Origin of the sequence: Nonomuraea sp. NPDC026600 (assembly GCF_040638335.1) — a bacterium.
Lineage (GTDB): Bacteria > Actinomycetota > Actinomycetes > Streptosporangiales > Streptosporangiaceae > Nonomuraea.
The window spans coordinates 55,879-285,021 of the sequence record NZ_JBEZYD010000002.1; the positions used below are offsets into that span (position 1 = coordinate 55,879).

Annotated in this window: 197 protein-coding genes and 8 pseudogenes (1 of these 205 only partly in view); 106 read left to right on the forward strand and 99 right to left on the reverse strand. The window is 69.8% G+C overall.

The window, feature by feature from the left end; genetic code table 11:
• Positions 1-53: 53 nt before the first annotated feature.
• The 3 genes from AB0F17_RS03965 to AB0F17_RS03975 form a co-directional block, all read right to left on the reverse strand.
• Positions 54-224: a hypothetical protein gene (locus AB0F17_RS03965; protein ID WP_358017389.1), complete on the reverse strand. Its 171-nt coding sequence runs from the start codon at positions 222-224 to the stop codon at positions 54-56.
• Complete coding sequence (locus AB0F17_RS03970; RefSeq protein ID WP_358015821.1) at positions 152-445, reverse strand: LLM class flavin-dependent oxidoreductase; 294 nt, start codon at positions 443-445, stop codon at positions 152-154. Before AB0F17_RS03970 ends, AB0F17_RS03965 begins: the two co-directional genes overlap by 73 nt.
• A gap of 134 nt (positions 446-579) precedes the next feature.
• Positions 580-969, reverse strand: a complete 390-nt coding sequence (locus AB0F17_RS03975; RefSeq protein ID WP_358015824.1) for a PPOX class F420-dependent oxidoreductase — start codon at positions 967-969, stop codon at positions 580-582.
• Between the two features lie 380 nt (positions 970-1,349).
• Here AB0F17_RS03975 and AB0F17_RS03980 point away from each other — a divergent pair.
• Positions 1,350-1,502, forward strand: a pseudogene (locus AB0F17_RS03980) (helix-turn-helix domain-containing protein); the annotation flags it as partial.
• Between the two features lie 165 nt (positions 1,503-1,667).
• Here the strand turns inward: AB0F17_RS03980 and AB0F17_RS03985 are convergent.
• Positions 1,668-2,948, reverse strand: coding sequence for an MFS transporter (locus AB0F17_RS03985; protein WP_358015827.1), 1,281 nt, complete (start codon positions 2,946-2,948; stop codon positions 1,668-1,670).
• 82 nt (positions 2,949-3,030) lie between these two features.
• Here AB0F17_RS03985 and AB0F17_RS03990 point away from each other — a divergent pair, with 82 nt between their 5' ends.
• Positions 3,031-3,510 (forward strand): Rrf2 family transcriptional regulator, encoded by a 480-nt coding sequence (locus AB0F17_RS03990; RefSeq protein WP_358015829.1) that lies wholly within the window; start codon positions 3,031-3,033, stop codon positions 3,508-3,510.
• A gap of 60 nt (positions 3,511-3,570) precedes the next feature.
• Here AB0F17_RS03990 and AB0F17_RS03995 read toward each other — a convergent pair whose 3' ends face one another.
• Both AB0F17_RS03995 and AB0F17_RS04000 read right to left on the reverse strand, forming a co-directional pair.
• Complete coding sequence (locus AB0F17_RS03995; protein ID WP_358015832.1) at positions 3,571-4,599, reverse strand: ATP-binding protein; 1,029 nt, start codon at positions 4,597-4,599, stop codon at positions 3,571-3,573.
• Between the two features lie 35 nt (positions 4,600-4,634).
• Positions 4,635-4,751: pseudogene (locus AB0F17_RS04000) on the reverse strand (response regulator transcription factor); the annotation flags it as partial.
• 122 nt (positions 4,752-4,873) lie between these two features.
• On the opposite strand from AB0F17_RS04000, the gene AB0F17_RS04005 reads away from it, so the two are divergent.
• On the forward strand, positions 4,874-5,212 hold the full coding sequence (locus AB0F17_RS04005; protein ID WP_358015835.1) for a hypothetical protein: 339 nt from the start codon (positions 4,874-4,876) through the stop codon (positions 5,210-5,212).
• Between the two features lie 53 nt (positions 5,213-5,265).
• Here the strand turns inward: AB0F17_RS04005 and AB0F17_RS04010 are convergent, their stop codons facing one another.
• Entirely contained in the window at positions 5,266-5,709 is a 444-nt protein-coding gene (locus AB0F17_RS04010) for a hypothetical protein (protein WP_358015837.1), read from the reverse strand.
• A gap of 93 nt (positions 5,710-5,802) precedes the next feature.
• On the opposite strand from AB0F17_RS04010, the gene AB0F17_RS04015 reads away from it, so the two are divergent.
• From AB0F17_RS04015 to AB0F17_RS04055, 9 genes are all read left to right on the forward strand, one after another.
• Positions 5,803-6,852, forward strand: coding sequence for a LacI family DNA-binding transcriptional regulator (locus AB0F17_RS04015; RefSeq protein ID WP_358015839.1), 1,050 nt, complete (start codon positions 5,803-5,805; stop codon positions 6,850-6,852).
• A 260-nt stretch (positions 6,853-7,112) separates the two neighbouring features.
• Entirely contained in the window at positions 7,113-8,039 is a 927-nt protein-coding gene (locus AB0F17_RS04020; protein ID WP_358015842.1) for a sugar ABC transporter permease, read from the forward strand.
• A complete protein-coding gene (locus tag AB0F17_RS04025; protein WP_358015845.1) occupies positions 8,032-8,853 on the forward strand; it encodes a carbohydrate ABC transporter permease in 822 nt (273 codons plus the stop codon). The genes AB0F17_RS04020 and AB0F17_RS04025 overlap by 8 nt, the downstream gene beginning before the upstream one ends.
• A 21-nt stretch (positions 8,854-8,874) precedes the next feature.
• Positions 8,875-10,161, forward strand: a complete 1,287-nt coding sequence (locus AB0F17_RS04030) for an extracellular solute-binding protein (RefSeq protein WP_358015848.1) — start codon at positions 8,875-8,877, stop codon at positions 10,159-10,161.
• Between the two features lie 39 nt (positions 10,162-10,200).
• Positions 10,201-11,289, forward strand: coding sequence for a Gfo/Idh/MocA family oxidoreductase (locus AB0F17_RS04035; protein ID WP_358015851.1), 1,089 nt, complete (start codon positions 10,201-10,203; stop codon positions 11,287-11,289).
• The gene (locus AB0F17_RS04040) at positions 11,286-12,203 is read left to right on the forward strand and encodes a PmoA family protein (protein WP_358015854.1); all 918 of its coding nucleotides are present in this window, start codon (positions 11,286-11,288) and stop codon (positions 12,201-12,203) included. Before AB0F17_RS04035 ends, AB0F17_RS04040 begins: the two co-directional genes overlap by 4 nt.
• Complete coding sequence (locus AB0F17_RS04045; protein WP_358015858.1) at positions 12,200-12,982, forward strand: cupin domain-containing protein; 783 nt, start codon at positions 12,200-12,202, stop codon at positions 12,980-12,982. The genes AB0F17_RS04040 and AB0F17_RS04045 overlap by 4 nt, the downstream gene beginning before the upstream one ends.
• A gap of 45 nt (positions 12,983-13,027) precedes the next feature.
• The gene (locus AB0F17_RS04050; protein WP_358015861.1) at positions 13,028-16,393 is read left to right on the forward strand and encodes a carboxypeptidase regulatory-like domain-containing protein; all 3,366 of its coding nucleotides are present in this window, start codon (positions 13,028-13,030) and stop codon (positions 16,391-16,393) included.
• Between the two features lie 13 nt (positions 16,394-16,406).
• Positions 16,407-17,444, forward strand: coding sequence for a LacI family DNA-binding transcriptional regulator (locus AB0F17_RS04055; RefSeq protein WP_358015864.1), 1,038 nt, complete (start codon positions 16,407-16,409; stop codon positions 17,442-17,444).
• Positions 17,445-17,516: 72 nt separating this feature from the next.
• Here AB0F17_RS04055 and AB0F17_RS04060 read toward each other — a convergent pair whose 3' ends face one another.
• Positions 17,517-18,587: a LacI family DNA-binding transcriptional regulator gene (locus AB0F17_RS04060; RefSeq protein ID WP_358015867.1), complete on the reverse strand. Its 1,071-nt coding sequence runs from the start codon at positions 18,585-18,587 to the stop codon at positions 17,517-17,519.
• 84 nt (positions 18,588-18,671) lie between these two features.
• Between AB0F17_RS04060 and AB0F17_RS04065 the strand changes: the two genes are divergently transcribed.
• The 4 genes from AB0F17_RS04065 (at position 18,672) to AB0F17_RS04080 (ending at position 26,185) form a co-directional block, all read left to right on the forward strand.
• Positions 18,672-20,630 (forward strand): DUF2264 domain-containing protein, encoded by a 1,959-nt coding sequence (locus AB0F17_RS04065; RefSeq protein ID WP_358015870.1) that lies wholly within the window; start codon positions 18,672-18,674, stop codon positions 20,628-20,630.
• Positions 20,631-20,739: 109 nt separating this feature from the next.
• Positions 20,740-21,747, forward strand: coding sequence for a hydroxyacid dehydrogenase (locus AB0F17_RS04070; RefSeq protein WP_358015873.1), 1,008 nt, complete (start codon positions 20,740-20,742; stop codon positions 21,745-21,747).
• Positions 21,748-21,956: 209 nt separating this feature from the next.
• The gene (locus AB0F17_RS04075) at positions 21,957-25,196 is read left to right on the forward strand and encodes a discoidin domain-containing protein (protein WP_358015876.1); all 3,240 of its coding nucleotides are present in this window, start codon (positions 21,957-21,959) and stop codon (positions 25,194-25,196) included.
• Positions 25,197-25,297: 101 nt separating this feature from the next.
• On the forward strand, positions 25,298-26,185 hold the full coding sequence (locus AB0F17_RS04080; RefSeq protein ID WP_358015879.1) for a hypothetical protein: 888 nt from the start codon (positions 25,298-25,300) through the stop codon (positions 26,183-26,185).
• On the opposite strand, the gene AB0F17_RS04085 is transcribed toward AB0F17_RS04080, so the two are convergent.
• Both AB0F17_RS04085 and AB0F17_RS04090 read right to left on the reverse strand, forming a co-directional pair.
• Positions 26,105-26,563, reverse strand: a complete 459-nt coding sequence (locus AB0F17_RS04085; RefSeq protein WP_358015882.1) for a DUF5360 family protein — start codon at positions 26,561-26,563, stop codon at positions 26,105-26,107. The genes AB0F17_RS04080 and AB0F17_RS04085 overlap by 81 nt on opposite strands.
• The gene (locus AB0F17_RS04090; RefSeq protein WP_358015885.1) at positions 26,547-27,095 is read right to left on the reverse strand and encodes a TetR/AcrR family transcriptional regulator; all 549 of its coding nucleotides are present in this window, start codon (positions 27,093-27,095) and stop codon (positions 26,547-26,549) included. Before AB0F17_RS04090 ends, AB0F17_RS04085 begins: the two co-directional genes overlap by 17 nt.
• A gap of 351 nt (positions 27,096-27,446) precedes the next feature.
• Between AB0F17_RS04090 and AB0F17_RS04095 the strand changes: the two genes are divergently transcribed.
• The 9 genes from AB0F17_RS04095 to AB0F17_RS04135 all read left to right on the forward strand — a co-directional run bounded on the left by AB0F17_RS04095 (position 27,447) and on the right by AB0F17_RS04135 (position 37,314).
• Positions 27,447-28,208, forward strand: a complete 762-nt coding sequence (locus AB0F17_RS04095) for an endo alpha-1,4 polygalactosaminidase (protein WP_358015888.1) — start codon at positions 27,447-27,449, stop codon at positions 28,206-28,208.
• Positions 28,209-28,241: 33 nt separating this feature from the next.
• Positions 28,242-29,564 (forward strand): ABC transporter substrate-binding protein, encoded by a 1,323-nt coding sequence (locus AB0F17_RS04100; RefSeq protein ID WP_358015891.1) that lies wholly within the window; start codon positions 28,242-28,244, stop codon positions 29,562-29,564.
• Positions 29,565-29,574: 10 nt separating this feature from the next.
• Positions 29,575-30,525 carry a sugar ABC transporter permease gene (locus AB0F17_RS04105; protein ID WP_358015894.1) on the forward strand — a complete coding sequence of 317 codons (951 nt, stop codon included), beginning with the start codon at positions 29,575-29,577 and terminating at the stop codon, positions 30,523-30,525.
• Positions 30,522-31,400 carry a carbohydrate ABC transporter permease gene (locus AB0F17_RS04110; RefSeq protein ID WP_358015897.1) on the forward strand — a complete coding sequence of 293 codons (879 nt, stop codon included), beginning with the start codon at positions 30,522-30,524 and terminating at the stop codon, positions 31,398-31,400. The genes AB0F17_RS04105 and AB0F17_RS04110 overlap by 4 nt, the downstream gene beginning before the upstream one ends.
• 26 nt (positions 31,401-31,426) lie before the next feature.
• Complete coding sequence (locus tag AB0F17_RS04115) at positions 31,427-32,374, forward strand: carbohydrate kinase family protein (RefSeq protein WP_358015900.1); 948 nt, start codon at positions 31,427-31,429, stop codon at positions 32,372-32,374.
• Positions 32,371-33,678 (forward strand): alpha-glucosidase/alpha-galactosidase, encoded by a 1,308-nt coding sequence (locus AB0F17_RS04120; RefSeq protein WP_358015903.1) that lies wholly within the window; start codon positions 32,371-32,373, stop codon positions 33,676-33,678. Before AB0F17_RS04115 ends, AB0F17_RS04120 begins: the two co-directional genes overlap by 4 nt.
• A gap of 21 nt (positions 33,679-33,699) precedes the next feature.
• On the forward strand, positions 33,700-34,497 hold the full coding sequence (gene ppk2 / locus AB0F17_RS04125; RefSeq protein WP_358015906.1) for a polyphosphate kinase 2: 798 nt from the start codon (positions 33,700-33,702) through the stop codon (positions 34,495-34,497).
• 103 nt (positions 34,498-34,600) lie between these two features.
• Positions 34,601-35,584: a nitroreductase family protein gene (locus tag AB0F17_RS04130; protein WP_358015909.1), complete on the forward strand. Its 984-nt coding sequence runs from the start codon at positions 34,601-34,603 to the stop codon at positions 35,582-35,584.
• A 47-nt stretch (positions 35,585-35,631) separates the two neighbouring features.
• Entirely contained in the window at positions 35,632-37,314 is a 1,683-nt protein-coding gene (locus tag AB0F17_RS04135) for a GAF domain-containing protein (protein WP_358015911.1), read from the forward strand.
• Here AB0F17_RS04135 and AB0F17_RS04140 read toward each other — a convergent pair.
• The 5 genes from AB0F17_RS04140 to AB0F17_RS04160 all read right to left on the reverse strand — a co-directional run bounded on the left by AB0F17_RS04140 (position 37,262) and on the right by AB0F17_RS04160 (position 40,226).
• The gene (locus tag AB0F17_RS04140) at positions 37,262-37,711 is read right to left on the reverse strand and encodes a pyridoxamine 5'-phosphate oxidase family protein (RefSeq protein ID WP_358015914.1); all 450 of its coding nucleotides are present in this window, start codon (positions 37,709-37,711) and stop codon (positions 37,262-37,264) included. The two genes, AB0F17_RS04135 and AB0F17_RS04140, sit on opposite strands and share 53 nt — an antisense overlap.
• A gap of 97 nt (positions 37,712-37,808) precedes the next feature.
• Positions 37,809-38,345 (reverse strand): XdhC family protein, encoded by a 537-nt coding sequence (locus AB0F17_RS04145; protein WP_358015917.1) that lies wholly within the window; start codon positions 38,343-38,345, stop codon positions 37,809-37,811.
• A gap of 36 nt (positions 38,346-38,381) precedes the next feature.
• Entirely contained in the window at positions 38,382-38,855 is a 474-nt protein-coding gene (locus AB0F17_RS04150; protein WP_358015920.1) for a GNAT family N-acetyltransferase, read from the reverse strand.
• A 32-nt stretch (positions 38,856-38,887) separates the two neighbouring features.
• On the reverse strand, positions 38,888-39,781 hold the full coding sequence (locus tag AB0F17_RS04155) for a TIGR03620 family F420-dependent LLM class oxidoreductase (RefSeq protein ID WP_358015923.1): 894 nt from the start codon (positions 39,779-39,781) through the stop codon (positions 38,888-38,890).
• 97 nt (positions 39,782-39,878) lie between these two features.
• Positions 39,879-40,226 (reverse strand): metalloregulator ArsR/SmtB family transcription factor, encoded by a 348-nt coding sequence (locus AB0F17_RS04160; protein WP_358015926.1) that lies wholly within the window; start codon positions 40,224-40,226, stop codon positions 39,879-39,881.
• Positions 40,227-40,342: 116 nt separating this feature from the next.
• Between AB0F17_RS04160 and AB0F17_RS04165 the strand changes: the two genes are divergently transcribed.
• The 5 genes from AB0F17_RS04165 (at position 40,343) to AB0F17_RS04185 (ending at position 44,757) form a co-directional block, all read left to right on the forward strand.
• Positions 40,343-40,807 (forward strand): PPOX class F420-dependent oxidoreductase, encoded by a 465-nt coding sequence (locus AB0F17_RS04165; RefSeq protein ID WP_358015929.1) that lies wholly within the window; start codon positions 40,343-40,345, stop codon positions 40,805-40,807.
• A 130-nt stretch (positions 40,808-40,937) separates the two neighbouring features.
• On the forward strand, positions 40,938-42,236 hold the full coding sequence (locus tag AB0F17_RS04170) for a sugar ABC transporter substrate-binding protein (protein ID WP_358015932.1): 1,299 nt from the start codon (positions 40,938-40,940) through the stop codon (positions 42,234-42,236).
• On the forward strand, positions 42,233-43,078 hold the full coding sequence (locus tag AB0F17_RS04175; protein WP_358015935.1) for a sugar ABC transporter permease: 846 nt from the start codon (positions 42,233-42,235) through the stop codon (positions 43,076-43,078). Before AB0F17_RS04170 ends, AB0F17_RS04175 begins: the two co-directional genes overlap by 4 nt.
• A 2-nt stretch (positions 43,079-43,080) precedes the next feature.
• Entirely contained in the window at positions 43,081-43,866 is a 786-nt protein-coding gene (locus AB0F17_RS04180; RefSeq protein ID WP_358015938.1) for a carbohydrate ABC transporter permease, read from the forward strand.
• 21 nt (positions 43,867-43,887) lie between these two features.
• Positions 43,888-44,757 carry a nucleoside hydrolase gene (locus tag AB0F17_RS04185; RefSeq protein WP_358015941.1) on the forward strand — a complete coding sequence of 290 codons (870 nt, stop codon included), beginning with the start codon at positions 43,888-43,890 and terminating at the stop codon, positions 44,755-44,757.
• Here the strand turns inward: AB0F17_RS04185 and AB0F17_RS04190 are convergent.
• From AB0F17_RS04190 to AB0F17_RS04235, 10 genes are all read right to left on the reverse strand, one after another.
• Positions 44,754-45,761, reverse strand: a complete 1,008-nt coding sequence (locus tag AB0F17_RS04190; RefSeq protein ID WP_358015944.1) for a LacI family DNA-binding transcriptional regulator — start codon at positions 45,759-45,761, stop codon at positions 44,754-44,756. The two genes, AB0F17_RS04185 and AB0F17_RS04190, sit on opposite strands and share 4 nt — an antisense overlap.
• A 102-nt stretch (positions 45,762-45,863) precedes the next feature.
• On the reverse strand, positions 45,864-46,718 hold the full coding sequence (locus AB0F17_RS04195) for a geranyl diphosphate 2-C-methyltransferase (RefSeq protein ID WP_358015947.1): 855 nt from the start codon (positions 46,716-46,718) through the stop codon (positions 45,864-45,866).
• 40 nt (positions 46,719-46,758) lie between these two features.
• Positions 46,759-47,940 carry a family 2 encapsulin nanocompartment cargo protein terpene cyclase gene (locus AB0F17_RS04200; RefSeq protein ID WP_358015950.1) on the reverse strand — a complete coding sequence of 394 codons (1,182 nt, stop codon included), beginning with the start codon at positions 47,938-47,940 and terminating at the stop codon, positions 46,759-46,761.
• Between the two features lie 28 nt (positions 47,941-47,968).
• Positions 47,969-49,363 (reverse strand): family 2B encapsulin nanocompartment shell protein, encoded by a 1,395-nt coding sequence (locus AB0F17_RS04205; RefSeq protein ID WP_358015953.1) that lies wholly within the window; start codon positions 49,361-49,363, stop codon positions 47,969-47,971.
• A gap of 296 nt (positions 49,364-49,659) precedes the next feature.
• Entirely contained in the window at positions 49,660-50,706 is a 1,047-nt protein-coding gene (locus AB0F17_RS04210) for an aldose 1-epimerase family protein (RefSeq protein WP_358015957.1), read from the reverse strand.
• Complete coding sequence (locus tag AB0F17_RS04215) at positions 50,703-51,407, reverse strand: SDR family oxidoreductase (protein WP_358015960.1); 705 nt, start codon at positions 51,405-51,407, stop codon at positions 50,703-50,705. The genes AB0F17_RS04210 and AB0F17_RS04215 overlap by 4 nt, the downstream gene beginning before the upstream one ends.
• Entirely contained in the window at positions 51,404-52,441 is a 1,038-nt protein-coding gene (locus AB0F17_RS04220) for a hypothetical protein (protein ID WP_358015962.1), read from the reverse strand. Before AB0F17_RS04220 ends, AB0F17_RS04215 begins: the two co-directional genes overlap by 4 nt.
• Complete coding sequence (locus AB0F17_RS04225; RefSeq protein WP_358015965.1) at positions 52,429-53,607, reverse strand: CoA transferase; 1,179 nt, start codon at positions 53,605-53,607, stop codon at positions 52,429-52,431. Before AB0F17_RS04225 ends, AB0F17_RS04220 begins: the two co-directional genes overlap by 13 nt.
• Positions 53,607-54,371: an enoyl-CoA hydratase/isomerase family protein gene (locus AB0F17_RS04230; protein ID WP_358015968.1), complete on the reverse strand. Its 765-nt coding sequence runs from the start codon at positions 54,369-54,371 to the stop codon at positions 53,607-53,609. Before AB0F17_RS04230 ends, AB0F17_RS04225 begins: the two co-directional genes overlap by 1 nt.
• Positions 54,372-54,379: 8 nt before the next feature.
• Positions 54,380-55,081: an FCD domain-containing protein gene (locus AB0F17_RS04235; RefSeq protein ID WP_358015972.1), complete on the reverse strand. Its 702-nt coding sequence runs from the start codon at positions 55,079-55,081 to the stop codon at positions 54,380-54,382.
• 107 nt (positions 55,082-55,188) lie between these two features.
• Between AB0F17_RS04235 and AB0F17_RS04240 the strand changes: the two genes are divergently transcribed.
• From AB0F17_RS04240 to AB0F17_RS04255, 4 genes are all read left to right on the forward strand, one after another.
• Positions 55,189-56,055 (forward strand): fumarylacetoacetate hydrolase family protein, encoded by an 867-nt coding sequence (locus tag AB0F17_RS04240; RefSeq protein WP_358015975.1) that lies wholly within the window; start codon positions 55,189-55,191, stop codon positions 56,053-56,055.
• Between the two features lie 274 nt (positions 56,056-56,329).
• Positions 56,330-57,283 (forward strand): hypothetical protein, encoded by a 954-nt coding sequence (locus tag AB0F17_RS04245; RefSeq protein ID WP_358015978.1) that lies wholly within the window; start codon positions 56,330-56,332, stop codon positions 57,281-57,283.
• A gap of 229 nt (positions 57,284-57,512) precedes the next feature.
• On the forward strand, positions 57,513-58,475 hold the full coding sequence (locus tag AB0F17_RS04250; RefSeq protein WP_358015981.1) for a hypothetical protein: 963 nt from the start codon (positions 57,513-57,515) through the stop codon (positions 58,473-58,475).
• A gap of 122 nt (positions 58,476-58,597) precedes the next feature.
• Positions 58,598-63,853 (forward strand): DNRLRE domain-containing protein, encoded by a 5,256-nt coding sequence (locus AB0F17_RS04255; RefSeq protein ID WP_358015983.1) that lies wholly within the window; start codon positions 58,598-58,600, stop codon positions 63,851-63,853.
• Between the two features lie 95 nt (positions 63,854-63,948).
• Here AB0F17_RS04255 and AB0F17_RS04260 read toward each other — a convergent pair whose 3' ends face one another.
• The gene (locus AB0F17_RS04260; RefSeq protein WP_358015986.1) at positions 63,949-64,116 is read right to left on the reverse strand and encodes a hypothetical protein; all 168 of its coding nucleotides are present in this window, start codon (positions 64,114-64,116) and stop codon (positions 63,949-63,951) included.
• 69 nt (positions 64,117-64,185) lie between these two features.
• Between AB0F17_RS04260 and AB0F17_RS04265 the strand changes: the two are divergent.
• A pseudogene (locus tag AB0F17_RS04265) lies at positions 64,186-65,526 on the forward strand (PLP-dependent aminotransferase family protein); the annotation flags it as partial.
• Between the two features lie 159 nt (positions 65,527-65,685).
• On the opposite strand, the gene AB0F17_RS04270 reads toward AB0F17_RS04265, so the two are convergent.
• The gene (locus AB0F17_RS04270; protein WP_358015989.1) at positions 65,686-66,720 is read right to left on the reverse strand and encodes an alcohol dehydrogenase catalytic domain-containing protein; all 1,035 of its coding nucleotides are present in this window, start codon (positions 66,718-66,720) and stop codon (positions 65,686-65,688) included.
• A 23-nt stretch (positions 66,721-66,743) separates the two neighbouring features.
• Positions 66,744-67,721, reverse strand: coding sequence for an aldo/keto reductase (locus AB0F17_RS04275; RefSeq protein ID WP_358015992.1), 978 nt, complete (start codon positions 67,719-67,721; stop codon positions 66,744-66,746).
• A 168-nt stretch (positions 67,722-67,889) separates the two neighbouring features.
• On the opposite strand from AB0F17_RS04275, the gene AB0F17_RS04280 reads away from it, so the two are divergent.
• Positions 67,890-68,780, forward strand: coding sequence for a helix-turn-helix transcriptional regulator (locus AB0F17_RS04280; RefSeq protein ID WP_358015995.1), 891 nt, complete (start codon positions 67,890-67,892; stop codon positions 68,778-68,780).
• Between the two features lie 134 nt (positions 68,781-68,914).
• Here AB0F17_RS04280 and AB0F17_RS04285 read toward each other — a convergent pair whose 3' ends face one another.
• Positions 68,915-70,000 carry an epoxide hydrolase family protein gene (locus AB0F17_RS04285; protein WP_358015998.1) on the reverse strand — a complete coding sequence of 362 codons (1,086 nt, stop codon included), beginning with the start codon at positions 69,998-70,000 and terminating at the stop codon, positions 68,915-68,917.
• A 113-nt stretch (positions 70,001-70,113) separates the two neighbouring features.
• Here AB0F17_RS04285 and AB0F17_RS04290 point away from each other — a divergent pair, with 113 nt between their 5' ends.
• Positions 70,114-70,593, forward strand: coding sequence for a MarR family transcriptional regulator (locus AB0F17_RS04290; RefSeq protein ID WP_358016001.1), 480 nt, complete (start codon positions 70,114-70,116; stop codon positions 70,591-70,593).
• 144 nt (positions 70,594-70,737) lie between these two features.
• Positions 70,738-71,520 carry a DUF899 domain-containing protein gene (locus tag AB0F17_RS04295; protein WP_358016004.1) on the forward strand — a complete coding sequence of 261 codons (783 nt, stop codon included), beginning with the start codon at positions 70,738-70,740 and terminating at the stop codon, positions 71,518-71,520.
• Positions 71,521-71,619: 99 nt separating this feature from the next.
• On the opposite strand, the gene AB0F17_RS04300 is transcribed toward AB0F17_RS04295, so the two are convergent.
• Positions 71,620-73,188, reverse strand: coding sequence for an MDR family MFS transporter (locus AB0F17_RS04300; protein WP_358016007.1), 1,569 nt, complete (start codon positions 73,186-73,188; stop codon positions 71,620-71,622).
• Between the two features lie 120 nt (positions 73,189-73,308).
• Here AB0F17_RS04300 and AB0F17_RS04305 point away from each other — a divergent pair, with 120 nt between their 5' ends.
• Positions 73,309-73,926 (forward strand): helix-turn-helix domain-containing protein, encoded by a 618-nt coding sequence (locus AB0F17_RS04305; protein WP_358016009.1) that lies wholly within the window; start codon positions 73,309-73,311, stop codon positions 73,924-73,926.
• Between the two features lie 39 nt (positions 73,927-73,965).
• Here the strand turns inward: AB0F17_RS04305 and AB0F17_RS04310 are convergent, their stop codons facing one another.
• The 7 genes from AB0F17_RS04310 to AB0F17_RS04340 form a co-directional block, all read right to left on the reverse strand.
• Positions 73,966-77,268 carry a glucodextranase DOMON-like domain-containing protein gene (locus AB0F17_RS04310; protein WP_358016012.1) on the reverse strand — a complete coding sequence of 1,101 codons (3,303 nt, stop codon included), beginning with the start codon at positions 77,266-77,268 and terminating at the stop codon, positions 73,966-73,968.
• Between the two features lie 66 nt (positions 77,269-77,334).
• Positions 77,335-78,480 carry a DUF418 domain-containing protein gene (locus AB0F17_RS04315; RefSeq protein WP_358016015.1) on the reverse strand — a complete coding sequence of 382 codons (1,146 nt, stop codon included), beginning with the start codon at positions 78,478-78,480 and terminating at the stop codon, positions 77,335-77,337.
• A gap of 71 nt (positions 78,481-78,551) precedes the next feature.
• On the reverse strand, positions 78,552-79,919 hold the full coding sequence (locus AB0F17_RS04320; protein WP_358016018.1) for a DUF4832 domain-containing protein: 1,368 nt from the start codon (positions 79,917-79,919) through the stop codon (positions 78,552-78,554).
• A gap of 22 nt (positions 79,920-79,941) precedes the next feature.
• On the reverse strand, positions 79,942-80,772 hold the full coding sequence (locus AB0F17_RS04325) for a carbohydrate ABC transporter permease (RefSeq protein WP_358016021.1): 831 nt from the start codon (positions 80,770-80,772) through the stop codon (positions 79,942-79,944).
• Positions 80,765-81,721: a sugar ABC transporter permease gene (locus AB0F17_RS04330; RefSeq protein ID WP_358016024.1), complete on the reverse strand. Its 957-nt coding sequence runs from the start codon at positions 81,719-81,721 to the stop codon at positions 80,765-80,767. The genes AB0F17_RS04325 and AB0F17_RS04330 overlap by 8 nt, the downstream gene beginning before the upstream one ends.
• Position 81,722: 1 nt before the next feature.
• Positions 81,723-82,991, reverse strand: a complete 1,269-nt coding sequence (locus AB0F17_RS04335) for a sugar ABC transporter substrate-binding protein (RefSeq protein ID WP_358016027.1) — start codon at positions 82,989-82,991, stop codon at positions 81,723-81,725.
• A gap of 109 nt (positions 82,992-83,100) precedes the next feature.
• The gene (locus tag AB0F17_RS04340) at positions 83,101-84,273 is read right to left on the reverse strand and encodes an ROK family transcriptional regulator (RefSeq protein ID WP_358016030.1); all 1,173 of its coding nucleotides are present in this window, start codon (positions 84,271-84,273) and stop codon (positions 83,101-83,103) included.
• A gap of 72 nt (positions 84,274-84,345) precedes the next feature.
• Here AB0F17_RS04340 and AB0F17_RS04345 point away from each other — a divergent pair, with 72 nt between their 5' ends.
• The 3 genes from AB0F17_RS04345 to AB0F17_RS04355 all read left to right on the forward strand — a co-directional run bounded on the left by AB0F17_RS04345 (position 84,346) and on the right by AB0F17_RS04355 (position 89,194).
• On the forward strand, positions 84,346-85,596 hold the full coding sequence (locus AB0F17_RS04345) for a Gfo/Idh/MocA family oxidoreductase (RefSeq protein ID WP_358016032.1): 1,251 nt from the start codon (positions 84,346-84,348) through the stop codon (positions 85,594-85,596).
• Between the two features lie 87 nt (positions 85,597-85,683).
• The gene (locus AB0F17_RS04350; protein ID WP_358016035.1) at positions 85,684-87,123 is read left to right on the forward strand and encodes a protein kinase; all 1,440 of its coding nucleotides are present in this window, start codon (positions 85,684-85,686) and stop codon (positions 87,121-87,123) included.
• Positions 87,124-87,157: 34 nt separating this feature from the next.
• On the forward strand, positions 87,158-89,194 hold the full coding sequence (locus AB0F17_RS04355) for a hypothetical protein (protein ID WP_358016038.1): 2,037 nt from the start codon (positions 87,158-87,160) through the stop codon (positions 89,192-89,194).
• Between the two features lie 32 nt (positions 89,195-89,226).
• Here the strand turns inward: AB0F17_RS04355 and AB0F17_RS04360 are convergent, their stop codons facing one another.
• Positions 89,227-90,120 (reverse strand): ATP-grasp domain-containing protein, encoded by an 894-nt coding sequence (locus AB0F17_RS04360; protein ID WP_358016041.1) that lies wholly within the window; start codon positions 90,118-90,120, stop codon positions 89,227-89,229.
• A 205-nt stretch (positions 90,121-90,325) separates the two neighbouring features.
• Here AB0F17_RS04360 and AB0F17_RS04365 point away from each other — a divergent pair, with 205 nt between their 5' ends.
• From AB0F17_RS04365 to AB0F17_RS04400, 8 genes are all read left to right on the forward strand, one after another.
• Positions 90,326-91,972 carry an AMP-binding protein gene (locus AB0F17_RS04365; RefSeq protein WP_358016043.1) on the forward strand — a complete coding sequence of 549 codons (1,647 nt, stop codon included), beginning with the start codon at positions 90,326-90,328 and terminating at the stop codon, positions 91,970-91,972.
• Positions 91,969-93,402, forward strand: coding sequence for an MFS transporter (locus AB0F17_RS04370; protein ID WP_358016046.1), 1,434 nt, complete (start codon positions 91,969-91,971; stop codon positions 93,400-93,402). Before AB0F17_RS04365 ends, AB0F17_RS04370 begins: the two co-directional genes overlap by 4 nt.
• Positions 93,399-94,505 carry an FAD-binding oxidoreductase gene (locus tag AB0F17_RS04375; protein ID WP_358016050.1) on the forward strand — a complete coding sequence of 369 codons (1,107 nt, stop codon included), beginning with the start codon at positions 93,399-93,401 and terminating at the stop codon, positions 94,503-94,505. The genes AB0F17_RS04370 and AB0F17_RS04375 overlap by 4 nt, the downstream gene beginning before the upstream one ends.
• A gap of 71 nt (positions 94,506-94,576) precedes the next feature.
• Positions 94,577-97,498 (forward strand): amino acid adenylation domain-containing protein, encoded by a 2,922-nt coding sequence (locus AB0F17_RS04380; RefSeq protein ID WP_358016053.1) that lies wholly within the window; start codon positions 94,577-94,579, stop codon positions 97,496-97,498.
• Between the two features lies 1 nt (position 97,499).
• Entirely contained in the window at positions 97,500-98,483 is a 984-nt protein-coding gene (locus tag AB0F17_RS04385; protein WP_358016056.1) for an aldo/keto reductase, read from the forward strand.
• On the forward strand, positions 98,480-99,202 hold the full coding sequence (locus AB0F17_RS04390) for a hypothetical protein (protein ID WP_358016059.1): 723 nt from the start codon (positions 98,480-98,482) through the stop codon (positions 99,200-99,202). Before AB0F17_RS04385 ends, AB0F17_RS04390 begins: the two co-directional genes overlap by 4 nt.
• 10 nt (positions 99,203-99,212) lie before the next feature.
• Positions 99,213-100,061, forward strand: a complete 849-nt coding sequence (locus tag AB0F17_RS04395; protein WP_358016063.1) for a family 3 encapsulin nanocompartment shell protein — start codon at positions 99,213-99,215, stop codon at positions 100,059-100,061.
• Between the two features lie 285 nt (positions 100,062-100,346).
• Entirely contained in the window at positions 100,347-103,181 is a 2,835-nt protein-coding gene (locus AB0F17_RS04400) for a BTAD domain-containing putative transcriptional regulator (RefSeq protein ID WP_358016066.1), read from the forward strand.
• Between the two features lie 9 nt (positions 103,182-103,190).
• Here the strand turns inward: AB0F17_RS04400 and AB0F17_RS04405 are convergent, their stop codons facing one another.
• The 3 genes from AB0F17_RS04405 to AB0F17_RS04415 form a co-directional block, all read right to left on the reverse strand.
• Entirely contained in the window at positions 103,191-104,408 is a 1,218-nt protein-coding gene (locus AB0F17_RS04405) for a hypothetical protein (protein ID WP_358016069.1), read from the reverse strand.
• 375 nt (positions 104,409-104,783) lie between these two features.
• Positions 104,784-104,915: a hypothetical protein gene (locus AB0F17_RS04410; RefSeq protein WP_358016072.1), complete on the reverse strand. Its 132-nt coding sequence runs from the start codon at positions 104,913-104,915 to the stop codon at positions 104,784-104,786.
• A 78-nt stretch (positions 104,916-104,993) separates the two neighbouring features.
• Positions 104,994-105,341, reverse strand: coding sequence for a hypothetical protein (locus AB0F17_RS04415; protein ID WP_358016075.1), 348 nt, complete (start codon positions 105,339-105,341; stop codon positions 104,994-104,996).
• A gap of 197 nt (positions 105,342-105,538) precedes the next feature.
• Between AB0F17_RS04415 and AB0F17_RS04420 the strand changes: the two genes are divergently transcribed.
• On the forward strand, positions 105,539-106,393 hold the full coding sequence (locus AB0F17_RS04420) for a sigma factor (RefSeq protein ID WP_358016079.1): 855 nt from the start codon (positions 105,539-105,541) through the stop codon (positions 106,391-106,393).
• Between the two features lie 47 nt (positions 106,394-106,440).
• Here AB0F17_RS04420 and AB0F17_RS04425 read toward each other — a convergent pair whose 3' ends face one another.
• From AB0F17_RS04425 to AB0F17_RS04435, 3 genes are read right to left on the reverse strand one after another with little or no spacing between them, the layout of a single operon-like run.
• Positions 106,441-107,292 carry an ATP-binding protein gene (locus AB0F17_RS04425; protein ID WP_358016081.1) on the reverse strand — a complete coding sequence of 284 codons (852 nt, stop codon included), beginning with the start codon at positions 107,290-107,292 and terminating at the stop codon, positions 106,441-106,443.
• Positions 107,293-107,306: 14 nt separating this feature from the next.
• Positions 107,307-108,827, reverse strand: coding sequence for a Mu transposase C-terminal domain-containing protein (locus AB0F17_RS04430; RefSeq protein ID WP_358016084.1), 1,521 nt, complete (start codon positions 108,825-108,827; stop codon positions 107,307-107,309).
• Positions 108,815-109,450: a recombinase family protein gene (locus tag AB0F17_RS04435; protein WP_358016087.1), complete on the reverse strand. Its 636-nt coding sequence runs from the start codon at positions 109,448-109,450 to the stop codon at positions 108,815-108,817. The genes AB0F17_RS04430 and AB0F17_RS04435 overlap by 13 nt, the downstream gene beginning before the upstream one ends.
• A 696-nt stretch (positions 109,451-110,146) precedes the next feature.
• On the opposite strand from AB0F17_RS04435, the gene AB0F17_RS04440 reads away from it, so the two are divergent.
• The gene (locus tag AB0F17_RS04440) at positions 110,147-110,686 is read left to right on the forward strand and encodes a hypothetical protein (protein ID WP_358016090.1); all 540 of its coding nucleotides are present in this window, start codon (positions 110,147-110,149) and stop codon (positions 110,684-110,686) included.
• A gap of 632 nt (positions 110,687-111,318) precedes the next feature.
• Here AB0F17_RS04440 and AB0F17_RS04445 read toward each other — a convergent pair.
• A complete protein-coding gene (locus AB0F17_RS04445; RefSeq protein WP_358016093.1) occupies positions 111,319-111,687 on the reverse strand; it encodes an ASCH domain-containing protein in 369 nt (122 codons plus the stop codon).
• Positions 111,688-111,734: 47 nt separating this feature from the next.
• Between AB0F17_RS04445 and AB0F17_RS04450 the strand changes: the two genes are divergently transcribed.
• The 3 genes from AB0F17_RS04450 (at position 111,735) to AB0F17_RS04460 (ending at position 114,797) form a co-directional block, all read left to right on the forward strand.
• Positions 111,735-112,982, forward strand: coding sequence for a WD40 repeat domain-containing protein (locus tag AB0F17_RS04450; protein ID WP_358016096.1), 1,248 nt, complete (start codon positions 111,735-111,737; stop codon positions 112,980-112,982).
• A 138-nt stretch (positions 112,983-113,120) separates the two neighbouring features.
• Positions 113,121-114,305 (forward strand): tyrosine-type recombinase/integrase, encoded by a 1,185-nt coding sequence (locus AB0F17_RS04455; protein WP_358016099.1) that lies wholly within the window; start codon positions 113,121-113,123, stop codon positions 114,303-114,305.
• A gap of 147 nt (positions 114,306-114,452) precedes the next feature.
• Positions 114,453-114,797 (forward strand): hypothetical protein, encoded by a 345-nt coding sequence (locus AB0F17_RS04460; protein ID WP_358016102.1) that lies wholly within the window; start codon positions 114,453-114,455, stop codon positions 114,795-114,797.
• 220 nt (positions 114,798-115,017) lie between these two features.
• On the opposite strand, the gene kstD is transcribed toward AB0F17_RS04460, so the two are convergent.
• The 4 genes from kstD to AB0F17_RS04480 all read right to left on the reverse strand — a co-directional run bounded on the left by kstD (position 115,018) and on the right by AB0F17_RS04480 (position 120,345).
• The gene (kstD, locus tag AB0F17_RS04465) at positions 115,018-116,802 is read right to left on the reverse strand and encodes a 3-oxosteroid 1-dehydrogenase (RefSeq protein ID WP_358016105.1); all 1,785 of its coding nucleotides are present in this window, start codon (positions 116,800-116,802) and stop codon (positions 115,018-115,020) included.
• Positions 116,803-116,999: 197 nt separating this feature from the next.
• Positions 117,000-117,821 carry a class I SAM-dependent methyltransferase gene (locus AB0F17_RS04470; protein WP_358016108.1) on the reverse strand — a complete coding sequence of 274 codons (822 nt, stop codon included), beginning with the start codon at positions 117,819-117,821 and terminating at the stop codon, positions 117,000-117,002.
• A 5-nt stretch (positions 117,822-117,826) separates the two neighbouring features.
• Positions 117,827-119,437, reverse strand: a complete 1,611-nt coding sequence (locus tag AB0F17_RS04475) for an ABC transporter permease (protein WP_358016111.1) — start codon at positions 119,435-119,437, stop codon at positions 117,827-117,829.
• Complete coding sequence (locus AB0F17_RS04480; protein WP_358016114.1) at positions 119,434-120,345, reverse strand: ABC transporter ATP-binding protein; 912 nt, start codon at positions 120,343-120,345, stop codon at positions 119,434-119,436. The genes AB0F17_RS04475 and AB0F17_RS04480 overlap by 4 nt, the downstream gene beginning before the upstream one ends.
• A 178-nt stretch (positions 120,346-120,523) precedes the next feature.
• On the opposite strand from AB0F17_RS04480, the gene AB0F17_RS04485 reads away from it, so the two are divergent.
• Positions 120,524-121,708: an Ig-like domain-containing protein gene (locus AB0F17_RS04485; RefSeq protein WP_358016117.1), complete on the forward strand. Its 1,185-nt coding sequence runs from the start codon at positions 120,524-120,526 to the stop codon at positions 121,706-121,708.
• A 15-nt stretch (positions 121,709-121,723) separates the two neighbouring features.
• Here AB0F17_RS04485 and AB0F17_RS04490 read toward each other — a convergent pair whose 3' ends face one another.
• The 3 genes from AB0F17_RS04490 to AB0F17_RS04500 form a co-directional block, all read right to left on the reverse strand.
• A complete protein-coding gene (locus tag AB0F17_RS04490) occupies positions 121,724-122,575 on the reverse strand; it encodes an amidohydrolase family protein (RefSeq protein ID WP_358016120.1) in 852 nt (283 codons plus the stop codon).
• Entirely contained in the window at positions 122,572-123,855 is a 1,284-nt protein-coding gene (dctA, locus tag AB0F17_RS04495) for a C4-dicarboxylate transporter DctA (protein ID WP_358016123.1), read from the reverse strand. Before dctA ends, AB0F17_RS04490 begins: the two co-directional genes overlap by 4 nt.
• 94 nt (positions 123,856-123,949) lie before the next feature.
• A complete protein-coding gene (locus tag AB0F17_RS04500; protein WP_358016126.1) occupies positions 123,950-124,723 on the reverse strand; it encodes an IclR family transcriptional regulator C-terminal domain-containing protein in 774 nt (257 codons plus the stop codon).
• Positions 124,724-124,817: 94 nt separating this feature from the next.
• Here AB0F17_RS04500 and AB0F17_RS04505 point away from each other — a divergent pair, with 94 nt between their 5' ends.
• Both AB0F17_RS04505 and AB0F17_RS04510 read left to right on the forward strand, forming a co-directional pair.
• Entirely contained in the window at positions 124,818-125,483 is a 666-nt protein-coding gene (locus tag AB0F17_RS04505) for an EthD domain-containing protein (RefSeq protein ID WP_358016129.1), read from the forward strand.
• Positions 125,444-126,007, forward strand: a complete 564-nt coding sequence (locus AB0F17_RS04510; RefSeq protein WP_358016131.1) for a carboxymuconolactone decarboxylase family protein — start codon at positions 125,444-125,446, stop codon at positions 126,005-126,007. The genes AB0F17_RS04505 and AB0F17_RS04510 overlap by 40 nt, the downstream gene beginning before the upstream one ends.
• Positions 126,008-126,035: 28 nt before the next feature.
• On the opposite strand, the gene AB0F17_RS04515 is transcribed toward AB0F17_RS04510, so the two are convergent.
• Genes AB0F17_RS04515 through AB0F17_RS04525 form a run of 3 tightly spaced genes read right to left on the reverse strand, consistent with a single transcriptional unit; the run spans position 126,036 to position 128,577 of the window.
• On the reverse strand, positions 126,036-127,181 hold the full coding sequence (locus AB0F17_RS04515) for a thiolase family protein (protein ID WP_358016134.1): 1,146 nt from the start codon (positions 127,179-127,181) through the stop codon (positions 126,036-126,038).
• Positions 127,178-127,807: a CoA transferase subunit B gene (locus AB0F17_RS04520; protein ID WP_358016137.1), complete on the reverse strand. Its 630-nt coding sequence runs from the start codon at positions 127,805-127,807 to the stop codon at positions 127,178-127,180. The genes AB0F17_RS04515 and AB0F17_RS04520 overlap by 4 nt, the downstream gene beginning before the upstream one ends.
• Positions 127,804-128,577: a CoA transferase subunit A gene (locus tag AB0F17_RS04525; RefSeq protein ID WP_358016140.1), complete on the reverse strand. Its 774-nt coding sequence runs from the start codon at positions 128,575-128,577 to the stop codon at positions 127,804-127,806. The genes AB0F17_RS04520 and AB0F17_RS04525 overlap by 4 nt, the downstream gene beginning before the upstream one ends.
• Before the next feature lie 123 nt (positions 128,578-128,700).
• On the opposite strand from AB0F17_RS04525, the pseudogene AB0F17_RS04530 reads away from it, so the two are divergent.
• Positions 128,701-130,068: pseudogene (locus AB0F17_RS04530) on the forward strand (IclR family transcriptional regulator C-terminal domain-containing protein); the annotation flags it as partial.
• Between the two features lie 182 nt (positions 130,069-130,250).
• Here the strand turns inward: AB0F17_RS04530 and AB0F17_RS04535 are convergent.
• Positions 130,251-131,666: pseudogene (locus AB0F17_RS04535) on the reverse strand (glycoside hydrolase family 6 protein); the annotation flags it as partial.
• Positions 131,667-132,043: 377 nt separating this feature from the next.
• Between AB0F17_RS04535 and AB0F17_RS04540 the strand changes: the two are divergent.
• Complete coding sequence (locus AB0F17_RS04540) at positions 132,044-133,372, forward strand: GH1 family beta-glucosidase (protein ID WP_358016143.1); 1,329 nt, start codon at positions 132,044-132,046, stop codon at positions 133,370-133,372.
• Positions 133,373-133,407: 35 nt separating this feature from the next.
• On the opposite strand, the gene AB0F17_RS04545 is transcribed toward AB0F17_RS04540, so the two are convergent.
• Entirely contained in the window at positions 133,408-134,073 is a 666-nt protein-coding gene (locus AB0F17_RS04545) for an MOSC domain-containing protein (protein ID WP_358016146.1), read from the reverse strand.
• A 117-nt stretch (positions 134,074-134,190) separates the two neighbouring features.
• Here AB0F17_RS04545 and AB0F17_RS04550 point away from each other — a divergent pair, with 117 nt between their 5' ends.
• The 5 genes from AB0F17_RS04550 to AB0F17_RS04570 all read left to right on the forward strand — a co-directional run bounded on the left by AB0F17_RS04550 (position 134,191) and on the right by AB0F17_RS04570 (position 139,193).
• Positions 134,191-134,757, forward strand: coding sequence for a sigma-70 family RNA polymerase sigma factor (locus tag AB0F17_RS04550; protein ID WP_358016149.1), 567 nt, complete (start codon positions 134,191-134,193; stop codon positions 134,755-134,757).
• A gap of 2 nt (positions 134,758-134,759) precedes the next feature.
• Positions 134,760-135,752 carry a CU044_5270 family protein gene (locus AB0F17_RS04555; RefSeq protein ID WP_358016152.1) on the forward strand — a complete coding sequence of 331 codons (993 nt, stop codon included), beginning with the start codon at positions 134,760-134,762 and terminating at the stop codon, positions 135,750-135,752.
• Between the two features lie 47 nt (positions 135,753-135,799).
• Positions 135,800-136,135 (forward strand): hypothetical protein, encoded by a 336-nt coding sequence (locus AB0F17_RS04560; RefSeq protein ID WP_358016155.1) that lies wholly within the window; start codon positions 135,800-135,802, stop codon positions 136,133-136,135.
• A 169-nt stretch (positions 136,136-136,304) separates the two neighbouring features.
• Complete coding sequence (locus tag AB0F17_RS04565; RefSeq protein ID WP_358016158.1) at positions 136,305-137,279, forward strand: arabinan endo-1,5-alpha-L-arabinosidase; 975 nt, start codon at positions 136,305-136,307, stop codon at positions 137,277-137,279.
• Between the two features lie 138 nt (positions 137,280-137,417).
• Positions 137,418-139,193 carry a rhamnogalacturonan lyase gene (locus tag AB0F17_RS04570; RefSeq protein WP_358017351.1) on the forward strand — a complete coding sequence of 592 codons (1,776 nt, stop codon included), beginning with the start codon at positions 137,418-137,420 and terminating at the stop codon, positions 139,191-139,193.
• 23 nt (positions 139,194-139,216) lie between these two features.
• Here AB0F17_RS04570 and AB0F17_RS04575 read toward each other — a convergent pair whose 3' ends face one another.
• Positions 139,217-139,954 (reverse strand): hypothetical protein, encoded by a 738-nt coding sequence (locus AB0F17_RS04575; protein ID WP_358016161.1) that lies wholly within the window; start codon positions 139,952-139,954, stop codon positions 139,217-139,219.
• Positions 139,955-140,259: 305 nt separating this feature from the next.
• A complete protein-coding gene (locus tag AB0F17_RS04580; RefSeq protein ID WP_358016164.1) occupies positions 140,260-141,255 on the reverse strand; it encodes an MASE1 domain-containing protein in 996 nt (331 codons plus the stop codon).
• A gap of 343 nt (positions 141,256-141,598) precedes the next feature.
• Here AB0F17_RS04580 and AB0F17_RS04585 point away from each other — a divergent pair, with 343 nt between their 5' ends.
• From AB0F17_RS04585 to AB0F17_RS04600, 4 genes are all read left to right on the forward strand, one after another.
• On the forward strand, positions 141,599-142,825 hold the full coding sequence (locus AB0F17_RS04585) for a histidine kinase (protein ID WP_358016167.1): 1,227 nt from the start codon (positions 141,599-141,601) through the stop codon (positions 142,823-142,825).
• Positions 142,822-143,487: a response regulator transcription factor gene (locus tag AB0F17_RS04590; protein ID WP_358016170.1), complete on the forward strand. Its 666-nt coding sequence runs from the start codon at positions 142,822-142,824 to the stop codon at positions 143,485-143,487. The genes AB0F17_RS04585 and AB0F17_RS04590 overlap by 4 nt, the downstream gene beginning before the upstream one ends.
• A 22-nt stretch (positions 143,488-143,509) precedes the next feature.
• Complete coding sequence (locus AB0F17_RS04595; RefSeq protein WP_358016173.1) at positions 143,510-143,971, forward strand: GNAT family N-acetyltransferase; 462 nt, start codon at positions 143,510-143,512, stop codon at positions 143,969-143,971.
• Between the two features lie 112 nt (positions 143,972-144,083).
• Positions 144,084-145,307, forward strand: a complete 1,224-nt coding sequence (locus AB0F17_RS04600; RefSeq protein WP_358016177.1) for a cytochrome P450 — start codon at positions 144,084-144,086, stop codon at positions 145,305-145,307.
• A 28-nt stretch (positions 145,308-145,335) separates the two neighbouring features.
• Here the strand turns inward: AB0F17_RS04600 and AB0F17_RS04605 are convergent, their stop codons facing one another.
• The 7 genes from AB0F17_RS04605 to AB0F17_RS04635 form a co-directional block, all read right to left on the reverse strand.
• Positions 145,336-146,871: a S1 family peptidase gene (locus AB0F17_RS04605; protein ID WP_358016180.1), complete on the reverse strand. Its 1,536-nt coding sequence runs from the start codon at positions 146,869-146,871 to the stop codon at positions 145,336-145,338.
• A 118-nt stretch (positions 146,872-146,989) separates the two neighbouring features.
• Complete coding sequence (locus AB0F17_RS04610; RefSeq protein ID WP_358016183.1) at positions 146,990-148,804, reverse strand: right-handed parallel beta-helix repeat-containing protein; 1,815 nt, start codon at positions 148,802-148,804, stop codon at positions 146,990-146,992.
• On the reverse strand, positions 148,801-149,568 hold the full coding sequence (locus AB0F17_RS04615; RefSeq protein WP_358016186.1) for a hypothetical protein: 768 nt from the start codon (positions 149,566-149,568) through the stop codon (positions 148,801-148,803). Before AB0F17_RS04615 ends, AB0F17_RS04610 begins: the two co-directional genes overlap by 4 nt.
• Positions 149,569-149,653: 85 nt before the next feature.
• Complete coding sequence (locus AB0F17_RS04620) at positions 149,654-151,564, reverse strand: hypothetical protein (RefSeq protein ID WP_358016189.1); 1,911 nt, start codon at positions 151,562-151,564, stop codon at positions 149,654-149,656.
• Positions 151,561-152,367: a carbohydrate ABC transporter permease gene (locus AB0F17_RS04625; protein WP_358016191.1), complete on the reverse strand. Its 807-nt coding sequence runs from the start codon at positions 152,365-152,367 to the stop codon at positions 151,561-151,563. Before AB0F17_RS04625 ends, AB0F17_RS04620 begins: the two co-directional genes overlap by 4 nt.
• Positions 152,364-153,293, reverse strand: a complete 930-nt coding sequence (locus AB0F17_RS04630) for a sugar ABC transporter permease (protein ID WP_358016195.1) — start codon at positions 153,291-153,293, stop codon at positions 152,364-152,366. Before AB0F17_RS04630 ends, AB0F17_RS04625 begins: the two co-directional genes overlap by 4 nt.
• Positions 153,290-154,561 (reverse strand): extracellular solute-binding protein, encoded by a 1,272-nt coding sequence (locus tag AB0F17_RS04635; protein ID WP_358016199.1) that lies wholly within the window; start codon positions 154,559-154,561, stop codon positions 153,290-153,292. The genes AB0F17_RS04630 and AB0F17_RS04635 overlap by 4 nt, the downstream gene beginning before the upstream one ends.
• 142 nt (positions 154,562-154,703) lie before the next feature.
• Between AB0F17_RS04635 and AB0F17_RS04640 the strand changes: the two genes are divergently transcribed.
• Positions 154,704-155,801 (forward strand): FCD domain-containing protein, encoded by a 1,098-nt coding sequence (locus AB0F17_RS04640; protein ID WP_358016202.1) that lies wholly within the window; start codon positions 154,704-154,706, stop codon positions 155,799-155,801.
• A 32-nt stretch (positions 155,802-155,833) separates the two neighbouring features.
• Here AB0F17_RS04640 and AB0F17_RS04645 read toward each other — a convergent pair whose 3' ends face one another.
• Positions 155,834-158,251, reverse strand: a complete 2,418-nt coding sequence (locus AB0F17_RS04645) for a glycoside hydrolase family 95 protein (RefSeq protein ID WP_358016205.1) — start codon at positions 158,249-158,251, stop codon at positions 155,834-155,836.
• A 166-nt stretch (positions 158,252-158,417) separates the two neighbouring features.
• Between AB0F17_RS04645 and AB0F17_RS04650 the strand changes: the two genes are divergently transcribed.
• From AB0F17_RS04650 to pip, 4 genes are all read left to right on the forward strand, one after another.
• Entirely contained in the window at positions 158,418-159,107 is a 690-nt protein-coding gene (locus AB0F17_RS04650) for a FadR/GntR family transcriptional regulator (protein WP_358016208.1), read from the forward strand.
• Positions 159,104-159,940: an amidohydrolase family protein gene (locus tag AB0F17_RS04655; RefSeq protein ID WP_358016211.1), complete on the forward strand. Its 837-nt coding sequence runs from the start codon at positions 159,104-159,106 to the stop codon at positions 159,938-159,940. Before AB0F17_RS04650 ends, AB0F17_RS04655 begins: the two co-directional genes overlap by 4 nt.
• A gap of 136 nt (positions 159,941-160,076) precedes the next feature.
• Positions 160,077-162,974: a M36 family metallopeptidase gene (locus AB0F17_RS04660; RefSeq protein WP_358016214.1), complete on the forward strand. Its 2,898-nt coding sequence runs from the start codon at positions 160,077-160,079 to the stop codon at positions 162,972-162,974.
• A 56-nt stretch (positions 162,975-163,030) separates the two neighbouring features.
• Positions 163,031-163,978, forward strand: a complete 948-nt coding sequence (gene pip, locus AB0F17_RS04665; protein WP_358016217.1) for a prolyl aminopeptidase — start codon at positions 163,031-163,033, stop codon at positions 163,976-163,978.
• 11 nt (positions 163,979-163,989) lie between these two features.
• On the opposite strand, the gene AB0F17_RS04670 is transcribed toward pip, so the two are convergent.
• Positions 163,990-165,342, reverse strand: coding sequence for an aminotransferase class I/II-fold pyridoxal phosphate-dependent enzyme (locus AB0F17_RS04670; protein ID WP_358016220.1), 1,353 nt, complete (start codon positions 165,340-165,342; stop codon positions 163,990-163,992).
• Between the two features lie 160 nt (positions 165,343-165,502).
• Here AB0F17_RS04670 and AB0F17_RS04675 point away from each other — a divergent pair, with 160 nt between their 5' ends.
• From AB0F17_RS04675 to AB0F17_RS04695, 5 genes are read left to right on the forward strand one after another with little or no spacing between them, the layout of a single operon-like run.
• Positions 165,503-166,390 carry a hypothetical protein gene (locus AB0F17_RS04675; protein ID WP_358016223.1) on the forward strand — a complete coding sequence of 296 codons (888 nt, stop codon included), beginning with the start codon at positions 165,503-165,505 and terminating at the stop codon, positions 166,388-166,390.
• Positions 166,387-167,223 (forward strand): nitrilase-related carbon-nitrogen hydrolase, encoded by an 837-nt coding sequence (locus tag AB0F17_RS04680; RefSeq protein ID WP_358016226.1) that lies wholly within the window; start codon positions 166,387-166,389, stop codon positions 167,221-167,223. The genes AB0F17_RS04675 and AB0F17_RS04680 overlap by 4 nt, the downstream gene beginning before the upstream one ends.
• Before the next feature lie 15 nt (positions 167,224-167,238).
• Positions 167,239-168,168 carry an ABC transporter substrate-binding protein gene (locus AB0F17_RS04685; RefSeq protein WP_358016229.1) on the forward strand — a complete coding sequence of 310 codons (930 nt, stop codon included), beginning with the start codon at positions 167,239-167,241 and terminating at the stop codon, positions 168,166-168,168.
• Positions 168,165-169,112: an amino acid ABC transporter permease gene (locus tag AB0F17_RS04690; protein WP_358016232.1), complete on the forward strand. Its 948-nt coding sequence runs from the start codon at positions 168,165-168,167 to the stop codon at positions 169,110-169,112. Before AB0F17_RS04685 ends, AB0F17_RS04690 begins: the two co-directional genes overlap by 4 nt.
• Complete coding sequence (locus AB0F17_RS04695; RefSeq protein ID WP_358016235.1) at positions 169,109-169,873, forward strand: amino acid ABC transporter ATP-binding protein; 765 nt, start codon at positions 169,109-169,111, stop codon at positions 169,871-169,873. The genes AB0F17_RS04690 and AB0F17_RS04695 overlap by 4 nt, the downstream gene beginning before the upstream one ends.
• Positions 169,874-169,876: 3 nt before the next feature.
• Here the strand turns inward: AB0F17_RS04695 and AB0F17_RS04700 are convergent, their stop codons facing one another.
• The gene (locus tag AB0F17_RS04700; protein ID WP_358016238.1) at positions 169,877-170,911 is read right to left on the reverse strand and encodes a substrate-binding domain-containing protein; all 1,035 of its coding nucleotides are present in this window, start codon (positions 170,909-170,911) and stop codon (positions 169,877-169,879) included.
• 149 nt (positions 170,912-171,060) lie between these two features.
• On the opposite strand from AB0F17_RS04700, the gene AB0F17_RS04705 reads away from it, so the two are divergent.
• Both AB0F17_RS04705 and AB0F17_RS04710 read left to right on the forward strand, forming a co-directional pair.
• Positions 171,061-172,071, forward strand: a complete 1,011-nt coding sequence (locus tag AB0F17_RS04705; protein ID WP_358016241.1) for an asparaginase — start codon at positions 171,061-171,063, stop codon at positions 172,069-172,071.
• 2 nt (positions 172,072-172,073) lie between these two features.
• Positions 172,074-172,949: a polysaccharide deacetylase gene (locus AB0F17_RS04710; RefSeq protein WP_214638122.1), complete on the forward strand. Its 876-nt coding sequence runs from the start codon at positions 172,074-172,076 to the stop codon at positions 172,947-172,949.
• Between the two features lie 304 nt (positions 172,950-173,253).
• Here the strand turns inward: AB0F17_RS04710 and AB0F17_RS04715 are convergent, their stop codons facing one another.
• Positions 173,254-174,414: an ROK family transcriptional regulator gene (locus AB0F17_RS04715; RefSeq protein WP_358016244.1), complete on the reverse strand. Its 1,161-nt coding sequence runs from the start codon at positions 174,412-174,414 to the stop codon at positions 173,254-173,256.
• Positions 174,415-174,576: 162 nt separating this feature from the next.
• Here AB0F17_RS04715 and AB0F17_RS04720 point away from each other — a divergent pair, with 162 nt between their 5' ends.
• From AB0F17_RS04720 to AB0F17_RS04730, 3 genes are read left to right on the forward strand one after another with little or no spacing between them, the layout of a single operon-like run.
• Positions 174,577-175,947, forward strand: a complete 1,371-nt coding sequence (locus AB0F17_RS04720) for an extracellular solute-binding protein (protein WP_358016247.1) — start codon at positions 174,577-174,579, stop codon at positions 175,945-175,947.
• The gene (locus tag AB0F17_RS04725; RefSeq protein ID WP_214638115.1) at positions 175,944-176,873 is read left to right on the forward strand and encodes a sugar ABC transporter permease; all 930 of its coding nucleotides are present in this window, start codon (positions 175,944-175,946) and stop codon (positions 176,871-176,873) included. Before AB0F17_RS04720 ends, AB0F17_RS04725 begins: the two co-directional genes overlap by 4 nt.
• On the forward strand, positions 176,873-177,694 hold the full coding sequence (locus AB0F17_RS04730) for a carbohydrate ABC transporter permease (protein ID WP_358016250.1): 822 nt from the start codon (positions 176,873-176,875) through the stop codon (positions 177,692-177,694). The genes AB0F17_RS04725 and AB0F17_RS04730 overlap by 1 nt, the downstream gene beginning before the upstream one ends.
• Here AB0F17_RS04730 and AB0F17_RS04735 read toward each other — a convergent pair.
• Positions 177,680-178,180, reverse strand: a complete 501-nt coding sequence (locus AB0F17_RS04735; RefSeq protein ID WP_358016253.1) for an NUDIX domain-containing protein — start codon at positions 178,178-178,180, stop codon at positions 177,680-177,682. The genes AB0F17_RS04730 and AB0F17_RS04735 overlap by 15 nt on opposite strands.
• Before the next feature lie 9 nt (positions 178,181-178,189).
• Positions 178,190-179,686: a serine/threonine-protein kinase gene (locus AB0F17_RS04740; RefSeq protein ID WP_358016255.1), complete on the reverse strand. Its 1,497-nt coding sequence runs from the start codon at positions 179,684-179,686 to the stop codon at positions 178,190-178,192.
• 748 nt (positions 179,687-180,434) lie between these two features.
• Between AB0F17_RS04740 and AB0F17_RS04745 the strand changes: the two genes are divergently transcribed.
• From AB0F17_RS04745 to AB0F17_RS04770, 6 genes are all read left to right on the forward strand, one after another.
• Positions 180,435-180,641 (forward strand): hypothetical protein, encoded by a 207-nt coding sequence (locus tag AB0F17_RS04745; RefSeq protein WP_358016258.1) that lies wholly within the window; start codon positions 180,435-180,437, stop codon positions 180,639-180,641.
• Entirely contained in the window at positions 180,628-181,149 is a 522-nt protein-coding gene (locus tag AB0F17_RS04750) for a DUF6879 family protein (RefSeq protein WP_358016261.1), read from the forward strand. The genes AB0F17_RS04745 and AB0F17_RS04750 overlap by 14 nt, the downstream gene beginning before the upstream one ends.
• Positions 181,146-181,976, forward strand: a complete 831-nt coding sequence (locus AB0F17_RS04755; RefSeq protein WP_358017354.1) for a helix-turn-helix transcriptional regulator — start codon at positions 181,146-181,148, stop codon at positions 181,974-181,976. Before AB0F17_RS04750 ends, AB0F17_RS04755 begins: the two co-directional genes overlap by 4 nt.
• Before the next feature lie 32 nt (positions 181,977-182,008).
• Positions 182,009-182,413, forward strand: coding sequence for a hypothetical protein (locus AB0F17_RS04760; protein WP_358016264.1), 405 nt, complete (start codon positions 182,009-182,011; stop codon positions 182,411-182,413).
• Complete coding sequence (locus AB0F17_RS04765; RefSeq protein ID WP_358016267.1) at positions 182,410-183,039, forward strand: hypothetical protein; 630 nt, start codon at positions 182,410-182,412, stop codon at positions 183,037-183,039. Before AB0F17_RS04760 ends, AB0F17_RS04765 begins: the two co-directional genes overlap by 4 nt.
• Before the next feature lie 566 nt (positions 183,040-183,605).
• Entirely contained in the window at positions 183,606-184,358 is a 753-nt protein-coding gene (locus AB0F17_RS04770) for a GntR family transcriptional regulator (protein WP_358016270.1), read from the forward strand.
• Positions 184,359-184,401: 43 nt separating this feature from the next.
• On the opposite strand, the gene AB0F17_RS04775 is transcribed toward AB0F17_RS04770, so the two are convergent.
• Positions 184,402-184,662 carry a response regulator gene (locus tag AB0F17_RS04775; protein ID WP_358016273.1) on the reverse strand — a complete coding sequence of 87 codons (261 nt, stop codon included), beginning with the start codon at positions 184,660-184,662 and terminating at the stop codon, positions 184,402-184,404.
• A 324-nt stretch (positions 184,663-184,986) separates the two neighbouring features.
• On the reverse strand, positions 184,987-185,925 hold the full coding sequence (sigJ, locus tag AB0F17_RS04780; RefSeq protein ID WP_358016275.1) for an RNA polymerase sigma factor SigJ: 939 nt from the start codon (positions 185,923-185,925) through the stop codon (positions 184,987-184,989).
• A 251-nt stretch (positions 185,926-186,176) separates the two neighbouring features.
• On the opposite strand from sigJ, the gene AB0F17_RS04785 reads away from it, so the two are divergent.
• Both AB0F17_RS04785 and AB0F17_RS04790 read left to right on the forward strand, forming a co-directional pair.
• Positions 186,177-186,806: an LUD domain-containing protein gene (locus tag AB0F17_RS04785; RefSeq protein WP_358016277.1), complete on the forward strand. Its 630-nt coding sequence runs from the start codon at positions 186,177-186,179 to the stop codon at positions 186,804-186,806.
• A 247-nt stretch (positions 186,807-187,053) separates the two neighbouring features.
• Positions 187,054-187,224: pseudogene (locus AB0F17_RS04790) on the forward strand (IS5/IS1182 family transposase); the annotation flags it as partial.
• A gap of 96 nt (positions 187,225-187,320) precedes the next feature.
• Here AB0F17_RS04790 and AB0F17_RS04795 read toward each other — a convergent pair.
• On the reverse strand, positions 187,321-188,115 hold the full coding sequence (locus AB0F17_RS04795; protein WP_358016280.1) for a MerR family transcriptional regulator: 795 nt from the start codon (positions 188,113-188,115) through the stop codon (positions 187,321-187,323).
• Positions 188,112-188,921 carry an alpha/beta hydrolase gene (locus tag AB0F17_RS04800; RefSeq protein ID WP_358016283.1) on the reverse strand — a complete coding sequence of 270 codons (810 nt, stop codon included), beginning with the start codon at positions 188,919-188,921 and terminating at the stop codon, positions 188,112-188,114. Before AB0F17_RS04800 ends, AB0F17_RS04795 begins: the two co-directional genes overlap by 4 nt.
• 377 nt (positions 188,922-189,298) lie before the next feature.
• On the opposite strand from AB0F17_RS04800, the gene AB0F17_RS04805 reads away from it, so the two are divergent.
• Positions 189,299-189,481, forward strand: a complete 183-nt coding sequence (locus AB0F17_RS04805; RefSeq protein ID WP_358016286.1) for a hypothetical protein — start codon at positions 189,299-189,301, stop codon at positions 189,479-189,481.
• Positions 189,482-190,383: 902 nt separating this feature from the next.
• Here the strand turns inward: AB0F17_RS04805 and tgmC are convergent.
• The 6 genes from tgmC to AB0F17_RS04835 all read right to left on the reverse strand — a co-directional run bounded on the left by tgmC (position 190,384) and on the right by AB0F17_RS04835 (position 194,729).
• Positions 190,384-191,526, reverse strand: a complete 1,143-nt coding sequence (gene tgmC / locus AB0F17_RS04810) for an ATP-grasp peptide maturase system methyltransferase (RefSeq protein ID WP_358016289.1) — start codon at positions 191,524-191,526, stop codon at positions 190,384-190,386.
• Positions 191,523-192,467: an ATP-grasp ribosomal peptide maturase gene (tgmB, locus tag AB0F17_RS04815; RefSeq protein WP_358016292.1), complete on the reverse strand. Its 945-nt coding sequence runs from the start codon at positions 192,465-192,467 to the stop codon at positions 191,523-191,525. The genes tgmC and tgmB overlap by 4 nt, the downstream gene beginning before the upstream one ends.
• A gap of 1 nt (position 192,468) precedes the next feature.
• Complete coding sequence (gene tgmA, locus AB0F17_RS04820; RefSeq protein WP_358016294.1) at positions 192,469-192,732, reverse strand: putative ATP-grasp-modified RiPP; 264 nt, start codon at positions 192,730-192,732, stop codon at positions 192,469-192,471.
• A 470-nt stretch (positions 192,733-193,202) separates the two neighbouring features.
• The gene (locus AB0F17_RS04825; protein WP_358016297.1) at positions 193,203-193,511 is read right to left on the reverse strand and encodes a hypothetical protein; all 309 of its coding nucleotides are present in this window, start codon (positions 193,509-193,511) and stop codon (positions 193,203-193,205) included.
• Positions 193,508-193,981, reverse strand: coding sequence for an ATP-binding protein (locus AB0F17_RS04830; protein ID WP_358016300.1), 474 nt, complete (start codon positions 193,979-193,981; stop codon positions 193,508-193,510). Before AB0F17_RS04830 ends, AB0F17_RS04825 begins: the two co-directional genes overlap by 4 nt.
• A 103-nt stretch (positions 193,982-194,084) precedes the next feature.
• Positions 194,085-194,729 (reverse strand): hypothetical protein, encoded by a 645-nt coding sequence (locus AB0F17_RS04835; protein ID WP_358016303.1) that lies wholly within the window; start codon positions 194,727-194,729, stop codon positions 194,085-194,087.
• 170 nt (positions 194,730-194,899) lie between these two features.
• On the opposite strand from AB0F17_RS04835, the gene AB0F17_RS04840 reads away from it, so the two are divergent.
• The 3 genes and pseudogenes from AB0F17_RS04840 to AB0F17_RS04850 form a co-directional block, all read left to right on the forward strand.
• Entirely contained in the window at positions 194,900-196,189 is a 1,290-nt protein-coding gene (locus AB0F17_RS04840; RefSeq protein WP_358016306.1) for a helix-turn-helix transcriptional regulator, read from the forward strand.
• A 203-nt stretch (positions 196,190-196,392) separates the two neighbouring features.
• Positions 196,393-196,677, forward strand: a complete 285-nt coding sequence (locus AB0F17_RS04845; RefSeq protein WP_358016309.1) for an NUDIX domain-containing protein — start codon at positions 196,393-196,395, stop codon at positions 196,675-196,677.
• A 237-nt stretch (positions 196,678-196,914) separates the two neighbouring features.
• A pseudogene (locus AB0F17_RS04850) lies at positions 196,915-197,070 on the forward strand (IS5/IS1182 family transposase); the annotation flags it as partial.
• Positions 197,071-197,149: 79 nt separating this feature from the next.
• On the opposite strand, the gene AB0F17_RS04855 reads toward AB0F17_RS04850, so the two are convergent.
• From AB0F17_RS04855 to AB0F17_RS04875, 5 genes are all read right to left on the reverse strand, one after another.
• Positions 197,150-197,722, reverse strand: coding sequence for a hypothetical protein (locus AB0F17_RS04855; protein WP_358016312.1), 573 nt, complete (start codon positions 197,720-197,722; stop codon positions 197,150-197,152).
• A 183-nt stretch (positions 197,723-197,905) separates the two neighbouring features.
• Positions 197,906-199,456 carry an ABC transporter permease subunit gene (locus AB0F17_RS04860; protein ID WP_358016315.1) on the reverse strand — a complete coding sequence of 517 codons (1,551 nt, stop codon included), beginning with the start codon at positions 199,454-199,456 and terminating at the stop codon, positions 197,906-197,908.
• Positions 199,453-200,382, reverse strand: coding sequence for an ATP-binding cassette domain-containing protein (locus AB0F17_RS04865; RefSeq protein ID WP_358016318.1), 930 nt, complete (start codon positions 200,380-200,382; stop codon positions 199,453-199,455). The genes AB0F17_RS04860 and AB0F17_RS04865 overlap by 4 nt, the downstream gene beginning before the upstream one ends.
• 104 nt (positions 200,383-200,486) lie before the next feature.
• Positions 200,487-201,137 (reverse strand): response regulator transcription factor, encoded by a 651-nt coding sequence (locus AB0F17_RS04870; protein ID WP_358016322.1) that lies wholly within the window; start codon positions 201,135-201,137, stop codon positions 200,487-200,489.
• Positions 201,134-203,239 (reverse strand): sensor histidine kinase, encoded by a 2,106-nt coding sequence (locus AB0F17_RS04875; RefSeq protein WP_358016325.1) that lies wholly within the window; start codon positions 203,237-203,239, stop codon positions 201,134-201,136. Before AB0F17_RS04875 ends, AB0F17_RS04870 begins: the two co-directional genes overlap by 4 nt.
• Positions 203,240-203,420: 181 nt before the next feature.
• On the opposite strand from AB0F17_RS04875, the gene AB0F17_RS04880 reads away from it, so the two are divergent.
• The 3 genes from AB0F17_RS04880 to AB0F17_RS04890 all read left to right on the forward strand — a co-directional run bounded on the left by AB0F17_RS04880 (position 203,421) and on the right by AB0F17_RS04890 (position 207,753).
• Positions 203,421-204,041, forward strand: a complete 621-nt coding sequence (locus AB0F17_RS04880) for a hypothetical protein (protein WP_358016328.1) — start codon at positions 203,421-203,423, stop codon at positions 204,039-204,041.
• 117 nt (positions 204,042-204,158) lie between these two features.
• A complete protein-coding gene (locus AB0F17_RS04885; protein ID WP_358016331.1) occupies positions 204,159-206,474 on the forward strand; it encodes a M28 family peptidase in 2,316 nt (771 codons plus the stop codon).
• Between the two features lie 346 nt (positions 206,475-206,820).
• Positions 206,821-207,753, forward strand: coding sequence for a formylglycine-generating enzyme family protein (locus AB0F17_RS04890; RefSeq protein ID WP_358016334.1), 933 nt, complete (start codon positions 206,821-206,823; stop codon positions 207,751-207,753).
• Positions 207,754-207,770: 17 nt separating this feature from the next.
• On the opposite strand, the gene AB0F17_RS04895 is transcribed toward AB0F17_RS04890, so the two are convergent.
• Genes AB0F17_RS04895 through AB0F17_RS04915 form a run of 5 tightly spaced genes read right to left on the reverse strand, consistent with a single transcriptional unit; the run spans position 207,771 to position 213,124 of the window.
• Complete coding sequence (locus AB0F17_RS04895; protein ID WP_358016337.1) at positions 207,771-209,141, reverse strand: sulfatase-like hydrolase/transferase; 1,371 nt, start codon at positions 209,139-209,141, stop codon at positions 207,771-207,773.
• A 10-nt stretch (positions 209,142-209,151) separates the two neighbouring features.
• Positions 209,152-209,958 carry a carbohydrate ABC transporter permease gene (locus AB0F17_RS04900; RefSeq protein WP_358016340.1) on the reverse strand — a complete coding sequence of 269 codons (807 nt, stop codon included), beginning with the start codon at positions 209,956-209,958 and terminating at the stop codon, positions 209,152-209,154.
• Entirely contained in the window at positions 209,958-210,833 is an 876-nt protein-coding gene (locus AB0F17_RS04905) for a sugar ABC transporter permease (RefSeq protein WP_358016343.1), read from the reverse strand. The genes AB0F17_RS04900 and AB0F17_RS04905 overlap by 1 nt, the downstream gene beginning before the upstream one ends.
• Complete coding sequence (locus tag AB0F17_RS04910; protein ID WP_358016346.1) at positions 210,830-212,095, reverse strand: sugar ABC transporter substrate-binding protein; 1,266 nt, start codon at positions 212,093-212,095, stop codon at positions 210,830-210,832. Before AB0F17_RS04910 ends, AB0F17_RS04905 begins: the two co-directional genes overlap by 4 nt.
• Before the next feature lie 27 nt (positions 212,096-212,122).
• Positions 212,123-213,124: a LacI family DNA-binding transcriptional regulator gene (locus AB0F17_RS04915; RefSeq protein WP_358016349.1), complete on the reverse strand. Its 1,002-nt coding sequence runs from the start codon at positions 213,122-213,124 to the stop codon at positions 212,123-212,125.
• Positions 213,125-213,383: 259 nt separating this feature from the next.
• On the opposite strand from AB0F17_RS04915, the gene AB0F17_RS04920 reads away from it, so the two are divergent.
• Complete coding sequence (locus AB0F17_RS04920; protein ID WP_358016352.1) at positions 213,384-213,713, forward strand: hypothetical protein; 330 nt, start codon at positions 213,384-213,386, stop codon at positions 213,711-213,713.
• 63 nt (positions 213,714-213,776) lie between these two features.
• On the opposite strand, the gene AB0F17_RS04925 is transcribed toward AB0F17_RS04920, so the two are convergent.
• Positions 213,777-215,048, reverse strand: coding sequence for an alpha/beta hydrolase-fold protein (locus tag AB0F17_RS04925; RefSeq protein WP_358016355.1), 1,272 nt, complete (start codon positions 215,046-215,048; stop codon positions 213,777-213,779).
• A 231-nt stretch (positions 215,049-215,279) separates the two neighbouring features.
• Between AB0F17_RS04925 and AB0F17_RS04930 the strand changes: the two genes are divergently transcribed.
• Positions 215,280-217,319: a M14 family zinc carboxypeptidase gene (locus AB0F17_RS04930; RefSeq protein WP_358016358.1), complete on the forward strand. Its 2,040-nt coding sequence runs from the start codon at positions 215,280-215,282 to the stop codon at positions 217,317-217,319.
• A gap of 6 nt (positions 217,320-217,325) precedes the next feature.
• Here the strand turns inward: AB0F17_RS04930 and AB0F17_RS04935 are convergent, their stop codons facing one another.
• The 3 genes from AB0F17_RS04935 to AB0F17_RS04945 all read right to left on the reverse strand — a co-directional run bounded on the left by AB0F17_RS04935 (position 217,326) and on the right by AB0F17_RS04945 (position 220,402).
• The gene (locus AB0F17_RS04935) at positions 217,326-218,756 is read right to left on the reverse strand and encodes a PepSY domain-containing protein (protein ID WP_358016361.1); all 1,431 of its coding nucleotides are present in this window, start codon (positions 218,754-218,756) and stop codon (positions 217,326-217,328) included.
• 350 nt (positions 218,757-219,106) lie between these two features.
• Positions 219,107-219,655 (reverse strand): MFS transporter, encoded by a 549-nt coding sequence (locus AB0F17_RS04940; protein WP_358016364.1) that lies wholly within the window; start codon positions 219,653-219,655, stop codon positions 219,107-219,109.
• 99 nt (positions 219,656-219,754) lie between these two features.
• Positions 219,755-220,402 carry a pyridoxamine 5'-phosphate oxidase family protein gene (locus AB0F17_RS04945; protein ID WP_358016367.1) on the reverse strand — a complete coding sequence of 216 codons (648 nt, stop codon included), beginning with the start codon at positions 220,400-220,402 and terminating at the stop codon, positions 219,755-219,757.
• A 164-nt stretch (positions 220,403-220,566) separates the two neighbouring features.
• Here AB0F17_RS04945 and AB0F17_RS04950 point away from each other — a divergent pair, with 164 nt between their 5' ends.
• Positions 220,567-221,223, forward strand: coding sequence for a CBS domain-containing protein (locus AB0F17_RS04950; RefSeq protein ID WP_358016370.1), 657 nt, complete (start codon positions 220,567-220,569; stop codon positions 221,221-221,223).
• 662 nt (positions 221,224-221,885) lie between these two features.
• Positions 221,886-222,725 carry a universal stress protein gene (locus AB0F17_RS04955; RefSeq protein WP_358016373.1) on the forward strand — a complete coding sequence of 280 codons (840 nt, stop codon included), beginning with the start codon at positions 221,886-221,888 and terminating at the stop codon, positions 222,723-222,725.
• Positions 222,726-222,779: 54 nt separating this feature from the next.
• Here AB0F17_RS04955 and AB0F17_RS04960 read toward each other — a convergent pair whose 3' ends face one another.
• The gene (locus tag AB0F17_RS04960; RefSeq protein ID WP_358016376.1) at positions 222,780-223,649 is read right to left on the reverse strand and encodes a L,D-transpeptidase; all 870 of its coding nucleotides are present in this window, start codon (positions 223,647-223,649) and stop codon (positions 222,780-222,782) included.
• A 306-nt stretch (positions 223,650-223,955) separates the two neighbouring features.
• On the opposite strand from AB0F17_RS04960, the pseudogene AB0F17_RS04965 reads away from it, so the two are divergent.
• Both AB0F17_RS04965 and AB0F17_RS04970 read left to right on the forward strand, forming a co-directional pair.
• A pseudogene (locus AB0F17_RS04965) lies at positions 223,956-224,087 on the forward strand (SDR family NAD(P)-dependent oxidoreductase); the annotation flags it as partial.
• A 386-nt stretch (positions 224,088-224,473) separates the two neighbouring features.
• Positions 224,474-226,096 (forward strand): ice-binding family protein, encoded by a 1,623-nt coding sequence (locus AB0F17_RS04970; RefSeq protein ID WP_358016379.1) that lies wholly within the window; start codon positions 224,474-224,476, stop codon positions 226,094-226,096.
• A 367-nt stretch (positions 226,097-226,463) separates the two neighbouring features.
• On the opposite strand, the gene AB0F17_RS04975 is transcribed toward AB0F17_RS04970, so the two are convergent.
• Together AB0F17_RS04975 and AB0F17_RS04980 are read right to left on the reverse strand one after the other, a co-directional pair.
• Positions 226,464-227,417: a D-glycerate dehydrogenase gene (locus tag AB0F17_RS04975; protein ID WP_358016382.1), complete on the reverse strand. Its 954-nt coding sequence runs from the start codon at positions 227,415-227,417 to the stop codon at positions 226,464-226,466.
• A 141-nt stretch (positions 227,418-227,558) separates the two neighbouring features.
• A complete protein-coding gene (locus AB0F17_RS04980) occupies positions 227,559-228,335 on the reverse strand; it encodes a phytanoyl-CoA dioxygenase family protein (protein WP_358016386.1) in 777 nt (258 codons plus the stop codon).
• Positions 228,336-228,437: 102 nt separating this feature from the next.
• Here AB0F17_RS04980 and AB0F17_RS04985 point away from each other — a divergent pair, with 102 nt between their 5' ends.
• Positions 228,438-229,143 carry the 5' portion of an AraC family transcriptional regulator gene (locus AB0F17_RS04985; RefSeq protein ID WP_358016393.1) on the forward strand. 167 nt of this gene lie beyond the right edge of the window, so the window shows 706 of its 873 coding nt (coding positions 1-706); it begins with the start codon at positions 228,438-228,440; the stop codon falls past the right edge of the window.

The following is a 229,143-nucleotide window of genomic DNA, read 5'->3' on the forward strand; positions in this document are numbered from 1 at the left end:
CGACGCCCTCAGCGCCGCCGACGTGCCGACGTCCTGCAGGGGTCTTTGGCGGGTCAGCGGGTGCCGAGGAGGGAGAACCGCTGGGCGAAGGCGGACATCTCATCGCGCTGCTGTTCTGGTTCCGTCGTGGTGGGACTGACCACGATGCGGGTCACGCCTTGCGCGGCGAAGGCCTCGACCCGCTCGGCGGACATGTCGATCGACCCCCATCGCGTGTACTCCAAGGCGCCGGGGTCGCGGGTGACTCCGTGGGCTTCGGGTAGCTCGTCACCTTGTCGAAGCCGAAGAACTCGCCGTCGAAGCTGACGCCCTTGTCATCGCCTTCCCACAGCAGCCGCAACACCTCGATAGCCTCGTCGATACGGCGTCCGCGTGTGCTGAAGTCGACCCCCGTCGCCCTGGCTTCGCCGGGCAGGGTGCCCAATCCCACGGTGAGCGGCCGCATCCGTCCCTTGGACAGCACATCAATGGTCGCTCAAGGGCCGCTCAAGGGCACATCGACGTGCCGCGCCCAGATCGGTGGGTGATCGCCGAGGGCCTTGAGCAAGCCGCCAGCTTGTGCGGCCCTGTCGCGAGCTGTCACACCTTGCGGCTCGACCGAGCCCCGTCCACCCCCCACGAGATGATCATGCTGGGAGTGATCGTGATGATCTCCCGCGAGAAGTATGGTACCGGCGGCTCGTGGTCGGTCAGGGCCACCGCCGAGCCCCGGATCTCGATGCCGCGCACCACCCACGGATCCACCGAGGCCAGGTCGTCCACGACGAACGACACGGTGCTGCCCTGCTGGACGTTCCTGAACTTCTTGGACGCCCCCAGCGCGTGCCCGCCGATGGTGATCGTGCCCGAGGTGGCGTCCACGAAGAACCCCACCGGGTTGTTCTGGACGTGCCCGGCGGGAGAAACGGTGGCCAGGCGACCAAGGCGCTGTCCGGCCAGATAATCGAGTTCTGCCTGTGTGAAGGTCATGCGGCAAAGCATGCAACCTTGCCATTAACGTCAATCAAATCCGGCCCTCGGTCTCTCGGCTCTGGCCAAGCTGCGCCTGACCGGGCCGCTGTGACGACGAACGTGCGCAGATCCTCGATGTCTGCCTCCACACCACGAGCCGGCTCACTCCCAAGAGGAGCCGTCGCCGCCGAACACGACGGTGAGGAGTCCGGGACATCCCAGGTGATCAGGCCCTGCGCATCCGCCCGCGCCTGCAGCTCCCGCATGATCCGCGCTCAGGTCCCGTCTCGGAGTCCTGCCCGACTTCTTCTCCAAGGGCAACAGCGGCTCCAGCGCCGCCTACTGAGCGGTTGGCCGCCCGGATGTACCCGTGGACCACGGGCGACTTGTCCGAGGAGATGCTGGAAGTAGTGCAGATCTTCCAGCGGCCGCCCGGCGCGTACTGGCTGGCCGAACTGCTGCACGTACACCCGAACACGGTCGACTACCGCCTGCGCAGGGCCGTCAGCCTCACCGGCCTGGATCCCGTCGACCCCGCGCACCTCCAGCGCATCGGCGCGGCCACCACCGGCACTGACCCGGGCGGCCGGCCCGCTCGAGATCGGTTCGCCCGGACGGTGGTCGTTGGCCCTGGCGGACCGTGTGGTCAGACGCCGGAGAGGGCGCGTGACCACGGTGGCGAAGTTGCTGATGCCGAGGTGGGCATCTGTGACGCCTCACAAACCCGAGCTGGTCGCTCCTGGCCGCGCGGTCGTACTTTCGTCCCCGAGCCCCCCGCCCTTGTGCAGCCGGGCGATGGGCAGCAGCATCGCGGCGGTCAGGCCGCTCAGCAGGCCGAAGGCCAGGTGGAAGTCTCCCGTCGCGTCACGTAGCGCCCCCACCAGCAGGGGCGCCAGGGCGGCGCAGGCGTAGCCGACGAAGAACGCCATCGCGCTGATCCGCCCGGCCTCGGCGGCGTCGCGGCTGACCACCACGGGCAGCGTCAGGACGAGCGTGAACAGCCCGCCGTGGCCGACGCCCAAGGCGGCGATCCACAACCAGGTGACCGTCGCCGGCGCCGCCGCCAGCCCCGCGAACCCGATCGCCGTCAACACCGTCGTCAGGGCCAGCCCGGCGCGCCTGTCCCGCCCTTCACCCAGCAGCGCCGGTACGGCCAGCATGGCGACGACCTGGATGGAGATCATCACGGTCAGCAGCACGCCCGCGCCGGTGGCGCCACGCTGCCCGTCCTCGTGCAGCAGGGGGACGACCCAGGCCAGTTCGCAGTAGTACAGCGCGGAGTTGGCGGCGGACAGCACGGTGATGCGCCACGCCACACCGCTCCGCCACGGCAGCCCCTTGGTGACGGGGCCCGCTTGCCCGGCTCCGGCCGGACGTACCCCGGTCGCGGCTGCTCCGGTCCGGTCCGTACCCGCAAGGGCTGGGCCGCTGTCGAGGCCGAGGGAGGCGGCGGAGGCCGACCACATCGCCAGGCCCGCCACCGCGAGCACCGCCCAGGAGGCCAGCGCCCCCGGCCAGGAGCCGATGGCGTCGGCGAGTGGGGCGGTCACCCCGGCCGCGACCGCGCCGCCCAGGCCGAGGCCGGCCGTGTAGATGCCGGTCACCAGGCCGGCGCGGTCGGCGAAGCGGGTCTTGACCACGGCGGGCAGCAGCGTCTGCGCGATCGCGATCCCGGCCCCGACGGCCGCCGCGCAGGTCAGCTGTAACCAGGCGGAGCCGCCGAAGACGCGGGCCGCCGTCGCCAGGGCGATGACGGCGAGCCCGATCAGCACGCCGCGCCGCAGCCCGAACCTGCGGCCGACCACGGCCGCCAGAGGCGCACAGACCCCCATGGCCAGCGTCGGGATGGTCGTCAGCAGCGCCACTCCCGTGGCGGACAGGTCGAGGTCGGTTTGGATGCGGTCCACCAGAGGGGACACGGCGGCGATCGCCGGCCGCAGGTTCGCCGCGGCGACGAACAGCGCGACGGCGGCCGCGCCGAGGGCGGTACGCGTCATGAGAGCTCCCAGTTGATCTCGGATATTTTCCATCCGAGTTCTATCACGGACATTCCTTGTCCGGAATGGGTAGGGTGCTGACATGAAGATGTCCAACGGGGTGGAGTGGGCGCTGCACGGCTGCGTCACGCTCAGCCAGAGCGGGGACCCGGTGCCGGCGGCGCGGCTCGCGGAGCTGCACGGCACTCCTCCGGCGTACCTGGCCAAGCACCTCCAGGCGCTCTCCAGGGCGGGCATCGTACGCTCGACGGCCGGCCAGGTCGGCGGCTACCTCCTCACCAGGCCCGCCGCGGCGATCACCGTGCTGGAGGTGGTCCAGGCCGTCGACGGCACCTCACCCGCCTACCGGTGCACGGAGATCCGGCGACAGGGGCCGCTGGCCGTACCGGCCGAACGGTGTGACCGGCCGTGCGCGATCGCCCGCGCGATGGCCTCGGCGCAGGAGGCCTGGTACGGCGCGCTGGCGGGCATCACGATCGCGGACCTGGCGGCGGGCATCGACGCCGACAGCGAGGGTACGGCGATGGCCGACGTCCGCCGCTGGCTGACTTCTACGGCGTGACGTCCTTACTGGCGTCCTTAGGTGATCGAGCCCGCGAAGCTTGGTGACGTCCTTAGGGGATCAGCCCGCCAGAGCGACGGTCACCTCCAGCCCGCCTCCAGGCAGGGCGCGGGCCTCCAGCGTGCCGTGGTGGGCCTGGACGATGGCGGCGACGATCGACAGGCCCAGCCCCAGGCCGTCGCCGGTGGCTCTCCGGCCGGTCTCCAGACGCTGGAAGGGCTGCAGGAGCGTGGGGACCCGATCGGGCGGGATCACCGGGCCGCTGTTGGAGACCCTGAGGGTGGGCCGGCCGGACTCCACGGCGGTTGTCACCTTGATCCAGCCGTCGGGCACGTTGTGCCGCGCGGCGTTGTCCAGCAGGTTCGCGACCAGGCGTTCGAGCAGGGCGCGGTCGCCGGACGCGGGTGCCGGGCGCAGCGCGGGCTCGACGCGGACGCCCTGGTCGCCCCGCTGGCCGAGGGCCTGCCCGGCGAGCGCGGCCAGGTCGAGGGGTTGCCGGTGACGCAGGCCCTGCTGGCTGCGGGCCAGGGTGAGGAGGGCCTCGATGAGCCGTTCCTGGTGCTTTCCGTTGGCGAGCAGCCGTTCCAGAACGGCCCGCAACGCCCCGGCATCGGCCGCCGAGTCGGCGAGCGCGACCTCGACCATGGCCTGCTGCAGCGTGAGCGGAGTGCGCAGCTCGTGGGAGGCGTTGGCGACGAACCGCCGCTGCGCGGTGAACGCGGCCTCCAGCCGATCCAGGAGCTCGTCGAAAGTGTCGGCCAGTTCCTTGAGCTCATCGTCCGCCCCGGACGCGGCCAGCCGCCGGTCGAGCCGGTCGGCCGTGATGCGCCGGACGGTGGCCGTCATGTCGCCCAGCGGTCGTAGGACGCGCCCGGCCATGAGCCGCCCCAGCAGTACCGACGCGAACGCCATGACCGCCAGCGCGACCAGGGAGTTGACCAGCAGCCGGCGCAGGCTCTCGGCCTGCTGCCCCTTCACCTGCGGCTCAGGTACGGGCAGGCCGAGCCCCCCGGGCGCCGTGGGAGCGGTCGGCGGCCCCGGGAAGGGCGAGTACACGACCAGGAAGTAGATGAGGGTGACCAGCACCACCGCGGCCAGCAGGAACAGCCCGCTGTACAGGAGGTACGGTCGAGCGCGGCGTCGCCGTCCAGCACCACATCGACGGCCATGCCCTCGCGGCGCAGCCCCGCGGCCACTGTCTGGGCCAGTTCCTCGTGGTCTTCGACCATCAGCACCCTCATGATCCAGCCAGGATGCCCAGCCGCCGGTTACAGCGGGGTAACCGCCGCCGTTCCCGTCCCGTAACCGGTCCTCGGCTTTGCTGGGTTCACCGAACAGACGCGACAGGAACGGAGGAGCCATCATGCTCGGCTCAACGATCAGGAACGTGGTCCTCGCCGCCGCGGTCGTCACCGCGGGAGTGGTCGGGGGCGCGAGTGTGATGTCCGCCCCGGACGGCCCCAGTGGGGACGCCAAGGCGTTCACCGACTGCATGCGTTCGAAGGGACTGCCGGACTTTCCCGAGGTCGCGGTCTCGTCGGACGGGCTGATCAACCTCGAGATCAAGGGTGAACGCGTCGACGTCCTCTCCGCCAAGTACGGGGCGGCGGTGAAGGCGTGCGAGCCGCTGCTGCCCGCCGGCGCCCAACTGCCGGGCGCGCCCTCAGCACCCGCGGCCCCGGTGATCGCGCGGCACCCGTAGCGCCTGGGGTGCCGGTGATGCTCCTGTCCGGAGGGAGCCGGGCCGGTTCGAGGTCAGAAATGGCAGTCGATGGCCACGGCCAGCCGGTCCCCGTGCTCGTCGAGCAGGGAGACCAACTCGTCGCGCCAGGCCCGAATCGGCTTGCCCTCGGAGCTGAGCCATCGGCCGTCCGGGGTGACGACCGCGTGCGGAAGCGTGTACGGGTCGAGGACGACCTGTGAGGCGGGCCGCATATTGTTCTCGGGCCTGACCACGTCGAATCCATATCTCCGCTGGAATGCGTCCGGCGAGAGACTGTATTCCGGCTCCTGACCCCAGATGACGCCGTCATAGCGGCCGCCGACCGTGAAGCCGTCGCATTTCACATTCGGCGATTCCTGCCCCGTTTCCTCGTCGAAGGGATCACGGGCCCAGAACGGGGTCATCAATTGCTGGGCCCGGTCAATTGGGTTCGGGTCGGCCGGGTCGACGAGGACGAGAGCGAGAAAGTGGGACACGGCCAATAGCATGGCAGCGGGACCACTCGCGGGTGACCGTATCCAGTATTGTCGAGGCGATCGGTCGGTTGCCTGGTGGGAGAGGATCAGCGAATGCCCCATGCGGCCAGACCCACGGTCACCTTGCACGATGTGGCCGCGGCGGCCGGGGTCTCGGTGGCGACCGCGTCCCGGGTGCTGGGCGGCAGTTCCCGTACGGTCGCGCCCGAATACGAGCGGCGGGTGCTCGCCGCGGCGGCCGAGCTGCGTTACACCGCGGACCTGTCGGCCAGGGCGATGCGCAGGGCCAGCGACGCGATCACGCTGGTCGTGGACGACCTCACCACCCCGTCGATGGGGATCGTCGTGGCGGCGATGGAGCGGCGGGCCCGTGCGTCCGGGGCGTTCGTCACGGTCTCGTCCACGCGGGCGACGCCCGAACGGCAGCTCGAAACCGTCCGCCTGCTCCGTGCCCTGCGCCCGCGGGCGCTCGTGCTCACCTCCAACCGGCTGGAGACGAACGCGCTCGAAGGCCGTCTGTTCAAGGAACTGCAGGCGTACGAGCGGGAAGGCGGGCGGGTCGTGATCGTCGGCGTCACCGAGGAGTCCTTCGACTCGATCGGGTTCGACAATCGCGGTGCCGCTCGAACGCTCGGCGCGTTCGTCGCGGAGTCGGGGCATCGGCGGGTGGTGATATTCGCCGGGGCCGGTGGTTGGGTCAACCTGTCCGCGCGGGTTTCGGGATTCGTCGAGGGATTGACCGGCGGTGGGGTCGAGGACCGGCACATTCGGATCGTGGACTGCGCGGTCAGCCGCCAGGGCGGGTTCGACGCGGCGCGGCGGCTGGTCGCCGAGGGGCTGGGGGAGACGGACGCGGTTCTCGCCGTCAACGACGTGGTGGCGATCGGGGCGATGTCGGCTTTCCGGGCCGCCGGGGTAAGGGTGCCTGCTGACGTCTCGGTAACGGGGATCGACGATATTCAACTGGCCGTTGACGTGACGCCTCGATTGACGACCGTGGCGCTTCCGCTGGCGCATGTGGGTGCCGAGTCGATCCGCCTGGCACTGGCCGGACGTACGACGCCCGCGCATTTGACCGTGCAGGGGAAACTTGTCGTCCGGGAAAGCACGATGGAACGCGGTTCCGCGAATGGCGGGAAATAAGCCGGTCGAATTCCGATAAACCACTGAAGCGCGCGGGATCGGCATTGCGCGGGTGCGCCTCGGGGCCGCCTCGCGCTTGCGACTGAACGCCTCTGACGCCTCTCGGCGCTCGTGACCGAGCGACCCCCGAGCGCCCTCGCCTGCCACGAAACCCGCTCTTGACGCCCGCGTAACCGGCATGCAAACTGCGGAATACGTTTTCCCGGACCCCACGTGAAACCCGCCAGGAGGCCATCCATGACCGCGTCGAGGAGGGCCGCATGAGTGCGCTCGGCGAGCTCCAGCGGCTCCGCGGCGCCGCCCCCGCCACCCCGCGCAAACGGGACAACAAGGCCGCCTACCTGTTCCTGCTGCCCTGGTTCGCCGGCCTGCTGCTGTTCACCGCGGGGCCGATCGCGGCGTCCCTCGCGCTCGGCTTCACCGACTACAACCTGATCCAGGCGCCGACGTTCAACGGGCTGGACAACTTCATCCGCATGCTGGGCGACGAGCGGTTGCACCACGCGCTCGGCGTGACCTTCTTCTACGTGGTCGTCTCGGTCCCCCTGCAACTGGCCTGCGCGCTCGCGCTCGCCCTGCTGCTGGACAGGGGGCTGCGCGGGCTCGCGTTCTATCGCTCGGTGTTCTACCTGCCGTCGCTGCTCGGGTCGAGCGTCGCCATCGCGGTGCTGTGGCGGCAGATCTTCGGTGCCGAGGGCCTGGTCAACCAGCTTCTCGCGACCTTCGGCATCGCCGGTAAGGGCTGGATCTCCGATCCGAGCACCGCCCTGGGCACGCTGGTCGTCCTCAACGTGTGGACCTTCGGCGCACCCATGGTCATCTTCCTGGCCGGACTGCGCCAGATCCCGGCGATGTACTACGAGGCCGCCGCCACGGACGGGGCCGGCAAGGGGGTCCAGTTCTGGCGGATCACGCTGCCGCTGCTGTCACCGATCATCTTCTTCAACCTGGTGCTGCAGATCATCCACGCCTTCCAGTCGTTCACGCAGGCGTTCGTGGTGTCGGGCGGCAGCGGCGGGCCCTCGGACTCCACGCTCTTCTACACGCTGTACCTCTACCAGCGCGGATTCGGCAACTTCGACATGGGGTACGCCTCGGCGCTCGCCTGGCTGCTGCTGGTGATCATCGCCGGTTTCACCGCGATCAATTTCTGGGCCGCCAAGTTCTGGGTCACATACGATGACTAGACGCGTCCTGAAGCACCTCGGGCTCAGCCTGCTCGCGCTGATCATGCTCTATCCGGTGCTGTGGCTGGTCGTCAGCTCCCTGCGGCCCAACAACGAGATCTTCCGGAAGCCCGGCCTGATCCTCGGCAGCCTGCACACCCAGAACTACACCGAGGGCTGGACCGCGCTGGCCGACCCCTTCGGGCACTACCTGGCCAACTCGGCGATCCTCGTGCTCGGCTGCATCGTCGGGAACCTGGTCTCGTGCTCGATGGCGGCCTACGCCTTCGCCCGGCTGGAGTTCACCGGCAAACGGCTCTGGTTCGCGATCATGCTCGGCACCATCATGCTGCCGATCCACGTGATCATCGTGCCGCAGTACATCATGTTCTCCCAGCTCGGCTGGGTGAACACGTTCCTGCCGCTGATGGTGCCCAAGCTGCTGGCGACCGACGCGTTCTTCGTCTTCCTCATGGTGCAGTTCATCCGCGGCCTGCCCCGCGAGCTGGACGAGGCGGCCAGGATCGACGGCTGCGGGCACCCGAGGATCTTCCTGCGGATCATCCTGCCGCTGATGACACCGGCCCTCGCCACGACGGTGATCTTCACCTTCATCTGGACCTGGAACGACTTCTTCAGCCAGCTCATCTACCTGACGGACCCGGAGATGTACACGGTCCCGGTCGCCCTGCGCTCGTTCGTCGACTCCACGGTCTCCACCTCGTGGGGATCGATGTTCGCGATGAGCGTCGTGTCGCTGGCACCGGTCTTCCTGGCCTTCCTCATCGGCCAGCGCTACCTGATCAAGGGCATCGCCACCACAGGCGGCAAATAACCCCCCGAACAAGGAACCACCATGCCTAACCTCAAAAGCCTCACCCGGGCGGTCCTCCTGGCGTCACTCCTGCTCACCGGCTGCTCCCAGGGCGCCGGGGCGAACCAGGAACTGTCCGACAAACCCGTCACCATCCGCTTCACCTGGTGGGGGTCGGACGAACGGCACAAGCGCACCCAGCAGGTGATCGAGCTGTTCCACAAGAAGCATCCGAACATCACCGTCAAGGGTGAGTTCAAGGAGTGGAACGGCTACTGGGAGAGCCTGGCCACCACCGTGGCCGCCAACGACGCGCCGGACATCATCCAGATGGACGAGCTGTACCTCGCCTCGTACGCCGAACGCGGCGCCCTGCTCGACCTCGGCACCGCGAAGAAGTACCTCACCACCGGCGACTTCGACCAGAACGCCCTGGCGACCGGCGTGGTCGGCGGCAAGCAGTACGCCCTGCCCGTCGGTCTGGGGGCCTACTCGATGGTGCTCAACACCGACCTCCTGAAGCAGTACGGGATCCCGGAGCCCGACGACAAGACGTGGACCTGGGCGGACTTCCAGGAACTCGGCGCCAAGGTGTCGAAGGCGTCCGGCGGCAAGGTGTCGGGCGTCCAGTCCCTGGGCCTCGACGTCGGCGGGGTCAACGTCTGGGTCCGCCAGAACGGCGCCAAACTCTTCGACGACAAGGGCAAGGTCGTCGCCCCGCCCGCCGTGCTGGCGAGCTACTGGTCCTACATCCGCGACCTGTCGAAGGCGGGTGTCTCGCCCGCACCGTCAGTGATCATCGAGAAGGGGACCGGCGCGCTCGACCAGTCCGGTACGGCGACCAACACCGCCGCCCTCGCCACCTGGTGGAACACCCAGCTCACCGCGCTGACCGCGGCGAGCGGGGCGAACCTGAAGCTGCTCGATCTGCCGGGGGAGTCGAAGACCGCGGGCGCCTATTACAAGCCGTCGATGTTCTGGTCGGTCTCGTCCCGGTCCAAGCATCCGGCCGAGGCGGCGCTGTTCGTGGACTTCCTCGCCAACAGCCAGGAGGCCGGCGACGTGCTGCTCACCGACCGCGGCGTCCCGGCCAACAAGAAGATCCGCTCGGCGATCACCGCCAAGCTCACAGGCACCGACAAGGCGGCGATCGACTACCTCGACCAGCTCAAGGTCAGCGAGGCGCCGAGGGTGACGCCGAACGGTGCCAGCAACCTGGAGACGATCCTGCGCCGCCACACCGAGGACGTGCTGTTCGGCCGGGCCACACCGGACCAGGCGGCCACGGCGTTCATCCGCGAACTGCAGGCGGAGATCGACGCGGCCTGACAGCCGAGCAAGCGAGAAGAGTAAGCGAGAAAGGTACCCATGTCCCGACGTAGTTACCGGACCGCCATCGTCGGCACCGGAGGGATCGCCACCGCACACGCGGCGGCCGTGCGGGCGTCCGGCGGCCGGGCCGGCCTGGTCGCCACGGCCGACGTGGACCTCGACCGGGCCAAGGCGTTCGCCGAGACCTGGGACGTGCCCCGGGCGTACGCGAGCCTGGCAGAGCTGCTGGGCGAGGAGCAGGTGGACCTGGTCTGCCTGTGCACCCCGCCCGAGCAGCACGCGCCGCTGGCGGCGCGCTGCCTGGAGGCCGGTGTCACGGCGCTGGTGGAGAAGCCGCCCACGCTCTCGCTCGCGGAGTTCGCCCAGCTCCGCGAGGCGGAGAGCCGCTCGACGGCGCACGTCGCGACCGTCTTCCAGCACCGCTTCGGCCCGGCCGCCGTCCGGCTGCGCCGGCTCGTGGCGGCCGGCGAGCTCGGCCGGCCGCTGCTGGCGACCTGCGCCACCCAGTGGTACCGCGACGAGGCCTACTTCGCGGCGCCCTGGCGCGGCACCTGGGAGAACGAGGGCGGCGGGCCGACGATGGGCCACGGCATCCACCAGTTCGACCTGCTGCTGTCGGTGCTCGGACCCTGGCAGGAGGTCACCGCGCTGGCCGCCCGCCAGGCCCGTTCCACCGACACCGAGGACGTGTCGATGGCGCTGGTGAGGTTCGAGAGCGGCGCGCTGGCCTCGGTGGTGAACTCGGTGGTCTCGCCGAGGCAGACCTCCGAGCTCCGGTTCGACTTCGAGCGCGCCACGGTCGAGGTGGCGCACCTGTACGGCTACACCGACGACGACTGGACGCTGACCCCGGCCCCCGGCCACGAGGACATCGCCTGGGCACCTGGGCCCGTCAGCGCCCCGAGCGGTCACGGGGACCAGCTCACGGCGGTGCTCGACGCGCTCGACCAGGGCGAGCCACCACCGGTGACCCTTCAGGACGCCGGCCGGACGATGGAGTTCATCGCCGCGCTGTACGCCTCCGCCTTCACCGGCGAGCGCGTGCAAGCAGGCCAGATCGCCGCTGACAGCCCGTTCTGGCAGCGCATGGATGGAAGCGGTACCCCATGGGAGAAAGCGCGATGACGCTGCAGGTCTGCCACATGCTCGACCGGTCGATCGCCGTCTCGGCGGGGGATGTCGAGCTGTTCACCTACACCTACCGGCCCGACACTCCCACGCTGGAGTCGCCCAAGCCGTACCTGCACCCGATCAGAACCCTGGCCGGCGAGGTGGTGTCGCTGTTCAGGCCGCACGACCACGTCTGGCACAAGGGGATCGCCTGGTCGCTGCCGCACGTGGGCGAGCACAACTTCTGGGGCGGCCCCACGTACGTTCACGGCAGCTTCTACGTGCAGCTCGACAACAACGGCAGCGCCGTGCACCAGGAGCTGACCACGCTGTCGGCCGAGGGCGAGAGCGCCGAGATCGGGCACCGGCTCGCCTGGCGCTCCCAGGCCGGGCAGCCGGTCATCGACGAGCGGCGCAGGCTGACGGCCCGGGTGCTGGACGAGTCGACCTGGGTGCTGGTGTTCGAGACGGACATGACCAACGTGTCGGGGGCCGCGCTCGACATCGGCTCACCGACCACCAAGGGCCGCGAGAACGCCGGGTACGGCGGCCTGTTCTGGCGCGGCCCGCGATCGTTCACCCAGGGCATCGTCCAGTCCCCGACCGGCGCCGGTGCCGGAGGCGACCTGCGCGGGATGCGGGCGGAGTGGTTCGGCTTCCGCGGCCGGCACGATGAGAGCGGCGACTGGTCGACGATCGTCATGGTCGATGACGCCGCCAACCCCCAGCACCCGCCGCAGTGGTTCGCCCGCAGCGAGGAGTTCGCCTGCCTGTGCCCGGCGCCGTTCTTCAGCGAGGAGGTGCCGGTCGCGGACGGGGAGACGATCAGCTTCCGGTACGCGGTCGTGGTGGCCGCCGGAGACCATGGCGAGGAAGGCACCCGGCACCTGGCCGACCAGGGCCGTTCCGCGCTGGGGGTGCGGCCATGACGTTCCCCGGCGGGACCTCCGTCACCCGGCTGTCGGTCTACTCCGGTACGTGCCAGGACGGCCTCGAAGGCGGTACCCCGCACCTGCACACGGCCTCCACCGAGGCGTATGTGGTCATCGGTGGCAGCGGCGCGTTGCAGACGCTGGACGTGCACGGTTTCCGGGAGACGCCGTTGAGCGCCGGTTCGACGGTGTGGTTCACGCCCGGGACGATCCATCGGGCGATCAACCGGGGTGGCCTGGAGGTGGTGGTGGTCATGCAGAACGCCGGTCTGCCGGAGGCCGGTGATGCGGTCATGACGTTCCCGCCGGAGATCGTGGCCGACGCGGCCCGCTACCGGGAAGCGGCCACCCTACCGGCCGGCGAGGGAGCCGAGTTGCCCTGGGCCTCCAGCGACCAGGGCAACTCGGCCACCCCGCCGACCGGCGAAGGGGTGGAGGACGCTGTCCGGCGCCGTCGTGAGCTGGCCGTGGAGGGGTTCCTGCGGCTGGCCAAGAGCCTGTCCGACGGCGACCCGGGACCTCTGCGGGCGTTCTATGACAGCGCGGTCGCGCTGGTGCGCCCCGCCGTCGCGGGCTGGCGCCGTACCTGGGAGGACACCGTCGCCCGGGAGACCCGACACACCGCCGAGGTGCTCGACGCGCTGGAGCGCGGCGACGGGACGCACCTCCACAGCGCCACCCTCCTCGAAGCGCCACCCGAAGCCCGCTGGGGCATGTGCGGCCGACTCCGCACCCACGACGTCGCGCACCCGCAGGTGCGCTCACCCCGTCCCTAAGCTCCCGCTCCCCCCTAAGCTCCCCCTCCCCAAAGGAGCGCACTCATGTCGCGCCTGATAGCCGCCTTACTCCTGTCCTGCGGCGTGCTGGTGTGCCAGCCCGCCGCACCGGCCGCCGCCCAGGCCGGGACGACCTACTACGTCGACGCGTCCGGCGGTGACGACACGGCCTCCGGCCTGGACGAGGCACACGCGTGGCGGAGCCTCGGCAAGGTCAACGCGACGACGTTCGGCCCCGGGGACCGCGTCCTGCTGCGGGCCGGGCAGCGGTGGAGTGGCCAGCTCTGGCCCAAGGGGTCGGGGGAGAGCGGCGCCCCGATCACCATCGACAGGTACGGCGCGGGCGGCAAGCCGCGCGTGGACGGTGAGGGCCAGGTCGGCGACGCCGTCCGGCTCTTCAATCAGGAGTTCTGGACCATCAGGAACCTGGAGGTGACCAACCAGGTGCCGGCGACCGGCACGCCGGGGGAGAACCTGCGCGACCTGCGCGGCGTGCACGTCGGCGGCGACAACGGCCAGACCCTCGACGGCTTCGTGATCGACGCCGTGGCCGTGCACGACGTGACCGGCGAGGTCAACTGGATCAGCGGCAGCACCGACGGCAACGCCCCCGGCATCCACTTCAAGACCGGCTGGGACGGCTCGAAGAAGACCGGCGGCATCGTGTTCGACACGACCGTGCCCGACATCCAGCACCCGCCATCGGCGCCGACGCTGCTCAACGACGTGGTGATCGAGAACTCCACCGTCGCCAACACCTCGTTCGCCGGCATCGTCGTCAAGCAGTACACCGGGGACGGCAAGAACGCCGCGGGCGAGACGATCGCCACCCCCACCGGCTGGGGCACGCGGGAGGGGCCGGACGACCCCAAGTTCCGGCCGCACACGAACATCGTGATCCGTAACAACTACGTCACCCAGGCCGACACCGCGTACGGCTGCAACGGCATGTACATCACCAACGTCCGCGGCGCCGTCATCGAGCACAACGTCGTCCACAGAACCGGGACCTCCGGCATCGAGGCGTACTTCGCCGACGACATCACCTTCCAGTTCAACGAGGTGTACGGGACCGAGAAGAAGGCGGGCGGCGCCGACTCCAACGGCATCGACCCGGACAAGGGCACGACCCGGCAGGTCGTCCAGTACAACTACCTCCACGGCAACGGCGACGGCATCCTGCTGTGCCAGTTCGCCTTCGGCGATGTCATCGTGCGGAACAACGTGATCGCGAGCAACTCGCGCTACCAGATCTACCTGCACTCCGACCGCGCCGCCAACGCCAAGATCTACAACAACACGCTCTACAACGACGGCAGTGACTACCTCGTCTACGGCTACGGCAGCTCCCTGGCGGCGGGCTACGAGCTCACCAATAACGTGTTCTACTCCACCCGGGCGGGCGCGAGCCTGACGACCAGCCCCACCATCCACTACGACCACAACGTCTACGGCGGCGCCACGCTCCCGGTGCCAGAGGACGAAGCGCACGCGATCATCGCCGATCCGCTGTTCACGGACGCTCCGCTCGACGGCCCGTACGGCACGGCGGAGACGGGTCCCCAGTTGGAGACCGCGTACGGCCTGCGGGTCGGGTCCGGGTCGCCGGCGATCGACACGGGGATCGCCATCGACGGCAACGGCGGCCGCGACTACGCCGGGACGCCGCTCTACAACGGCAAGCCCGACGTGGGCGCCTTCGAGTACGTCACCCCGCAGGGCGCGACCACCGAGACGGTCGCGGGAACCGTACGGGACACGGGCGGGCACCCGCTGCCCGGCGTCGCCGTGACCGTGGACGCGGCATCGGTCACGACCGGGAGCGACGGCCGGTTCGTGGTCAAGGACGTGCCCTTCGCCGACGGCCGCACGCTGACCGCGTCGAAGGCCGGGTACACGACCGTGACGCGGAAGATCGACGTGCGGCACGGGAACCAGACCACGGTCGAGCTGGAGCTGGCCTCGGCCAGCGTCGTGGGCTCCATCTCCGGCCGGGTGCTCGACCAGACCGCCCGGCCCGTGGCCGGCGCGCGCGTCACGGTCAAGGGCGCCGGCAGCGCCACGAGCTCGGCGGACGGCGCCTTCACGGTCGCCGACGTGCCGGTGGGGAAGGGGTACGAGGTACGGGCCGAGGCGGACGGCTACCTGGCGGCGACCCGGACGGGGCTGACCGTGGTCGCCGCGACGGTGACGGACGCGGGCGCGTTCCTCCTGGCCAAGTCGGTGCCGGACTACGTCGCCACGCACGGCTTCGACGACCTGGCGACCGGGACCCTGCCCACCGGCACCGACGGCCTCACCGTGAGCGGCAGCGGCGGGCGGGTCGAGGTGAGCGAGACCCCGAGCGCGAGCGACAAGAGCGTGAAACTCACCCGGACCGCGAACAGCGGCAGCACGAGCGTCTCCCAGACGTTCAGCCCGGCGCTCAAGGGCCTGGTGACCGTCGAGGCGGACATCATGCGCGAGGAGGCGTACACCTCGGGCAACGACTGGTTCGGCGTCCCGTACATCCGCGGGTCGAACGGCCAGAACGCGATCAGCCTCGCCGTCACCAAGAACACCATCCTCGCCTACTCGGGCACGAGCACGGTGACGGTGGGCGCGTACGAGCCACGCCGCTGGTACCGGCTCTCGGCCGTGATCGACACCGTCAACCAGCGGTTCGACCTGCTCCTCGACGGCCGCAAGGTGCTCGACGACGCCGCCTTCAGGACCACCATGGACGGCGTCGCGCAGATCGACTACTACGCCAACAGCTCGAACTACGGCAGCGTGCACATCGACGACGTCCGGGTCTCACAGGGCCTCGGCCTCGGCACGGACGACGCGACCGAGCCACCCGGCAAGGGCGTGCTCTCCACGACGAGCGGCTGGGCGAACGGCCTGCACGACGGGGCGTACGACGTCGCCATGAACCTGTGGTGGGGCGTCAACGCGAGCGCCTACGTCCTCTACGAGAACGGCATCGAGATCGCCCGGCGCGACCTCAGCTCGGCGAGCCCGTCGGCCCAGCAGGCGACCGTCGCCGTCAGCGGCAGGAGCAACGGCACCTACACCTACACGGCCGAGCTGCTGAACCAGGCCGGCGTCACCGCCACCGCGCCGGTGACGGTCGTGGTCACCGACGCCAACCCCGCCAAGGCCGTACTCTCCTCCGACAACTGGGACGGCGACGGCGGCTACACGGTACGGGCGGACCTGTGGTGGGGCACCAACGCCACCGAATACCGGCTGTACGAGGACGGCGTGCTCATCGACACGCGGTCGCTGACCGCGGCGACGCCCGCCGCGCAGCGCGCCGCCACCGTGCTCGCCGCCCGGCCGCCCGGCAGCCACACCTACGTCGCCGAGCTGCGTAACGCCGCCGGGGCGACGAAGACCGATCCGTTGGTGGTCACCGTGACCCACTGAGACAATGTCCGGCATGGTCGAAGCCTCGCCTGAAGGGCGCCCGTCACCGGCGACCCTGCACGACGTCGCCCGGGAGGCGGGCGTCTCCGTCGCCACGGCGTCGCGCGCGCTCAACGGCAGCACGCGCAACGTCCGCACGGAAAACGTCTCCCGGGTGCTGGCGGCGGCGGCCAAGCTCGACTACGAGCCGCACCTGTCGGCCCAGGCGATCGCGAAAGGCTCGACCCGCACCGCCGCGCTGGTGGTGGGCGACGTGGCCGACCCCTACTTCTCCTCCATCGCCGCCGGGGTCACCCGGGCGGCGGAGGCGGCCGGGCTCATCGTCACGATGGCCGTCGCCGACCGGTCGCCCGAACGCGAACTCGAGATCGTCAGGACGCTACGCGGCCAGCGCCCGCGCGTCATCATCATCGCGGGCAGCCGCGTCGACGACGCGGGCACGCGTGACGCGCTGGTCGAGGAGCTGGCGCACTACCGTACGGCCGGCGGCCGGGTCGTGCTGATCAGCCAGCAGGACCTGCCGTTCGCCACCGTCACCATCGACAACCGCGGCGGGGCCGGGCAGCTCGCCCGCGCGCTGGCCGGGGCGGGTTACCGGCGGTTCGCGGTCATCCGCGCCCCCGAGCGGGTCCGCACGTCCCGCGAGCGGGTCGACGGCTTCACCGAGGGGCTGCGGGAGTCGGGCGTCAGCCTGGACGACCGGTTCGTGGTGGAGACCGAGTTCACCCGCGCGGGCGGCTACGCGGCGGCCCGCGAGCTGGCCGGGCGTGGGCTCGACGGGATCGAGGTCGTCTTCGCGGTCAACGACGTGATGGCGATCGGCGCGATGACGGCCTTCCGCGACGCCGGGCTCGTGCCGGGCGAGGACATCGCGGTCGCCGGGTTCGACGACATCGGCTCGGCGGTGGACGTCGTGCCCGCGCTCACCTCCGTGGCGGTGCCGCTGGAGGAGGCCGGGGCGAGCGCGATGCGGCTCGCGCTCGCCGAGGGCTCGGAGACCGTGCGGATCGAGACACGCGTGATCCTGCGCGAGAGCACTCCTCCCCGCTGAGCGGTCAGGCGGCGTCCGGGCGCGTCTCCGCTGAGCGGTCAGGCGACCTCCGGGCATGTCTCCGCTGAGCGGTCAGGGGATGTTCGGGCGGACCGAGTCGCGGACGACGATGTGCGTGCCCAGCAGGACGTGCTCGGCGGCGCCCGCCCTGCCGCGCTCGCGTTCGAGCGCCAGCCGTACGGCGGTGCGGCCGAGCTCCTCGTGCGGTACGTGCACGGTGGTCAGGTCGATGTCGGCGGCGGGCGGCAGGTCGTCGAAGCCGACCATGGACACGTCGTCGGGGATGCGCAGGCCCCGCTCCCGGAGCGCCTGGCGGGCGCCCGCGGCGATCAGGTCGTTGCCGGCGAAGATGGCGGTGAAGTCGCGCGGCCCCGCGTCGAGCCGTTCGCGCACCATGCGGTGGCCCTCATGGCGCTCCATCGTGCCGTCCACCTCCAGCGCCGGGTCGTGAGGCACGCGGTAGGCGGCCAGCGCCGCCCGGTAGCCGGCGATGCGGCTCTCCGGAGTGCTGTAGCCCTCCCGCCGCCCGAGGAACAGGATGCGCTGGTGGCCCGCCGAGAGCAGGTGGCTGGTGACGGCGTACGCGCCACCGGTGTTGTCGTATTCGACCACGATGGCCGGTACCTCGGGCCCCAGCGGGGGGCGCCCGCACAGCACGAGCTGTGAGCCCGCGAGGGCCAGCGCGCGGGCGTACTCGCCCATCCGCTCGCGGTAGGCGTCGTCGGCCACCACGTTGCCGACCAGGATCACCGCGTCGGCGTGCTCCTCGCGCATGAGCCGGATCGTCGCCAGTTCCCGCTCCGGATCGCCTCCGGTGGTGCCGACGATGCACAACCGGCCTTCCAGGGCGGCCTGGGTCTGCACACCCTGGGCGACGGCGGCGTAGTGGGGGGAGATGACCGAGTTGACGATGATGGCGACGCTGCTGCTGCTCGCCCCGGCCAGCCCCCGGGCGTGGGCGTTGGCCACGTAGTCGAGCTCGCGGACCGCCCGCATGACCTTGGCGCGCGTGGCGGGCGCGCTGGGATAGGTGCCGGACAGGATCCGGGACACCGTGGCGACGGATACGCCGGCGTGTTTCGCCACGTCACGGATGGTCGACGGTCGCGGCCCGCCGTCGTCGGACGCCGTCCGCCGGGCCATGCGACCTCCCAATGTTAAAACGGTTACTCTCGATACGTCATTTTAGCCGGAAAAGCCCAGTTAAAATGGCGTAGTATCCGCTTTATGCACCTCCCATCTGCTGATGCCGAGCTGTCCGCCTATACCGGCTGGACCCGGGCGCACTGGGAGGCCGTGGCGGATCACCTGCTGGCGTCCGTGGTGCCGTACGCCACCGGCGACTTCGCCCAGTACCGCCTGCCGGGCAGGCAGAGCCGCTCGGGGCTGGTGAGCGATGGGCTGGAGGGGTACGCCCGCACGTTCATGCTGGCCGCGTTCCGGATCGCCGGGGCGGGTGGCGCGGTGCCGCCCGCGCTCCTGGAGCGGTACGCCCAGGGGCTGGTCGCGGGGACCGACCCGGCGCACCCGTACGCCTGGCCGCCCCTGACCGACATGTCCCAGCCGCTGGTGGAGGCGGCCTCGATCGCGCTGGCCCTGCACGAGACCCGGCCCTGGCTGTACGACCGGCTGTCCCCGGCCCAGCAGGAGCGGGTGGTGGCGTGGCTGGCGGGCTTCGTCGGCAGGCGAACCCCGGACAACAACTGGGTGCTGTTCCGGGTGGTCGTCGAGCAGTTCCTGGCCGAGGTGGGCGGACCGTACGAGGCCGCCGAGATCACCGACGGGCTGGAGCGGATCGAGGAGTGGTACGTCGGGGACGGCTGGTACTCCGACGGCGCGGGCAAGAACTTCGACTACTACGCGGGCTGGGCCATGCACCTCTACCCGGTGCTGTGGGCCAGGATGGCCGGGGACACCGCCCGCCTGGAGCGTTACGGCGAGCGGTTGCGGCTCTTCCTCGGCCAGTACCAGCACCTGTTCGCCGCCGACGGCGGGCCCGTGCACCAGGGGCGCTCGCTGACCTACCGGTTCGCCACGGCCGCGCCGCTCTGGCTGGGCGCGCTGACCGGCTCCTCGCCGCTGCCGCCCGGCCGGACCCGGCGGATCGCCAGCGGCGTGCTGCGCCACTTCACCGAGCGCGGCGTGCCGGACGAGCGCGGCCTGCTGACACTCGGCTGGTACGACACGTTCCTGCCGGTCACGCAGAGCTACTCCGGGCCGGGCTCGCCCTACTGGGCCAGCAAGGCGTTCCTCGGGCTGCTGCTGCCGCCCGAGCATCCGGTCTGGACGGACGCCGAGGTCCCGGCGCCGATCGACCTCGCGGATCAGGCGGTGGCGCTGCGCGCGCCGGGCTGGCTGCTGCACGCCACCCGCGAGGACGGCGTGGTCCGGCTGGTCAACCACGGCAGCGACCGGGACCGGATCCAGGACCCGTCCGGGCCTCCGGATCCGCACTACCTCAAGCTCGCCTACACCAGCCACACCGGGCCGGACCTGGGCGCGGCGGCCGGTGTCGACGGGGAACTCGTCGTCGTCGCGCCGGATGGGGCCGTCTCCCGCCGGCGGCGGATCGAGCCCCTCACGACGCAGGACCGGTTCGCCGCCTCCGCCTACCGCGATGACCTGCCGGCCGGGCCGGTCCACGTGGTGACGGCCTCGGTGGTGGACGGGCCGGCCGAGGTGCGGATCCATCAGGTCACCGCGCCGGCCGGACACCAGGTCAGGGACGGCGGGTACGCCCTCGCGGGCGAGGCGCCGCTCACGTGGCAAAGCGGCGACGGGAGCGACGACGCGAGCGGCGATGTGAGCGGCGGGAGCGGCGGGAGCGGCGATGTGAGCGGTGTGGGCGGCGTCTGGGCGGCGGCGCGGCGCCCGGACGGGCTGGTCAGCGTGGTGCGCGGGCTACACGGGTACACGGGCGCGGGGGTGGCGACGGCGGAGGACGCCAACGCCTTCGGGCGGCACTCGGCCACCCCGTACGTGATCGCCGACGCGCACCCGGGCGGGACCGCCGTGTACGTCAGCCTCGTCCTGCTAACCGGCGCGGACGAGGCGCTCCGGCCCGCCGTGGTGCGGGTCGAGGGCGACCAGGTCACCCTGGAATTGCCGGGCGGCGACTCGGCGACGATCCGCCTCACCGGTTCCCCGACCTGCGCGCGGGTCGTCAACGGCGGCGACCTTCCCTGACGTGGGGGTCGTCGCGAGTGGCGGGCGACCTTTCCTGACGTGAGGGTCGGCGGCCTTCGCTGAGGTCCGGGTCCGCCGCGGAACCGTTCACCTACCCAAGGAGCTCTCTATGGCACGGCGACCCGTAGCGGTCTTCGCGATCGCGCCCTGGGCCTTCCACGACGTCTTCCCCGCCGACCTCGTCACCCGGTTGCGGCAGTCGGTGGACGTAGACACGACGGTGACCTTCACCTCCTTCGACGGCGAGCAGGCGGCCCGCGCGCTGGCCACGGCGGAGATCCTGCTGACCGGGTGGGACTGCCCGCGGATCGACGCCGGGGTGATGGAGGCGGCGCCGGGGCTGCGGGCCCTCGTCCACGCCGCCGGCACCGTCAAGGCCATCGTCGATCCCGTCGTGTTCGAGCGCGGCCTCGTCGTGTCGTCCGCGGCGGAGGCGAACGCCGTGCCCGTCGCCGAGTACACCATCGCCATGCTCGTCCTCGGCGCGAAACGGGTCTTCGGGCGGGCCAGCCACTACGCGGCCGGCGCCGACCGGTCGGCCTGGCAGCCGGGCGCGGGCACCGGGCTGCACCACTGCACCGTCGGCGTGATCGGGGCCTCCCGGGTCGGCCGTCACGTGCTGCGGCGGCTACGCGACTTCGACGTGGACATCCTGCTGGCCGACCCCTACGTCTCCGCGGAGGAGGCGTCCCGGCTGGAGGTCGAGCTGGTGGACGTGGACGAACTGTGCCGGCGCAGCGACCTGGTCACCGTGCACGCCCCGGCCCTCGCCGAGACCCGCCACCTGCTGGACGAGCGGCGCCTGGCCCTCCTGCCCGACCAGGCCGTCGTGATCAACACCGCCCGCGGCTCGCTGATCGACACCGAGGCGCTCACCCGGGTGTGCGCGACCGGTCGCGTCTCGGCCGTGCTCGACGTGACCGACCCCGAGCCGCTGCCGCTGGAGCATCCGCTGTTCCGGATGCCCAATGTGCTCGTCACCCCGCATCTGGCGGGCGCGCAGGGGCGTGAGTTGCGGCGGCTGGGTGAGTTCGCGGTCGGCGAGCTTGAACGTTTCCTGAGCGGGCGCCCGCTGCGCGGCCGGGTGGAGGCCGCGCAGCTCGGCCACCTCGCCTGACGGCTCCCCGAAAGCCTTTTCGCTCCACCGCGCGCGGAAGTGGCAGGGGATAGGCCGCCATCCTGATTGACAGGTCCGGAAGATCGGTCTACGTTTCCGAAAACCTTTCATTAAGGAGATTCGACAGAAGGGATTGTTAGCGCTACCACAACCAAGCGCTAGGTTCGATCATTCCCCCCACGCGCTCGATCGGATCGGATCAATCAGGCATGAGAAGAATCATCACGGCCCTGCTGCTCATCGCCGGGTCATTCGCCTTAGGCGTTCCCGCGCAGGCCGCCCAGACCATCGGATACCCCACCTTCGCCGGCCCGTCGATCCCGGCCGCGCCCGGTACGTACACGACCGGCAACATGATGCAGGCCATCTACGACGCGGAGAGCTCGGGCACGGACTTCTGGATGGACCGGCTGCTCGCCCGCCCCGGCAATGACCCGGCCGGAACCTGGCTCATGTCACGGGGACGCGCCCTGTTCATGAAGACCCACACCCCGGGCACGCTCGGTTTCGCCGGCCAGGTGGCGTACTGGGAGAGCATCAGCAACAACAACGCCTACACCGTGGCCATCACCCCGGGCACCTTCACCGAGCAGGTGAACTCCCGCTGGCAGGCGCCCAGCTACTGGAAGAGCGTGCACACCAGCGGCTCCGTCACGGTGAATCAGACGAAGTTCATCACGAACAACAACGTCGCGGTGACGAACCTGTCGATCACGAACGGCGGCTCCAGCTCGACCACGCTGCAACTGCGGGCGACCTCGCCGTACGCCACTTCCGGGTCCGGCAGCGAGCTGACCGGGCAGGCCAACGCCTACAACAACCTCACCACGCTCTATCCCCGGCTGACCGGTGACGGTTTCACCGTCTCCAGCGGCGGCCTGAACCGGTCCGTGACGATCGCGGCGGGCGCGACCGTGACCGCCAAGGTGGTCATGGGCTTCGTCACCAACGAGATCCCCGAGTCGCGGACCGAGTACGACGCGTACGCGGGCTACACCAACGCCACCGCCTTCGCCACCCACGTACGGGCCTACAACCTGTGGTGGGCGCAGAACGTGCCCTACATCGACGTGCCCGAGGCGGCCATCAAGAAGAACATCTACTACCGCTGGTGGCTGATGCGCTTCAACAACCTCGACGCCGACATCCCGGGGCAGACGTTCCAGTTCCCCACCTCGACCGAAGGCGTGCTGGGCTACAACAACGCCATCGCGCTGACCCAGCCCATGCACATCGACGACCTGAAATACCTGCGCAACCCGATCTACTCCTACGGCGACTGGCTGAGCGTCGGCCAGATCTCGAAGAACGGCCGCTTCCTCGACAATCCGGGCGATCCCGAGAACTGGTCCAACAGCTACACCCAGTACATCGGCGAGGCGGCGTGGAAGAGCTACCAGATCCACGGCGGCCAGCCGGCGATCGCCGCCAACCTGGCGCGCTACGCCGAGGGGGACGTCAAGGGTCAGCTCTCCTATTACGACCATGACAACAACAAGCTCATCGAGTACGACTGGGGCGCCCTGACCGGCAACGACGCCGACGCCGTCTCCTTCCACTGGAAGAGCGGCAACATGGACCGCGCCGAGTCGGCCTACCAGTACAGCGGCGCGCTGGCCGCGGCGCAGGCGTACGAGGCGGTCGGCAACACCGCCAAGGCCACCGAGATGCGCACGCTCGCGACGCAGATCCAGAACGCCATCGTCAACGTGCTGTGGAACCCCAGCCGGCAGTTGTTCGAGCACCGGCTGAAGTCCACCAACGAGTGGGTGCCGTGGAAGGAGATCAACAACTACTACCCGTTCGCCGTCGGCGCCATCCCCAACACCGCGACCTACAAGCAGGCCCTGCGCCTGTTCGACGATCCGGCGCAGTATCCGATCTTCCCCTTCTACACCGCCAACCAGGCCGACAAGGCGGCCTCGGGCACGGGCAGCAACAACTTCTCCACGATCAACTCCACCGTGCAGTTCCGCCTGCTCTCCTCGGTGCTGCGGAACTACTCCAACTCGTGGATCGACGCGACCTGGTATAAGAAGCTCCTGTACTGGAACGCCTGGGCCCAGTACGTCAACGGCAACACCCAGTGGCCCGACGCCAACGAGTTCTGGGCCGACTGGAACGGCTCCGCGATCACCTACCGCTCCTGGATCCACCACAACATCCTGGGCAGCAGCAACTGGACCGTGATCGAGGACGTGGCGGGGCTGCGCCCGCGCAACGACGCGAAGGTGGAGCTCTCGCCGATCAACATCGGCTGGACCCACTTCACCGTCAACAACCTGCGTTACCGCAACGCCGACCTGACCATCGTCTGGGACGACCCGTCGGATGGCGTGGTCCGCTACCCGGGCGTGCCCGAGGGCTACTCCATCTTCATCAACGGCAGCAGGGTCGCCACGGTCGGCTCGCTGGTGCCGTTCACCTGGGACCCGGCCACCGGTGACGTCACCACGAGCGGCACGGTCAGCTACCACGTGGCCTCGCCGGGGCTGCAGGCCCCCGCGCAGGTGACGCAGACCGGCGCGCGGATGGTGGACATGCTGGCCAAGGCCGGGGTCGACCTGACCGCCGACCTGACCAACCTCGCCTCGGGAGCCAGCGTCTCCGTCTCCTCCACCGCCTCGGGCAGCACCGCCGCGGGCGCGGTCGACGGCTTCCCGATCAACGAGCCGTTCTGGGGCGGCACGGGTGCCAGCCAGGACTGGTACGAGGTGAACTTCGGGGCCGCCCGCACGCTCAACGAGGTGCGGCTCTACTTCAAGGACAGCCGCCCGGCCAGCGCCACCTACCGGGCTCCCGCCTCGTACGACATCCAGTACTACAACGGCAGCGCCTGGGTCGGCGTGCCGAGCCAGGCCAAGAGCCCGTCGGCGCCGCGGGCCAACTACAACGTGGTGCAGTTCCCGGCGATCAGCGCCCAGCGGGTACGGGTGCTGGCCACCAACGCCTCGGGGGCCAAGACCGGGCTCACCGAGATCAAGATCTACAATCGCGGCGGCACCCAGCAGCCGCCGAGCGGCAACCTGGCCGCCTCGGCGACCCCGTCCGCGTCGAACACCTCCTCCTGGGAGAGCGTCGCCGCCGTCAACGACGGGATCGACCCGCCCTCCTCCAACGACACCGTGAACCCGCGCTGGGGCTGCTGGCCGGAGACCGGGCAGCAGTGGGTGGACCTGACCTGGTCGTCGGCCAAGACCCTGAACAGGGCCGAGGTGTACTTCTTCGACGACGACGAGGGCATCGACATGCCCGCCTCGTGGAAGCTCCAGTACTGGAACGGCACCGCCTACGTCGACATGCCCAACGCCGGCGCGTACGGGCTGGCGAAGAACCAGTACAACACCGTCAACTTCACCGCCACGAGCACCACCCGCCTGCGGGTGCTGCTGACCGGTAACGGCACCAGCTCCGTCGGCCTCCTGGAGGTCAAGGCCTACGGACCGTGACGGCCGGGGGCGTGCCTTCAGGGGCACGCCCCCTTCACCGACCCGGCCGCGCGGCCGTTTCTTGCAAGACCGGAGCCCGGCGACAGAGTCATCATGAACACATGAACGTTGATCTTTCCGCTGCCACCGCTTTCATGGCCACGCACGCACGGGTCCTGGACCGCCGCCGCTTCGAGGTCCTCATGGGAGAAGGCGATCCGGCCGGCGCGCTGGCCGCGCTGGACGGCTACCGCAACCCCGACGGCGGCTACGGCTGGGGCCTGGAGCCCGACCTGCGCTCGCCCGAGAGTCAGCCCGGCGCCGCGCTGCACGCCTTCGAGGTGTTCGAGGACACCGCCCCGGCCGCCACCACGCGGGGGGCCGAGTTGTGCGACTGGCTGGCGTCGGCCTCGCTGCCCGACGGCGGCCTGCCGTTCGCGCTGCCCCGCGCCTCCGACGCCGGCAACGCGCCCTGGTGGGCCGGCGCCGACACCACGGTGTCCTCGTTGCAGATCACCTCCGTCACCGCGGCCACCGCGCACCGCGTCGCCGCCCACCTGCCCGGCGTGGCCGCGCACCCCTGGCTGGAACGGGCCACCCGTTACTGCCTGGACACGATCGCCGCCCTCGACCGGCGGCCGCACGCGTACGTGCTGGCCTTCGCGCTGCGGTTCCTGGACGCCGTGTACGACACCCAGCCGGAGGCCGCCGGGCTCCTCGCCGGGTTGGGCACGTACCTCCCGGCCACCGGCCAGGTGCACGTCGAAGGCGGCACCGAGCACGAGATGCTCCGCCCGCTGGACTTCGCGCCGCTCCCGGACCGCCCGGTGCGGGCCCTGTTCGCCCCGGAGCTGATCGAAGCCGACCTCGACCGTCTGGCCGGGATGCAGCAGGACGACGGCGGATGGACCGTCGACTACGCCCAGATCTCACCCGTGGGCGTCCTGGACTGGCGCGGCCACACGACCGTGAACACTCTCGGCCTCCTGCGCCGCAACGCGCGGATCTGACGCCGTCAGGCGGATGATCCCCGGGACGGGGAAGAGCATGAGGTAGAGGTTCGGTATCCACCAGGCGAGTGAGAAGTCCCCGCGCAGGGTCCAGAACGCGATCGCCATCAGCCCGGACGCCATCGTCAGCACCAGCGAGACCAGCATCAGCGGCGAGCCGCTGGGCGAGCCCCGGCGCAGGAGGAACAGGCTGGTCAGGCCGGTGGCGCTGGCCAGGAGATCGATCCAGAGGAAAGACCAGTTCCAGTCGGCCATCAAGGGATCGGCGTAGTCGGCGAACGCCCACTCCGGCGGGATCAGGCCAAGGCCGGTCACGGTGAAGTAGACGACGAAGCCCACGTCCGTGACCAGCATCAACGCCTTAGTGGTGCGCGGCACGATCGATCGCCTCCATGAGATAGTCGCGGGTCCCCTCGTGCAGCCCCGGCCCTGGTTCACTCAGTCCGAGCAGCCTGACCGCCCACCATCCGTCGACCGCGAGCCGTACGGCCGTCGCCGCGGCCGGGTCGATGCCGTCATCGGTGAGTCGTGCCTGCCAGGCGGCGAATCGCTCACGCAGCGGCGCCAGTCCGGCCGGATCGACCAGGACCCCGGCCAGCAGCGCGGCAGTCACCCGGTCGGCCGGGGCGGTGGTGGTGTGCCGTTCGGGAATTGTCGCCCGCACGTAGGCGCGCACGAAGTCGCCCGGTCTGTCGCCCGCTTGGGCGAGCGCGTCGTCGAAGGCTTTCGTCAGGCGCTCGATCATGGCGGCGGCCAGCGCTTGCTTGGTGGGGAAGTGATAGAAGAGGCCGCCTTTGGAGACGCCTGCCCGCTTGGCGACGGCTTCCAGCGTGAGCGACTCCGCACCGTCGGACAGCAGCACATCGGCGGCGGCGTCCAGCAGCCGGTCTTTCGCGCTTGGTCTGGGCATATCCGTATGTATACCGGCCAGCCGGTACACTTTCAACGTTAGCCCGCTCGCTGTTCGTGATCGCCGATAGGCTGACCGCACCGATGGCGAGGCTTCTGCTGTGCAATCTTGCGCTTAAATCCCATCGTTCGAGCAGGTCCGAGCTCTTGACAGAAGCGTTCGTGCTCGATTTACTCCGATGAACGCCGGTATCGAGGATCCGGCGCCAGAGGTACGCCTAGCCGGTAGATGGCCACCACCATGAGCCCGGACTAAGTCGCCAGGATCGCTGTCAGCGTCCGAGGCGGGGACGTACCCCCGATCGTCTGGAGTGCGACGATGAGCCCCACCCCTAAATCTTTAGGCGCTGCGGTGGCCCTTGCGGCCGCGTTGGCCGCCACGCCGTCGACCGCCTCGGCGGCCGCGTTCACCCTGCCCCCGGCACATGCCGGGTTCGATTACCAGATCGGCGGCGCCTACACGCCGCCGGCAGGGGTCACCGTGGTCAGCAGGGACAGGTCCGCGGCCCCCGCAGCGGGGCTGTACAACATCTGCTACGTCAACGCCTTCCAGGTCCAGCCCGGCGAGGAGAAGGACTGGGACGCCGACCTGCTGCTGCGTGACGCCAACGGCAAGGTCGTCATCGACGAGGACTGGGGCGAGGCGCTGCTGGACCTGCGTACGAACGCCAAGCGCCAGCGGGTCGCCGCCAAGGTGAACTCCTGGATCACCGGCTGCAAGACCAAGGGCTACCAGGCCATCGAGCCCGACAACTACGACAGCTACACCCGTTCGAAGAACCTGCTGACGGCGTCGAACGCCGAGGCGTACATCCGGCTGCTCAGCAGCCACGCCCACAGCCAGGGCCTGGCCATCGCGCAGAAGAACACGGTGGAGCTGGCCGGCTCGCGCACGGCGAACGGGCTCGACTTCGCGGTCGCGGAGGAGTGCGGCCAGTACAAGGAGTGCGGCGACTACACCGCGGCGTTCGGCAACAACGTGATCGTCATCGAGTACACCGCCACCGGTCTGTCGAGGGCGTGCTCTGGCTGGGGTACCAAGCTGAGCATCGTCCGGCGCGACGTGGACGTCTCACCCAAGGGCAGCAGCGGATATGTCCGCAAGACCTGCTGACCGGTCTTCCGACCACGGTTTCTGGAGGTAAAGATGGAGCGCGTTGCCCCACTGCCCTCCCGCCGAGACGTCCTGCGCGGCGGGTACGCCCTGGCGCTCACGGCGGTGGCGGGAACGGCGCTGGCCGGGTGCGCGAAAGGCGCCGGCGACGGTGTCGGCGCCGACGGGCGGGTCACGATCGAGCTCTGGCACGGTCAGGTCGACACCGCCAAAGAGGCCATGGCGCGGCTGGTGGCCGACTTCGAGCGCGCGCATCCCGACATCCGGGTGGACATGGGCGGGGGAGTGCTGGCCGACGCGATGCTGCAGAAGATCACCGCGTCGCTCGCGTCGGGCTCCTACCCCGACATCGCCTATATCTTCGGATCGGACCTGGCGAACGTCGCGCTCAGCCCGCAGGTGGTGGATCTGACCAGCATGGTCGAGTCCGGTCCCACGCCGTGGAACGACTACTGGGCGCCGGCGCGGGCCGCCGTCACGATCAACGGCCAGGTCCGCGCGGCCCCCGCGCTGCTCGACTCGCTCGCCGTGGTCTGCAACAAGAAGGTGTTCCGCGACGCGGGGGTGCCCCTGCCCCAGGCGGGCTGGAAATGGCCGGAGTTCATCGAGACGGCCAAGCGGCTGACCGACGCGGGCAAGGGCCAGTTCGGCACGGGCTGGCCGGGCGCGGGGGACGAGGACACGGTCTGGCGGATGTGGCCGCTGATCTGGGACCTGGGCGGCGACGTGGTCGCCAAGGACGGGCGCGGCATCGGGTTCGCCGACACGGGCACACAGGCGTTGCAGGTGGTGGAGACGCTCGCGAAGGACGCGAGCGTCTACATCGACCCCAAGCCCGGCAGCGAGCAGATGTACCAGGTGTTCCTGGGCGGCCGGATGGGGATGGTCGTCACGGGCCCGTGGCAACTGCCCGACATCCTGGGCGCCAAGATCGACTATGAGGTCGTGCCCCTGCCCAGCTTCAGCGGGCGGCCGATGACGATCTCGGGTCCCGACACCTGGACCATGTTCGACAACGGCGAGGCCCGCGTACGGGCCAGCCGTACCTTCCTGACCTGGCTCATGCAGCCCGCCCAGGACGTGCGCTGGGACGTGGAGGCGGGCAGCATGCCGCTGAGCCGCTCCACCCAGCAGCTGCCCGCCTGGAAGAAGCAGGAAGCGGAGACGGAGGGCCTGCCGGTGTTCGTCAAGTCGCTGGAGACGGCCCGGGTCCGCCCCGCGCACCCCGCCTACCCGCAGATATCCCAGGCGCTCGGGCAGGCCGTCGTCGCCGTCCTGCTCGGCCAGAGCACCCCCGCCGAAGCGCTGCGCGACTGTGCCGACGCGGCCAACGCCGCCCTGCTCATTCCGCGTTGAGGAGCGTCGCATGTCGCCTCTGCCCACACCCATCACCATCTCCGGCCACGAGCTGCGGCAACGGGCCCGGCGCCAGGCCCGCCGCCGGGAGTCGGCGACCGCCTGGTCGTTCATCTCCCCGGCCGTCCTGATCATCCTCGGACTCAGCATCGTGCCCACGGTCTGGTCCTTCCTGCTGTCCTTCCGGGCCGACAACCTGGTCACGCCCAGCCGCTGGGTGGGACTGGACAACTACCACGCGCTGACCAAGGACCCGCACTTCGGTGAGGCCGTCCGCAACACGCTGGTCTACACGGCGTTGTACGTCCCGCTCAGCATCGTGCTGGGACTGGGGCTCGCGCTGGTGCTGAACCGGCGGATCAGGCTGGTCGGCCTGTATCGCACACTGTTCGTCGTGCCGTTCGTCATCTCGGCCACCGCCCAGGGGACGCTGTTCTCGTTCATCCTCGACCCGCAGTTCGGGGCGGCCAACGCGGTGCTGCACTGGTTCGGCGTCTCGCCCCAGAAGTTCTTCACCGACCCGGCCCAGGCCCTGCTCGTGCTGGTCGCCATCAGTCTGTGGAGCGGACTCGGGTTCTGCGTGGTGGTGTATCTCGCGGCCCTCCAGGACGTACCGCAGCACCTGATCGAGGCGGCGCGGCTGGACGGCGCCGGGCGATGGCACCTGCTGCGCCACGTCACCCTGCCCACGCTCACGCCGGTCAGCGTGTTCCTGGTGCTGTGGCAGACCATCAACGCCTTGCAGGTCTTCGACCTGGTGTACGTGACGACCAAGGGCGGCCCGCTCGGCGCCACCACGGTGATCGTCTACTTCATCTGGGAGCAGGCGTTCAAGAACTTCACGGCCGGTTACGGAGCCGCCGCCGCTTATGTCCTCGCCGTGGCCCTGTTCGTGATCGCCGCCGGGTTGCGCGTGGTCCGGGGCCGCGAGCGCAATCGCCTCGAAGGAGCCACCCGATGACGGCGACCGCCACCACCCAGCATCGGGCCGCGCACACGGGCGTGAGCCGGAAGAGCCGCGTGCGGCTGCCGTTCAGCGCCTGGCACCTGCTGCTGGCGCCGCTCGCGCTGATCTTCGCGATCCCGCTGGTCTGGCTGGTGCTCAGCTCCGTGATGAGCAACGCGGAGATCAACCGGTTCCCGCCCGCGCTGTGGCCCTCGGGGATCAACCTGGGCGGTTTCCGGTACGTGCTCAACAACGCCCTGTTCCCGCGCTGGTTCCTCAACTCGCTGATCGTCTCCGGTGTCGCGGTCGTGTCCAACCTGGTGTTCGGCTCGCTCGGCGGCTACGCGTTCGCCCGCATGCGCTTCTTCGGCTCCCGCACCCTGCTGGTGCTGATGCTGGCCACGATGGCGATCCCGTTCCAGCTGACGATGATCCCGACGTTCCTGGTCATGAAGAGCCTCGGGCTCATCGACTCGCTGGGCGCGTTGATCGTGCCGTCACTGGTCACGCCGTTCGCGGTGTTCCTGCTGCGGCAGTTCTTCCTCTCGCTGCCCAGAGAGCTGGAGGAGGCCGCCTGGATGGACGGGTGCACGAGGCTGCGGGTGCTGTTCCGCATCGTGCTGCCGCTGTCGCGGCCCGCGCTGAGCACCGTGGCGATCCTGACGTTCCTCGCCACCTGGAACGATCTGACCTGGCCGCTGATCGCCATCAACCACGACACCCAGTACACCCTGCAACTGGGACTGGCCAACTTCCAGGGCCGGCACCACACCCAGTGGGCGGCGGTCATGGCCGGGAACCTCATCACGGTCCTGCCGGTGCTGCTCGCCTTCATCGGCGCGCAGAAGTCGTTCATCCGGTCCATCACCTCCAGCGGCCTCAAGGGCTGAAACCCACCTCGATCTACAGGAAACCGATGTTCGACCTGCTCGTTGCCGGGGACGCCAACCCCGATGTCATCCTCGGCCCGCTGGACGCGCCGCTCGCCTTCGAGCAGCGCGAACAGCTCGTCGGCGGCGGTGCGCTCACCCTGGGCGGCTCCGCGGCGATCATGGCCTGCGGCGCCGCGCGGCTGGGCCTGCGCGTCGCGTTCGCCGGGCGCGTCGGCGACGACGACGCCGGCCGCTACGTCCGCGCCGCCCTGAACTCCCGCGGGGTCGACACCGAGGCGCTGCGGGTGGACCCGGAGCTGTCCACCCCGCTCACCGTCGTGCTGACCCGCGACGGCGACCGCGCGATCCTGACCGCTCCCGGCACCCTCGCCGCCACCGGTGGCGACGACGTCCCCGAGTCACTGCTCGCCGCCACCAGGCACGTGCACTTCGCCTCCTACTTCCTGATGCCGGGGCTCGCGAAGGCGCTGCCCGGCCTGCTGCGCACCGCCCGGGCCCACGGCGCCACGACCTCGCTCGACACCAACGACGACCCCGCCGGACTGTGGGATCCGGCCGGGCTGGCCGCCGTACTCGCGGAGATCGACATCCTGTTGCCCAACGCGCACGAGGCGCGCCACCTCGCGGGTCACGCCGCGGGCCCCCTGGAGGCGGTCGCCGCCGCGCTCGCCGCGCGCGGGCCGCTGGTGGCCGTCAAGAACGGCGCGGACGGCGCCCTCTGCCACGACGGGGACACGCTCGTCACCACCGGCGGCATCACCGTGACGCCCATGGACGCCGTGGGCGCGGGCGACAGCTTCGACGCCGGCTTCATCGCCGCGACCCTGAACGGCCTGCTCCCCGGCCGCGCCCTGGAGTTCGCCGCCGTCTGCGGCGCCCTGTCCACCCGCGCCCCCGGCGGCACCACGGCCCAGCCCACCTGGGATGAGGCCGTCGCCCACGTCACCAGCAAGGAAAACAAGCCGACATGAGCACTCCGAAGATCGCATTCATCGGCGCGGGAAGCGTCGTCTTCACCCAGGGCCTGCTCGCGGACCTCTTCGCGTTCCCCGAGCTGAAGGACGCCCACATCGCCCTGCACGACATCGACGCCGAGCGCCTGGGCACCGCGGAGGCCGCCGCCCGGCACATCGCCGCCGAACGCGGCGCCCGCCCGCGGATCACCGCGCACGCCGACCGGCGGGAAGCCCTCGCCGGCGCGGACTTCGTCATCAACATCGTCCAGGTCGGCATGGGCGAGGCGACCCGCACCGACTTCGAGATCCCCGCCCGGTACGGCCTGCGCCAGACCATCGGCGACACCCTCGGCGTCGGCGGCATCTTCCGTGCCCTGCGCACGTTCCCGCTGCTGAAGGCCCTGGGCGAGGACATCGCCGCCGTCTGTCCCGATGCGTGGCTGCTCAACTACACCAACCCGATGGCGATGAACGTCCAGTACCTCACCGAGGCCACCGGGCTGACCCGTGTGGTGGGGCTGTGCCATTCGGTCTACTGGACGATGCGCGACCTGTCCGACCTGCTGGGCGTGCCGTTCGAGGAGGTGACCTACCGGGCCGCGGGCGTCAACCACCAGGCGTGGGTGCTGCGGTTCGAGCGCGACGGCGAGGACCTGTACCCCCGCCTCGACGCGCTGATCGCCGGCGACGAGCAGTTGCGCCGCCGCGTCCGCGTCGACATGTACCGGCGGCTGGGCTACTACCCGACCGAGACCAGCGAGCACTCCTCCGAGTACGTGCCCTGGTACCTGGGCCACGACAGCGAGATCGAGCGGCTGCGCCTGCCCATCGGCGCCTACCTGGACATCGTCGACGAGAACGTGGCGACGTACGAGAAAACCCGTGACGCCCTGGCCGCCGGAGCCCCGCTACAGGTCGAGGGGACCATGGAGTACGCCCCGCAGATCATCCACAGCATCACCACGGGCACGCCTCGCACCATCTACGGGAACGTTCCCAACCACGGCCTGATCGAGAACCTCCCCGCCCGGGGCACGGTCGAGGTGCCCTGCCTGGTCGACGCGATGGGCGTGCAGCCCACCCGCGCCGGCGAACTGCCCCCGCAACTGGCCGCGCTCAACCGCGCCTACCTCAGCATGAACGACCTGGTCGTACGGGCCGCGCTGGAGGACGATCCCCGCCACATCCGGCACGCCGCCATGATGGACCCGGCGACCGCCGGGGCCCTGCCCGTCGAGCGGATCTGGCAGCTCTGCGATGACATGGTCGCGGCCCACGCCGACCGCCTGCAGCCCGGCCTCCGTGCGAACCTGGGGTAAACGCTGGGAAGGATGGGCCGCATGGGCGAGAAGCTGAGGCGCAAACCGTACGAGAAGGAGCTCTTCCGCCTGCAGGGAGAGCTGGTGAAGCTGCAGGAGTGGGTGCGGACCGAGGGCCGGCGGGTGGTGGTGATCTTCGAGGGCCGCGACGCCGCCGGGAAGGGCAGCACGATCAAGCGGGTGTCGGAATACCTCAACCCACGCGTGGCCAGGATCGTCGCACTGCCGGCGCCCACCGAGCGGGAACGCAGCCAGTGGTACTTCCAGCGCTACATCGAGCATCTGCCCGCCGCGGGACAGATCGTGCTCTTCGATCGGAGCTGGTACAACCGGGCCGGGGTCGAGCGGGTGATGGGCTTCTGCACGCAGGAGGAGTACACCCGGTTCCTCCACCAGTGCCCGATCTTCGAGCGGCTGCTGGTGGAGGACGGGATTCTGCTGCGCAAATACTGGTTCTCGGTGAGCGACGACGAGCAGGAGCGGCGCTTCCACGACCGGTTGGAGGATCCCATGCGGCAGTGGAAGCTGTCGGAGATGGACCTGGAGTCGATCACGCGTTGGGAGGAGTACTCCCGGGCCAAGGACCAGATGCTGATCCACACCCACATCCCCGAGGCGCCCTGGTATGACGTGGAGAGCGAGGACAAGCGGCGGGCCAGGATCAACATGATCTCCCACCTGCTGTCGAGCATCCCCTACCAGGAGGTCCGGCGGGTTCCGCTGAAGATCCCGGTCCGGCCTCCCGGGACCGGATACCGCCGGCCGCCCAGGTTGGAGACGCACGTGCCCGACGCGGCGGCGAAGCTCGCCGGGCATTGATCCCGCCGCCGGGACGACCGCCTCTAAACAGGTGGGACCTTCGGCCCTGACCGCCGCCTCCGGTCGGTGATGGGCTGGGTTCAGCACCTCTGGAGGTGGAGTCATGAGCACTCGTACGGCAACGCGGGCGCAGGCGATCGAGTCGGCTTTGGCGGCCGCCCGCTGGGCACCGTCCGTGCACAACACCCAGCCGTGGTCCTTCGCCGTCTCCGGCGAGGAGATCGGCCTGCGGGCCGACGCCGACCGGAAACTGCGCGTCAGCGACACGGCGGGCAGGCAACTGCTGATCAGCTGTGGCGCGGCGCTGTTCACCCTGCGTACGGCGTTGTCCGGCGAGGGATATGAGCCGGTGGTCCGGGTCCTGCCCGATCCCGACCGCCCGTCGCTGCTGGCCACGGTGCGGCTCGGCGCGACGATCGAGGCCGACGAGCACACCCGGCTGCTCAGGGGCGAGATCGAGCGACGCCGTACGCACCGCGCGGGCTTCACCAGCCTGCCCGTTCCCCCGCAACTGGTCGAGCAGTTGGTCAAGGAGGCGTCGATGGAGCAGGCCAGGCTCACGCCGGTCATCTCCCCGGACGCCGTGCGGGTCATCGCCGCGCTCACCCAGGCGGCGCAGGGCGTACAGGCCCAGGACCGGCTGTTCAGCCTGGAGGTGATCCGCTGGGCCCGCCCGCCGGGCAGCAGGCGTACCGACGGCGTGCCCGCCGAGGGCTACCCGCGTGAGGCGGTACGGACCGACCCGGACTTCCCGCAGCGCGACTACGCCTGGCGGCACGACTGGGGCAGCCAGGCCGACCAGGGCGCGTCGGGTACGACCGGCGTCGTGGCCCTGCTCACCACGCCCGGCGACACCCGCGAGGAGTGGATCGCCACCGGCCAGGCGCTGCAGCGCGTCCTGCTGCACGCCTCCGCCCACGGGGTCAGCGCCGCCTTCCACACCCAGGCGCTGGAGATGCCCCATCTGCGGGAGTTCCTGCGGGAGTCGCTCTGCTCTGGCGAGCAGCCCCAGATGATCATGCGGTTGGGGATCACCTTCGACCAGACGGCCGCGATCCGCCGGCCCATGTCCGAAGTGGCCGAGTGATTGACCGGGGATGTGTGTCCCCGCTGCTGGGGTGGGAAACTGCCCTTATGACGGACATGGGGCCGCACCCGTTGCTGCCGGGTATGCGCCTGGACGAGCTGCTGGCGGAGCTGCAGGTCCGGCTGAACGCCGTACTGGCCACCCGCGACCGGGTGCACGCGCTGCTGGAAGCCGTCGTGTCGGTGGGTAGCGACCTGGATCTGGAGACGGTGCTGCGCCGGATCGTGGAGACCGCGACCAACCTGGTGGACGCCAGTTATGGCGCGTTGGGCGTGGTCGGGGAGGAGAGCACACTCGTCCAGTTCATCCCGGTCGGGCTGAGCGAGGAGGAGATCGCCCGCATCGAGCACTGGCCGCACGGGCTGGGCCTGCTCGGGCTGCTGATCAAGGACGCCCGGCCGCTGCGGCTGGCGCGGATCTGCGACCATCCCGAGTCCTACGGGTTCCCGCCGGGCCACCCGCCGATGGGCAGTTTCCTGGGTGTCCCGATCCGGGTGCGTGATGCGGTCTTCGGCAACCTCTACCTGACCGAGAAGCGCGGCGGGGCGGAGTTCGACGAGGAGGACGAGGCCATCGTCATCGCGCTGGCCGCCGCCGCCGGCGTCGCCGTGGAGAACGCCCGCCTGTATGAGGAGACCCGGCGGCGCGAGACCTGGCTCCAGGCCTCCTCGGAGGTCACCACGAGGCTGCTGTCCGGCGCGGACCCGGGTGAGGTGCTGACCATGATGGCCCAGCGGGCCAGGGAGATGACCGGCGCCGACCTGGTCAAGGTCCTGCTGCCGCTCGACGGGGTGCTGGCGGCGGAGATCGTGGACGGCGAGCAGGCCGGCGAGGTGGCCGGCATCACCTTCGACCTCGATGCCAGCGCGGCCGGCCGGGTGTTCGCCCGTGGCGAGCCGCTCAGCCATGACGACCTGCAGGACGCCGATTCGCCGCTGCGCCCCCTCGGGTTCGGTCCCGAGCTGCTGCTGCCGCTGGGCGCGGGCCGGGCCGTACGCGGCGTCCTGGCACTGGCCAAGCGCTCGGGACGGATGCCGTTCACCGCGGCCGACCTGCGGATGCTGGAGTCGTTCGCCGCCCAGGCCGCGATCGCGCTGGAACTGGCCGAGGCCCGCAAGGACGCCGAACGCCTCAACCTGCTGGAAGACCGTGACCGGATCGCCAAGGACCTGCACGACGTGGTCATCCAACGGTTGTTCGCCACCGCGATGACGCTGATGAGCACGGTCAAGCTGGTGGAACGCCCGGAGGCGGCCGGCCGCGTGCAGCACGCCATCGACGAGCTCGACGAGACCATCCGCCAGATCCGCTCGACCATCTTCGCGCTGCAGAGCCCGCGCGAGAACACCGAGCCGAGCCTACGCGCGCAGATCGTCGGCCTGGTCGAAGCCGCCCGCGGCCATCTGGGGTTCATGCCGGGGCTGCGGATGGAGGGCCCGCTCGACAACCAGGTTCCGGACGCGGTGGCCGAGCACCTGCTCGCCGTGCTGCGCGAAGCGCTGTCCAACGTGGTGCGTCACGCCAAGGCGTCCAGGGCCGACGTGGCGGTGGAGGTCGCGGAGGACCAGCTCACGCTCATCGTTCAGGACAACGGCGCGGGCCTGCCCGCCGACGGCAGGCGCAGCGGCCTGCGCAATCTCGAAGACCGTGCCACCGGTCTGGGCGGGGCCCTGGAGATCACCTCTCCGGATCTCGGCGGGGCCCGTCTGTGCTGGCGGGTGCCTCTGTGATCCGGCGGCCCGAGATCTGCTCCGCGCGTACCACGATGTAGTGGTCCCTGCTCCCCGGCGCCCAGGGTTCGAGCGGCAGCGCGGCCAGCCGCGCGAGCTCGGTGGGATCGCGTACGGCCCGCGCGTGTCCCACGGTCGTCACCGACCACCCCGTGCGCATCTCCGGATCGAACTCGTCGGCCTCGAACGCCACCACGGCCTGCCGGGTGGCGGCGGCCAGCTTCGAGCCGATCGCGGTACGGATGACGATGCTGTCGCCGTCGAGACAGAAGTTGACCGGTTGCACGGCGGGCAGGGCGCGGTCGGTGAACACGATCCGCCCGATCGCGGCCGAGGCCAGCAGATGGAAACACTCCTCACGGGAGAGCACCACCAGGCCGGACGAGTCCAATTGCATGCTGTTTAGGGTCTCTTATCGGATCTACTCATGATTAGGGGCGAAAGTCCCATCATTGCCGGTTAGCGGCCCGCAACCGCGCCGGCCAGGGGCGGCTTCAGAAGGTGAAGCCGCCCGGCCGTCCGTTACGGTCGGCGAGCAGGCCGGCCAGGGTGGCGATGGCGATCTCCGGTGGCGTGCGCGAGCCGATGTTGAGCCCGATCGGCCGGTGCACCCGGGCGATGTCCTCGTCCCGCGCGCCGAGCTCGGCCAGCGCCTGGAGATACGGCGCCGGATGGCGCGGGCTGCCCATCACCCCTATCCACCGGCACTTGTGCGCGAGCAACTCGTGCAGCACGGTGGCGAGCTCCGGGCGGTGGTGGTCGGTGAGCACGATGTCCGCGGTGCCGTCCAGGTCCGCCGGGGGCGCGGTGACGACTTCGAACCCCACCGGCGCCGTGCTCCGATGCGGGTCCGGCTCGAAGAGGATCCCGCGGAATCCCAGGTCGGCGCCGTAGCGCAGCAGGTAGTCGGCGACAGGCGAGGCGAACACGGCGACGAGCGTGCGACCACCGTCTCCGGCCGCCGCCTCGCCATGGGCGACGTCACAGAGCGCGTCCGCGTCATGCGAATGGGCGTCATGCGTATGGGCCATACCAGCAGTCTTACTTACCCGACAGCACCGCCGCTCTCATACCCGTGCCTCCCACCGCACCTCGCCGGACTGCCACTGGTCGGTGGGGTGCAGCCCGGCGGAGGCGGCGACGGCGGCCGAGGCGGCGTGATCGGGGTGGATGTGCGCGACGATCGTGTCGATCTCCTGGTCCGCGATCCAGCCGACCAGCGCCTTGGCGGCCTCGCCGGCCAGGCCGCGGCCCTGCCAGGGAGTGCCGACCACCCAGGCGATCTCGGCGCTGCGGCCGTCGATCGTGGCCTGTACGTACCCCACCAGACTGTCGTCCTCGCGCAGCCGGATCACCCAGTTGCGCCAGCCGGGCGGCCCGGCGACCAGGCGCTCGTAGCGACTGCGCAGCTCGTACGCGGTCGCGGGCGTACCGCCGATGAAAGCGTGCAGGGCGGGATCGGAGAGCACTACGGCCATCTCGTCCGCGTGCTCGACCCGCAGGGGGAGCAGGACGAGCCGAGGGGCCTCGATGATGTCCACGTGGCCAACGATATCGAGGTCGTTCGCCGGGCCTACGTGGCGGCTCGCTGGGGGAGCAGCGCCTCGGCGAGCTGCCGCCATCGCGGCATGGCCGACCGGCCGGGCTCGATGCCGAGAACCTGGATGCCGACGTGGTCGGCGCCGGCCTCGAGGTGGTCGTGCAGCTTGCGGACGATCGTGTCGAGGTCGCCCCAGAACACCAGGTCGTCGACGAGCCGGTCGCTGCCCCGGCCGCCGTCGATGTCCGCTTCGGTGTAGCCCAGGCGAAGGAACTTGGCGATGTTGTACTTCGTCGTGAAGTACACGTGCAGATGCTCGCGCGCGATCTCACGCGCCTTGCCCGGGTCGGTCTCGAAGAGCACCGCGTGCTCGACGCCGAGGAACAGGCCGTCGCCCAGCACCTCCCGCGCCTGCGCCGTGTGCCCCACCGTCACGTGGTAGGTATGAGCGCCTTCGGACCGATCGCGGGCCAGCTCGAGCATCTTCGGTCCGTACGCGGCCAGCAGGCGTCGCATCGGCGCCCGCGGCAGGGGGTTGGCGCTCGTCGCCGCGTCCATCTCATCCAGGTACTCGCTCATCGCCTGAAGCGGCTTGGCCCCGGGCCGCCCGGCCCCGAAGCCGAGCCCGAGCAGGTGGCGATTCGGATAGGCGTCGGCCAGGAGCAGCGCCGCGCCCTGGGTCCATCGTGGCTCGCGGGACCAGATCCGCGCGATGCCGTTGATGACGTTGATGCGCTCGGTGCTGGACAGCAGGAACCCGGCGTGCGTCATCGCCTCGCGCCCGTCCCGCTCCGGGATCCAGAACGCCGGCCAGCCGAGCTCTTCGAGCTCCTGGATGGACTCTCGCATCATGCTCGCCGGCTGGTCTTCGAAGTCGAACGTCCAGACCCCGAAGCGCCCCACATCCATGCCATCGATCGCGCCCATGGTTCCTCCTCGCCTCAGTCAGTACGGATCGAAGTATCGCAGAAAGTCGATATGAGGCCAAATGCCGCAGTTTGCGCGGAGTCCCGCGTGGCGAACGCTAGAGCGAGCGGCCGAGCACGTCGACGAGCTGGGCGATGCGTTCCTCGTCGCGCCGGTAGTGCGTCCACTTCCCCACGCGAGTGGAGCGGACCAGTCCGGCACGCTGCAGCGAGGCCATGTAGGCGGAGACGGTCGACTGCGCGAGCCCGGTCTTGGCCTGAATGTGGCTCACGCACACGCCGACCTCATGCGGGTCCGCGATCGGCTCGAAGCTGGCTGCCGGGAAGTGGCGCTCGGGATCGCGCAGCCACTGGAGCACCTGGAGCCGCACGGGATTGGCGAGCGCCTTGAACACGTCAAGCAGCTTCGCGGAGGCGTCCAGTGAGGATTTGGTGTGTGTTGTCATGGGTCGTCGAGACGAGTATAGGTTCATCCCACCGTCTGCCGGGGCTGTGGCGGGTGAAAGGATCGGAGCCTTGACGCCGGATGCCGCCGCTGGCCCGGCGCGGAAAGGTACGTGAGATGGCTCCGAGTGTCGCGACCGCCCGCCGTGTCGAACTGCCCGAACTCCTGGATTTCCTCCGTCCCCGGCATCACGGCCTGCTGTCGACCACCCGTGCCGACGGGCGGCCCCAGCTCTCGCCGGTCTCCTGCGGGGTCGACGAGGGCGGCCGGATCGTGGTGTCCACCTATCCCGAGCGGGCCAAGACGCGCAACGCCCGCCGCGACGAGCGGGCGTCGATCTGCGTGCTGTCCGACGACTGGGACGGCCCGTACGTCCAGGTCGACGGGCGTGCCGAGGTGCTGGACATGCCCGAGGCGCTCGACGCGCTCGTGGAGTACTACCGGTGCATCTCGGGCGAGCATCCCGATTGGGCGGACTATCGCGCGGCCATGCAGCGACAGGGGAAGTCCCTCATCCGCCTGCACATCGACCGCTGGAGCCCGATCGCGACCGGCGGGTTCCCCGCCCGGCTCGCGCGGTAGCGGCGCGACCGGTTCGCGGGTGAATGACGTAAAACCCGCCTGACCTGGGGCTTGTTCTTCCCGGCGCTTGATGGCATTCTGGCCCGACTGAAGGTGACACGTGTAGACCTCGGTCAGAAGGAGCTAGGGGATGAAGTTCTACAGGGTGATCGTCGCGGCAACCCTGGCCGGCGCCCTGGCCGCCTGCGGGTCAGGCGGGTCAGGTGGACCGGGCGGGTCGGACGGCGCGAGCCAGGCCGCCGACGCGGCGGGCCCGATCCAGTTCGTCGGCCCCGAGGATCCCAAGACCTTCGCCCCGGTCATCGCCGGGTTCGAGGCCAAGAACCCGGGGCTCAAGGTGACCTACACCCAGGTCCCCTTCGACCAGCTCAACAGCGTGCTCCAGCAGCGCCTCGCGGCCAAGGACGACTCGATCGACGTCTACACGGTCGACCAGCCGCGCGTCGCCGCGCTCGCCACCCGCGGCTTCCTCACCGACCTGACCGCCCTGACGGACAAGGTGAAGAGCGCCGTGCTCCCCGGCCAGTACGAGGTCAACGTCTTCCGGGACAAGCTGTGGGCGCTGCCCATCTGGACCTCCGACCAGTTCCTCTTCTACAACACCGAGCTGCTGGAGAAGGCGGGCGTCGAGCCGCCGTCGAGCGACCCGGCCAAGCGGTGGACGTGGGAGCAGACGGTCGAGGCCGGCAAGAAGGCGCAGGAGAAGGCCGGCGCCCAATGGGCGGTCATCCCCGAGCAGATCGAGCAGTTCTACCAGTTGCAGAGCCTCGCCGAGTCGCTCGGCGGCGGATCCGGGATCACCGGCCCCGAGATGCTGACGCCCGCCATCACGACCGACGGCTGGGTCAAGGCGATGACCTGGTACCACGGCCTGTTCGCGAACAAGCTGGCCCCGCGCGGCGTCGGCTCCTTCCAGACCTCGCCGCTGTTCACCGAGGGCAAGGTGGCCTTCTTCGCCGGTGGCCCGTGGGACGTGGGCACGTTCGCCGCGGCCAAGGGCCTGAAGTGGGGCGTCGCGCCGTACCCGTACTTCCAGGGCGGCAAGCCGGTGACCCCGACCGGCTCGTGGTCGTGGGGCGTCAACCCGGCCTCCAAGAAGCAGACGGCGGCGCGGAAGTTCATCGAGTACGCGGCGCTCGACCCCGAAGGCAACCTCCAGACCACGCAGAACACCACGATCATCCCGTCCGCCAAGGCGGCGTTCGAGAAGTACGTACCCCTGCTCGACGCGAAGGCGAAGGGCGTCGGCGAGATCATGAAGGACGACGCCGAGCACACGGCGGTGGCGCGGCCCAGGTCGGTCGGCTACATCCAGTTCGAGGACATCATGACCAAGGCGTTCGCCGACATCCGCAACGGCGCCGACCCCAAGGCCCGGCTCGACCAGGCGACCCAGGAGATCACCACCGCCTGGAAGCAGCTTCGATGAAGGTCGCGCTGGCCTTCCTGGCGCCCGCGCTGGTGGCCCTGCTGGCGCTCCGGCTGATCCCCGCGGCCATCGCCGTCGGCAGCAGCCTGCGGCACACCAGCCTGGTCACCGGCGAGACGTCCTTCGTCGGGCTCGGCAATTACGCGACGCTGTTCGACGATCCGACGTTCCTGCAGAGCGTCAAGGTCACGCTGGTGTTCAGCCTGATCGTGAACCCGCTGCAGATCGCGGTGGCGCTGGCGCTGGCGGTCCTGTACACCCAGAAGTTCGCCGGGGTGCGCTTCCTGCGCTCCCTGGTGATCCTGCCGATCGCGGTGCCGCCCGCGGTGTCGGCCGCCATCTGGAGCGTGGCCTACCGGCCCGACGGGATGCTCAACGCCGTGCTGCACGTGCTCGGCATCCCGCAGCAGCCGTTCCTGACCTCGCCGCAGCAGGCGTTGTGGTGCCTGATCGTGTTGCTGTCGTGGATCGGGGTCGGCTACTGGATGATGTTCCTGATCGCCGGCATGCAGGACATCCCGCGCGAGCTGTATGAGGCGGCGGGCATCGACGGCGCCTCCTCCTGGGCCAGGTTCTGGCATGTGACGCTGCCCCTGCTGCGCAGGCCGCTGGCGTTCGTGCTGGTGGCCGACACGGTGTCGAACTTCCTGGTCTTCGCCCCGGTCCAGATGCTGACCAACGGCGGCCCGCAGGGGTCCACGAACGTCACCATGTTCGACATCTTCACCCGCGCCTACAGCGTCGGCGACCTCAACCTGGCCCAGGCCGAGGTCATGCTGCTCGTCCTGGTCGTGCTCGCGGTGGTCATCGTCCAGTTCCGCCTGCTGCGCGCCAAGGACTGAGCATGCTCAGAAGAACACTCGCCGCGCTCGTCGGCCTCGCTTTCGCGCTGCCTCTGCTGTGGGCGCTCAGCAGCTCGCTGCGCGGCACGGGCAACCTCGGCAACTCGCTGATCCCCGCCGACCCGACGCTCGCCAACTACCTGGCGCTGCTCACGGGCGGCTTCGGCCGGGCCATCGCCAACTCGCTGCTCGTCGCGCTCGCCACGGTCCTGATCGGCCTGGCCATCTCCGCGGCGGCGGCGTTCGGCCTGTCGGCCATCAGGTTCAAGGGCCAGGGCGTGCTCTTCGGCCTCGTCGTGCTGAGCTTCCTCATCCCGTTCGACGCGATCGCGATCCCGCTGGCCACGCTGTTCCGCGACTGGAACCTGCAGAACACCTACGCCGGCCTCATCCTGCCCGGCCTCGGCCACGGCCTGGCCATCTTCCTGCTGCGCCAGTTCTTCCTGGCCGTCCCGGCCGAGCTGGTGGAGGCGGCGCGGATCGACGGGCTGGGCTGGTTCGGCGTGTTCGCCAGGCTCTACCTGCCGCTTTCACGTCCCGCCCTCGTCAGCGCGGGCCTGACACTGTTCATCTTCCAGTGGCAGGCCTACGTCTGGCCGCTGCTCATCGGCACCGACACCGCCCATCAACTCGGGCCGATCGCCCTGGCCAACATGCGCGGGCAGTTCACCATCGACTACGGGCAGCTGTTCGCCGGCTCGGTCGTGCTGACCGTGATCCCGCTGGCCATCATCCTGCGCTTCCAGCGCCAGTTCACCCAGTCCATCGCGACGACCGGGCTCAAGTAGCCGCATCAGAGAAAGGCCACCATGGCTGACCGTCAGATCATTCTCGACACCGACCTCGGCTCCGACGTGGACGACGCGCTCGCGCTGGCCGTCCTGCTCGGGTCCCCGGAGGTGGACCTGCTGGCCTGCGTCACCGTCTACGGTGACACGGCGCTGCGGGCGCGGCTGGCCAAGCGGCTGGTACGGCTGGCGGGCCGTACCCTGACCGTGGTGCCCGGCGCGGAGAAGACGCTCACCGACCGCGAGATCTGGTGGGCGGGCCACGAGGGCAAGCTCTTCGCCGATCTCGACACCGAGCAGGTCTCCCATGAGCCGGACGCCACCACCTACCTCACCGAGCGGGTGCGCCGGGCGCCGGGCGAGATCGACGTCGTCGCGATCGGCCCGCTGACCAACATCGCGAACGCCATCGAGGCCGACCCGTCGTTCGCGGCGAACGTCCGGCACCTGTGGATCATGGGCGGCCGCTTCGACTCCCCGGAGCCCGAGCACAACTTCAGGTGCGACCCCGAGGCCGCGAAGATCGTGTTCGACTCCGGCGCCCCGATCACCGTGACCGGCCTGGAGGTCACCACGACCGTGCGGCTGGGGGCCGGCGACGTGGCCAGGATCGCCGAGGCGGGCGAGTTCGGGCAGGCGCTGAAGGCGGAGATCGAGCAGTGGTGGCGATTCTGGAACGAGGAGTGGAACAGCCCGCACGACCCGATCACGGTGCTGACGCTGCTGGCGCCCGACCTGTTCGGGTTCACCGGGGAAGGCCATGTGGCGATCGACGCCACGGGCGGCAGTGTGTTCACCGAGGGCGCGGGCCGTACCAGGATCACGGTGGCGGCCCGTGCGGACGAGGTGGCCGCGCAGATCGTCGCCAGGACCGTCGCGGGACCCCGCTAGGGAGTGCGCGGGTCCTGGCAGCCGCATGAGCCGCGGCGGACGAGCTCGGCGGGGAAGATCCGGGTGACCGGCTCGGTCTCGCCCTGCTCGATGGCGGCGATCAGCGTCTCGGTGGCGAAGCGGGCCATCTCGTCGATCGGCTGCCTGATCGTCGTCAGGCCCGGCACGGTGAACGCCGACTCGCGTGCCCCGTCGAACCCGACGATCGCCAGGTCGGCGGGCACCCGCAGGCCCAGGTCGGCGGCGGCGCGCATGGCGCCGATCGCCTGGTGGTCGGTGGTGGCGAACAGCGCCGTCGGGCGCTCGGCCAGCAGCTCGGTGGCTGCCGAGTAACCGCCCTCCAGGCTGATCGCGGCGTTCGCGACCAGCGAGCTGTCGAGGCCCTTCTCGGCCAGCCCTTTGCGCCATCCCGCCAGCCGCAGCTCGACCGCCGTGATGTCCAGCGGCCCGCCGACGAACGCGAGCCGGGTGTGCCCGTGCCCGGCCAGGTGCTTGGCGGCGAGATAACCGCCTTCCTCGTCGTCGACGGCCAGCCTGGAGAAGAACGGTGGCGCCTCGTGGTCGATCGTCACGACCGGGGTGCGCCCCTCCAGCTCCTTGACCTGCTGGGCCGACGGGCGTACGCGCATCAGCACCAGCCCGTCGACCTGCCGCTCCAGGAACGACCGCACGTAGCCCTCGGCGCGTACGGGCTGCTCGGCCGAGTTGCCGAGCAGGACGGAGTAGCCGCGCTCCCAGGCGACGTCCTCGCACGACCTGGTGAACTCGCCGAAGAACGGGCTCTTGCCGCCCGCGCTGTCAGAGGCGATGACGCCGATCGTCCATGTCCGCCGCGCACGCAACGACCTGGCCACGGCGTTGGGACGGTAGCCCAGCTCCTCGACGGCGGCCAGCACCCGGCTCTTGGTCGCCGCGGACACCGGCTTGGGACCGTTGTTCATCACATAACTGACCACGGCGGGCGAGGTCCCGGCCAAGCGCGCCACGTCATTACGGGTAACCACGATCACACCACTTTACCTGCGAATCAGCACCGTTGGACGGGCGCGCCCCCAGGAGGGGGGCCGCCTGCGACGATCGCGTCGCGGCGGCCCGGGGCACGTCTGTCAGGCGCGGTCGGCGGCGATGAGGAGGTACTGGAAGCTGCCGTTCTTGTAGGCGTCGAGGAAGGGTTGCTCGATGCCGGTGGCGAGGGTGCTCTTGGCGCGTAGTTCCCAGTAGGGGATCGTCGCGGGCGTGAGGTCCACGACGCTGATGGGGACAAGGCGGTTGGCCGCCATTTCCTTGAAGTACGTGCTGCGCGGGTGGATGTCGCAGATGTAGTGCGCGTTGATCTGGCTGATGGCCCGGGACGGCAGGCCGTACGCGTCGTTGTAACAGCCGGTGATGCACACGTATCGGCCACCGCGGTTCAGCAGCCGGGCGTGCTCGGCGAACAGCAGCGAGAGCTCGACGTACATCGTGCTCTCGTTGTTCCAGATCGCTTGGAACGTTCCAGTCTCGAAGCGGGTGTCGAGCATGTTGCGGAAGTGGAAGCGGACCTTGTCGTCCACGCCGCGCTGCCTGGCCTGCTCGTTGGCGAAGGCGACCTGGGACTCGGAGATGGATACGCCGTCCACCTGACAGCCGAAACGCAGGTTGGCGACGATGCTGGAGCCGCCTCTGCCCGAGCCGGCGTCCATGACCCTGTGGTGGGGTTCGAGCGGACCGAGCCGGCTCATGAGGAAGTCGGCCTGCGCTGATTCGAGCCGGTGGAGCTCCCTGATCATGCGTTCGTCCCGGGTCTCCGCGGAGCCGTCCAGCACGGTCCAGTCGACGTCGCCGATGCCGTAGTGATGGTGGTAGATGCCGTCCACTTCGCCCAGCCGGAGGTTGACCGGGTTCTTCTCGGTGTTCCAGTAGTCGGCGACGGATCGCTGGTAGAGGCTGTTGAGGACGGTGGAGTCCTGCGTAGCGGTCACCTGAGGGATTCCCTTCTTCGCGAACTGACGGGGAGTGGGGTCAAGACTGGTAGCGGCTGGTGGAGCCGTGCCATTCGAGGCATCCGGCCATCCATCCCTGCGCTCCGCGCAGGAACCGGTGGAGTTCGGCTGACGGGACGGCGGTGAGCTCGCGCCGGCTGGATTCGAAGTCCCTGACGAGATCGTTGTGGAGGGCGACCGCGCGTTCGGTAGCCTCGCGGGTCGAACACTTCTCCTCGGCCGCGATGAGCAGGATCACGTTGGAGTCCGGGAGTTCGTCGGCGGCCTCCTTCTCCACGGAATACAGGTCGTTGACGAGGACGCTGGCGGTGCCCGCCTGCATGAGCGCGGTGTGGAAGCGCCGCTCGAAGAAGAGGTCGGCGGGGAGCTGGTAACCGCCCACGATGTCGATCAGCGTCATGGAGGTGTAGAAGCTGTCGTGCTGACGTGCCGCGAGATAACGCCAGACCGGCGGCGGCGTCTCCAGATAGCGCCAAGCCGCGTAGGCGGCCCAGCTCACGTACATCTGAGAGGTGATGTTGCAGACGCGCCCGATCTGTGACGGGGTGGCGTGCCGGGAGATGTGGCTGATGCTCGACCTCAGCGAGACCAGGACGGGGTCGGCCTGGATCACGTCCTCGAGCTGGCAGGTGTAGTCGCCCACGGGCGGGGGCGGGTCCATGGCGGACGTCACCAGGGCCAGCCGCGGCGGCAGCTCGGTCGGCGTCGCGCCCAGCTCGGTCTCGTCGGCGTAGTAGTCGTCGGCCGCCCACCAGGCGGCGTTCATCTGCGCCGCGACCAGCAGCATGTCGGGGTCGTCGGTGTCGGGGTGCGTGAGCATGGCCAGCCGGCCGTAGCCCGTGTCGCCGAACTCCTTCAGCCGGCCCTCGTGGATCCCGACCCGCTCCGCCCATGCCACCAGCCGCCGGTTGACCTCGCCGGCCAGGTCCTCGTCGATGCGTACGGTATCGGGGCAGTACAGCGGCGGATAGGACCCGTCGCCCCACTCCCGCTCCTGGTAGGCGAGGGGCGCGAGGCTGTGCTTGCGTACGGCGTCCGGAGGGGTCGGCAGCGGCAGCGGGGGTTCGTGCCCGTCGTGCTCGCAGGGCCTGGGCGCGGGCCGCCGGTCGGGGAGCGGGACGCGCAGCGCCGAGGTGCCCAGGCCGGTGGGACCTGGCAGCGTGACGGCGGCGGGAGGTCCTGTGGTGTCGTCTGCGGACATGACGCCCTCTTCCTACGATGGTGATCGGTCAGGATCGAGGGGCGGCGATGTTGGCGTTCTCCAGGATCCCGATCGCGTCGGGGACCAGGATCGCCGTCGAGTAGTAGGCGCTGACCAGGTAGGACATCACCGCCTGGTCGCTGGTCTCCATGAAGCGGACGTTCAGGCCGGGCTCGTACTCCTCGGGGATGCCGACCTGGTGGAGGCCGACCACCCCCTGGTCCTCCTCGCCCGTGCGCATGGCCAGGATCGAGGTGGTGTGCCCGTCGGTGATCGGGATCTTGCCGCAGGGGAAGATCGGGATTCCCCGCCAGGCCGGGATCTCGTGGCCGTTGACGTTGGCGCTGCCCACGGCCAGACCACGCTTGTTGCATTCGCGGAAGAAGGCCGCGATCGCCTTGGGATGCGCGAGCAGCAGGCGGGTCTTGCGGCGCATGCTGATCAGGTCGTCCAGGTCGTCCGGGGTCGGGGGGCCTGACCAGGTGTTGATCCGCTGTCCGTAATCGGCGTTGTGCAGCAGCCCGAACTCGCGGTTGTTGAGCATCTCCCATTCCTGGCGCTCGCGGATCTCGTGGATCGTGAGGCGGAGCTGCTCCTCGAACTGGTTCATCGGGTCGTTGTAGAGGTCGGCCACGCGGGTGTGGACCCGCAGGATGGTCTGCGAGGCGCTCAGTTCGTACTCGCGCGGATTGAGCTCGTAGTCCACGAAGGTGCCGTCGAGGTGCGGCTCGCCGACATGCCCGGCGGCCACCTTGACCGCCGCCTCGCCGCGTTTGTTGACGGGTTTGCGGGTGCCCTCCAGATAACTCTGGATATGTGCCTGTAGGGCGGGCGATCCGTCGATCAGTCGCTGGAACTCCCGCCGCGACGACACCATGACCGTCCCGGCGGTGGTGGCCCTGATCGAGTAGGGCCACCGGGGAGCGTCCTGTTCGAAGGCCTCGTCGCCGAACTGGTCACCGTCCGCGATGACCCCGAGCGTCACCGTGCCGCCGTACTGCCCGGTGGACAGCCGGTTGAGCCGGCCGTGGGCGATGACGAAGGTCTCGGTGACCGGCGCCCCGGCCTCGACGATGACCTCCCCGGCCTGGAAGTGCCGCGCCGTGAACGTCGAGGCGAGCGCGCTCAGCACCTCCAGGTCGCCGAACCCGCGCAGGGCGGGCAGCTCCGCGAGCGTCTCCGGGATGATCCACACATCGTCGGCGCCGTCCTGCACCACGCTGACCCGGCCGCGTCCCACCGCGTGGGTGAGCCTGCGGTTGACCCGGTAGGTGCCCCCGGCCACGTCCACCCACGGAAGCATGCGCAGCAGCCAGCGGGAGGTGATGGCCTGCATCTGCGGGCGGGTCTTGGTGGTGGTGGCCAGGTTGCGCGCGGCCCGGGTGCCCAGGCTCAGCGGCTTTTCCCCTTGCTCGGTGGACATGTTTCCTCGCACTCTCTGATCGTGGAATGAAACCCGTCAGTTGGTACGGGTGGGAAATCGCTTCCGGAGAAATCAGATCGACGAGGGTAATTCCTCGGTCCTGGTGGCGCGGAATGTGAGCGGCGTCGTCATCGAGTTATCGGTCGCCTCACGCTTGGGGTTCGGTCGCGACGTCTTCGATGCTAAAGGCCGTTCCGCGACCAGGCAATGGCCTTTTGGTCGCCTTGCGCCACCGACAAATCCGGCTTTATTTCCCTATATTCAACAATCCGAGTACGTGCAAATCTATTGGGAAATCAGAGCGTCTCGACCCTGAAAGTGGTCTGGTACGTGCGTGACTCCTGGGGGCCGAGCCAGATCATGCTGCCGTCCTCCCGGGCCGCCGCGTCGCCGCCCACGTGGTGGGTGGACGGCTCCAGGCCGACCGCGTAGTTGCCGGAACGCAGGTTCAGCCACTCGAAGAAGCACGGGAACTGCGCGTCCCGCCACTCCACACTGACCTTCATGCCCAGCCGGTCGTTGACCACCGCGACCCGGTGCAGGCCCTGGGCGTCGGGGTTCAGGGCGTGTTCGTAGACCTGCTCCACGAAGCCCGGTATCGGACCGGGGAGAGTCAGGTGGTCGGCCCCCTGCTCGGCGACGCTGTCGGTCTGCCAGAGGGTCTCGCGGATGTCCGCCTCGAACCGGGCGCCCTCGTCGAGCAGGGGCCAGCCGAGGTTGATGTGGTACAGGAACATGTGCGGCGTCGGCTCGAACCCCGCGTTGGTCACGGTGTCGGTCAGCCGGATCTCGTCGCCGCCCAGGCCGGCCTCGATGCGCCGGGTCAGGCGCAGGTTCTCGGCGAAGATCGCCGCCTGCCGTACCTCTCCCTCGGCCCACAGGACGCAGCGCTCGCCGTCCCAGCGCTCGCCGTAGCCCGTCAGCCGGGCGGGCAGGTTGCCGGCCCGGCCGTGCAGGCCGTGCCGTACGGACGTGCGGGGCGGGTAGCGGTAGGCGTCGGCGGGCACCTCGCCGCCGAACAGGGTGTGGTCGAGTCCGGCCGTGACCATGAGGCCGGAGAAGGAGCGCAGCCAGGACAGGCCGTCCTCGTCGGCGTTCTCGTGCAGCCCCGGATGGCGGAAGCCGGTGGGGGAGCGCCAGCCGAAGGACCGCCCGGCGTGCTCGGCCGCGCCGATGTCCATGCACCGGTCGACCAGCACGTCGAAGGCCAGTCCCGAGCCGGTGCGGAACTCCAGCGTCCGGATGCCGCGCTCGGCGCCGTCGCCGAGCGTCACCAGTCGGACCCCGCCGGCCGCGGCCGGGTCGCCGGTGAGTTCCGCCAGTTGCCTGCGGGTCGGCGTCATGCCATCACCCACCCTCCGTTGACTTCGATGGTCTGGCCGGTGACGAACGATGCGTCGGGTCCGGCGAGAAAGGACACCACGGCGGCCAGCTCCTCCGGGCGGCCGCGCCGCTGGAGCGCCTGCCGTTCCAGGACGAACCGGTTGTACGCCTCGGGATCGGGGTGGATCTCCTCGGCGGCCGTGGGAAAGGCGCCGGGCGAGACGCAGTTGACGCGGATCTCGCGCGGGCCGAGTTCGCGGGCCAGGGCCCTGGTCAGGGCGGTGGCGGCGCCCTTGGTGGCGACATAGGCGGCCAGGTCGGGCCAGCCGCCGTGCATGGTGATCGACGCGATGTTGATGATCGCGCCCGTGCCCAGCGAGGTCATCTGCCTGGCCGCGTGCTGGGCCGCCAGCCAGTAGGCGCGCTGGTTGACCGCGTGCACGTCGTCGTACTCGGCCAGCGGCACCTCCAGGAAGGGCCTGCTGGGATAGATGGCCGCGTTGTTGACCAGGACGCCGACCGGGCCGAGCCGGTCGGCCGTACGGGCGAAGGCGTCCTCGATGGCGGCCGGGTCGCGCAGGTCGGCGGCCAGGTTGAGGGTGCCGTCGAGCGAGCCGGCGTCGAGGTCGAGCGCCGCCACCTGGTGGCCGTCGGCGGCCAGGCGGCGGACGATGGCCCGGCCGAGCGCGCCGGCCGCGCCGGTTACCAGCGCCGTGGTCATGTCCACTCCTTGTGCAGGTCGTCGAGGACGTCGCGGGCCGGCCTGCCGGCGGTCAGTCCGTCGCGGATCAGGGCGGATGTCCGCTCCTGCTTGGCGATGTAGCCGGGGAAGCGCGGCCGGATCCAGGCGGCCTCCACGGTGTCGCGGGTGTCGCGGTAGAAGCCCGCCTCGTCCCAGACCGAGCGGGCGGCTGGCTGGCCTCCGGTGGCGGGGAACAACCCGGCCTGCACCGGCTCCGACAGCAGCCGGCGCAGGTGGGCTTGTACAGCGTCCTTGATTCCGCCGATCCGTTTCTTGGAGATCGCCAGCCCGGTGCCGCCGAGCACGCTCCCCGGTGCCCGGCCGGGCCAGGCGGGGGCGTCGGCGAAGGCCAGTGGGTAGGTGGCGTACCCGTACACCAGGGGGCAGAGGTCGGGCCCGCCCGCCGCCATCGCGTCGAGGACGCCGATCGGGTTGCGCAGCGAGACGTCGGGGTCCGCAAGCGCGAGCAGCTCGGTCATGAGCTCCAGCGCCCGCAGTCCCTCTTCACGGTCGAGGAAGTCGCCCGAGCACAGCGCGCAGAACATGAGGAAGGCGTGCGGCCCGCCCAGGCACAGCGCCAGCCGCCCACCGCCCCGCGCGAACTCCACCGTCTCGGGCCACGTCTCCGGGACATGCACCCCCGGCCAGGCGGCGGCCACCTGGGCGGCCGCGTCGAGCGGCAGCGCCCACTGGCGCCCGTCCAGGTGGTAGCTGTCATACGAGCGGCCGACCGTCCCCGAACGGAAGCGCGCCAGTTCGGCCGCCGAGAACAGCTCGTCCATCGGCACCAGCGAGTCCAGCGCCGCGCCCAGCCCAGGGTGGTCGATCACCAGCACGTCGTACGACTCGCAGAGCACGGCGATCGGCTCGGACTCGAACCCTTCGAGCGGCTGGCGGTCCCACTCGATCGGCTCGGGCACGTCCCCGTACGGGTTCGGCCCGGCCAGGTCGAGGCGGGTGAGCTCGTCGAGCGGGGCATGGCCGCGGGGGTGGTCCCAGGTCAGTCCTCGCACGCCAGCACGCCCTTCTCCACCAGCTCGGCCGTCCGTTCCGCAGGGTAGCCGAGCTCGCCGAGTATCTCCGCGGTGTGCTCACCCACCAGCGGGGCGCCCCTGCGTACCTGGGGCGGGGTGGCGCTGAAGCCGTACGGGAAGCCGGGCGTGGTGACCGTGCCCTCGGTGCGGTGGTCGTAGGTGACGAACGAACCGTTGTGCCGCACCTGCGGGTCGGCCACCAGCTCCGCGTAGCCGTACACCGGGCCGGCCCACAGGTCGTGGCGGGCGCAGATCTCCAGCCACTCGGCGGTGGTGCGTTCGGGCAGCCGCCGGGCGACCGTCGAGGTGATCTCGTCGCGCTGGGTGTGGCCGTCCATGCCGGCCAGTTCGGGGAGGCCGAGGGCGACGGCCAGCCCGTCGAGCCGGGGCATGCCGAGCGCGAGGTAGCCGTCCTTGGTGGCGAACACCCCGTACGGCGCGCGGATGTAGGTGTGGCCGTGCGGCTCGCGCCCGCGCCGCTGCGGGACCCCGCCGACGGTGAAGACCGACAGCTCCTGCATCTGTACGGCGATGGCCGCGTCGAGCATGTTGACGCTCACCCGCTGGGCCTCGCCGGTGCGCTCGCGGTGCAGCAGCGCGGCCAGCGTGCCCTCGAAGGCGCTGTAGGCGGTGATCGCGTCGATCGCGTAGGTGCCGGCCGGCGCCGGGGGATCGCCGTCGCGGCCGGTGCTGAGCATGGCGCCGCTCATGGCCTGGAGCAGCAGGTCCTGTCCCGGCCTCGACACGTACGGGCCGGTCTCGCCGTACCCGGACATGGAGACGTAGACGATACGCGGATTGAGCCCGCTGATGGTGTCGTGGTCCATGCCGAGCCGCTCGGCCACGCCGGGCCGGTAGTTCTGCAGGAACACGTCCGCCGTCGCGGCCAGCCGGTGGACGATGTCGCGGCCTTCGTCCGACTTGAGGTTCACGGCCAGGCTGCGCTTGTTGCGGTTGAGGGACAGGAACGAGGCGTTGACCCGGTTGCCCGTGGCGCCTCCGGCGGGAGCGTGGCGCTGCCACTCGCCGGTCACCGGCTCCACCTTGATCACGTCCGCACCCAGGTCGCCCAGGCGCATGGCGGCCAGGGGCCCCGCCATGGCGATGGACAGGTCGACCACGCGGTAACCGTCGAGAACGCCCATCAGCGCCCCTCGAAGACGGGCTCGCGGCGCGCGGCGAACGCGGCCCGGCCCTCGGCCGCGTCGGCGGTGGCGAAGCAGACGGTCTGCAGGTCGCGCTCGTACTGGATGGCCTGGTCGAGGGGCATCGTGTACGCCGCCCTGAGGTTGGCCTTGGCCGTCTGGGCCGCGATCGGCGGCCGGGCGGCGATCTTCCCGGCCAGTTCCCGTACGGCCGGCAGCAGCTCGTCCGGGGGCAGCACCTCGGTGACGAGTCCCCAGTCCCTGGCCCGCGCGGCGTCGATCGGGTCGCCGGTGAGCAGCATGACGGCCGCGTTGCCGGGGCCGACGGCGTGCGCGAGCAGGGCCGACTGGCCGCTGCCGCCGATCCAGCCGAGCTTGATCTCAGGGGCGGCGAACGTGGCGGTGCTCGCGGCCAGCCGGATGTCGCAGGCCATGGCCAGCTCCAGGCCGCCGCCGTAGGCGTAGCCGTTGACGGCGGCGATGATCGGCTTGCGCAGGGCGCGGACCGCGTCGCCGTAGTCGCCGCGGTTGCGGAACTCCCACGGCGTGGCGTACGCGTCGAGCTCGCGAATGTCGCTGCCCACGCAGAACGAGCGCTCCCCGGCGCCGGTGAGCACGGCCACCCGGATGCCGGGGTCGGCGTCCACGCGGTCGAGGCAGGCGCGCAGCGCGCCGGCCATCTCGGGGGTGATGGCGTTGAGTTTGGCGGGTCTGTTCAGGGTGATGACGGCCACCGGGCCGTCCACGTCGAGAAGGACGTCCATGGATTCCCTCAGCAGTGGAGCGCGTCGGCGCGGGCGACCTCGACCACCTCGCGCATGGCCTCTTCGGCCTTGCGGTGATGGCGGCGCCGGATGGCCACGGCCACGCGCTCGTGATTGGGCAGCGTTTCCTTGTTGTGGGCGACCGATCGGGTGTGCACCTGCCGTACCGAGCGCAGGGCGATGCTGATCATGTCGTAGATGTAGAGCAGCAGGTCGTTGTCGGCGGCGCCGAACACCGCCCGGTGAAAGGCCAGGTCGGCGCCGATGAAGGGGTCGGGGTCGTCGGCCGTGGCGTGCAGCGCGGCCAGGGCCTCGTCGATGCGCCGGATGGCCGCCGCGTCCGCCCGCTCGGCCGCCACCCGGGCCGCCCCGGGCTCCAGCGCGATCCGCAGGTCGGCCAGCACCCGGATGTCCGCGGGCGCCGCGTCGGGCACGAACCGCCAGCTCAGCACGTCGGCGTCGAGCAGGTTCCAGGACTCGCGCGGGCGGACGCGGGTGCCCGCGCTCCTCCTGGTCTCCAGCAGGCCCTTGCCGGCCAGCACCTTCACGCCTTCCCGCACGGCGGAACGGCCCACGCCGAGCTCGTTGACCAACTGCTCCTCGATCGGGATGGGCGTGCCGGGAACCAGCGAGCCGTCGACGATCCGGGCACCCAGGGCGTGCACGACGTGGGCATGCCGGGCCGTGTCCGGGTAAGGATCGGTTGCCACGTTTTCCTCCGTATTCGGATGTTTGGCACAGTATCGGGACGGTCGGCTTTTTCATAGACTTTCATCTGATGAAGTTCGGACTTCATCAGATGAAGCTAGGAGTGTTCATGCACATCGTACGTTTCGTCAGCCCGCTGACCAGCGCGGACGCCGTCGGCGTCGACGACGGCGACCAGGTGACGCAGCTGGAAGGGGTCACCACCGTCGGAGAGCTGCTCCGCCTGCCCGTCGCGGAGCTGCGCGAGCGGTGCGCCGCCGCGGACGGCCCGCGGCACCCGTCCGCGTCCGTCCGCAGACTCGCGCCCGTGGACGGGCTGATGGAGGTGTGGGCCGCGGGCGTCACCTACCGGCGTTCGCGCGAGGCGCGGGTGACCGAGAGCGAACGGGCGGCCGACGTGTACGAGCTCGTCTACGACGCCGAGCGGCCGGAGCTGTTCTTCAAGTCCGTGGCCTGGAAGGTGTCGGGGGATGGCGGCCGGATCGCCGTACGCGCCGACTCGGAGATCGACGTGCCGGAGCCGGAGCTGGGCCTGGTGCTGAACTCCGCCGGCGAGATCGCGGGCTACACGGTGGTCGACGACGTCAGCTCGCGCACCATCGAGGGGGTCAACCCGCTGTACCTGCCACAGGCCAAGATCTACCTGGGGGCGTGCGCGGTCGGCCCGGCGATCAGGCCCGTCTGGGAGGTGGCCGACCCGTACGCGCTGGACATCACGCTGACCATCGCCAGGGCGGGGGAGACGGTCTGGGACGGCAAGGCGTCCACCTCGGAGCTGCACCGGCGCCTGGACGACCTGGCCGGGTACCTGTTCCGCGCCGACGCCTTCCCCGACGGAGCGGTGCTGTCCACCGGCACCAGCCTGGTCCCCGACCTGCCGTTCACGCTGCACGACGGTGACACCGTGACCATCGGCATCGCCGAGATCGGCACGCTGACCAGCGGCGTGGTGAAGGGCCTGGCCGCCATGCGCTGACCGGGCGCGCGAAAAGGACCGGGCCGGGCACCGCCACTGGTGCCCGGCCCGGTCGCATGCCGCCCGGCGTGGTCACGGACCGCACGTTGCGGCGAAGAAGACGCCGCTCCTGTGAGTTCTCTATAAGTGGGGCGTTCCATCGCGTTCCGTGACGGGACATCGGACGACAGCAAACGTTTACCGCCTGTCCATCCAAGATCACCTAACTGGCCAATAATGATCTTTACGTTTGCGGCGTTTGTGCGTTGCCCCCACCGATAGTGGAAGGACATTCGTGCGCATCCCCACCCGGGCCGTTGTCGCCGCATTGGCGACGTTCCTGGCTCTGAGCACCGTGAACGCCGCCGGAACCCCGGTCATCGCGGACGCGGATCCCGCTCTGGCGGCACTCACCCAGGTCGTCCCCGAGATCGTCGAAGAGGCCAGGACCACGCCGCCCACCGAGATCCCCGAAGGCGACGTCCAGCGGCCCTTCGCCATCGCGACGGACCCCGACCGCACCCTGGTCGCGACCGTCAGCGAGAGTGACATCGGCATCGGCATGCCGGAGGCCGCCGGCAACGGCAACCAGCCGCTCCCCGGCCTGGTCACCTACGCCGCCAAGCAGCCCAGCGTCGCCTACGCCCACCAGCGCACCGGCCAGATCGCCCGGGCGCTGACCATCATCAAGGACTCCTCGGCACCGACCGAGTACCGATTCCCGATCTCCGCCCCCGAGGGCAGCATGCTGGAGGTCGAGGACGACGACGGCACCGTCCTGATCTACAACAACGACGTCTACCTCGCCGAGATCGACCTGCCCTGGGCCAAGGACGCCAACGGCAACGCGGTGCCGACCTCGTACCGGGTGGAGGGCATGACGCTCATCCAGACGGTCAACCACGCGGGTGCCGCCTACCCCGTGGTCGCCGACCCCGCGCTCAAGCTGCAGTGCGAGTGGTGGAAGGCCATGTGCCGGCTCATCTTCTCGAAGAAGCTCACCAAGAGCATCTACAACGCCTGGTTCGTGGCCGGCGTCGCCGGCGCCATCGAGGCGCTGAAGGGTGCCTGCGACAAGCTCAAGGGCAAGGCCAAGCTGATCTGCAAGATCGCCTACACGACGGGTGGCGCCTCGGCCATCTACAAGGTCCGGGAAGCCGCCAACAAGAAGCAGTGCTTCGCGATCCGGTTCCAGGCGCCAGGCATCGTCTGGTACGAGGTCCGTAAGAAGAGCTGCCAGAGCAAGTAACCCCGCACCATCCCGACGCTCCCGCCGGTCCGGCGGGGGCGTCGCCCTCCTGTTGCTCCTCGCCCGGCCCCGGGGAGCTCGATCTGGGCTGATGCCGCGCGGCGCAAGTAACCCCTGGAAGACGGCAAACGTTTACGGCTGGTCCATCCAAGATCACCTAACCGGCCAATAATGATCTTTACGTTTGCGGCGTTTGTGCGTTGCCCCCACCGATAGTGGAAGGACATTCGTGCGCATCCCCACCCGGGCCGTTGTCGCCGCATTGGCGACGTTGTTGGCTCTGAGCACCGTGAACATCGCCGGAACCCCGGTATTCGCGGCTGAGGACCCCGCCCTGGCGGCGCTCACTCAGGTCGTCCCCGAGATCGTCGAAGAGGCCAGGACCACGCCGCCCACCGAGATCCCCGAGGGTGACGTTCAGAAGCCGTTCGCCATCGCGACGGACCCCGATCGCACCCTGACGGTGTCCATCAGCGAGACCGAGATCGGCATCGGCATCCCCGACGCGACGGGGAACGGTAACCAGGCGCTGCCTGGCCTGATCACGTACGCCGCCAAGCAGCCCAGCGTGGCCTACGCGCAGACGCGCACCGGCCAGATCGCCCGAACGATGACGGTGATCAAGGACTCCTCGGCGCCGACGGAATATCGCTTCCCGATCAGCGCGCCCGAAGGCAGCATGCTGGAGGTCGAGGACGACGACGGCACCGTCCTGATCTACCAGGACGACATCTATCTCGGTGAGATCGACCTGCCCTGGGCCAAGGACGCCAACGGCAACGCGGTGCCGACCTCCTACCGGGTGGAGGGCATGACGCTCATCCAGACGGTCAACCACGTGGGTGCCGCCTACCCCGTGGTCGCCGACCCCGCGCTCAAGCTGCAGTGTGAGTGGTGGAAGGCCATGTGCCGGGTGATCTTCTCCAAGAAGCTCACCAAGAAGATCCACAGCGCTTGGTTGTACGCCGGGGCAGCGGGCGCCGCCGAGGTGTTCAAAGCCGCCTGCGACAAGGCCAAGGGAAAGATCAAGCTGATCTGCAAGGTGGGGGTGGTGGTGGGCGTCGCCTCGTTCATCTACAAGATCAGGGAAGCCTCCAACAAGAACCAGTGTTTCGCGATCCGCGCCCAGTTCGTCCCGGGCGGGCCGATCGTCTGGGGCGAGGTCCGGAAGAAGAGCTGCCAGAGCAAGTAACCCCGCACCATCCCGACGCCCCCGCCCGCCCGGCGGGGGCGTCGCCCTACGCGCCCATCTCCCGCCTCGCTCTACGCGCACACCTTCCGCGTCGTCCCACGCGCACACCTCCCGGAGCACCCATGCCTGCCATCACGCCACGGGCCCTCGCCGGTGGTCTCGCCCTGCTGCTTCTTCCGCTGGCCGCGCTCCCATCACCCGCCGCCGCCGCGGGGTCGCCGTCCCCGTCCACCGTCGACACCGCCGGGTCCCCGGCCGCCACCACCGCCGCCGGGTCGCCGTCTCCGGCTGCCCCCACCGCCACCGCGTCGAAGCCCGGGGACGACCCGAGCGCGCCCGCCCGTCTCGCGGCCGAGCCGAGCGCGCCCGACGAGGCCTCCGCCCGGCTGTCCGCCCGCCTGAGCGGCCGGCGGGTCGAGGTCGCGGACGCCCGTACCGAGACCACCACGACCTATGCCAACCCGGATGGCACGCTGACGGTCGACTCGTTCGCCGGTCCGGTCAGGTTCCGCCGCGACGGCGAGTGGGCGCCGGTGGACATCTCGCTCACCGAGGCGCCGTCGGGCGAGATCGTGACCCGGGGCCACGGCCGGGCGCTCAGGTTCGGCGGCGGACGGCCCGGCGTGGCCCGGCAGGCGTCCGGGGCGACCGACCTGATCACGATCGGCGAGGGCGCCACCAAGGTGACCCTGCAGTGGAAGGGCGCGCTGCCCGCGCCACGCCTGTCCGGTGAGACGGCCACGTACCCGGACGTCATGCCGGGCGCCGACCTGGTCGTCACCGCCACCAGGACAGGTGCCGAGCAGTTCCTGCTGGTCAAGGCCCGCCCCGCCACCCCGCTCTCGTACACCCTGCGGCTCAGCGCGCCGGGCGTGCGGCCCCGCCAGGCCCCGGACGGCGGCGTCGAGCTGGTGGACGACAAGGGCAGGACGACCGCCACCATCCCGGCCCCCGTCATGTGGGACGCCACGGTGGATCCGGGTTCGGGTGACCACCTGCGCCGCGTGCCCGTCGCCATGAAGGTGTCCGGGCAGGACCTCGTTCTCACCCCCGATCCGGCCTTCCTCGGCGACCCGGCCACGAAGTACCCCGTCACGGTCGATCCTTCGCTCAACCTCGGCCAGGTCTTCGACACGTTCGTGCAGGAGGGCTACGGCACCGACCAGTCGGGCGCGACCGAGCTCAAGATCGGCAACAACGGCAGCGGCCAGGTCGCCAAGTCGTTCATCACCTGGAAGACCCCCGGCATCGCGGGCAAGAAGATCACCGCGGCGTCGCTGAAGCTCTGGAACTTCCACTCGTGGTCGTGCAACACCAGGTCGTGGGAGGTGTGGTCGGCCAACCGGGCCTCGACGTCCTCGCGCTATCCCGGCCCGGCGATGGCCGACAAGTACGCCACCTCCAGCGAGACCAAGGGCTGGGGCAGCGGCTGCGCCGACGGCTGGGTGAGCGCCAACGTCACCTCGCTGGTCCAGTACTGGGCCAACGAGGGGTGGAAGGAGTCCGGCATGGGCCTGCGGGCCACCAGCGAGACTGACGAGTACGCCTGGAAGCGCTTCAACTCGGGCAACGCCTCGGCCCACGTGCCGTACATCTCGGTGACGTACAACTCCTACCCGAGCACCCCGGTCTCCACCTGGCTCTCCCCGTACGTCGACTACAACGGCACGCGCTGGACCAACACGCTCACCCCGCAACTACGCAACCATGTGCGCGACCCCGACGGGGGTAACGTCCGCGGCAAGTTCGACCTGTACGAGGGCTCGACGATGCTGATCGACGACCTCTACGGCGTGTACGTGGCCAGCAACGGCTTCTCCGGCGCGAACGTGCCGGCGGGCAAGCTGGCCAACGGCAAGTCGTACATGTTCCGCTCGTGGGCCCACGACGGCTCGCTGGTCTCGAAGCTCTGGCAGACGGCGTACTTCTCCGTCGACACCGTCAAACCGCCCGCCCCCAAGGCCGCCTCCACCGACTACCCGAACGACGGGACCTACCACGGCGACGCCGGCCAGGCCGGCACGTTCACCCTCACCCCGGCGAACACCGACGCCGGCTGGATCGCCTACAAGCTCGACAGCGGCGCCGTGACCAAGGTGCTCACCACCGGCGCGGCCGTCTCCGCCAAGCTGACCCCGCCCACCGTGGGCGCGCACACCGTCAGCGTGTACACCCTGGACAAGGCCGGGAACGCCTCGCCGACCACCGTGTACACCTTCAACGTCGGCTCGGGCGCGGCCGTGGCCACGCTCGACGCCCCGAAGGACGGCCTGCGGAGCACCGGCAAGGTCCCGCTCGCGGTGACCGGCATCGGCTTCACCCAGGCGAGGTTCCAGTACCGGCGGGCCGAGACCGACGAGTGGGCCGACCTCCCCGTGGCGAACGTGGTCACCGCCGACGGCAAGCCCCTGACCGCCTGGCCCGTGGCCGCGCCGAACAAGGTGTCCGGCCTGGTCTGGGACGCCGGAACCCAGCTCGGCGACGCCGTGGCGCAGGTGCGCGCGCTCGTCACCGGCACGGCCGGCACACCGGTGGAGTCGTCGTCCGCCGAGATCGTCGTCGACCGCCGCGCCACCAAGGCGGCGACCAGCGAAGTCGGCCCCGGCACGGTGAACCTGCTGACCGGCGACTACCGCCTCCAGACCACCGCGGGCGGCCCGTTCGGCCTGACACTCACCCGGACGGCCACCTCCAGGAACCCCGGCTGGTCGCAGGGGATCGCCTCACTCACGGAGACCTCGCCGAGCTCGGTCCAGGTGACCAGGGCCGATGGCACCCCGGTCCAGTTCACCAGGACCAAGGACGGATGGAAGCCCGAGCGCGGCGCCGAGGACCTGACGCTCACCGGCACGTACACGCTCACCGACTCCCGGGGACAGGCGACCACGTTCGCCAAGCAAGGAGACCGGTACCTGCCCACCGAGTACGCCTACGAACAGGACCGGCCCAAGTCGCTCACCCGCTCCGGCCACACGCTCGACTTCGGCTACGGCGCCGACGGCCGCCTCAGCACCGTGTCCTTCCAGGGAGCCGTGCTGACCCAGTACGTCTACGACAGCGCCGGACGCCTGTCCGAGACCTGGGACCCGAGGATCACCCCCGCGCTGAAGACCGTCTACGGCTATGACGGCGCGGGCCGCGTCTCGACGCTCACCCCGCCGGGAGAGCTGCCGTGGACCTTCGGCTACGACGCCGACGGCCGCCTGAAGAGCGTCGCCCGCCCCACGCTCAAGCCCGGCACCGCCGACCAGATCGAGGGCGAGGCCAAGAGCACCATCGTGTACGGGGTGCCGCTCGGCAAGGCGGCCGGCGGCCCGGCCGATCTGACGTCTGCGGCCATCGCGGCCTGGGGGCAGGCGGACGCTCCCGTGACGGCCACGGCGGTCCACCCGCCGAACTCCACTACCCGCCCCACCGTGACGTACCTGGACGAATCTGGCCGGGCGGTCAACGTGCTGACCCCCGGCGGGCACCTGTCCGCCACCGACTACGACCGGTTCGGCCACACGACGCGTGTGCTCACCGCGTCGAACAGGGAGCTGTCGCAGCGGCCGACGACCGACTACCGGCTCGCCGAGCTGGCCATCACCGGCTACAGCGCGGACGAGCGGGCGGAAATGCTGTCCACCCGCTCGGTCTACGACGCCTCGGGCCGCCGCGAGATCGAGGAGCTGAGCCCGGTCCACATCGTGAACCTGGAGTCCGACGTGGACGACCTGCCTGCCGGGTACGGCATCGGCGCCAGGACCCGCACCGTGAGTACGTACGACGAGGGCCGGCCGACCGGCGCGGCGGCCCGCGACCTGCCGACCACCGTCAAGGCCGGCGCCGTGATCGTCGGGCGCGAGTCCAAGCCGGACGCGGACGTCAGGACCACCGCCATCACCTATGACTGGGCCACCGGCCGGCGGCTCAAGACGGTCCGCGACCCCGGCGGCCGGGCCGTCACCGCCGACACCGCCCCGCCCATCCTCTACACGGCGACCGGCAGCGCCCCGTGCGGCGGGCGGCCGGAGTGGGCGGGCCTGGTGTGCCAGGACGGCGGACGGACCTACACCTACACCGCCTCCGGCCTGCCGAACACGGTGACCGAGGCAGGCACGGTCACCACGACCAAGCGCGACCCGGTCGGCCGGCCCATCACGACCCAGGCCGGCGGGGAGGCCGAGATCGGCATCGGCTACAGCCCGGCCACCGGCCGGACCACCGAACGGTGGCGCGGCACGGAGAAGATCGTGACGGCCTACGACCGGCTGGGCCGGGTCATCTCCCACACCGACGCGGACGGAGCACAGACCCGCACCGAGTACGACGACCTCGACCGCCCGGCCAAGGTCGTGGACTCGGCCTCGTCCACCAGGGTCTACGCCTACGACCACACGGCCGAGCCGCGCGGCCTGCTCACCTCGGTCACCGACTCGGTCGCGGGCACCTTCACCGCCCGCTACGACGACGAGGGCCGCCAGTTCGAGGGCGACCTGCCGGGCGGGCTGCACCTGGTCTCCGCGTACGACGAGCGCGGCCAGAACTACGCCCGGATCTACACCCGGGACGGGCTGGAAGGCCCAGTGATGATCGACCAGATCGGCCGGAACGTCCACAGCCAGGAACTGCTGCGCATGCGCAGCGACACTATGTCCGAGCGGCAGCTCGGCTACGACAAGGCGGGGCAGATCGCCTCGGTGCTGGATATGGCGTTCCCGCTGTGCACGCTGCGCCGCTACGGCTACGACGGCGTGGGCAACCGGGTCCGGCTGGCCGTGCAGGCGTCGGAGGAGGACTGCCCGGTGGCCGACGACTCCGCCGCGAGCATCACGACGTACGCCTACACCTCCGACGGCAGGCTGACCGGAGACGGCTACGGCTACGATTCGGCGGGCCGCACCACTTCGCTGCCGGGCGGGCGGACCATCGGCTACTTCGCCGACGGTGTGCCGGCCAAGCAGACCTCCGGCCAGCGGAGCCTGACCTGGACACGCGATCCGGCGGGCCGGATCAGGTCGGAGACCACCGAGGCGGGCGCGGTCACCGTCCACCACTACGCCTCCGACGGCGACCAGCCCTCCTGGCTCGCCGAGAACGGCACGGTCGTCCGTAACGTGGCCGGTGTCGGCGGCGAACTGGCCGCGCTCACGGGCGCGACCGGGTCGGTACGCCTCCAACTGCTCACCGTCGGCGGGGACGTGGGCACTGAGCTGGACCTCGACAGCGGTCTGGCCACCGTGGTCGGGTACGACGAGTTCGGCGTGGCCTCCGAGCCGCGCCATTACGGCTGGCTGGGCGGCGCGTTCCACCCGACCACGCTGGACGGGACGGTCCTGATGTCGGGCCGCCTGTACGACCCGTCGCTCGGCCGCTTCCTCCAACGGCCCTACTGAGCCGTCCAGTGCGGTTCCGGTCATCGGGTGGCCGGAACCGCACTGATCCTCCACGACCCTGGCCGTTGCTTTTTCGCGGTCAGGGTCGTGGCGTTTCACTGGTGGCGGCCTCGGGTGATCGCTCTCGCCAGGGCTCTCACCCACCCCTCCGACGATCGCCGGGGCCTGCCGGCCAGCATCCCCGTGGGCGTCCCCGGCCGTCCCGACAGGCCGGCCGCGAGCAGCCAAGGGGGAACGCCGTCACTGTCTTCGCGTCTACCCATGCCAGATCTCCTCCATATCGGGTGAGCTCCACGGTAGGTCGAAGTGGATTGGCTACCCTGGCCAATCAGATGCCAAAGAACCAGACCAATGCCGCGTGGGACACGCTGCTGGATCTCGACGCGCAGCCGGCCGGGCCGCTGCACGACCGCCTGCGCAGGTCGCTGCGGTCCGCGATCGTCGGCGGCCGTCTCGCCGCCGGCAGCGCGCTGCCGCCCAGCCGCACACTGGCGGCCGACCTGGGCTGCTCGCGCTGGGTGGTCACCGAGGCGTACGCGCAACTGGCGGCCGAGGGCTACCTGGAAGCCCGCGCCGGCTCGGCCACCCGAGTCCGCCCCGGAGTCGCAGGCCCGGCCACGAGGGTGCGGCCTGATGTCGTCGGTTCGCCCCCGAGGGGACGGTCCGGAGCCGCGGGCTCGCCCTCGCCGGGGCTGCCCGCCGCCCGCACGGCTCCGCCGTCCGCGCATCCGCGCTTCGACTTCACGCCCGGCCTGCCCGATCTGCGGGCGTTCCCGCGCAAACGCTGGGCGGACGCCGTACGGGAGGCGGGCAGGCAGTCGCCGTTCACCGACCTCGGCTACCTGGAACACGCCGGTCACCCGCGACTGCGGGAGACCCTCGCCGGATACCTGACGCGCTCGCGCGGTGCCGCCATCTCGGCCGAGGACCTGACGATCTGCGCGGGGACCACCGACGCCCTGACCCGGATCGCCCGCAGCCTGCGCGAACACGGCCACACCCACCTGGCCGTGGAGGACCCCGGCTGGACCTGGACCCGCGAGGCGGTCACGGACGCCGGCCTGGTCGCCGTCCCCATCGGCGTCGACGCGGACGGGCTCCGCGTCGATCTCCTACGCGACCAGCCATGGATCAGGGCCGCCATCGTGGCCCCGGCCCACCAGTTCCCCACCGGTACGGTCCTGGCGCCCGCGCGGCGGGCCGAGCTCATCCGGTGGGCGCACGACGTCGACGGCATCCTCCTGGAAGAGGACAAGGACGCCGACTACCGCTACGACCGCCGCCCGGTCGCCGCGATCCAGGGCATGGCGCCCTCGCGGACGGCCCTGCTCGGCTCGGTCAGCAAGACGCTGTCACCGGCCCTGCGCATCGGCTGGTTCGCCACCCCGCCACGCTGGACACCCGACGTCGCCGCGGCCAACCCGCTGGCCCTGCCGCCGCCCGTACTCGATCAACTGGCCTTTGCCTGGTTCCTGGACAACGGTGGCTATGACCGTCACCTGCGGGCCTGCCGGCGGCGCTACCGGGCCCGCCGGGACGCCCTGGTCGGCGAGCTGGCCCGCCGGCTGCCGGGAGCCCGGGTCTCCGGGGCGGCGGCCGGACTCCACCTGCTGCTCCACCTCGACGGCGTCCGGGCCACCGAGGTCGTCGCCGCCGCGGCCCGCGACGGGGTCAGCGTCGACGCCGTCGGCAACTACACCTCGGAGGCGGGGGCCGGAGATTCGACGCTGATCCTCGGATACGGCAACCTCGCCGACAGCGCCGTGGCGGAGGCCGTCTCCCGTCTGGCCGACGCGATCGATAGAGCGAGCGACGCCGTCGTGGATGTCTGCTCAGGGGCGGATGAGGACTTTGAGTGCTTGGCGGTCGGCCATGGCGCGGTAGGCGTCGGGGACGCCGTCGAGGCCGACGGTGCGGTCGAAGACGCGGCCCGGGTCGATGGTGCCGTTCAGGATGTCGGGCATGAGGTCTTCGATGTAGGCGCGGGCGGGTGAGACTCCGCCGGTCAGGGTGATGTTCCGCATGATCATTCCGAAGCCGATGGGGCCTTGCTCGTACTGCGGCACGCCCAGGCGGCTGATCGTGCCGCCGTCGATGACAGAGCCGAAGGCGGTCTCCAGGCCCTGGAGGCTGCCTACGGCTTCGATGATGCGGTCGGCGCCGTCACCGCCGGTCAGCTCGCGTACCTTGGCGACACCTTCGTCGCCGCGTTCGGCGACGACGTCCGTGGCGCCGAAGTCGCGGCCCAAGTCGGTTCGGTCGGTGTGCCGTCCCATGAGGATGATCTGTTCGGCGCCCAGGCGCTTGGCGGCGATCACGGCGGACAGGCCGACCGCGCCGTCGCCGATGACCAGGACGCGGTCGCCGCGGGCCACCCCGGCGGTGACGGCGCCGTGGTGGCCGGTGCCGAGCACGTCTGACAGGGTCAGCAAGGACGGCAGTAGCGGGGAGGTCTCCTCCACGGGAAGCTTGACCAAGGTGCCGTCGGCCACGGGGACGCGGACGGCTTCGCCCTGCCCGCCGTCGACGCCGTCCAGGCCGTAGCGGCCGCCATGGCGGCAGGAGGAGTGCAGGCCCCTACGGCAGAAGTCGCAGGTGTTGTCGCAGTAGGTGAACGGCGTGACGACCAGGTCGCCCGCTTTGAGATTGCTGATGGCGGAGCCGGTCTCCTCGACCACGCCGAGGAACTCGTGTCCCATCGGGCGTCCGGTGCCGGTGGCGGGCATGGACGCGTACGGCCACAGGTCGCTGCCGCACACGCAGGACAGCACGATGCGGACGATCGCGTCGGTGGGCTGCTGGATCTTCGGGTCGGGGCGGTCCTCGACGCGGACGTCGCCGGCGCCGTACATCACGGTTGCACGCATGAAGTGCTCCTTTGATACGTGGGTCAGCGTTCCAGCATGCGCATGCCGGATTCGGGGTGCGTGTCGCCCGCGGCCGGAGGGAGGCTGCTGAGCTTGTCGATCTGCTCGGCGGTCAACTGGATGCCGTCGGCGGCAGTGTTCTCCTCGACGCGGCTGACGCGCTTGGTGCCGGGGATGGGGGCGATGTCGTCGCCCTGCGCCAGCAGCCAGGCCAGGGCGACCTGGGCCGGGGTGGCGCCGGCCTCGGCGGCGACGGCCTCGACCTCGTCGGCGATGCGTAGGTTGCGCTGGAAGTTCTCGCCGGTGAAACGCGGATTACCGTGGCGGAAGTCGCCTTCCTCGAACTCGTCCGTGGAGCGGATCTTCCCGGTGAGGAAGCCGCGCCCCAGCGGCGAGAACGGCACCAGGCCGATGCCGAGTTCGCGCAGCAGTGGCAGCACTCGCCCCTCCAGGCCGCGGGTCCACAGCGAGTACTCCGACTGCACGGCCGTGACCGGGTGGACGGCGTGGGCGCGGCGGATGGTCTCAGGGCCTGCCTCGGACAGGCCGATGTGGCGGATCTTGCCCTCGGCGACCAGTTCGGCGAGCGCGCCGACGGTCTCCTCGATGGGCGTGTTCGGGTCGACCCGGTGCTGGTAGTACAGGTCGATGTGATCGGTGCCGAGCCTCTTGAGTGAGCCTTCGACCGCGGTACGGATGTTGGCCGGGCTGCTGTCCAAGTTCCAGGGGCCAGCGCCGGCGTGCGAGACCAGGCCGAACTTGGTGGCCAGCACGACCTGGTCGCGGCGGCCCTCGAGGGCCCGGCCGAGGAGCTCCTCGTTGGTGTAGGGGCCGTAGATCTCGGCGGTGTCGATCAGCGTGACGCCGAGCTCCAGGGCCCGGTGGATGGTGCGGATGGACTCGGCCTCGTCAGTGCCGGAGCCGGTGTAGCCATGGGACATCCCCATAGCCCCCAGACCGATGCGGGAGACCTCCAGGTCGCCCAGCATGATGTGCTTCATCGCGGTTTCTCCGTTCCTGAAAATGGATTCCGGTCATGACAGGTATCCACCTTCGCGTGGCCCCAGCTCCGGTGCCAGGGCGGGTCGTGCCAGGGAGCGGCGTTCGGGGTAATGACACAGCCCCCCACCTGGCCACTGAGCACGCCGGCGCGGTGTGAGACTCAAGACATGGCACAACAGCGCACCACCACCAGCAGCGACACCGAGCTGGGCCGGTTCCTGCGTGCCCGCCGCACCCAGACCAGCCCCGAGCAGGTGGGCCTCACCATCGGCACCGGCCTGCGCCGGACCCCGGGGCTGCGCCGGGAAGAGCTGGCCACCCTCGCCGGGATCAGCATCGACTACTACGTGCGTCTCGAGCGCGGGAAGGAGACCCGCCCCAGCCCCTCGGTGATCGACGCTCTCGCGCGCGCCCTCCAGCTCGACGACCAGGAACATCAGCACCTGCGCGAGCTGGTCGTCCGCTCCGCCCGCTACGCCGCCGAGCCGCCGCCTCCGCCCAGCCGCACCGTACGCCCCCACCTGAAGTTGCTGCTGGAGACGATGCGCCCCAGTCCCGCCTACATCGTCAGCCGCAGCATGGACCTCCTCGCCTGGAACCCCGGCGGGCTCGCCCTGTACGCGGGGTTGGACGACTGGCCGGCCAAGCAGCGCAACCTCGCCCGCTACCTCTTCCTGCACCCCGCCGCCCGTGGCCTGTTCCCTGACTGGGACAACCAGGTCCGCGGCTGTGTCGCCCGCCTGCGTGCCCAGGCCGGCACCGCGCCGGACGCGCCCGACCTGACCAGCCTCGTCGGCGAACTGCTGCTGAAGAGCTCCGACTTCGCCAAACTGTGGGAGCGCTATGACGTGACCGGCCGCAAACGCACCCACAAGACCTTCCACCACCCGCACGTGGGCATTGTCAACCTCAGCGCCCAATCCATGGACCTGGAGGGCACCCCCGGCCAGCGCCTGGGCGTCTATGTCGCCGAACCCGGCACCCCCGACTTCGATGCGATACTGCTGCTCGACATGACTTCGTCCGAGCCTGCCGCGCATCGAGCCGCAAGAGGATGAGGCACAGCCTCGCGCACAGTCCCGATCCGGATTACGTGGAGGTCGTGCCGTTCTCTTGAACGCCGTTCGCCGCTCTGGGGCGCCCGGGAGTTCGCGGCCGGCAGTGTCTTCTAGCGGGCGGCGCCCCGGTGGCCCTACTCGATGCGGGCAAGGAAGAAGTCCCGGACGTCCTCGGCGAGCAGCTCCGGCACCTCCATCGCGGCGAAGTGGCCGCCGCGGTCGAACTCCGACCAGTGCCTGATGTCGTACAACCGCTCGGCCAGCGGTCGCACCGACTGCGTGATGTCGTGCGCGAACACCGCCACGCCGAGCGGCACCGGGCATGGCACGCCCTGCCCGCGGGGAACATCGTGGTGCAGCCGCGCCGAGGAAGCCGCGGTGGCGGTCAGCCAGTACAGCGAGATGTCGGTGAGCATCCGATCGTCGCTGACCGGCGTGCGCGGGTCGGTCCACTGCGCGAAGCGCTCGGCGATCCAGGCCAGCTGGCCGACCGGTGAGTCGGTCAGCGCGTATCCGATGGTCTGCGGGGTGAGGGCCTGCAGGGCCTGGTACGGCGGACGGTTCGCCATCAGCTGCCGGACCTTGTCCAGCCGGGCTTCATCCGTTTCGGACAGCTCGATGCCGGCGTCCGGGTCCGGGCGGGTCGGCAGGTAGTTGACGTGCACCCCGACGACCTGCTCGGGTGCCACGGCGCCGAGCGCCGCCGATATGCCGGCGCCGAAGTCGCCGCCCTGCGCGCCGTAGCGCTGGTATCCGAGCCGGCGCATCAACTCGGCCCAGGCCCGCGCGATCCGGACGGCGTCCCAGCCGCGCTCGTGGGTCGGCCCGGAGAAGCCGTAGCCGGGGATGGACGGGATCACCAGGTGGAAGTCGCGCGACAGCGGCTCGATCACGTCGAGGAACTCCAGGAACGAACCGGGCCAGCCGTGGGTGAGGACCAGCGCGAGCGCGTCCGGCTTCGAAGACCGGACGTGGACGAAGTGGATGTTCTGGCCTTCGATCTCGGTGGTGAAGTGCGGAAGCTCGTTGATCTTGGTCTCGTGCTCGCGCCAGTTGTAGCCGGTGCGCCAGTATTCGGCCAGTTCCTTGAGCCGCGCCAGCGGGAAGCCGTAGTCCCACCCGGCGTCGGCGACCTCGTTGGGCCAACGGGTGCGGGAGAGCCGGTCGGTCAGATCGTCGAGGTCGGCTTGGGGGATGTCGATGCGGAACGGCTTGATCATGGTCCTGACTCCAGACGGACTCGTTCGGTGCTCAAATGTTCGGGCGACTAACGTTTACTCCACTAACGATATCACGATCGTTAGTGCATCCAACGATTCGTTAGACTTGTCACATGGAGAACCCATCCGAGGAGACGCCCACCCGGTGGCAGGGCCTGCCCAGCTGGCTGCTCGGCCAGACCGCCCAGCACGCGCACCGCCTGGTGGGCGACGGGTTCTCGTCCGTCGGCGCCCGCGGCTACCACTACCGCCTGCTGGCGACGCTGGAGGAGTCCGGCCCGGCCAGCCAGGCCGCGCTGGGCCGCCGTAGCGGCATCCACCTCAGCGACATGGTCGCGACGATCAACGAGCTCGCCGATCGCGGACTGGTCGAGCGCGCCCCGGACGCCTCCGACCGGCGGCGCAACATCATCTCGCTGACCTCAGCGGGCAAGCGGCAGCTCCGGCGACTGGAGAAGCGGCTGGCCGAATGCCAGGACGAACTACTGGCTCCGCTGTCACCCGAGGAGCGACAGCGGTTGGCCGAGCTGCTGTCCAAGCTGCTGGATCACCACAACCGCCGAACCGACATCCCCGAAGAGCCGTGGCGCTGACTGGGAGAGCACGGGTGATCCTCGGCGGTGTCCGGGTGGGGCCGAGGTCGGGCAGGAGGCGGCGATGAGTTTCGGCCGGGTCGCGGGTCTGTTCTGGTGAGCGTCGTACGACGCCGCCCGGCGCGAGACACCACGGAGGACACCATGACGACCACGCCGAGTGACCCGACCGCCGCGCTGCCCGGCCGCCCGCCCGTCGTCGACCTGGCCACCTGGCAGGCCGCCCGTGACGAGCTGCTGGTCCGCGAGAAGGTCCACACCCGCGAGGGCGACGCCCTCGCCGCGGCCCGCCGCCGGCTGCCGATGGTGGAGCTCGACGGGACGGTCGAGGTCGTCGGACCCGACGGCCCGGTCCCGTTCCTGGACCTGTTCCAGGGCCGCGACGAGCTCGTGGTCTACCAGCACATGTGGTACGACGGCGCGCCGCACCAGGGGCAGTGCGAGGGCTGCACCACCACGGCCTGGCACCTGAAGGACGCCGTCTACCTCAACGCCCGCGGCGTCTCGTTCGCCATCCTGACCACGGGCCGGTGGGACGAGGTGGCCTCCTACGTCGAGTTCATGGGCTACACCCAGCCCTGGTACTCAGTGCGCGACGTGGACGCGCCGGTCGGCGGCAGCATGGGTTACCTCGCCTGCTTCCTGCGTGACGGCGACCGCGTGTTCCTCACCTACTCCACGACGGGCCGTGGCAACGAGGCGGTCAACGGGTCCCTAGGCCTGCTCGACAGGACGCCCTACGGCCGCGGCGAGGCGTGGGAGGACAAGCCCGAGGGCTGGCCCGAGGGGCGCAGCGCGTGCTGGTCCTGGCGCTCGGACGCGGACGGGAACTTCACCTGGGGCCCGACCAGCCGCCCCGTGCCGCAGTGGACCCGCCCCGGCGCGACCCCCGTGGAGACTCTCGGCCGACGCGGCCACCACCACTGACACCAATCCGCCCGGTCCCACGGGGGCACCGGGCGGATTGGTGTGACGGACCATCGGCCTCGACGAGCGGTGACCGCCTTGGGGGCGGTCACCTCCGGGTCAGCTGCTTACCGCGACCGGTTCGGCGTCGGCGCTGGCCGCCTGCGGCTTGACGGCGCTGCGCAGCGGGACCTGGCGGATGAACAGCGCGACCACGATGCCGACGGCGGCCACCACCGCACCCCAGGTGAACAGGGCGGTGACGCCGTTGGTGACGGCCTGCTCGAACAGCTTCTGGGCCGACTCGGGCAGGCCGCGGAGCATCTGCGGGGTCATCGAAGTGGCGGTGACCGTGACGGCGGGAGTTCCGGTGAGGGTGTCGGCCAGGTGGCTGGTGTAGACGGCGCCGAGTAGCGAGACGCCGAGCGAGCTGCCCATGTTGCGGAGGAAGGTCGACACGCCGGTGCCCGCGCCCATGTCGCGCAGTGCGAGGCTGTTCTGCGCGATGAGGGTGCTGGTCTGCATCATCGCGCCCATGCCGGCGCCGAGGATCACCATGTAGACGCCGGACACCACGGTGGAAGTGTTGACGTCCATGGTGGCGAAGAGTGCCAGGCCGATGGTGACCAGGATGGAGCCGATGATCGGCAGCGACTTGTAGTGCCCGGTCTTGCTGATCAGCTGACCGGCGCTCAGGCTGACGGCCATCGCGGCGATCATCATCGGCATCAGGAGCAGGCCGCTGTTGGTGGCGGAGGAGCCCTGGACGAACTGCTGGAACTGCGGCAGGAAGCCCATGGCGCCGAACATCGCGAACCCCGAGATGAAGGCGACCCCACCGGACAGCGAGAAGTTGAGGCTCTTGAAGACCCGCAGTGGCATGATCGGCTCGGCCACGCGCCGCTCGACGATGATGAAGGCGACGAACCCGACCACCGCCACCGCGATCAGCCCGAGGATCTGCGCCGAACCCCATGCGTACTGGGTGCCGCCCCAGCTCGTGACGAGCACCAGCGCGGTGATCCAGATCGTCAGCAGCCCGGTGCCCCACCAGTCGATCACGGCCTTGCCGGTGCCCTTGGGCAGCTTGGCCAGGGTGATCCAGCACAGGATCAGGGTGACCGCGCCGAGCGGCAGGTTGACGTAGAAGGCCCAGCGCCAGCTGAGGTTGTCGGTGATGAAACCGCCGATGAGCGGGCCGCCGATCATGGCGACCGGCATGACGGCCATCATCACGCCCTGGTACTTGCTGCGGTCGCGCGGCGGGATCATCTCACCGATGATCGACAGCACGCCCACCATCAGCCCGCCCGCGCCCAAGCCCTGGATGGCGCGGAAGGCGATCAGTTGCGCCATGTCCTGGGACACTCCGCACAGCGCGGAGCCGATCAGGAAGATCGCCACGGCGACGGTGAAGATGACGCGGCGGCCGTACAGGTCGCCGAGCTTGCCCCAGATCGGCGTGGCCACGGTGGAGGCCAGGATGTAGCCGGTGGTCACCCAGGCCAGGTGATTGAGGCCGCCCAGCTCGCCTACGATCGTGGGCAGTGCCGGGGCGACGATCATGTTGTCCAGCATCGCCAGCAGCATGGCGATGCCCAGGCCGCTCATTGTCGCCAGGATCTGGCGGTGACTGAACCCCAGCCCGACCTGCTCCTCCGCCCTCGGGGGGTTATCTGCGCTGTCCATGGCCATCACGTGCGCTCCTGCCGATCCATAGAACTTACCTGTCGGTCGGCAAGCGTACTTGCTAGCCGACCGGTAAGCAACTTGGTATAGACTCTGAAGAGCTTGAGCAGAGGAAACGCGATGACGAAGACGGACCAGGTGCCGGGCACGCGGCGAAAGGGCAGCCAGACGCGGGCCGACATCCAGGAAGCCGCGCTGTCCTTGTTCACCGAGCGCGGCTACGACGCCACCTCGATGCGCGAAATCGCCGAACAGCTGGGGATCACCAAGGCCGCGCTCTACTACCACTTCGACAGCAAAGAGGCTGTCATCCGCAGCCTCTTCACCGACCACCTGCGCGCGCTCGACGACCTTCTCGACTGGGCCGCCGGGCAGCCGCGCTCCCCAGAACTCGCCTCCGAGCTCCTGGGCCGGTGGCTCACCCTGAGCGGGCAGCGGGGGTTGAAGACGATGCGGTTCGCCGCCGCCAACCACACCGCGCTGAAGTCGGTCGTACCGCCGGGCCAGGGCAGCGCGCTGGAGCGGATCGACCAGGCCACCCGGATCATCCTGGGCCCCGACGCTCCGCTGCAGGATCAGCTGCGCGTCCGGATGGCTCTGCTCAGCGCGCACAACACCGTGCTGGCCGCCCAGGGCACCAAGGCCACGAACGCCGACATCCTCACCGCCTCGATACGAGCGGCGACGCTCCTGGTCAGTGACCTGGTCCCGGCCCCGGAGATCCCCATCACCGAGTGAGGCGAAGCCAGATGGCCCACAGATTGACGAGGAGCAAGGTCAGGGGGCCGCGACCGCTCGTAGGGTGACCGGGCCGAGGAGTGGGTTCAGCTCGTCCGCCTGGGGCTGGCCGGTCGGGGTGATCACGTCCACGGCCTTGGGGACGCCGCCCGGGTCGAAGGAGCACAGGGCGCCGGTCCCGCCGGGGGCGCACACACCGAACTGGTACGGCTGGGGAGTGGCGGCGAAGCCCCTGGCCTGGTCGGAGCTGAACCCGTCCTGGCCGGTGAGCACCACCGCGAAGCGCCAGCCGGGCCCCGGTGTGCCGAAGACCGCCTTGGGCACGGCGATCGTGATCGTCCGCGTGGTGCCGGAGCCGCGGACGGCGGCGCCGGACAGGGCGGCGCCGGCGGCCGTCACCCAGACCGGGGCGCCGAAGCCCTGCGCCTCGATCCGCTGCGACCACGCGTCCTGCTCGGCGATGCGGTAGTTGCGCTGCGGGAACGCCGGATCGGTCGAGCGCGCGGTCACGGCGGGGTCCTGTACGTACACGTCGAGGAGCTGGGCGCCGATCTGGTTGCCGAAGGTGGGGGTGAGGTCACGGATCTCGGCCCGCAGGTAGACGGTGCTCGCGTCCGTGATGACCTGGAACCTGCGCAGGTCGAAGGCGCCCGCGTGGAAGTCGGCGGCCGTCGGATAGGCGTAGGTCCCCGGCCCGTTGTCGTCGCCGTCGGGATCGGTGACGTCGAGCACGGTCGTGGCCCCGGTGATGTCGCCGACGACCGAACGCCGGGCGTACCCGGTGCGGCCGTCGGAGGTGGTGGCGGTCACGGTGAGCACGACCTCGCCGAACGACACCGGCGCCCGCGCGGTGAAGCCGCCGTCGGACCCGGCCCGCACCGAGACGACCTCGGTGGCGGTGCCGATGTCGATGGGCGTGGCCGCGACGTCGACGCGCGCACCGGGCGCGGTGGTGCCCTCGACCGTGACCGTCGCGTCGGCGACCGTGCCGCCCTCGATCGGGACCGATGTGTCGGCGACCGTGCCGCCCTCCGCCGGGGCGGTGACCGTGAGTGGTGCCGTGCCGGGCATGCCGTGGGCGGTGTAGCGGCGCCGTACGACCTCGGGCTGCTCGACCGGGCGGCCGGCGGCGAGTGAGAGGATCAGCCGCACCTCCTGGGCCTGCGCCCAGGTCAGCGGGGACGCCGAGCCGGCGGGCTCGCCGTCGTGAAAGCCGATCGAGGCGGTGGCCGGGTCGGTGCCGTACGGTGAGGCGGCCAGGTCCGGGTTCTCCCACGCCTGCTCGGGGACCAGGCCGGTGCCCGAGGACATGGCCCGCATCGCCGCCAGCAGGGCGGCCGCCGTACGGGTGTCGCCGGTCTGCAACGCCTGCTCGGCCCGTTCGCCGGACAGGACCGGCCACAGGTGGCCCGAGCCGGTGTTCGCGGTGGGCCAGGGGCGGCCCGACGGCGCGCAGGAGGTGGGGTCGGGTTCATGGCAGTCGCCGTAGCCGTCCTCGGTGCCCTCGGTGTCGGAGCCGTAGCGGTACCAGCCCTGGCCGTTCGGCGTCGTACGCCCGATCACCCGGTCCACCACGGGCAGGCTGGCCAGGACGTCGGGGTCGGTGGCGGGCAGGATGCCCAGCCGGGTCAGCTCCAGGAATCCCGCGTCCACCACCCGGCGCTGGTCCTCTGTCGGGCCGCCGTTGCCGAGGTTGTACGGGGACGCGGCGTCCGGGTCGCCGGTGCGCGACAGGCGTAGGAAGTAGCGGGGGGCGTACGGGCCGGTGGTGGTGACCGTCCAGCCCTTGACCGAGCGGGCGAAGTGGTCGGCGGTGGCGCGGTAGAGCCGGGCCCGGCCCTGGTCGTCCCGCCCGGCGGCGATCTCCCCGGCCGCGACCAAGCCGGCGATCTCGGCCGCGATCGTGGACGGCGAGTAGCCCTGCTGCTCCTCCCAGCGTTCGACGCCGAACGCGGGCCCGTGCGCCACCAGGAAGTCCGCGGCCTGGCGCACGTGTTCCCACAGCTCCGCGCCGATCCCGGACTGGTGGGCCATGAGGATCGGGTAGGCGGTCTCGTCGAGCTGGTCGCCGCCCGAGTCGGGGGCGAGCCGGCCGTTCAGCAGGGAGTTGCGTGGCAGGCGGCCGTCGGGCAACTGCTGGCGTTCCAGCAGGAAGCGGGCCGTGGCGCGGGCGGTCGCCAGGTCGCCGTCGGTGAGGAAGCCGGTGAACGCCTCGTACAGGTCGCGGGCGAACACCTCGCGGTAGGACCCGAAGTAGACCGCCTTGCCGCCGACCTTCTCGCCCGCGCCGACCGCCTGGCCCCACGGGCTGGCGAGCGACGCGACGACGGCCCCGGGGAAGGTCTTGTCCTCGCTGGCCTTCAGTACGTTGGCCGAGAGCCGGTAGGCGTCGGCCGGCGCGGCGGGCGGCTTGCGCAGTCCGGAGTCGTAGGCGGCCCAGCCCGCCTCGTACCGGGCCCGGGTGGTCTCGAACGGCCGGGCGGCGGCCTCGCCGGCGGTCCGCGACGCGGCGCCCGCCGTACGGCCGAAGCCGAGCGCGAAGGTCACCTCGCCCGAGCCGTCGAGGGGCAGCCGGGCGGTGGCCACCACGTTGCCGTCGGGGGCGGTCGTGCTGGGGGTCAGCGTGTGGTCGGCGTCCAGTTGCGCGGCGCCGTCGCCGGGTGTGCCCGCGTAGCCGACATTGGCCTGCGGCAGCCGCCGCTCGGCGCGCAGCGCCAGGTGGGTGGGCACGGCGTAGTCGCGGGCGGGTGCGGAGGTCTCGGTGTTCGTGTCGGAGATGACCGGGGCGCCGGTCGGCCCGTCCACCACGCCGCTGTCGGCACCGCCGTTCGGCGCGCCGCCGCCTCCGTTGCCGTTGACGCTCGCGTCCAGCCGTACGTACAGCCGCAGTCCGGGCGGCTGGAGCCGGGTCCTGACCACCACGGCGTCGCTGCCCGGATCGGTGAGGTAGGTCGTGGTCAGGCGGTAGCGGCCGCTCTTGCTGGATGAGGTGATCGTGCAGGTCATGCCGGAGCGGTCGGTGGTCACCTTGTAGGTGGTGTCGCGGGACTGCAGCTCGGTGAACGTCCTGCCGTCGGTGACGGCGAACTGCATCGTCTCCACGTTGGTGTTGTCGATGGTCGGCTCATAGACGTCGGACAGAACCCCGCCCGCGACCGTGTACCAGACCTTGGACGCCCGGCCCGCGGCCGTCCCGACGCAGTCCTTGCGCGCGAGCCCGAAGTGGGACGCCACGCCGGGCCCGGCTGGGGCGGGCACCCTGGCCTGCGCGGTCGTGGCGGGGAGCCCGGCCAGCGCGGCGGAGACGGCCAGAGCGAGCGCGAACCGTCGAACCGTGGCCATGCCGTGCCCCCTCGGGTCCGCCCTTTTCATCGCAGAGTTGCAGAGAAGACCAGGCCCGGTTCGCTGTCAACCCCGACCCGCGGTGAGGCGGCGAAGGACATACTCGATCGGGCCGTAGCGGTGACCGCGGAGCCACCACCGGCTCAGCCCGAGCAGGATCGCGTAGATCACCGCGGCCACGCCCATGACGGCGAGCGGCGACAGCCTGCCCGCCAGGGCCAGCCCGTAGCCGGTGAAGACCAGGCAGCAGAGCGCCGACTGCCCGATGTAGTTGGACGCCGCCACCCGCCCGGCCGGTGCCAGCGCGCGGCCGACCGCGGGGAAGCGCTTGATGACCTGCAGCAGGGTGACCACGTAGGCGGCGGTCAGCAGCGCCGAGGTCACGTTGTTCAGGGCCAGCGCGACCAGCTCCACCACGCCTTCCCCGGAGGCGGACGCCCAGGTGAAGAAGATCGCGGCGGGCAGACCGATGCCGAAGCCCACCACCTGGATGCGCGGCACCAGATGGGCCCAGCGCTCCGGCTCCTCGAACAGTCGCGACCGGCCCGCCGCCAGCCCGAACAGGAACAGCGCCATCGCCATCGGCCCCTGCCCGATCCACACCATCCCGGCCACCGCCGGATACGTCTGCGCCTGGAAGGTCAGGAAGCCCAGCGGCCCTCCGGTGACCAGCGCCTCCGCCTGTGCCGCCGCGGCCGGATCCGACGCCGCCGCCGCGCCGCCCGCCGGGTCGAGCAGGGTCAGCCCGGCCAGCAGCAGCCAGATCACCGACATGACGCCGATGACGGCGCAGCCGGTGATCACCGCCTTCCTGGGCGAGATGTTACGCATGGCCAGCAGGATCAGCCCGAGCGTGGCGTACAGCGTGAGGATGTCGCCGATCCACAGCAGGAACCCGTGCAGGACCCCGATCACGAAGAGACCGAGACAGCGCCGCAGCATCCTGGCCTTGACGTTCACCCCGTCGCGTGTTTGGAGCGTGAAGGAGTAGCCGAACAGGAAGGAGAAGAGGATGTAGAACTTCGTCAGCACCAGCGTGCTGACGAGGTAGGCGACCGGCCCCTCCGTGATGGGCATCGTGCCGGTCCCGACCGCGTAGCCGGGATCGGCGAAGAACCCGATGTTCGCCACCAGGATGCCCGCCAGCGCGAACCCCCGCACGGCGTCGATCTCGTGCACGCGCCGTGAGCTCGGCGCCTCAGCCAGTGTCATGATCCTGACGCTAAGGACGCCGAGCTCCCCGGCACATCGACCCTTGGCAGCCTCGGGGCCGACCAAAGTCGCTAGTTCACGGTCACGGTGTGGAGCAGGCTGTTGAAGCCGGTGGCGGCCTCCCAGACGTTCTCGTTGGCCAGCCGGATCGAGTACTCGGGCCGGGAGGACAGCTGCGGGTCGGGCAGGTCGAGCAGCAGCGCGTAGGTGCCGGCTGGCATGCTCGACGGCAGTGTCACGCTCTGGTCGATCGTCGCCGTGGCGCCCGCGAGCCAGAGGCGGGGGTTGGCGTTGAGCGGGAGGCGGTACACGGCCGAGGTGGCGGTGTTGCGCAGGACCAGCGCGACGTTACGCGGGTTGAAGGGCGCGGCCCAGCCGTCGTTCCTGACCGTGACGCGCACCGGCAGCGCGCCGCCGTGGGTGGCCGTGCTCGGGTACGTGCCGCTCTGCAGGGCGAAGCGGTAGCCGAGGCGGCGGGTGATCTGGGCCAGGCAGCCGCCGCTGTTCCAGCCGCTGATGACGTCGGGGTGGTAGTCGGTGTTCAGGTACGACCAGTGGAACATGCCCATCTCGCTCATGGCGGTGGCGCAGCTCGACCTCGGCGGGTTGGCGCCGCAGGTCTCCCCTCCCATCGGCAGGTACGCGGTCTCGGCCTGGAGGTAGGGGTATTCGACGGCGGCGTTCTCGTAGGTGCCGTAGTCGTCGGGGCTGGCCAGGAAGCAGTCGTTGTGGTGACCGACCCTGGCCTGGGCCGAGCCGTTGTACGCCTGGGCGGGCGTCAGCGCGGTGGTGCCGTACATGGTGCGCTTGATCTTGGGCGTGCGGACCTGGATCATCCGCGACGACGGCAGGACGCTGAGGATCTTGTCGGTCACCGCCTTGCGGTTGGCCCAGTCGGCGGCGGTGATCGTGCCCTCGTTGCCGAAGTTCTGGGTGTAGTACCACTCGCCCCAGGCGCCGATGAACCCGGCCTGGACCACCTCGATCACGTCGCTGTTGGCGCTGAGGTAGGGCGCGAGCTGGTCGAGGTGGGCCAGCATCCGGGCCTTGGTGGTGTCGTCCCCGTCGGTGGAGGTGGTGTAGGCGAACCGGACGATGGCCTTGAGCCCGGCGGCCCGCACGGTGGCGAGCTGGTTCTGGAAGCGGGTGAGCGCGGCCTGGCTGATCGCGCCGGTCTTGAACTCGGCCAGGTAGAACACGCACATCACGAGCGAGATGTTCTGCGAGGTGCGGTAGCCCTGGAGGGTGGCCAGGGAGAAGTTGTTCTTGTCGCAGTCACCGGTGTGGTGGTAGAAGCCGCGCTCGGGGTTGGGGAAGCCGGCGCTCGTCTGGGTGTAGGTCACGTTGGTGACCGACGGGCCGGTGATGGTGGCGTGGGCGGGCGGTGCGACGAGAATCGCCGCGCACAGGAAGAGCAGGCCGGCTAACAAGCGGGACATGGGGGGACTCCTCTCGGCGGGCTCAGCCCTTGATGCCGGTGTGGGCGATGCCCTGGATGAACTGGCGTTGCAGGAAGACGAAGACGGCGATGACCGGCAGGGAGGCGAGCAGCGAACCCGCCATGAGCACCGGATAGTTGGTCTGGAACTGCCCCTGCAGCGTGGTCAGCCCGGCCGACAGCGTCATCTGCTCGGGGTCGGTGTTGACCACCAGCGGCCAGAACAGGTCGTTCCAAGACCACAGCAGCACCAGGACACCCAGGGCGACCAGCCCCGGCCTGGCCAGCGGCAGCATGATCGACCAGTAGATCCGCAGCGGCCCCGCGCCGTCCAGCCGGGCCGCCTCCTCCAGCTCGCGGGGCAGGCCGAGGAAGAACTGGCGCAGCAGGAAGACCCCGAACGCGCTGAACAGGCCGGGGACGATGAGCGCCTGCAGGCTGTTCAGCCAGCCCAGCGAGGACATGATCTGGTACTGCGGGATGATGAACAGCTGCGGCGGCACCATCAGCACCGACAGGAAGACCCCGAACAGCAGCCTCTTGCCGGGGAAGCGGAGCCGGGCGAAGGCGTAGGCGGCCATGGAGCACAGCAGCACCTGGCCCACGGTCCGCCCGGCGGCCATCAGCACCGTGTTGAGGAACTGGTGGCCGAAGGGCAGCAGCCCGAAGATCTGGCCGTAGTTCTCCCAGTGGCCGCTGGGCAGCACCGACGGCGGGACCCTGGTGGCCTCGCTGAGCGTCTTGAGCGAGGTGATGATCTGCCAGGCGAACGGCGCCACCATCGCCAGCGACGCGGCGACCAGCACCGCGTGCAGCCCGATACGGCGCCCACCGGTCGTGGGGGCCTCAGCCATAGTGCACCCACCTTCGCTGGAGTCTGAACTGGAACGCCGTCAGCGCGATGATCAGCATGAGCAGCGCCATCACGATCGCCGCCGCGTAACCGCGGTCGTTGGTGACGAAGGCCCGCTCGTAGAAGAGCTGGACCACCGTCTCCAGGCGCGGGAAGGCCGGATTGGACCGGGCCGACGACCCCGAGCCGCTCATCACGTACACCAGGTCGAACAGCTGCAGCGAGCCGATCACCGAGACCACCGACACGAAGAACGCCGTCGGCGACAGCAGCGGCAGCGTGACCTTGAAGAACTGCCGGACCGGGCCCGCGCCGTCGATCGCCGCCGCCTCGTAGTACTCCTTGGGGATCGCCTGCATGCCGGCCAGGAAGATGATCAGGTTGTAGCCGACGCTGCTCCAGATCCCGACCACGACCAGGGCGGGAAGCGCGGTGGCCGGGTCGGCGATCCAGTTGGGGCCGTCGATGCCGGCCAGCGACAGCACCTGGTTGATCAGGCCGTAGTCGCCGTTGTAGAGCCAGCGCCACACCATGGCGATGGCGACCGGCATGGTGACGACCGGCAGGAAGAACATCGTGCGGTAGACGCCCACCCCGCGCAGCCCCTTGGTGTTGAGCAGCGCGGCGAAGACGATGGCCAGCGGGATCGCCAGCAGCCCGAGCACGGTGTAGGTCAGCGTGTTGACCAGCGCCTGGCCCATCTCGGGGTCCACGGCCAGGCGCAGGTAGTTCTCCAGTCCGGTCCAGGTGTGGCCGCCGAAGGCGCCCCACTCGGTGAAGGAGAAGTAGGCGGTCTGCAGGACCGGCCAGAGGTAGAAGACGGCCAGGCCCAGCCCGACCGGGGCGATGAACGCGTACCCCCACAGGGCCTCGACCGCGCGGTCCCTGCGGCCCGGTCGGCGCCGGGCCGGCGCTGGCTTCGGCACGCTTCGGCGGGTGGTGAGCGTCATGTCATTCCTTGGCGAGCAGGGCGTTCATCGCCGTCGCCAGCTCGGCGGCCGCCTTCTCGACCGGCTGCTCGCCGGTCCAGGCCTTGGTGAGGTAGGTCAGCTCCGCCTCGTTCCAGGCGGCGGTGTTCTTGGAGACCGGGAACGGCGCCGCGTAGGCCACCGCGTCGAGGAAGGTCTGCAGCTTGAACTCGGGATGGGCGGCCACCCACGCGCTCTGGGTGCCGTTGTACGCCGGGATCGGCCCCTTCTTGCCGAGGATGTCGGCGGCCTGCTTGGAGCCGAGGAACTTGGCGAACTCCCAGGCCTGCGCCGGGTGCTCGGTCTTGGCCGACACGACGTTGGCCACCCCGTGGATGATCGTGGCCTGCTTCTGGCCCTTGGGCAGCGGCGCCACGTCCACCTTGTCCTTGGTGTAGTCGTTGGCGGCGAACTCCGAGACGTTCCACGAGCCGCCCCAGTACATGGCGATCTTGCCGGCCTCGAACAGTTGCAGCGGGAACGTGTCGGTCATGGTCTTCAGGTCGGGGGACTGCTTGTTCTTGATCAGATCGGTCCAGAAACGCAGGCCCTCGATCGTCTGCGGGTTGTCGTAGCCGGACTTCCTGCCGTCCGGGGAGATCACGAACCCGCCCGCCTGATCGATGGTGTTGTACTGGTATTCCTGGAAACTCGTCAGCTGGGCGGCGGTGCCGTACACGCCCTTGGCCGGGTCGCTCAGCTTGGCCGCCGCCTCCTTGAAGTCGCTCCACGTCCAGTCATCGGCCGGGTAGGGCACCTTCTTGGCGTCGAAGAGCGTCTTGTTGTACCAGACGCCGACCGTGTCCATGTCCTTCGGCAGCCCGAAGTGCTTGCCGTCGAAGGTGTACAGGTCGATCAGCGGCTTGGGATAGACCGACAGGTCCACCTTGTCCTTGGTGATCTCCTCCTCCAGCGGGCGGATCACGCCGTTGGAGGCGTAGAGCTGGAAGTTGGGGCCGTTCATCCAGAAGACGTCGGGCGCCGCGCCGCCCGTGGCCGCCGCCTTGAGCTTGGTCCAGTAGCCCTCCCAGGGGGTGAGCTGGACGTTCACGGTGATGTTCGGGTGGGTCGCGGTGAACGCCTTGCCCAGCTCCTCCATCACCGGTTTCTGGTTGTTGTCCCACATTGCGTACGACAACGTGACCTTCTCCTGGCCGGCCGTGGCACCCGGTTCATCACCGCCCGCCGAGCAGGCGGAGACGGCGAGCACCACCCCGAACACTGCCGCGCCGAGCCGCGCCGACTTCCGCATCCTGGACCTCCCTGACGAGCGAGGCGCATCCGGCGCCACGGTCTCGAACTTGTGGATAATCATGGAGCCCATGGAAATTAAGTCAAGCATCGATTCGATTACGGCACGCTCAGCCCCGGGAGAAGAGGTCCGGTGAGGCGAGCTGGCCGCCGCCCCTGAGCGCCTGCTCGACGTGGTCGAGCGCGAGCCGGACGGCGCCGAGCGCCACCCCCTCGTCGGCGAAGGCGGACACCCTGACCTCGGGAGTGCGGATGCACCAGCGGTCCAGCTCGCGGCGGAGCGGCTCCACGATCAGGTCGGCCGACCTGGAGAAACCGCCGCCGATCACGACCAGTTCCGGGTCGAGGGTGAGCACCAGGGCCGAGGCGCCGACCGCCAGGTCCTTGACGTAGCGGCGCACGGCCGAGGCGGCCCGGCGGTCGCCGTTCCTGGCGGCGGAGAACAGGTCGGCGGCGATCGAGTCGGGATCACCGGCCGCGCCGGCCGGTTGGTCCGGCCACGACTTGAGCTGCTCCTGCGCGCGGATCCAGCCCGCGACCGGCAGCGCGCCGATCTCCCCGGCGGCGTTCCCGAACCCCCGGTGCAGCTTGCCGTCGATGATCAGCCCGGTGCCGGTACGGAGCCCGGCCAGCAGGAACACCACGTCCTTGGCGTAGCGCGCCACCCCCCGCCAGGACTCCGCGAGAGCGGCCAGCTTGCAGTCGTTCTCGACCAGGATCGGCCCGGCCACGAGCCGCCCCAGGTGGGCGGCCAGGTCGACGCCGGTCCACTCGGGCAGCGCGTCCGAGAGCATGACCCGCCCGGTCCCGTCGACCAGCCCGGTGGTGGCCACCCCGGTCGCCCACATATCGGAGGCGGCCACACCCGCCCCGGCCAGGCAGTCGGTGACGGCCTGGTCCACGGCGGCCAGCCGCTCCCGGCGCCCCATCGCCGGGGTGACCGCGACCCTGCTGCTGTGCCGCGGTTCGCCGTCCAGGTCGGCCACCACCGCCAGGATCTTGTGGCCGCCGATGTCGACGCCGAGGACGTGACCCGCGTCCGCGCGGAAGCGATAACGCCTGGCCGGACGGCCGACCGTGCCGGTGGTCGGCTCCGTCTCCACCACCCAGCCGCGGTCCAGCAGCTCGCGCACCACGTCCTCGGTGGAGGCCCGGGACAGCCCGGTGCGCCGGGAGATCTCGGTCACGGTGAGCGCCGGCTCGCCGCGCAGTGTCCGGATCGCGGCCAGCGCGTTGAGCTGGCGAAGCCGGGAGAGATCTCCTCCGCCCAGATCTTCGGCCACCACACCCCCTTGAGGTCTGCTCCCTCACCACTAATAATGAGGGACTCCGTGTTAATTTAGGGAAAGGATCCCATGTCTGGGGTGACTCTAGCCCTCGTGGGCGCCGGGCTGCGCGGGCAGTCGTACGCGCGCCACGCGACGGTGGCCGGCCTGGGGCGCGTGACCGCGGTGGCCGAACCGGACCCGTACCGGCGCGAATCGGCCGCGGCGGAGTTCGGGGTCTCGCCGGACAGGGTCTACTCCGACTGGACGCAGCTCGCGGCGGCCGGCCGGGTCGCCGACGCGGCGATCATCGCCACCCAGGACCACCTGCACATGAGCCCGGCCGTACGGATGGCCGACCTGGGTTACCACATCCTCCTGGAGAAGCCGATGGCGCCCAGCGAGCAGGAGGCGACCGCCATCGCCGACGCGGCGAAACGCAACAAGATCATGCTGGCCGTGTGCCACGTGCTGCGTTACACCCCGTACACCAGGATGCTGAAGCGACTGCTCGACGGCGGCCGCATCGGCCGGCTCGTCAGCGTCCAGCACCTCGAACCGGTGGGGTGGTGGCACCACGCGCATTCGTTCGTCCGCGGCCACTGGCGCCGCGAGGACACCTCGGCCCCGATGCTGCTGACCAAGTCGTGCCACGACATCGACTGGCTGATCCACCTGTTCGGCCGGATCCCGGCCAAGGTCAGCTCGTTCGGCAACCTGACCCACTTCCGCGCCTCCGAACGCCCGGAGGGCGCGGCGGACCGCTGCACCGACTGCCCGCTGGAGCCGAGCTGCCCCTACTCGGCCAAACGGCTGTATCTCGGCTGCCTCGGCGACCCGGACAGCGAGTTCTGGCCGCTGTCGGCGGTCACGCAAGCACGGACCGAGGAAGGCGTGCTCCAGGCGCTGCGCACCGGGCCCTACGGTCGTTGCGTGTACGCGTGCGACAACGACGTGGTCGATCACCAGGTGGTGAACATGGAGTTCCCCGACGGGGCGACGTGCTCGTTCACGATGAGCGCTTTCACCCCGATGGGGCACCGGCGTACCCGGTTGCTGGGCACGCACGGCTACATCGACGGCGACGGCCGTGCGCTGCGCCTGACCGACTTCCGTACCGGCCTCGAAGAGGTCGTCGACACCCACGAGGGTGCGGGGCCGTCGGCGGGGGACGGGCACGCGGGCGGGGACGAGGCGCTCACGGACGCCTTCCTCGCGGCGGTCGCCACGGGCGACCCGGCGCTGCTCTACTCCGACGCCGCCGAGAGCCTCGCGACCCACCGCGTCGTGTGGGCCGCGGAACGCGCCAGAGCCACGGACGCGGTCGTTCACCTGGGGTAGCACGAACGTTCACCGGCCATCGGCCGAGCACGAAATCCAGACGTAGGGCGACATCGAATAGGAGGTGACCTTTCTGGGGAGGAAATGATGCGCGCTGTAGAACCCCTGCGTTCGGGTGACCCACGCCGACTCGGCGTCTATCAGGTGATCGGCCGGATCGGCAGGGGCGGGCAGGGGGAGGTGTACCTCGCCGAGGGGCCGGCCGGGGAACGCGTCGCCGCCAAACTGCTGAACGCCGGCTCGTGGGACGACGAGCGCGCGCAGCGTATGTTCATGCGCGAGGTGGCGCTGGCCAAACAGGTGGCTCGATTCTGTACGGCCCAGGTGGTGGACGCCGGAATGCTGGGCAGCCAGCCGTACTTGATCAGCGAGCTCATCGACGGCCCCTCCCTGGCCGAAAGGGTGGCGAAGGACGGACCCGTCAGCGGGAGCACGCTGGAACGCCTCGCGATCGGGATCGCCACCGCCCTGACCGCCATCCACCAGGCCGGCATCGTGCACCGCGACCTCAAGCCGGGCAACGTGCTGATCGGCCCCGACGGTCCGCGCGTCATCGACTTCGGCATCGCCCGTGAGGCGGACACCACGGTCACGGCGACCAGCCAGATCATGGGCACCCCTTCGTACATCTCGCCGGAGCAGCTCGCGGGCTCGCCCGCGGGTGCCCCGTCCGACGTCTTCGCGTGGGGGGTGACGATCGCGTTCGCGGCCCTGGGCAAGGCGCCGTTCGGGCAGGACTCGATCCCCGCGGTGATCAACCGCGTGCTGAACGAGACTCCCGACCTGTCCCCGATCCAGTCGCCGCTGCGCGAGCTGGTGGAGAGGTGCCTGGCCAAGGACCCGGCGTCGCGGCCCACGGCCCAGGAACTCCTGCTGACGCTGCTCGGCGGCCAGTCGGCCGATCTCCAGGCCGCCGCCGACCTCGCCCCGCCCACCGAGCCGTCCGGCGGTCCCCGGCCGCTGCGCCGCGTGGCGCTCACCGTGGCGGCGGCCCTGCTGGTCGGCGCCGGCATGGGCGCGGCGGCCGTCCGGCCGTGGGCCCCGAAAACGGTGAGCGCGGACACCCGGACCAGCACGGTCGTCTCCCCCCGTCCCTCGGCGAGCACATCCCCGACCACGACCGCCACGACGGCGACCAGCCCGACCGCCGGGCCGACAGTGCCGGTCGTGACCGGATTGCCGGGGAAGGAGGCGACGTCCAAGCTTCAGCAGGCCGGGCTGACCATCGGAAAGCTCACCCCGGACTGCTCCGCCGGCGGCACCCCCGGCCGCGTCCTGCGCGCAGCCGTACGGCCCGGCACGAGCACGGTCGACCTCGTGATGAGCGCGGCCCGCGCCCGCGTGCCCGACGCGCGCGGCTGGCCACTCGACGCGGGCAAGGCGGCCGTGGAGAAGGCGGGCTTCACGGTGAAGGTCGGCTACCGGAAGGGCCGCGACTGGATCGGCAAGGTGGCGGTCCTGAGCCCGCCCGCCGGAGCGTCCGCGTGCACCGGCACAGAGGTGGAGATGTCGATCGGCGTCAGGTGACCGGCCGCCGTTGGGCTTGCGGCAGAATGCAGCCATGCGCGTCGAGGATCTGTCCACGGCCGAACGCCGGGTGTGGGACGCGTTCCCGCAGGGTGAGCTGGTCGACTTCCGTACCGGGAAACCCGACGAGGACGCCCCGGCGGGCGGCGCGAGCTGGGGCCCGGAGCGGACGATCCGCGCGAAGGTGATCGCCGAGCTGCTGCTGCGGGACGAATCACGGCAGTCACAAGCCCTGCGCGTCGAAGGCGCGCGGATCACCGGACTCCTGGACCTGTCCCACTCCACGATCGCCCACCCGGCGCGGTTCCTCTCCTGTGACTTCGAGGAGGTGCCGCGCCTGTACTGGGCCCGCTGCCAGCAGCTCAGCTTCACCGGGTCCCGGCTGCCGGGGCTGTCGGCTTCGAACGCCCAGATCGGCGGCCATCTGCGGCTGGAGGGCTGCCTGTTCACCGGGCAGGTGGAGCTGCGCGGCGCCCAGATCGCGGGCAGCCTGACGCTCGCCCACGCCCACGCGCGCACGCCGGGGGTGGCGATCGACGGCGACCGGCTCCAGGCCGATCGCGGGATCACCGCCATCGGGCTGCGGTCCGAGGGCCATGTCCGGCTCTCCAACGTCAAGGTCAGCGGTACGTTGATCATGGACGACGCTCAGCTGACCGCCTCCGGCGGGCACGCCCTGACACTGGACGGGCTCGTCGCCGACGGCAACGTGTTCTGCAGGTGCATGACGGTCACCGGGATGATCAGCCTCCGCAACGCCCGCGTGAGCGGGCCCTTCGCCCTGACCGGCACCACCATCGACCACCCCGGCGGGATGGCCTTACGCGGCTCGCGGATCACCGCCGAAGGCGGCCTCTACCTGGGCGGGACCTTTGCCGCGACCGGCACGGTACGCCTGGCGGACTCGCGCGTCGACCGCGAGCTCAACCTGAACGGCGCCCGCCTGGACAATCCCGGCGGCGACGCGCTCCAGGCGGAGGAGATCCAGGTCGAAGGCACGATCGAGGCACGCGGGCTCACCGCGCGCGGCCGGGTCGGCCTGTCCCAGGCCCGCGTCACCGGATCCCTGCGCCTGGCCGGCGCCGACCTCTCCGCCCCCGGCGAGGTGGCGCTGGACGCCGACGGCGTGTCCATCGGCGGCGCGCTGGCCTGCGTGGACGGGTTCCGGGCCGAAGGCGAGGTACGGCTGGCCGACGCCACCATCGGCACGTTCGCCGACTTCAACGGCGCCCGCCTGAGCAACCCCGACGGCATGACGCTGAACGCGGCCGCGGCGACCATCGGCAGCGGCCTGTCCTGCGGGCGCGGCTTCACCTCCGACGGCGAGGTCACACTGATCGGGACCCGGGTCCGCCGGCTCGTGACCCTCAACGGCGCCACGCTCTCCAACCCGGGCGGCCGGGCGCTGGCGGCCTGGCAGCTGGAGGCCAGCGAGCTGTACCTCCGCCCGAAGGAGGAGCCTGAGGGCATCGTCGACCTGCGGCACGCCCGCATCGGGGTCCTGCGTGACGACCCCGCGACCTGGTGCCCGCGCCGGCAGGACGGTCTGACGTACGAGGCACTGAACCCCACGCTGCCCGCCGCCCAGCGGCTGGCCTGGCTCGAAGAGGGCACGGACGAGTACGTGCCGCAGCCGTACGAGCAACTGGCCGCCATCTACCGGCGGCTCGGGCACGACGAGGAGGCCCGCACGGTCCTGCTGGCCAAGCAGCGGCGGCGGCGCGCCACGCTGCGCAGGCCGGCCCGCGCGTGGGGCGTGCTGCAGGACGTCACGGTCGGATACGGCTTCCGGCCTTTGCGCGCAGCCGCCTGGTTCGTCGCCCTGCTCGTCCTGGGGGCGGCGGTGTTCGCGCTCGACCCCCCGCCGCCCGCCGAGGCAGGCAAGGGGCCCGCGTTAAACGCCGTGGTGTACGCCTTGGATCTGCTGTTCCCGTTGATCGACTTCGGCCAGGAGAAGGCGTTCCAGCCGGTCGGCGGCGGTCAGTGGGTCGCCTACGGCCTGGTGCTCGCGGGCTGGATCCTGGTCACCACCATCGTCACCGGCATCACCCGGGCCCTGTCCCGCCAGTGACCGGTCAGGGACGATGAGCGCCTGGCAGCTCGCTAGGGCTGGGTGACCTGCTTCTCCACCCAGTCGAAGACGCCGTGCAGGGTCTGCTGGTGCCGCTCGCGGCCGAAGATGTTGAGGAAGCCCGGAATCGGGTTGACCTCGAGGATGACGTAGCCGTCCTCGGTCGGCAGGATGTCGAGGCCGGCCAGCGTGATCCCCATCACCCTGGCCGCGCGCACTGCCAGTTCCTGGAGTTCGGGGGGCGCCTCGAAGTATTCGAAGCTCGCGCCTTCCAGGGTCTTGCACCGCCACGACCCGGCGGCCGGCAGCTTCAGCATGTTGATGGGCGTGACCTCGCCGGCGACGGTGATGCGGTACTCGCCGTACTGGGTCGGATAGTACGGCTGGCACACCAGCGTGCCGTATCTGGCGAGCAGTTCCTCGACCACGGCCGTCTGCGCGGGGAGGTCGGTGACGCGCTCGACATCGACGCCGCGGTACCCGAAGGAGGGCTTGACGATGGCCTCGCCCCACTCCTTCCACGCGGTCTCGACCTGGGCCAGGGTGACGGCCGAGCGGACGGGGGGCGTCGGCAGGCCGGCCTCGGCCAGCTTCTGCGCGGTGAGGAACTTGCTGTAACCGCGCACCCACACCTCGGCGGGGTCGAACAGGCGCAGGCCGGGGACCTCGCTGAGCAGGGTCAGCCGCTCCACGCGGTCCTGCCAGTCATCGCCGTACAGTTTGGCCCTGGAGATGATGGCGTCGAAGGACTCGGCGTCGTGCCCGCCCACCACGAGGTTGAGGCCGCCCTTGGCCCCTGGGGTGTAGGCGAACTCCTCCAGCGTGAACAGGGCCATCTCGTGCCCCCGTTCCCTACCGGCCTCCACCAGGCAGGGGGCGTCGGGATCCATCTCGCCGTAGTCCCAGCCGAGCACGCCGATCTTCACGGTGTCCCTTCCCCCAGCGCTCTGTGACAGGTGTGTGATCGATCATGGAGCCTGTACCCGCGGCCGTGGGCGTGTCAAGCGCTGCCATGAGATAAGGCACTTATTCGGTCATACCAAATATGTCAAGACATGTCTTCTTGGGTGGGATAAGGGCTAGGTTTCATCGTCGACATGATCTTTATTCGACGGGGGAAGGCGCGCGCAGATGCCTATCTGGGAGACTTTGGCGACCCCAGCCCCGCCGACCGCAGCCCGTTACCGCGCGGCTGGCTGGTGGCGGGATTCCACTTTTCTCGATGATCTCGCCGACGCCGCCAAGCGGCGTCCGGCCCATCCGGCGATCATCAGTTACGAGGGCGGTCAGCCGGCCAGGACCCTGACCTACGCCGAGCTGGCGGACACCGTCTCGCGCTGCGCGGGCGCGCTGCGCGAACTGGGTGTCGGCCCCGGTGACGTGGTGGTGCTCTACCTGCCCAACTTGTGGATGCTCACCCCGCTCTACCTGGCCTGTAACCAGATCGGCGCGGTGAGCTCACCGGTCATCCCGGTGCTCGGGGGGCGCGAGCTGGCCCACGTCCTGCGGGCGAGCTCGGCCAAGGTCGCCGTGACCGTCGACTCCTTCGACGGCGTCGACTACGCGGCCCGCCTGGTGGAGGCCGCACCCGAGACTCTCCAGCACCGGGTCGTGGTGGGCGACGCGGCGGCCACGGGGGCCATCGACTTCGAGGAGTTCTTCGTCCGCACCGAGCACGACCCCGGCGACGCGGTGCCGCTCGGCCCCGACGACCCGGCGCTCCTGCTGTACACCTCGGGCACCACGGGCACGATGAAGGCCGTCGTGCACAGCCAGAACACCGTCTACGCGGCCGTCAGGGCGGTGTCGGAGCCGTACGGGCTGACCGCGGACGACGTGATCTCGATTCCCAACTACCTGACCCACATGGCGGGGATGAGCTACGCGGTCTACATGCCGCTCCACCTGGGCGGCACCTGTGTGATGCAGGACACCAACACCGACATGGAGCTGTTGCTCGACCTGATGGCCGCCCATCGGATCAGCTGGGCGTACTGCGCGCCGGGCTACCTGGTGAAGCTCCTGGCCGCGCAGCGCGAGAACCCGCGAGACGCCGCCAGCCTCAATCGGATCGTGTCCGGCTCGGCGCCGATCCAGCCGCAGCTGATCACCGACGTCCGTGAGGTGTTCGACATCCCGCTGCACGCCCTGTGGGGCATGACCGAGAACGGCGGTGTCACCGTCACCAGGCCGGACGACCCCGAGGGCTGGGCCGCGCACAGCGACGGACGCTCGATGCCGTGGATGGAGATCAAGGTCGTCCCCGACCCGGAGGCCGAGGAAGGAGCGGGCAGACTCCTGGTCCGCGGCGCCTCGCAGTGCCTGGGCTACCTGGGCCAGCGCGAGCTGTACGAGGACTGCCAGGACGCCGAGGGCTGGTTCGACACGGGCGACCTGGCCAGGGAGGACGGCCGCGACGGCATCCGGATCACCGGGCGCAGGGTGGACCTCATCACCAGGGCCAGCGGCCAGAAGGTCTCCACGCTGGAGGTCGAGGCGGTCCTGCTGCGCCACCCCGCGATCTCCGAGGTGGTCCTGGTCGGTTACCCGGACCCCGCGGTGCCGGGCGCCGACCTGGTCTGCGCCGTGGTGGTGCCCGACGGGCCGCCGCCCAGCCTGGAGGAGCTGCGCGACCACCTGACGGCCGAGAAGATGGCCAAGGTGCTGTGGCCCGACAGGCTCCAGTTCGTCTGGCAGCTGCCCAAGAACTCGCTCGGCAAGGTCCTGCGCCAGCCCCTGCGCGAGCGGTTGGAGATCGCCGCGTCCCCTAGACGATGACCCGGCATCTGGAAGCGGGACGGCGCTCGCGCGCCGTCGCCCTCTGGATCATCTCGGTCGCGCAGCTCATGTTCCTGCTGGACGCGACCATCGTGAACGTGGCCCTGCCCGGCATCCAGGAGTCGCTCGGCTTCTCGGGCTCGGGCCTGGAGTGGGTCGTCACCGGTTACTCCCTCACCTATGGCGGGCTGCTGCTGCTGGGCGGGCGCGCCGGTGACATCCTGGGCCGCAGGCGGGTGTTCATCGCCGGTCTCGTCCTGTTCACCGTCGCGTCCCTGCTCGGCGGGCTGGCGACCGAATCGTGGTGGCTGCTGGCCTGCCGTGCCCTCCAGGGGGTGGGAGCCGCCGCGGCGTCTCCCGCGGCGCTGTCGCTGATCGCGACGACGTTCCCCGAGGGGCCGGAGCGGGACCGGGCAGTGGGCATCTACTCGGCGGTGGCCACGGCGGGCGGCGGGGTGGGGCTGCTCGCGGGCGGCGTGATCACCACCTACCTGTCGTGGCGCTGGGTGATGTTCGTGAACGTCCCCGTCGGCGTGTTCATCGTCATCGCCGCGCAGCGGGTGCTGACCGAGACCGAGCGAGTGCGCGACCGGTTCGACCTGGGAGGTGCCCTGACCGGCACCGCCGGGGTCACCCTCCTGGTGTACGGCCTGATCAACGCGGCCACCGACCAGGCGGGCACCGCCCACTGGGCCGACCCGGACGTGCTGGTCACGGTCGGGGTGGCCGTGCTGTTGATCGCCTCCTTCGTGGCGATCGAGCGGCGCAACCCACACGCGCTGGTCCCGCTGCGGCTCTTCACCGACCGGGTCAGGGCTGGCATCTACACCGTGCAGATCCTCACCAGCACCGCCATGTTCGGCATCTTCTTCTTCCTCACGCTCTTCCTCCAGAAGGTCTGGGACTACACCCCACTGCAGACCGCGGTGGTCTACGTGCCGCTGACCGCCCTGCTGATCTTGGGCGCTCGGTTCAGCTCGCTGCTGGTCGCCAGGACGGGGGCGCGGAACCTGGTGATCGGCGGCCTGGCGACCGCGGCGGCAGGCATGGCCTGGCTGTCGCAGATCGGCGACTCCACCGGTTACCTCACCGGCATGCTCGTTCCCACGATCCTCGCCTACGCGGGGCTCGGGCTCACCGCCGTCCCGCTCACCCTGTCGGCCCTGTCGCGGGTGCCGGCCGAGGACTCGGGGATCGCCTCGGGAGTCTTCAGCGCGGCCAGACAGGTCGGCGGAGCGATCGGCCTGGCCGTCCTGGGCACCGTGGCCTGGGCGGCCGCGGCCGCGGTCACGGGCCCCACGCCGAACGGCCGCTCGCTCGCCGACCACGCGCTGGCCGTGGGCGCGGGGCGCGGTTTCGCCGTCGCGGCGGGCCTCGTGGTGCTCGCCATGCTCATCGCGGCCCTCACCATGCCGCGCGGCAGATCATGAACGAGTTCGTCGTCATCGGGGGCGGTATCGCGGGGGCGGCCGCCGGTTACTTCCTGGCCCCGCACGGCCGGGTCACCCTGCTCGAAGCCGAGCCGACCCCCGGCATCCACTCGACGGGGCGCTCGGCCGCCTGGTTCTCCGAGTACTACGGAGGCGCCGAGGTGCGCGCGCTGACCGCGGCCAGCCGCACGTTCTACGAGGCCCCGCCGCCCGGGTTCGGGAACGCCCCCCTGCTGAACCCGCGCGGCGCGCTCGTCCTGGTGCCGCCGGACGCGGGCGCGGAGTTCGACCGCGCGGTGGCCGACGGCGCTGTCGAGGTGAGCCCGGACGAGGCGCGAGAGATGTGCCCGGTGCTCCGACCGCGATCCCACGAGCGGGCGCTGTTCCGGCCGAGGGCCTGCGACCTCGACGTAGCGGCCGCCCACCAGGGGTTCCTGGCCGGGGTCCGGCGGCGCGGCGGCCGGGTGGTGACCGGCGCGCGAGTGCTGGCGATCGAGCCGGTTCCCGGCGGCCGGCGGGTCGAGACGACCGCCGGCGACTTCACGGCCGTCCGCGTGGTCAACGCCGCCGGGGCGTGGGCCGACGAGGTCGCGGCCTTGGCCGGGGCCGCCCTGATCGGGCTGCGGTCGCTGCGCCGTACCGCCGCGCTGGTTCCCCGGCCGTCCGGGTACGACGCGGCGGCGGTGGCGTCCTGGCCGATGGTCACCGACCTGGCCGGGACCTTCTACGCCAAGCCGGAGTCCGGCGGGCTGCTGCTCTCGCCCGCCGACTCCACGCCGATGCCGCCGGGCGACCCCCGTCCCGACGACCTGGACGTCGCGCTGGCGATCGCCAGATTCGAGGAGGCCACCACCGTCAAGGTCACGCACGTCACCCACCGCTGGGCGGGGCTGCGCAGTTCGGTCTCCGGTGACGTACCGGTGATCGGCGAAGCGCCCGACGACCCCGGCTTCTTCTGGCTCGCCGCTCTGGGCGGATACGGCATCCAGGTCGCCCCAGCGGCGGGGCTGCTGCTGTCCGCGCTGGTCACCGGCACGCCACCGTCAGAACTGGCGGCCTGCGCCCCGGCGCTGTCCCCCGCATCCACCGCCAGGACTTCCTGATCCAGTCGGCACCGGCAGAACCGGTGCCGCCCTTGACCCGCCACACCCCGTGGGAAAGAGATCGGACAAGCATGTCGGACACCATGTGGACCCTTCCGAATCTGGACACCGTCACCCGTCGCCGGGTACTCAACGGCCTGGCCGGCACCCAGGTCGACCACGGCCCCTACCGTCCCGTGACCAGGCTCTTCGAGGAGCAGGTCGACCGCACTCCCGACCATCCGGCGCTGTCCTACCGGACGACGACCCTGAGTTACCGTGAGCTGGACGAGCTGGCCAACGGCCTGGCCGCGGAGCTGGCCGAGGCCGGCGTGCGGCGCGGCGACGTCATCCCGCTGGTGCTGGTCAACAGCCTTGAGCTGCCGCTGACCATGCTCGCGCTGCTGAAGCTCGGGGCCGCGTTCGTGCCGTGCGACCCGGCGTGGCCGGCCGAGCGGATGCGCTCGGCGCTGGCCGTGATCGTGCCCCGGCTGGTGCTGGGCGAAGGTCACCACCCCGTCGCGGCCGACCGGGTGACGCCCTCGCCGCACCGCGGGACGGCCGAGCCGGGGCCGGAGGAGGTGGCCTACGGCGTCTTCACCTCCGGCACGACCGGGACGCCCAAGTGCGCGCTCAACGTCCACCGCGGCCTGACCAACCGGTTCAGGTTCATGTCGCGCTACTTCCAGGCCACCGGTGAGGAGGTGGTGCTGCAGAACAGCAGGCACACCTTCGACTCGGCCATCTGGCAGCTCCTGTGGCCGCTGACCACCGGCGGGTGCGCCGTCGTCCCCGAGCAGGGCGAGTTCCTCGACCTGGAGCGCACGGTCGCCACCATCGCCGAGCACCAGGTGACCATCACCGACTTCGTGCCCGCCACCCTCGCCATGATGGTCGCCCTGCTGGACACCGAGCCCGGGGCCGTGGCGAAGGTCGCCTCGCTGCGGCACCTGGTCGTGGGCGGTGAGGAGGTCGGCCCGCACGCCGTGCACCGGCTGCGGACCCTCCTTCCCGGCCTTCGGGTCTCCAACGGGTACGGCCCGTCGGAGACCTCGATCGGCATGGTCTTCCACCCCATCGACTTCGCCGACGGAGACCACATCCCGCTCGGGCGGCCCATCGACAACTGCTACGCCGTCGTGCTGGACAAGGACCTGGGTCTGCTGCCGCCCGGCGAGATCGGGGAGATCGTCGTCGGCGGCGCCTGCCTGGGCATCGGCTACCTGGGCGACCGCGAGCGCACCGACAGGGTGTTCGTCCCCAACCCTTTCACCGAGATCCCCGGTGACACGTTGTACCTGACGGGCGACCTGGGCTGGTACGACGAGGCGGGCCTGCTGCGCTTCTCGGGACGGGCGGACCGGCAGGTCAAGGTCGACGGGGTGCGGATCGAGCTGGGCGAGGTCGAGGCGGCCGCCGCCGGCTATCCGGGGGTCAGGCAGGCCAAGGCCGTGGCCGTACGGCAGGGCACGCGCACCCGGCTCGTCCTGGCGGCCGCCGCCAACGCCGAAGTGACCTCGGCCGCGCTCCGCGAGCACCTGACCGCGCGGCTGCCGCGCACCAGCATGCCGCACCACTGCCTCATCCTGCCGGACCTGCCGCTCAGCGACAACGGCAAGGTCGACCTCGGGGCGATCCGGGCCCTGATGGAGGAGCGGCTGGACGGCGGCGCGCGGCAGCCGGTCGACGGGCCCTTGGAGGAGCGGATCGCCGAGGTGCTGAGGGGCGTGCTCGGCCTGGCCGGCTTCGCCGTCCACGACGACTTCGTGACCTGCGGCGGCGACTCGCTGACCGCGCTCGCCGCGGTGCTCGGGCTGCGCGCGGCCGTGGGCGTGCGGGTCGGCGTGCAGGACCTGTACGAGTTCAGGACCGCGGCCGGGCTCGCCGAGCTGCTCCGAGACAGGGTGGAGCCGGCGGAGCTGGAAGAGGACGAGTCCGCATTGATGGAGCGCGACGCCCGGCTTCCCGGTGACCTGGTGATCACCACCGCCGCTCCCGGGCCGCCGCGCACCGTCCTGGTCACCGGCGCGACCGGGTTCGTCGGCGCCAGGGTCGTCCATCGGCTGGTGTCCGCCACCGACCTGCGGGTGATCTGCCTGACCAGGGCCGCCGACCACGACCACGCCCGGCGCCGCGTGACAGAAGCGCTGCGGGCCCAGCGGTTATGGAACCCGGCGGTCGCCGGGCGTCTGGAGGCGGTGGCGGGTGACCTGGGCAGGCCGCGGTTCGGCCTGGACACCGCGGAGTGGGAGTCGCTGGCGGCCGAGTGCGACGCGGTGATGCACGTCGGCGCCCTGGTGAACTTCCTGTTCGACTACCGCGCGCACCGCCCCGCCAACGTGCTGGGGACGCTGGAGGTGCTCCGCTTCGCCGTCCACGGCCGGCCCAAGCCGCTGCACCACGTCTCCACGCTGGGCGTGCTCGACCGGCACGCCGCGGCCTCCGGCGAACCGCTGCCCGAGGACTTCCATCCTGGCCAGGCCATCCCGCCGCGCAGCGGCTACAGCCGCTCCAAGTGGGTGGCCGAGCGGCTGCTGTGGGAGGCGCGCGACCGGGGCGCCACCGTCACCTTCTACCGGCTCGGCGAGGTGATGCCGGCCGCCGACAACGGCGTGCCCAACCCGCGCGCACTCACCCACCTGCTGCTCACGGCCTTCCAGCGGCTGGGTGCGCGCCCCGACGTGCCGATGCTCACCGACTACTCGCCGGTCGACGAGGTGGCGGCCCGGCTCGTCGGGGGCCTGACCGGACCGGCAGGCGCCTTCCACGTGTTCCGCCCCGAAAGCGTCGACCTCGCCCGCCTGCTGCCGGTGCGGGAGGTGCCGGCCGCCGAGTTCATGGCGATGCTGGAACGCGACCCGGAGCTGGACACGCTGCGCGCGATGCTGACGGGCACCGGCCTGGCCGAGCTGCTGATCGACAACCCGGCCCTGTTCGCCGGGGGTTCCGCTGCTGACGAAGGATCGCTGGACGCCGCGATCGGCGCCTACCTCACTTCACTGAAGGGACACTGAGATGCGTTACCGGACGATGGGCCGCCTTGACTGGCAGGTCAGCGAGATCGGCTACGGGATGTGGGGCATCGGCGGCGGCCCCGGCGGGTTCACCGGTTGGGACTACGACGTCGCGCCCGGCTGCCTGGACCTGGCCGTCGAGCTGGGCTGCACCTTCTTCGACACGGCGTGGGTGTACGGCAGGGGCGTCAGCGAGCAGCTGCTCGGCCGGCTCCTGCGGGACCATCCGGACCGTGGGCTCAAGATCGCCACCAAGGTTCCGCCCAAGAACAGGGAGTGGCCGCCGCGCCCGTCCGACACCCTCGACGACGTCTTCCCCGCCGACCACGTCAGGGAGTACGTCCACCTCAGCCTGGAGAACCTCGGGGTCGACCGCATCGACCTGCTGCAGTTCCACGTCTGGGAGGACAGGTGGACCCCGGACGAGCGCTGGCAGCGGGTGGTCGCCGAGCTGAAGGCCGAGGGCCTGATCGAGGCGTTCGGCCTCAGCGTCAACCGCTGGGAGCCGGCCAACTGCCTGCGCGCCATCGACACCGGGCTCGTGGACGTCGTCCAGGTCATCTACAACATCTTCGACCAGGCTCCGGAGGACGAGCTGTTCGAGCGGGCCCTGCGCGACGGCGTCGGCATCATCGCCCGGGTTCCCTTCGACGAGGGCGGCCTCACGGGGAGGCTCACGGCCGACACCGTCTTCCCCGAAGGTGACTGGCGGGCCACCTACTTCGGTCCGGAGAACCTCGGCCCGACCGCGGACCGGGCCGAGCGGCTGGCGAAAACGGTCCCCGACGACATGACCATGCCGGAGCTGGCGCTGCGGTTCATCCTGCACCACCCGGCGGTCAGCACCGTGATCCCCGGTATGCGCAGGCCCGAGCACGTGCGGGCCAACCTGGCGGTCTCCGACGGGACGCCGCTCGACCCCCGGCTGCTCCAGGAACTGCGGGCGCACCGCTGGGACCGCGAGCCGGCGTGGTGGTCGATGTGAGCGTGATCGCGATGTGGGCGCATCCGCGGGCGCTCTCCACCGCCTTCCTGCGGATGATGATCGAGCGCGGCGACGTCTGCATCGTCCATGAACCGCTGGTCACGCTGACGGACTGGAACGAGGTGCAGGCCCAGGGGCTCGACGGCGGCACCGTCACGCTCCGCAGCCCGGGTGAGGTGCTCGGGCACCTGGCCGAGCTCGGCGTGGACCGCACGGTGTTCTTCAAGGACACGCTGGAGTACCGCCACCAGTATCTGTTCGACCATCCCGAGGAGATCGCCGGGTTCCGGCACACCTTCATCGTCCGCGACCCCGCCAAGGCCATCGCCTCGCATTACCTGATCAAGCCCGAGGTCGCCTGCCACGAGATCGGTTACGAGCACCAGTACGACCTGTTCGAGCTGGCCTGGCGAGTGAGCGGGGAGCGTCCCGTCGTCATCCGCGCCGAGAGTCTGCTGGCCGAGCCCGCCGAGACGGTCGCCGCGTACTGCCAGGCGGTCGACCTGCCGTACCTGCCGCACGCGCTCGAGTGGGTGCCCGAGGACCGCGTCGAGTGGCACCGGAGCCGCCGATGGCACCTGGACGCGATCGCCAGCTCGGGGTTCAGCGCGCCCGCCAAGGAGTACGCGGCCACCGTCGACAACGACGAGCGGCTGCGCTCCTACTACGACCACCACCGCCCCTACTACGACCGTCTGGTCGAGCACGCTGTCATCTGAAGGGACTACCATGACCGCCGCAGCACAGCACACCGAGGTCGAGCTCTCGCCGGGAGAGCAGTTCGCCCGCGCCTACCTCAAGGAGCGCGACAGCGCCGAGGTGCGCTTCGACTTCACCATCACCGACGCCTTCAAGCCCACCCAGGACCGGCCGAGGGTGACGGTGCGCAACCTGTTCAAGAAGCGCCTGGTCGATACCGACACTGTCAGGGTCTGGTGCGAGTCGCGGTCCACCGCGGCCGAGGCCGCCGGCGTCCACGAGTCCGGGCTGCGCCGCGAGGCCGCCTTCAAGTTCGGCATGGCTGAGTTCAGCGTCGCGCCGACCAGGGGCTGGGTCCAGATCCCCGACGAGCTCGCCGACGACCCCGAGGGGCTGGCCCGCTTCCTCGACTACCGGCTGCTGGTACGGCTGGCCACCGCGGAGAACCAGGCGCTGACCATCGGCGAGAAGGGCGTGCTCAGCCATCCCGAGGTGGCCAAGCTGCCCTACCGTGGCACCTACGTGGACGGCGTGCTCGCCGCGTGCGACGAGATCGAGCAGACCGGCGCCACGGCGCACGCGATGGTGGTCAACCCCCGCGACTACTACACGCACATGCTCGGCGCCGGCAGCCTGCTGGGCGACCTGGCCCGCAACGGCACCGTGATCAGCCGCACCCGCATGGTCGAACCCGGGTGCGCGCTGGTCGGAGACTTCGCCGTCGCCGCCCAGCTCCTCGACGCCGGACGCTCGGTCATCAAGGTCGCCGAGCCGCCGGAGGGCACCTTCGCCGCCCCGGGCGTGGCGGTCTGCGCGGAGATCTACGAGGGCGTCGCGGTCCACCTGCCGACCCACTTCTTCCACGTGATCCCCGCATAGCCCGCCGACCCCGAACGTGAGCCCCGAGGGTCGCCGAAGCCGGTCGGCCGCCCGGGAGCGGGCGGGGCGGCTCAGAGCCAAGGCACCGAGCCGCCCCGCTGGTCGGCTTCGCGCGGGCGGGCGCGGTCCTGAAAGGCGTAGGGCGGTATCACTCTCGACGGTGATGCGCTGTGCTGAGGAGCACGAACCGACAGGTAAATGTGCGTGGAGTGACGCCAGGCCGGGTGCGATGGTCGAGGGAAACCAAAGATGGCGTTCCCGCAACCATGAAGTGGAATCCGGGCGATGGTCGAGCCGGTGGTGGAGTTCCGCCTGCTGGGCGAGGTCGAGGCGGCGATCGACGGCCGGCTCGTGGAGCTCGGTCACGCCCGGCAGCGATGCGTGCTGGCCGTGCTGCTGATCGAGGCCAATCGCACCGTGTCGGCCGACCAGATCCTGGACCGGGTATGGGGCGACCTCCCGCCGCAACGCGCCCACTCGGCCGTCCACGGCTACATGTGCAGGCTGCGCCGGGCCCTGACCGCCCTGGACGCCGTCGGCCTCGTCCGCCGCCCCGGCGGATACGTCCTCACAGTCGACCCGATGGCCGTGGACCTGCTCCGGTTCCGCCGGCTGACCGCCGAGGCCCGCGCGGCGGAGGAGAGCGCGACGGCCCTGGCCCTGTTCGACCGGGCACTGGGGCTGTGGCGTGGAGACCCGCTGGCGGGACTCGACTCACCGTGGCTGAACGGCATCCGCCATGGCCTCGCCATGGAGCACCTGGCCGCCGAGCTGGACCGCAACGATCTCGCCCTCGCCTGCGGCAGGCACGCCGGGCTGCTGGCCGAGCTGACGGCCCGCGCGGCCGCGCACCCCCTGGACGAACGCGTGACCGCTCAGCTCATGCTCGTCCTCTACCGCTGCGGCAGGCAGGGTGACGCCCTCGACTTCTACGACCGGCTGCGGCGGCAACTCGCCGAGGAACTGGGCGCCTGCCCTGCCCCGGCGCTGCGGGAGTTGCATCTGCAGATCATGACCACCGATCCGGACCTGGCGGCGCCCACTCCCGCGGTGACCGGACAGTCCGCGCAACCAGTGACGCCGCACCGACTGCCCGCACCACCACGATCGTTCACCGGCCGCGCCCGCCAGCTCGCCGCGCTCAGCGAGGCCATGCACGACCCAGGCGGCACCGTGGTGATCAGCGGTGTCGGCGGTCTCGGCAAGACCTGGCTGGCCCTGCAGTGGGCCCACGAGAACGCGGAACGGTTTCCCGACGGGCAGCTGTACGTCAACCTCCAGGGGTTCGACCCGGCCGCCGATCCGGTCCACCCGGCGGTCGCGGTGCGCTCCTTCCTCGACGCGCTCGGCGTGCCACCCGCCGCGATTCCGTCGGATCCCGAGGCGCAGGCCGCGATGTACCAAAGCCTGACCGCCGGCCGGCGCATGCTGATCGTGCTGGACAACGCCCGCGACACCAACCATGTGACGCCGCTGCTGCCCGCCACCCCCACCGGCGCCGTCCTCGTCACCAGCCGCCGAACGCTGACCGGCCTGATCACCGCCCACGGTGCCCGGCCCCTGGTCCTGGACGTCCTGACCGACGCCGAGTCGCGCCAGTTGCTGACCCGCGAGTTCGGCGGCCGCCGGACGGAGGCCGAACCCCAGGCCGTCACCGCCCTGACCCGCCACTGCGGGGGCCTGCCGCTGGCGCTCGGCATCATCGCCGCCCGCGCCGCCGTCCACCCCGAATTCCCCCTCGAAGTGCTCGCCGGAGAACTGCGGCAGGCCACCACCCGGCTGGACGCCCTTGACGGCGGCGAGCTGGCCGTCAACCTGCGCGCGGTCCTGTCCTGTTCCCGTCGGGCCCTGACTCCCGACGCGGCGCACGCCTTCGCCCTCCTGGGCCGTACGACGGGACCGGAGATCAGCCTCGCCGCCGCGGCCAGCCTCGCCGCCCTGCCCGTCGCCCGGACCCGCGCCCTCCTGCGCGAGCTCGCCGACGCGCATCTGATGGACGAGCCGGTCCCGGGCCGCTACCGGATGCATGACCTGGTCCAGCTCTACGCGGCCGAACTGTCCGCCGGCCTCGACACCGGGAGCGCCGCGCTTCGGCGGCTGCTCGACCACTACCTGCGCACCGCCCACCGGGCGGACCAGGCGCTCAGCCCGTACCGCGATCCGCTCACACTGCCCCCGCCGCAACCGGGGGTCGTCCCCGAGGACGTCACCCACCACCGGGTGGCGCTGGCCTGGTTCAGCGTGGAGTACCCGGCGCTGCGGGCCGCCATCGACGACGCCGGAGCCGAGTTCGACATCTACGTCTGCCGGCTGGCGTGGGCGCTCATGACCTTCTGCGACCGTCGGGGGCTCTGGCATGACCAGGCCGCCACGCAACGCGCCGCCCTGGACGCCGCCCAGCGGCTGGCCGACCGTCCCGCACAGGCTCACGCCCACTGCGGCCTCGCGCGCGCGTACATCTCCCTGCGCCGCTACGGCGACGCCGGCGCCCACCTCCAGCAAGCCCTGGAACTCTTCCGCGAGCTCCGGGACCAGACCGGGCAGGCCCACGCCCACCGCTGCGTGGCCCGGCTGTTCGCCCAGCAGGGCGACCACCGGCAGGCTCTGCCGCATGACGAGCAGGCCTACGAACTGTTCCTGGCCGCGAAGAACCGGCGCGGGCAGGCCGCCGGACTGAACGCCATCGGCTGGCACCGTGCCCATTTGGGCGATGCTCAGCAGGCTCTCGTCCATTGCCGCCAGGCCCTGACCCTCTACGAGGAGATCGCCGACCGTCAGGGGGAGGCCACGACCTGGGACAGCCTCGGCTACATCCACCGCCGCCTCGGCCGCTTCGTCCAGGCCGTCACCTGCTACCAGCGGGCGCTGGGGCTGTTCCGCGAGCTCGGGGCCAGGACCTTCGAAGGCGGGACGCTCCTCTCGCTCGGCGACACCCACCATGACGCCGGAGATCTCGATGCCGCCCGCCGCGCGTGGCAGGACGCGTTCGACATCCTCGATCAGCTCGGACACCAGCACGCCGAGCTGATCCGCGCCAAGCTCCAGAATCTCGGCCCGCTCGCCGCCATGCCAGAGCCCTCGCGGCCGGCGGGCGCCGCGAGGGCTCACGGAATCAGGTGATCACCGAGGTCATGGTGCCAGCCACACGGAGATGCCGAGCGCCTCGTCGTAGTAGTCGGCGGCGCTGAACACCTCGCCGTTGTCGCAGTTGCCCACGTGCGAGCCGTAGGCCGTGTCGCTGAAGGACCAGCCGCCACCGCTGTCGCCGCCGATGCCGACGTCGTTGTCGGTTCCCACCAGCCGCTCGGTCGCATAGGGGAAGGGGGCGAACGTGCAGGTCACCGAGACGCTGTCCACCTCAGGGCTGCAGTGCCGGACGTTGGAGGAGCGGCCGTACTGGCAGACGGACTCGCCCACGGAGATGCTGGACACCGCCTCCACCGACTTGGCGGCCCGCACGTCGGTGCTGCTGGCGTAGAAGACCCCCGCCTGGATGGTGGGGCCGAAGTGGTACTCGATGTCACCCCAGGCCCGGCGGTGCTGGACCTGAGGCGTGGTCGGGTATGACAGGCCGGCATCGGTCCAGTCGATCTCGTTGATGCCGTCGCAGTGGCCCGCGGTGGTGATGCCGGGTAGCAGGCCGCCGCTGGCGAGGATCGGCCAGCCGCTGGTGCACTGGACGGCGGCGCCGCGCATGCGTTCCCCGCCGAAGCCGTACTCCAGGCTCGTGACAGGCTCGTCGCGCACGGCGAGATCGACGCGCGAGCGCAGGTTCTGCGGCATCGCGGCCAGCACGGCGCCCGGCCGCGAGTCGACGCCCGGCTCCTTGGTGACCTCGGCCGGAATCCTCCCCGCCCCGGCGAGATCGACGGAGGTGGCCACGGACTTGAAGCCGTAGGCCACCAGCGCCTTGTGCACGGTCAGCTGGCGTTCCTCCAGTTCGCCGAACGCGTACGGCTGCCCGTCCTTGACGACGATGTCGATGCCCGCACCGGCCACCAGCCGGTCCACGAACGCATCGGCGGGTCCCTTGACGTAGAGCGTCGGCGCCCCACCGGGCTGGGGGTTGACGGCCGAGCCGATGAAGATCTCCGGCCGCTCGCGTGCGACCTTGCCGGCGAGCTCACCGATGATCTCCGCCGCTCGGTGGTCCGCCTTGGCCTGCGCCAGGGTCCAGCCCTTGGCCTGGGCGACCAGCGTCAGATCCTGCTGCAGCGCTTCCGCCGACGTCTGAACGGGCGGCGGGTCCGGTAACCCGGCCTCAGCGGCAGCTGAGACAGGCGGTCCGGTCAACAGCAGCGCGACCGAGACCACGAGGGCGACCTTCCCGAGAATTCGTTGTTTCACTGACGTACCTCCACCGTGGGATGTGTACTCGTCAGCTTGCGGGGCCCGCCTTCTGCGAACCTTCGGCAACCCTTGAATCCGCTGGTCACGCGCAGCAACAGACCAAGACTGATGTCGTGTGACTTCTGGCGATCTTCGCGAGGCGTCGAGGGACAATCACCTGGCGCCCGACAGGATCGAGCCGAGAAACCCGGCACCACCGGTAATGGCCACGGTGGGACTGCTCATAAGCGCATCTCAGGAACTTGCCCGGCCAGAGTACCCGAACAAGGCAAATTGAATTCCTTCAGCTTTACTTGCGCGGCGGAACGCCGGCCACCTTTGCTCCCGGTAATGCCCGGCCTGTGCTGCGTAAGATGTTAATGTCCTCCGCTTTTATTTCGGGCCGATTCCATGTCCGGTTGGTTGCCGGGCGCCGGCGATCACCACGTGGCGGCGGCGAGCCCATGGGGCGCCCGCCACCGCCACGAGAGCGCCCATGAGCGGCACGCCGTTGATCAACTGCATCGCGCTTCCAGGGGCCGGAGATCTTTGGCTGGAAACGATCTACGTTGGGGCGCGACGTTTGTCAACCGGTGCGGTGGGTCAGCGGCTGATGCTGGGTGTCTCCCAGGTCGCTCCGGTCCGCATGTCGATCAGCTTCAGGAAGCAGCTGCCCTGGGAGCCCACGGCGAAGGTGTAGGTCCGGGTCTCGCCGGCCGAGATGTAGAACGAGCCCTCGTCGCCGAACCAGCGCCCGTTGGCGCAGACGAGATTGAAGTCCACGTGCGCCGTGCTGCCGGAGGTCTTCTGGTAAGAGGCGTCATATCCGCGCGGATCCACATTGACGCACAAGTAGCCCGCGCCCGTCGAAGTGCACTGGGACGCGGCCTCGGCGGGGGCGCCGAAGGCCAGCAGGCCGCCCGCCACGGCCAGCGATGAAAGGGCGGACATAATGGTACGACGAGTGAGTGCCATTGTTCTCTCCTGTTTCCTGTTCCGAAGCGATGACCAGGAATTTATCAGCTCAAGGAAAACCAGCTGGCCGAAAGGACGTCTTTTTAATATTGAGCCGCATTTAATCTTCATGGTGAATTGCGGCACTTGCGGGCGGACGCAACCTTCCGCCCCTCTCATGTGTCCTTGTAGGGGTGGAGGATCCGTTCGAATCATTCGTGGCCGCGCGGCTGGCGGCGCTCTACCGCTACGCCATGGTCCTGACCGGGGACCGGCACGACGCCGAGGACCTGGTGCAGGAGGCGCTGACCAGGACGGGGGTGCACTGGCGCCGGGTCATCCGCAAGGACGATCCGGAGGGTTACGTTCGTACGGCGATGCTGCGCATCATGACCAACCGCTGGCGGCGTCCCCGGCGGGAGGTCACGGTGGCCGACCCACCCGAGCCCGCTGAGGAGGACAGCGGGCTGGAAGGTCTGCTCGCCGACGCGAGCCTCAGGGCACGGCTCGTACGACGACGTGTGGTTCGCCACCGGCGCCCAGATCGCGGAGTGGTGGAGGGACAACCGATGATCAGCTGGCCCGGTGGGGCGAAGTGCGCGGTGGTGGTCACCGTCAACCTGGACGCCGAGCACTTCTGGCTCCAGCTCGACGAGTCCTGCCGCGAGCGGCCGAAGACGCTCTCCATGGGGGAGTACGGCCCGCGCCGAGGCGTGCCGCGGGTGCTCGACGCTCTGAACGGGGCAGGGGTGACGGCCAGCTGGCTGATGCCGGGGGCCGTCGCCGGGCGCTATCCGGACGTGGCGGCGGAGATCGCGGATCGCGGCCACGAGATCGGCTGCCGGGGGCTCGGCGCGGAGGACCTGACGGGCTTGACGCCGCGGGGCAGCGGGAGCTCCTGGCCCGCGCCGGCGACGAGATCGAGAAGGCGACCGGACGGCGGCCCGTGGGGTTCCGGCCGCTGTCGCACGAGGTCACCAATGACACGGCCGGGGTGTTGGAGCAGCTCGGCTACACCTGGACTTCGATGGCGCGGGGCGACGATGTGACGTGCGGCGCTCTTTGGCAGGGTTCCAGCGACGCTCTTTGACAGGGGTCAGCTTGTTCCGATGACCAGAGCGTCCCGGGCAGCATCAATTACCTCGGCGGTTACCAGGTCCAAATTGTTGAGCTTGAGGATGCGTTCGGCCTGGTTCAGCAGCCGGTTGACGAGCCGGAAGTTGCCTGCGGTGGTCCGGGCGATTGCGGCGATGGCCTCGGTGGCGTCCGGGCTGGCCAGGCCTAGGTGGGCGAAGGCCGTCGACAGGACGGTGGTGAGTTCTTCGATGGTCAGTGTGCGGTAGTGGTGCACGAAGCCGATGCGGCTGTAGAGCTGCGGGTAGCGGGCCAGGCGTTTCTCGATGCCGGGCATGCCGATGAGGATCAGGCCCAGGGCGCTGCGGTCGTAGAAGTCCCGGACCTGTTCCAGGGCGCGCGTGGTGAGCCGTTCCGCTTCGTCGATGATGACCAGTTCGGTGTAGGAGCTGGCACCGTGGAGGTTGGTCTCGCGCCGGGGGTCTTCGATATGGCGGGCGCGGAGCATGGCGTGCCGGTTGCTCATGACGGTCAGCTCGGTGAGCGCGCGGCCGGGCGGGGTGTTGACCAACGGCGTGTACAGCAGGGTGTGCCAGTCGGACCGGTTGGCGCCGCGGTGGAACCAGTCGACGATCGGATGGGGCATCTCCACGAAGGGGCGCTGCTCCGGCCAGCGGGCGTAGTCCTCGGCTGAGAGGGTTTTGCCGACCCCGGGTGGGCCGTAGCACAGGCCGATGTAGCGGCTGCTGCGAACGGTGTCGGCGAACTCGCAGAACATGCGATGTTCCTTGGTGGAGATCAGGCCGGAAGGTACCGGCTCGGGAGCGTGCCCCCGCCGCGGGCTTGGGCTGTTGGGGTTGGCGCGTCTGGACATGAGGCCTGGTCCCTCTACTCCTCGCTGTAGATCTTCAGGCGGCGGCGCGCCGGGGGGTCGGGCGGGGCCTGGTCGAGTGGGGCGGGCAGGCCGGTGCGGTGCGCGAGCAGTTGGTCGACCAGGCTGGCGTGGTCGGTGAGTTCCTGTTTGAGCTGGCGGCGGTGAGCGCGCCGGGCGGCGATGATCTCTCTGAGGCTGACCGTGACGCCGGCCAGGTCTGGGCAGATGGCTCGGCAGATGAAGACGTCACGGTGGAAGACCCGCAGTTCGGCCAGATCGTGCGGGTCGTAGCGGATGACGACGGATTCGCCGATGAAGGCGGCCAGGGTGGGGTCGAGGTAGCGCAGGCCGAAGGCGTGGATGCCGTCGGGGTGGACCTTGCGGGGTTTGGCAACGGTGAGCAGCAGCAGGTCGAGCTGTTCCAGCGAGTCGGGCATGTGCGGGAGGAAGCCGCCGGCGGCCCAGCGGTCGGCGGGGCGCTGCCGGATCTCCGGGTGGACGCGCTCGTGGTAGTCGTTGACGATCCAATGGTGCAGCGCTTCGTCCAGTTGGGTCAGGCTGAGGCGGCCCTGTTCGGGGCGCTGGGGCAGGTTTGCGGGCGCGTAGCCGGGCAGTGCCGACAGGCACATCTGGTGCACGGTGGCGAACAGCCGTTCGATCTTGCCGCGTCCGCGGGGCTGGCCGGGCAGGGAGAACACCAGGCGCATCTTGAGGTCGGCGGCGACCTGTTCCAGGTGGGCGGAGGTGAAGTCGGAGCCGTGGTCGGTGTAGAAGACCGCCGGGATGCCGCATACCTGCCAGCCGGGGTCGCTCTTGCGCCAGATCGCTCGGCGCAGGGTGACGGCGGTGGTGGCGGCGTTCGGCGCCTCCAGGTTCAGCCCGTAGGCGGCGATGGCCCGGGAGTATTCGTCGAGGATCAGCGTGAGCCATGGCCGGGCCGGGGTGCCGTTCTCGGTGAGGATGTAGAAGTCCAGCGGGGTGTGATCGGCCTGCCAGCTGGCGTTGGGCTCGCTCACCTCCCGGCGGGCGATCAGCTCGAAGGTGTCGGCGTATCGCTTGCTGCCCTCGTGGGCCAGGCATTTCAGCGCCGGGTCCAAGGCCGCGATGATCTCGCAGACCGTCCGGTAGCTGGGCGTCGGCCAGCCGTGCTCCGGCGCCAGCTGCTGAATCTGGCGGTGTACCGTGGCGGCGCTGAGCGGCGGTGATCGCAGGGCCAGAGCCTCGATCAGCTTCTGCAGTTGGTCGGGCATGCGCCTGGCGCCACTGTCCTTGCGGGTCTGGGGGGCCAGTGCGCTCAGCTCGCCACGCCGGTAGGCGGCCAGCCAGCGGCGGGCCGTACGTTCGGAAACCTTCCCCCGCCGCGCCGCCTCGGTCAGCGGAAGACCGTCTTCCAGATGCGGCTGCAGGATCTGGAACCGCTGGGCGGCCACGCGCCGCGCGTCGGCCGGCACGCCGGTCAGCGGACGCGCCTGCCCCGCTGGGCCGGGCTCGCTCGCGGGGGCGCGCCGCCCTTCCCCGACGATTACCTGGTCCATCTCGCCTGCCGGGGCTTGAGCACCTCGCCCGTACCCAGCGCTGCCTGCGCTTCGCGGTACAGCTTGAGGTTGCGGAACAGGGTAGATCGAGACACGCCGAATCCCGCGGCGACCTCCTCGCCCGACATGCCAGAGCTGAGCATCTCGGCGGCCGCGGCCTGCTGCTGGGCGCTCATCTTGGGCCGTCGTCCGAGGGAAGCCACCCGGGCTTGTTGAGAGGCCCGGGCCTCGGCGCCGCGTTCGCTCTCATACAGCCGCTCCATCCGGGCGAACATGGCCAGCAGCGCTACGGCCGTCTCGGCCGCCGGGCCGGGCAGGCTGGTGTCGATGGGGAGCTGGTCGGCAAGCGTGCGGAGTCCGATGCCCTGCTGGGTCAGTTCGTGAGCGAGGGTGAGGCACTCGCGTGTGGTGCACCCCAGCCGGTCCAGGGTCTCCACGGTGATCCGGTGACCGGCGTGCGGTCGGACGTGCCGCAGCAGGGCCTCCCAGCCTTCGCGACTGTCGCCGGTGTACCGGCGATCTGACAAGATCAGCCCCTCCGGCACGCCCGCGGCCTTCAACGCCTCGACCTGCTGGATGAGATCTCGCCCGCTGGTCCTGAGACGGGCATAGCCGAAGTCCATATCATCCACCCGCCCCAGCGGACGCCTTGACCCATACGGGTTCAGCATCCCCTTCGCGACCAGTACCCGTCAGCGGGTGGCCGCATCCGGACAGAACGCGTGGCTCGTTGATCGACAGCTTCGGGTGGCGGCTGTGCGGTCGATCAAGGTAATCAGGCTCGGCACGCAGAGAGATTCGGTACGGGATCCGGCGGTAAGGGCTTTCCTGCCAGGTCACGAAGGGTGAAGTGCCTGCCTCCGGGGACCAGGTTTCAGTCGGGACGGCAGGGGATGAGTCGGGCGCGGCCCGGCTCGATAACCAGCGATGACGCGTTTTCGCAGGTCGGGTTGCTCGCTAAGTGTCTTTATGTCAAGCCACGGCGTGCCCCTGGTAGCTCAGCGTCACTAACGCCGGATCCCGTACCGAATCTATGAGGCCCGCTCTGCCTGTTCCGAAGCCATGATCCACATCGCCATGATCGACTTCATGACCCGCCGCCCCACCGGCGAATCAACGCCGACATGGCGCGGCACCTGAACCCGGGATCAGACAGGACCAAACGCCCACTAAAAGGGCCGTCACGCGGCGCGGGTCAGCCACCCTGCCGGGTGCTCGCTGACGGCCGAGGAAGTGAACGGCACCTGCAAATCCAGCATTTCAGCAATTTTACGGATTTAAAAATGGGGTGCAGCCGGACTGTTTATCGAGTTAAATGAATGGCAAAAGCCGAGCGCTGGAGACAGGATTTGCGCTCGTTCGAAAAAGGAGGATTTCGCCTGATGAGAAAAATGACGGCGATGCTCGCCGCACTAGTGGCGGGCGCCGGAATGTTGGGTGTGGCTGAGCCGGCATCAGCCGAGACCTCGCGGCGGGTCATCGTGTCCGGGACCATTCACCAGCTGGACGACGACATTATCGGGCGCAACGAGACCTGCGATCACCTCTTCTTCGACAACGACATCGTCACCAGCAGCCAGCAACTGATCTACAACGACGGCGAGGGCTGCGAGGGTGAGGTCTTCACGCAGATCATCGCCTACGCGGACCTGATGTCCGGCGGCGCGATCCGCTACCACGGCCAGGTGATCCTGCGTGAGGGCGAATGCGGGTGCGTCAGCGACCAGGCGCGCGCCAGCAAGGAGATCAACCAGATTGTCCTGCCGGATACGAACGCCCGTATAGACAGCGGTTACATGACATGGAGCGGCGGCGACGCGACCTCGGTCGTCCTTCAAATCTACAACGGAAACCCGTAAGCGTTTTTCATCTTTCATGCGGCATATGCGACACGGTGCTTTTGAAGGACGGCGTTGGCCTTACCGAGACGGCCGGCCCGATCGGCAGCGTGCACGTATGTTCGTGAGCGTTCAAAAGCGTCCAGCCGTTCAAAGACGCTTGGCGCGTCGGGACGTTTACATGCCTGAGCGACAGCGGACACAAGGCCGAGCGAAAAACTAGTACAGGCTCGAACATGTCGCCCCGGCGACCGCCTTGACGGCCTTCTGTCCCGACCAGGCGCGTGATCAAAGTTTGAGGGGTCAGTCGTTGCCGCGGCGGCCCCTCTCACCAAGGCCCGCCGCTCGGGTAACTACTGGTCCCAGGCCTCTCTAGCCGCAGGACCTGGGCTTATCTGCTGGTACTCCGGCTTCTGGTGTTGATGAGATTTCGGGGATTTTGAAGGTTTCTCGTCCTGGTCGTTCGTCTTCGTGACCTGGCAGGAAAGCCCTTACCGCCGGATCCCGTACCGAATCTCTCTGCGTGCCGGCTTGCGCCGGCGGTCGCGCCAGTCGGTCGTACGAACATTGTGGGCCGTTGTGGCTCGAACATAGCGATGGCCCGCGCGCGAGGTGCGCGGGCCACCCTCGTGGTGGGGGATACGGCTCTTGTCTCACGCGGTGACGGGTTCGATGAGCTCGATCTCGATGGCCAGCACGCCGAGCGCTTCCTTCTCGGGGCCGTAGATGCGGCGAATGTTAGCCAGTTGCTGCTCGCGCGGGCTGTCGGGATTGACGTTGGCGGCACCCTCGGTCTCCAGCATCTCTTCGAAGCTGGCGTAGCGGGCCACCCGCTTGACGCGGGTGAGGACGTCGTCGCGGCCGCAGACGAACCGGATGTGGTCCCCGGCCTTCAGGTTGCGCAGGTTCGGGTACTGGACACGGACCTCGATGGTCATGCGACCGACGGCGACCAAGTCGAAGTAGCGGCGGTAGAGGTTCATCTCGCGGGCGCGCACTCCCAGGAGCAACGTCCTGGTCAAGGTGGCCTACCGGGGTTACCTCAGTGGGGTTGGCTAGCATACTGATCATGGCTGATGATCTGCGTGGTGAGTCATCCCTGGGGAATGAGAGGTTGGCCGATCCGGCGTTCCTGGTCAATGAGCGTGCCGGGCGGGTGTCGAGGCTGCTGGAGTCGGCGTCGGGACCCGCGGAGCAGTTGGCGGCAGCCGTGTACCGAATTTCGGGGAATTGGCACCGTGAATCCGATGCCTGGGAGCGTCGTCAATTGCTGGCGTTGGATGCGGCCCGGTATGGGGACCGTGAGTTGTCGGCCCGGATCACCGCGGTGTCGGTGGAGGGTGAGCCTGCCGCGCAGTGGGTCGTCGAGTGGGCGACTGGCTCCTGTCTTGAATTCCGCTCCAGTCGGGCCCTGATCGGCCCTCCTGAGGGCGTTCGTGCGGTGGCTGTAGCGGAGATCGAGGGCCTTCCTCACGTCGTTACGGGCAGTGATGACAAGTCAGTGTGGCTGTGGGATCTCACCACCGGCCGTCCCGTGGGCAAGCCCATGACCGGACACACCAACTGGATTCGCGCGCTGGCGACGGTGGTGGTTGACGGCCGTCCGCTCGCGGTCACCGGCAGCGATGATGAGACCGTGCGGGTGTGGGATCTCATCGCGGGTGAACAGGTCGGAAGACCCTTGACCGGTCACGACGGTTGGGTGCAGGCGGTGGCTATAGCGGAGATCGAGGGCCGACCGCACGCCGTCACAACCGGTGACGACGCAACGGTGCGGGTATGGGACCTCACCACCAGCCAGCCCGTGGGTAAGCCCATGACCGGACATACTGACTGCGTGCTGGCGCTGGCGACGGTGATGGTTGACGGCCGTCCGCTCGCGGTCACCGGCAGCGATGACGAGACCGTGCGGGTGTGGGATCTCATCGCCGGTGAACAGGTCGGAAGACCCTTGACCGGTCACGACGGAATGGTGTGTGCGGTGGCCACGGTGGAAATCGAGGGCCGACCGCATACCGTCACGGCCGGCACCGATGCAACGGTGCGGGTATGGGACCTCACCACCGGCCGGCCCGTGGGCAGCAAGCCCATGAGAGGCTACGACTCCGTGCACGCGGTGGTGGCCATGATGGCGGTAGACAACCGCCCTTACGCCATCACCGCCAGCTCTTCGGTAGCCGAAGTCTGGGACCTGACCACCCGTAAGCAAGTAGGCCGGGAGCTGAAATTCTCCTCAGGGATCGATGCACTGGCGATGGCATCAGATGGCCGGTTGGTGGTGGGCGGCGGCGAACTCGTTGTACTGGCTCGCCGCTGACCACATGGCCGTCGAGCAGGAAGCGAGCCGCGAGACGGGGGTCACTGTCACATCCGGTGACGCCGAGCGGGCTGCGGTGATATCCAGGCTTGCCGGTTCACTTCAGGAAATAGCCCTTCCGTGAAGTAATCTGGCGGCATGCCGTCTCCCGCCCCCAGCTCGGCGCCCCTGCCCGCCGGGCAGGATCGCGCCGAAATCACTTCACGAAAGGTGGTTGGGCTTCCCGAGCGGCTCGATCCGGCCGACGACAGCCTGTCCGCGTGGACGCAGCGCTACCTCGATCTGGCCGTGCGCGGGGTCCGCTCGGCAGAAGTCACCGCCAAGATCTCCCGGCACCTGGAGCGCTTCGGCGCCTGGATCTCGGGTGGCCTCGGGCATGACCGGCTCTCGGCCGTCACCGTGCGCGAGGTGGCCGCCTGGCGCGACCACCTGGACGCCGCCGGCAACAGCGGACGCGACGGCACGGCGGCGCCGATGGCCGCCGCAACCGTCAACAACCATCTCGCGCACCTGTCGGCGCTGTTCTCCTGGATCACCGCGCACGCCCCGGCCGGCCTGCTGCGCCACGGCGATCCGACCAAGCAGGTGCCCCCGCTGCCGCTGCCCGCCCCGCAGCCGCGAGCCCTGGCCGCCGCCCAGGTGCGCACCGTCAAGAACATCGTGGACCGGATCGAGGTCTTCCACGAGCTCAAGGGCCGCCGCCACCGCGGCACCGCGGCCCGCTCGCACGCCCACGCCCGCCCGCTGCGCGACCGGGTCATCGTCTACCTGCTGTTCGGCACCGGGCTGCGCCGCGCCGAAGTGGTCGGCCTGGACCTGGACCAGCTGGAGTCGGCCGACCCCGACCGGCTGCGCCAGACCAAGAAGGCCCGCCTGACCGGCGTGCGGGGCAAGGGCCGCACCAGCCGCACCGTCTTCCTCGGCCGCGACGCCCGCCAGGCGCTGGCCGACTACCTGCAGTCCGAACGCCCCGGAGACGCCGCCGCCAGCGCTGTCGCCGGCACCGCGGCGGTCGCGCTGTTCCTGTCGGCCGCCTCCATCGCCGCCCGCCGCCCCGACGGCCGCCTGTCACCCCGCTCCATCAACACCATCGTCGGCGAGATCGGCCGTCTGCACGACGCCCAGGTGCCGGAGGCAGACCGCAAGCTCGGCACCCTTCGCCCGCACGACGCCCGGCACACCTTCGCCTTCGCGCTGTCGCAGGCCTCCGGCCACAACCGCGCCGAACTCGAACGCCGCCTCGGCCACGCCAACGACCGCTACCTGCGCCTGTACACCAACCCGCCCGAGGACATCGCCGCCAGCTACATAGAGGATCTCTAACCCGGCGCTCCCGCGCGGGCCGCCACGGGCGCATCCACACGGTGGACAAAGAGCGCCGCTGGAACCCTGCCAAAGAGCGCCGCACGTCACAGCGACGACCGGCCCTACTTCCTGCACGCGCCGTCGGGTCCGACGAGTGTCGTCGAGGTGCCGGCGTCGTGGGAGCTGGACGACTTCAGCCGCTTCATGTTCAACTACGGCCCGCCGTTCCCGAAGGGGAACAGCCGTATCGCGGGTTATGCGCAGGTCTTGGATGACTGGCGGCTGGAGTTCGACGCCTACCGCCACTACGGGCTGTGCGCCGTGCTCAGCGTCGAGCCGTCGTGCATCGGCAAGCCGGGCCGGATCGGGCTGCTGGAGGACCTGCTGGCGCACATGCGAGAGCCCGGCGACGTGTGGTTCGCCACCGGCGCCGAGGTCGCCGAGTGGTGGCGCGGCCAGGCCACCACCAACGACCTCGGCGACCCCGAACGCTCGCGCCTGCGCCTGTAGATCAGACCGGTCCGATCTACAGGCACCATCTCGGGCGAACAAGGAACTCGTCGGCACCGTCGGAGTCGCCGCCGACCACTTCGTCCCCATGACGGTGGTCGGCCTGTCGGTCGGGCGTGATGAGGGTGGTCGGCCTGTCGGTCGGCCGCGATCCTGCCCTGGTCAAGGCGCTGAGCCATATATCTGAGGTCGCGGGCCTCAGCGCACCGCCCTCGGCGGGTCAGGTGCCGGCGATGTCGTTCGCCGCCACGTAGCCGAAGGTCATGGCCGGTCCGATGGTTGAGCCGGCTCCTGCGTAGCTGTGCCCCATGACGGCGCCGCTGGCGTTGCCGGCCGCGTACAACCCGGGAATGACCGAGCCGTCCACCCGGAGCACCCGCGCCCGCGCGTCCGTGCGCATGCCGCCCTTGGTGCCCAGGTCGCCTGGGACGATCTTGAACGCGTAGAAGGGTGGCAGCCACAGCGGCGCCAGGCAGGGGTTGGGCTTGACGATGGGATCGGCGTAGTAGCGGTCATAGACACTGTCGCCACGGTGGAAGTCGGTGTCCTTGCCGGTCGCGGCGAACCCGTTGAACCGGGTGACCGTGCCGCGCAGCGCCGCCGCCGGGACGCCGATCTTCTGCGCCAGCTGCTCCACCGTCCAGGCTTGGAAGGCGGCACCGCTGTCGTACCAGGACTGGGGGAACGGCAGCAGCGGCGCGATGTCCTTGAACAGGTAGCGGTTGCGGTAGTTCTGGTCGACGATCAGCCAGGCGGGGATGTGCGGCTCCGCAGCGGTGTTGCGGTCGTACATGACGTGCACCACGTCGCTGTAGGGCGCCGCCTCGTTGACGAAGCGCACGCCTTTCCCGTTGACCAGGATGCAGCCGGGCAGCGTGCGTTCGGCCAGGCAGAAGTACGGCTCGTCGGGCAGCGGGATCGCCGGTCCCCACCACGCGTCGTCCATCAGGTCCAGCGCGGCCCCGGCCCGTTCGCCCGCCTCGATGCCGTCGCCGGTGTTCTCCTTGGCGCCGACCGTCCAGCCGGTCCCGATGGGCTGACGCTGGAACTCGGCGCGCATCGCCGCGCTGTGCTCGAACCCGCCGGAGCCGATGATGACCCCGCGGCGGGCTTTGATCAGCGTCTGTACGCCGTTCCTCGTCACGACCACGCCGGTGACGCGGCCGCTTTCTACGCGCAGGTCGAGGAGCGGGGTGTTCAGCCATACCGGAACGCCGGCCGCGATCAGCCCGGCGCGCAGGGACGCCGCCAGGGACTGGCCCATGGTGAGCGGCTTCTCGCCGCGCAGCGCGGCCAGGGTGCCTCTGGCCAGGCAGGCGGCGCTCACCTCCAGGCCCTTCGCGTTGACCGCGGTGAGGTTCAGCCACTTGTAGTCGGCGCTGAAGACGACCAGGCCGGCCGGGGTGGGGATGTACGGCGGGTTCAGCCGGTCGAGTTCGGCGCCGAGGATGTGCCCGTCCAGTTGGTCGGGCTCGATGGAGCGGCCGTTCGGCATCCCGCCGGGGAAGTCGGGATAGTAGTCGGAGTAGCCCTCCATCCAGCGGAAGCGCAGCGGGCTGTTCCGCATCACGAACGAGATCATGGCCGGGCCGTTCGCCAGGAACGCCTGCTGCCGCGCGACGGGCACCGTGTCGCCGACGACGCGGGCGAGGTAGGAGGCGGCCTTGGCCGGGGTGTCCGGGACTCCGGCGGCCAGGATCACCTCGTTGTTCGGTATCCAGATCCCGGCGCCGGAGCGGGCCGCAGACCCGCCGAACGTCGGCGCCTTCTCGATCACCACGGTCTGCAGGCCGCGCTTGGCCGCGGTGAGCGCGGCGGTCATCCCGGCCGCGCCCGATCCGACGATCACCACGTCGTATTCGACGTCGGCGTACGCGGGTGCGCGGCCGAGCGCCGCTTCGGTCATGAGGACTCCGCCGGCGATGGCGGCGCCGCGCAGCAGGGTGCGGCGGCTGGGTCCGTCTGTGGTTGTTGCGGGGGCCGTGGCGGGCGTCGAATCGGCCATGGTGGATCGATCCCTTCAACGTGCGTGCGCTGCGGGCAGCGCAGTGGTCGGAGGAACAACCGCGGTGGCACCTCGCGCCGGGTGCGACGGCTACGGACGAGCTGGGGGGTGTGGCCCCCGTCACAGCATGAAGCATGCGCTTGGTTGGTAACGCCTGTCAACAGATGTGCGGGAGTGGCGATCACCCGTGCCGCCGGTCAGAAGCGGTATCGGAGGATGAAGCCGGAGTTCCTCCAGGCGGGCACCATGCTGATCACGGCGCACAGCATCCGGTAGTACAGGGAGGCGTGCCTGATCAGGGCCGCTTCCGCCACGCTCCGCTGGTCCACGTAGTGCAGGCGGTCGTCGAGACGCTCGGCTTCCCGGGGGCTCTCGATGGTCCACCCGAAGGTGATGCCGTGCTGTGCGAAGATCGAATTCGGCTGCCTCTCGTAGCGCTTCTTGACCGACGCCGCGCCTATGTTGAAGACGAACTGGCCGGTGGGGAAGTGGTCCATGATGTTCCGGAAGACCTGCCGTACCTCGTCCTCGTCGAGGAACTGGTAGAGCCCGTCGGCCACCACGATCACCGGGCGGTCGCCGGGGATCTGGGCGAGCCAGTCCTGGTCGACGACGGACGCGCCGATGGTGGTGTGCTCCGGGCGTTCGGGGTAGAGCTGGTCCATGATCTCGATGACGTCCGGGAAGTCCACGTCGTACCAGTGGTGGCCTCGAGCGGGATCGATCCGGAAGACGCGGCTGTCGAAGCCGCAGCCCAGGTCCAGGACGATCGCGTCCGGGTTCTTCGCCAGGAACTCCCTGGTCCACTCGTCCATCACCCGCGATCTGACGCCGACGGCGTACTGGCCGAGGGCCATGGGCTTGAACGGGGAGAAGTCGAAGTCAAGCCGCTGGACGACGCGGTCCGCCCACATGTCGCCGAGGATCGGGTGCCGGTCCTTGCTGTCCAGCCACCGCAGGTACAGCTCGACGAGGGCGGTGACCCGTACGCCGGTGAAGTCGATGGGGATTGTCGTCATATCGGTCAGCCCACAGGTAGGTCGCGGCGGCGCAGGCCGAGCAGGCCTGCCAGGGTGAGCGCCGCCGCCATCGCGGTCAGCACGATCAGCGGCAGCACGGTCACTTCGCCGCCGGGCAGCGTCGGGACATGGGCGAACACCGACAGGTCGATCACCCACCGGCTCAGCTTCAGCTCGCCGCCGACCCAGCCGAACAGCAGGCTCACCAGCAGCACGGCGAACGCACCGGCGGCCAGCCGGGGCAGCAGGCCGAACAGCGCCAAGGCGAGCCCGGCGAACACCCACACCGCGGGCAGCTGGACGAGGGCGGCGCCCAGGGCGCGGGGCAGTTCGCGGCCGAGGTCGCCGGTGTTCAGCCCGTGGGCGAGGCCGACGGCCGCCCCGAAGACGGCCAGCCCGGCGGCCGGGCCGAGCAGGGCGAAGGCGAAGTGGCCGCCCGCCCAGCGCAGCCGGTCGACCGGCGCGGCAAGGAGGGCCTCGGCGCGTCCGCCGCTCTCCTCGGCCCGCAGCTGGAGGGCGGCCTGGATCGCGTACGCGGCGGCGGCCACGCCGAACATGGTCATCATGCCCTGGAGGTACTGGTCGACGACGGTGCCGTGACCGCCCAGCCGGGCCAGGACCTCTCGCGCCGCCGGAGAGCTGTTGTCCATCAGCTCGCCGACGCTCTTGGCGATGCCGCCGAGCCCGAACCCGACCACGGCGAACCCGGCCATCCGGCTCGCCAGCGGTCCACGGTGCAGCCGCCAGGCCAGCGCCAAGGTGGAGCGCAGCCCGGGGGCGGCGCCCGCCGGGCCAGGTCGGGCCTGGAACAGGCCGTTGCCGAGGTCTCGCCGCGCCGACAGGGCGACGGCCAGCGCGGTGAGCGCGGCCACCCCGCAGACGGCGAGGGCGAGGACCCACCAGCGTTCGCCGCTGAACGGCCGGAACTGGTGCGCCCAGCCGAGCGGCGACAGCCAGGACAGCCAGCCCAGCCCGCCGCCGGACCTCTCGCTGACCACCCCGATGCCGCGCAGCAGGAACGCGGTGCCGATGACGGCGATCCCGATGCCGCGTGCGCTCCCGGCGCCGGTGGTGAGCTGGGCCACCACCGCGCCTGTCGCGGCGAAGACGCAGCCCGTGGTGGCGAGCCCCGACCCGTAGGCCAGCGAACCGGCGACGCCCAAGCCCGCGTTGACCAGCGCCAGAGCCGACACCAGGCCGAGGACCAGGCTCGCCCCGCAGGTCATGATCAGAGCGGCGGCCACTCCCGCGTGGCGCGAGACCGCGGTGGCGCCGATCAGCTCACGGCGGCCGGCCTCCTCCTCGGTACGGGTGTGCCGGATGACGGTGAGCAGGCTGAACAGCGCGATCATCACCGGGATGAATCCCGCGCGCCAGGTGACCAACTGGCCGAGGCTCGATCCGTTCAGCGGGCCGTAGGCCACGGTGAAGGCGACGTTGTGCAGGCTGGTCTCGGCGTACTCCTGGCGGGCCGCCGCGGTGGGGAAGCCGCCGTTGAACGCGGCGATGAACGTCAGCGGGAACGCGCAGGGGATGAGGGTCCACAGCGGCAGGAGCACACGATCACGCCGCAGCGCGAGGCGGATCAGCCGGCCGGTGCCCGCGAGCTCGGTCATCGGGCCACCTGCCGGTCCGTGTCGTCCCGCTCGTAGTGGCGCAGGAACAGCTCCTCCAGCGTGGGCGGCTGGCTGAGGAGGCTGCGGACGCCCGCCTGGGTGAGGTGGCGCAGCGCCGCGTCGAGGGCGGCACCGTCGACGTCGAAGCGGACGCTGCCGTTGCCGGTACGCAGGTTGTGCACACCGGGCAGGCCGGCCAGGCCGTTCGGAGCATGGGCGAGCTCGGCCTGGATACTGGTGCGGGTGAGATGGCGCAGGTCGGCGAGGGTGCCGGTCTCGACGGTACGGCCGTCGCGGATGATGGTGAGGCGGTCGCACAGGGCCTCGACCTCGGCCAGGATGTGGCTGGACAGCAGGACGGTACGGTCCCCGCGCCGCTGTTCGTCGCGGACGGCCTGGCGGAACACCTCCTCCATCAGCGGGTCCAGCCCGGAGGTCGGCTCGTCCAGGATGAGCAGCTCGACGTCGGAGGCGAGGGCGGCGACCAGGGCGACCTTCTGCCGGTTGCCCTTGGAGTAGGTGCGGCCCTTCTTGCGGGGGTCGAGGTCGAAGCGGTCCAGCAGGTCGGCACGGCGACGCCGGTCGAGCCCGCCGCGTAGCCGGCCGAGCAGGTCGATCACTTCGCCGCCGGTCAGGTTGGGCCAGAGGGTGACATCGCCGGGCACGTAGGCCAGGCGGCGGTGCAGGACGGTGGCATCCGACCACGGGTCGCCGCCGAGAAGTCGGGCGGTGCCCGCGTCGGCGCGCATCAGGCCGAGCAGGACGCGGATCGTGGTGCTCTTGCCGGCGCCGTTCGGGCCGAGGAAGCCGTGCACCTCGCCGGTGCGCACGACCAGGTCGAGGCCGTCCAGGGCGCGGGTCGAGCCGAACGCCTTGACCAGACCGGCCACTGAGATGGCGTCAGTCATGGAGATCCTCCTGCTCGCCTGTATAGCTGGCTGCTTTCATGTAAAGAAGGCTACACCCATGTGTAGTCGACTGCGAAAGCGCATGATCTACCCGAATGAGGGCAAAGGCCGTACGGCACATTGGCAAAGCTGATTAGAGTGAAATTTGACTATTCGTCAGGCACGGGAGGCATCAAGGATGCGGAACGGCACGACGATATTGGCGAGCGCCCTCGCCTGCGCGCTGGTTCTGACCGCCGGATGCACCTCCAGCGGTGGCGCGCGGACCCCGGGCGCGGCCCCGCAATCGCCGGGCCCGGTGGCGAAGCTGGCCATCACCCCCGCGGATGGGACGAAGAAGGTCGCTCCGGACGCGGGGATCAGCGTCAAGGTCACCGGCGGCAAGGTCACCAAGCTGGCCGTCGCCGACTCCAAGGGAAACGCGGTGCACGGTGCCGTGGGAACCGACGGCACCTGGCGCCCCCAGTGGGCGTTGCGCCCGTCGACGGCGTACACGGTCAGCGCCGAGGCGACCGGCACGGACGGCAAGCAGGTCACCGCGCAGGCGAAGTTCACCACGCTGAAGCCGAAACGCGCGCTGGAGAGCGGCATGGCGCCGCTGGACGGCGACAAGGTCGGCGTCGGGATGCCCGTGCAGCTCCTGCTGTCGCAGTCGGTGGCCGGCAAGGAGGACCGGGCCGCGATCGAGCGGGCCCTGGTGGTGAAGATGTCCGAGCCGGTCGAGGGCGCGTGGAGCTGGGTGAGCGACCGCGAGGTCCAGTTCCGGCCGCGCGAGTACTGGCCGACCGGGGAGAAGGTCGAGGTCGTCGCGCATCTGGCAGGGGTCAAGGCGGGCGAGGGGCTGTGGGGCACCAAGGACCGCAGCCTGACCTTCACCGTCGGTCCCCGGCACATCACCAAGGTGAACGCCCGCACCCACGAGGCGGTGGTGACCGACGGCGACAAGGTCGTCAGGACCATCCCGGTCAGCCTCGGCAGGCCGGGTGACGACAGCTATTCGGGCACCATGATCGCCCAGGAGAAGGCCGCGGACATCATCATGGACTCCGCGACCACCGGCCATCCGGGGGAGTACCGCATCCCCACCAAGTGGAACGTCCGGATGACCTACAGCGGCACCTTCTTCCACGCCGCCCCCTGGTCGACCGGCGCGCAGGGCAACTCCAACGTCAGCCACGGATGCGTCAACGCCAGCCCGGCCAACGCCCGCTGGTTCTACGAGTTCACCCAGCGAGGCGACATCATCCAGGTCAGTGGCACATCGAGGAAGCTGCGGTTCGGCAACGGTCCCACACCGTGGGCCAAGTCCTGGGACGACTGGCTGGTCGGCAGCGCGCTGGGCAAGCCCGTCAACGGCGATTAGCCCCGTCTTCGCGACTCAGAAACCGAAGACGGCCGTGGGGTTGTCGACCAGGATGCGCCGGCGCAGGGCGTCGGTGGGGGCGATCCGGTCAAGGAAGTCCACCAGAACGCCGTCATCCGGCGACTCGCCGGAGATGTTCGGGTGCGGGAAGTCGGTCCCCCACAGGACCCGCTCCGGAGCGTGCGCGGCGAGGCGTCCGGCGAAGGGGGCCACGTCCTCGTACGGCGGCCCCGCCGTGGAGAGCCGGTCGGCGCCGCTGAGCTTCACCCAGACGTGCCCGGTGTCGAGCAGCCGCAGCAGCGTCTCCGCCGCCTCCTCGTCGTGCAGGTCCACCCGGGCCATGTGATCGATGATCACCGGGAGCTCCGCGGCCCGGATGAGGCCGGCCAGGTCGATGATGCCGCGGCCGGCCATGTGGACGCCGAGGTGCCAGCCGTACGGGCGGATCAGCCGGATGACCGCCTCGACGCTCTCGGGGGAGGGGCTGGGGCCCAGGTGGGGCAGGAAGCTCAGGCGCCCACCGCACACCCCCGCGGCGTCCAGCCGGGCGAGCTCGGAGTCCGGGGTCGCGGACGTCACCAGGGCGACGCCGCGGTAGCGCCCGGCGCCGTCCGCCAGCGCGTCGAGCAGCGCGGCGTGGTCGGTGCCGTGGCACGCCGACTGGACGATGACGGCCCGCTCGATCCCCAGGAAGTCGTGCCGGCGCCGCAGGTCGTCCTTGGAGACGTCCGGCGGGGTGAACGTGCGGTTCTCCGCGTACGGGAAGACCGAGCCGGGGCCGAAGATGTGGCAGTGGGCGTCGCAGCTCGACGGAGGGAGCTTGATGCCGGGCGGCTTGGGGTCAGGGTGCGGTGGCGGGGTGGTCACAGCGCCACCGGCTCGGCGGCCGGCTTTCCGGACAGCTCGGCGAGGGCGCGTTCCCGGTCGAAGGCGCGCTCCCAGATGCTGACCACGATGCTGGCCAGCATCTGCCCGCACAGGCTGACCAGTCCGCGGGCCATCGACATGAACCGGTCGATGCCGAAGATCAGCATGATGCCGGCGACAGGGATGGTCCCCGTGGTCGACAGCGTCGCCGCCAGCAGCACGAAACCGGCGCCGGCGATGCCCGCCCCGCCCTTGGAGGTGATGAGGAAGACCGCCAGCAGCCCCAGTTGCTGCCAGATCGACAGGTTGATGTCGAAGGCCTGCGCGATGTACAGCCCGGCGAAGCCCATGTAGAGGCAGACGCCGTCGGAGTTGAAGGCGTACCCGGAGGGCACGACCAGGCCGACGATGGGCTTGGGGCAGCCCAGCCGCTCCAGCTTGGCGATCAGCTGGGGCATCACCGCCTCGTAGTTCGCGGTGCCGAGGGTGATGAGCAGTTCGTCCTTGAAGTAGCGGTACAGGCGCAGGATGTTGATCCCGCAGAGCCTGGCGATCACACCCAGCACGACGAGGCAGAAGAACAGGCCGGTCAGCCAGAACAGGCCGACGAACGCGCCGAGGCTGGACAGGGTGGTCGCGCCGAACTTGCCCGTGGTGTACGCCATCGCGCCGAACGCGCCGATCGGGGCCAGGTACATCACCAGGCGCACGATGCCGAACACGGCCTCGCCGATCCGCTCCACGCCCTTGGTGATCGCGGCGCCGCGCGGGCCCAGCATGACGACGGCTATCGCGAACAGCACCGAGACGAGCAGCACCTGTAGGACGTTGCCGTCGACGAACGCCCCGACCAGGCTCTTGGGGATGATGTTGACGAGGAAGTCGTACCAGTGCGCCTCCTCGCCCTGGGTGACGTACTGGCCGGCCACGCCCGTGATCTTGATGGCCCCGGGGACGGCGTGGACGCCGTCGCCGGGGCGCAGGACGTTCATCACCACCAGGCCGATGATCAGGGCGATGGTGGTGACCACCTCGAAGTAGACCAGCGCCTTGACGCCCACGCGGCCCATGCTGGTCAGCGCGCCGGCCGAGGCGATGCCGGTGACGACGGTACAGAAGATCACCGGTGCGACGAGCATCCGGATGAGTGCGATGAACCCGTCGCCGAGGGGCTGCATGGCGACGCCGGCCTCCGGAGCGACCAGGCCGAGTACGGCTCCGAGCACCAGCGCCACCAGCACCGTCACGTACAGCTTGGTGGTGAAAGCGGTCCTCAACATCACACACCTCGTTCGTCAGTCGCACAAGTGTGCGTCGGTTAAACAGCGAGTGTGACGGACGTGTTAACGGCGGTCAAGAGTCCTCTCGAAGGGTTCAGGGGCTGGCGAAGCCGACATCTCCGGAAATGGCGTGCGCGGTGGCCACGACGCGCGGGACGTAGCGCTCGCGCAGCTCGTCGACCGAGACCCGGCCCGCGTTGGCCGAGACGTTGATGGCCGCGATGACCGCGCCCGTGCCGTCGCGGACCGGTGCTGCGGCCGAGCGGACGCCCTCCTCGCGCTCGCCGTCCACCAGGGCGTACCCCTGCTCGCGGACGCGGCGGAGCTCTCTCTCCAGCTCGGCCTGGTCGGTGATCGTGTGCGGTGTCAGGGCCTTCAGTTCCACCGAGTCCAGGTAGCGGCGCAGGGCGTCCTCCGGCAGGGCGGCGAGCAGTACGCGGCCCATGGACGTGGGGTAGGCGGGCAGGCGGGATCCCACGCTCAGGACGATCGACATGCTCCGGTTGGCCGGCACGCGGGCGACGTACACGATCTCCTCGCCGTCCAGGGTGGCCGCGGAGCACGACTCGCGTACCTCGTCGGCCAGGGCGCGCATGTGGGGCTGCGCCCGCTCCCAGATCGGCAGCGACGACAGGTAGCCGTAGCCGAGACGGAGCACCCGCGGCGTGAGCCGGAACCGGCGATCCACGGCCTCGGCGAACCCCAGCTTCACGCAGGTGAGCAGGATGCGCCGGGCGGTGGCCCGGGAGAGCCCGGTCAGCTCCGCCGCCTCGCTGACCGTGAGCGAGGGGTGCTCGCCGGAGAACGCCTGGAGTACGCGGAACGCCTTCTCGACGGAGTCGATGACGTCGGGATCCTGCCTTGACATATCGTGAACCTCGCGATCTAGACTACAGACGCACATGTGTTCGCCCGTCGCACAAGGAGGGCGTTCAGGTTCCATTGTCCTCGGGAGGTAAGGGTTGGTCGGCCTGCTCTTCGTCCTGTCGCAGCCCCGCGACGGTGACGAGCCGGAGTTCCACGACTGGTACGACACCGAGCACGGTCCGGCCCGCCTGGCCCTGCCGGGCGTCCACAGCGGCCACCGCTACCGCGCGATCGACGATGCCGAGCCCGGCTGGCTCGCCTGGTACGACCTCGACCTAGACGTGCTGGACGCCGACCGTTACCGCCGCCTGCGCGAGGAGCGCAGCCCGCGCGAGAGCGCTGTCATCGCCCGCCTGCGCACGCTCGACCGGCGCGTCTACGAGCCGATCGGCGAGCACGGCCGCGGCGGCGGCCCGATCCTGCTGACCGTGTCCATGACGGTACGCCCGGAGGCCGAAGCCGACTTCCACGCCTGGTACACGGAGGAGCACATCCCCGCCCTGCACAAGGTCCCCGGCTGGGGCCGTATCCGGCGCTACGTCCTGCGTGACGGGAACGCTCCACGCTTCCTCGCCCTGCACGAGCTCAGCGGAATGGACCTGTTCGACACCGACGCCTATCGCGCGGCCAGAGGCACGCCCTGGGGGGCCAGAGTGATGGCCGCGGTCACGAAGCGCGAACGCCGCCTCTTCACTCACCATCTCACGTTCGGGGGAACACCTTGCCAGCCCGCCTCGACGCCTTCCGCCCCGGCGACCTGACCGCCGAACAGCGACGGCTCTACGACCGCCTGCTCGGCAGCCCGCGGGCGACCGCTCCCCGTCCCTTCCCGCTGGCCGACGAGGAGGGCCGCCTGCGGGGGCCGTTCAACGCGATGCTGCTCAGCCCGGACCTCGGGCATGCCTTGCAGGAGCTCGGCGGCGCCGTCCGCTACCGGACCGGGCTCACCTCCCGGCAGCGGGAGATCGCCATCCTCGCGGTCGCCGGGCACGAGCGCTCGGACTACGAGTGGAAGGTGCACAGCCACGCGGCCCTGCTGGCGGGCCTCACCGAGGCGCAACTGGCCGGCCTGCGGGGCGGGGCGGACTGCCCGTTCGACGACGCGGCCGAGCAGGCGGTCCTGGAGGCGGCCCGCGAGCTGCTGCGTACGGGGGATCTGGCCGACGACACGTTCGCCGCGTCGGTCGACGCGCTCGGGCAGACCCGCCTGTACGAGGTGGTCACGCTGGTGGGTTACTACCGGCTGCTGGCCGCGCAGCTCCGCGTCCTCCGCGTCGACGGCTGAACCGCCCGCCCTTCGAGCACCGGCCGTCCTACCTCTCCAGTACGACGGCCAGTCCCTGGCCGACCCCGATGCAGAGGGCGGCCAGGCCGGTGCCGGAACCGGCCGCCGACAGTTGGTGGGCGACCGTCCCGGTGATGCGGGCCCCCGAGGCGCCCAGGGGATGGCCCAGGGCTATCGCCCCGCCGTACGGGTTGACGATCCCGGGGTCCAGCTCGGGCAGCTCGGCGAGGCAGCCGAGCGCCTGCGCCGCGAACGCCTCGTTCAGCTCGACGGTCGTCAGGTCGCCGAATCCCTTGCCCGCCTTGGCCAGGGCCTTCTTGACGGCTTCGACCGGGCCGAGGCCGAAGTAGCGGGGTTCGAGCGCGCTGACGCCGCTCGCGGTGATCCTGGCCAGGGGTTCGCGCCCGCGCAGCCCGGCCTCGTCGGTGAGCAGCAGCGCCGCGGCGCCGTCGTTGAGCGGGGAGGAGTTGCCCGCGGTGACGGTGCCGTCCGCGCGGAAGGCGGGCTTCAGCCGGGCGAGCGCCTCCAGCGAGCTGTCCTCGCGGATGCCCTCGTCCCGGGTGAGGTCGCCGACGGGGACGATCTCGCGGTCGAAGGACGCCTTGGCCGCCTTCTGATGGCTGGCCAGCGCGAACACGTCCTGCTCGGCCCGGGATATGCGGTGTTTGTCGGCGATCAACTCGGCGCCTTCGCCGAGGGGGACCGTGTGCTCGGCGGGCATCCTCGGGTTGACCAGCCGCCAGCCGAGCGTGGTGGAGACCAGCTCCTGACCCTTGGCCGGGAAGGCCCGGTCCGGCATGGGCAGCACCCACGGCGCGCGGGTCATCGACTCCACGCCGCCCGCGATCACCGTGGCGGCGTCGCCGAGGGCGATCGCCCGGTACGCCTGGATGACGGCCTCCATGCCGGAGCCGCACAGCCGGTTCACGGTCGCGCCCGGCGTGGTCACCGGGAGCCCGGCCAGCAGCGCGGCCATCCGGGCCACGTTGCGGTTCTCCTCGCCGGCGCCGTTGGCGTTGCCGAGGATCACCTCGTCGGCGGCGACCTCGCCGTTGCGGTCCACCAGCGCCTTGATGACGTGCGCGGCCAGGTCGTCGGGCCGGACGCCGGCCAGCGCCCCGCCGTAGCGCCCGAAGGGGGTGCGCACAGCGTCCAGGACGTAGACGGTTTTCACGAAAGGACCTCCGCGTTCGTACGGTCGCGTAGTTGCGTGACGCTCACGCCGGGCGCGGTCTCCACCAGTGCCAGGCCCTGGTCGGTGACGTCGAGGACACCGAGGTCGGTGATGATCCGATGCACGCACGCCTTGCCGGTGAGCGGCAGCGAGCACTCCTCGACGATCTTCGGGGAGCCGTCCTTGGCGGTGTGGTCCATGATCACGAGCACCTTGCGGGCGCCGTGGACCAGGTCCATGGCCCCGCCCATACCCTTGACGAGCTTCCCGGGAACCATCCAGTTGGCCAGATCGCCGCGCGCCGAGACCTGCATCGCGCCCAGCACCGCGACGTCGATGTGACCGCCCCGGATCATGCCGAACGACAGCGACGAGTCGAAGAACGACGCCCCCGGCCGTACGGTCACCGTCTCCTTGCCCGCGTTGATCAGGTCCGGATCGATCTCCTCCGGCGTCGGGTAGGGGCCGACGCCGAGGATGCCGTTCTCCGAGTGCAGGGTCACGTCCACGTCGGACGGCAGGAAGGACGGGATCCGGGTGGGCAGCCCGATGCCGAGGTTGACGTAGTCGCCGTCGCGCAGCTCGGCCGCCGCGCGCGCGACCATCTCGTCGCGGGTCCAGCTCATGACGCGGTCCCTTCCGGGGGAGTGGAGACGGTACGCCGTTCGACGGGCTTGACGGCGGCCTGTTCGGGGGTGAGCGCCACGATGCGGTCGATGAAGACCCCCGGCAGGTGGACCTCGTCGGGATCGAGCTCGGTCAGCTCCTCGACCTCGGCGATCGCGATGCGCGCGGCCATCGCGGCCAGCGGGTTGAAGTTCCTGGCGGCCTTGTTGAAGACCAGGTTGCCGTGCCGGTCCCCCTTCGCCGCCCGGATCAGCGCGTAGTCGGTGGTGATGGCGTGCTCCAGCACGTACTGCCGGCCCGCGAACTCGCGGACCTCCTTGGGCGGTGAGGCGAGGGCGACCGACCCGTCAGGAGCGTGCCGCAGCGGCAGCCCGCCGTCGGCGACCGGCGTGCCGACCCCGGCCGGGGTGTAGAAGGCGGGGATGCCGCTGCCGCCGGCCCGCAGCCGCTCGGCCAGGCTGCCCTGCGGGGTCAGCTCCACCTCCAGCTCGCCGCCCAGGTATTGCCGGGCGAACTCCTTGTTGTCACCGATGTAGGAGGCGGTCACATGGGCGATCCGCCGATCGGCCAGCAGGGTGCCCAGGCCGCCGCCGTCGACTCCGCAGTTGTTCGACACGACGCTGATGCCGCGTACGCCGGAATCGTGCAACGCCTGGATCAGCACGTCCGGAATGCCGCACAGGCCGAAGCCGCCGACCGCGAACGACGCGCCGTCCCGAACATCGGCCAGCGCCTCATGGGCGGTGACCACCACCTTGTCTCTCCGCACGGCACTCCGCTTCATATGTGTTCGCTAGGTGAACTTTAATTCATTATTATCGTCGAGTATGGGGAGCCGAATCGTTCCCTGTCAAAGTTCTCAAGGACTCGAGGACTCGAAGGAGGAGAGCGGATGGAACCGGCGGGCACTCTGGAACGCGGGCTGGCCGTCCTGCGCGTGCTGGCCGCCGGCCCCAGGTGGCCGATGCGCGCGACTGACCTGGTGCGGGCCACCGGCCTGGCCAGATCGACGGTCGACCGGATCGTGGCCACGCTCGTCCGGCTCGGCTACGTACGAGCCGAGGAACGCGACGTGCTGCTCGCGCCGCGCCTGATGGAGCTGGGCGAGGCGTACCTGGCGTGTGGCGGTCTGGGCGCGGCCCTCGACGGGTACGCCGAGCGGCTCGCCGACGAGCTGGACGAGTCGGTTTCGCTGGCCGTGCGGGACGGCGACGGGGTCCGCTTCGTCGGCCGCTTCGCCCGGCGACGCACGATGTCGGTGGCCTTCCGGGTGGGCGACCTGCTGCCCGCCGACCGCTGCGCGGCCGGCCTGATCCTGCTCGACCCCGCCGCACGGTGGGCCGAGGACGACCAGCTCGTCGAGCCCGGCGTGGTGGCGGTCGCGGTGCCCGTGCGGGACGCGAGCGGAACGACGGTCTGCGCGCTGACCGTGGCCAGCCACACCAGCAGACACACGGCCGCGGGTCTGCGTGATCACGCTCTGCCCAGCCTGCTGAAGACAGCGGGGGAGATGGAAACGGCACTGGCCGACCCGGTCGCGTCGCGTGACCGGGTCGTCGCGGGAGTGGACGCGTCGCGGGCCACGAAGGAGGAGCTGGGGGCGGGCTATCTTCAGTCGCTGGCTCGCGGCCTGGCCGTGCTGGTGTCGCTCGGCTCGGCGCGTGGCGGGCTCACGCTCGCCGCCGCGGCCAAGGTCACCGGCCTGCCTCGGGCCACTGTCCGGCGCGCGGTGCAGACCCTGGAACAGCTGGGGTACGTCACGGCCGACGGCAGCCGGTTCGTCCTGCTGCCCAGGGTGCTGGAGCTCGGGTACGCCCATCTGTCGGGCCGGACCTTCGGCGAGATCGTCCAGCCGCACCTCGTGGACCTGGTGGCGCGGGTCCACGAGTCGGCCTCGGTCGCGATGCTGTCCGGCGACGACGTCGTCTACGTGGCGCGCGTGCCGACCGTCGCCATCATGAGCGTCGACATCACCGTCGGCACCCGCTTCCCCGCGTACGCCACCTCGATGGGCCGGGTCCTCCTGGCCGACCTGCCCGGGGAACGGCTGGCCGGGATGCCCTCACCCCCGCTGACCCCCCACACGCTCACCGCACCCGCCGACCTGGCGGCAGCCGTACGGCAGGCGGCCGTGGACGGCTACGCCCTCGTCGACCAGGAGCTGGAGGAAGGCGTGCGGTCCATCGCGGTGCCCATCCGCGACCGGAGCGGCCGGGTCGTCGCGGCCGTCAACGTCGCCACCCACGCCAGCCGCGCCACCCCCGCCGAGCTGCTCCGCGACGTCCTGCCCGCACTCACTGAGGCGGCGGCACGCATGGAAGCGGATCCGTTGATCAGGGCCATGGCCAGGACGGCGCTGAACGTACCGGCCGGGATGCCCTGGCCCAGGTTGCAGCTGCCGTCGGAGTCGCCCGGGACCTTGACCCAGAAGACGTACTCGGCGCCGCTCGTCTGCTTGGCCGGCACGCTGCCCAGTCTGCGGCCGGGCGGGTTGCACCAGCTGTCCTGGCCGGTCCAGGGGCCGTTGCCGTTACGGCTGGTGTCGATCACGTACTTCTTGGCGCCGACGGTCCCGGACAGGTAGCCGTTGACCGCGACGGAGTAGCTCTCGGAGTCGGCCGTGGTGATGTAGTTGGACACGTTCACGGAGAAGCCGCGCGTGCTGGCGATGCCCGACTTGACCAGCCGCGTGGCCATGTCGGCGGCCGGAACCCAGGTGGCGTTGCCCGCGTCGAGGTAGACCCAGGCGTTCGGTGCCTGAGCACTCAGCACCTGGGTGGCGTCCAGCAGCATCTTGTACTGGTCTTCCGGATCCTTGCCGATCTGGGTCACGCAACTGGCGGCGGCGACGCCGTCGGGCTCCAGCACGACGATCGCGTGCCTGGTGCCGATCGCCTTGGCGAACTCGGTGATCCAGGTGTGATACCCGGCCGCGTCGCCCGCGCCGCCGCCCGACTGGCCCGCGCACGCGTCGCGGTTCGGGATGTTGTACGCCACCAGCATCGGCAGCTTGTCCGCGGCCTGGGCGGCGCCGACGTAGGTGTCCACGGCCAGCGTGAGGTCGGGGAACCAGCCGCCGAACCACTCGAAGATCGGCTTGTTGGCGATGTTCGAGCCGATGGCGATGCCCTCGGTCGTGTTCTGGTGGGTGGAGACATACTTGGCGGGGTTTGACTGGTCCGAGACGTACAGCGCCGTCGGCCGGGTCGTCTGCGTCTCCATCAGCGAGACGTTGTCGAAGCGGACCGTCGGGGTGGCGCCGGACCCGCCGAGCTGGAAGGTCACCTCGGCGGCCGTGTTGGTGGCGGCCGCGGCCACGAACGGGATGCTGTAGCGCCTGCTTCCCGTGGTGAGCTGGACGGGCGCGGCCAGCGACTGGTTGGAGCTGGGCGTCGCCACGTACTGCACGGTAGTGGTGGCCTTGAAGGCCGTCGTGGAGTACGCGTCGAACGAGAGCGTGTAGTTCTTGCCCGCGGTCAGAGCGGCCGTGGTGGGACTGGCCACCATGGCGTCCCACGGGTTGGTGACGACGGCCGTCACGTTCACCCGCATGCGGGCGGACTCGGCCGTGACCGTCGTCTGGCCGATCGCCTGCCAGGGGGCGGTCGAGCTGGTGAAGAGGCCGTTGCCGATCAACTGGGCGGCGGCGGAGGCAGGTGCGGGTACGACCAGGACGGCAGCCACGACCGCGGTTAAGGCTGCGGCGGCTTTTGCTGCGATAAATCGCACTAAATCACCTTTCAGTGGTTTCGCTCGAAGAGCGTCGTCGGCGCAGGCGCTGGGCGCACACGCCGGCCGCACTCGAAAAGACATGCCGGACCTCTCTCGGCGCGGTACCGCAGCGTCGGCGCTGATCATTACTGACCACCCTAGATACGGTCAAGGGATTGCGTATGGAAAAAGGTCCGTAACCCTGGCCCTCTTCTCTATGGGCCAGGTCATGGTCTACCGTTTATGGGAGCGCTCCCATTCAGTTTGCCGACGGCATCTACGCAGGCCAGGTCTGTTTTTCTGAGAGAGGTACCGCCATATGACGGCTCTGGTTCGCCGTGGACTTCCCACCGCGCCCACGGCCGCCTGTTGTGGAAGCGGGCGGGACGATCGAGCGGATGGTCAAGACCTTTAGCTCCGCACGGTGATGATCCCCATGCGGATGGGGATCATCCCGCTTTGTATGGTCATGGTCCGGCTGGCCGCCAGATCATCGGCGGCATGATGGAAGGGTCCGTCAAGGCATGAGCTTTCTCTGGGGCGCGGCGACGTCCAGCTATCAGATCGAGGGCGCGTTCGCGGACGACGGCAGGGGGACGTCCATTTGGGACACCTTCAGCCGCATTCCCGGCAAGGTGCGCGGTGCTGAGAACGGCGATGTGGCCTGCGACCACTACCACCGTTACGTCGACGATGTGCAGGTGATGGCGGGGCTGGGGTTGCAGGCGTACCGGTTCTCCGTCGCGTGGCCGAGGATCGTGCCGGAGCGCGGGGTGGTGAACCAGCGCGGCCTCGATTTCTATCGCCGCCTGGTGGACACGCTGCTGGAGCGCGGCATCACGCCGTGGCCGACGCTCTACCACTGGGACCTGCCGCAGTACTTGGAGGACGCGGGCGGGTGGCCTAACCGCGACACGGCCTATCGATTCGCGGAATATGCCGACATTGTGCATACGGCGTTGCGGGATCGGGTGGCGAACTGGACGACGCTGAACGAGCCGTGGTGTGCCGGGCTGCTCGGATACGCCGGCGGCGAGCACGCGCCGGGGCGTCAGGAGCCGTCCGAGGCCGTCAAGGCGGTGCACCACCTGCTATTGGGCCACGGCCTCGCCATCCCCCTTCTGTCCGGAAATATCGGCATTACGTTGAATATGTCGCACGTGATGCCCGCCACGGCGTCGGCCGCGGACGTGGACGCCGCTCGCCGGATAGACGGTATTCAGAACCGGCTGTTCATCGATCCGGTGCTGCTCGGCTCGTACCCCGAGGACGTCGTCGGCGACCTGGCGCCCCACAGCGACTTCTCCCACGTCCTGGACGGGGACCTGAAGATCATCTCCCGGAAGATCGACATGCTGGGGATCAACTACTATTCCCCCGCCCTGGTGGCGGCTGGCGAGCCCGCGCCGTTCGGCAGCACGCCGTGGATCGGCGCCGAACACGTCCGCTGGGTGGACGGCGGGCGCAAGCGCACCACGATGGACTGGGAGATCGACGAGAACGGCCTGCTGGAGCTCCTCCAGCGGGTGCACAAGGACTACCCCGCCATCGACCTCTACGTCACCGAGAACGGCGCGGCCTTCGCCGACGAGTTGAGCGCGGACGGGGCCGTGCACGACCCGGACCGCATCGATTACCTGGAACGCCACATCAACGCCTGCGCCGAGGCGACTCGCCGGGGCGTGCCGCTCAAGGGCTACTTCGCCTGGTCCCTGCTGGACAACTTCGAGTGGGCCCACGGGTACGGGCAGCGGTTCGGCATCGTGCACGTGGACTTCGACACGCAGCAGCGCACCCCGAAGGACTCCGCCCTCTGGTACGCGGCCCGCATCCGAGAGGGCGGCCTGGGGTGATCCCGCCGCTCAAGCGGCACAGACCATCGCCCGGCTCATCCGTACTTCTCGGTATATGTACGGGCAACGCGCAGGAGTTCGGACTCCATCCACTCGGCGGCGGCCAGTGTGCGCGGGAGCAGGTGGCGCTCCGTGGTGGCGGCGCGGAGCAGCAGCGCCGCGGTGATGTCGTGGTCGGGGCGGCGGACGACGGTGATCGGATCGTCCGCGCGGATCTCTCCCGGCGCGATCACCCGTAGCAGCGCCCCGGTGCGCCCCACCTCGATGAACCGCTTCATCCAGCCCTGCTCTCCGACCCAGCCCGCGAAGGTGCGGCAGGGAATCCGGCCGGCGGTCACCTCGACCACCAGGTCGGAGCCCACCTGCCAGCGTTCCCCGATCAGCGCCTCGGTCACGTCCAGACCGGACGTGGTGAGGTTCTCGCCGAAGGCGCCGTTGGCGAGCGTACGGCCGAGGGCCTGCTCCCAGGTGTCCAGGTCCTCACGCGCGAACGCGTACACCGCCCGGTCACCGCCGCCGTGGAAGCGGCGATCGCAGACGGCGTCCCCGGCCACGCCGCCGCCCGCCGTGCCCTTGGGGCCGACCGGCGACACCTGGACCGGCCCCGGCACCGGACGCTTGTCGATGCCCGTCACCCCGCCCGCGGCATCGGTGTAGTCCACGGGCATGGGGCGGCCGACGTTGACCGACAGAAGTCTCATGGTTCCCAAGCATTACGGACACTGGCCATGCGGAGCGAACACTTTTGGGGCGATCGGTGAAGGAGGGGGGACCGATCCCCGCTACGGAAGACAGGCGATGACTCGAAGAGCTACGACATGGCCCCGATGACGGAGCGGGAGGAGGACGCCGCGATCATCGAGCGGTCCTTACGGGAGCCGGAGTGCTTCGCCGAGCTGTTCGACCGCTACCACGCGCCGATCCACGGCTATGCCGAGCGGCGCCTCACCCGGCCCCTGGCCGACGACATCGCCGCCGAGACGTTCCTGATCGCGTTCGGCCGGCGCGACACCTACGACCTGTCCCGGCCGGACGCCCGGCCCTGGCTGTACGGGATCGCCTCGAACCTGATCTCCCGTCACCACCGGGCCGAGGTCCGGCAGTACCGCGCGCTGGCCAGGTCCGGTGTCGAGGAGAGCAGCGAGGACCACGCCGACCGGATCGCCGGCTCGCTGGCGGACCGCCCCTGGCTGGCGGCGGCCCTGGCCAAGCTGCCCGCCGCGGAACGCGACGTGCTGCTGCTGGTCGCCTGGGCCGAGCTGACCTCCGAAGAGGCGGGCAAGGCGCTCGGTGTCGCGGCGGGCACGGTCCGGTCCCGGCTCCACCGGGCTCGTACGAAGATCCGCGCCGCGCTGGACCCGGCACTCACCAGAAAGGGCAGTTGATCATGAACGAACACCCGGACGCCGATCTGGACGCCCTGCGCCGGGCCTGGCCCGAGCCCGCCCCGCCGTCCCATGACACCTGTTCCGCCGCCAGGGCCGCGCTCCTCCAGGAGGTCACCGCGGCGGTTCCCCGGCGTGCGCGCCGCTTCCGCCTGCCTCGCGCGGGCGGGCGCGTCCTCGCGGTGGGGGCACTGGCCGTCGCGATCACGGTGGTCGCCGTGGTCGCCGAGAACGTGGGAGTCGACGCGCCGCGCCCGATCGTCCCCGGCCTGGCGCTGCCGGCCGCCAACGCGCAGGTACTGCTGCACAAGGCGGCCGCCGCCGTCCGCGACCGGCCCTTCACCGCGCCCCGCCCGGACCAATGGATCTACATGGAGACGCGCTACCAGGGGGTCGGCAATGCCGCCCCAGGCAAGGCACAGACCCCGGAGACGCCGCTGAAGACCAGGGTGGATCGGAGCTGGACGCGGGCCGACGGCAAGGTAGTGGCCACCTTCGAAGGCGGCAAGCTGGTCCGCTCGCCCACCGGAGGTGGCATGCCCCCCACCAGCTTCGCCAAGGTAGCGGCGCTGCCAACGGATCCCGATGCGCTCCTGGCCTGGCTGTACGGATACCTGGGTGATCGCCAAGGGCGGGATGTCATCGCCTACAAGCTGCTCGGCTCCCTGCTCGGCAACAACCTCGTCCCCCCGGCCCAGGAGGCGGCCGTCTACCAGGCGATGGCCAAGATCCCCGGGGTGACGGTGAACCCAGACGCGGTAGACGTCGCCGGACGTCCGGCGCTGGCCGTCGGCTGTGTCGAGGACGGCTGGGTGAGTCAGGAGATTCTGCTCGACCGGACCACCTACACGTACCTGGGCGAGCGTGGCGTTGCCATCGCCGACTACACGTCCCCCGAACCGGACACCTTCTTTGCGATCAAGAAAGGGACGATCATGAGCCGCTCCGTCCGCCTCGCCATCGGAATCACCGACAAGCCCGGAGTACGGCCCTGAACGGTGGTACGGCCCGCCTGCGCCGGTGGGCGGCGTCGCTGCTGCTGGTGCTCCCGTCGGCGGTCAACCTGGCCGGCGGGCTCACCTGGATCTGGACACCGTCGCTGCCACTCCCACTGCTCCACCTGCTGACGCGGGCCGGCCTGCTGGACGGGTGGCTGGTGCTGGACCTCCTGGCCGCCTCGGGCGTGCTGGGCGGGGCCGCCTTGGCGGCGCTGGCGGCACAGGAGAGGACCGCCACCGACCTGCTGCTCGCCGCGGTATCGGCGATCAGCCTCGCCGCCGCCGTGATCGGAGGGGCGTGGCTGCCCACTTGGTACGGCGTGGCGTACGGGGGAGCGCTGGTCATGTTACGGAGCTCCGGCCGACGCCGTCCCGACTGATCATTGGTCGACGTCTCCCCGCGATCACATTGTGAACGTTTCACCGGCCGCACCTGAGATGACCCGGCAAGACCTCAAGGCCCCGAGTCCGTGCCTTGACGCTCCCCGTACGGCCGAGCAGACTCACCGGCGATCCCCTCAAGTGTTAGCGATAACAGCGAGGTGGCACATGGCACGATCTATCCTCTCCCTGGTGAGCGTGCTGCTCGTGGCGGTGGCGGCGGCGGTGATCGCCGTCCGCCCGGCCGGTGCGGTGGCGGCCTATCCCAATCCCGGGTACGTGACCGGCAGCATCGGCGTGCACGATCCGTCGGTCGTGAAGACGTCGAGCGGCTACCTCCTGGCGCATACCGGAAACAACATCGCCCTCAAGACGTCCACCGACCGGACGGCCTGGCGGGACGCGGGTGTGGCCTTCCCCGGCGGCGCGTCATGGGCGCTGCCGTACACCGGGGGCGGCGCCAGCCTGTGGGCGCCGGACATCTCCCGCCACAACGGCAAGTACTACATGTACTACTCCGCCTCCACGTTCGGCTCCCGCAACTCGGCGATCTTCCTGGCCACCAGTGCCACCGGCGCCTCGGGTACGTGGGCCAACCAGGGCCTGGTCATCTCCACCACCTCGTCCAGCAGCTACAACGCGATCGACCCCAACCTGATCACGGACGCCTCCGGCAACTGGTGGCTGTCGTTCGGATCGTTCTGGACCGGTATCAAGCTGATCCCGCTCAACTCCTCGACCGGGCTGCGCTCCGGGACCGCGCTCTCCTCGATCGCGCAGCGCACCGGCGGCAGCACGGCCGTGGAGGCGCCGTTCATCTTCCGGCACGGGTCGTACTACTACCTGTGGGTCTCGTTCGACCTGTGCTGCCAGGGCGCGTCGAGCACGTACCGGATCATGGTCGGCCGGTCGACCGGTGTCACCGGCCCGTACGTGGATCGCAACGGCACCGCCATGACCTCCGGCGGCGGCACGCAGGTCCTGGCCGGGCACGGCGGCGTCCACGGGCCGGGCCATCAGGCGGTGATCACGGACAGCGACGCCGACGTGCTCTTCTACCACTACTACGCCGACAACGGCGCCCCGCTGCTCGGCATCAACCTCATCGCCTACGACAGCGCCGGCTGGCCCTACGTCTACTGAGCCGCGCTGAATCGCACTGAGTCGCACTGAGCCGTCCACGCCACCACCACCCCTCACTCCCTGGAGCCAGGCATGCTTCCCGCGCGAAGGTGCTCCCTCTCTCTCGTGCTCGTCGTGGTCCTCGCCCTGACCGGAACCATGGACGTCAACGTCGCCTCCGCCGCCGTGGCCAAGCAGGTGGAGAACCTGGATCGCGGCCTGATCAGCGTCCATTCCAGCAGCGGCAACCTGGTGTCCTGGCGCCTGCTCGGCACCGAGGGCCTGAGCGCCGGGTTCAACCTCTACCGAGGCGGCACCCTCCTGAACTCGTCGCCCATCACGAACTCGACGAACTACCTCGACTCCGGCGCCGCGGCGAGTTCCGCGTACACCGTCCGCGCGGTGGCCGGCGGTGTCGAGCAGGCGCCCTCCGCGGCGGCGACGCAGTTCGCCAGTGGTTACCTGGACGTCCCGATCCAGCGGCCCGCCGGCGGCACCACCCCTGACGGGGTCGCCTACACCTACAGCGCGAACGATGCGAGCGTGGGCGACCTGGACGGCGACGGCCGCTACGAGTTCGTGCTCAAGTGGGATCCGTCCAACGCCAAGGACAACTCCCAGTCCGGCTACACCGGGAACGTGTACGTGGACGCGTACAGGCTGAACGGGACCCGCCTGTGGCGTATCGACCTGGGCCGCAACATCCGGGCCGGGGCGCACTACACCCAGTTCCAGGTGTACGACTACGACGGCGACGGCAGGTCCGAGGTCGCGATGAAGACCGCCGACGGGAGCGTGGACGGCACCGGCAGGGTCATCGGCTCCGCGTCCGCGGACTACCGCAACTCCTCCGGCTACGTCCTGTCCGGGCCCGAATATCTGACCATGTTCAACGGCCAGACCGGGGCGGCCATGTCCACGGTCTCCTACAACCCGCCGCGCGGGACCGTGTCGAGCTGGGGCGACTCCTACGGCAACCGGGTTGACCGGTTCCTGGCCGGTACGGCGTACCTGGACGGGCAGCGGCCCAGCCTGATCATGGCGCGGGGCTACTACACGCGTACGGTGATCGCCGCCTGGGACTTCCGCGCCGGGGCGCTGACCCAGCGGTGGACGTTCGACTCCAACGTGTCCGGCTCCCAGTACGAGGGGCAGGGCAACCACCAGTTGTCGGTCGCGGACGTCGACGCCGACGGCCGGGACGAGATCGTCTACGGCTCGGAGGCGATCGACGACAACGGGAGCCCGCTGTGGAACACGCGGCTGTTCCACGGTGACGCCCTGCACGTCGGCGACCTGATCCCGGCCCGCTCCGGCCTTGAGGTGTTCAAGCCGCACGAGAACACCAACCAGCCCGCCACCTCCATGGTCGACGCCCGGACCGGAGCCGTCATCTGGACGAACCCCTCCTGCGGGTGCGACAACGGGCGCGGCGTGTCCGACGACGTGTACGCGGGCAGCGCGGGCGCCGAGTCGTGGTCGTCGGCCGTCTCCGGGCTGCTCAACACCTCCGGCGCGAACATCGGCCGCAAGCCCGGCTCGACCAACTTCGTGGTGTGGTGGGACGCCGACCCGGTCCGCGAACTGCTCGACGGCACGCACATCGACAAGTACGGCACCGGCGCCGACACCCGTCTGCTCACCGGTTCGGGCGTGCATTCCAACAACAGCACCAAGGCGACCCCGTCGCTGTCCGCCGACCTGTTCGGCGACTGGCGCGAGGAGGTCGTCTGGCCGACGACGTCGGAGACGGCGCTGCGGATCTACAGCACTCCCACCGCCACGACGCAGCGGCTGTGGACCCTCATGCACGACCCGCAGTATCGGGTGGCGATCGCCTGGCAGAACAGCGCCTACAACCAGCCACCGCACCCGAGCTACTTCCTCGGCAACGGCATGTCCACCCCGGCCCAGCCGAACATCTACGTGCGTTAGCTGCCTTCCCAACGTCGAGTGGTCTAGTCGCCGTTGGTGACGGTCGCGGCGACGCGTTCGGCCAGCCCGCCCGGGGGCCGGGTGAAGCGGGTCGGCAGTGGCCCGCCCGCGAGCTTGCCCAGGGCGCGCAGCCAGGGGCGGGCCTGGTCCAACGCCTGCTGCTGAGCCTGCTCGGCATCGACGCTGGCGAGGTGGTCGTCGGCCCATCCCGCCACGGCCCGGGCCAGCAGTTCATGCTCGGCACAGGCCTGGCGTACCTTGGCCTCCAGTCCGGCCACCTGCGCCAGCAGCAGCTGCAGCCGACTCGACCGGGAGGTGCGCTCCAGGCCGTCCAGCTCGGCCAGGCGCTGCGGCCAGAGCAGCAGCTCGGTCAGCTCCGCGCACGTCGCGGCGACGATCGCCGGCCGGCCGGCCTGGCCGTCCTCCTGCTCGGCGTGCAGCCGCACCGCGGTGGCGACGGCGTGTTCGGCGCTCTTCCGGAAGTCGGCCAGCCGTCCGGTGAGCGCGCCTTGCAACAGTCGTACGCGGTGCTTCAGACAGGCCGCACTCCAACCCTGCACCAGCACCCGCTCGGCGGTGGCCTCGGCGTGCCAGCCGACCCGGGCCACCTGCCGGGCCATGCGCTGGTGCACCACCCAGGACGGCCCCTTCCCGTCGGCTCCGGACAGGTCCGCCCACACGCGCACCCCGCCCAGCGGCAGCGGTACGGTCTGCAGGCGGGCCTGATCGGGCGACAGCGGCGTACAGATCCGCTCGATCACCTCATAATGCGGCACTGAAAGCACGGAGCGCCGGCCCCTCAGGGCTGGCTCGTGGTGGGCCATCGCGCGGCTCCCTTCAGCAGGGCTCTACAAACCCACACTCAGGACAACGTACTAATCGCTTGGCTGGCGATCGGGGTGAAGCGTGTCTCTTGGGTCAGCGGTGAATGTTCGCGCTAATGTGGCAAAAATCAGCTTATGCCGAGTTTGGCGGCGATGCGCTGGTAGGGCGCTGCGATTGTGCGGGAGCGGGAATGTCACGCCGGCAGTGATGGCGATAATGCTGCTCAAAAGGGCGACAATGATCAGCCGCTGTCGTGTCGTTCTTCGTGGTGGGGCGGCAACCGCTGGCCCGCGGCCCGGTGCCGGTCGACCCGGTCCGCGACCTCAGTAAGGCGCGCACATATGTGCTCGAGCTTCTCATGGGCTTGATTTCGCTCCGCGATGATCGCGGCCAGCAGCAGGGCGGTCAGCGACGCGGCCCCGTTGAACGCCTGAAGGGTGACCATGTTGAGGAAGAGGTCGTGTTCGGCGAACGGGCCGGAACCTTGCGCGGCCGCGACGATCGCGATCGTCGACACGATCAGCGCGCATGCCGCGGCGCCCGCCAACTGGAAACGCAGGGCGGCCCAGATCAGGAAGGGGAAGACGAGGAAGAGCAGGTTGAAGGAGCTCACCGTTGCCACCAGCGTGACGAGGAGCGTGCCCACGGCCAAGGCCACCGCCTCGACCCAACGGGACAGACTGGCGTTCCACGGGGCCCGGGACGTGCGCAGCACCAGCAGAACGGGCGTGACCACGAGCACGCCCATCGCGTCGCCCGCCCACCACACCGACCACGTCGGCCAGAAGTCGCCGCTCCGCAGCGCGCCGGCGAGCAGGAGCACACCACTGCCCACCGTCGCGCTGATCATCATCCCGATGAAGGCGCCGAGGAACACCAGCGCCAGCGCGTCCCGCAACCGATCCAGATCGATGGAGAAACGGGTGCGAACGAGCATGAGGTAAGCGCACAGCGGAGCGAAGGTGTTCCCCACGGAGATCGCCGCGACCGCGAGCAACGACGGCCCGAGCGACAGGTTGACCAGGAACGCACCGAGAGTGATCCCCGGCCAGACCCGGCTGCCCATGAGGAGGAGACAGGCCAGTGCGATGCCCGTCGGTGGCCAGAGCGGCGTGACCTGCCCGCCGACCATCTCCTCCCGCAACCCCACCTTGGCGGCCGCGAAATAGGCGCCTGCGACGGCGAGGACCCGCAAGATGTTCGCGGCAAGTGACCGGGGCTCATTGTCGTTCAGCACAACAGCCTCCAACATGCTCCTGGCCTGGATCATCGCCCCGGGCTCCGTATGTGGCCGGCCAAGTAGACGTGGGCACGGCCGGTTCTGCCGCCACCCGCGGTGGACAGCCGGGCCTGATCGGTCCCCTCTTCGACGCCTCACTCCCCGTCACCTGCGGAAACTTCCCCCCATGACATTCTGCTACGGGATGGGCCGCTGGTCACCGACCGCTGGACGGGCTTCTCGCGCACGCGAAGTGCGGCCCGAGCCCGCCGGCTTCCAGGCGTCACTCGCAGGTCCACCGAGCTGGGCTGCAACTTCTGCGGCAGCCGATGTATACCTGCGGTTTGATGCGTTACGGGCGGTGCCGGAGTTAGCGTGGCGGATGCACATCAGCGCCGTATCGCTCGTCCGGCGGGTGTCCGCGTCCCACCCCCTGCTCCTCGACACCGCGCTGGCCCTGACGCTGGTCGTCGGGACGTGGCTGTGGGAGATCTACGAGCCGGGCAAGGGCCGCCCCACCGACGCCTTGTCCCTGACGCTGACCCTGCTGGTGAACGGGCCGCTGGTCCTGCGCAGGCGGGCGCCGGTCGCCGTCCTGCTGGTCTCCACCGGGGCGGCGCTGGTCTACCACCTGCTGGGCTATCACCTCGGCCTCAACAGCATGGGCCCGCTGGTGACGCTCTACACCGTCGCCGTCCAACGGTCCTGGGTGGTCTGCCTGGCCGGGGCCGCGCTGGTCGTGACGGAGTGGGTGCACGCCTCGGTCCACCAGCCCGGCGTCGCGCTGTGGTCGGCCCTCGGGCAGTCGCTCCTGGTGGCGGGCTACGCCGTGGGCGCGGGCACGAGCAGGCGGCTGCTGGCCGAGCGCACCGGGCAACTCGCGGAGCTGGCCGACCAGCTCAGCAGGGAGCAGGACGCCGCCGCCCGCATCGCCGTCACTCACGAACGGGTGCGGATCGCCCGCGAGCTGCACGACGTCGTCGCCCACCACATGTCGGTGATCTCCATACAGGCGGGCCTCGGCCGTTACGTCGCCCTGGCCGACCCGCCCACCGCGCACGCCGCGCTGGGGGTCATCGCCGACACCACCCACGAGGCGCTGGCCGAGATGCGGCGGTTGCTGTCGATCCTGCGGATCGAGGCCGACGACCAGGACGAGGGGCTGTACACGACGGCCCCCGGGCTCCAGAGCCTCGAACCCCTGGCGGAGCGGATCCGCACGGCCGGGCTGCCGCTCGCGGTGATCGTCGAGGGAGCGGCCCGGCCGCTGCCGCCCGGCCTGGACCTGTGCGCCTACCGCATCGTCCAGGAGTCCCTGACCAACGTGCTGAAGCACGCCGGTTCGGCCACGGTGGAGATCCGGGTGACGTACGGCCCTGCCAAACTGGCGTTACGCGTCACCGACGACGGCGCCGGCGCCACCGGGAGCTCCCGTTCTCGTGGTCACGGATTGATCGGCATGTCCGAACGTGTCAGGCTTTATCAGGGAACGATCACCGCAGGGCCGCGGCCGCTGGGCGGATTCGAGGTGCTGGCGATCTTCCCGCTGCCCCCGCCCGACGATCAGCCCCAAGAAACGAGCTCATGATCAGAGTGCTCGTGGTCGACGATCAGGTGCTCATCCGTGCCGGTCTGGCCGCGCTGCTGCGCGCGGCGGGCCTGGAGGTGGTGGGCGAGGCCGCCGACGGGGAGGAGGCCATACGCCTGGCCGCCGCCGTCAAGCCCGAGGTGATCCTGATGGACATCCGGATGCCGGGCATCAGCGGCATCACCGCCACGGAGCGGATCCTGGCCGCCGCCGAGAGCACGCCGCCCAAGGTGCTCATCCTCACCACCTTCGACCTGGACGAGTACGTCTTCAACGCGCTGCGACTGGGCGCCAGTGGCTTCCTGCTCAAGGACACGCCGCCCGAGCGGCTGATCGCCGCCATCCACACGGTCGCCTCCGGTGACATCCTGCTGGCCCCGATCGCCACGAAGAGGCTGATCGAGGCGTTCGTCGCCCCGCCGCAGGAGGCCGTTGTGTCTCCGCCGCCGGTCCTGGACCGCCTCACCGGCCGCGAGACCGAGGTGCTCGGCCTGGTCGGCCACGCCCTGTCCAACAGGGAGATCGCCGAGCGGCTGTCGGTGAGCGAGGGCACTGTCAAGACCCACCTCAACCGCCTGATGGCCAAGCTGGGCCTGACCAGCCGCGCCCAGGTGGTCGTCCTGTCCTACGACTGCGGCCTGGTCAAACCCGCGTCCCGGTAGGCCGGGCGATATCCTGCCGCACATGGGGATGAAGATCGTCGTTGACGACCTGTCGGGCCCGGAGATCGCCGCGTTCCTGGACGAGCACCTCCAGGAGATGCGGTCCATCACGCCTCTGGAGAGCAAGCATGCCCTCGACCTCGACGCGCTCCGCAAACCCGAGGTCACGTTCTGGACGGTCATCGACGGGGACACCCTGGTGGGCTGTGGTGCGCTCAAGAGGCTGGACGCGGAGCACGCCGAGGTGAAGTCGATGCGTACCAGGCCGGTGCGCAAGCGGAGCGGGGTCGCGTCCCTGCTCCTGGAGCACATCATCGCCGAGGCCAAGCGCATGGGGTTCGCCCGGCTGAGCCTCGAGACCGGCTCGGACGAGTTCTTCCTGCCCGCCAGGAAGCTGTACGAGAAATTCGGGTTCGAATACTGCGAGCCGTTCTCGGATTACCGGCCCGACCCATACAGCGCGTTCATGACAAAGACCCTCTAAGTGTGGCGCGGCCGGTAGATGTTGAAGCCTCTGCGGTGACATCTATCCCGGCTTGGCCGGTTCCTGCGCATAGCGGAAAGTTGGGGGACATTCCTACATTGGAGATCCCTTAATGACTACCCATCCTCTGCCGATGCCGGTCCCCGGTGAGCTGGCGTCCAGCACGATTCACCGCTATCGGGACGAGAACGGGCCGGTGTTCCGCATCGAGCTTCCGGGCAAGGTCAATGCGTGGGCCGTGACCTCGTACGACACGGTGAACGCGGTCCTCTCCAACGACGACGTCCGCTTCAGCAAGAACCCCAAGAACTTCACCGCGCTGCACGACGGCACCATCCCCCCTGACTGGCCGCTGCGGCAGCTCATCGAGGGCGAACACCTGCTGGTGAAGGATGGAGCGGATCACCGGAGGCTGCGCGGCCTGGTCAACCGAGCCTTCACCCCGGGACGCGTGCAGGGCCTCGCCGCGCGCGTCCAGGAGATGACGGACGAACTACTCGACCGGCTGGCGGACGAGGGCGAGGTGGTGGACCTCGTCCGGCACTTCACCGAGCCGCTGCCCGTCAACGTGATCTGCGAGCTGTTCGGTGTGCCCGAGGACGATCGGAACCAGGTCCGCGTCTGGAGCGGTGTGCTCCTGTCGCACACCGCCACCCCGGAGGAAGCCGCCGCGACCGGGGCCGCCCTGCTCGGGTACCTGGGCCGGTTCATCGACAGCAAGCGCGGCGATCCGGGTGACGACCTCACCACCGGGCTCATTCGGGCGCAGGAGGACGACGGGGACCGGCTGTCCGACAGCGAGATGGTGTGGATTCTGTGGCTGGTGCTGATCGCCGGTCACGAGACCACCGTGCACCTGCTCGCCAACACGGTCATCGCCTTGTGCGCGGATCGCGACCAGCTCGACCTGGCACGTACGAAGGACGCCTGGGGGCAGGTGGTCGAGGAGTCGTTACGCAGCCGGAACTCGGTGATCAACGTCCTGTTCCGCTACCCGCTGGAGGACGTGCGTCTCGGCGAGGTGACGATCCGGGCCGGGGAACCGATCATGATCGCGGTCGCCGGCACCGGGACGGATCCGGCCAGGTTCGGCGGGGACGCGGGGCGCTTCGACATCGCGCGCGGCCAGGAGACGCATCTGGGGTTCGGCCGCGGGCCGCACTTCTGCCTAGGGGCGCCGCTGGCCAGGCTCGAAGCCCGCATCGCGCTGTCCTCGCTGTTCGGCAGGTTCCCCGAGCTGCGTCTGGCGGTCGATCAGGGCCAGATCGCCTACACCTCGTCGTTTATCACCGAAGGTCCGGTCGAGCTGCCCGTGGTGCTGGGGCCCGCCGGCTGAGCTCCCGGCGGGCCCGCGATCGCCTGACCTAGGCGGGGCTGGTGGTGCCGAGGAAGTAGTACTCGCCGATCGGGGTGGTCGGCCCGACGATGGTGTCGCTGACGCTGACCACCCACCGGTAGGTGCCCGCGGTCTGGCCGGTGCTCAGGGTCTTGACGGTGGTGCCGGTTGCGGTGGTCGCCACCTCGGTCCAGATCGGCAGGCCGAAGGGCCCGCAACAGGAGTACTTCTCCAGGCTGAGCCGCATCCGCGCGGTGCCGGGTCCGTCGAGGCAGGCGGTGTGGGTGCCGGCGCCGGCGGAGGTGAAGCCGGCCGGCGGGTAGATGCCGGGGTCGGGGACGAGCAGGCCGAAGTTGCCCTGGTGCGCCGTCAGGTCGTTGAAGTGGTGGTTCGGGTGGCCCGCGCACTGGGTGTTCACGATGGACAGCGTGAGCCCGTACGCGTTGAGGATCTCGTTGACCGGCTGGAAGTAGGTGGTGCCGCCGGCGCTGCAGTTGCCGGAGCCGCCGGAGGTGACGCCCTGCGCCTGGTAACCGGAGATGAACGGGCCGCCGGAGTCGCCGGGCTCGGCGCACACGTTCGTCCGGACGACCTCGGTGACCGTCCCCTGGGAGTAGGTCACGCTGACGTTGCGCTGCTGGATGACGCCGCAGTGCCAGTGCGTGGTGGAGCCCGACCGGCACACGGCCGACCCGGCCGGCGCCTCGACGGAGCCGAAGACCGGTACCTGCTCGGTGCCGTAGGCGTTGACCGCCGGGCGGGCGACCCACTGCGAGTTGACCGCGACCCAGGAGTAGTCGTTCCCGGGGAACGACGAACCCTGGAACGTGCCCTGGCTCTGCCCGCCCGGCCCGGTCGTGGTGAGTCCGGGAGTGCCGCAGTGACCGGCCGTGACGAAGCCCTGGGTGCTCCCCAGGGTCGCCGGGAAGCCGATCGAGCAGCGTGAGCCGCCGGCGATGTAGTAGGCGTCGCCGCCGCGCAGGTTCTGGAACGTGACCGGCCGCTCGGCGATGGTCTCGATCCGTACGGCGGCGCGGTCCACACCGCTCGCGACCACGAACGCCGCGCCCGCGGCGGCGTCCAGCGCCTGCACCACGACGGTGTTGGCCTGCTCGTCCACGAACCAGACCGGGACTTCTCGCCCGGCGGTCTTCCCAGCGGTGGTGTCCAGCGCGTTCTTGACCGAGGTGAGCGCGGCCAGAGACCGGCCGACGACCTTCGCCTGGGCGCCCGCGGCGGTGACGGCGGCGGCCGAGGCGGCGTCGGTGGTGGCCACCACCAGCCGGCCCTCCTGGTTCACCCAGGATCCGGCGTACCGGTCCTTGAGCTCGGCGCGCAGCTTGGGCTGGAGCCGGCGGGCCCGCTCCTCGTTGTCCAGGCGGGTGATGACCTGTTCGCGGGTGTGGCCCAGGTCGCGCCGCATCGCGTCGATCACTTCCGGCGGCGGCTCCACGGCGGAGGCTTGGACGACTTCGACGGGGGCGGCCGTGGCGGGGGTGGCGGTGAGCACGAGAGCGATGATCGCGAGCGCCGCGCCCGCCGCCGACGGGCGGTGAAGGATCATGGAAGCTCCTCGGATCGGGGGGTGCCGTCACGGTATGACGGGGCCGATCATCGAGGGACATACCATCCGCGCATACCGCGGCCTTATGGCGCCGGGCCCGGCGCCATAAGGCCGCCGTCTAGCTCGGGATCGGGTACGGGAACGCGCCGGTCACGCCGATCTTGTCGTACTCCATCTTCGAGGTGTCGAAGCCGTCCACCCAGTTGGCGTTGGTGACCTCGTTGCACTTGTACGCCTGGTACTTGTCGTCGCTGACCTTGCCGACCTCGACGTTGGAGATGGCGAAGCCGCACCCGCCCGCGTCCATGTGCACGCCACGCGTGCCGGAGTCCGGCATCTGCCCGGCGGGGTCGTTGATGACGTCGCCGATCACCATCTGCGAGACGTAGTTGTCGATCGGATGCGGTTCGACGTTGTGCACGCCGTAGGTGTAGAAGGCGCCCATGTCGCCGCTGTCGAGGCCGGTCTCCTCCAGGCGGATGTAGGAGAAGCGGTTGCCCCGGGCGTAGTTGTCCTCGTTCTTGATCTCGGGGCGGACCTCCAGGCTGATGCCGTAGCGGGCGCTGTGCTTGACGACGATGTTGCTGACGGTGTTGTTGCCCGTGCTCATCAGCTCGATGCCGGCCGCGTCGCCGGGGACCAGCTCGCCGACGTGGTAGATGTAGTTATTGGTGATCGTGTGATGTCCTGAAATGTCGCCCTCGCCGGGGTAGCCGCCCTCGACCTTGATGCCGTCGCCGCCGATGTTGTCAAGCAGGCCGTCCGACACCTTGACCCGCTCGTTGGCGAAGAGCAGGAAGACGCCTGTGTACCCGCTGTCGGACAGGTGCAGCCTCGTCAGGTCGATGTCGCGGGAGTTCGTCACGGTGATCATGCCGAACCTGTTGCGCGGCATCTCGATCTGCCGGTCGTAGATCGGGTACTTGTGCTCGTAGCCCGAGTCACCGGGGCCGTTCCACCCGTACCTGTACCAGTCGACGAAGTCGGAGTACTGCAGCGCCAGCCCGTCGAAGGCGAGGTTCTGCACTCTGTGCTCGGGGGAGGAGCCGGCCAGCGAGACGATCGTCTTGACGGTGGGCGCCATGACCTTGTCGATCGAGCTCTTGGGCCAGTAGTAGACCTCGCTGTTGGCGAAGTCGAAGTAGTACTCGCCCGGCTGGTCGAGGAAGCGCAGCGTGTTCTGCAGGAAGTAGCGCGAGCCGCTGCGGCTGTTGACGAGGGTGAAGCGGGCGTCGTTGTTGAGCGTGAAGAAGTTCTTGCGGAAGTCGGCTCCGCCGAGCGGCACGGTGTCGGTGAACCAGCTCCACGACCCGCCGGACCAGACGACCATCTGGGAGTTCTTGTCGAAGTCGGCGTCCCACTCCTTCGGGACGTCCTTGGGGTCGAAGAAGAGCCAGTTGTGCACGGCCTGGTATTCCGCCTCGGGCGTCACGGAGAACAGATACGGCGACCACAGATCGTCGCTGGTCCTGTTCGGGTAGCGGGCGGTGGTGGCGCGCTTGCCATCCTCGAAGAGCGTGTAGAAGCTCCGGTCGACCTTGGTCTTGTAGATGGTGTCGTTGTACTTCTGCCAGCCGGTCAGCGGCTTGGCCCCGAGCAGCCTGGCCTTGCCCGGGCCGTCGGCGCTGCGATAGGTGATCTTGTGGCCGTTCTCGCCGGAGTCGGCCTCGGTGAAGGTGATCGTCTTGTCGACGACGTAGTCACCGGCCTTGACGTTGACGACGATGTCGCAGTTCTGGTGGCCCTTCTTGGCCCGGAGCCGGTCACGGGCCTGCTCCACCGACTTCCACGGGCGCCGGGAACCACCGTCGCCCTGGTCGCTTCCTGAGGTGGAGACGTAGTAGTCGCAGGTGGGCTTGGCGGCCGGGGTGGGGGTCGGGGTCGTCAATCCGCCGATCAGTAAGACGATCGCGCTCAGAGACCTGAGGATCACTGGCTCTCCTTCATGTCCCGCCACCGCTCGTACTCGGCGCGGGTCTCGGGGGTGAGTGGGTAATAGTCGGAAAGCGCGCCGCCCTCCTCGATGCGGGCGCGGCTGTAGCGCTCCCACTGCTCGTGGTCGGCGGCGGCCTCGAGCACGGACGCGGCCCGCCGGCGCGGCACCACCACGGCGCCGTCGTCGTCGGCCACGCACAGGTCGCCGGGCAGCGCGAGCGCCCCGCCCACGGCCACGGGCACGTCGTACGCCCACGGGAACAGCTCCGCCTGCGAGGCGTACTGCGGGGTGGCGCCCGTGCACCAGATCGGCACGTCCAGCTCGGCGACCCGGGGCAGGTCCCTGATCCTGCCGTCCACGACGATCGCCGCGCCGCCCTTGCGCTTGAAGTAGCGGACCAGCATGTCGCCGAAGCAGCCGGTGTAGGCGCTGCCGTACGCCTGCACGACCAGCACGTCGCCGGGCTCGATCTCCTCCAGCACGGCCCACAGGGCGGTGTGCCGCTCGACGTACTCCTGGCCGAGGCCGGAGGCGATGTCCTCGCGCTGCGGCATGAACTGCAGCGTGCGGACCCGGCCGACGACCTGCCGCCCTGGCGCGATGGGACGCGGACCTTCGATGAAGGTCCGCCGGATGCCCTGGTTGTGCAGTTTGGCGCAGGCGGTGGCCGAGCTGATCCGGGACAGCCCGGCCACGAGGGCGGGATCGGGTTCGGCGGGCAGCGGCCCGCGAACGGGAAGGTCCCAGATGGGGTCGTCCATGAAACTCCTCAGTAGGCCCGGTGTGGGTCAGTGGTGGCGGCGCGGCTCAGTAGTGCTGGTGTGGCGCAGGAATGCCGAGGAATGCTCAGTAGTGCTGGTGCGACGGGGTGCGGACGCGGGCGGTCGTGTGCAGGTCGAGCCGGATGCGGCGGCCGGGCGGCAGCTCCACGAGCAGCCGGGGCCCGCCCACCGCCACCTCCCGCTCGGCCTCGGTGATCGGGGGAGCGGTGTAGGAGCGCGGGTCGCCCGGGTAGCCGGGCTCGGCGCCGGTGACCATCGCCCGGTCGATGTCGTGCTCGCCGAACGCGCCCGCCTGCACCACGACCCTGCGGGTGCGGCTCAGCCCGAGGTTCACCAGCTCGACGCGGACGCCGTCCGGCCGTACCGAGTCGACCAGCGCGGCCACGTCGGGGGGCAGGCCGGGGCGGTGGCGGTCGGCGTCGAAGTAGGCCAGCCGGGCCGGCAGCAGCCCGCCGTTGTAGAGGACCTGCGGCGTGCCCGTGACCAGTTGCAGCAGCGCCTCGGTGAGCACCGGGTTGAGCCGCTGCCAGTGGTGCACGTGGATGGTGGACGGGTCCGCGTGGTCGGCGTCGATGAGCGCCATCCGCCGCTGCACCTGGCCGAGCGCGGTGGCCAGCATGGCCTCGGGGAAGCCGGGGTTGGCGCCGCGCAGGAACTCCAGCCAGGGCGCCTCGTGCCCGGCCTCCTCCTTGTTGCGGAACGCCCGTACCGTGGTCCAGTCGTAGCCCGAGGCGGCGCGCAGCCGGTCGATCCGGTCCGCGTCCTGCTCGGCCAGACCCGTGTGCCATAGCCAGACCGGCAGGCCGAGCTGCGGCGGCTGGAAGTCGAACCAGCCCTGGTCGTCGTGCCGGTTGGGCACCAGCATGGTGGGCAGCCCGGCCTCCTCGCCCAGTTCGGCCAGCCACCGGTCGCTGGTGCTCATCTCCGTGCCGGTCACGGGGGCCTGCCTGGCGTGGCCGTACACGGTGTCCAGGGGGTCGCGGCCGATGGCGAGCGCGGCCTGGTCGCCGGTCAGCAGGTGGGCGTTGACCGCGGCGATCGCGGCGGCGGCGCCGACGCTGTAGAGGCCGTGCGGCCACTGCCAGCCGTAGGTGCCGCCGTACCATCGGCCGCCGTGCAGCTCGCCGACCTTGCCCGACGGGCCGACGTTGTCGGGGAGCACGCCGTGGTTGGCGGCGGCCCGCTCCTGCCAGGCGCCGATGTAGCGCAGCGCCCAGTCCCGGTAGCGGTCGTCGCCGTCGTACAGCCAGGCGTTGACGGCCAGGCTGGTGGCGGCCAGGTTGATCGCCACGTCGCCGCGGCCGAGCCGCTCGCTCATCGCGGCGCCCATGCGGGCGGCGTTGCCGGGGTCGGCCAGGTCCGACCAGGCCGTGATCCCCGGCAGGTCGCGCAGCGGCAGCCCGTACGGCCGCATGCTGTCCAGGTCCGCGTGGTAGGAGGCCCACTCGCGCTGGAGACCGTACCGGGGGCCGCCCGCGCCGTTGTGCGGGGCGCGGATGAGGTCGAGCTCGGCGTCGTAGTTGGCCGAGCCGGGCAGGTAGAGCCCGGCGAAGCGGCGGGACAGGTCGCGGAAGCGCTCGTCGCGCGGGTCGGCCGCGCAGATGCCGTAGAACAGCAGCAGCGACTCGCCCTGATGGAACCAGTCGTAACCGCGCTCGAACTCCTCCACCAGGTAGCCGAGCTCGGTGAGCTGCGCGGTCACGCCCTCCCAGTGGTGCTTGGCCGCGTCGAGCAGGTCGTCGGCGCCGCCGAGCTGGTAGAGCGCCGGCCAGTTGAAGAACGCCTCATAGAAGTCGTCGGCGCCGTCCCGGTCCTCGCCGTGGCCGTGGTAGACGAGCCGGCCGTCCGGCCCGCAGTAGCGGGCGGCGAAGGCCCGCCACGCCTGGTCCAGCGCGTCGAAGAGTCGGCGTTCGAGCACTGCCCAGACCGGCGGCGTGCCGAGGGGGACGGTCGCCTTGATCTCCCGCAATGTCATCCCTTCGTGGACCCGGCCGTGAGGCCGCTGATGATGTGCCGTTGCATGAAGACGAAGAAGACCAGCAGCGGGGCGATGGCCAGCAGCAGCGTCGGGAAGACCACCGTGTAGTCGGTGGCGTATTGGCTGACCGCCGCGTAGACGCCGGTGGTCACCGTGTACAGGCCGCTGCCGGGGCCCAGGATGATCTGCGGGTTCACGAAGTCGTTCCACACCGAGAAGGTGTTGAGGATGACCATCGTGGCGACCGCCGGCCGCATCAGCGGGAAGACGATCTGCCAGAACGTCCGCAGCCGCCCGGCCCCGTCCACGGCCGCCGCCTGGTCGAGCACTGCCGGGACGGTCGCGATGTAGCCCGCGTACAGGAAGATCGAGAACGGCAGCGTGAGTACGGTCTCGAACAGCACGAACCCGCGGATCGTGCCCATCAGCCCGAGCGTCTTGAGCACGTAGACCACCGGGATGACCAGCACCTGGCCCGGGATGAACGTCCCGGCCAGGAAGAACAGCATCAGCACCCGGAAGCGGCGCTTCGGGCTGCGCGCGATCACGTAGGCCGCGGGTGCGGCCAGCACCACGGAGAGCACGTTGACCGCCACCACGAACAGCAGCGTGACCGCGTACCCCTTGACGACGTTGAACTGCGGGTTCGTCAGCGCCCTGCCCAGGGGCTCCAGCGTGAGGCTCCCCAGGCCGAACGGGTTGGCCAGGATGTCCTGCTGGCCCTTGAACGCGTTGACGGTCAGCACGTACAGGGGGACGAGCATGAAGGCGACGCTCGCCCAGAGGAAGGTCCTTCTCACTGGTGCACCGCCAGCTCGCCCCGCCTGCGCAGCCGGGTCACCACGAACGCCAGCGCGCCCGTCACCAGCATGAGCAGCACCGACTGCGCCGAGCCGAAGCCGAGGCGGGCGTCGTGGAAGGAGTTCCACAGGATGAGGTAGGCGACGGTCTGCGTCTGCCCGGCCGGGCCGCCCGCGGTCAGCGACACCACCAGGTCGTACGTCTTGAGCAGCGTCACCAGCGACAGCACGATGTTGACCGTCACGGACGGGCCCAAAGCGGGCAGCGTAACGTTCCTGAACACCTGCCATCGGGTCGCGCCGTCGATGCGCGCCGCCTCGACCAGGGAGTGCGGCACGGCCTGCAGCCCGGCCAGGTACAGCACCACGTTGACGCCGAACCCCGCCCACACCAGCACCGCGATCATGGCGACCATGGCCCAGGCCGGATCGGACAGGAACGGCAGCACCTCGCCGCCCCAGGAGGTGACCAGGTTGTTGACCGCGCCGGTGGTGCCGAGGATCGCCGACCAGAGGAAGCCGACCACGAGGGCGCTGAGCACGTGCGGGTAGAACAGCACGATCCGGAAGAACGTGTTCGCCCTGGAGGCACCGTTGACCAGGAGGGCGAAGCCGAGGCCCAGGAGGTTGAGCCCGGCCGTGCCCGCCGCCGCGACGAGCAGGGTGACGAAGGCCGCGCGGCGCAGGTCGGGGTCGTCCAGGAGGTCGAGGTAGTTGGCGGCGCCGACGAAGGCCGGGTCGGCGCTGAAGCCGTCCCAGTCGGTCAGGCTCAGATAGAGGGCCAGGCCGACCGGGACGATCAGCATCACGGTGTAGAGGACGGTGGCCGGGCCGACCATGATCGCGGTGACCCATCCGTCGCGTCTCCTGGGCTTCCGCGGCACGACCGTGGTGGTGACGAGGGGTGCTACCCGGGTGAGCGTCATTTCCGGCCGGCCAGCCAGCGGTCCACGCCCTCGGCCACTTCCTTGGGCGACTTGCCCACATACAGGCCCTGGACCTCGGTGTTCCAGGCGGCGTTGAAGCCCTTGGGCAGGGTCGCGTCGCCGTACCCCTCACCCTGCGGGACTCCCGAGGGGGCGCCGTCGAGGATCTGCTGCACCTGCTTCTCCAGCGGGGTGAACTCGCGTTCCACCCCGGCGCGGAAGTTGCCGTCCTGTTTGAGCTGGCTCTTGACCGCCGCCGGGTCGGTGACCAGCCACCGCACCAGCTTGAGCGCCGCGTCCTTCTGCGGGGTGGACTTCAGGATCATGTACGGGGCCGCCATCGTGGCGCCCTGCGGGCCCGGGTACCGCTGGCCCTTGTCGACCGGGGCGGGGAAGACGCCTACCTCGAAGTCCTTCTTGGACTTGGCCTCGGAGGCGGTGAACCAGCTCCCCATGACGTACATCGCCGACTTGCCGGACAGGAAGGCGGTCTCGGCGTCGGCGTACTTCATGCCGAGCGCGTTCTTGTCCACGTACCCCTTGTCGATCCACGTGCGGTAGCGCTCCAGGTACGGCAGCAGCGACTCGCCCGCCTTGATCTTGCCCGCCTTGATGTCCTGCTGCCAGGTGGGGAGCGTCTGGGCGCGCGACGGGTTGGACAACTGCAGCAACTGGAGCCCGGTCAGGAACTCGCCGCCGGTCTGCAGCGGCAGCCACCCGGCCGCCTTGAGCTTGCCCATGACCTCGTCGAAGTCGTCGAACGTGGCCGGCGGCCGGTCGATCCCGGCCTTCTCGAACGCGCTCTTGTTGTAGAAGACCAGCGACTGCGCCTGCACACCGACGCCGACCGTGTAGATCTTGCCGCCCAGCCTGGCCTGCTCGGCCAGCGGCGTGTCCTTGGCCCACGGCTGATCGGTCAGGTCGAGCACCTGCTTGGCGAGCCTCTCGTCGGCCGTCAGCGTCTCGACCACGTCGGGGGCGTTGCCCGCGGCGAGTTGCTGCGGGAGCGTGTCGGCCACGCCCTTGCCGGTCGGCGCCTCGATCTTGACGTCGATGCCGGGATTGGCCTGCTCGAACGGCTTGACCAGCCCGTCCCAGTACGCCTGGGTGAGGTTCGGGGTGATGTTGACCAGCATCCGGACCGTGGCCTGGCCGCCCCCGCTCGGCCGCTCCTGGCCGTCACCGGCGAAACCGCCCCCGCCGCAGCCGGCGAGCAGGGACAGGCATCCGACGGCGGCCAGGGCGAGGAATGGACGTGGGGAGCGCATCGCACCTCCAAGGGAGACGCCTTTTAATGGGTCGTCACTCGATTAACGATTATTTAATACGTAGGTCACATAGGCTCGTCAAGGGCCACGTAAATAGGTATCCAGCGGATTGCCTGAGTCATAAATACGTTAGGATGGGCGGATGGCTGGACGCGAGGACGGCAAGCGGCTGGTGCTCGGCGCGGCGGAGCTCGCCGCCCTGCGGGCATGGGCGGAGGGCGGCGGAAACCTGCGCCTGCGCAGCCGCATCGTGCTCGCCTGCGCCGACGGCCTGCCCCGCAACGAGATCGCGACGCGGCTGGCGGTGAGTCCCGCGACCGTCACCAAGTGGCGCGACCGGTTCATCGAACGGGGCCTCGACGGCCTGGCGGACGCGCCGCGCCCCGGCCGCCCGCGCACCGCGGAGCGGCAGGAGGCCGAGCGGGTGATCGCGGCCGCGGCCACCGGGTCCGCCGTGCCGTCCACCCGCACGATGGCCAAGCAGCTCGGCCTCTCGCAGTCCACGGTCGCGCGCATCTGGCAGGAGCAGCAGGTCGCGCCGCCCGCGGCCCGGGTGCTGCCCAGGGAACTGCTGTCCGACCGGGTCTACGCGCTGCTGCGCGGCTGGATCGTGGCCGGCGAGCTGGTGGCCGGGCAGCGGCTGGTGGAGTCGGAGATCGCCCGCCGGGTCGGCACCAGCCAGGCCCCGGCCAGGGAGGCGATCAAGCGGCTGGCGCACGAGGGCCTGGTCATCTCCTATCCCAACCGGGGCAGCTACGTCGCGGAGATCTCCGACGAGCAGGCCCGCGAGGTCCGCGACATCCGGGTGCTGCTGGAGGAGTACGCCGCGCGCGGCGCCGCCACCCGCGTCCGGCCCGAGACGCTGCGGCAGCTCGCGGGCGACGTGCGGGCGATGCGGCAGGCGGCGAGCGACGGCGACATCGGCGCGTTCAGGGACGCCGACCTGGCCTTCCACCGGCGCGTCTGCGCCGCCTGCGGCAACTCCTTCCTGCTGCGGCTCTGGCGGACCATCGAGTCCAACCTGTGGAGCCTGCACGTGGTCGGCAACCCGCTCTACGGTGGCGACTGGGGCGCGATGGCGGACTACCACGACGACCTGGCGGCGGCGCTGGCCGCCGGCGACCCGGACGAGGCGGCCCGCCTGTTCGCCGCCCACGCCCGGGGCGAGTCCTCCCGCACCCCGCCCCGAAACCGGCCACCTCAGGCGGCTGCCCAGGCCGACGTCCCGGCGGACGCGTAGGACGTCGTCCCGGCGGACGCTCCGGTTGACGCTCAGGCGGACGCGGCCAGGTCGTAGACCCCGCCGCGCCGAGTGTCGAAGACGATCACCCCCGGCTCCGGTCGCTCGCTCTTGACCGGCCTGCCGTGCTCGGTGACCGTGACGTCCTTCGCGGTGCGGAGCGTGAGCTTCCGCCCCAGGTCCGAGCAGATCTTCCCGTGGAGGACGGCCCCGCCGCTCCACTCCAGGTCGATCTCGAAGCCGCCCCGAGCCCGCAGCCCGCCGAACGACCCCGCCGGCCAGGCCGCGGGCAGCGCCGGCAGCAGGTGCACCTGGTCGCCGTGGCTCTGCAGCAGCATCTCGGTGATCCCCGAGGTCCCCCCGAAGTTGCCGTCGATCTGGAACGGCGGATGCAGGTCGAACATGTTGGGCGCCGTACGGGCGGGCAGCAGCAGATTGCTCAGCCGCTTGTACGCCTCCGGCGCGTCCAGCAGCCGCGCCCAGAAATTGATCTTCCAGGCGAGCGACCAGCCCGCCCCCGCCTCGCCCCGCAGCTCCAGCGTCCGGCGGGCCGCCGTGGCCAGGTCGGGGGTCAGGCGCGGGTCGATCTGGTGGCTCGGGAACAGCCCCCACAGATGTGAGATGTGCCGGCTGCGCGACAACGCGGCGTCGCCCCGGTAGTCCTCCTGCCACTCCTGGATCTGGCCGAGATGACCCACCTGGGTGGGCACCAGCCGGGCCCGGGCCTGCTTCACCCGCTCCCGCATCCCCTCCTCCAGCCGGAGGATCGTCGCAGCCTCCTCGAACGCGCCGAACAGGTCCCGCAGGATCTGCATGTCCATGGTCGGACCCGCGCAGATGCTGACGTTCTCGCCACCGTCCTCGTGGTGGCCCACCTCGGGGGAGTGCGAGGGGTTGGTCACCAGGTAGCCGGTCCTGGGGTCGGTCTGCAGCGTGTCCAGGAAGAACTCCACCGAGCCCTTGATCAGCGGGAAGTGCTCGCGCAGCCGCCGCTCGTCACCCGTGTAGAGGTAGTGCTCCCACAGCGTCAGGCAGAGCCACGCGCCGCCGCTCGGCCACACGCCGTAGAAGGCGAAGTCGACGGGCGCGGTCCCGCGCCAGCCGTCCGTGTTGTGGTGGGCCACCCAGCCGCCCGCGCCGTACTGCGTCCTGGCGGTCCTGGCCCCCGACTCGGCCAGGTCCTTGATCAGATCGAACAGCGGCTCCATGCACTCGGTGAGGTTGGCCGGCGCGGCCGGCCAGTAGTTCATCTCGCAGTTGATGTTGATGGTGAACTTGGACTCCCACGCGGGCGTGAGCGAGTCGTTCCAGATGCCCTGAAGGTTGGCGGCGTAGCCGGGCGAGCGGGAGCTGGAGATCAGCAGGTAGCGGCCGAACTGGAAGTACAGCGCGGCGAGCTGCGGGTCAGTGTCGAGCTGCTTGCGGGCGATGCGCTCGTCGGTCGGCAGCGCGACCGCCTCCGAGGTGCCCAGGTCGATCGCCACCCGCCCGAAAAGCCGCTGGTAATCCCGTACGTGCTTGCGCAGCAGCACCTCGTACGGCCGCCCGCTCGCCCGCCCCAGATGCCGCTCCGCCACCTGGGCGGGGTCGCCGCCGACGTCCTTGAAGCTCCGGTAGCTCGAACCCATGGAGATCAGCAGCGTGACCTCGTCGGCGCCCTCCACGATCAGCGTGCCGCCGTCGGTGCGGACCGTGCCGCCCTTCGCCTCGGCCCTGGCCAAGGCCTGGAAACGTACCTCGCCCTTCATTTCCTGGGTCTCGCCGCTGACCCCGTCGAGTGCGATCGAGGCCTGGCCGGTCGCGGCCGTGGTCGAGCTCTGCGCGCTGGAGAAGGCCGCCTGGAACGTCACCGCGCCCGGTTTGTCAGCCGTGTGGCGTACCACGATGACCTGGTCGGGGTTGCTGGCGAAGACCTCGCGCGTGTGGCGGACGCCGTCGCGGACGTAGGTGACCGTGGTGACGGCGCGGGTCAGGTCGAGCTCGCGGCGGTACTCGGTGAACTCGGCGGAACCCGGGAAGGTCAGCGCCAGGTCGCCGAGCACCTGGTAGGGGGCCTGTTCGCTGGGCCGGCCGAGGAACTTCTGGTCGGCCAGGTTCTGCGCCGCCTGCCACTTGTCCTCCCAGACCAGTTGCCTGATCTGCGGGAGCGCGGCCAGTGCCTCGGGGCTGTCGTAGACGTGCGGGCCGCCGGCCCAGATGCTGTCCTCGTTGAGCTGCAGGCGTTCGGTGGCCACGCCGCCGAAGACCATGGCGCCGAGTCTCCCGCAGCCGACAGGTAATGCCTCCAGCCAGGCCGCGGCGGGTTTGCCGTACCAGAGAGTGAGGGGGTTGTCCGGCGCGGACCGGGCGGCCCGCGCCGGGTCCGCGGCGAGGCCGCTCGTGAGCAGGGAACCGGCCGCGGCTCCCAGCCCGGTCGTGAGCACGCCCCTGCGTGTGTAGCCGTGGGTCACCATTACTCCTTTTGTTGCGCGGAGGTTAAGGCGGACGTGGGATGTATTAGTACGCTCGATAGGGATCTTCTGTCCAGCCCCCCACGTTTGGCGCAGGGGGCTGGCCAGAACATGGGATGTTTGTTAGATTCCAGCCTGCGAACGATCTCCCGCCGGAGAGGATCAGATGTCCCTGACCGACGAGGCCATCGCCCGGATCCGGCAGCTCATCCAGTCCGGAGAGCTCCCGCCGGGCTCGCGGCTGCCGCCCGAACCGCAGCTCGCCGCCCAGCTCGGCGTCTCACGCAACCCGTTGCGCGAGGCGGTCAAGGCGCTGGTCGTGGCGCGTGTCCTCGACGTGCGCAGGGGCGACGGCACGTACGTCACCAGCCTGGAGCCGGCGCTGCTGCTCGAAGGGCTCGGCATCGCCATCGAGCTGTTGCGCGACGACACGCTTATGGAGGTCATCGAGACCCGGCGGCTGTTCGAGCCGGTCGCGACGGCGCTGGCCGCCACCCGGGTGTCCGACGCCCAGCTCGCCGTCATCGGCGAGCAGTTGGCGGCCATGCGGGAGGTCAGTGACGACGTGGAGAAGCTCAACCACTTCGACGCCGCCTTCCACCGCGCGGTGGTGGCCGCGACCGGCAACGAGACGCTGTGCACGCTGCTCGACGGCATCTCCGGCCGGACGATGCGGATGCGCGTGTGGCGCGGGACCGTGGTGGCGGGCAGCGCCGACCGCACGCTGGCCGAGCACGAGGCGATCTACGACGCGCTCGCCGCGCGGGACGCCCCGCTGGCCCAGGCCGCGGCGCTGATGCACATCAGCACGACCGAAAGCTGGTTCCGCCTCGTCCTCGCCGCCGAGTCGAGATGACCCGCTTAGACGCGCACCACCACGTCTGGGACCTCGCCGTCCGGCCCCACGCCTGGCTCGATGCCGAGAAGCTGGCGCCGATCCGCCGCACCTTCACCCTCGACCGGCTCGCCGGGCACGCGGCCGCGGACAAAGTGAGCGAGACCGTGCTGGTGCAGGTGCTGCCCGACCTGGCGGAGACCGCGGAGTTCCTGGCGCTGGCCGCGGAGTCCGACCTGGTGGCGGGCGTCGTGGGCTGGATCGACCTCACCTCGCCCGCCGCCGCGGAGACGCTGGCCGGGCTGCCCGGCGGGCTGGTAGGAGTCCGGCACGGCGTGCAGGCCGAACCCGACCCCGGCTGGCTCACCCGCCCGGACGTCCGCCGCGGGCTGGCCGCCGTCGCCGCGGCGGGCCTGGCCTACGACCTGCTCACGCTGCCGCGTCAGCTGCCCGCCGCCATCGACACGGTGGCCGCCATGCCCGAGCTGACGTTCGTCCTCGATCACCTGGCCAAGCCGCCGATCGCCTCGGGGGAGCTCGAACCGTGGGCGAGCAGGATCCGGGAGCTGGCCGGACACCCCAACGTGTACTGCAAGCTGTCCGGGATGGTCACCGAGGCCGACTGGGCATCCTGGCAGGTGGCCGACCTGCGGCCCTATGCCGAGACGGTGCTGGCGGCGTTCGGTCCTGAGCGGGTGATGTTCGGGTCGGACTGGCCGGTCTGCCTGCTCGCGGCGGATTACGAGCGGGTCGTGTCGGCGGCCGATGAGCTGTGCGCGGGCCTGTCGGCGGGGGAGCGGGCGGACGTCTTCGGGGGTACGGCACGCCGGGCGTACCGGCTGCGGGAGCGCTGACGCGGGCCGCTTTTTATATCCCCCATACGCCGATATCGCAGGCTTTACAAGATCTTGTCAGCTCATAGAACCAGTGTTAACTCTTGCGGAGGCGCGGGACCTGATCGCGCAAGTCCCTGGCGTGCAGGAGGAAAAGGTGTCGACCAGACCCTGGTTACGCAGCACTGTCGTCGTCCTCGCCATCGCGGCGTCCTCTCTACCCCTCACCGGAGCCGCCCGGAGTGAACCGGGCGGGACAGTTCCCCAGATCCAAGACGTTCAGGACGGCGAGCCCGGCAAGCCCGACCTGGACAACCGGCAAGGCAGAGTCCCGCCGCCGGTCGGGATCAACGCACGGAGCGCGGGCGCGGCGGCCGAGATCCGCTGGAACGCGCTGGGCACCCCGGCCGCCATCACCAGCGCCGCGCCGCTTGCCGAAGGGCTGGGCGCCGACCCGGAGCAGGCCGCACGCGCCTATCTCAAGAACAACGAGCGGGTCTTCGGCCTGTCCGGCGCGTCGGTCGACGCCCTGGAGAAGGTCGCGGTCAACCCCATCGGCGCGGGCCATGCCGTACTGCTGCGCCAGCGCTTCGGCGACCTGCCGGCCGGCGTGGACGGCCTCGTCGCGATCGGCGTGGCCGACGGCAAGGTCAGGCACGTCACCTCCTCGCTGTCGCGCGACACCGGGGCGCCGCCGGCCGCCACGATCACCGAGCGGCAGGCCCTGGAGATCGCGGCCAGGGACGACGGCATCGACCTGGCCACGGCCGTCACCAAGCAGGTCAGCGCGGTGGCCGTACCGGCACCCGACGGGGTGCACAACGCGTACCAGGTCGTCCTGATCGGCGGTCAGGACGAGGCGGCCGGCTACACCACGCACGTGGACGCGGTCAGCGGCGCGATCCTGGTCCGGGAGAACCTGGTCGAGCACTTCGACCCGGACAACCCGCACTGGTCGGCGTTCCCGTCGAACCCGCCGGACGACTACTCCGCCACCGACACCCGCCAGACCTGGTGCTTCGCGGCGGCTCCCGGCTGTGACTACGTGACCGGCGGCGACCCGCCGACCGGCAAGGCGTGGGACGTCGACCACGCCACGAACACCCCGACCGGCACCAGCGTCGGCAACGCGGCGAAGACGTTCGAGAACCGGGCGAGCGGCGACCCGTTCACGGTCGGCACCCGCAGCAACGTGCTCAGGCCGAGCCGGAACTACTCCTACCCGTGGCAGAACACCTGGTACACGGCGAAGTGCAACCCCGCGGTGTTCGACCAGAGCGGCGAGAACGACCTCGAAGCCGCGATCGCCAACCTGAACGCCATGCACAACAGGATGCACGACTGGTCCTATCGGCTCGGCTTCACCGAGACCGCGTGGAACATGCAGGTGAACAACGGCGACCGAGGCGGCCTCGGCAACGACCCCGAGCAGGGCAACGCCCAGGCGGGCGCCCGCGACCTGACCGTCCGCGACAACGCCAACCAGATCACCGGCCCCGACGGGGTCGCGCCGATCACGAACATGTACCTGTGGCAGCCGATCGCGGGCTCGTTCTACTCCCCGTGCGTGGACGGCGACTACGACATGTCGGTGATCGGCCACGAGGACACCCACGCCATCTCCGGCCGCATGATCGGCGGCCCGACCGCCGGCTGGAGCGGCGCCCAGGCCGGCGCGATGAACGAGAGCACCTCCGACCTGATGGCGATGGAGTACCTGTTCGAGTACGGTTTCCGCCCCTCGGGCCTGACTCCGTACGTCACGGGCGGCTACGTCACCGGAGACCGCGAGCGGGGTATCCGGAACTACGACATGTCGAAGTCGCCGCTCAACTACAGCGACATCGCCTACGACCTGGTGGGCCAGCAGGTCCACGCCGACGGCGAGATCTGGTCGGCCACCCAGTTCGACGTGCGGGACGCCTTCGTCAAGCGGTACGGCAAGGGCACCGCGAAGCAGCAGCGGGCCTGCGCGGACGGCAAGACGCCGATCGGCAGGTGCCCGGGCAACCGGCGCTGGGCCCAGCTCTCCCTCGACGCCCTGCTGCTGATGGCCTCCGGCGCGGTCAGCTACGTCGACCACCGGGACGCGCTGCTCGCGGCCGACGCGCTGCGCTTCGACGGCGCGGACCAGGACATCATGTGGCGCGTGTTCGCCGAGCACGGCCTGGGCGCGAACGCGGCGAGCGTCGGCCCGAACGACCCCGACCCCACGCCCAGCTTCGTCAACCCGGCAGGCAAGAACGGCTCGCTGCAGCTCAAGCCGCTGGGCGAGGCGAAGGGCGCGGCGCTGCGCCTGTACGTGGGCGACTACGAGGGACGGGTGGTCCCGGTCGCCGACACCGACCCGGCGACGCCGCTCGGCGACACCGTCGAGATGACGCCCGGCCTCTACGACTTCGTGGTGGCGGGCAACGGGTTCGGGCACACGCGGCTGAAGTTCCCGGTGGTGGGCGGCGCGAAGCTGCCGCTACCCCTGCCGCTGTCACGTAACCTCGCCTCGGCCACGGCCGGCGCGACGGCCTCGGGCGACGGCGTCAACCAGGCCAAGCTGATCGACGAGACCGAGGCCACGAACTGGGCCTCGCTCACCGGGGCGCCGGCCGGCAGGTCGGTCACGGTGGACCTGGCGGGCGACACTCCCGTCAAGATCCGCAGAGTCCAGGTCAGCGCCATGCTCAGACCCAACATCAGCGACCCGGCCGACCCCGGCGCGCAGAACCGCTTCACCGCCCTGCGCTCCTTCGAGGTGCTCGCCTGCGCCAAGGACTGCGCCGACCCGGCGAACTTCAGGAAGATCTACACCAGCCCCGCGGACGCGTTCAAGACCACGCGCCCTCGTCCCCGTGGCGCGAACCTGCTCATCAAGTCGTTCAACATCCCCACCACCACCGCCACCCACCTGATGCTCCGCACGCTCACCACCCAGTGCACCGGCAACCCGCTCTACGCCGGTGAACAGGACGCCGACCCCAACTCCTCGACGGACTGCGCCACGGCCAGCCCCTTCCGCGACCAGGCCCGAGCCGCCGAATTCCAGGCGTTCTCGTTCTGACCCCCGTAGTACGGCTTGCGCTCACACCGGGCGCGAGCCGTACTAAATTTTGACCGGTGTACCCTCCCATCGAGCCCTATGACCATGGGCATCTCGACGTCGGCGGCGGCCATCTCGTCTACTGGGAAGTCTGCGGGAACCCCCAGGGCAAGCCCGCGCTCGTCGTCCACGGCGGCCCCGGTTCGGGCTGCACGCCGCGTCAGCGGCGCGGCTTCGATCCCGAGCGTTACCGCATCATCCTGTTCGACCAGCGCAACTGCGGCCGGAGCCGGCCGCACGCCAGTGACCCGGCCACCGATCTGACCACCAACACCACCCACCACCTGATCGCCGACATGGAACGACTGCGCGAGCACCTCGGCGTCGACCAGTGGCTGCTCTACGGCGGCTCGTGGGGGTCCACGCTCATGCTCGCCTACGCCGAGACGCATCCCACGCGGGTGTCGGAGATGGTGATCTGCGGCGTCACCATGACGCGCCGCTCCGAGATCGACTGGCTCTACTTCGGCGTCGGCCGCTACTTCCCCGAGCAGCGGCAGCGCTTCCGGGAGGGCGTCCCCGAGGCCGAGAACGACGGCGAGGTGCTGGCCGCCTACGCGCGCCGCATGTCCGACCCCGACCCCGCCGTCCGCGCCAAAGCCGCCCATGACTGGACGGCGTGGGAGGACACGGTGATCTCCATGGAGGTCAACGGCTCGCCGAACGCCTACAGTGACCGGCCGCCCCTCGCCCTCCTGGCCTTCGTACGGATCTGCGCCCACTACTTCTCCAACGCCGCCTGGCTGGAGGAGGGCATTCTGCTCCGCGAGGCCGACAAACTGGCCGGGATTCCCGGCGTGCTCCTCCATGGCCGCTTCGACCTGGGCTCGCCGCTGGAGAACGCCTGGGACCTGGCCCAACGCTGGCCCGCCGCCCGGCTCGTCGTGGTGGACGACTCGGGGCACACCGGCAGCGACACCATGCGCAAGGAGGTCCAGGCGGCTCTGGACGGCTTCGCGACCTGAGCCCGCGGGCGCTAGTGCCGGTCGGCGCCCGGTCGTTTGGCGGCCAGGGCGATCACGTCGGCGAGCTCGCCGAGTTCGGCCGGTTCCTCGGTGAGGGCGGCGATGGCCAGCCGGAGGTGCGGCCGTCCCTGGCGTACCCGATAACGGCTGCCGGGCGCCGCCGAGATGCCGTGCGCGGCCAGCGTGACCAGGGCCTCCGACTCGTCGTGGACGGGGACCCACAGCACGAGGCTGTCCCGGCCGCCGGTGTGCACGCCGCGGGTGGACAGCAGGGCGGCCAGGCTCGCGCGGCGCCGGGCGTACGTGGTGCGGGCCCGCTCCACGATCGCCTGTGTGGCGGGGTCGGTGAGCAGGTGGGCCAGGGTGTCCTGGAGGATCCGGCTGGTCCAGCCGGTGCCGAAGCTACGCAGCACGCGTACCCGTTCCACGGCGTCCGCGGCCCCGCCGATGATCGCGAGCCGGAGGTCGGGTCCGTGCGACTTGGAGTAGGAGCGCACGAGCACCGTCCGCTCGGGCAGCGTCGTCCCGAGGCTGTTCAGGGGCTCGGCGGACAGGTCGCCGATCCCGTCGTCCTCGACGATGAGGGTGTTCGTGGGCGCGAGGAGCCGGGCCAGCTCGGCGGAGCGGGCCTCGGGCACGGCATGGCCGCACGGTGAGTGGCCGCGCGGCTGGTAGACGAACGCCACCGGGCTGGAGCGCAGGCTTTCGGCGAGCGCGGCCGGGATGGGCCCGTCCTCGTCACAGGCGACCGGGACCAGCTCGACGCCGATCATCTCCAGGATGTCCAGCAGCCTGGCCGCCGTGGGTTCCTCGATGGCGATGCGGTCGCCGGGCAGGGCGGTCGTCTGGCAGAGCAGTTGGACGCCTTCGTACCCGCCGCCGAGCGCCAGCCAGCCTTGCGCGGGAAAAGGCCAGGTAGGCTCGACGGCGGCCCGCAGGCGCGGGGTGATCGTCTCGCGGGTGTAGTCGTTGAGCCCTTCGGCCGTGGAGGCCGCGGCGAGCGCGGCGCCGAGGGGCGGGAGCAGCGCCCGGTCCGGCGCCGCCATGGCGAGGTCGATCGCCAGCCGGTTGCCGAAGTGGCCGATCCGCTCGTAGCGCGCGGGGTGCGGCACGCCCGGAGGCCCGAGCACGACCGTTCCGCGCCGGCCATCCGTACCGATCATCCGGTGTTTCCGCAGCTCCGACCAGGCTTCGGCGATGGTGCTCGGGCTGACGCCCAGCTCGCGGGCCAGCCGCCGCACGGTGGGCAGCCGCGCGCCGGGGCGCAGCGTTCCCTGCCTGATCAGGTCGATCAGACAGGTGGCGACGCCGCGCGCACTGGGTTCGCGCACCTGCTGCCCGAGCCAGGCGGGATCCACCTCCACGAGACCTCCCATCGGACAAAGCTTTGTTCAGCAACAAAGCACAGCTTGTGTAGCGGATTTCGCTGAACATAAGGTACAGCCCAATACATAACTAAGGGGAGTTTTTGTGACGAAACCTCGCATTCGGCTTGGTCTCCGCGACTGGGATCACCTCGTTCCCGTGGCGACGGGGACGCTGACGTCCGAGGCGTTCGACCTGGATCTCGATTCCCGGGCGATGACGCCGGACGTACTGAGCGAGCCGGAGCTGGACGGCGGGGAGACCTCCTTCAGCAGGTACGTCCTCGGCCGGGCCCAGGGTGACGACCGGCTGGTGGGGCTGCCCGTCTTCGTGATGCGCGGTTTCCGGCAGCGGTGCGTGCTGGTGCGCCGCGACAGCGAGCTACGCGAGTTCGCCGAGCTGAAGGGGGCCCGCGTGGGCCTCACCGGCTGGCCGGACTCGGGCAACACCTGGACGCGGGCACTCCTGCGGGCGGCCGGAGTCGACCTGACCGGGATCGAGTGGACGGTCGGCGCCGTGGACGCGCCCGAGCCGGGCAAGGACCGCGTCGGCGGGATGAAGCTGCCGGACAACGTCAGCGTGACCGACGGCTCGCTGGCGGAGGAGCTCGACGCCGGACGGCTCGACGCGATCATGACGCCGTTCATGCCCGCGGGCTTCTTCACGCCGGAGAGCCGGTTCCGTCACCTCCTGGCCGACCACCCGGCGGCCGAACTCGACTACTTCCACCGCAACGGCTTCATCCCCGGCATCCACCTGGTGACGCTCAAGCGCGAGGTCGTCGAGCGCCACCCCGAGCTGCCGGGGGCCGTGCAGGAGCTCTTCGAGCGGTCCAAGCGGCACTGGCTGGCGCGGCGGCGCCTCCTGACCGACACCACCCCGTGGCTGCTCGCCGACCTGAGCAGGACCCAGGCGGCCTTCGGCGAGGACTGGATGCCGTACGGCACGGCCGCCAACGCCGCGATGACCGCGGCCTTCTGCGCGGAACTGCACGCCCAGGGGATCGCCCCCGCTCCCATCGACTCTCAGGAGGTCTTCGCCTCATGAACAATCTGCGCGTCGCGATCGGCCAGTTCGCCTCAGCCGAGGACTGGACGGCCAACCTGAAGACCTGTACCGACCTCTTCGACGAGGCCGCGGCCGGGAACGCGGACCTGCTGGTGCTCCCGGAAGGGGCGATGGCCCTGTTCGTCGACGACCCGATCCGGATCCGGCAGGCGGCCCAGCCGCTCGACGGGCCGTTCGTCACCGGGCTGGCCGAGCGCACCCGCGGCACGTCCACCACGGTGATCGTCGGCATGCACCAGCCCGCCGAGGACGGCCGGGTGATCAACACGCTGGTCGCGCTGCGCGACGGCCAGATCATCGACATCTACCGCAAGCTGCACCTGTACGACGCCTTCGGCCGGCGTGAGTCGGACAACGTGCTGGCGAGCTCGGACAACCCCGTCGTCATCGACTGCGCCGGCTGGAAGGTCGGCATGATGACCTGCTACGACGTCCGGTTCCCCGAGATCGCCCGGATCCTCGCCGACCAGGGCGCCCAGGTGGTTGCCCTGCCCGCGGCCTGGGTACGGGGACCCGCCAAGGAGTGGCACTGGGAGGTCATGGTCACCGCCCGCGCCCTGGAGAACACCTATTACGTCGCCGCCTCCGGCGAGTGCGGCCGCCGCAACATCGGCGCCAGCATGTTCGTCGATCCGCTCGGCATCACCCGTGCCCGGCTCGGCGGCGACACCCCGGGTCTGCTCTGGTCCGAAGCCTCGGCCGAGGAACTCGACCAGGCCCGCCAGACCCTGCCCGTCCTCGCCAACCGGCGTTTCAAAGTCGATCCCCGCCCCATCACCCCCTCGACCGGTCCCACGACCGGCTCTCGATAGCCCAAGGAGCGCGTAATGCGTAAGACCCATGCCGTAGGAGCCGTCATGGCCGGGGCCCTGCTGCTGGCCGGATGCGGCGCCAACCCCACGGAGAGCCAAGGCGCCGTCGGGGACAACAGCTCGTCCGCCCCCGCCGCTGCCACCCACGCCAAGGACCAGGCCCTGTTCGACCGCCTGCCCGACAAGGTGAAGACCGCGGGCAAGCTGGTCTCGGTGAACAACGGCTCGTTCCCGCCGTACGAGATCGCCGGCACCGACGGCAAGACGATGACCGGTGCCGCGGCCGAACTGGCCGAAGAGCTGGGCGGCCTGCTCGGCGTCAAGATCGAGCACGTGACCGTGGACGGGCTGCCCAGCCAGCTCACCGGCATCGCGGCCGGCCGCTACGACCTGGCCCTCGGGCCGGTGGGCGACTTCCCCGACCGCCAGGTCTCCAACGACTTCGTCGACTGGGTGCAGGAGTTCGTCGTCTTCGCCGTGCCGAAGGGCAACCCGCACAAGATCCAGTCGATCGCCGACACCTGCGGGCTGCGGATCTCCGTGATGGCCGGCGGGTCGGCGGAGAAGGTGGTCAAGGCGCAGTCCGACACCTGCGTCAAGGACGGCAAGAAGAAGGTCGAGGTCCAGTCCTACAAGGACCAGCCCACCTCGATCCTCGCGGTCCGCTCCAGCCGGGCCGACGGCTTCTTCTCCTCGCAGGCGCCCCTGACGTACTTCGTGAAGCAGTCGGGTGGCGAACTGGAGCTGGCGGGCACCGGCCAGGCCAACGGATTCGACACCCTCTATCAGGGGGCCGTCGTGGCCAAGGACTCGCCGCTGCGTGACGTGCTCAAGGACGCCATCCAGAAGCTGATCGACGACGGGACGTACGAGAAGGCCATGACGAAGTGGGGAACCAACGGAAACATGCTGAAGCAGGCCGGCGTCAACCTGGCGAAGCAGTGACGACCGCCACCGAGCGGCACTCGCCCCCCGACATCGACGTCGCGGGGGCGGCGCGGACGCGGCACCCGCTGCGCTGGGTGGCCTCGATCATCCTGCTGATCCTGGCCGCCCAGTTGGTGAACCTGCTGGTCACCAACCCCAACTTCAAGTGGGACGTGGTCGCCCGCTATTTCAACGCCCAGGTCATCGGGGCGGGCATCGTCACCACGCTCTACCTGACCGTGATCGCCATGGCCGTCGGCGTGGTCGGCGGGGTGCTCGTCGCGATGGGGCGGCTCTCCCAGAACCCGATCGCGCGGATCGTCTCCGGGCTCTACGTCTGGTTCTTCCGCGGGACGCCGGTGCTGGTGCAGCTCGTGCTCTGGTACAACCTGTCCGCCCTGATGCCGCGGATCTCGTTCGGCGTCCCGTTCGGCCCGGAGTTCCTGTCGGCCGACACCAACCAGTTGATCACGCCGCTGCTCGCCGCCATTCTCGGTCTGGGGCTCAACGAGGCCGCGTACATGGCGGAGATCATCCGCGGTGGTCTGATGTCCGTCGACCCCGGCCAGACCGAGGCCGCGTCGGCGCTCGGCATGAGCCGCGGGCGCACGTTCCGCCGGATCATCCTGCCGCAGGCGATGCGGTTCATCGTGCCGCCGACCGGCAGCCAGGTCATCAGCATGCTGAAGGCCACCTCGCTGGTCAGCGTCATCGCCCTCGCCGACCTGCTGTACACCGTGCAGGCGATCTACAACCGCACCTTCCAGACCATCCCGCTGCTGATCGTGGCCTGCGTCTGGTACCTGCTGATCACCTCGGTCCTGTACGTGGGCCAGTCCTTCATCGAACGCCACTACGCGCGCGGCGCCACGCGGAACGCTCCCCAGAGCTTCTGGAGCTTCCTGCTGTTCCGGCGGCGGCAGGCCGCGCCGGCCCCGACCCGCGAGGAGACGCCATCATGAGCATGCCCATGGTGCACGCCCGGGCCGTACGCAAGAGCTTCGGCCACCTGGAGGTGCTCAAAGGCATCGACCTGACCGTCGAGCGGGGCGAGGTCGTCGTCATCCTCGGTCCTTCCGGGTCGGGCAAGTCGACGTTCCTGCGGTGCGTCAACCAGTTGGAGACCATCGAGGGCGGCGCCATCCACGTCGACGGCGAGCTGATCGGCTTCCGCGCCTCCGGCGGCCGGGTGCACCACCTGGGCGATCGGGACATCACCCGCCAGCGCCGGGAGATCGGCATGGTCTTCCAGCAGTTCAACCTGTTCCCGCACTTCACCGTGGTGCAGAACATCATGGAGGCGCCCGTCGGCGTGCGCCGCGAATCACGCGCGAAGGCCCGTGCCCGCGCGCTCGCCCTGCTGGAGCGGGTGGGCCTGGTGGACAAGACGAACAGCTACCCCCGCCAGCTCTCCGGCGGCCAGCAGCAGCGCGTCGCCATCGCCCGCGCACTGGCCATGGAGCCCAAGCTGATGCTCTTCGACGAGCCCACCAGCGCGCTGGACCCCGAACTCGTGGGCGAGGTGCTCGCCACCATGAAGGGCCTGGCCAACGACGGCCTCACCATGATCGTCGTCACCCACGAAGTCGGATTCGCCCGCGAGGTGGCCGACCGGGTGGTGTTCATGGACGGCGGCGTCATCGTGGAGTCCGGGCCGCCCTCTGAGGTGCTCGACAACCCGCAGAACCCCCGGACCCGAGCCTTCCTCAGCAAGGTCCTCTAGATCTCAGGTTGTGGCCATCTTCCGCATGAGCCCGGCGTACAGCTCCGGGTCGCTCGACGCGCGGACGATGAGCTGCGGACGCAGGAGTTCGGTCTCGCCGGGCTCGCCTTCGAGGACCCGTACGAGCTGGTGAAGCCCGCGGCGGCCCATCTCGTGCATGGGCGAGCGGACCGAGGTGAGCGGGACCGGCAGCTCGGCGGCCAGCGGCGTGTCGTTGAAGCCCACGACCGCGATGTCCGCGCCGACCCGCAGCCCGTGGTCGCGCAGCGCGCCGATCGTGCCGATGGCGCCGAAGTCGTTCACCACGAAGAGCGCCGACGGGAGCGGGCCCGTCGCGAGGAGGCGTTCGGTCCCCTCGCGACCGCCTCGCGCGTCGAAGCGTGAGTGCACGATCCGGTGCTCGGGGATCCGCAGCCCGGCCTCGCGGAATCTGTCGACGAAGCCGCCGGTGCGGTCGACGCCGGTGCTCGCGTACGGCTCGCCGGCGACGACCGCCACCTCCTCGTGCCCGAGCCGCAGAAAATGCTCCGCGACCATCCGGCCGCCGAGATAGTCGTCGCAGACCACCGCCGGATGCTGCCCGGCCCGCCGGTTGACCAGGGTGAACGGGACGCCGCGCGCGGCGACCTCGTCCAGGAAGCCCGAATCCGCGTGCGCGTCGCCGAAGATCATGCCGTCGACGCGCCGGCCGAGGACCATCTCCGTCCGGGCGCGCTGGACCTCGGGCAGGTCGCCCGTGTTGATGACGAACGTCGACAGGCCCAGCTCGGCGGCGGCCTCCTCGATGCCCTCGTAGATGGTCGCGAGAACCACGTCGGACAGCCGGGGGACCAGCACGCCGATCAGGTTGCTCCGCTGGGTGCGCAGGCTCATCGCGTGGGGATTGCGCTGGTAGCCGAGCTCGTCGGCGAGCTTGCGCACGCGCTCGACGGTGGGGCTCGACGCGGCCCTCAGCCCTTCGCCGGGCTTCGCGTGCAGCACTCGCGACACCGTGGAGACGTGCAGGCCGAGCTGGTCGGCGATCATCTGCAGCGTCACCGGTCGCGCCCTCTTCGCAGCCAATGTCCCTCGGCTTCCGCTGGCGGGGTTTTCTTGATTTTAACGTGAAGTTCTTGACATCTCGTAGGCGCAGGTCAGATGCTACCAAACGTTTGGCGCAAACGTTTGGGTAATGAGGAGGCCAGCGAGTGTCCAAGGTCATCGTCCTGTCCACGGGAGGGACCATCGCCACCCGTCGCGACGGGCAAGGAGTGGGTCTCGCCCAAGACCGGGTGCGCGAGCTTCTCGGCCGCCTCCCGGTCGATCCCGGGGTGGAACTGGACGGGGTGGACGTGCTGTGCGCGGGCAGCTACCTGTTCACCCTCGCGGACATGCGCGAGGTCGCGGTGCGGGCCCGCGCGGCGTTCACCGATCCAGACGTGCTCGGCGTGGTCGTCACCCACGGGACCGACGGCATGGAGGAGACGGCCTACCTCGCCGATCTGTTCCATGACGATCCCCGGCCGATCGTGTTCACGGGGGCGCAACTGCCGGCCGACGCGGTGGACGGCGACGGCCCGCGTAACCTCGCCGACGCGATCGCGGTGGCGGCCGGTGGCCGGGCCCGCGGGCTGGGGGTGCTCATCGGCTTCGACGGCCAGATCTTCGCCGCCTGCGGCACCCGCAAGTCCCACACGCTCGCCTCGTCGGCGTTCTCCGCGCCGGACAGCGGGCCGCTGGGGCGCGTACGTGACGGCCAGGTGAACATCCTCATGACGCCCGCGCGAGCAAAGCCGCTCGACCTGGACGCGTTCGACCTCGACGGAGTCCGTACCGACATCGTGGCCCTGTACCCGGGCTGCGACGCCGCCGCGCTGCGTGCGGTGGTCGACGCGGGCGCCACCGGAGTCGTCCTCCAGGCGCTGGGCGCGGGCAACGCCAACCCCCGGATCAGGGACGAGGTGGCCCGGATCACCGAGGCCGGCGTCGTCGTCGCCCTGTCCACCCGGGTCGACGCCGGGCCCGTCGTCGCCCTGTACGGCAACGGCGGCGGCGCGGATCTCGTCGAGGCCGGTGCCATCCCCACCGGAACCCTGCGCTCACCGCAGGCCCGCGTCCTGCTCAGCGCGCTGCTCGGCTGGCATCGGGATCCGGTCCGTGTACGCGCGGAGCTGCGCGCGCGGACCTGGAACCCCTCTCCGATCGAAAGGACGAAGTGACCATGCCCAAGGAGATTCTCGTCGCGTACGGCGTGGACGTCGACGCCGTCGCGGGCTGGCTGGGCTCGTACGGCGGGGAGGACTCGCCGTGCGACATCTCGCGCGGGCTGTTCGCCGGCGAGGTCGGCGTCCCGCGGCTGCTGCGCCTGTTCGAGAAGTACGACCTGCGGACCACCTGGTTCATCCCCGGCCACTCCATCGAGACCTTCCCCGACCAGACCCGCATGGTCGTGGCCGGCGGTCACGAGGTCGGCGTGCACGGCTACTCGCACGAGAACCCGATCGCGATGAGCCGCGACCAGGAGAGCGCGATCCTCGACCACTGCATCGACCTGGTCGAGAAGTACTCCGGCAGCAGGCCGACCGGCTATGTCGCCCCGTGGTGGGAGTTCTCGCCCGTCACCAACGAACTCCTGCTGGAGCGGGGCATCAAGTACGACCACTCGCTCATGCACAACGACTTCACCCCGTACTACGTCCGGGTCGGGGACTCCTGGACGAAGATCGACTACTCCCGCCCGGCGGCCGAGTGGATGAAGCCGCTGGAGCGCGGCCAGGAGACCGACCTGGTGGAGATCCCCGCGAACTGGTACCTCGACGACCTCCCGCCGATGATGTTCGTCAAGGCCAGCCCGAACAGCCACGGCTTCGTCAACCCGCGCCACCTCGAAGAGATGTGGCGGGATCAGTTCGACTGGGTGTACCGCGAATCGGACTACGCGGTCTTCACCATGACCATCCACCCCGACGTCTCGGGCCGGCCGCAGAGCCTGCTCATGCACGAGCGGCTCATCGAGTACATCAACGGCCACGAGGGTGTGCGCTGGGTCACCTTCGACGAGATCGCCGACGACTTCAAGGCCCGCTCACCCCGATAACGGCCCCGCGCCGTTCATGCCGGTCCGGCGATGACGCACGCGCGAACACCCCCCATCTCTTTCTCCGAAAGGCCATCTCCATGACAACGACCTCTTCGGGCGTCCCGGAAACCGGCACCCGGCCCTTGCCTCGCGTCGGGGTGCGGCAGACGCGCAAGGCCACGGTGATCGCGCTGTTCGCCTGGATCTTCGCGGTCGCTGGACGTGGAGATCCGCGCCGGCCACGTCGTCCGCGCCCGCGTGATCGCGCCGGCCATATGCCCACGCGATCCTCGCTCACCGGCGGATCCAGCGGGCCTTGAGGTCACCGGTTCAGGAGCGTGCTGAGCCGAGGGGCGTAGGTGGCGTGGAAGACCAGGGAGGCGGCCCCGATCGCGGCGGCGTCGACGGCGATGGGGGAGAGCTCGACCTGGACCGTGTGCAGGCGGCGGGCCAGGGGCCGGGTGGTCACGGCCGCGGCGACCACCCGGTGGTAGACGTTCGCGACCTTGTGCATGGCGGGCCCTCCTAGCACCACCAGGTCGATGTCGAGCATGTTGACGATGCTCACGGCGGCGTCGGCGAGCCGGGCCGCGACCTGGCCGATGACCTCACCGGCCAGGGGATCCCCGGCCGCGGCCGCCGCGCAGATCGCCGCGTGGTCGAGCCCTCCGGCGGACAGCGTGCTCTCGGCGCCCCCGGCCAGGCGCGCCCGTACGGTCTCTTCGATCGCGCTCGGGCAGCAGACCGCCTCGACGCAGCCGCGGTTGCCGCAGTAGCAGTCGGGGCCGTCCGGCGCCACCGTGATGTGGCCGAACTCGCCGGCGTTGAGGGAACGTCCGCGATAGATCTGGTTGTCCAGGAACAGCCCGCCACCGATGCCGGTCCCCAGGTACAGGTAGGCGAAGCTCGGCGCGGCACGGGCCACACCGGCCCAGCGTTCGCCGATCGCCGCCGCCGTGGCGTCGTTGTCGGCGGTCACCGGGAACCCGGCGTACTCCTCCAGCAGGCCTTTGATGGGCACGTGATCCCATCCGGTCAGGCGGGGCGGGACGTTGATGATGCCGTCGGCGTCGAGCGGGCCGGGGCAGGCCAGGCCGATGCCCAGCACCTTGCGGTCGGGCACGTCCGCCTCGCGCAGCATCCTGCGGGCCGTGCGGGCCATCTGCCGGATGACCGCGTCGGGCGCCAGACCGGGGCGTACGGCGGCGTGGAGTTTGGCGACCGGCTGTCCCGCGAGGTCGGCCAGCACGTACGAGATCTCGCCCGGATCGAAGTGGATGCCGACGGCGTATCCGGCGGTGGGATCCACCCGCAGGATCGTGCGCGGTTTGCCGCCCCGGGACGGGAGCGAGCCGTCCTCGATGACGAGACCCTCCTCCAGGAGCCGGCGCACGATGACGGAGACGGTCTGCGCGGTGAGCCCGGCCCGCCCGGCGATCTGGACGCGGCTGATGCCGTCCGAAATCTGGATCGCCTCCAGCACGACAGCACGATTGAAATGACCCACTTTAGGAAGATTTGTCCCCATTTGCATGTATGGCTCCCGGTGTCTTCGGGGGTTCCATCGTTGACTTAATAAATCAAAAAGATTTACCGTCTCGTCAACCCAGTTAACGCGTTCGGGGATCGGCGAGATAGGAGTCCGATGAGACGAGCGATGGTGGCCTCGATCCTGACAGTCGCGGTAGCCGCAACGGCCGGCGCGTGTGGTGCGGACACGCAAGACAAGAGCGGCAGTGGGGCCAAGGAGATCGAGGTCCTCTACCGGGTGGAACCCTCCTGGCCGCACCTGGAGAAGATGCTCAAACAGGCCAAGACGCAGTTCGAGGCCGCGCACAAGGGCGTGACGATCAAGCTGACCGCGGTCCAGGGCACCAACGAGGTGTACTACACCAAACTCGCCCTGCTCAACCGCTCGGCCGAATCGGCTCCGGACGTGTACCTCCACGACACGTTCCAGGTCAACGCCGACGTCGCCGCCGGAAAACTCGCCCCACTCGACGACTATCTGAAGTCCTGGCCCGACTGGGCCACCCAGTACCCCGACTCGGTCAAGCAGGCCGCCAAGGGCCCCGACGACAAGATCTACGGCGTCCCGATCAGCACCGACACCCGAGGGCTCTGGTACAGCAAGGACATCTTCGCCAAGGCCGGCATCCAGACGCCGTGGCAGCCCAAGACCTGGGCGGACGTGCTGACCGCGGCCCGCGCCATCAAGCAGAAGGTCCCGGGCGTCGTCCCCTTCAGCATGTACTCCACCAAGCCGCACGGCGAGGCCGCCACCATGCAGGGCTTCGAGATGCTGCTCTACGGCACCCCCGGCGGCACGCTCTATGACGACACCCAGAAGAAGTGGGTGGCCGCCGGCAAGGGCTTCACCGACTCGCTCGGCTTCATCAACACGATCTACCGCGAGAACCTCGGCCCCAAGCAGGCCGACGCGTTCAACCCCAAGCTGGGGGAGAAGATCGGGCAGGACTGGTTCCCCAACGGCAAGCTCGGCATCGACCTCGACGGAGCCTGGATGGCGGCCGCCTGGAAGCCGACCAGCACCAAACCGTGGCCGCAGTGGACCGAGAAGATGGGCTGGGCCCCCATGCCGACCCAGAACGGCGAGGCACCCGGCGCGGTCAGCATGTCGGGCGGCTGGGTCATGGCGATGAGCTCGTACGCCAAGGACAAGAAGGACGCGTGGGACTTCATCTCCACAGCGACCAGCAAGGAGAACACGCTGCTGTACTCCGTCGGCACAGGTGACCTCGCCCCCCGCAAGGACGTGGCCGCCGACCCGAAGTACTCCGCCGACAACCCGAGCGTGAAGTTCTGGTCCGACCTGGCCTCGGTCACCCACTACCGCCCGGCGTACGAGGTCTACCCGAAGGTCTCGGCCGAGGTGCAGAAGGTCATGGAGGCGATGACGACCGGCTCCAAGGCGCCGGACGCGGCGGCCAAGGACTACGCCGACGCGCTGCCCGGCGTCGTCGGCGGCCCCGACAAGGTGATCTCCGGCTCATGACCGTCACGTCCGTGACGCCGCCACGGCTGGCCGGCTCCCCCGAGGAGGGGGAGTCGCGCCGGCGGGCCCGGCGCACGCTGCGCTGGCTGCTGCCGCTCGGGCCCGCCCTGATCCTGTTCGTGATCTTCATGGTCGGGCCCATCCTGTGGAGCGTCTACATCGCCTTCACCAACGAGACGCTGACCGGCGCCGCGTCGGTGAACTCGCGGTTCATCGGCGTGGACAACTTCGTCAAGATGTTCGGCGACGAGGACTTCCGCAACTCGCTCCTGCTGACCTTCGTCTTCGTGATCGGCTCGGCCGTCATCGGGCAGAACACCCTCGGCCTGATCATCGCGCTGCTCCAGCGGGGACGGGGGAGGGTGGTCAGGAGTGTGGTCAACGGTGTCGTCATCGCGGCCTGGGTGGTGCCCGAGGTGGTCGCGGCGGCGTGCTGGTACTCCTTCCTGGCCGAGGAGGGCACGCTCAACGAGGCGCTCGGCGCCCTCGGCCTCTCCCAGGACTGGCTCTTCACCGCGCCGATGATCGCGATCATCCTGGCCAACGTGTGGCGCGGCACCGCGTTCTCCATGCTCGTCTACTCGGCCGCGCTCTCGGACGTACCGGGAGAACTGCTGGAGGCGGCGGCGGTGGACGGGGCGAGCACCTGGCGGCGGCTGGTGCACATCACCCTGCCGCTGATCCGCCGCTCGATCCTGTCGAACCTCATGCTGATCACGCTGCAGACCCTGGCCAGCTTCGGCCTGATCTACGCCCTCACCGGCGGTGGCCCGGGCACGGCCAGCCAGACCACCCCGCTCTACATGTACGAGCAGGCGTTCCGCTACTTCGAGATCGGCTACGGCAGCGCGATGGCCCTGGTGATGCTCGCCATCGGCGCGGCGTTCTCCCTCGTGTACCTGCGACTGATCAAGGTGGACACCTGATGACCCGCCTGGCCGCCCGTGGCGCGGCACTCGTCTCGCTCGCGGTGATCGCGCTGGCCTTCCTCGGCCCGTTCCTGTGGGTGATCCTCGCCTCGCTGCAACCCGACGCCAACCTCGCCGCGCAGCCGACCTTCCAGTTCTCGCTCAAGAACTTCAGCGCCGTGCTGACCTGGGAGACCGTCTACCACCCGATCATCAACTCGATCCTCATCTCCGGCAGCACCGCGATCCTCACCGTGATCGTCGCCGGGCTCGCGGCCTACCCGCTCTCCCGCTACACCCTGCGTTTCAAGCGGCATTTCATGCTGACGCTGTTGTTCACCACCGGACTGCCGGTCACGGCGATCATGGTGCCGGTCTACTCGATGTTCTTCCGGTTCAACCTGTACGGGTCGGTGCCGGCCATGGTGCTGTTCCTGGCCGCCAGTTCGCTGCCGTTCTCCATCTGGATGATGAAGAACTTCATGGATGGCGTGCCAGTGAGCCTGGAGGAGTCCGCCTGGGTCGACGGGGCCGGTTGGGTGCAGTCGCTGCTCAGGATCGTCGGGCCGTTGATGGCGCCCGGGGTGGCCGTCGTCGCCATCTTCGTCTTCGTCGGCCAGTGGGGGAACTTCTTCGCCCCGTTCGTCCTGCTCGACACGCCGGAGAAGCAGCCGGCGGCAGTGACCATCTACACCTTCTTCTCGCAGTACGGGCAGGTCGCCTACGGTGAGCTGGCCGCCTTCTCGATCATCTACACGGCCCCGGCCGTGGTCCTCTACGTCGCCGTGAACAAGTACCTCGCCGGTTCCTTCAGTTTCGCCGGATCAGTGAAAGGCTGAGCGCCGCGCCCAGTACGCGGAGGTGACCTGGGTGTGCAGCGGGAACGCCAGCTCCCGTGGCCCGTCTATGAGCAACCACTCCATGGTCTCGGCCGTCGGCACGACCGGCGGCAGGGCGGCCGAGATGGTCCGTGGTGCCAGGCCGAAGACCAGCAGGGTGCCGTCAGGAGCGCTGTGCACGTCGAACAGCCGGACCCGGTCCGCGTCGACGACGACGGCCGTCTCCTCCTGCAGTTCCCTGGCGGCGGCCTGCTGCCAGGTCTCGCCCACGTCGATGAACCCGCCGGGCAGGGCGAGCTGGCCCCGGTGCGGTTCGATGCCGCGGCGGACCACCAGCAGGCCGTCGTCCACCGGCAGCAGCAGCACCGCGACCGGCAGTGGGTTGAGGTAGGCGGTGTTGCCGCAGCCGGCGCAGGTGCGCGGCCAGGGCTGGTCCGGGGGGTACGCGGTGCCGCAGAAGGAGCAGTGCGAGTTCCTGATCGCCATGAGGTGAGACTAGCGATGCCGGTTGAGGGCTTTGACGACGAGCTTGGCCGTCCGGTCGGCGGTGGTGAATCCCGGCTGCCGGCCCGTGTGGTAGATGATCACCCAGACGTTCGACAGGCGGAACGAGATCTGGGTCCGGTAGATCGTCCCCACGATGTCCTCGCCCCGGGTGTAGCTGAACGCCTCGTCTCCGATGGCCGGGCCCTTGCGGACCTTGGTCCCCGGGTTGCGCTTCGGCTCCTCCTTCATGGTCTTGACCGTGTACCCGTGGGCGATGTGCGCGGTCGAGGCATCCGCCAGGCGGTTCGCCGTGACGCTCACGAACGCGCCGTTGTCGGGTCTGGTCCACATGCAGGCGGAAGCGGTCTGGAACTGGCGCTTCACCGCACCGCCGAGCAACGAGCGCGCCTGGGCGTTGGTCAGCAGGCCGCACGCCTCGAAGTCGCGCGCGAACAGCGCCCGGGTGCCTCCCGTGGAGCCGGACGTCGGGGCCGGGGTGGGGGTGTCGCCGACCGTTTCGCTGAACGTGAACGTGGTGTTGAGGTCCGGCAGGACCCGCACCAAGACCACCACCCCTGTGGCGATGGTCAGCACGACCGCCAGCACGGCGCCGCCCAGGATGAGGGGCATGCGGCTGCGCCTGCGCACAGCGCCGGTCTGGGTCCGCTCGCGGTGCAGGGCCGGGTCGGTGCTGGGGGCGCCCTGGGCGACGCCGTTCAGCCAGTCGGCCGCCTGGCCGGGGGCGCAGCGCCGTACCGGATCCTTCTCCAGGATCGCGGCGAGCACGGGGCCGAGCGGGCCGGCCAGCCGGGTGGGGGCGGGCTGCTGCATCAGGACGGCCGCCATCACGGCGGCCGCGTTGGGGCGGGCGAACGGCGGGCCGCCCTCCACCGCCGTGAACAGCGTGGCGCCGAGCGACCACAGGTCGGAAAGGGGGCCGTCCGCCTCGCCGCGCAGGCGCTCGGGGGCGATGTAGCCGGGCGAGCCGGTGAGCAGGCCGGTCTGGGTGAGCGCGACGTCCCCGGCGACGGTCGCGATCCCGAAGTCGGTCAGCAGCACCCGCCCGTCATCGGTGAGCATGACGTTGGCGGGTTTGACGTCCCGGTGCAGCACGCCCATCGCGTGCGCGGCCCCGAGCGCGTCGAGCATCCGCAGGCCGATCCAGGCGACCTGCTGCGGCGGCAGCGGGCCGTCGTCGCGGACGACCCGGTCGAGGGAACGGCCCTGGACCAGTTCCATGACGATCCACGGCCGGCCGCCGTCGAGGACGACGTCGTGCACGGTGACGATCGACGGGTGGGAACGCAGCCGAGCCGCGGCCCGAGCCTCGCGCAGCGTGCGTTCGGCCAGCTCGTTCCGGGACGCCTCGTCGAGATCCGGTGGCAGCCGGACCTCCTTGATGGCCACCTCTTGCCGCAGCAGCTCGTCCACCGCCCGCCAGACGATGCCCATGCCGCCCTGGCCGAGTGGGGACAGCAGCCGGTAGCGGTCCGCGAGCAGCGTCACCGGACCGCCGCGCTTCGCGCACGTCCTGACGTGTTCTCGGTCCCGCGGTCGCCCACTGCTTCCTCCGATATCGGGGCCTATACGGACATGAGCGATATTAGGGGTCGATGGTGCCGCGCGGGCGCTTACTGCGGCGCTGCTGTCCTCAAAGGTCCTCCGCTTCGCTCCGGGCGCTCTTCTTTCCCACCCCTTACCCGTCTGGGTGGTTGGCCGTCTGATGCCCGCCCGCCCACAAAGGCCCTCCGCTTCGCTCCGGACGTCCTCCCAGGCGGGCTGACGCCCGCCCCCTGAAGGGCCTCGCTACGCTCGGACGCCTTCCAAGAACGCTTCGCCCGGTCGGCTGGTTGGAGCGGACTGAGCTCGGCGGAAACTCATCGAAACCGGCACCAACTCGGCCTGTATCCCGAGAGTTCGCCTTATTGCCCCCTGCGTCCTGACGCTGGCGAAGCTGAGGACGAACAATTGGCCGGGTAGCGCCATAGGGCTATAAGCCCAGTTCACTCCGTTTCACTCCCCTGGTGCCTGCCTCGGTAGCGGACCTCATGAACGCCCACGAGGACAAGGCCCACGACACGCTCTGAGAGAGCGCCTGAACCACCAAGAGCCCCCGTCCATGGATGGGGGCTTCTCTATGCCCGCCGTCCGGCGAGGCGAGCCAGACCGGGTTTCCTGTTCTTTCAACTCGCACAGCTTGACCCCCCCTTCGTGTGCCCCCAAGCATGGGAGCAACGACGGGAGAGGGGCAGATATGGTACGCGTCCGGCTCACCAGGCTCGACGACGGGAAAGACTGCGACGAGGGCACCTGTCCTGCCATCTATCGAACCGACCGGGGAACGATGGCGATACAGGGAGCCAAGTTCCTGGATGAGCACGGCGTGCAAGTACCCGATCACGAAACCCTCGTGGAGATTCCCGAAGAACTGTTCTGGAAGGTTGCTCGTGATTTCTCCTGAGGAATTCGGCAAACTCTTCGAGACGTTCGACCGCGAAGCGTTTCGGCTGGAAACGCTCGACTACTACGACGCGGCAGGAACGCGAACAGGTCTACCGGCCTTTCTGGCCGGAGAAGACGAACCCGAGCAGTTCAAGAATTCCCCGTGGATGACGACCGTGAGCAACGCCGTTCAGGCTGGAAAGCGCATGTACCGCGTACATGTTGTCACCACGCCGCTGACTGACTATCTGCGGTTCGAGTTCGCATGGGGTTATCGTCGAAACGCCACAGCCGGGGAAGAATTCTTCATTCTAGACCTCGCCGGACACGATGTGCCAGGACTTCCTGATCACGATTTCTGGTTGTTCGATGAACGGAAAGCAGTCCGCATGGACTATGACAGCCAAGGGGCATACACCGGGGCAGATGTATTGCCCGAAAGCCAGACTTCGGAGTACATCCGATATCGTGACCTAGCGCTAAAGCATGCTGAGCCGCTCACGACCTTCTGGGAGCGTCACAGCTGAACAAAGAAGACCTATCGGCGGCACTCCGGGAACTGCGAGAAGCTAGCGGTATGCCCGCTAAAGCGGTTGCCCGGAGCGCTGCCATGTCCCCATCCAAGCTGAGCAAGATCGAGAATGGACACCTCGCACCGTCGCTCGCCGATGTAGAGGGCATCTTAACCGCCCTTCAGGTCCCGGAAGAGGTCAAGGCCGGGTTCATCCAAGGCGCCCGCCTCGCGGCGACAGAAGCCACGGCATGGCGCCTGTACCGGCGCATGGGGCCACACAAAAAGCAGATGCAGATTCAAGCTGTCGAGGCTCAGACGGCGATCCTGCGGCTATTTCAGTGCTCGGCAATCCCCGGTCTACTCCAAACGCCCGAATACGTTCGAGCGGTCGTCGGACGACGCAATCACACTCCAGAGGAGACGACTCGAACTGTATGTGCGCGCTTGGAGCGCCAAAGTGCGCTATACGACTCGGGCAGATCGTTCCGTTTCCTCATCACGGAGTCGGTTCTCCGATGGCGCTTCCTGCCTCCGGCGATGATGGCCGGACAGCTAGATAGGCTTGTTTCTATCTCTCGGCTGGCCAACGTCCAAATTGGCGTGGTGCCGCTGTCGGCATCACAGGCCGATTTGCCAGGAACGCCATTCTGCATCTTTGATGAACGGCTAGCGACGGTTGAGACGCCTCACGCCGAGATCGTCACGACCGATCCTCGCGACATAGGAACATATGTCGCTAAGTTCCACGGCTTTGCTCGCGTAGCTATGCACGACGACGAGATGCGGGCTTTCGTTGAGTGCGTCCGGGACGAACTGTTGCCGGAACAAGAAATGCCCTAGGCCCTATAGCTGGACTTTCATACGGTCAAGGCATGGCCGTCACTCACATAACCGCATCAGCCGAAGACCTGTGGGGGGAGCCGATCCGGGAGGCGGAGGCGGCAGCGCAGAATGTCGCCCTCGATCGGGTTCTTGAGCATCTGACGGCTGAAGGTGTGAACGCGCAACTGATCAAGCGGCTGGTGATCGAGTGTGGGGCGCATCCTGGCCCGTTCCTCGAAAAGCTTCGGTATCCGCCTCAGCTCGTCATCTACGCGGATGCGGGTTGGCGGGTCGCCACGGTGACCATCGGGGCTCGCTCGGGCGCCTACATGGTCGAGCTGGCACGCGGAGGACCCGACAACGGGCTGCGGGCCGACAGCGTGGAGGTCGTACCGGCGGCGCAGCCGGGCCGGGTTGCTCTGCTGGTCGCGCAGAACGCGGGAGAAACCCCATGACCGGAGCCAAGGTAAGTCAGACAGCGTTCCGCTACCCGTACGTGATCGGGTGGACAGGCGAGACTCAGAGCCCTCCACTGAAGTGGGTACCGCACCGTGGCGGGCTGCGGCTGAGCTACGTCGTGCCGCACCGCGACGACTTCCGCAACGATGTGCTTCGACTGCGGCAGGGGCAGACCCGTGCTGGGCGGCCCGATTTCCGGACGGTCAACACGCTGCGGCAGTGGTGTGCCATGGAGAAGCGGCTGTGCCAGGTGTGCGCCCGCTCTGCTGTGGATCGGGCCACGGGGCGGATTTGGTGGCTACTGTCCTCTGGTCATGGCGGTGATGGCGACGGCTACACCAATGCGCCGCCGACATGCCCGGCCTGCATCCCGGAAGCGATCTCCCAGTGTTCGCACCTGCGGCGCAACGCGGCCGTCTTCACCGTGGGCGACTGTTCGCCGTACGGGGTGCGGGCAGATGTGTTTGTTCCTTACCTGCCGCCGCTGGTCCCGTTCGAGCGGAACGCCATCTTGGCGTTCGACGACTACGACATGCATCACGTGCTCGCCCGTGAGCTGTTGATGCGGCTACATGACGTGCGGCCGGCTGTGATGGAAAGTGATGCGTCGTGGACGGCTTAGGCGATGTCCAGATGAGCTTGCACAGGCTGCGCATGACCGCCTCCTACCTGGCCCTCCTCCCGCTGTTGGGCCTGGCCGCGCTCATCGCGCAGTCGTTCGTGGACGCCTGGCGCCGGGGCTGGCGTCCCTGGAAACGCGAGTGTTTGCGGCCTACAACGCCGCCCTGGCCGACGATCGCGACCGGGCCATCGAACTGGTACGCCGCCATCCGACCAGTACGGGCGCGGACCGGCTCGCCCTGGTGCTGGCCGGAACCTGAGCCGTTGTCCTCCTGCGCGGAGAGTTAGCGCGATCTCAAGCGGGTCTCCTCGTCTCTTGCGAATCGCTGGTGTTGACCGCCCTGCACCTCCGGTAAGACACGGGCGTGAGCTGGGGGGCGCTGTGTCCGACCCGCCACCGTTCGCAGGCCGGTCCTGGCCGTGCGAGCGATGGACTGGGGGCGAGGGCCGCCGCTGTGCAGCATGTACTACATACTTCATAGTCTCTTCGACCTGAGAGGGCAACGAGTAGGTAGTACGTACTATCGATAGGGTGAGAGCGTGATGAGCACGGCAAGCTACCGCCAGGTGGCCGACACCATCCGCCAATCCATCCACGATGGCACCTACCCGCGCGGCTCGCTGCTGCCCAACGAAGACACCCTGGCCGACGGGCTCGACGTCCACCGGGCCACAGTCAACAAGGCATTGAAGATCCTCAAGGCCGAGGGTCTCGTCTACGTGCACATGGGCGTCGGCACCTACGTCCACAAGCTGCCGCCCATCTTGCGCAATGCAGCCGTGCGGCACAGCCGCACCCACCGAGAACGCGGCGGAGCCCGCGGATCGCTGGCCAGCGAACTCGAACAGCTCGGCTACACCCTGGACAACCAGACCACCATCGGCCCCGGTCGACCGCCCACCGAAGTCGCCGAGGTCCTGGGCGTTGACCCCGACAGCGACAGCGTCATCATCCGCGCCCGGCGCATGTACGCCGAGGGCGTGCCCATCCAAATCGTCACGACCTACATCCCCCGCTCGATCGCGGAGGGCACTCCGATGGCAGAACGCGACTCGGGCGTTGGCGGGATCAGCAGCCGCCTGGCAGAACTTGGCCATGCCCAGGTGGACATTCAAGAAGACGTCGACGTCCGGCCGCCCACGAACGAAGAAGCACGGTTCCTGCGCATGACGCCCGACCAGCGGGTCTACGAGATCTTCCACTTGGGACTGACTCGTGACGACCAGCCGGTGAAGGTCAACCTCTACGTCTTGCCGACTTACCAGTGGAAGCTGCGCTACCGCTACCGCGCTGACCCGGACAACCTGCTGGCCCGGTAGAGCATCAGGTGGTCGTTCCGACGGGACGTCGGCGTGTGCGCAGTCAGCGTTCTTCGTGCAGGAGTCGCCGCCGACGGTCAGCCCCGGTCACCCGGTCCTCGACCGAGTTTCGCGCGGTCAGGAACAGTACGGGCATGTCGGGCGCCTCGCCGCGCAGCCGCCGCAGCGCCTCCAGGCCGTCGATGTCGGAGAGCATCACGTCGAGCACGAGGGTGTCCGGACGGAAGGCACGGGCGATCCGGACGGCGCGCAGGCCGTCGGCGGCGCTGCGCACCTCCCAGCCCTCGTAGCGCAGCGCCATCACCAGTCGTCGTCGACGCTCGTTACGAGGAGGCCAGAGCCGGGACGGACCGCTCGTGGCGGTGAGCGGCCGGCCAGCCCGGCAGCGAACTGCGCGGCCCGGTTCCGCATCGGCCGCCTGTGGAGACCCTCCTGAAGGCCGACACCGACGAGATCAAAGCCCTCGCCACCGTCGCGTACCACGCCGCCCATGGCCGAACCTCGTAGAGGATCGGCGGCGACTCGGCACCGTACGTGATCACTTCCAGGGTGGTCTCGCTGTCCGCACAATGATCAAGCCGAGCCGCACCGGCGGCTGCGAGCGGACCCGATGGTATGGAGACGCGGCTCAGCCCGTCGTCCAGCGACGGAGTTTTGCGGGGTTGCGTACTACCCAGATGTGCTTGATCCGGTCGCCCGCGACGTCGAACGCGAACACCGTCACGGTGACGCCGTCCTGCTGGGCCACCAGGCCGGGCCGGCCGTTGACCGTACGTTCCAGGAACGTCATGTTGCCGGGCCTCCGGTGGGCGATTTCCACCCAGGCGTGCGCGATCTGCTCGCCGCCTTCGATGGGGTGCAGGAAGGTGATGGCAAGGCCGCCGCCATCGGCGATCGCCGTGGCGTCGGGGTCGAGCAGGCCGATCAGGGCATCGATGTCCTTGGCCTCCCACGCCGCTTTGAAGGCCCGGACGACGCCGGCCTGCTGCGCCGCCGGAGTCGCGGGTGCCTGTGAGGCGTGGATGCGGCGGCGGGCCGAGGAGGCCAGCTGGCGGCATGCCGCCGGGCTACGGCCGACGATTTCGGCCACTTCGGCGAAGGAGTAGCGGAAGACGTCGTGGAGGATGAACGCGACGCGCTCGGCCGGGGTCATCGATTCGAGCACGACCAGGAAGGCCAGGTTGACCGACTCATCCAGGGTGACCCGGTCGGCCGGGTCGACGGTCGTGCCGCCCGGCCGCCCGGTGACCCACTCCGTACGCTCGGGCAGCGGCTCGGGGATCCATTCGCCCACGTAGGTCTCTCGCCGGGCCCGTGCCGAGTTGAGCAGGTTGAGGCAGATACGGCTGGCGACCGTCGTCAGCCACGCGCCGGGGGACGCGATGGCGTCCCGCTGCTCCCGGGACATGGCGTACCAGCGGGCGTAGGTCTCCTGGACGACATCCTCGGCCTCGGCCAGCGAGCTGAGCAGCCGGTAGGCGAGATTGATCAGCCGCTGCTGCTCGCTGATGATCATGCTGAGAGCTGGATCGGACCGGCCGTGTTCTGGCCTGGACTGGTTGGTCATGGGTGTCGCCGGCCCTCCTGGGTCTCATCTGCCCTCACCACTTCGACAAAACACCGCACCGGAATGTGAGGTCGGCGACCCGCCTCACATTCCGCGGGGCGGTCTTGTCGTACGAGAAGAGACGAACACCCCATCCAACGGGCAGGAAGCGCGGGACACACCAGGACCCGCTCCTCCGTCCCCCGCGATCGAGCTGGGACGGCACCACCTGCTCGTTATGGCCCGCCACATACGACCAGCCAGGAGACACCATGACGACCTCGGCTCCAGCAACATCGTTCACTGACCCGGCGCCCGCGCAGACCCTGGAGCGGGTGGCCGCCGCGTTGAGGGAGAACAATTTCGCCGTCGAAATCCTCGATGACGCCGCCGCCGCGCGTACCCGCCTCAAAGACCTGATTCCCGAGGGCGCCAGCGTGTTCACCGGGGCCAGCGAGACCCTCCGCCTGTCCGGCATCGATGAGGACATCAACAGCGGCGGGCGATACGAGTCCGTCAAGGCACGCAGCGTGACCATGGACCGCGCCACCCAATTGACCGAGATCTGGCGGATGATCGCCTGCCCCGACGTCATTGTGGGCAGCGTCGCCGCGGTCACCGAGACCGGCTCCCTTGTGGCAGCCTCGGCCAGCGGAAGTCAGCTGGCCGGCTACTCGGGCGCCGCGGCCCGCGTGATCTGGGTCGTCGGAGCGCAGAAGGTGGTCCCTGACCTGAGCACCGCGCTGCGCCGCATCGAAGACCACTGCCTCCCGCTGGAGAACGAGCGCGCCATGAAGGCCTACGGGGTGCCCAGCGCCCCCAACCGCATTCTCGTCCTCAACGCGGAGCCCCACCCCGGGCGCGGCACCGTCCTGCTGCTCCGCGAAGCCATCGGATTCTGACACCACCCGTCGGGCAGCGGGCCCAGATCCTCCCTGCCAGGCGGGGCGCCGGTGCGGGCGGGGCCCGGCCGGCGATCGGCTCCAGCCCCAGCGGCGGCCATTCCACTCCTGCCGCTCCTCCAGCCTGCCGCTGAACTCCTCACGGACGTCCTCGACTCAGCTGACCAGCCCTCGCGCTCGCCGTTGACCATGCGGTGTCGTGTCAGCCGCCGTGTCAGGACGGCGACGGCCCGGTATCAGAGCGGTGAGACGTTGGATCGTCGAGAGGTCCCTGTCCTGGCTGATGAACGCTCGTCGCAATGTGGTCGACTTCGAACGCAAACCGTCGCACAGCGAGGCCCACCTGACCGTCGCCTCGATCACGCTGATGACCAGGCGGCTGACCAGGAAGAAGCCGCAGGCGTGGACCCGAAAGCCAGCGTCAGCGCCGCGGGCCGCCTGAGTGCCGCTGGCTCAGTAGGTCGGGGTGGGCCCGACCTATACGCGATGGAAGCCGGGGGTGCGACGGCAGGGCTCAGTCAATTGGAGTCTGGTCCGGGATTTGGATGCCGGCCGAGCGCCATCTTGCCTCGACCAACGCGTTCAGCCGAGCCCAGGCCGGCTTCTGCTTTTGCCCGTAGTAGCTGCTGAGCAGGTCGTACCGGATCGCGCCGTCGGTGCGGGCCTGGAGTCCGGCCGGGATCGGCAGCAGTGCGGGATGGGCGAGATAGTGGTCGGCCATGGCGGTGGCGAGTTCGTCGACCCGGGGGTCGTCCGGTTCCCACTCGGCGGCACGCCACATACGCTTGATCAAGGAAACGTATTCAGGGTCGTCGAGGCCGCGCTCGACCCGGGAGATGTAGTCGTCGAAGCCCTCCGGCACCAGGGCCCTGATCAGCACCAGGCCCTCTCGGGCCATCGTCACGTCGTCCGGGGTGAAGCCGAGATCGGCGGCCACCTTGTCCAGCTTCGCGAGAACGCGGTCGGGCAGCAGGGCCCGGTCCCCGGTGGCGAGCCGGCGCAGCGTGTCACGCCGCGCGATGAGATCGTCGATCCGGTCGGTGAGGCGCCGTTCGACGTCGACGAGCGCGGCGGCGAACCGGTCAGGATCGGCGTCGAGTATCGCCCTGATCTCGGCCAGCGGTACGCCGGCGGCGGCCAGCGTCCGGATCTGGACCAGCCGCAGCAGGTCGGTCGATCCGTAGCGTCGGTAGCCGGAGCTGTCGCGGCGAGGTTCGTCGATCAGCCGATGCTGGTGGTAGTGCCGCACGGTCTTCACCGTGACGCCGACGAAGGCCGCCGCTTGGCCGATTGTGACGCCGTCCGTCATCTGCTCTGCCGGCCTCGTGATCGTAGGGTGCCGGCGAGTTCGCGAATCGTGTCGGCGATGGCGCGGAAGTCCTTGCTCAGCATGTTGCCGTGGTTGCTGGCGACCTTGGCGCTCATCTTGATGTTCGGGTTGCGGGCGAGCACTGGGGTGAGGGTGGCGCGCATCTCTTCCATTTCTTCCCGGCTGCCTCCGAGGTTGGCGCCCGTGGCGGCCACGTACCGGACCGGGAAGGTCACACCGTCCAGGACCGGGTCGAGGGCGGCGCAGATCTCGACGAGTTCGATGTTGCTCTGGGCATGCTGCTCGACGGACATGTTCGCGCACAGGTGCAGTGGACGCAGCACTGGAAACAGCCAGCCCCACCGGCGAAACAGCCCCCTGATCCGTTCCGGGGTGACGGTGTCGGTCCACCCCCACGGGTAGGCGCCGTCCACGGACACCATCCCCAGGACGCGGTCCGGATTCCGGCTGGCCCAGTGCAGCGCGACCGGCGCGCCGTAGGACCAGCCGACCAGAAGCGGCCGGTCCACGCCCCTGGCCGCAAGGACGGCATCGACGTCACGGACGTGCGCCTCGAACGAAGCGGCTGCGGCCGAACGCCTCGATCGGCCGCGGGCCCGCATGTCGTAGGTGATGTGCCGGTAGTCGCTGCCGAGTTCGGCGATGACGCGCCGCCAGTATCTCTGAGTGGCGAACTGGCCATTGAGGTAGACCACGGAAGGGCCGGACCCACCGGTATCGGTCACGGCCAGCGCGGTGTCGTCGACCGACACCATGCCGGTCCATGGGGAGTCGAAGTTGGTCACCCGTTCAGCGTGCACCCTGACCTAAGGTCAAGGTCAACTCCCAGGGTGACATCCACGCTCACCAGCGAAGTCCGGCCAGTCGGGTCACCCGAGGTCCTCGCTCATCGTATCGGGACGCGTCGACCCGTGCGCGGGTGAGTCGGCCACGCCTCTACGCCTGCGTCTCGAAAAGATCGTTTTACCAGTTCAAAGACACCCTCTAACAGATCTAAGGAGCACCACCATGTCCGTCGCTGGTGCCGCCGGTTCGGCTCACAAGGTCGCCACCCACGGCTCCATCGCCCTGACCTCCGCGACCGGTCTGGTCGGGCACGTGCTCACCAAGGCCCTCAAAGGCGTGAAGTACGGCAAGTCCGTAGCTGAACCTCGCCGACCAGGTGCTGCCGGCCCTGACCGCGGCCATCAGCCTGCTCAAGCAGCAGGACCCGGCAGAGGCCGACAACTTCCGCAACACCGTCATCGTCGCCATCGACGCAGCCGCCCACACCCACCAGGGCCAGCCCAGCCCCACCATGACCGACATGGCTCGCAAAATCACCGGAGCCCTCGACGCCGCCTGATGAGATGTCGACCCGCGTAGTTACACCTGGTTGCCGGGGTCCTGTCCGGACCCCGGCCCATCCCCATCGACCCGGAGTTGCTCGGCGAGCTCTTGGCCTGGAGGCGAGGAACCGTGAAAACCCCATTCCCTCCAGCGATCACGGCGACAGGGTTGCGGATCTTCGGCGTGCACCGGCGCCCGCCGGATACGTGAAGACCGTCTCCACGAAGCCACCGTCATTGCCGACTTCGTCCACCTCATCCGCGTCTTCGGCGTCTCGGCCGCTACGGCGACCGCACCGCGATCACCAGTCCGGGCCTCTCCTCGGCTCCGACAGAACTGGCCTGTCAGCCCGGGTGGCGGAGGGCGCGGCGTGCGCAACCCGCCGACCGCCGAGCAGGGCAGTCGCCGTGACCACGAAACCCGCCGACCGGCTGACGCGCCCCCGCACGCCTACTGCCGGTGAACAGGTCAGCCTCATGGCGCGTTCGTCCCGCGCAGGTCTTAAATGATCATGACCGCCCCGCGGTGGCCTGCCATGATCGCGAAAGGTTGTGGTGGGGCCGGCCGCACTCGCTCGCCCTACAGGTGGCCTACGGTCATGCCGCTGGCCCTGCCGCTCGCCACCATGTGAAGGCCGTATCACCGGGGGCGTACCCCAGCTGTGCCCGCCGAGCCCAAGTTCGTCTGTTCGAGTGTTCCCTTGTGCGGCCAGTCCTGATCTTCTGGGTGTGGCGGGTTACCGAAGGCCATTTGTTTCTGTCTCAGTCCGTGTCCAGGGCGTACCGCAGTTAGAAATCCGGCTTGGCGAGGAAACGCCGCCAGTGGTCAACCAATTGGAGGCTCTCCCACTCTGCCGGGTGAATGCCGTCCTCGCCCAGTTCGATGATCTGCGCACCCGGCAGACTGCTCAGACGTTGGTCAGGCGGGGAGGTCCCAGGAAGGGCCGTCAACGTCGCCCAGCCATACACGCTGCCAGCTTGGAGTGACAGTCAACCCGAAGCTGGATTGATGAGGGGAGCCTGCTTGCCGCCATATCCCTATGGCATCCTCAACCGCATCCCAAAGACGCAACGGGCCATGCTGCTGCACCACCCACCCTCCATCCTCAGCTTTGCGGGTGCTCGCCTGTGAGCCGGTGGCGACATCGAGCAGAATTGTCTCGTCTCCCAGACCGGCGCGCTGGGCCGACGGTGCGCCCAACTGGGCGACGAACAATCCTGTGCTGTCATCAAGGATGTTGGGATCAATTTTGCTCTCTCGTGGCTCTCCTCGCGGTACCAGAGTAGATGCCAGGGGATGGGGTAGGTGTGGACGCGCGGTCATGAAATAAAGATCATCACTCAGAAAGCGTCCGTATGCATTTCCTGCGTCGTCGAGGGTCAGGTGAGCGAACGCGACGCCTCCCATCCATCCCGCCATCGGGGTGGTAATAGTCCCACCATCGCGCACCTGCCACATCCAGGGCACCGGGATATAGCGTACGGAACAGGTGGCGATCAGGCGATCGTATTCGGCGCTATCCGCATACCCTGCCAGTCCGTCACCCACAGCGAGCGTCGGGGTATATCCGGCGGCTTGGATCGCATTGTGAGCGCGAGCGGCTACCGCAGGGTCGTACTCGATCGAGGTCACCCTGCTGTCTCCGAGTCGGTAACACATCAGAGCGGTGGAGTATCCGGTTCCTGTTCCAATCTCCAATACCTTGTCTTCCTCGCGGATCTGGGCAGCCTCCAGCATCCGGACGACCAGGCTGGGCATGGTGGACGAGGAGGTAGGCACGCCTGACGTTCGGCCGGTCGCCTGCTCCGCCATGATGCCGTTCACCTGGGTAACCCAAGTGACATCACGGTAGACCAGACACAGCCAGTCATCCGTACTCATGTCAACGCGCCTGATGACATCCCAGCGATCCCCGTACTCCGTGCTCTGGAAGACCGCATTTCCTAGGAAGAGTTCACGCGCGACGAATTCAATCGCATGCCGCCACGAAGAGTTGCTGAAGGTGTCGGCTAGAGCATTTCGAGGCGAAGGAAACTCTGTTGGCGTTTGCGGGGTGCTCATTTGAGATTCTCCAAGAGAAGATCGGCGATGGCGGCGGATATCGATACTCCCGTTTCATCTTCAATCCACCCCCATTGCCCATTGGGGTTGCATTCAAGAAATACCGGCCCATCTTGGGAGAGGGCAAAGTCGAATGCCCCAAAGCGTAGTTCAAGCGTTTCCAGAAATGTCACGCATTTCTCGGCAAGGCCGGGCGGAGCCTCTACCACCGTATAGGAAAGCCGATTGTAATCCTGTCGCCAATCGAGGAGATCAGAGTCAATTCTCACGCAGAAGAGGTCATCTCCGACAACAGTCACACGGAGATCCGCCGTCTTGTCCACCCGAGCTTGAAACAGGTGCGGCGCGAACCTCACTCTCTCGTCCAATTCGGTCGGATCTACGGTGGACGTCCAGATAGTACAAAGTGCGCCGGTGGAATCAACGATGGCTGCGCCTCGCAAGGGCTTATAGATGATTGGCCCATGCGTGGCGGCAAAGGCGCGGGCATCGTCGAGGCAGTTGGTGATGAGAGTGGCTGGCACAGTGAATCCTGCCCGCTGGGCCACGCGAAGCTGTAGGGGCTTGTGTTCAGCTCTCGCCAGTGACCAGGGGTGGCTCACATAGCTGCATGGCAAGGACGCCAAAACGCCGCCGAGCCCGAACTTGGTCTCTTTTCGTGCAAACTGCTCTAACTGTGAGCCCACATCGTAACGATAAGGCGTGGGCCGCCGGTAGTAGACAGCCCGCACCTTTTCCAGATCGACATGTCGCGATGGTGTAATTAGGTACTCCCGCGATGACCGCCCTGCAAACGCACAGGAAAGCGTGGCCGTTTTCGGGAAATCTTCGCCCGGGTCGAAGCGGGCGACTTGCGCACCGCGAGCCACGAGGTGGCCGATTACCATATCTGCCGATGAGTCCTCCAGGCACGTGAGGACCAGAATTACGCCTTCGTCCATATCAGTCGTTATCGTAGTCGGTCACTTCCACCTCGTCGGGAGGCGTGGGATCTTTGCCGTCTCCCCTGCTTCCTGTCTTTTCCTTCTTCTTCGTCTCCTTGTTGGTGCCGTGCTTGCCCGCCTCGATCGGTTGCCCTCCAGGTCCCACATACACGGCCCGCTGAGAGCGCGGGTCGAGATGAACGCTCTCGTAGAACGCCGGAGATGCAGCAGGCAAGGGACTGAGGCGAGTCAATCCCCAGGGACGATTTCGATCTTCGAGCATTTCGTGTCCTCCTTGCGCTCAAGCATTAGCTCTGACTTACAGAGTTGTCAATGATGCTGATAGCATCAGCGCATTATAAAGGGCCATTTTTGATGCGTGATAATACGATCCTGCGACTTGTCGCGTGTTCACTCTTGCGGCAAGGCGCAGGGATTTTCCATAACGATACAATTAGCTTGCTGTTGTATTATTTGTCCCGTAATCACATCCTTATCGATCGGCCCACGGGATTACGTGGACGGCAACGCGGGCGCTCAACCCTGGATGGCGCCTGAGGAGCATCGACCGCGTTGCCGTCCACGAGGGTGCGGCGAGTTCCTTGGCGATGAGGGCCCGACAGCCCTCACGCGGCAGGCTGCTCTCATCGCCTCACCACACCCCGCCTCATCAACCTCTCTCGGCGGCATCATCCGACCGCACAAGATCGACACAGCCAGCGTGCGGGGTCCCGCCGCCCGATGATCTTCCGGTCATCTCGCGTGCCCCATCAGAAGGGCGCTCCACATGGCATCTGCCACACGGAAGGACCAGCGATCACTCTCGTGAATGACGCTCTTCCCGGCCTGGAGAGCTGTACGGCGAATGAACCGCAACCCGCCGAGCGTGATCAGTTCGTAAACGACCTCATTGCAGTCGCAGGTCCACTGCATTACCCGGCCGTCCGGCTCGCCCCCGCGTGGAGCGTTCCATGCCAGCTCCTCGTAGTGCGACTGGACGGCGGACACGTGCGGCGCCGTGCAATGAGGGGGAAACTGCCAGGGGCCGAACACCCAGCTCACCTCTTCACCTCCCACTCTCTGCGCGCGACCCCGGCTATCACGCCTTCCCCGGCGCGGCCAGGCACGGCCACCCCCGTGAACGTCTCCGCCCAGACCGCGCGCTGTCCCGCGCCCAACAGGCGCACGCCCCACTTGAGCGAGATCTGCTCGACCAGCCACAGACCCCGCCCATGACAGTCGTCACCGCCGGACACCCGCGATCGAGGAACCGCGTCCGCACCGTCATCGGTCACCTCAACGCGAACGATCTCGGCATCAACGGCGACGACCTCCACCGTCACCAGCCCGCCATACAGCCCCGAAGCGGTATGGATCAGGCAATTGCTCACTAGCTCGCTGACGATCAACCGCGCATCCTCCATGCCCCGATGCCCCGCCGCCGCCAGCATCGCCCCGACACAGTGACGAGCCACCGCCACCGACTGCGCCACCCCCGGCAACACGACTTCACCAAGAAACCGCGCGCTCACCGCGTCACCTCCCAGACCGGTGTAGCCGCGTCCACGTCGTACGCCCCCACTCGCCGCCGCTCTTGGCCCGCCGGGAATACCAGCTCGGCGAGGAATTCCCCGGTCACGATTCCGCCACCGCGAACGCCCGTCCCCGCAGAGCTTCTGTGATGCACAGCCGAGCACCCCCGACCGCCGGTCCCATGCTGGCCGGAGCGCACTCCGCCAAGATCCGGCCTGTCATATCAGGGTCTGTTTCAGCAGTCGTTCGGCCGCATCCTTGTTCTGGGCATTCACCCGGCACCATGGCCATCATCCCCAGTTGAAGGCCCAGGCCCCCTTGCGCACCGTCGCGCGCACGTTCACCCAGCCGGAAGGGATGGACAGTGTCAGCACCGGATGCCGCTTCCTGCCCGCCTTCACCCCCACTTCCGCGCCCAGGTCCCGCAGGTCGTTTGCTAGCCGGATCAGAAGAGCGCACTCCTTCGGCGGCGGTGGAGTGGACGCCGATCCACACCCGCTCGGGTGGAAGCAGGGCGCGCATGCCGATCTCGGCGTAGCGGGTGGCAAGCAGTTCGTACCCGGTTCGGAACAGGTCGAGATCGACGGTGACGGGCCGGGCTGTCAGGAGTTGCGCGAGCGTCTGGAAAGTGATGCCGGGCAGCGGCGCAGGCGCAGTCTCGGTGCGCAGGTCGCGCAGCAGAGAGTGGAGCCGGTGTTGCTCGGCTGGGGTCCCGTCGAGATGTTCGCTGGAGAGCAGGACGGTCATCGTAAGCCTCTTCCGGATGGGGGATGAGACTTCGAGATCACCACGTTTTCGCAGGTTGGCTGTCGGCCTTGCATGTCTTGCAAACCTCTTTGCGTCGCGTGCAAACCGCCGCGAAATTCTGTAACCTCACGGTTACTATGAGTGCGGTCCCTCATCGCCAGGAGCCGTCGATGGACGCCGGACAGATCGTGCGTATCGCGCGCCAGGCCAGGAAGATGACGCTGGCCGAACTCGGACAGTGCTGCGGCTACTCACCAGCCCAGTTGTCGCGCTACGAGCGAGGGAAGACGCCGCTGACCGACATCACTTTGCTGCGAACGTTCGTCGATGTCTTGGGAATCTCGCCCGAGGCCCTCGGTCTGGCTTCACCCTGTGAGGGGTCCGGGCCGATCCGCCTGCCGATCTCCGTCGAACCCGGGTTCTTGCCGCTCGACGGTCATAGTGTGGCGGCAAGTGCGGGTGGGGAGGATGATCCGGTGCGACGACGCAGTTTGCTGATCGGAGCGGGCCTTGCGGTGCCCGCCGCCCTGCTGGCCAAAGTCGAGGAGGCGCTGGCGGTGTTGCCTGCGCCCAAAGCCGCGGCCTCCGCCAGTGAGGTGGCGAGTCTGCTGGGCCAGGCCCGGTTGCGATTCGACACCGGAGACTTGGCCGCCTTTCTGCGCGGTCTGCCCGGTCTGCTATCGGCGGGGCACGATGTGCTGGATCGCGCGCTGGGCGACGAACGCCACCTCGCCCTGCTGGCAGGCTGCTATGACCTGGCGTCTGGGGCGTTGCTGAAGGTCGGACGTCTGCAGGCCAGCCGCATCACCGCCGATCGGGCCGCCACCTACGCCACCCTGTCCGGCGACCCGGTCGCCCAGGCGATGGCCGCCCGGTCCTGCGGCATCGTGCTGCGCCACCAGGGCCACAGGGAGCTCGCCGAACAGGTTATGTACGCGGCGGCCACCCGGCTCGACAACAGCGGTCTGCGTACGGCCGCCGCGGCGAACACGCTGGCGCAGATCTTGTGCACCTCGGCCTACAACGCCGCCCAGGCCGGCGACCGCGACCGGGCCATCGAGCTGATCGCAGAAGCCGCCCGTGCCGCACGAACCGTGCCGCACGAGCTGCCCGCCGCGAACCGGTTCGCCGTCACCCCGGCCCAGGTCGCTCTGTACCGAGTGGGTGTGCATTGGGCACTCGGCGAGCCCGGAGCCGCGATGCGCGCCGGCCAGGGCCTGCACCCTGCCCAGTTCCCCACCCCTGAACGGCGGGCGCGGCTGCTCACCGACCTGGCCCGCGTCTGGGCGCAGGCCGACAATCCCAGCCGGGCCATCGGCGCTCTACTGGCCGCGCACGGGCACGCCCGCGCCGAGGTGCGCGACCGCGCCGGCATCCGCGGTCTGGCCATCGAACTGGTACGCCGCCATCCGACCAGTACGGGCGCGGACCGGCTCGCCCTGGTGCTGGCTGGTACCTGAGCCGTTCGCGCTCCGCCGCCGACCCGTGGAGATAGCGACGTGAACGAGCTGCTGGCCAAGTTGTGGCGGATCGGCAAGCCCCTGCAGTGGCGTTTTCTGTGGCTCATGCACGCCAAGTTCATGTGCGGGGTCACCGGTGTCACTCGCGCCGAGGATGGTCAGGTTCTCCTGCTGCGCCACCGCCTGTGGCCCGCCGACCGGCAATGGGCTTCCCCACCGGCTACGCCGGCAAAGGCGAGAAGCACGAGGACACGATCGCCCGAGAGATCCGCGAAGAGACCGGCCTGACCGTCAAGGTCGGCCGCCTCCTCCACGTGAACAGCGGCTACAAGCTCCGCATCGAGATCTTCTACGAGGCCACCCTGATTGGCGGACTCGGCAACCTCGCCGTGGATGGCAGAGAGGTCATCGACGCCAAGCTGTTCGCCCCGGACGCTCTACCCGAGGGGATGCCCGAGGCTCACAAGAAGCTCGTCCAGCAAGCCTGACCCGGAGGACTGCGCGCGTGCGAACAAGGCGAGCTGGACCTGACCCAGAGCTGCGTAGACGGACGGTTCGGATGGTCGACGAGGTGCGGCCGGATCACCCGACCGAGTGGGCCACGATCAACGCGGTGGCCGGCCGTCAGCCCTGATGCTCCCGACCCCATCCAGGCCCGTACCGCCGGGAACCGTACCCAGCTCGGCTAACCGAGGTTGCGTCCACGGGAGTGCGGGGCCGGCACGCGGCCGACCCCGCACGGCTCCGGCCTGGGCGTTCATCGCTGGGTCATCGAACGCACGCCAGCCCCGCTGCACTGGTTCCGCCGCCTGCGCATCCGGTGGGAGATCCGCGACGACATCCACGGAGCCTCCATGACCCTCGCCGTCGCGATCATCTGCCGGCGACGCCTCGTCCGAGAAGTCCATTGTCAGGACCTCTCACTGCCGGCGCGGCCACCTGGTATCCGTGCGGCGGAACTCAGATGTGATCGATGAACAGCAGTTTCGTCGGCTCGTTGATTATGCACCCGCTGACTTCGGTGTCTCCCGGCCAGCGGTGGCAGACCATGGTGTGCCAGTAGAGCACGCCCCAGGTGTCGGGCTTGCCGACGTTCTTGAGCTTGTTCCAGCCCGCGGCGGGCATGGTGTACTGGCCGGACGCCGTCGTGAAGGTCTGGTATGACGCGTTCGCCGTGGCGTTGTCGTACGGCCACGAGGTGTTCTCGTTGCGCAGGGTGTCGTCGCCCAGCGCCGCCTCCAACGTCGCCCACACGCCCAGGACCTCCAGATTGATCGCCTGGCCGGCCGGGATGGGGGTCAGCCGCCTGAGGGTCGAGTTGTAGCACATGAGGCGGATGTTCAGCGTGGGCGCAGGGTCACTGCTGGACATCTGCAACGGTCCGGACGCGATCGACACGTGAACGGTGCCGAAGGGGCAGGGGTCCTCGGGCGTGGGCGTCAGGCGGTTCGCCACGCTCGCGTGCGAGACGGTCGCGGAGGACAGCACGGCGGCCACCGTCAGTAAGGGGAGCAGGACCTTTCTGATGATCAACTTCTTTTCCTCGATTCCTGGAGCTCGCTTCTCGTCGCTTGCACTCCTAAGCTGCCGATGGGGTCTTGTCATCTTCTTGGAATCGCCTGACTTCGCTGCGTTAACGCAGTAGCGGGCCGGTCGATCGGGCGGGGAGCACCGCTGCGAGTACGGAGCCCAGGCCACCCGCCCCGGCGAAGCAGGTCAAGCGTCTTTCTGGCGTACCCGGAGGATGGCCAGGCCGAGGGCGAGCGCCGCGTAGGCGCCCAGTACGGCGAGTCCGGCCCACGGCGCCAGCGGGAAGTAGCCCATCTGCGGCGCGTAGTAGGCGAGCACCTGCGGATACTCCTGAACGCTCTGCTGAATGGCGAAACCGGCGGCCGGAGTGAGCCGCAGCAGCCACTGCGACACGCCCAGAGGCAGCCCGGAGACGACAGCCAGGAGGTAGGGCAGCAGGACGGTCGCGATGGCGACGGTGATCGCCACGGCGGTGCGCCGGAACAACGCGCCCAGGGCGAAGGCGAAGACGGCGGCGCCGGCGAGCAGCGCCGCGGTGCCGACGATCACCCGCAGTTCGGTGAGCGGACTCACCAGCAGGGTGTGGTTGCCGTTGGCGCGCAGGATTTGCGTGCAGATCGGCACCGTCACGGCGGCGCTGACCAGCCCGACGGCGAAGGTGACCAGGCCGATCACGGTGGCCTTGGCCACGAGCACCCGGCCGCGCCGCGGGCTGGCGAGCAGGCTGGTGCGGATCAGGCCCCGCCGGTATTCGGCGGTGATGAACAGCACCGCCACGACCATCACCGCGATCAGCCCGGCCAGCGCGCCGATGAGGGTGCGCTCGATGGACTGGCCGTCGCTGATGGGCGCGATGTCACCGGTCCCGCTCACGGTGAGCGTGCCGCCGGACTCGACGAGCCCGTTCGCCCGATGGTAGCGCTCCCAGTCGGTCATTCCGTGGGCTCCCACATCCTCGCGGCTCCACGCGCCACGGGGTACGTCGCCCTGCACGCTGACCTGGTCGAAGGCGGCGGTGGCCTGGGTGAAGCGCACTTGGGTGCCGCCGAGGCCGCCTTGGTCCACTGTCAGGTCGCCGGGCGAGGTGACGAAGAGCCCGATACGCACCGTGTCCGGCAGCCCGGTCAGGGGAGCGGTGCCGACCTTCGTCCACTGCTTGCCGTCGGCCGACTCGTAGCCGGTGAGGGTGTCGCCGGAGCGGATCAGCCGCAGCCAGCGCGGGAATGTCGCCGAGACGCCGGCCGTGTCGTGGATGTAGTTGTGCTGCATCCGCACCCCATGACTGGCGGTGAGCATCACCGCGGCGTACGCCGATCCCTGCTTGGTGCTCTGCTTGATGATCAGCCCGGCCTTCGCCCACGGCACGAGTCCGGAGATGATCTTGTCGTGGTTGGGCGGGGGATAGGTGATGATGCCGGTCATGGAGGTCAGGCGGGCGGTGATGCTGCCGTCGCCGGTCAGTGGCCGGTTGACGAAGTAGAACCTGTCGTTCACCGCTTCGCCGTCCGGTCCCAGCGGAGGGGTGGGGCAGGCGACCTCGATCGGACCCTCGCTGCACGAGGAATGGCTGACCGCCGAGAAGGCCAGGCCGAGCAGCACGGTGACCAGTGCCGCGGCCGTCATGGTGACCACCCAGCCGCGGACCGTCCGGAACTTGGTCCATTCGGCGCGCAGAAGTTGCGCGAACCCGTCGCGACCGGCCCGCAGCTGGGAGCGGTACGGGGCGATGATGCTCATCGGGTGGCCTCCTGCTCGGCGGCGCGGAATTCGACCGTGTCGCGGGTCAGGTCCAGGTAGGCCTCCTCCAGCGTGGCGCGGTGGGCGCTGACCTCGGAGAAGGGCAGCGCGTGCTGGGTGAGGAGCGCGACGATGTGTTCGGCCGCCAGGCCGGTCACGGTCAGGGTGTCGCGGTCGGTGGCGGCCACGGTGGCGCCGGCATGTGCCAGCGCGCTCATCGCCTCCGAACGGGCGGTGGTCCGCAGGGCGACCCGGCCGGTCGAGGCGGAGGCGATCAGCTCGGCCACGCTGGTGTCGGCGACCACCCGGCCGCGGCCCACCACCACGAGATGGCCGGCGGTGTCCTCGAGCTCGCTCATCAGATGGCTGGAGACCAGCACGGCGCGCCCCTCGGCGGCCAGCGACCGAAGCAGCCCGCGCATCCAGATGATGCCCTCGGGATCCAGGCCGTTGACCGGCTCGTCCAACATCAGCACCGGCGGGTCACCGAGCAGCGCCGCGGCGATGCCGAGCCGCTGCCGCATCCCCAAAGAGAAGTCACCCGCCCGGCGCCGGGCCGCCGAGCCCAGCCCGACCTGCTCGATCACCTCATCGACCCGTCTGGCACCCAGCCCTTGGGAGTGGGCCAGCCACAGCAGATGGTTGCGGGCGGTACGGCTCGGCTGGAGAGCCGCGGCGTCCAGCAGCGCGCCGACGTGATGCAGCGGGTTGCGCAGGCCGGCGTACGGTCGCCCGCCCACTAACGCGCTGCCCGCGTCGGCCGCGTCCAGGCCGAGGATCACCCGCATCGTGGTGGACTTCCCCGCCCCGTTGGGGCCGACGAAACCGGTCACCTGTCCCGGCTCCACGGTGAAGGACATCCCGTCCAGCGCCAGGGTCTGACCGAACCGCTTACGCAGCCCGGCGACCTCAATGGTTGCTTCCATGCAAGGCACACTAGGCAGCGGTACGCCACCGGTCGTCACGCCGGCGAGCCATCTTCACCATCGCTGACTCGAGGGACCCGCCGTCCCTCACACGAGGGATGCCGTCACTGGCCGAGGCCGGCCTCGCGGGCCTGGATGATGGCTTGGGCGCGGTCGGCGACCTGCAACTTGGTGAAGACGTTGGACACGTTGTTGCGCACCGTCTTCGGCGACAGTGACAGGCGCTCGGCGATCACCCGGTTGGACAGGCCGGCCGCGATGAGCTCGAGTATCTCCCGCTCCCGCGCCGTGAGCTGGGGAAACGGCTCCTCGCGTACCGGCCGGGCCGCGGCCAGCCTGGCGAAGTAGCGCGTCACCCGGCCCGCGAGCGCCGGTCCGAAGATCACCTCTCCGCTGGCCACGGCCGTGATCGCCCGCAGGATCTCGGCCTGGTCGGCGCCTTTGAGCAGGTAGCCCCGGGCGCCCGCGAGCATGGCGGCGAACACGCTCTCGTCATCCTCGTGCATCGTCAGCACCAGCACGTGCGTCTGGGGGCAGGCGGCGACGATCCGTTCGGTGGCCCGCACCCCGTCCAGCCGGGGCATCCGCAGGTCCATCACGACGACCTGCGGGCGGAGCTCGATGGCCTTCGCCACCGCCTCCTCCCCGTCTGCGGCGGTATCCACCACCTCGGCCTGGCCCGTGGAGTCGAGCATCATGCGCAGGCCGTTCCGATACACCGGATGGTCGTCGGCGAGCAGCACGCGCGGCGTCATGAAGCGGTCACCGTCCCGGCGGGCAGAACCGCGTGAACCCGGGTCCCACCGCCGCGCCGGGCCCCGACCGCGCACCGGCCGCCCAGCTCCTCCGCGCGCTCACGCATGCCGACCAGGCCCACCCCGACGAGCGCGCCCTGGCGGACGCCGCGCCCGTCGTCCGTCACCTCGACCTCCAGCGTGCTCCCGGCCACGGCGACGCGCACCTGGCAGTTGGCCGCGCCGGAGTGCCGGGCGACGTTCGTCAGAGCCTCGCAGACGATCCGGTACGCCGCCACCTCGGTCGCGGCCGGCAGCCCCGCGAGGTCGCCCTCCGCGTCCACCCGCACGGCGAGCCCGCCGTCCCGGAACCGGTCGCCCGCCTGCCGCAGCGCGCCGACCAGGCCGAACTGGTCCAGAGCCGGCGGATGCAGATCGTGCACCAGCCGCCGCACGTCGCCGAGCATCGTGGCCAGGTCCGTCCTGACCTGGTCCAGCGCCTCCCGGGCGGCGTCGGTGTCACGGACGACCAGATTGTGCGCCGCCTCCACCTTCAGCGCGGCGGCGGCCAGCGTGGGTCCCAGCCCGTCGTGCAGGTCCCTGCGCAACCTGCGGCGCTCTTCGGCCACGCCGGTGACCAGGCGTTCACGGCTGTGCTGGAGCTCCTCGGTCAGAGCGGTCGCCCGTACGGCGGCGGCCGCCTGGCGTACCACGTCGGCCAGCAACCGCTGGTCGGACTCGGTCGGTCGCGCGCCCGCGCGCGGCACCAGGGCGAACCGGCCGATCAGCGCCTCGCGGTAGGAGAACGGCAGCACGACGACGTCCTCCCTGGGCGTGCCGTGCTCCACCACGACGGTCCGGCCGTCCGCGCGGTCGAGTTCGACTCGCACGTACGGCGAGCGGAACGCCGCCGCCACGGCTGTGGCGGCCTCCAGCAGCAGTTCCTCGGGCCGTACGGATTCCTCAAGCCGCCGGGCCAGGACCGAGACCACGTCGTACGGCTCCGCCCGCCCCGCCAGCACCCGGTTCACCCACTGCCGGACCCGCTCCCGCAGCGGCGCGTAGACCACCCCCACCGCGACCGCCGCCAGGACCGCCGCGATCGGCTCGTCGATGAGCGCCCCCATGCCCACGAAGACGGGTACGTCGATCGCGACGACGGCGACCGCGAGCCCGCCGTACAGCATGGTCCAGCCGAGCACCGGATCGATGTCGTAGAGCCGGTACCGGCTCACCGCGATCAGGACGGCCGCGGCGAGCGACACCAGCGAGACGACGAAGGACAGGTCCTGCGGCCACCCGTCCACGACGGCGGGGACCAGGATCAGGACCATGTTCAGCGCCGCGGCCAGCAGCATCCAGCGAAGCTGCGCCCGCCGCACGCCGGTGGAGCCCTTGAACCGCCAGGCGAAGGCCGCCACCGGCACCAGCAGGCTCACCACCAGCAGAACCGGCGCCAAGGCCAGCGCGGAGCGCCAGAACTCATCCGGAATCGGCGGCAGCGGCAGGTCGAGCCCCGGCCACTCGCCGTTCCCCAACTCGATCCGCCACGGGACGGTCAAGAACGTCAGGACGGCCAGCCCCGTGGCTCCGAGCGAGAGCCACGCGGCCCACCGCCAGCGCGGCGACGGCAGCCGTCCGTCGGGGAAGAACAGCAGTATGAGCAGCGGGAGCAGGTTCAGCAGCGGGCCCAGCCGCGCCCCGGCGTAGAACGCGCCCGCGGTGAGGGGCAGCGTGCCGTCGTGGCGGGTCAGCGACAGCACCGCGTACGCGCCGGCCAGGCCGTTGAGGGCGGCCACGGCCCCGCCGCCGATCAACAGCCAGGTCATGAGGTGGCGCGGCAGCCGTACCGCCAGCGCGGCTCCCGCGATCGCGAGGGCCGCGCCGGGCACGGTCGAGGACCACACGGCCCAGTTCAGCGGCCCCGGCCGGGTCACTGTCCCCGTCACCACATCGGCCCAGGTGGCGGCACCACAGGCCACGACGCACAGCGCGGCCAGCGCCGTCGCCCACGCCGCGACCCGCCGATCTGCGGCGTTGGGCGCGGCACCGTCCCCGGCGGAGTCGCGTTCCCGCGCGGATGGGGCGGGGTCGGTGGGGTCGGTGGGAGAGGGATCGGGCACGCCGCCAGCGTGCCACACCACGCGTCCCGCCTTCACGGGGGCGCTGTCCCTTCCCGATCGGGACATTTGGCCCGGTCACGGCGGGCGAAGCCGGGACCGTCCCGCGTGGCCCTGCTCCCTGGGCGCCCGGGACACGCCGCCGCGATCGTAGGTCCACCGACACACAACGGAGGAACTAACGATGTCCAGTCACGTAGTGCCCAGCAACGTCAACCCCAACGAGCCCGTGGCGGACCGGCGCACCGTGAACCCGGCGCGCGTCCAGCTCTCCGGGCTGTTCCTGGCCGTCGGGGCCACGGCCTGGGCGGCCGGCACCATCATCGTGGGAGACAAGATCCTGGAGGGCCCCCAGACGCTCGACACCATCACCGGAATGCTGTTCGTCGCGGGGATCTTCGCCTATGTCTGGACTGTGCTGTCCACGCGCGGTGCCGGTGACGGGTGGACCCGGGTGATCCCGGCGGGGCTGCTCGTGCTGCTGCCCGGCGCGTTTCTGCTCAACGCGCTGTCCTTCGGCTACGTCGGCTACGACGACTTCCCGCCGCCGCTGATGATCCTGGACGCCTGCTGGCCGCTCAGCCAGCTCGGCATGCTGGTCCTGGGCATCACCATCGCGGTCAAGCGCCGCCACCAAGGCGCGTTCCGTTGGCTGCCGCTGCTCGCGGGGATGTGGTTCCCGGTGGCCATGGCGGCTCAGATCTTCGGCGGCTCCACCATCTCGGTGTACGTCAGCGCCGCCTGGCTACTCGGCACACACGCCCACCTGGGCGTACGACTCGCCGCCCGCCCCATCAAGCTGTGACGAAGGCGTGGCGGCGGCCGAGTGGGTCTGGGTGAGCTCAGCTGTGGAAAACCGCAGCCAGATCCGGGTACGCGCTTCATTCCGGCGCTCGGGCGCCCGGACCTAGCGTTTCTCGGCATGAAGGGAAAGTTGATCGACGTCCCGCGCCGCACCCTGGCAGGGCTGCTGGCACTGCTCACCCTGGCCGGAGTGATCATGCTGACGGCGATGGGGCAAAGCACGATGCAGCCCCTCCCCGCGTCGGCGCCGGGCCGGGAGTTCAGCGCCGAACGCGCCCTGCGCCATCTCGAACAGTTCGCCGCCGAGCCGCGGCCGCTCGGCAGCCCAGCGGGCGACCGCGCCAGGACCTATCTGGTCGGACAGTTGCGGGCGGTGGGGCTCGACGTGGAGGTCCAGCGGGCGATCGGTGCGAACTCCGCGTCGGGGCTGGCGTCCTTCGGGCAGGTGGACAACGTGGTGGCCACCAGGCGAGGAACCGACGCGACGGGGACGTTACTGATCGCCGCCCACTACGACTCCGCGGCGGTCGGGCCCGGCGCCTCCGATGACGGAGCGGCGGTGGCCGCCATGCTGGAGACCGTACGGGCGCTGGGCACCGCCCCGCTCCGCAACGACCTGGTGCTGCTGATGACGGACGGCGAGGAAGACGGGGTGCTCGGCACAGAGGCGTTCGTCCGCGAACACCCCCTGGGACGCAAGGGCGGAGTGCTGCTCAACTGGGAGGCGCGCGGGGTCAGTGGGCCGTCCCTGATGTTCGAGACCTCAAGGAACAACGCGGGACTGGTGAGTACGTTCGCCGCCGCCGCGCCGCATCCGCGAGGCGACTCCGTGATGGGTGAGCTGTACCGGCTGCTACCGAACAACACCGACTTCACTCCGCTGGCCAAAGCGGGGTTCACCGGTATGAACTTCGCCTACATCGAGCGCTCCTCGCGCTATCACACCGCCGACGACTCAATCGCCAACCTCGACCGCGGCAGCTTGCAACACCACGGCTCCACCATGCTGGCGCTGGCCCGCACCCTGGGGGATGCGGACCTGCCCGCGCTGGCGGCGGACCATGACGTAACGTATTTCCGGATTCTTGGTGTCATGGTGACGTATCCCAGCCGGCTGGTATGGCCGCTGGCGGTGCTCGCCGTACTCGCGGTCGCCGGCCTGGCGCTGTTGGCGCGCAGGGCGCGGCTGGCGAGCATCCCCCGGATCATCGTCGCGGCCGCGTCCGCCACGGCGCCCCTGGTCCTGGCGGTGATCCTCGCGCAAGGGCTGTGGGAGGTGCTGGTCGCCCTGCGGCCCGCGTACGACGGGATGGGCGGCCTGCTGCATCGCCCGCTGGCCTACCAGGCGGCGGTCACCCTGCTGGCCGCGCTGGCGCTGCTGGCCTGGTACCTGCCCTTGCGAGGCCGCCTCGGGCCCGCCGCGCTGGCCATCGGCGCGCTGGTATGGCCTGCCGGGCTGGGCGTGCTGGCCGCGTGGTTCGCGCCCGGGGCGGCCTTCGTCCTCACTCTTCCCGCCCTGCTGTGCGCGCTCGGCGGCCTGGCCGCACTGCTGCTGCCTGGAGCGGTGTGGCGGGTCGTCGCGCTCACGCTCGGCGCGTCCATGGCCGCGATGCTGCTGCCCGCGCTGGCGGGCACCGCGTTCGACGGGATGGGGCTCGCGCTCGGCGGTGTGAGCGCCCTGGTCCTCGCCCTGTTCGGGCTGACACTGCTGCCACTCGCGGAACTGGCACTCCCCGAGCCGAGCCGTGACGGCGGCCGTGGCAGTGGTCTTGGCGTCGTGGTCGTCGCCGTGCTCGCGGTGGCGCTGACCGGTGTCGGGTTTGCGACGGACGCCTTCGACGCGACAAACCCGCAGCGCTCGCACCTGGCGTATGTGCTCAACGCCGACACCCGGGTGGCCCACTGGGTCAGCGGTGATGCCGAGCCCACGGCCTGGACCAGGCGATACGTCTCCGGCCAGGACACCGGATCGCTGCCTGCGGGCTACGCGCGGCGCACGCTGTGGACCGGCGACGCGCCGGTGATCGAGACCGAAGGGCCCCGCGTGGCCATACTCTCCCGCGCCGGGGACACGATCAGGTTGCGGGTGCGGGCGGGGCAGGGCGCACGCTCGGTGACACTGCGCGTTGAACGGCCGATCACCCAGGTCACGGCGGGCGCCACCGGGCTCACCCCGGTGACCGTGCCCGTCAGCGGCATCCGGGCGAACACCTGGCCCGGCGAGATCCGCTTCCGCGGCATCCCCGCCAGGGGCGTCGACATCACCCTGCGCGTGCCGGGCACGGACCCCGTGCGCCTCACGGCGATCGCCGAGACCGACGGCCTGTCCGCGGTGCCCGGCTTCACACCCAGGCCGCCGGGCCTGGTGGTGTCCACACGCGAGGACGGCGAGCTGATCGCGGTTACGCGCACCTACGATTTACGGCCCGTCTGAACTTACGGCCCGTCTGAACGCGGCTCCTCGCTGAGTTCCTTGGCTGATCCGTCCGTTGGTAGTCGATCGCCGCCGCCGCGCTCGCTGAGACGAGGGCCGATCTTGACGGGTCCGGTGGGCGGGGAGAGGCGATACATAGGGAGGCGATACATAGGCGTGAGATAGCGGGATGTAGGACGGAATAGCGAACTGACCGGGCTCGACCCACCACTGGATGACGTTGATGTACGACGTCGGCGACGTCTCCTGCGACCCGACGATGAGCGGGCTCGACGAGGCGACCTACTGGTGATGACCCTCCCCGGTATCGTGACCGATGTGGAATTCGCGCAGATCATGTCGTTGAGTGGCGGAGTGTGACATGTCGGGCAGTTGCTGCACGCCCGCGACACCGGCGTCGCCGATGGAACCCGTACGGTTCGTCGCGCGGGGGACGCACACGATCGAGCAGGTGGACCTTCCCGGCGGCGAGTTCCAGATGGGAGACGCCACCGGCGATGGCAACTGGGGCGACGGCGAGGGGCCCGTCCATCCGGTCGTCCTGTCGCCGTTCTCCATCGACGCGACCAGCGTGACGACGACCGACTTCGCCGCCTTCGCCGACGCGACCGGCTACCGGACCGAGGCCGAGGAGTACGCCTTCTCCGCCGTCTTCCACCTGGCACTGGCGGCCGGCCCGGAGGACGTGATGGGCCCCGCCGCGGGCACCCCCTGGTGGGTCGGTGTCCGCGGCGCCGACTGGCGGCACCCGGGCGGCGCCCTGTCCGCGGCCGAGGCCGACCACCCGGTGGTCCACGTGAGCTGGAACGACGCGGTCGCCTACTGCTCGTGGGCCGGCCGGCGCCTCCCGACCGAGGCCGAATGGGAGTACGCCTCCCGGGGCGGTCTCGATGGCGCGCGCTATCCGTGGGGTGATGACCTGCCCGAGGGCGCGTGGCCGGTGAACATCTGGCAGGGCGTGTTCCCCGCCGAGAACACGCTGGCCGACGGCTACCTGACCACGGCCCCGGTCCGCACGTTCGCGCCCAACGCGTACGGGCTCTGGCAGACGGTCGGCAACGTCTGGGAGTGGTGTTCGGACTGGTACGCCCCCGACTACTACGCCTACTCCCCGTCCGCCGATCCGCGCGGTCCGCTCCGTGGCACGGGCCGGGTGTTGCGTGGCGGCTCGTTCCTGTGCCACGACTCCTACTGCAACCGCTACCGCAACTCGGCACGGTCCTCGAACACGCCCGACTCGTCGATGGCCAACGGCGGGTTCCGCACCGTGTCGCTATGAGCTGAGCTCCCGATTGGTCACGATCCGCTGGTCGAGGGCTGGTGGCCGAACCTGATCGGTTCCGGGGCGCGCAGTCGTACGGCGGGGTCGGGCAGCGCCTGCTCGCGGCCGTCGAGCTCGGTGGCCGGCTCGATGACCGGCTCGGACTCGCCCGCCGCCACGATCCTGTGCAGCAGCCGCGTGCGAAGCCCGGCCGCCACCTCCAGGTGGGATCGGTGCCCGGCCAGGTTGACCAGCTCGTGCGGGTCGTTGTCCAGGTCGTACAGGGCCTGCTCACGGTAGCGGGCGGAGGCGGGCGCGGTCAACGGGTCGGCGTCCTCGGCGACGGCGTAGTACTTCCATCGCGAGGTACGGATGCCCCGCCCCACCTCCGACTCGCTCACCTGGAAGAACACCTCGTCCGGCCAGGGCGCGCGGGCGTCGCCCAGCAGCGGCAGGAAGGACCGGCCCTGCATGTTCTCCGGTACGGGCAGCCCGGCGGCCTCCAGCAGCGTGGGCGGCAGGTCGATGACGCTGACCGGCCGGGCGATGGCGCCGCCCCCGTCGAAGCCGGGCCCGCGCACGGCCAGCGGCACCCGCAGCGACGCGTCGTGGCAGGACCGTTTGTACTCGCCGTTGCGGGTCTTGAAGTGGTTGCCGTGGTCAGAGGTGTAGGCGACGATCGTGTCGTCGAGCAGCTCCATGCTCTTCAGCGCGTCGAGCAGCCGGCCCAGCCCTTCGTCCAGTCGCTTGACCTGGCCCAGGTATCCGCCCAGGTGCCGGGCGGCGGTGCCGCCCAGTGCGGCCAGGTCCGGCGGTGTCCAGCGGCCCTGGTAGCGCTCCTCGTAGCCGTCGGGGGCCGGGTAGCTGTCCACTTCGTTCTGGTGGTGCGGTTCGATGAAGGACAGGAAGAGGAAGAACGGCTCCTCGTGGTGGTCGGCGACGAACCGGACGGCCGCGTCGACCAGCGCGTCGGAGCGGTAGCCGGGCAGGAAGACGGGGTCGTTCGCCTCGTCGTACACGATCGTGCGGTAGGCGTCGGAGGTGTGCTCGAGCGCGTTGGCCGCCAGCCATGACCGGTAGCCGCCGCGTAGTTCCTCGGGCACCGGCTCGGTGGCGGCCAGGTGCCACTTGCCGATGTAGCCGGTGGCGTATCCGGCCGCGCCGAAGTGGTGCGCCAGTGTGCGCTCCTCGGCGGGCAGGACGCGGCCGTTGCGGTACACCCCTGTGGTGGTCGGATAGCGGCCCGTCTGCAGGGCCGCGCGGGCCGGCGCGCACACCGGCTGCGGGGTCAGCGCGACCGTGGCCTGCGTGCCGTGCCTGGCCATCCGATCGAGGTTCGGGGTGAAGGGGCCTACGGTGTCCCACCGCTGCTGGTCGGTGAAGACGACGATCACGTTCGGACGCAAGAAGGAGCTCCTATCGAAGGCCGGTCAGGGCGATGCCGCGCACGAAGTAGCGCTGGGTGAGGAGGAACAGGACGGCGGTGGGGACGAACAGGATCACCGAGCCCGCGGCGGTGAGGTGCCACAGCGTGAAGTACTCCTGGTTGAACAGGGTGAGCCCGACCGGGATGGTGCGCATCTCGGGCGTCGTGGTGGCGACCAGCGGCCACAGGAACTCGTTCCACTGGAAGACGAAGGTGAACAGCCCGAGCACGGCCAGCGCCGGCCTGGTCTGCGGCAGGATGATGCGCCGGTAGATGCCCAGCTCGGAGGCGCCGTCGATGCGGGCCGCGCTGATCAGATCGTCCGGGATGGGCTGGATGAACTGGCGCATGAGGAAGATGCCGAACGCGTCCATGAGGAATGGTGTGACCAGCCCCTGGTAGGTGTTGAGCCAGCCGAGGTTGGCCATCAGCACGTACAGCGGGATCATCCGCACGAAGAACGGCACCATGAGCGTGGCCAGCAGCGCCACGAACAGCGTGTTGCGCAGCGGGAAGCGGAATTTGGCGAACACGTAGCCGACGAGCGGGTCGAACAGCAGGTGCGCCAGCGTGATGACGCCCGCCACGACGAGGCTGTTGACGATGAAATCGCCGAAGGGCGCGCGGGCGAACAGTTCGGCGTAGTTGCCCCACTGGGGCGAGTCCGGCCAGAGCACCGCGTGCGCCGACAGCGTTTCCGCCTCGGTCTGCAGCGACAGCGACAGCATGTAGAGCAGCGGCAGGACCGTCACCAGCGAGGCGAGCCCGAGCAGGGTGTAGAGCAGGGCGCGGCGCATCAGTACTGGACCTCCCCGCGCCGCCCGGCCCGGAGCTGGATCAGCGTGAACGCCACGATCACGACCAGGAGCAGCACCGACTGCGCCGCGGAGTAGCCGAAGTCCCTGGTGCGGAAGGCGATGTTGAAGATGTGGAAGACCGACAGGTCGGTGGCGTCGCCCGGGCCGCCGTTGGTGATGATGTACGCCTGGCCGAACGCCTGCAGCCCGGAGATGACCGCCATCACCGAGACGAACAGCGTCGTGGGGGCGAGGAGCGGCAGCGTGATCCGCCAGAACCGGCGCCAGGCGTCGGCGCCGTCGATCTTCGCCGCCTCGTGGAAGGTCTCGGGTATGCCCTGCAAGCCGGCCAGGAACAGCACCATCGTGTAGCCGACGCTCTGCCAGAGCGTAACGGCGGCGATCGTGAGCAGCGGGGCGCTGTTGAGCCACTGCTGCTCCGGCAGGCCCGTGGCGGCCAGCAGCCGGTTCAGTACGCCGAGCTCCGGATCCAGGATGTTGCGCCACAGCAGGCCGACGATCGCCACCGAGGTGAGGTAGGGCACGAGCAGCAGCACGCGGAACGCCACCCGCCCTTTGAGCGGCTGGTCGAGCGCCATGGCCAGGATCAGCCCGAGGACGATCGAGCCGATCACCACGGCCACCGCGAAGACGATCGTGACCAGGAACGAGTGGCGCACGGCCGGGTCGGCCAGCGCCTGACCGTAGTTGGCCAGGCCGGCGAACTGGTCGGCCTGCGGCCCGGTACGCAGGCTGGTGGCGACCACGTTGCCGATCGGCAGGTAGAAGAAGGCCGCGAAGAACAGGATCGCCGGGGTCAGGAACAGGTAGGCGGTCCGGGCGTACCGGCTCGCCAGGGTCTTGCGGCGGATCATCGCAGGAAGCCCTCGGCCGCTTCACTGAACTTCCTCAGCGCCGACTCGGCCGGTTGGTTCTGGATGAGCACCTCCTGGTACATGACCTTGAGCTGCTCCTCGAACTTGCCGAACCGGCCGGTGAGGCGTACCTCCTGCGAGGCGTCGACGGCGGAGCCGAGCGCGTCGGCGAAGACCTTGATGACCGGGTCCGCCTGCACCTCGGGCAGGCCGGCCCAGGAGGTGCGGGGCATCAGCATGCCGACCTCCTTGGTGGCGGCCTGCTCGGTCTGAAGGGTGGTGACGCGCTTGATGAAGTCCCACGACAGGTCGGGCCTGGCCGCCTTGGCCGGGACGAACATGCTGACGCCCGCCGCGAGGGTGGCCTGTCGCTCGCCCTTCAGCGGTGGGGCCACGCCCAGCTCCAGGTCGGGGCTCGCTGTCCTGATCGGGCCGAGGTCCCACGGGCCGGTGAGGATCATCGCGGCGCGTTCGGCTGAGAACAGCTTCTGCGGGCCCGAGTAGTCGGTGCTCGACACCGGTACGGGGGCGACCTTGTGCTTGTGGATCAGGTCCGCCTGGAACTGCATGGCGGCCACCGCGTCCGCCACCGGAGTCATGACTTTTCCGGTCTTGGGGTCGTACGCGCTGACTCCTGCCTGGAGCAGCCAGGGCCAGCCGTAGGCGTAGTCCTGGTTGAGCGCCACGCCGTACACGCCGTCCTTGGTCAGCTTCTGGGCGGCGGCCAGGAATTCCGGCCAGGTGGTGGGTGGTTCCAGCCCGGCGTCCCGGAGCATGGCCTTGTTGTAGAAGAGCGTGTTGCAGGTCAGGTGGAGCTGGACCCCGTACACCTTGCCCTGGTAGGAGTTGCGTTCGACGGTGGCCGGGCGCCAGTCGGCGGGGAAGCCCATCGCGCCGCCGTCGCGGTCGACGTAGTCCTGAAGGGAGCGGGCGTTGCCGGAGATGGCGAACTCCTGCACCCAGCCGCCGGGTTCCTCCACCACGTCGGGGGCGGTTCCGGAGGCGAAGTCGGCCAGCAGCCGGGTGCGCAGGTCGGGCCACTGGTACTTTTGGAGGTTGACCTTGACCTTGTTGGCCTGCTCGAACTCGGTGATCACCTTGCGGTAGGCCTGGTAGTCGTGTCCGGCGTTCCAGTAGACGGTGAACGTTCCGGGGGCGGCGTTCCGCGCGGTCGGGGCTCCGGCGCAGGAGGACAGGACCGGTGCGGCGGCGGCCGCCCCGGCCAGGCGGAGCAGGTCGCGGCGGGAGAGATCGGGGGACATCTCGGGTTTCCCTTCTGTCAAGCGCCCTTAGGAAGAGCCCCGCCGCAGGAACGTCCAGGGGCGGACGATCTCGCGGGCGGGCAGGGGCTCCTCGGCCTGGAGGCGGTCGAAGAGCAGCCGCACGACGTCGGTGTAGTCGTGTCTGAGCGGGCCGACGGTGCTGAGCTGCGGGTTGCTGATGAGGCCCTCGTCGATGTTGCCGACGCCGATCACCGCGACGTCGCCGGGCACGCTCAGACCGGCGTCTCTGGCGGCATTGATCACACTGATCGCCGCCCGGTCGGAAGCCGCGAAGATGGCGTCCGGCCGGTCGGGAGAACGCAGGAGCTCGGTGGCGGACTGGTAGGCCGCCACGCGGTCGTCCGCGCCGGAGACGATGATCCGCCGGTCCACGCCGTGCCGGTCGAGGGCCGTCGTGTAGCCCAGCAGCCTGCCGGTGGGGTGGTCTCGGTAGAGCTCGTCGCGGTGGGCCATGAAGGCGATGCGAGTTCGGCCCTCGGTCAGCAGGTGCTCGACCGCTTCGGCGCTGACCTGCGTCTCCGGTGTCCGTACGACGTCGCAGCCGTCCGGCACGCTCTCGTTGCGGACCACCACCATCGGCAGTCCGGTGCCGACGATCTCGGCCAGGAGGTCGTGAGTGAGGTGGTCACCGGTCTGATTGACCAGCGCGCCATCGGCGATCCCGCTCCGCAGCACGTCGGCCGCCGCTCGCGCGCGGCCCTCGGAGTAGACGGCGAGCGTGATCACGGAGTAGCCGTGTACGTCGGCCATCTCGTGCAGGTCCCTGGCCAGCCGCTCGTCGCTGGGGTTTCCGCCGAGCGAGCCCTGAACCAGGCAGACCCGCTGGGTCCGGCGCTTGCGCAGGCTCCTGGCCGCCTGGTTGGGCGTGTAGCCGAGCTGCCTGGCCGCGTCGAGCACTCGCTGCCTCGTCTCGGCGGCGACGGGACGGTCCCGGCCGCTGAGCACATAGGACACGGTCGCCACCGACACCTGCGCCAGCTCGGCCACCTGTCGCGCTGTGGGTCTCATGTTAGTCGAATAACATAGTATTTCCTACAGGGAGAAGAGGTTTTTCGTGGTTCATGAAGTGGCATGACGATCGATGTGTGGATGATCATGCCAGTTTTCCTCTCGTTGATGTTAAACGATTAACACGATCGTATCCTACTCTCACCCTCCCGGTCGGATCAAGGCTGGTGCTGGGCGCCGCTAACATGGGCCCCAGGCGTCGAGTGTTCCTCCGATGTATCGGGGGACGTCAGCCACAATCCTGAGAGCGGGACGCAATATGAGTAGTCCTCGCAAAACCGAAGACCCGGCCACCGAGGTCGACGAGCACGCGGCCAATGCGCAGTGGCTCAAGGACAACCCGGCTTCGATGCCGCAGGTGGCCGCGGGCCGCTGGGCCGTGTACAACCGCGCCGGCCACCTCTGCGGCCACCTCGTCGGCGACGGCCCGACCCGCGACACCCGCTTCAAAGCGATCAACGCCGACAACGCGGACAACGACCGGATGCCCGCCGGTGGCGCGCACTTCGGCATCACCTTGCACGACGCCGGGGCACACCTTCTCGACGGGGGCACGCACGGCGGCCTCGCCGAGGCAACGGACAACTGAGCGCCGCTCAGACACCGGTGCACCCTGCGAGGCCGTTCGGCTACGCGTTGAGGCAGCGTTCGGCTAGGCGTTGGGGCAGTAGGCCGGGGCCGTGCCGTACGCGTACTGGAGGAAGTCCACCAGGGTGGCGGGCCAGGAGTTCCAGTCGTGGCCGCCGGTGCCGTAGCAGTACCGGTGGTCGACCCCCAGGCTGGTCAGCGTGGCGTCGAAGACGCTCGCGTACGCGCCGAGCATGGCCTCGCCGGCCATCGGGGCTCCGGCGTCGGCGCTGGTGTCATAGGCACACTCGGCCGGCGCCGGCTGGTGGCCGTTGGCGTATTCGGGCTGGTTGGGAGGGCCCGGCAGGTCCGCGCAGCCGCCCGCGTACAGGCCGAACTTCCCGCTGTACGGCGCGTACTTGCCCTGCGTCGCCAGCTCGGCCGGGTTGGCGGCCGGCCAGTCGTCTACCGTCGTGCCGTCCACGACGGTGGTGGTGTGCGGCCCGAACAGGGTCTCCAGCCGGTAGCGCCGCTGCTGGTCCTGGTCGAGCACCAGGATGCCGTTCTCGTACTTGTTGACGCGATATACCCCCCAATCGAACAGGGTGATCGCCGCGCCGGACAGCCACATGGAGTTGGAGATCGTCCGCTGGGCGCCCAGGGCCCGCAGGTCGGTGCCCGGGGAGATGGCGCCGATCACCGAGAACACGTCGGGGTGCGCGGCGGCGTACTTGAGCGTGCCGAAGCCGCCCATCGAGATCCCGGCCAGCCCGCGCCCGGATCGGTCGGCGATGGTGTTGAAGTTGGCGTCGATCCACGGGATGAGCTGCGAGATGTGATACGTCTCCCACTTGGGCGAGAAATTTCCGTCCGTACGCCCGGCCCAGTCGCTGTACCAGCCGGTCATCCCGCCGGTCGGCATCACCACGATGCCGTCATAGGCGGGCACGGAGGCCAGCAGAGACACCAGATCGGCCTTCGTCGTCCACTCGTCGTAGCCGTCCCCGCCGCCGTTGATCAGGTAGAGCGAGCGGTAGCGGGCGCTCCTGTCCGGGTCGTAGCCGTTGGGCAGGTAGATCCGTACGGTGATCGGCTGGGCCAGCGGGCTGATCGCCGGGGTGCCGCCGGATGCCTGGAAGATCGCCGTGGAGGTCATCGTGACGTCCCGCAGCTCGGATCCATTGGCCTGCGGGTGCCGGTCCACGCGTACGCAGGTGATGCCGTAAGCGTCCGGCTGGGGCAGGGTCGTCGTCGAACACACCTCGGCCTGCGCCGCGGCCGCCGGGACCACGACCACTCCGGCGATCAGCAGTAGTCCGGCCAGCGCACGCGCCAGCCAGCGTGGGGAACGTCGCATCACTTCTCCTCCAAAGCGGGCCCGCATGGGAGGCCGCGCCTCAAGCTACGAAGCGACGTCGTTTTGCGCGTCAACCGCCGGTTTGAGATGAAGGTCAACCTTTGTCCGTCAGGCCGCTCCGGGGTACAACTCCCGCGGTAGGTCGCCCGTTACACCTCTTTTGCGTGGGTCTTGCCTGTTTCGTCAAGTCGGCCTTCACTGATCTCCATACCGGTGATCCAGGAGGAGCCGATGCGTGGCTTACGGGCGTCCGCAGTCGTTGTGACGATCGTTCTTCTTACGGCGTTCCTGACCTCGGGGACGTCCGTCCCGGCGGTCGCCGGGCCGTCCGACCCGGAGCCGGCCTCTCTGGTCACGCTCTCCGTGCCGGACCAGGCCACGATGGAGCGGCTGATGGCCTCGGGAGCCGACCTCACCGAGCGGATACGGCCGCAGGCGGACGGCAGCATCCAGGTCGACGCCGTCGTCACGCCCAGCCAGCTCACGGAGCTCGGTTCGCTCGGCGCCACTTTGGCGTCCGGCACCCCGGCCCCATCCGCAAGGGCACCGAAGAGCGCCGCCGCGCAGGATCAACTGGTCATCGAGCGGGCGGTCTGGTTCAAGAGCCGCGACGGGTACTTCCTGTCGGTCGAGGCGTCCAGCGACGCCGGGGCGGCGGCCGTTCTCAGCGCGAGCTGGACGGGCAGGCGCGGTTCCAGCGGGCAGGCGGCGCTGGTGCCGTACGTCGATGCGGGCGCGTACCTGGGTCACCAGCTCAGCACTCCGGTGCCGGCGGAGAACCAGCCGCAGTGGGTCACCATCACCTCGGCGGCCGGTGGCAAGGCGGAGGCGCGGGTCAAAGAGTGGCCCGACGGCGAGCGGCCCGATCGCACGGGCCCCGGCTACCAGAAGGACTTCGTCAGCCAGTACCTGCCGCCGGCGCAGCTCAACGAGCGGGTCAAGGCGTTGCACCAGCGCTTCCCCAAGCTCACCGACATCATCACGCTGCCGAACCCGACCAACGGCTACCGGCGGCACGCCCAAGCCCTGATCGGTACCGTGCCCGGCGCCGCCGTCGTGGTCACCTCGAACGCCTACGGCTCCGAGGGCGGCAATGACCTGGCCATCGAGCTCGTCACCCCCGGCGCGGCCGACCGGCCGTTACAGGTGACGGTGAACGGCAAGCAGATCACGCTCAGCCTGGCGACCGACGGCTCCGGCACGCCCTCCAGCACCGCGGCCCAGGTGGTGGCGGCGATCAACGCGACGCCGGGCATCGCCGTCAAGGCCACGACCTACCGCACGGACGCGGGGCTGGGCGTCATGGCGCCCGTGCCGCTCACCCAGCTGAGCGACTTCCTCAAGGCGCCGGCCGACGTGTCCCGCGCGCCGTGGCGGGTGCTGGCCCTGCGCGTCGGCGTACATCGTGACGGCTCGCGTACCGGGGTGCTCGCCTACGCCCAGGAACACGCCAGGGAATGGGTGGCGCCGCTGGTCACCATCGAGGCGGCGGAGCGGCTGCTGCGCAACTACCCGCGCGACGCGGCGACGCGCGAGCTGCTGAACCGCACCGACATCTTCATCGTCCCCACGGTCAACCCCGACGGCGCCAACTACAGCTTCTACGACTTCAACTCCCAGCGTAAGAACATGACCAACCACTGCCCCGCGCAGCAGTCCGACCCGGCACAGCGCAATACCTGGGGCGTGGACGTCAACCGCAACTACGCCGTGGGATCGCTGTCCGACGGGTATTTCGGCGCCTCGGCCAACTGCCAGAGCGGTACGTTCGCCGGGCCCGCCGAGCATTCCGAGCCCGAGAGCCGCAACGTCGTCTGGCTGGCGCAGACGTACCGCAACATCAAGTTCGCGATGAACGTCCACAGCTACGGCGGGTACTTCATGTGGCCGCCGGGCGCCTACAAGCTCGACGGCCGGGTCACCCTGCCCCGGCCCACGGCCCGGCAGGAGGCGTACTTCCTGCGCTCGGCCCGCACCATCGAGCAGGCCATCGCCGCCGAACGGGGCACGGTCACCTGGCCCCAGCAGACCGGGCCGGTGACCGACGTGCTGTATTCGGCGGCGGGCAACTCCGCGGACGAGCTCTGGTATGACCGCGGCATCTTCGGGTGGGACTTCGAGGTCGGCAGCGACCTGTGGAACCCCACCACCCGGACGTGGGAGGGAGTGGGCTTCCAGCCGCCGTTCAGCGAGGGGCACGCGGAGGCGATGGAGTTCGCCTCCGGCCTCATTTCGCTGATCGGGGTCGCCGCCGACTATCGGGAACCCTGACCGCTGTCAGCCGATCACCCGCGCGACCGCCGGGATCCGCCGCAGCACCAGCCAGTCGAGCAGCAGCACGACCGCCATGGTGATACCCGCGAGCGGGAACAGCAGGCCGAGCGCCGCCATGATGGCGATCACTCCGTACGTGGTCCGCCTGTTGGTGGCGCGGGCCGGCGCCCCGGCGCGCCCACGCGGGCGGCGCTTCCACCACATCCACGCGCCGGTGACCACGAGCGTGATCAGAGCCAGGCAGGCGGCGAGCATGACGAGCAGGTTGGCGGTGCCGTAGCGGCGGCCCTCGTGCAGGGCGATGCCCTGTTCGACGGCTTTGGCCATGATGCCGTACTCGGCCCAGCCGTAGGAGACCAGCACCCGGCCGCTGTACTGGTCGACGTGCAGCGTCTGGGCGGCGGCCGGGTCGCGGCGGTTGTCGGTGACGATGGTGTAGACGCCCTTCGCGTCGGCGGGGAGGAGGATCTTGATGTCGCATTCGGCGGGCCGGCAGTCGCGCAGGACCGGGCGGGCGGCGGCCAGGGCCCGCTCGATGGGCAGGGCACCCGGTTGCAGCACGCCGCCGGCGCTCTCGTGCGCGGCGTGGCCGTCGGACTGCGGCACGGGGAGCCGTTCGGCCGACCAGGGCACCTTGGCGTCGGGGTTGGTGGACAGGTCGCCGGAGAGCGTCGAGGTGTGGGGGAAGGCGTCCGCGCTGGGGTAGGTCGAACCGGTGCTGTCCTGGATACGCTGCAGGCCGTCACCCCACACGCCCGACCAGGGCAGGCCGGAGATGACGAGGAAGACGACCACCGTCCCGGCGCCGACTCCGGTGAGGGTGTGCAGGCGACGCAGCCGGCCGCGGCCCGACCGCTTGGCCCGCTTGTGGGCACGGCGGCCACTCCACCACAGGTACGTGCCGGTGGCGATGAGGATCAGCGCCCAGCACGCGGCGATCTCCACGACCCGGTCGCCTATGGTGCCCGACATCAGTTCACCGTGGATGGTACGTACGACACGCATGAAGGTGGTGGCGTCGTCGATCTGCCCGACCACACGGGACGTGGACGGGTCGACGTACACCGAGACGCCCTGGGCCCACGGCCCGGTGTCGGCGCCCTGAAGGATCACCCGGGTGGTCCGGTCCGGGGCGGTGGGCGGAATGACCGACATGACGGCCGCGCCGGGCCGGGCCTGCCGGGCGGCCGCGACCTGCTCCGACAGGGGCCGGGCCGTGGTCACGGGTGCGGCGAGCGTACGGACGTCGGCGTAGTGCCACGCCTCGAACGGCTCCTTGAACAGGTAGATCGATCCGGTCACGGCGAGGACGAGCAGGACGGGGGCGACGAACAGCCCGGCGTAGAAGTGCCAGCGCCAGACGACGCGATAGCGCTGGGACGAGAGGGCCGGGGTGGGCTGGATGGTTTCCGGCCGTACCTCTACAGAGGTCATGAACTTCTCCGTTTCGGAGACGCGCACGCCGAAGGCGCGCGAACAGCGGGGGCGGTCATGACCGGACGCACGCTCACGCGGCGAAGGCGATCGTCGTACGGTGACGATCACGGCGAATACCGCGGTCGTCGTGCGGTGACGATCACGGCGATTCCTGCGGTCGTCGTACGGTGACGAGCGTGAGGGCCGCGATCGTTGTACGGTCGCGTTCGCGGTAAGGCCGCGATCTTTGTACGGTCATGACGGACCGGACGTGCGGTTCTCGGGGTACGACGGCGATCCACGCGGTCATACCCGGCGACACGCGGTGCCGGTAATGGTCAGCAGGGCAGTGCGACAGCGTCGCCTACCTACTGAGGCGGCCCCCGGCGGCACAGCGCCCAGGCCAGCACCTGGGACGCGCGCATGGCGGGCGCGACCGCCACGACCGGAGCCACGCGGCGCGTCGTCGCGGGCGGTGCGAGCACGTGGGTGAGCGGTCGCCACAGGTCGCGGAGCGAGCAGGCCAGCAGGAAGAGGAGGGTGGCCAGCGCCGTCTCACCGCGCTCCAGCCACCAGGCGGACAGCGTCGCGACCAGCACGTGCGCCATCAGCATCCCGAGCCCCGCGGACAGCCCGCCTTCGTGGTGCCCCGTCAACGGGACGCCCGAACCGAAGAGATGGTGCATGCCGTACTGCGCGGCGAAGGAGGCGGCCAGCAGCGTCCCCAGGCTCCGCCGCCGGCGCGCGAGAACGTACGCCCCCGCGCCGGTCATGGCGGTGGCGGCGGCGACGATCCCCAGCCCGGCGCGCGGGCCACCGGCCAGCACGTGCATGCCGAGCGCGGCGTACACGCAGACGACCGCGAACACCGCGGCGCGCACGACACGGCCGGCGGATCCGTTCTGATCGGCGCTCACGCGCGATCACCGCTCACATGGTCAGATACGGCCCGGCCGGGGTTCTGGTTCGATCCCCGCTCCGCGAACAGCGCGCCGGGACGTGAGCGGGCGTCTGGATCAGAGGTTGTAGATGCGGCGGCCGGTGACCTGCTGCGGGCTGATGCGGATGTACAGGTGGCGTGCGCCGCCCGCCCAGGGGATGACGGTGACCTCTGGTATCTCGTCGGGGGGGAGGTGGTGGGCGGGGCCCTGGACGAGCACGCTCCAGCCCTCGCTCTGGGCCTCGTCGATCCGGTCGACCTCGAAGCCGATCTTGATCTCCACGCCTTCCAGGCCGGTACGCAGGTCCTGGTCCATGGGGCCGCCCGAGGCGGTGCGGAAGACGATGGAGCCTTCGCGGAGCTGGTAGTTGACGGGCAGCACGGTCGGGCCGTGGGAGCCGTTGAAGGCCACCCGGCCGATGCCGCCGGGTTCGATCAGCTTGAGGCATTCCTCGCGGTCCAGGCTCTCCATCGTCGGTGCCAGCCTGGCCCGGCCACGGCCCGGTGGCCGGTCGACGCCGCCGCCGAGGAGGTCTTCGACGGTGGTCTCCAAAGCTCCGGCCAGCCGGTACATGGCTTCGGCGGTGGGCGTGCCGGGATGCTGTTCCAGGTACTGGAGGTAGCCGGGTGACATGTCCGCGCGGTCGGCGACCTGTTCGAGGGTCAGACCGAGCCGTTCGCGGTGATGGGCGATGCGACGCCCGAGGTCGCCGGTGGCTGCCATGATCGGTTCTCCTAGTCTGGTGGTGTCTTTCTCCCTGCCCAGATCGCGCCTTTTTAGCAGGTCAAAGGCGGTATAGGGTCTCTTGGCCGTCGAATTCGGGACTTTTGGCGCTGCTCAGACTGATCGCTGCGGAGGAACGTAGGGAGGAAAGCGAGGTGGGAACAATGACAATGCAGGTCAAGGACGTCATGGGCCGCGTGGCCATCGCCGTACTCGAAGACTCGTCGTTCCTCGACATCGTCGCGGCCATGGAGCGTTACGCGGTCGGGGCGGTCACCGTGATCGACGCCGAGAGGCGGCCCGTGGGCGTGGTCTCCCAGGACGACCTGCTGCTCAAGGAGACGGACACGGTACGGCACAGTGTCTCGATGTTCGAGTCTCGCACGCGGCGGCAGGAGCATCAGAAGGCGGCCGGCGTGAAGGCGGCCGAGCTGATGACCACGCCGGCGATCACCGTCACCCCCGACACGTCCGTCCGTGAAGCGGCGCGGTTGATGCATGACAAGCACGTCAAGCAGCTGCCTGTGGTCGACCCGGCCACCGGGCACATCTGCGGCACCCTGCACCAGAGGGACGCGCTGCGGGTCTTCGTCCGCCCGGCCGCGGACGTGCTCGCCGACATCGCCGCGCTGCTGCCGGACCGCGAGGCGTTCTCGGTCGAGGTCGACCGGGCCGTCGTGACGATCGGCGGGAAGGTGCGGCGCAAGTCGCAGACCGTGGCCCTGGTGGAGAGGATCCGCGAGGTCGAGGGGGTGGTGGACGTCGTCTCCGAGCTGACCTACGACACCGAGGACCTCATCGTCACCCCGCCGCTGCTGTGAGAGCCCTCGGCCATCCGGACGGCCGCCGTAATAGCACTCCTTCTTGGCCGGCAGGTCCTTGTCGTCGAGGACAGGCACGCCGCTGACGGCTTCTCTGATGAGCAGCTCGGCGACGGTCATGGCCATGGCGATCACCTCGGGTGCCTGAGTGGTTCCGGTGCCCTCATCACAGCTCCGCGGCCGGGCGCCCGGTAGGGCCGTAAGTCCCGGCGGCGGGTGGTCGTTGGTCGGACGTACTGGATGGTCTTCGATTCAGGGCCGAAGGTCCCGGTACGGCGGGTCTGGCTGAGATCGGTGTTCATGGCGGGGTTGGCGGCGCTGGTCATGACGGTCCCCTTTCTCTCTCTGGCTGGCTTGAGCGGCCGAGTTGCCCCTGGCCAACAACCCCTTCATGGACGAGCACATCATCTACTCCATCGTGCTGATCGGCCTGGCGCTCGCGAACGCCGGAGCCACCCTCGGCCTCGGCCGGTCGCCGATCATCCAGCGCAACCCGTACCTGCGGTAGCTCACGGCCGCGCCACGCCCACCCTCGCCCGCAGGGTGGGCGTCGTGCTTGCTCCGCGCAAGGGACCAAGGTCCTGACCTGGGAGGACCTTTGGCGCTGGGCCGTCTCACCGGAGGGCGATGTCATGGGAAGGGGGCGCTGAAGGGGGCGAAGCGTGATCATCGTCGGGGTGGACGGCTCGCGAGCGGGGCTTGAGGCCGCCAGTTGGGCTGCCATGGAGGCCGCGCTGCGAGAGGTGCCACTGACCGTGGCGCACGCCATGCCGGGATGGGTCTGCGAGGCCGAGCCGGGCCGCTACGCGTCGGTGGCCAAGTGGATGCGCGACGGTGGCGCGATGGTGCTGGCCGCGGCCGAGGACCGGGCCCGCCGCGAACAGTCGAAGATCAACATAAGGACGGCGCTCCTGCCCGGTGATCCCCGAGCCGCCCTGATCAAGGCCGCGCAGGAGGCCGAACTGCTGGTCATCGGCAGCCACGGGCTCGGGGGGGTGCGCGGGCTGCTGGTGGGGTCCGTGGCGTACGGGGTGGCCGGGCATGCCCCGTGCGACGTGGTCGTCGTGCGGCAACTGCCGTCCCCGCCCCGTGGCGAGCTGGTGGCGGCGGTGGACGGCTTGACGGAGTCCCGCCGCCGGGTGCTGGACTTCGCCTTCGCCGAGGCGGAGCTGCGTGGCGCGAGCCTGCGGGTCGTACATGCCTGGCGTGGGTTCGAGGCCGCGGAACCCGCGGAACTCTCGGAACAGGCTGAGCGGGGCGGGCGGCTCGTGCTGCGCGAGGTGCTGGCGGGATATCGCGAAGAGCATCCCGATGTCGAGGTGATCGAGGAGGTCGTGCGCGGCCATCCCGTCGAGGTGCTGCGTCAGGCCGCCGAGGGTGCCGACCTGCTCGTGGTCGGGTCGCATGGGTACGGCGCCTTCGCCGGGCTGGTCATGGGCTCGGTCAGCCAGGCCATGCTGCACCAATCCCCATGCCCGCTCGCCGTGGTCAGGAATACATGAATGGGGATCGTCGCGGTGGCGCCTGACCTGACGCCGGGATCCTCCCGGGGCTTTTCATCGTTTGATGAGGACTGAACTGCCCAACGGGATACGGGACAGGATGCGTAGGGCAGGGGCTGGGACGCGAACGCAACCATGACTGATCTCTCGGCCGAACACGGATCTGTCCGGCCAGCCGTGCACGGCGATCGTGCCGGGTCCGCCGCTGAAGGTGCGGAGAACTGTCGAGTGCGTGCCCAGTGGCAGCATGCGTGGGCTGTAAGTCGCATGCTTGGGAACCAGAGAGGCGAGCAAGAACGTCCGTCCCAATGGCGTGGGCGTCGACGGGGCGCCTACGGCGACCTTCCACCTTCCCAACTCGCGAGCGGATTGGAACACCGTGAGCCGGTGAGCGGACAAGTCGATGCGCACGTCGTAGGCGCTGTAGGCATTCCGCAATCCGCCGCCTGCTTCATAGATCCAGCCTGTCGACCGGTTCGGCCGGCTCGGCAGCAGAACTCGTACCCACCCGATTCGCTTTTCCACTACGGGCACCCACATCGGGCCGCCCAGCGCTCTGGCCGGCAATATCGCCACCGGCGGTCCGCCGGGGTGGGCATAGACCACCTGTGGCTGTTCGGGGTGCGTCACGCGCCCATTTCCCGGCGCGAAGGGCGTGGAATCTTTCGGTGCCCCGCGCAGTTTCGCGAAGGTCGTGGCATGCGGCAATTGCGCCAGTTGCTCGGCTGACACCGGTGCCGGGAGGATCTGTTGGGGAGGCGCGGCGGCTTGTGGTGCTTGCTGTGGGGGCGGCGTGGTTGTTCCGCAGGCCGTGGCCAAAGTCATCGTGGCGGCCAGGGCCGTGCTCCAGGCGATCGGCTTGTTGACGCTGAATCGAGCAGGCAAGGAAACCTCCAATAGGAGACCAATGTTTTCCGTTGACATTTCCTGCGGTTGAGACGTGAACCTCGGCTCGCACGAGCAGTCTACGTAGGGCACTGGCGACCTTAATTCATGCGGTCATCGCGCTCCCGGGAGCAGCTATCCGCAAGACCAGGACAAGTCTGTTTATTTGGCGACCTGAGGCTTAGCTAATAGGGGAGAGAGGCTATATTTTCCTTTTCCTGGCCGACTGTGGTGATGTGCGGGCGCTCGGCTCCATAGTCACACCGGAAGCGACGATCTCCGGCTTGACGGCCGGGCGCCGTGAGGGATCAGTCCCGATCGGCGCGTTGGAGGGAGGAGAGCCGTATGTTCATCGATCTCACTGGGAAGATCGCGCTGGTCACGGGATCCACGCAGGGCATCGGGGCGGCCATCGCGGCTGGTCTGGCGCGAGCGGGTGCTCGTGTCGCGGTCAACGGTCGTACGTCCGCCACTGTCGAGGAGGCCGCCGGGGTGGCGCGATCCTTCCTTAGCGTGGGCCGTCGTTCGCGGATCAGTAATTGCCAGGGTTTCGCTGCTCCTCGGTGAGCAGGGGCAGGCTGCGCACGGCCGGCGACCTTAATGCGCGAGGCCATTGCGCTTTCGGAGCTTTTGTGAAAAGTCTGTTTATTGGGCGGCTTGTTCCTTGGCTGAAAACTGATGGAGGCTTTGCTTTTCTTTTGCCGGTCGGCAGTCTGCGATCGTTGATCTCTACGGATAGCATGCCGAATTGCGGGACAGGGATCTTCGGCTGGTTGAGGTTCCCATGGATCGAACGGTTTGGCCACTGCACTTGTGGCAGTCGGCTGTATCCGGCGTGCTCTCCTATAGGAAAGATTCGCTAAATGGAAGTAGTCTGTGGTCGTTCGCGGTGGGTTTCTCTGCTCGCGGCGACTTTCGTACTCATCCTTGCCGGGGCTTTGCTAGCCGCATTGCAGTCCAGTGCGAATGCCGCTGAATCGCAGGTGGGTCTCGGAACCGCCGGGAAATTCGCGGTCCTGGCCGGGACCACGGTCACGAACACCGGTTCAAGCATCGTCGCCGGTGATCTGGGCGTGCGTCCGGGCAGCGCGGTGACCGGACTCGCGCCGGGCCGGCTGATCGGGGCGCGGCGCGCAGCCGACGCCGCGGCACTTCAAGCACAGGCCGACTTGGCCGCCGCCTACAAGAACGCCCGTCGAACCCCTACCAAGCGCGTCTCAGGTGACCTCGAAGACAGGACGCTCGTCCCGGGCATTTACCAGTCCACGTCCTCGCTCGAACTGGACGGCACGGTCACCCTCGACGGCCAGGGCGATCCCGACGCCGTCTTCATCTTCCAGATCGCCTCCACGTTCGTGACCAGCTCAGCCAGCGAGGTCGTCCTTATCGGCGGTGCTCAGGCATGTAACGTGTTCTGGCAGGTGGGCAGCTCGGTGACGCTGGGCGCGAACTCCACCTTCATGGGCACCGTCCTTGCTCTGGCATCGATCTCGGTGACAAGTGGTACGACGGTCGACGGCCGAGTGTTGGCTTGTAATGAGCAGGTGAGCCCGACCGCAATCACCAAGCACGATTGCGCTCCCGCGCCCACGGTGACACCGGTGGCGCCGTCGGCGGTATGTCCGATGGCGGTTTCGTCGAAGTGTTCGGTGGCGACGTCTGCGGCATGTCCCATGGCGGTTCCGGCGGGGTGTCCGGTGCCGTCGTCTGGGGCGTGTCCGATGGTGGCTTCGTCGGGGTGTCCGGTGGCGTCGTCTGCGGCATGTCCCATGGCGGTTCCGGCGGGGTGCCCGACGATGACGCCGACTGGGAGTTCGACGGCGGTGATGGCTGGCACGCCGACAGTGATGCCGATAGTCACTCCGACTGCTTCCACGACTGTGGCCTCGAAGGCGTGTCCGTTGGTGGCCCCGCCGGCATGTCCCGATGGGGGGCTGGCGGTCGCACCGACTCTCACGCCTACGGTGATCCGCACGTTGACACCCAAGATGACCCCGAAGGCGGCCCCGATGGCGACGCCCATGGTGGTTCCGAAGCCGACGCCGATGGCGACGTCCGTGGTGGTTCCGAAGGCGACGCCGAAGGTGACGTCCGTGGTGGTTCCGAAGGTGACACCGGTGGTCACGCCATCGGTGACCCCGAAGGCGATCCGCACGGCGCCGCCAGCGGTGGGTCTGGGGTTGGCGCCGACTGCCAGGCCAACGGCGACGCGCACGCCGACGCCGACGGTGACCCGCACGTCGACGCCTACGCCAACGGTGACGCACACGCCGACGGTGACCCGCACGCCTACGCCGACGGTGACGCGCACGCCGACGCCGACTGTGACGCAGACCCTGACACCCGCATCGTCGGCGACCAGGATCGAGGTGGATCCCGGTCATCGCCACCGGCGCCATCACCACTGCGGCCACCATCACCACTGCAGGCTTGAACCGGCGCCCGTTCCGGTCCCGGTCGACACGGATCTGCCTGTGGCCGGCTGACGATTCCGATTCAGCGCGATGCGCGGGATGACCAGACCTGCTGAGGTCAGCCCGCTGAACGGCGCGGCGCGGCGGCTGGTCGCCTCCGCGAGTGTCGAGATCGGCGCCGGTGTGCCTGAGCACACCGGCGCCGATCTGTTGTTACGCCGGGCTCGCCGCTATGCCCGTACCGATAGCGACGACCTCCGGCATGCATGCGCTGCCGTCGCGGACACGCACTGCCGCCACAGACGTGCACCGCCGCCACCGGGCATGCGCTGTCGCCGCCAGACGTGCACCGCCGTCAGTGTGTGTCGCCACCAGACATGCACTGCCGTCGGCATGTGCCGCCGCCACCGGACACGCAGCGTCGGCCAGAGGCTCGCGGTCAGGGAATGGGGGTGAGGGGTGGCTTGTCGTTCAGGACGGCGATGATGTTGTCCACGGCGAGGTCGATCATGCGGGCTCGGGTGGCCTCTGTGGCCGAGCCAATGTGCGGGAGCGCCACCACTCGTTCGTGTTCCAGCAGGGGGTCGCCGACGCCGTTGCGTGGTTCGCGGTCGAACACGTCCAGGCCCACCGAATGGAGGCGGTCGGCCCGCAGGGCGGTGAGGAGGGCGGATTCGTCGAGGACGCCGCCGCGGGCGGTGTTGACGAGGGTCGCGGTGGGTTTCATCGAGGCGAGTTCGGCCGCGCCGATGAGGTGGCGGGTCTGCTCGGTGAGAGGTATGTGCAGGGAGATGACATCGCTGGTGCTCAGGAGCTTGTCCAGGGACACCGCCCGGGAGAGCGCGTCGTCGGGTTTGCGGGACAAGGTGTGCTGGACGGTCATGCCGAACCCGATCGCCCGGCGGGCCACGGCCTGCCCGATCTCGCCGTAGCCGATGAGGCCCAGGCTCGCCCCTGTCACGTCGAGACCGAGGTAGGCGTCCAACCGGCTTTTGGTCCACCCGCCGGTTCTGAGGCTGTCCGCCGCGGTGAGCAGGCGCCGCCGCGCCATCAGGATGAGGGCGAAGGCGAGGTCGGCGGTGGTCTCGTGCAGGACGCCCGGGGTGTTCGTGACGATGATGCCGCGGGACTGCGCGGTGGCGACGTCGGTGCCGTCGTAGCCGGCGCTCGGCAGGGCCAGTACGCGCAGCCGCTCGCCTGCTTCGAGCACCGCCGCGTCGACATGGTCGGAGTTCTGGCACAGCAGCGCGTCCGCGCCGGTGAGGAGGTCGCGTAGTTGGTCAGGTGTCGGGGTCTCGTCCCGGGGCCATCGGCGTACCTCGGCGAACTGGCCGAGCCGTTCGAGGCCGGTGCCCGGCAGAGTCGGTCGGGTGACCGCCACGATCGGCGCCATCAGTGAACCTCCAAGTTGCGCGGCACCTTCGGTGCCACCGGCGAATCCTTCTGGTCAAGTAGTATCTTGCGGGCCCCCGCCAGCCGCAGCGGGGCCTGCATATCGTTCCTTATCCTCCCAATTAGCCCACGCGAGAAAACGCTAGCCGCGGTCCCCGGCGCCGGAGAAGGGCAGGTGCTCGCCTTCGACGTACGTCGGGAACGGCTGGTAGACGTTCGCGCCGGGTCGGCCGCGGAGCAGCAGCGCGGAGACGAACGGCTGCTCGTCGCCGGTTATCCGGGTCGAGGTCGGGATGTAGCGGATGGTCAGTCCGCAGCGGCGCTTGGGGGAGGTGTTGGCGTTGGAGGCGTGCAGGATGTTCGGGTGGTGCACTTCCACGTCGCCGGGCGACAGCACCAGGTCCACGGCCTTGGACTCGTCCACGGTCACCGCGCTCTCCGAGCCGAGCACGTTCTCGATGTCGTCGCGCTGCCGCAGCTCGTGCAGGGCTTCCCGGTGTGAGCCGGGGATGACCCGCATGCAGCCGTTCTCCGGGGTGGACTCGTCGACGGCCAGCCAGAGTGTGATGACCCGCATCGGCTCCAGCGGCCAGTAGGCGCCGTCCTGGTGCCACAGGACCGCCTTGCCGGAAAAGGGCGGCTTGCTGATGTAGTGCGAGGCGAACAGCGCGAGGTCGGGGCCGAGAAAGAGCTCGGCGATGTCCAGCAGCCGATCGTCGCCGACCAGCCGCACCCAGAACGGGTCGCCGGCGACCAGTTCGGTGCCCAGGTCCTCGCCGTGGAGGTCGGGGTGCTTGGCCTGGAGCCAGGCGACGTGGTCGCTCGCCTCGGCGATCAGTCCGGGGTCGAGGACGTTCCGGAAGATCGTGTAGCCGTCGCGGTCGTAGTCCTGAAGGGTCTGGCCGACTTCCTTGATCACGATGTGCTCCTGTCACAACAAAATGGACATCGATCCGGATTCTTCGGCCTCCTTGCCACGACTTACTAGCACTCGCCGCTCCATAACTATTAATTTCCTGACATGCCGACTGTGCTGCGCTGGGTGGATTTCGCGTACGGACTGCCCTACCACGCGGCGCTGGTGCCGGTGAGCGGCAGTCGTCGCGACCGGCCCGAGCCGCACAGTCACGCTGATTTCCACGAGTTCGTCTTCGTGACCGCGGGGGCGGGCGTGCAGCGCGTCGGCCAGACGGAGCAGCCGCTGCGGGCGGGGGATGTGGCGCTGGTCCGGCCGCATGACCGTCACGAGTTCGCGGGTACGGCGGCCGACGGGATGCGGTTCATCAACATCGCCTTCCCCAGTGAGCGCTGGCGCGCCTTCGCCGATCTCGCCGGGCTGGCGGGCCCGGCGGACTGGGATCGGCGCGGCCTGCCGCTGGTGGCGGGCACCGATCCGGAGGGGCCGGTCGCGGCGGAGTTCGTCCGCGTGCTGGCCGCCTATTCCGGTGTGCCGCGCGTGCTCGACCTGGTCGGGCTGTGGACGGCGGTCGTCCCGCTCCTGGAACGGGCCGAGGGCACGGCCGTGGACCGGCGGCCGGGCTGGCTGGTGGCGGCCTGCGTCGCGATGAGCCGCGAGGAGAACCTGCGCGAGGGGCTGCCCCGGCTGCTGGCGATGGCCGCGGTCAGTCCGGGGCATCTGGCCCGTTCCATGCGTACGCACTACGGCCGCACCCCGATCGCGTTCGTCGCCCGGCGCAGGCTGGAGCACGCCGCCCTGCTGCTGACCA

Excerpts from the sequence above, each read along its gene's own strand:
- AB0F17_RS04050 (WP_358015861.1), top strand. The coding sequence starts at position 13,028 with ATGTCGCGCCTGATAGCCGCCTTACTCCTGTCCTGCGGCGTGCTGGTG.
- AB0F17_RS04450 (WP_358016096.1), top strand. The coding sequence starts at position 111,735 with ATGGCTGATGATCTGCGTGGTGAGTCATCCCTGGGGAATGAGAGGTTG.
- AB0F17_RS04600 (WP_358016177.1), top strand. The coding sequence starts at position 144,084 with ATGACTACCCATCCTCTGCCGATGCCGGTCCCCGGTGAGCTGGCGTCC.
- AB0F17_RS04070 (WP_358015873.1), top strand. The coding sequence starts at position 20,740 with ATGGCACGGCGACCCGTAGCGGTCTTCGCGATCGCGCCCTGGGCCTTC.
- AB0F17_RS04835 (WP_358016303.1), bottom strand. The coding sequence starts at position 194,729 with ATGACCGTCCTGCTCTCCAGCGAACATCTCGACGGGACCCCAGCCGAG.
- AB0F17_RS04590 (WP_358016170.1), top strand. The coding sequence starts at position 142,822 with ATGATCAGAGTGCTCGTGGTCGACGATCAGGTGCTCATCCGTGCCGGT.
- AB0F17_RS04225 (WP_358015965.1), bottom strand. The coding sequence starts at position 53,607 with ATGGGCGTTCTCGACGGTTACCGCGTGGTCGACCTGTCCATCGCCATG.
- tgmA (WP_358016294.1), bottom strand. The coding sequence starts at position 192,732 with ATGCTCGAAGATCGAAATCGTCCCTGGGGATTGACTCGCCTCAGTCCC.
- AB0F17_RS04330 (WP_358016024.1), bottom strand. The coding sequence starts at position 81,721 with ATGACGCTCACCACCCGCCGAAGCGTGCCGAAGCCAGCGCCGGCCCGG.
- AB0F17_RS04060 (WP_358015867.1), bottom strand. The coding sequence starts at position 18,587 with ATGGCCCGGCGGACGGCGTCCGACGACGGCGGGCCGCGACCGTCGACC.
- AB0F17_RS04860 (WP_358016315.1), bottom strand. The coding sequence starts at position 199,456 with ATGAGCATCATCGCCCCGTACCGCTCCCAGCTGCGGGCCGGTCGCGAC.
- AB0F17_RS04430 (WP_358016084.1), bottom strand. The coding sequence starts at position 108,827 with ATGGACCAGGTAATCGTCGGGGAAGGGCGGCGCGCCCCCGCGAGCGAG.
- AB0F17_RS04155 (WP_358015923.1), bottom strand. The coding sequence starts at position 39,781 with ATGGGCGCGATCGATGGCATGGATGTGGGGCGCTTCGGGGTCTGGACG.
- AB0F17_RS04960 (WP_358016376.1), bottom strand. The coding sequence starts at position 223,649 with ATGTCAACGGAAAACATTGGTCTCCTATTGGAGGTTTCCTTGCCTGCT.
- AB0F17_RS04595 (WP_358016173.1), top strand. The coding sequence starts at position 143,510 with ATGGGGATGAAGATCGTCGTTGACGACCTGTCGGGCCCGGAGATCGCC.
- AB0F17_RS04935 (WP_358016361.1), bottom strand. The coding sequence starts at position 218,756 with ATGACCTCTGTAGAGGTACGGCCGGAAACCATCCAGCCCACCCCGGCC.
- AB0F17_RS04160 (WP_358015926.1), bottom strand. The coding sequence starts at position 40,226 with ATGACAACACACACCAAATCCTCACTGGACGCCTCCGCGAAGCTGCTT.
- AB0F17_RS04215 (WP_358015960.1), bottom strand. The coding sequence starts at position 51,407 with ATGACCACGGCGCTGGTAACCGGCGCGGCCGGCGCGCTCGGCCGGGCC.
- AB0F17_RS04030 (WP_358015848.1), top strand. The coding sequence starts at position 8,875 with ATGCCTAACCTCAAAAGCCTCACCCGGGCGGTCCTCCTGGCGTCACTC.
- AB0F17_RS04230 (WP_358015968.1), bottom strand. The coding sequence starts at position 54,371 with ATGGACGTCCTTCTCGACGTGGACGGCCCGGTGGCCGTCATCACCCTG.
- AB0F17_RS04335 (WP_358016027.1), bottom strand. The coding sequence starts at position 82,991 with ATGCGGAAGTCGGCGCGGCTCGGCGCGGCAGTGTTCGGGGTGGTGCTC.
- AB0F17_RS04290 (WP_358016001.1), top strand. The coding sequence starts at position 70,114 with ATGGAGAACCCATCCGAGGAGACGCCCACCCGGTGGCAGGGCCTGCCC.
- AB0F17_RS04725 (WP_214638115.1), top strand. The coding sequence starts at position 175,944 with ATGACCGTCACGTCCGTGACGCCGCCACGGCTGGCCGGCTCCCCCGAG.
- AB0F17_RS04365 (WP_358016043.1), top strand. The coding sequence starts at position 90,326 with ATGCCTATCTGGGAGACTTTGGCGACCCCAGCCCCGCCGACCGCAGCC.
- AB0F17_RS04640 (WP_358016202.1), top strand. The coding sequence starts at position 154,704 with ATGGCTGGACGCGAGGACGGCAAGCGGCTGGTGCTCGGCGCGGCGGAG.
- AB0F17_RS04730 (WP_358016250.1), top strand. The coding sequence starts at position 176,873 with ATGACCCGCCTGGCCGCCCGTGGCGCGGCACTCGTCTCGCTCGCGGTG.
- AB0F17_RS04950 (WP_358016370.1), top strand. The coding sequence starts at position 220,567 with ATGACAATGCAGGTCAAGGACGTCATGGGCCGCGTGGCCATCGCCGTA.
- AB0F17_RS04620 (WP_358016189.1), bottom strand. The coding sequence starts at position 151,564 with ATGACATTGCGGGAGATCAAGGCGACCGTCCCCCTCGGCACGCCGCCG.
- AB0F17_RS04040 (WP_358015854.1), top strand. The coding sequence starts at position 11,286 with ATGACGCTGCAGGTCTGCCACATGCTCGACCGGTCGATCGCCGTCTCG.
- AB0F17_RS04880 (WP_358016328.1), top strand. The coding sequence starts at position 203,421 with ATGTCCAGTCACGTAGTGCCCAGCAACGTCAACCCCAACGAGCCCGTG.
- AB0F17_RS04310 (WP_358016012.1), bottom strand. The coding sequence starts at position 77,268 with ATGGCCACGGTTCGACGGTTCGCGCTCGCTCTGGCCGTCTCCGCCGCG.
- AB0F17_RS04210 (WP_358015957.1), bottom strand. The coding sequence starts at position 50,706 with ATGACGCCGACCCGCAGGCAACTGGCGGAACTCACCGGCGACCCGGCC.
- AB0F17_RS04975 (WP_358016382.1), bottom strand. The coding sequence starts at position 227,417 with ATGGCGCCGATCGTGGCGGTCACCCGACCGACTCTGCCGGGCACCGGC.
- AB0F17_RS04185 (WP_358015941.1), top strand. The coding sequence starts at position 43,888 with ATGGCTGACCGTCAGATCATTCTCGACACCGACCTCGGCTCCGACGTG.
- AB0F17_RS04910 (WP_358016346.1), bottom strand. The coding sequence starts at position 212,095 with ATGTCCCCCGATCTCTCCCGCCGCGACCTGCTCCGCCTGGCCGGGGCG.
- AB0F17_RS04315 (WP_358016015.1), bottom strand. The coding sequence starts at position 78,480 with ATGACACTGGCTGAGGCGCCGAGCTCACGGCGCGTGCACGAGATCGAC.
- AB0F17_RS04415 (WP_358016075.1), bottom strand. The coding sequence starts at position 105,341 with ATGTCCGCCCTTTCATCGCTGGCCGTGGCGGGCGGCCTGCTGGCCTTC.
- AB0F17_RS04260 (WP_358015986.1), bottom strand. The coding sequence starts at position 64,116 with ATGGGTAGACGCGAAGACAGTGACGGCGTTCCCCCTTGGCTGCTCGCG.
- AB0F17_RS04765 (WP_358016267.1), top strand. The coding sequence starts at position 182,410 with ATGACCGGAGCCAAGGTAAGTCAGACAGCGTTCCGCTACCCGTACGTG.
- AB0F17_RS04470 (WP_358016108.1), bottom strand. The coding sequence starts at position 117,821 with ATGACGACAATCCCCATCGACTTCACCGGCGTACGGGTCACCGCCCTC.
- AB0F17_RS04385 (WP_358016056.1), top strand. The coding sequence starts at position 97,500 with ATGCGTTACCGGACGATGGGCCGCCTTGACTGGCAGGTCAGCGAGATC.
- AB0F17_RS03970 (WP_358015821.1), bottom strand. The coding sequence starts at position 445 with ATGCGGCCGCTCACCGTGGGATTGGGCACCCTGCCCGGCGAAGCCAGG.
- AB0F17_RS04100 (WP_358015891.1), top strand. The coding sequence starts at position 28,242 with ATGGAGCGCGTTGCCCCACTGCCCTCCCGCCGAGACGTCCTGCGCGGC.
- AB0F17_RS04140 (WP_358015914.1), bottom strand. The coding sequence starts at position 37,711 with ATGCAATTGGACTCGTCCGGCCTGGTGGTGCTCTCCCGTGAGGAGTGT.
- AB0F17_RS04435 (WP_358016087.1), bottom strand. The coding sequence starts at position 109,450 with ATGGACTTCGGCTATGCCCGTCTCAGGACCAGCGGGCGAGATCTCATC.
- AB0F17_RS04110 (WP_358015897.1), top strand. The coding sequence starts at position 30,522 with ATGACGGCGACCGCCACCACCCAGCATCGGGCCGCGCACACGGGCGTG.
- AB0F17_RS04475 (WP_358016111.1), bottom strand. The coding sequence starts at position 119,437 with ATGACCGAGCTCGCGGGCACCGGCCGGCTGATCCGCCTCGCGCTGCGG.
- AB0F17_RS04720 (WP_358016247.1), top strand. The coding sequence starts at position 174,577 with ATGAGACGAGCGATGGTGGCCTCGATCCTGACAGTCGCGGTAGCCGCA.
- AB0F17_RS04655 (WP_358016211.1), top strand. The coding sequence starts at position 159,104 with ATGACCCGCTTAGACGCGCACCACCACGTCTGGGACCTCGCCGTCCGG.
- AB0F17_RS04035 (WP_358015851.1), top strand. The coding sequence starts at position 10,201 with ATGTCCCGACGTAGTTACCGGACCGCCATCGTCGGCACCGGAGGGATC.
- AB0F17_RS04760 (WP_358016264.1), top strand. The coding sequence starts at position 182,009 with ATGGCCGTCACTCACATAACCGCATCAGCCGAAGACCTGTGGGGGGAG.
- AB0F17_RS04090 (WP_358015885.1), bottom strand. The coding sequence starts at position 27,095 with ATGCCCAGACCAAGCGCGAAAGACCGGCTGCTGGACGCCGCCGCCGAT.
- AB0F17_RS04120 (WP_358015903.1), top strand. The coding sequence starts at position 32,371 with ATGAGCACTCCGAAGATCGCATTCATCGGCGCGGGAAGCGTCGTCTTC.
- AB0F17_RS04135 (WP_358015911.1), top strand. The coding sequence starts at position 35,632 with ATGACGGACATGGGGCCGCACCCGTTGCTGCCGGGTATGCGCCTGGAC.
- AB0F17_RS04915 (WP_358016349.1), bottom strand. The coding sequence starts at position 213,124 with ATGAGACCCACAGCGCGACAGGTGGCCGAGCTGGCGCAGGTGTCGGTG.
- AB0F17_RS04845 (WP_358016309.1), top strand. The coding sequence starts at position 196,393 with ATGGGCTTCCCCACCGGCTACGCCGGCAAAGGCGAGAAGCACGAGGAC.
- tgmB (WP_358016292.1), bottom strand. The coding sequence starts at position 192,467 with ATGGACGAAGGCGTAATTCTGGTCCTCACGTGCCTGGAGGACTCATCG.
- AB0F17_RS04480 (WP_358016114.1), bottom strand. The coding sequence starts at position 120,345 with ATGACTGACGCCATCTCAGTGGCCGGTCTGGTCAAGGCGTTCGGCTCG.
- AB0F17_RS04500 (WP_358016126.1), bottom strand. The coding sequence starts at position 124,723 with ATGTCAAGGCAGGATCCCGACGTCATCGACTCCGTCGAGAAGGCGTTC.
- AB0F17_RS04375 (WP_358016050.1), top strand. The coding sequence starts at position 93,399 with ATGAACGAGTTCGTCGTCATCGGGGGCGGTATCGCGGGGGCGGCCGCC.
- AB0F17_RS04630 (WP_358016195.1), bottom strand. The coding sequence starts at position 153,293 with ATGACGCTCACCCGGGTAGCACCCCTCGTCACCACCACGGTCGTGCCG.
- AB0F17_RS04550 (WP_358016149.1), top strand. The coding sequence starts at position 134,191 with ATGGCCCCGATGACGGAGCGGGAGGAGGACGCCGCGATCATCGAGCGG.
- AB0F17_RS04170 (WP_358015932.1), top strand. The coding sequence starts at position 40,938 with ATGAAGTTCTACAGGGTGATCGTCGCGGCAACCCTGGCCGGCGCCCTG.
- AB0F17_RS04970 (WP_358016379.1), top strand. The coding sequence starts at position 224,474 with ATGGAAGTAGTCTGTGGTCGTTCGCGGTGGGTTTCTCTGCTCGCGGCG.
- AB0F17_RS04305 (WP_358016009.1), top strand. The coding sequence starts at position 73,309 with ATGACGAAGACGGACCAGGTGCCGGGCACGCGGCGAAAGGGCAGCCAG.
- AB0F17_RS04325 (WP_358016021.1), bottom strand. The coding sequence starts at position 80,772 with ATGGCTGAGGCCCCCACGACCGGTGGGCGCCGTATCGGGCTGCACGCG.
- AB0F17_RS04870 (WP_358016322.1), bottom strand. The coding sequence starts at position 201,137 with ATGACGCCGCGCGTGCTGCTCGCCGACGACCATCCGGTGTATCGGAAC.
- AB0F17_RS04710 (WP_214638122.1), top strand. The coding sequence starts at position 172,074 with ATGCCCAAGGAGATTCTCGTCGCGTACGGCGTGGACGTCGACGCCGTC.
- AB0F17_RS04240 (WP_358015975.1), top strand. The coding sequence starts at position 55,189 with ATGCACATCGTACGTTTCGTCAGCCCGCTGACCAGCGCGGACGCCGTC.
- AB0F17_RS04695 (WP_358016235.1), top strand. The coding sequence starts at position 169,109 with ATGAGCATGCCCATGGTGCACGCCCGGGCCGTACGCAAGAGCTTCGGC.
- AB0F17_RS04520 (WP_358016137.1), bottom strand. The coding sequence starts at position 127,807 with ATGAGCTGGACCCGCGACGAGATGGTCGCGCGCGCGGCGGCCGAGCTG.
- AB0F17_RS04345 (WP_358016032.1), top strand. The coding sequence starts at position 84,346 with ATGTCTGGGGTGACTCTAGCCCTCGTGGGCGCCGGGCTGCGCGGGCAG.
- AB0F17_RS04295 (WP_358016004.1), top strand. The coding sequence starts at position 70,738 with ATGACGACCACGCCGAGTGACCCGACCGCCGCGCTGCCCGGCCGCCCG.
- AB0F17_RS04945 (WP_358016367.1), bottom strand. The coding sequence starts at position 220,402 with ATGGCAGCCACCGGCGACCTCGGGCGTCGCATCGCCCATCACCGCGAA.
- AB0F17_RS04410 (WP_358016072.1), bottom strand. The coding sequence starts at position 104,915 with ATGCAGTTGATCAACGGCGTGCCGCTCATGGGCGCTCTCGTGGCGGTG.
- AB0F17_RS04540 (WP_358016143.1), top strand. The coding sequence starts at position 132,044 with ATGAGCTTTCTCTGGGGCGCGGCGACGTCCAGCTATCAGATCGAGGGC.
- AB0F17_RS04015 (WP_358015839.1), top strand. The coding sequence starts at position 5,803 with ATGCCCCATGCGGCCAGACCCACGGTCACCTTGCACGATGTGGCCGCG.
- AB0F17_RS03975 (WP_358015824.1), bottom strand. The coding sequence starts at position 969 with ATGACCTTCACACAGGCAGAACTCGATTATCTGGCCGGACAGCGCCTT.
- AB0F17_RS04395 (WP_358016063.1), top strand. The coding sequence starts at position 99,213 with ATGACCGCCGCAGCACAGCACACCGAGGTCGAGCTCTCGCCGGGAGAG.
- AB0F17_RS04885 (WP_358016331.1), top strand. The coding sequence starts at position 204,159 with ATGAAGGGAAAGTTGATCGACGTCCCGCGCCGCACCCTGGCAGGGCTG.
- AB0F17_RS04350 (WP_358016035.1), top strand. The coding sequence starts at position 85,684 with ATGCGCGCTGTAGAACCCCTGCGTTCGGGTGACCCACGCCGACTCGGC.
- kstD (WP_358016105.1), bottom strand. The coding sequence starts at position 116,802 with ATGGCCGATTCGACGCCCGCCACGGCCCCCGCAACAACCACAGACGGA.
- AB0F17_RS04080 (WP_358015879.1), top strand. The coding sequence starts at position 25,298 with ATGAACGTTGATCTTTCCGCTGCCACCGCTTTCATGGCCACGCACGCA.
- AB0F17_RS04025 (WP_358015845.1), top strand. The coding sequence starts at position 8,032 with ATGACTAGACGCGTCCTGAAGCACCTCGGGCTCAGCCTGCTCGCGCTG.
- AB0F17_RS04175 (WP_358015935.1), top strand. The coding sequence starts at position 42,233 with ATGAAGGTCGCGCTGGCCTTCCTGGCGCCCGCGCTGGTGGCCCTGCTG.
- AB0F17_RS04200 (WP_358015950.1), bottom strand. The coding sequence starts at position 47,940 with ATGTCCGCAGACGACACCACAGGACCTCCCGCCGCCGTCACGCTGCCA.
- AB0F17_RS04380 (WP_358016053.1), top strand. The coding sequence starts at position 94,577 with ATGTCGGACACCATGTGGACCCTTCCGAATCTGGACACCGTCACCCGT.
- AB0F17_RS04680 (WP_358016226.1), top strand. The coding sequence starts at position 166,387 with ATGAACAATCTGCGCGTCGCGATCGGCCAGTTCGCCTCAGCCGAGGAC.
- AB0F17_RS04075 (WP_358015876.1), top strand. The coding sequence starts at position 21,957 with ATGAGAAGAATCATCACGGCCCTGCTGCTCATCGCCGGGTCATTCGCC.
- AB0F17_RS04300 (WP_358016007.1), bottom strand. The coding sequence starts at position 73,188 with ATGGACAGCGCAGATAACCCCCCGAGGGCGGAGGAGCAGGTCGGGCTG.
- AB0F17_RS04400 (WP_358016066.1), top strand. The coding sequence starts at position 100,347 with ATGGTCGAGCCGGTGGTGGAGTTCCGCCTGCTGGGCGAGGTCGAGGCG.
- AB0F17_RS04425 (WP_358016081.1), bottom strand. The coding sequence starts at position 107,292 with ATGTCCAGACGCGCCAACCCCAACAGCCCAAGCCCGCGGCGGGGGCAC.
- ppk2 (WP_358015906.1), top strand. The coding sequence starts at position 33,700 with ATGGGCGAGAAGCTGAGGCGCAAACCGTACGAGAAGGAGCTCTTCCGC.
- AB0F17_RS04270 (WP_358015989.1), bottom strand. The coding sequence starts at position 66,720 with ATGCGTGCAACCGTGATGTACGGCGCCGGCGACGTCCGCGTCGAGGAC.
- AB0F17_RS04555 (WP_358016152.1), top strand. The coding sequence starts at position 134,760 with ATGAACGAACACCCGGACGCCGATCTGGACGCCCTGCGCCGGGCCTGG.
- AB0F17_RS04130 (WP_358015909.1), top strand. The coding sequence starts at position 34,601 with ATGAGCACTCGTACGGCAACGCGGGCGCAGGCGATCGAGTCGGCTTTG.
- AB0F17_RS03985 (WP_358015827.1), bottom strand. The coding sequence starts at position 2,948 with ATGACGCGTACCGCCCTCGGCGCGGCCGCCGTCGCGCTGTTCGTCGCC.
- AB0F17_RS04865 (WP_358016318.1), bottom strand. The coding sequence starts at position 200,382 with ATGGAAGCAACCATTGAGGTCGCCGGGCTGCGTAAGCGGTTCGGTCAG.
- AB0F17_RS04930 (WP_358016358.1), top strand. The coding sequence starts at position 215,280 with ATGCGTGGCTTACGGGCGTCCGCAGTCGTTGTGACGATCGTTCTTCTT.
- AB0F17_RS04485 (WP_358016117.1), top strand. The coding sequence starts at position 120,524 with ATGCGGAACGGCACGACGATATTGGCGAGCGCCCTCGCCTGCGCGCTG.
- AB0F17_RS04925 (WP_358016355.1), bottom strand. The coding sequence starts at position 215,048 with ATGCGACGTTCCCCACGCTGGCTGGCGCGTGCGCTGGCCGGACTACTG.
- AB0F17_RS04165 (WP_358015929.1), top strand. The coding sequence starts at position 40,343 with ATGGCTCCGAGTGTCGCGACCGCCCGCCGTGTCGAACTGCCCGAACTC.
- AB0F17_RS04840 (WP_358016306.1), top strand. The coding sequence starts at position 194,900 with ATGGACGCCGGACAGATCGTGCGTATCGCGCGCCAGGCCAGGAAGATG.
- AB0F17_RS04900 (WP_358016340.1), bottom strand. The coding sequence starts at position 209,958 with ATGCGCCGCGCCCTGCTCTACACCCTGCTCGGGCTCGCCTCGCTGGTG.
- AB0F17_RS04920 (WP_358016352.1), top strand. The coding sequence starts at position 213,384 with ATGAGTAGTCCTCGCAAAACCGAAGACCCGGCCACCGAGGTCGACGAG.
- AB0F17_RS04635 (WP_358016199.1), bottom strand. The coding sequence starts at position 154,561 with ATGCGCTCCCCACGTCCATTCCTCGCCCTGGCCGCCGTCGGATGCCTG.
- AB0F17_RS04735 (WP_358016253.1), bottom strand. The coding sequence starts at position 178,180 with ATGGCGATCAGGAACTCGCACTGCTCCTTCTGCGGCACCGCGTACCCC.
- AB0F17_RS03990 (WP_358015829.1), top strand. The coding sequence starts at position 3,031 with ATGAAGATGTCCAACGGGGTGGAGTGGGCGCTGCACGGCTGCGTCACG.
- AB0F17_RS04565 (WP_358016158.1), top strand. The coding sequence starts at position 136,305 with ATGGCACGATCTATCCTCTCCCTGGTGAGCGTGCTGCTCGTGGCGGTG.
- dctA (WP_358016123.1), bottom strand. The coding sequence starts at position 123,855 with ATGTTGAGGACCGCTTTCACCACCAAGCTGTACGTGACGGTGCTGGTG.
- AB0F17_RS04795 (WP_358016280.1), bottom strand. The coding sequence starts at position 188,115 with ATGACGGACGGCGTCACAATCGGCCAAGCGGCGGCCTTCGTCGGCGTC.
- AB0F17_RS04045 (WP_358015858.1), top strand. The coding sequence starts at position 12,200 with ATGACGTTCCCCGGCGGGACCTCCGTCACCCGGCTGTCGGTCTACTCC.
- AB0F17_RS04745 (WP_358016258.1), top strand. The coding sequence starts at position 180,435 with ATGGTACGCGTCCGGCTCACCAGGCTCGACGACGGGAAAGACTGCGAC.
- AB0F17_RS04605 (WP_358016180.1), bottom strand. The coding sequence starts at position 146,871 with ATGATCCTTCACCGCCCGTCGGCGGCGGGCGCGGCGCTCGCGATCATC.
- AB0F17_RS04650 (WP_358016208.1), top strand. The coding sequence starts at position 158,418 with ATGTCCCTGACCGACGAGGCCATCGCCCGGATCCGGCAGCTCATCCAG.
- AB0F17_RS04370 (WP_358016046.1), top strand. The coding sequence starts at position 91,969 with ATGACCCGGCATCTGGAAGCGGGACGGCGCTCGCGCGCCGTCGCCCTC.
- AB0F17_RS04285 (WP_358015998.1), bottom strand. The coding sequence starts at position 70,000 with ATGATCAAGCCGTTCCGCATCGACATCCCCCAAGCCGACCTCGACGAT.
- AB0F17_RS04055 (WP_358015864.1), top strand. The coding sequence starts at position 16,407 with ATGGTCGAAGCCTCGCCTGAAGGGCGCCCGTCACCGGCGACCCTGCAC.
- AB0F17_RS04005 (WP_358015835.1), top strand. The coding sequence starts at position 4,874 with ATGCTCGGCTCAACGATCAGGAACGTGGTCCTCGCCGCCGCGGTCGTC.
- AB0F17_RS04205 (WP_358015953.1), bottom strand. The coding sequence starts at position 49,363 with ATGTCCACCGAGCAAGGGGAAAAGCCGCTGAGCCTGGGCACCCGGGCC.
- AB0F17_RS04255 (WP_358015983.1), top strand. The coding sequence starts at position 58,598 with ATGCCTGCCATCACGCCACGGGCCCTCGCCGGTGGTCTCGCCCTGCTG.
- AB0F17_RS04145 (WP_358015917.1), bottom strand. The coding sequence starts at position 38,345 with ATGGCCCATACGCATGACGCCCATTCGCATGACGCGGACGCGCTCTGT.
- tgmC (WP_358016289.1), bottom strand. The coding sequence starts at position 191,526 with ATGAGCACCCCGCAAACGCCAACAGAGTTTCCTTCGCCTCGAAATGCT.
- AB0F17_RS04115 (WP_358015900.1), top strand. The coding sequence starts at position 31,427 with ATGTTCGACCTGCTCGTTGCCGGGGACGCCAACCCCGATGTCATCCTC.
- AB0F17_RS04785 (WP_358016277.1), top strand. The coding sequence starts at position 186,177 with ATGACGACCTCGGCTCCAGCAACATCGTTCACTGACCCGGCGCCCGCG.
- AB0F17_RS04355 (WP_358016038.1), top strand. The coding sequence starts at position 87,158 with ATGCGCGTCGAGGATCTGTCCACGGCCGAACGCCGGGTGTGGGACGCG.
- AB0F17_RS04180 (WP_358015938.1), top strand. The coding sequence starts at position 43,081 with ATGCTCAGAAGAACACTCGCCGCGCTCGTCGGCCTCGCTTTCGCGCTG.
- AB0F17_RS04065 (WP_358015870.1), top strand. The coding sequence starts at position 18,672 with ATGCACCTCCCATCTGCTGATGCCGAGCTGTCCGCCTATACCGGCTGG.
- AB0F17_RS04905 (WP_358016343.1), bottom strand. The coding sequence starts at position 210,833 with ATGATCCGCCGCAAGACCCTGGCGAGCCGGTACGCCCGGACCGCCTAC.
- AB0F17_RS04455 (WP_358016099.1), top strand. The coding sequence starts at position 113,121 with ATGCCGTCTCCCGCCCCCAGCTCGGCGCCCCTGCCCGCCGGGCAGGAT.
- AB0F17_RS04440 (WP_358016090.1), top strand. The coding sequence starts at position 110,147 with ATGGCAAAAGCCGAGCGCTGGAGACAGGATTTGCGCTCGTTCGAAAAA.
- AB0F17_RS04105 (WP_358015894.1), top strand. The coding sequence starts at position 29,575 with ATGTCGCCTCTGCCCACACCCATCACCATCTCCGGCCACGAGCTGCGG.
- AB0F17_RS04320 (WP_358016018.1), bottom strand. The coding sequence starts at position 79,919 with ATGTCCCGCTTGTTAGCCGGCCTGCTCTTCCTGTGCGCGGCGATTCTC.
- AB0F17_RS04020 (WP_358015842.1), top strand. The coding sequence starts at position 7,113 with ATGAGTGCGCTCGGCGAGCTCCAGCGGCTCCGCGGCGCCGCCCCCGCC.
- AB0F17_RS04685 (WP_358016229.1), top strand. The coding sequence starts at position 167,239 with ATGCGTAAGACCCATGCCGTAGGAGCCGTCATGGCCGGGGCCCTGCTG.
- AB0F17_RS04570 (WP_358017351.1), top strand. The coding sequence starts at position 137,418 with ATGGACGTCAACGTCGCCTCCGCCGCCGTGGCCAAGCAGGTGGAGAAC.
- AB0F17_RS04275 (WP_358015992.1), bottom strand. The coding sequence starts at position 67,721 with ATGAAGCACATCATGCTGGGCGACCTGGAGGTCTCCCGCATCGGTCTG.
- AB0F17_RS04615 (WP_358016186.1), bottom strand. The coding sequence starts at position 149,568 with ATGGACGACCCCATCTGGGACCTTCCCGTTCGCGGGCCGCTGCCCGCC.
- AB0F17_RS04280 (WP_358015995.1), top strand. The coding sequence starts at position 67,890 with ATGGCACAACAGCGCACCACCACCAGCAGCGACACCGAGCTGGGCCGG.
- AB0F17_RS04545 (WP_358016146.1), bottom strand. The coding sequence starts at position 134,073 with ATGAGACTTCTGTCGGTCAACGTCGGCCGCCCCATGCCCGTGGACTAC.
- sigJ (WP_358016275.1), bottom strand. The coding sequence starts at position 185,925 with ATGACCAACCAGTCCAGGCCAGAACACGGCCGGTCCGATCCAGCTCTC.